The organism is Mesorhizobium sp. WSM3859, from assembly GCF_002295065.1.
Lineage (GTDB): Bacteria > Pseudomonadota > Alphaproteobacteria > Rhizobiales > Rhizobiaceae > Mesorhizobium.
Genome location: NZ_NSGG01000006.1, coordinates 112,520 through 323,068, shown reverse-complemented (window position 1 = coordinate 323,068; position 210,549 = coordinate 112,520). Strand labels below are relative to the sequence as shown.

Annotated in this window: 211 protein-coding genes, 3 tRNA genes and 6 pseudogenes (1 of these 220 running past the window's edge); 154 read left to right on the top strand and 66 right to left on the bottom strand. The window is 62.7% G+C overall.

The features are described from left to right. The 13 genes from tuf (CK230_RS16265) to CK230_RS16205 form a co-directional block, all read left to right on the top strand. Window positions 1-1,176, top strand: a 1,176-nt coding sequence (gene tuf / locus CK230_RS16265) for an elongation factor Tu (protein ID WP_095818140.1), incomplete at its 5' end; no start/stop codon positions are given. Between the two features lie 194 nt (window positions 1,177-1,370). Further along, the gene (locus tag CK230_RS16260; protein WP_245429934.1) at window positions 1,371-2,993 is read left to right on the top strand and encodes a hypothetical protein; all 1,623 of its coding nucleotides are present in this window, start codon (window positions 1,371-1,373) and stop codon (window positions 2,991-2,993) included. 145 nt (window positions 2,994-3,138) lie between these two features. Beyond that, a complete protein-coding gene (locus CK230_RS16255) occupies window positions 3,139-3,624 on the top strand; it encodes a group II truncated hemoglobin (RefSeq protein WP_095818150.1) in 486 nt (161 codons plus the stop codon). Window positions 3,625-3,770: 146 nt separating this feature from the next. Next, window positions 3,771-3,846: transfer RNA gene (locus CK230_RS16250), tRNA-Trp, on the top strand. Window positions 3,847-4,195: 349 nt separating this feature from the next. Then, window positions 4,196-4,399, top strand: a complete 204-nt coding sequence (gene secE / locus CK230_RS16245; RefSeq protein WP_027170383.1) for a preprotein translocase subunit SecE — start codon at window positions 4,196-4,198, stop codon at window positions 4,397-4,399. Window positions 4,400-4,426: 27 nt separating this feature from the next. After that, window positions 4,427-4,954: a transcription termination/antitermination protein NusG gene (gene nusG, locus CK230_RS16240; protein WP_095818149.1), complete on the top strand. Its 528-nt coding sequence runs from the start codon at window positions 4,427-4,429 to the stop codon at window positions 4,952-4,954. Between the two features lie 184 nt (window positions 4,955-5,138). Next, entirely contained in the window at window positions 5,139-5,567 is a 429-nt protein-coding gene (gene rplK, locus CK230_RS16235) for a 50S ribosomal protein L11 (RefSeq protein ID WP_042642146.1), read from the top strand. A 4-nt stretch (window positions 5,568-5,571) separates the two neighbouring features. Continuing rightward, window positions 5,572-6,270, top strand: coding sequence for a 50S ribosomal protein L1 (rplA, locus tag CK230_RS16230; RefSeq protein WP_095818148.1), 699 nt, complete (start codon window positions 5,572-5,574; stop codon window positions 6,268-6,270). Between the two features lie 371 nt (window positions 6,271-6,641). Next, complete coding sequence (gene rplJ / locus CK230_RS16225; RefSeq protein WP_095818147.1) at window positions 6,642-7,160, top strand: 50S ribosomal protein L10; 519 nt, start codon at window positions 6,642-6,644, stop codon at window positions 7,158-7,160. A gap of 54 nt (window positions 7,161-7,214) precedes the next feature. Next, on the top strand, window positions 7,215-7,595 hold the full coding sequence (rplL, locus tag CK230_RS16220; RefSeq protein WP_042642152.1) for a 50S ribosomal protein L7/L12: 381 nt from the start codon (window positions 7,215-7,217) through the stop codon (window positions 7,593-7,595). 262 nt (window positions 7,596-7,857) lie between these two features. Then, window positions 7,858-11,994 carry a DNA-directed RNA polymerase subunit beta gene (rpoB, locus tag CK230_RS16215; protein ID WP_095818146.1) on the top strand — a complete coding sequence of 1,379 codons (4,137 nt, stop codon included), beginning with the start codon at window positions 7,858-7,860 and terminating at the stop codon, window positions 11,992-11,994. Between the two features lie 183 nt (window positions 11,995-12,177). Continuing rightward, window positions 12,178-16,374 (top strand): DNA-directed RNA polymerase subunit beta', encoded by a 4,197-nt coding sequence (gene rpoC / locus CK230_RS16210; protein WP_095818145.1) that lies wholly within the window; start codon window positions 12,178-12,180, stop codon window positions 16,372-16,374. Between the two features lie 181 nt (window positions 16,375-16,555). After that, window positions 16,556-17,221 carry an O-methyltransferase gene (locus tag CK230_RS16205; RefSeq protein ID WP_095818144.1) on the top strand — a complete coding sequence of 222 codons (666 nt, stop codon included), beginning with the start codon at window positions 16,556-16,558 and terminating at the stop codon, window positions 17,219-17,221. A 298-nt stretch (window positions 17,222-17,519) separates the two neighbouring features. Here the strand turns inward: CK230_RS16205 and CK230_RS16200 are convergent, their stop codons facing one another. The 3 genes from CK230_RS16200 to CK230_RS33120 all read right to left on the bottom strand — a co-directional run bounded on the left by CK230_RS16200 (window position 17,520) and on the right by CK230_RS33120 (window position 19,133). After that, a complete protein-coding gene (locus CK230_RS16200; RefSeq protein WP_095818143.1) occupies window positions 17,520-18,449 on the bottom strand; it encodes a Gfo/Idh/MocA family oxidoreductase in 930 nt (309 codons plus the stop codon). Between the two features lie 77 nt (window positions 18,450-18,526). Further along, window positions 18,527-18,808, bottom strand: a complete 282-nt coding sequence (locus tag CK230_RS16195; RefSeq protein WP_095818142.1) for a transcriptional regulator — start codon at window positions 18,806-18,808, stop codon at window positions 18,527-18,529. After that, window positions 18,795-19,133 carry a hypothetical protein gene (locus CK230_RS33120; protein ID WP_176480116.1) on the bottom strand — a complete coding sequence of 113 codons (339 nt, stop codon included), beginning with the start codon at window positions 19,131-19,133 and terminating at the stop codon, window positions 18,795-18,797. Before CK230_RS33120 ends, CK230_RS16195 begins: the two co-directional genes overlap by 14 nt. A 137-nt stretch (window positions 19,134-19,270) precedes the next feature. On the opposite strand from CK230_RS33120, the gene rpsL reads away from it, so the two are divergent. From rpsL to CK230_RS15985, 42 genes are all read left to right on the top strand, one after another. Continuing rightward, window positions 19,271-19,642, top strand: a complete 372-nt coding sequence (gene rpsL, locus CK230_RS16190; protein ID WP_006202128.1) for a 30S ribosomal protein S12 — start codon at window positions 19,271-19,273, stop codon at window positions 19,640-19,642. A gap of 9 nt (window positions 19,643-19,651) precedes the next feature. Further along, on the top strand, window positions 19,652-20,122 hold the full coding sequence (rpsG, locus tag CK230_RS16185; RefSeq protein ID WP_027170372.1) for a 30S ribosomal protein S7: 471 nt from the start codon (window positions 19,652-19,654) through the stop codon (window positions 20,120-20,122). 27 nt (window positions 20,123-20,149) lie between these two features. Next, window positions 20,150-22,240 carry an elongation factor G gene (gene fusA / locus CK230_RS16180; protein WP_095818141.1) on the top strand — a complete coding sequence of 697 codons (2,091 nt, stop codon included), beginning with the start codon at window positions 20,150-20,152 and terminating at the stop codon, window positions 22,238-22,240. A 65-nt stretch (window positions 22,241-22,305) separates the two neighbouring features. After that, on the top strand, window positions 22,306-23,481 hold the full coding sequence (gene tuf, locus CK230_RS16175; protein ID WP_095818140.1) for an elongation factor Tu: 1,176 nt from the start codon (window positions 22,306-22,308) through the stop codon (window positions 23,479-23,481). 68 nt (window positions 23,482-23,549) lie between these two features. Further along, window positions 23,550-23,858 (top strand): 30S ribosomal protein S10, encoded by a 309-nt coding sequence (rpsJ, locus tag CK230_RS16170; RefSeq protein ID WP_006205468.1) that lies wholly within the window; start codon window positions 23,550-23,552, stop codon window positions 23,856-23,858. Window positions 23,859-23,919: 61 nt separating this feature from the next. Further along, window positions 23,920-24,636: a 50S ribosomal protein L3 gene (gene rplC, locus CK230_RS16165; RefSeq protein ID WP_095765515.1), complete on the top strand. Its 717-nt coding sequence runs from the start codon at window positions 23,920-23,922 to the stop codon at window positions 24,634-24,636. Beyond that, the gene (rplD, locus tag CK230_RS16160; RefSeq protein WP_095818139.1) at window positions 24,636-25,256 is read left to right on the top strand and encodes a 50S ribosomal protein L4; all 621 of its coding nucleotides are present in this window, start codon (window positions 24,636-24,638) and stop codon (window positions 25,254-25,256) included. The genes rplC and rplD overlap by 1 nt, the downstream gene beginning before the upstream one ends. Then, the gene (locus tag CK230_RS16155) at window positions 25,253-25,546 is read left to right on the top strand and encodes a 50S ribosomal protein L23 (protein ID WP_040983033.1); all 294 of its coding nucleotides are present in this window, start codon (window positions 25,253-25,255) and stop codon (window positions 25,544-25,546) included. Before rplD ends, CK230_RS16155 begins: the two co-directional genes overlap by 4 nt. 22 nt (window positions 25,547-25,568) lie before the next feature. Beyond that, the gene (gene rplB, locus CK230_RS16150) at window positions 25,569-26,402 is read left to right on the top strand and encodes a 50S ribosomal protein L2 (protein WP_095818138.1); all 834 of its coding nucleotides are present in this window, start codon (window positions 25,569-25,571) and stop codon (window positions 26,400-26,402) included. Between the two features lie 16 nt (window positions 26,403-26,418). Then, window positions 26,419-26,697 (top strand): 30S ribosomal protein S19, encoded by a 279-nt coding sequence (rpsS, locus tag CK230_RS16145; RefSeq protein ID WP_006205463.1) that lies wholly within the window; start codon window positions 26,419-26,421, stop codon window positions 26,695-26,697. A gap of 2 nt (window positions 26,698-26,699) precedes the next feature. Then, window positions 26,700-27,089, top strand: a complete 390-nt coding sequence (rplV, locus tag CK230_RS16140; RefSeq protein ID WP_010909277.1) for a 50S ribosomal protein L22 — start codon at window positions 26,700-26,702, stop codon at window positions 27,087-27,089. Beyond that, entirely contained in the window at window positions 27,089-27,817 is a 729-nt protein-coding gene (gene rpsC, locus CK230_RS16135; RefSeq protein ID WP_095818137.1) for a 30S ribosomal protein S3, read from the top strand. Before rplV ends, rpsC begins: the two co-directional genes overlap by 1 nt. A 27-nt stretch (window positions 27,818-27,844) precedes the next feature. Then, window positions 27,845-28,258 carry a 50S ribosomal protein L16 gene (gene rplP, locus CK230_RS16130; RefSeq protein WP_027170364.1) on the top strand — a complete coding sequence of 138 codons (414 nt, stop codon included), beginning with the start codon at window positions 27,845-27,847 and terminating at the stop codon, window positions 28,256-28,258. A 12-nt stretch (window positions 28,259-28,270) separates the two neighbouring features. After that, window positions 28,271-28,471: a 50S ribosomal protein L29 gene (gene rpmC, locus CK230_RS16125; protein ID WP_042642190.1), complete on the top strand. Its 201-nt coding sequence runs from the start codon at window positions 28,271-28,273 to the stop codon at window positions 28,469-28,471. A 4-nt stretch (window positions 28,472-28,475) separates the two neighbouring features. Continuing rightward, entirely contained in the window at window positions 28,476-28,715 is a 240-nt protein-coding gene (gene rpsQ / locus CK230_RS16120; RefSeq protein WP_042642192.1) for a 30S ribosomal protein S17, read from the top strand. Between the two features lie 73 nt (window positions 28,716-28,788). Next, entirely contained in the window at window positions 28,789-29,157 is a 369-nt protein-coding gene (rplN, locus tag CK230_RS16115) for a 50S ribosomal protein L14 (RefSeq protein WP_006205457.1), read from the top strand. 12 nt (window positions 29,158-29,169) lie between these two features. Next, complete coding sequence (rplX, locus tag CK230_RS16110; RefSeq protein WP_042642195.1) at window positions 29,170-29,484, top strand: 50S ribosomal protein L24; 315 nt, start codon at window positions 29,170-29,172, stop codon at window positions 29,482-29,484. Next, window positions 29,477-30,055: a 50S ribosomal protein L5 gene (gene rplE, locus CK230_RS16105; RefSeq protein ID WP_042642197.1), complete on the top strand. Its 579-nt coding sequence runs from the start codon at window positions 29,477-29,479 to the stop codon at window positions 30,053-30,055. The genes rplX and rplE overlap by 8 nt, the downstream gene beginning before the upstream one ends. Window positions 30,056-30,081: 26 nt before the next feature. Then, window positions 30,082-30,387, top strand: a complete 306-nt coding sequence (rpsN, locus tag CK230_RS16100; protein ID WP_095818136.1) for a 30S ribosomal protein S14 — start codon at window positions 30,082-30,084, stop codon at window positions 30,385-30,387. Window positions 30,388-30,399: 12 nt separating this feature from the next. Beyond that, window positions 30,400-30,798, top strand: coding sequence for a 30S ribosomal protein S8 (gene rpsH / locus CK230_RS16095; RefSeq protein ID WP_042642201.1), 399 nt, complete (start codon window positions 30,400-30,402; stop codon window positions 30,796-30,798). Window positions 30,799-30,912: 114 nt separating this feature from the next. Beyond that, window positions 30,913-31,446: a 50S ribosomal protein L6 gene (gene rplF / locus CK230_RS16090; protein WP_095818135.1), complete on the top strand. Its 534-nt coding sequence runs from the start codon at window positions 30,913-30,915 to the stop codon at window positions 31,444-31,446. Between the two features lie 156 nt (window positions 31,447-31,602). Then, window positions 31,603-31,965 (top strand): 50S ribosomal protein L18, encoded by a 363-nt coding sequence (gene rplR / locus CK230_RS16085; protein ID WP_095818134.1) that lies wholly within the window; start codon window positions 31,603-31,605, stop codon window positions 31,963-31,965. 129 nt (window positions 31,966-32,094) lie between these two features. Further along, window positions 32,095-32,664 carry a 30S ribosomal protein S5 gene (gene rpsE / locus CK230_RS16080; protein WP_027046810.1) on the top strand — a complete coding sequence of 190 codons (570 nt, stop codon included), beginning with the start codon at window positions 32,095-32,097 and terminating at the stop codon, window positions 32,662-32,664. A 25-nt stretch (window positions 32,665-32,689) separates the two neighbouring features. Then, window positions 32,690-32,887, top strand: coding sequence for a 50S ribosomal protein L30 (gene rpmD / locus CK230_RS16075; protein ID WP_027170355.1), 198 nt, complete (start codon window positions 32,690-32,692; stop codon window positions 32,885-32,887). Window positions 32,888-32,909: 22 nt separating this feature from the next. Continuing rightward, window positions 32,910-33,383, top strand: a complete 474-nt coding sequence (rplO, locus tag CK230_RS16070) for a 50S ribosomal protein L15 (RefSeq protein WP_095818175.1) — start codon at window positions 32,910-32,912, stop codon at window positions 33,381-33,383. A 258-nt stretch (window positions 33,384-33,641) separates the two neighbouring features. Beyond that, a complete protein-coding gene (gene secY / locus CK230_RS16065) occupies window positions 33,642-34,982 on the top strand; it encodes a preprotein translocase subunit SecY (RefSeq protein ID WP_095818133.1) in 1,341 nt (446 codons plus the stop codon). Then, a complete protein-coding gene (locus CK230_RS16060) occupies window positions 34,979-35,569 on the top strand; it encodes an adenylate kinase (protein WP_095818132.1) in 591 nt (196 codons plus the stop codon). The genes secY and CK230_RS16060 overlap by 4 nt, the downstream gene beginning before the upstream one ends. 244 nt (window positions 35,570-35,813) lie before the next feature. Then, window positions 35,814-36,182: a 30S ribosomal protein S13 gene (gene rpsM, locus CK230_RS16055; protein ID WP_027170351.1), complete on the top strand. Its 369-nt coding sequence runs from the start codon at window positions 35,814-35,816 to the stop codon at window positions 36,180-36,182. Window positions 36,183-36,306: 124 nt separating this feature from the next. Then, window positions 36,307-36,696 carry a 30S ribosomal protein S11 gene (rpsK, locus tag CK230_RS16050; protein ID WP_006205444.1) on the top strand — a complete coding sequence of 130 codons (390 nt, stop codon included), beginning with the start codon at window positions 36,307-36,309 and terminating at the stop codon, window positions 36,694-36,696. A 97-nt stretch (window positions 36,697-36,793) separates the two neighbouring features. Beyond that, window positions 36,794-37,804, top strand: a complete 1,011-nt coding sequence (locus tag CK230_RS16045) for a DNA-directed RNA polymerase subunit alpha (RefSeq protein ID WP_040994640.1) — start codon at window positions 36,794-36,796, stop codon at window positions 37,802-37,804. Window positions 37,805-37,908: 104 nt separating this feature from the next. Further along, window positions 37,909-38,340 carry a 50S ribosomal protein L17 gene (gene rplQ, locus CK230_RS16040; RefSeq protein WP_095818131.1) on the top strand — a complete coding sequence of 144 codons (432 nt, stop codon included), beginning with the start codon at window positions 37,909-37,911 and terminating at the stop codon, window positions 38,338-38,340. Window positions 38,341-38,533: 193 nt separating this feature from the next. Next, window positions 38,534-40,021, top strand: a complete 1,488-nt coding sequence (locus CK230_RS16035) for a DegQ family serine endoprotease (RefSeq protein ID WP_095818130.1) — start codon at window positions 38,534-38,536, stop codon at window positions 40,019-40,021. 124 nt (window positions 40,022-40,145) lie between these two features. Further along, entirely contained in the window at window positions 40,146-41,456 is a 1,311-nt protein-coding gene (locus tag CK230_RS16030; protein ID WP_095818129.1) for a replication-associated recombination protein A, read from the top strand. 200 nt (window positions 41,457-41,656) lie between these two features. After that, window positions 41,657-42,484, top strand: coding sequence for an aspartyl/asparaginyl beta-hydroxylase domain-containing protein (locus CK230_RS16025; protein ID WP_095818128.1), 828 nt, complete (start codon window positions 41,657-41,659; stop codon window positions 42,482-42,484). A 245-nt stretch (window positions 42,485-42,729) separates the two neighbouring features. Further along, window positions 42,730-43,698, top strand: a complete 969-nt coding sequence (locus tag CK230_RS16020) for a helix-turn-helix domain-containing protein (RefSeq protein WP_095818127.1) — start codon at window positions 42,730-42,732, stop codon at window positions 43,696-43,698. 142 nt (window positions 43,699-43,840) lie between these two features. Further along, window positions 43,841-45,358, top strand: coding sequence for an aldehyde dehydrogenase (adh, locus tag CK230_RS16015; protein WP_095818126.1), 1,518 nt, complete (start codon window positions 43,841-43,843; stop codon window positions 45,356-45,358). 66 nt (window positions 45,359-45,424) lie between these two features. Continuing rightward, window positions 45,425-45,790, top strand: coding sequence for a DUF779 domain-containing protein (locus CK230_RS16010; RefSeq protein WP_095818174.1), 366 nt, complete (start codon window positions 45,425-45,427; stop codon window positions 45,788-45,790). A 121-nt stretch (window positions 45,791-45,911) separates the two neighbouring features. After that, window positions 45,912-46,892: an RluA family pseudouridine synthase gene (locus CK230_RS16005; protein ID WP_095818125.1), complete on the top strand. Its 981-nt coding sequence runs from the start codon at window positions 45,912-45,914 to the stop codon at window positions 46,890-46,892. Window positions 46,893-46,936: 44 nt separating this feature from the next. Next, window positions 46,937-47,812 (top strand): DMT family transporter, encoded by an 876-nt coding sequence (locus CK230_RS16000; RefSeq protein ID WP_095818173.1) that lies wholly within the window; start codon window positions 46,937-46,939, stop codon window positions 47,810-47,812. 10 nt (window positions 47,813-47,822) lie between these two features. After that, entirely contained in the window at window positions 47,823-48,614 is a 792-nt protein-coding gene (locus CK230_RS15995; protein ID WP_095818124.1) for an ATP12 family chaperone protein, read from the top strand. Window positions 48,615-48,727: 113 nt separating this feature from the next. Beyond that, complete coding sequence (locus CK230_RS15990) at window positions 48,728-49,192, top strand: cupin domain-containing protein (RefSeq protein ID WP_095818172.1); 465 nt, start codon at window positions 48,728-48,730, stop codon at window positions 49,190-49,192. A 280-nt stretch (window positions 49,193-49,472) separates the two neighbouring features. Then, on the top strand, window positions 49,473-51,359 hold the full coding sequence (locus CK230_RS15985) for an MFS transporter (RefSeq protein WP_095818123.1): 1,887 nt from the start codon (window positions 49,473-49,475) through the stop codon (window positions 51,357-51,359). 84 nt (window positions 51,360-51,443) lie between these two features. Here the strand turns inward: CK230_RS15985 and CK230_RS15980 are convergent, their stop codons facing one another. Further along, on the bottom strand, window positions 51,444-51,635 hold the full coding sequence (locus CK230_RS15980; protein ID WP_095818122.1) for a DUF2735 domain-containing protein: 192 nt from the start codon (window positions 51,633-51,635) through the stop codon (window positions 51,444-51,446). 308 nt (window positions 51,636-51,943) lie between these two features. On the opposite strand from CK230_RS15980, the gene CK230_RS15975 reads away from it, so the two are divergent. Then, window positions 51,944-52,981, top strand: coding sequence for a glutamine synthetase beta-grasp domain-containing protein (locus tag CK230_RS15975; protein ID WP_095818121.1), 1,038 nt, complete (start codon window positions 51,944-51,946; stop codon window positions 52,979-52,981). Window positions 52,982-53,299: 318 nt separating this feature from the next. On the opposite strand, the gene glnA is transcribed toward CK230_RS15975, so the two are convergent. Together glnA and CK230_RS15965 are read right to left on the bottom strand one after the other, a co-directional pair. Next, window positions 53,300-54,709 carry a type I glutamate--ammonia ligase gene (gene glnA / locus CK230_RS15970; protein WP_095818120.1) on the bottom strand — a complete coding sequence of 470 codons (1,410 nt, stop codon included), beginning with the start codon at window positions 54,707-54,709 and terminating at the stop codon, window positions 53,300-53,302. A gap of 61 nt (window positions 54,710-54,770) precedes the next feature. Further along, window positions 54,771-55,109 (bottom strand): P-II family nitrogen regulator, encoded by a 339-nt coding sequence (locus CK230_RS15965; protein ID WP_018428041.1) that lies wholly within the window; start codon window positions 55,107-55,109, stop codon window positions 54,771-54,773. Between the two features lie 346 nt (window positions 55,110-55,455). Here CK230_RS15965 and CK230_RS15960 point away from each other — a divergent pair, with 346 nt between their 5' ends. Next, window positions 55,456-56,973, top strand: a complete 1,518-nt coding sequence (locus tag CK230_RS15960; protein WP_095818171.1) for an NAD(P)H-hydrate dehydratase — start codon at window positions 55,456-55,458, stop codon at window positions 56,971-56,973. Further along, entirely contained in the window at window positions 56,970-58,976 is a 2,007-nt protein-coding gene (locus tag CK230_RS15955) for a hypothetical protein (protein ID WP_095818119.1), read from the top strand. Before CK230_RS15960 ends, CK230_RS15955 begins: the two co-directional genes overlap by 4 nt. Before the next feature lie 2 nt (window positions 58,977-58,978). Here the strand turns inward: CK230_RS15955 and waaF are convergent, their stop codons facing one another. Genes waaF through CK230_RS15940 form a run of 3 tightly spaced genes read right to left on the bottom strand, consistent with a single transcriptional unit; the run spans window position 58,979 to window position 62,587 of the window. Further along, window positions 58,979-59,998, bottom strand: a complete 1,020-nt coding sequence (waaF, locus tag CK230_RS15950) for a lipopolysaccharide heptosyltransferase II (RefSeq protein ID WP_095818118.1) — start codon at window positions 59,996-59,998, stop codon at window positions 58,979-58,981. A 60-nt stretch (window positions 59,999-60,058) separates the two neighbouring features. After that, the gene (locus tag CK230_RS15945) at window positions 60,059-61,000 is read right to left on the bottom strand and encodes a glycosyltransferase (RefSeq protein ID WP_095818117.1); all 942 of its coding nucleotides are present in this window, start codon (window positions 60,998-61,000) and stop codon (window positions 60,059-60,061) included. 54 nt (window positions 61,001-61,054) lie between these two features. After that, on the bottom strand, window positions 61,055-62,587 hold the full coding sequence (locus CK230_RS15940; protein WP_095818116.1) for an acyl-CoA carboxylase subunit beta: 1,533 nt from the start codon (window positions 62,585-62,587) through the stop codon (window positions 61,055-61,057). Between the two features lie 388 nt (window positions 62,588-62,975). On the opposite strand from CK230_RS15940, the gene CK230_RS15935 reads away from it, so the two are divergent. Then, window positions 62,976-64,433 (top strand): DEAD/DEAH box helicase, encoded by a 1,458-nt coding sequence (locus CK230_RS15935; protein WP_095818115.1) that lies wholly within the window; start codon window positions 62,976-62,978, stop codon window positions 64,431-64,433. A 75-nt stretch (window positions 64,434-64,508) separates the two neighbouring features. Here the strand turns inward: CK230_RS15935 and CK230_RS15930 are convergent, their stop codons facing one another. Further along, window positions 64,509-65,498: an alpha/beta fold hydrolase gene (locus CK230_RS15930; RefSeq protein WP_095818114.1), complete on the bottom strand. Its 990-nt coding sequence runs from the start codon at window positions 65,496-65,498 to the stop codon at window positions 64,509-64,511. An 84-nt stretch (window positions 65,499-65,582) separates the two neighbouring features. Further along, the gene (locus CK230_RS15925; RefSeq protein WP_095818113.1) at window positions 65,583-66,431 is read right to left on the bottom strand and encodes an SDR family oxidoreductase; all 849 of its coding nucleotides are present in this window, start codon (window positions 66,429-66,431) and stop codon (window positions 65,583-65,585) included. Window positions 66,432-66,622: 191 nt separating this feature from the next. Between CK230_RS15925 and CK230_RS15920 the strand changes: the two genes are divergently transcribed. From CK230_RS15920 to CK230_RS15895, 6 genes and pseudogenes are all read left to right on the top strand, one after another. Beyond that, a complete protein-coding gene (locus CK230_RS15920) occupies window positions 66,623-67,657 on the top strand; it encodes a cysteine synthase A (protein ID WP_095818112.1) in 1,035 nt (344 codons plus the stop codon). Next, on the top strand, window positions 67,657-68,400 hold the full coding sequence (locus CK230_RS15915) for an alanyl-tRNA editing protein (protein WP_095818111.1): 744 nt from the start codon (window positions 67,657-67,659) through the stop codon (window positions 68,398-68,400). Before CK230_RS15920 ends, CK230_RS15915 begins: the two co-directional genes overlap by 1 nt. Before the next feature lie 91 nt (window positions 68,401-68,491). Then, complete coding sequence (sseA, locus tag CK230_RS15910; RefSeq protein ID WP_095818110.1) at window positions 68,492-69,343, top strand: 3-mercaptopyruvate sulfurtransferase; 852 nt, start codon at window positions 68,492-68,494, stop codon at window positions 69,341-69,343. Further along, complete coding sequence (locus CK230_RS15905) at window positions 69,343-69,906, top strand: GNAT family N-acetyltransferase (protein WP_095818109.1); 564 nt, start codon at window positions 69,343-69,345, stop codon at window positions 69,904-69,906. Before sseA ends, CK230_RS15905 begins: the two co-directional genes overlap by 1 nt. 143 nt (window positions 69,907-70,049) lie before the next feature. Continuing rightward, window positions 70,050-70,606: pseudogene (locus CK230_RS15900) on the top strand (OmpA family protein). Window positions 70,607-70,850: 244 nt separating this feature from the next. Then, complete coding sequence (locus CK230_RS15895) at window positions 70,851-71,318, top strand: DUF1203 domain-containing protein (protein ID WP_095818108.1); 468 nt, start codon at window positions 70,851-70,853, stop codon at window positions 71,316-71,318. Between the two features lie 499 nt (window positions 71,319-71,817). Here CK230_RS15895 and ald read toward each other — a convergent pair whose 3' ends face one another. Beyond that, complete coding sequence (ald, locus tag CK230_RS15885; RefSeq protein WP_095818106.1) at window positions 71,818-72,933, bottom strand: alanine dehydrogenase; 1,116 nt, start codon at window positions 72,931-72,933, stop codon at window positions 71,818-71,820. Window positions 72,934-73,135: 202 nt separating this feature from the next. Between ald and CK230_RS15880 the strand changes: the two genes are divergently transcribed. Then, window positions 73,136-73,609 carry an Lrp/AsnC family transcriptional regulator gene (locus CK230_RS15880; RefSeq protein ID WP_040994689.1) on the top strand — a complete coding sequence of 158 codons (474 nt, stop codon included), beginning with the start codon at window positions 73,136-73,138 and terminating at the stop codon, window positions 73,607-73,609. Between the two features lie 32 nt (window positions 73,610-73,641). After that, the gene (locus CK230_RS15875; protein WP_095818105.1) at window positions 73,642-73,992 is read left to right on the top strand and encodes a hypothetical protein; all 351 of its coding nucleotides are present in this window, start codon (window positions 73,642-73,644) and stop codon (window positions 73,990-73,992) included. Here CK230_RS15875 and CK230_RS15870 read toward each other — a convergent pair. Continuing rightward, the gene (locus tag CK230_RS15870; RefSeq protein ID WP_095818104.1) at window positions 73,989-74,645 is read right to left on the bottom strand and encodes a 5-formyltetrahydrofolate cyclo-ligase; all 657 of its coding nucleotides are present in this window, start codon (window positions 74,643-74,645) and stop codon (window positions 73,989-73,991) included. The genes CK230_RS15875 and CK230_RS15870 overlap by 4 nt on opposite strands. Window positions 74,646-74,818: 173 nt before the next feature. On the opposite strand from CK230_RS15870, the gene CK230_RS15865 reads away from it, so the two are divergent. The 7 genes from CK230_RS15865 to CK230_RS15840 all read left to right on the top strand — a co-directional run bounded on the left by CK230_RS15865 (window position 74,819) and on the right by CK230_RS15840 (window position 79,333). Further along, window positions 74,819-76,084: an NAD(P)/FAD-dependent oxidoreductase gene (locus tag CK230_RS15865; RefSeq protein WP_095818103.1), complete on the top strand. Its 1,266-nt coding sequence runs from the start codon at window positions 74,819-74,821 to the stop codon at window positions 76,082-76,084. Window positions 76,085-76,282: 198 nt separating this feature from the next. Further along, window positions 76,283-76,411 carry a hypothetical protein gene (locus CK230_RS34010; protein WP_280952542.1) on the top strand — a complete coding sequence of 43 codons (129 nt, stop codon included), beginning with the start codon at window positions 76,283-76,285 and terminating at the stop codon, window positions 76,409-76,411. Window positions 76,412-76,512: 101 nt separating this feature from the next. Beyond that, window positions 76,513-76,803: a Dabb family protein gene (locus CK230_RS15860; RefSeq protein ID WP_095818170.1), complete on the top strand. Its 291-nt coding sequence runs from the start codon at window positions 76,513-76,515 to the stop codon at window positions 76,801-76,803. Window positions 76,804-76,875: 72 nt separating this feature from the next. Beyond that, window positions 76,876-77,751 (top strand): VOC family protein, encoded by an 876-nt coding sequence (locus CK230_RS15855; RefSeq protein WP_095818102.1) that lies wholly within the window; start codon window positions 76,876-76,878, stop codon window positions 77,749-77,751. After that, a complete protein-coding gene (gene kdsA / locus CK230_RS15850) occupies window positions 77,748-78,593 on the top strand; it encodes a 3-deoxy-8-phosphooctulonate synthase (protein ID WP_095818101.1) in 846 nt (281 codons plus the stop codon). Before CK230_RS15855 ends, kdsA begins: the two co-directional genes overlap by 4 nt. Before the next feature lie 95 nt (window positions 78,594-78,688). Then, window positions 78,689-78,895 (top strand): dodecin family protein, encoded by a 207-nt coding sequence (locus CK230_RS15845; RefSeq protein WP_095818100.1) that lies wholly within the window; start codon window positions 78,689-78,691, stop codon window positions 78,893-78,895. Between the two features lie 72 nt (window positions 78,896-78,967). After that, window positions 78,968-79,333, top strand: a complete 366-nt coding sequence (locus CK230_RS15840) for a PRC-barrel domain-containing protein (protein ID WP_095818099.1) — start codon at window positions 78,968-78,970, stop codon at window positions 79,331-79,333. A 63-nt stretch (window positions 79,334-79,396) separates the two neighbouring features. Here the strand turns inward: CK230_RS15840 and CK230_RS34005 are convergent, their stop codons facing one another. Continuing rightward, window positions 79,397-79,519 carry a hypothetical protein gene (locus tag CK230_RS34005; protein WP_280952541.1) on the bottom strand — a complete coding sequence of 41 codons (123 nt, stop codon included), beginning with the start codon at window positions 79,517-79,519 and terminating at the stop codon, window positions 79,397-79,399. A gap of 200 nt (window positions 79,520-79,719) precedes the next feature. Between CK230_RS34005 and eno the strand changes: the two genes are divergently transcribed. The 12 genes and pseudogenes from eno (at window position 79,720) to CK230_RS15780 (ending at window position 90,319) form a co-directional block, all read left to right on the top strand. Next, a complete protein-coding gene (eno, locus tag CK230_RS15835; RefSeq protein ID WP_095818098.1) occupies window positions 79,720-80,994 on the top strand; it encodes a phosphopyruvate hydratase in 1,275 nt (424 codons plus the stop codon). A gap of 155 nt (window positions 80,995-81,149) precedes the next feature. Further along, the gene (locus tag CK230_RS15830) at window positions 81,150-81,473 is read left to right on the top strand and encodes a septum formation initiator family protein (RefSeq protein ID WP_095818097.1); all 324 of its coding nucleotides are present in this window, start codon (window positions 81,150-81,152) and stop codon (window positions 81,471-81,473) included. Between the two features lie 175 nt (window positions 81,474-81,648). Then, window positions 81,649-82,686, top strand: coding sequence for a pyruvate dehydrogenase (acetyl-transferring) E1 component subunit alpha (gene pdhA, locus CK230_RS15825; protein WP_095818096.1), 1,038 nt, complete (start codon window positions 81,649-81,651; stop codon window positions 82,684-82,686). A gap of 15 nt (window positions 82,687-82,701) precedes the next feature. After that, a complete protein-coding gene (locus CK230_RS15820; protein ID WP_095818095.1) occupies window positions 82,702-84,090 on the top strand; it encodes a pyruvate dehydrogenase complex E1 component subunit beta in 1,389 nt (462 codons plus the stop codon). 33 nt (window positions 84,091-84,123) lie between these two features. Then, a pseudogene (locus tag CK230_RS15815) lies at window positions 84,124-84,390 on the top strand (DUF5076 domain-containing protein); the annotation flags it as partial. Window positions 84,391-84,399: 9 nt separating this feature from the next. Further along, on the top strand, window positions 84,400-85,779 hold the full coding sequence (locus CK230_RS15810; RefSeq protein ID WP_095818093.1) for a pyruvate dehydrogenase complex dihydrolipoamide acetyltransferase: 1,380 nt from the start codon (window positions 84,400-84,402) through the stop codon (window positions 85,777-85,779). A 14-nt stretch (window positions 85,780-85,793) separates the two neighbouring features. Beyond that, window positions 85,794-86,219, top strand: a complete 426-nt coding sequence (locus CK230_RS15805; protein WP_095818092.1) for a hypothetical protein — start codon at window positions 85,794-85,796, stop codon at window positions 86,217-86,219. After that, window positions 86,216-86,854: an SGNH/GDSL hydrolase family protein gene (locus CK230_RS15800; RefSeq protein WP_095818091.1), complete on the top strand. Its 639-nt coding sequence runs from the start codon at window positions 86,216-86,218 to the stop codon at window positions 86,852-86,854. The genes CK230_RS15805 and CK230_RS15800 overlap by 4 nt, the downstream gene beginning before the upstream one ends. 28 nt (window positions 86,855-86,882) lie before the next feature. Next, window positions 86,883-88,331 (top strand): dihydrolipoyl dehydrogenase, encoded by a 1,449-nt coding sequence (gene lpdA / locus CK230_RS15795; RefSeq protein ID WP_095818090.1) that lies wholly within the window; start codon window positions 86,883-86,885, stop codon window positions 88,329-88,331. Between the two features lie 156 nt (window positions 88,332-88,487). Further along, window positions 88,488-88,745 (top strand): GlsB/YeaQ/YmgE family stress response membrane protein, encoded by a 258-nt coding sequence (locus CK230_RS15790; protein ID WP_095818089.1) that lies wholly within the window; start codon window positions 88,488-88,490, stop codon window positions 88,743-88,745. A 146-nt stretch (window positions 88,746-88,891) separates the two neighbouring features. Then, window positions 88,892-89,857, top strand: a complete 966-nt coding sequence (gene lipA / locus CK230_RS15785; RefSeq protein WP_095818088.1) for a lipoyl synthase — start codon at window positions 88,892-88,894, stop codon at window positions 89,855-89,857. A 6-nt stretch (window positions 89,858-89,863) separates the two neighbouring features. Then, window positions 89,864-90,319: a type II toxin-antitoxin system RatA family toxin gene (locus tag CK230_RS15780; RefSeq protein ID WP_095818087.1), complete on the top strand. Its 456-nt coding sequence runs from the start codon at window positions 89,864-89,866 to the stop codon at window positions 90,317-90,319. Here CK230_RS15780 and CK230_RS15775 read toward each other — a convergent pair. Beyond that, window positions 90,316-90,804 (bottom strand): CinA family protein, encoded by a 489-nt coding sequence (locus CK230_RS15775; RefSeq protein WP_095818086.1) that lies wholly within the window; start codon window positions 90,802-90,804, stop codon window positions 90,316-90,318. The genes CK230_RS15780 and CK230_RS15775 overlap by 4 nt on opposite strands. Further along, entirely contained in the window at window positions 90,801-92,030 is a 1,230-nt protein-coding gene (locus CK230_RS15770; RefSeq protein WP_095818085.1) for a bifunctional 2-C-methyl-D-erythritol 4-phosphate cytidylyltransferase/2-C-methyl-D-erythritol 2,4-cyclodiphosphate synthase, read from the bottom strand. Before CK230_RS15770 ends, CK230_RS15775 begins: the two co-directional genes overlap by 4 nt. A 253-nt stretch (window positions 92,031-92,283) precedes the next feature. Here CK230_RS15770 and dusB point away from each other — a divergent pair, with 253 nt between their 5' ends. The 8 genes from dusB to hflX all read left to right on the top strand — a co-directional run bounded on the left by dusB (window position 92,284) and on the right by hflX (window position 102,402). Further along, window positions 92,284-93,312: a tRNA dihydrouridine synthase DusB gene (dusB, locus tag CK230_RS15765; protein ID WP_095818084.1), complete on the top strand. Its 1,029-nt coding sequence runs from the start codon at window positions 92,284-92,286 to the stop codon at window positions 93,310-93,312. Then, the gene (locus CK230_RS15760) at window positions 93,309-94,451 is read left to right on the top strand and encodes a nitrogen regulation protein NR(II) (RefSeq protein WP_095818083.1); all 1,143 of its coding nucleotides are present in this window, start codon (window positions 93,309-93,311) and stop codon (window positions 94,449-94,451) included. The genes dusB and CK230_RS15760 overlap by 4 nt, the downstream gene beginning before the upstream one ends. Further along, window positions 94,448-95,908, top strand: a complete 1,461-nt coding sequence (ntrC, locus tag CK230_RS15755; protein ID WP_095818082.1) for a nitrogen regulation protein NR(I) — start codon at window positions 94,448-94,450, stop codon at window positions 95,906-95,908. The genes CK230_RS15760 and ntrC overlap by 4 nt, the downstream gene beginning before the upstream one ends. A gap of 127 nt (window positions 95,909-96,035) precedes the next feature. Further along, the gene (locus CK230_RS15750) at window positions 96,036-98,327 is read left to right on the top strand and encodes a PAS domain-containing sensor histidine kinase (RefSeq protein ID WP_095818081.1); all 2,292 of its coding nucleotides are present in this window, start codon (window positions 96,036-96,038) and stop codon (window positions 98,325-98,327) included. After that, on the top strand, window positions 98,317-99,678 hold the full coding sequence (locus CK230_RS15745; RefSeq protein ID WP_095818080.1) for a sigma-54 dependent transcriptional regulator: 1,362 nt from the start codon (window positions 98,317-98,319) through the stop codon (window positions 99,676-99,678). The genes CK230_RS15750 and CK230_RS15745 overlap by 11 nt, the downstream gene beginning before the upstream one ends. 83 nt (window positions 99,679-99,761) lie before the next feature. Further along, on the top strand, window positions 99,762-100,625 hold the full coding sequence (locus CK230_RS15740; protein ID WP_095818079.1) for a D-amino-acid transaminase: 864 nt from the start codon (window positions 99,762-99,764) through the stop codon (window positions 100,623-100,625). 142 nt (window positions 100,626-100,767) lie between these two features. Next, window positions 100,768-101,013 carry an RNA chaperone Hfq gene (gene hfq / locus CK230_RS15735; RefSeq protein WP_006202172.1) on the top strand — a complete coding sequence of 82 codons (246 nt, stop codon included), beginning with the start codon at window positions 100,768-100,770 and terminating at the stop codon, window positions 101,011-101,013. Next, window positions 101,014-102,402 (top strand): GTPase HflX, encoded by a 1,389-nt coding sequence (gene hflX, locus CK230_RS15730; RefSeq protein ID WP_095818078.1) that lies wholly within the window; start codon window positions 101,014-101,016, stop codon window positions 102,400-102,402. A gap of 7 nt (window positions 102,403-102,409) precedes the next feature. Here the strand turns inward: hflX and mazG are convergent, their stop codons facing one another. Beyond that, on the bottom strand, window positions 102,410-103,234 hold the full coding sequence (gene mazG, locus CK230_RS15725) for a nucleoside triphosphate pyrophosphohydrolase (protein ID WP_095818077.1): 825 nt from the start codon (window positions 103,232-103,234) through the stop codon (window positions 102,410-102,412). Window positions 103,235-103,315: 81 nt separating this feature from the next. Beyond that, entirely contained in the window at window positions 103,316-104,500 is a 1,185-nt protein-coding gene (locus tag CK230_RS15720; protein WP_095818169.1) for an amino acid aminotransferase, read from the bottom strand. Between the two features lie 145 nt (window positions 104,501-104,645). On the opposite strand from CK230_RS15720, the gene CK230_RS15715 reads away from it, so the two are divergent. The 7 genes from CK230_RS15715 (at window position 104,646) to CK230_RS15685 (ending at window position 110,080) form a co-directional block, all read left to right on the top strand. Continuing rightward, a complete protein-coding gene (locus CK230_RS15715) occupies window positions 104,646-105,167 on the top strand; it encodes a sigma-70 family RNA polymerase sigma factor (RefSeq protein ID WP_245429933.1) in 522 nt (173 codons plus the stop codon). Next, complete coding sequence (locus CK230_RS15710; RefSeq protein WP_095818075.1) at window positions 105,164-105,937, top strand: anti-sigma factor; 774 nt, start codon at window positions 105,164-105,166, stop codon at window positions 105,935-105,937. Before CK230_RS15715 ends, CK230_RS15710 begins: the two co-directional genes overlap by 4 nt. 17 nt (window positions 105,938-105,954) lie before the next feature. Beyond that, window positions 105,955-106,671: a Bax inhibitor-1/YccA family protein gene (locus CK230_RS15705; RefSeq protein WP_095818074.1), complete on the top strand. Its 717-nt coding sequence runs from the start codon at window positions 105,955-105,957 to the stop codon at window positions 106,669-106,671. Window positions 106,672-106,853: 182 nt separating this feature from the next. After that, window positions 106,854-107,729, top strand: coding sequence for an aldose 1-epimerase family protein (locus CK230_RS15700; RefSeq protein ID WP_095818073.1), 876 nt, complete (start codon window positions 106,854-106,856; stop codon window positions 107,727-107,729). A 3-nt stretch (window positions 107,730-107,732) separates the two neighbouring features. Further along, the gene (locus CK230_RS15695; protein ID WP_095818072.1) at window positions 107,733-108,143 is read left to right on the top strand and encodes a hypothetical protein; all 411 of its coding nucleotides are present in this window, start codon (window positions 107,733-107,735) and stop codon (window positions 108,141-108,143) included. A gap of 292 nt (window positions 108,144-108,435) precedes the next feature. Further along, window positions 108,436-109,254 (top strand): DUF3658 domain-containing protein, encoded by an 819-nt coding sequence (locus tag CK230_RS15690; protein WP_095818071.1) that lies wholly within the window; start codon window positions 108,436-108,438, stop codon window positions 109,252-109,254. Window positions 109,255-109,420: 166 nt separating this feature from the next. Then, window positions 109,421-110,080, top strand: a complete 660-nt coding sequence (locus CK230_RS15685) for a glutathione S-transferase family protein (RefSeq protein ID WP_095818070.1) — start codon at window positions 109,421-109,423, stop codon at window positions 110,078-110,080. A 78-nt stretch (window positions 110,081-110,158) separates the two neighbouring features. Here the strand turns inward: CK230_RS15685 and CK230_RS15680 are convergent, their stop codons facing one another. From CK230_RS15680 to CK230_RS15650, 7 genes are all read right to left on the bottom strand, one after another. Further along, a complete protein-coding gene (locus CK230_RS15680; protein ID WP_095818069.1) occupies window positions 110,159-110,980 on the bottom strand; it encodes an MBL fold metallo-hydrolase in 822 nt (273 codons plus the stop codon). 3 nt (window positions 110,981-110,983) lie between these two features. After that, complete coding sequence (locus CK230_RS15675; protein ID WP_095818068.1) at window positions 110,984-111,778, bottom strand: TatD family hydrolase; 795 nt, start codon at window positions 111,776-111,778, stop codon at window positions 110,984-110,986. Continuing rightward, window positions 111,778-113,322: a methionine--tRNA ligase gene (gene metG / locus CK230_RS15670; protein WP_095818067.1), complete on the bottom strand. Its 1,545-nt coding sequence runs from the start codon at window positions 113,320-113,322 to the stop codon at window positions 111,778-111,780. The genes CK230_RS15675 and metG overlap by 1 nt, the downstream gene beginning before the upstream one ends. Window positions 113,323-113,449: 127 nt before the next feature. Beyond that, a complete protein-coding gene (locus CK230_RS15665) occupies window positions 113,450-114,505 on the bottom strand; it encodes a DNA polymerase III subunit delta' (RefSeq protein WP_095818066.1) in 1,056 nt (351 codons plus the stop codon). Next, on the bottom strand, window positions 114,502-115,176 hold the full coding sequence (gene tmk / locus CK230_RS15660) for a dTMP kinase (protein WP_095818065.1): 675 nt from the start codon (window positions 115,174-115,176) through the stop codon (window positions 114,502-114,504). Before tmk ends, CK230_RS15665 begins: the two co-directional genes overlap by 4 nt. Before the next feature lie 72 nt (window positions 115,177-115,248). Continuing rightward, window positions 115,249-116,427, bottom strand: a complete 1,179-nt coding sequence (locus tag CK230_RS15655; protein WP_095818064.1) for a D-alanyl-D-alanine carboxypeptidase family protein — start codon at window positions 116,425-116,427, stop codon at window positions 115,249-115,251. Window positions 116,428-116,543: 116 nt separating this feature from the next. Then, window positions 116,544-117,809: a septal ring lytic transglycosylase RlpA family protein gene (locus tag CK230_RS15650; RefSeq protein WP_095818063.1), complete on the bottom strand. Its 1,266-nt coding sequence runs from the start codon at window positions 117,807-117,809 to the stop codon at window positions 116,544-116,546. A gap of 609 nt (window positions 117,810-118,418) precedes the next feature. Here CK230_RS15650 and CK230_RS15645 point away from each other — a divergent pair. From CK230_RS15645 to rimO, 5 genes are all read left to right on the top strand, one after another. After that, window positions 118,419-118,508 (top strand) — tRNA-Ser (locus CK230_RS15645). A gap of 165 nt (window positions 118,509-118,673) precedes the next feature. After that, window positions 118,674-118,964: a hypothetical protein gene (locus tag CK230_RS15640; RefSeq protein WP_095818062.1), complete on the top strand. Its 291-nt coding sequence runs from the start codon at window positions 118,674-118,676 to the stop codon at window positions 118,962-118,964. A 1,306-nt stretch (window positions 118,965-120,270) separates the two neighbouring features. Further along, a complete protein-coding gene (locus CK230_RS15625) occupies window positions 120,271-120,678 on the top strand; it encodes a DUF930 domain-containing protein (RefSeq protein ID WP_176480115.1) in 408 nt (135 codons plus the stop codon). 186 nt (window positions 120,679-120,864) lie between these two features. Further along, on the top strand, window positions 120,865-121,524 hold the full coding sequence (locus CK230_RS15620) for a TerC family protein (RefSeq protein WP_095818059.1): 660 nt from the start codon (window positions 120,865-120,867) through the stop codon (window positions 121,522-121,524). A 121-nt stretch (window positions 121,525-121,645) separates the two neighbouring features. After that, window positions 121,646-122,959 (top strand): 30S ribosomal protein S12 methylthiotransferase RimO, encoded by a 1,314-nt coding sequence (gene rimO, locus CK230_RS15615; RefSeq protein ID WP_095818058.1) that lies wholly within the window; start codon window positions 121,646-121,648, stop codon window positions 122,957-122,959. Between the two features lie 82 nt (window positions 122,960-123,041). Here the strand turns inward: rimO and CK230_RS15610 are convergent, their stop codons facing one another. From CK230_RS15610 to CK230_RS15575, 8 genes are all read right to left on the bottom strand, one after another. Beyond that, window positions 123,042-124,109, bottom strand: a complete 1,068-nt coding sequence (locus CK230_RS15610) for a BMP family ABC transporter substrate-binding protein (RefSeq protein ID WP_095818057.1) — start codon at window positions 124,107-124,109, stop codon at window positions 123,042-123,044. A gap of 51 nt (window positions 124,110-124,160) precedes the next feature. Next, entirely contained in the window at window positions 124,161-125,081 is a 921-nt protein-coding gene (locus CK230_RS15605) for an ABC transporter permease (protein WP_095818056.1), read from the bottom strand. Beyond that, window positions 125,081-126,211 (bottom strand): ABC transporter permease, encoded by a 1,131-nt coding sequence (locus CK230_RS15600; protein WP_095818055.1) that lies wholly within the window; start codon window positions 126,209-126,211, stop codon window positions 125,081-125,083. The genes CK230_RS15605 and CK230_RS15600 overlap by 1 nt, the downstream gene beginning before the upstream one ends. Beyond that, on the bottom strand, window positions 126,208-127,785 hold the full coding sequence (locus CK230_RS15595) for an ABC transporter ATP-binding protein (protein ID WP_176480114.1): 1,578 nt from the start codon (window positions 127,783-127,785) through the stop codon (window positions 126,208-126,210). Before CK230_RS15595 ends, CK230_RS15600 begins: the two co-directional genes overlap by 4 nt. A 215-nt stretch (window positions 127,786-128,000) precedes the next feature. Next, complete coding sequence (locus CK230_RS15590; protein WP_095818054.1) at window positions 128,001-128,978, bottom strand: quinone oxidoreductase; 978 nt, start codon at window positions 128,976-128,978, stop codon at window positions 128,001-128,003. A 131-nt stretch (window positions 128,979-129,109) separates the two neighbouring features. Continuing rightward, window positions 129,110-129,928, bottom strand: a complete 819-nt coding sequence (gene pcsA, locus CK230_RS15585; RefSeq protein ID WP_176480113.1) for a phosphatidylcholine synthase — start codon at window positions 129,926-129,928, stop codon at window positions 129,110-129,112. After that, window positions 129,925-130,539, bottom strand: a complete 615-nt coding sequence (locus tag CK230_RS15580; RefSeq protein WP_095818053.1) for a DUF1326 domain-containing protein — start codon at window positions 130,537-130,539, stop codon at window positions 129,925-129,927. Before CK230_RS15580 ends, pcsA begins: the two co-directional genes overlap by 4 nt. Before the next feature lie 12 nt (window positions 130,540-130,551). Beyond that, the gene (locus CK230_RS15575; protein WP_095818052.1) at window positions 130,552-131,442 is read right to left on the bottom strand and encodes a DUF2182 domain-containing protein; all 891 of its coding nucleotides are present in this window, start codon (window positions 131,440-131,442) and stop codon (window positions 130,552-130,554) included. Between the two features lie 102 nt (window positions 131,443-131,544). Between CK230_RS15575 and CK230_RS15570 the strand changes: the two genes are divergently transcribed. Beyond that, window positions 131,545-132,756, top strand: coding sequence for a UbiH/UbiF family hydroxylase (locus CK230_RS15570; protein WP_095818165.1), 1,212 nt, complete (start codon window positions 131,545-131,547; stop codon window positions 132,754-132,756). 224 nt (window positions 132,757-132,980) lie between these two features. Continuing rightward, window positions 132,981-133,304 (top strand): heat shock protein HspQ, encoded by a 324-nt coding sequence (hspQ, locus tag CK230_RS15565; protein WP_176480112.1) that lies wholly within the window; start codon window positions 132,981-132,983, stop codon window positions 133,302-133,304. A 73-nt stretch (window positions 133,305-133,377) separates the two neighbouring features. Here the strand turns inward: hspQ and CK230_RS15560 are convergent, their stop codons facing one another. After that, window positions 133,378-133,998, bottom strand: a complete 621-nt coding sequence (locus tag CK230_RS15560) for an invasion associated locus B family protein (RefSeq protein ID WP_095818050.1) — start codon at window positions 133,996-133,998, stop codon at window positions 133,378-133,380. A gap of 296 nt (window positions 133,999-134,294) precedes the next feature. Here CK230_RS15560 and CK230_RS15555 point away from each other — a divergent pair, with 296 nt between their 5' ends. Together CK230_RS15555 and CK230_RS15550 are read left to right on the top strand one after the other, a co-directional pair. After that, window positions 134,295-136,115 carry an extracellular solute-binding protein gene (locus CK230_RS15555; RefSeq protein ID WP_095818049.1) on the top strand — a complete coding sequence of 607 codons (1,821 nt, stop codon included), beginning with the start codon at window positions 134,295-134,297 and terminating at the stop codon, window positions 136,113-136,115. 40 nt (window positions 136,116-136,155) lie between these two features. Continuing rightward, window positions 136,156-136,836, top strand: a complete 681-nt coding sequence (locus CK230_RS15550; RefSeq protein WP_095818048.1) for a DsbA family protein — start codon at window positions 136,156-136,158, stop codon at window positions 136,834-136,836. Between the two features lie 35 nt (window positions 136,837-136,871). Here the strand turns inward: CK230_RS15550 and CK230_RS15545 are convergent, their stop codons facing one another. Next, a complete protein-coding gene (locus CK230_RS15545) occupies window positions 136,872-137,306 on the bottom strand; it encodes a hypothetical protein (protein ID WP_095818164.1) in 435 nt (144 codons plus the stop codon). 255 nt (window positions 137,307-137,561) lie between these two features. On the opposite strand from CK230_RS15545, the gene CK230_RS15540 reads away from it, so the two are divergent. From CK230_RS15540 to mgtE, 3 genes are all read left to right on the top strand, one after another. Then, window positions 137,562-137,963: a DUF6252 family protein gene (locus CK230_RS15540; RefSeq protein WP_141246036.1), complete on the top strand. Its 402-nt coding sequence runs from the start codon at window positions 137,562-137,564 to the stop codon at window positions 137,961-137,963. Between the two features lie 356 nt (window positions 137,964-138,319). Beyond that, a complete protein-coding gene (locus CK230_RS15535) occupies window positions 138,320-140,212 on the top strand; it encodes an ABC transporter ATP-binding protein/permease (RefSeq protein ID WP_176480111.1) in 1,893 nt (630 codons plus the stop codon). 379 nt (window positions 140,213-140,591) lie between these two features. Next, a complete protein-coding gene (gene mgtE / locus CK230_RS15530; RefSeq protein WP_095818046.1) occupies window positions 140,592-141,956 on the top strand; it encodes a magnesium transporter in 1,365 nt (454 codons plus the stop codon). A gap of 153 nt (window positions 141,957-142,109) precedes the next feature. Here mgtE and gor read toward each other — a convergent pair whose 3' ends face one another. From gor to rpiA, 3 genes are all read right to left on the bottom strand, one after another. Continuing rightward, window positions 142,110-143,498 carry a glutathione-disulfide reductase gene (gene gor, locus CK230_RS15525; protein ID WP_095818045.1) on the bottom strand — a complete coding sequence of 463 codons (1,389 nt, stop codon included), beginning with the start codon at window positions 143,496-143,498 and terminating at the stop codon, window positions 142,110-142,112. A 119-nt stretch (window positions 143,499-143,617) separates the two neighbouring features. After that, complete coding sequence (locus tag CK230_RS15520; RefSeq protein WP_095818044.1) at window positions 143,618-144,199, bottom strand: DUF2059 domain-containing protein; 582 nt, start codon at window positions 144,197-144,199, stop codon at window positions 143,618-143,620. Next, window positions 144,186-144,917, bottom strand: a complete 732-nt coding sequence (gene rpiA, locus CK230_RS15515) for a ribose-5-phosphate isomerase RpiA (protein ID WP_095818043.1) — start codon at window positions 144,915-144,917, stop codon at window positions 144,186-144,188. Before rpiA ends, CK230_RS15520 begins: the two co-directional genes overlap by 14 nt. A 160-nt stretch (window positions 144,918-145,077) precedes the next feature. On the opposite strand from rpiA, the gene CK230_RS15510 reads away from it, so the two are divergent. The 3 genes from CK230_RS15510 to CK230_RS15500 all read left to right on the top strand — a co-directional run bounded on the left by CK230_RS15510 (window position 145,078) and on the right by CK230_RS15500 (window position 147,267). Further along, complete coding sequence (locus tag CK230_RS15510) at window positions 145,078-145,758, top strand: phosphoglycolate phosphatase (protein ID WP_095818042.1); 681 nt, start codon at window positions 145,078-145,080, stop codon at window positions 145,756-145,758. Window positions 145,759-145,886: 128 nt separating this feature from the next. Beyond that, window positions 145,887-145,961: transfer RNA gene (locus tag CK230_RS15505), tRNA-Val, on the top strand. Window positions 145,962-146,118: 157 nt separating this feature from the next. Next, window positions 146,119-147,267 (top strand): acyltransferase, encoded by a 1,149-nt coding sequence (locus CK230_RS15500; protein ID WP_176480110.1) that lies wholly within the window; start codon window positions 146,119-146,121, stop codon window positions 147,265-147,267. Between the two features lie 77 nt (window positions 147,268-147,344). On the opposite strand, the gene CK230_RS33115 is transcribed toward CK230_RS15500, so the two are convergent. Then, window positions 147,345-147,515 carry a hypothetical protein gene (locus CK230_RS33115; protein ID WP_164772347.1) on the bottom strand — a complete coding sequence of 57 codons (171 nt, stop codon included), beginning with the start codon at window positions 147,513-147,515 and terminating at the stop codon, window positions 147,345-147,347. A gap of 635 nt (window positions 147,516-148,150) precedes the next feature. Between CK230_RS33115 and CK230_RS15495 the strand changes: the two genes are divergently transcribed. Next, window positions 148,151-148,834, top strand: coding sequence for a Crp/Fnr family transcriptional regulator (locus CK230_RS15495; protein ID WP_095818040.1), 684 nt, complete (start codon window positions 148,151-148,153; stop codon window positions 148,832-148,834). Window positions 148,835-149,012: 178 nt separating this feature from the next. On the opposite strand, the gene CK230_RS15490 is transcribed toward CK230_RS15495, so the two are convergent. Together CK230_RS15490 and CK230_RS15485 are read right to left on the bottom strand one after the other, a co-directional pair. Further along, window positions 149,013-153,239: a cytochrome P450 gene (locus CK230_RS15490; protein ID WP_095818039.1), complete on the bottom strand. Its 4,227-nt coding sequence runs from the start codon at window positions 153,237-153,239 to the stop codon at window positions 149,013-149,015. Between the two features lie 117 nt (window positions 153,240-153,356). Next, window positions 153,357-155,135, bottom strand: a complete 1,779-nt coding sequence (locus CK230_RS15485; RefSeq protein WP_095818038.1) for an adenylate/guanylate cyclase domain-containing protein — start codon at window positions 155,133-155,135, stop codon at window positions 153,357-153,359. Window positions 155,136-155,575: 440 nt separating this feature from the next. Between CK230_RS15485 and CK230_RS15480 the strand changes: the two genes are divergently transcribed. Both CK230_RS15480 and CK230_RS15475 read left to right on the top strand, forming a co-directional pair. Continuing rightward, on the top strand, window positions 155,576-155,833 hold the full coding sequence (locus tag CK230_RS15480) for a PepSY domain-containing protein (protein WP_095818037.1): 258 nt from the start codon (window positions 155,576-155,578) through the stop codon (window positions 155,831-155,833). Window positions 155,834-156,023: 190 nt separating this feature from the next. After that, on the top strand, window positions 156,024-156,509 hold the full coding sequence (locus CK230_RS15475; RefSeq protein WP_095818036.1) for a hypothetical protein: 486 nt from the start codon (window positions 156,024-156,026) through the stop codon (window positions 156,507-156,509). Between the two features lie 63 nt (window positions 156,510-156,572). Here CK230_RS15475 and CK230_RS15470 read toward each other — a convergent pair whose 3' ends face one another. After that, window positions 156,573-158,456 carry a murein L,D-transpeptidase gene (locus CK230_RS15470; RefSeq protein WP_095818035.1) on the bottom strand — a complete coding sequence of 628 codons (1,884 nt, stop codon included), beginning with the start codon at window positions 158,454-158,456 and terminating at the stop codon, window positions 156,573-156,575. 301 nt (window positions 158,457-158,757) lie between these two features. On the opposite strand from CK230_RS15470, the gene CK230_RS15465 reads away from it, so the two are divergent. Beyond that, a complete protein-coding gene (locus CK230_RS15465; RefSeq protein ID WP_095818034.1) occupies window positions 158,758-159,159 on the top strand; it encodes a rhodanese-like domain-containing protein in 402 nt (133 codons plus the stop codon). Window positions 159,160-159,163: 4 nt separating this feature from the next. Here CK230_RS15465 and CK230_RS15460 read toward each other — a convergent pair whose 3' ends face one another. Beyond that, window positions 159,164-160,072 carry an alpha/beta hydrolase gene (locus CK230_RS15460; RefSeq protein WP_095818033.1) on the bottom strand — a complete coding sequence of 303 codons (909 nt, stop codon included), beginning with the start codon at window positions 160,070-160,072 and terminating at the stop codon, window positions 159,164-159,166. Window positions 160,073-160,119: 47 nt separating this feature from the next. Between CK230_RS15460 and CK230_RS15455 the strand changes: the two genes are divergently transcribed. Continuing rightward, window positions 160,120-160,572: a MarR family transcriptional regulator gene (locus CK230_RS15455; RefSeq protein ID WP_095818032.1), complete on the top strand. Its 453-nt coding sequence runs from the start codon at window positions 160,120-160,122 to the stop codon at window positions 160,570-160,572. Between the two features lie 12 nt (window positions 160,573-160,584). Here the strand turns inward: CK230_RS15455 and CK230_RS15450 are convergent, their stop codons facing one another. Continuing rightward, the gene (locus tag CK230_RS15450) at window positions 160,585-161,196 is read right to left on the bottom strand and encodes a pyridoxamine 5'-phosphate oxidase family protein (protein WP_095818031.1); all 612 of its coding nucleotides are present in this window, start codon (window positions 161,194-161,196) and stop codon (window positions 160,585-160,587) included. Between the two features lie 93 nt (window positions 161,197-161,289). Beyond that, window positions 161,290-161,643 (bottom strand): DUF971 domain-containing protein, encoded by a 354-nt coding sequence (locus CK230_RS15445; protein ID WP_095818030.1) that lies wholly within the window; start codon window positions 161,641-161,643, stop codon window positions 161,290-161,292. Between the two features lie 310 nt (window positions 161,644-161,953). On the opposite strand from CK230_RS15445, the gene moaA reads away from it, so the two are divergent. The 13 genes from moaA to CK230_RS15380 all read left to right on the top strand — a co-directional run bounded on the left by moaA (window position 161,954) and on the right by CK230_RS15380 (window position 171,605). Then, complete coding sequence (gene moaA / locus CK230_RS15440; RefSeq protein ID WP_095818029.1) at window positions 161,954-162,949, top strand: GTP 3',8-cyclase MoaA; 996 nt, start codon at window positions 161,954-161,956, stop codon at window positions 162,947-162,949. 55 nt (window positions 162,950-163,004) lie between these two features. Next, window positions 163,005-163,499, top strand: coding sequence for a hypothetical protein (locus tag CK230_RS15435; RefSeq protein ID WP_095818028.1), 495 nt, complete (start codon window positions 163,005-163,007; stop codon window positions 163,497-163,499). Window positions 163,500-163,612: 113 nt separating this feature from the next. Continuing rightward, window positions 163,613-163,969, top strand: coding sequence for a hypothetical protein (locus CK230_RS15430; RefSeq protein WP_095818027.1), 357 nt, complete (start codon window positions 163,613-163,615; stop codon window positions 163,967-163,969). Window positions 163,970-164,092: 123 nt separating this feature from the next. Then, a complete protein-coding gene (locus CK230_RS15425; protein WP_095818026.1) occupies window positions 164,093-165,013 on the top strand; it encodes a DMT family transporter in 921 nt (306 codons plus the stop codon). Between the two features lie 5 nt (window positions 165,014-165,018). Next, window positions 165,019-165,651: a molybdenum cofactor guanylyltransferase MobA gene (mobA, locus tag CK230_RS15420; RefSeq protein ID WP_095818025.1), complete on the top strand. Its 633-nt coding sequence runs from the start codon at window positions 165,019-165,021 to the stop codon at window positions 165,649-165,651. Beyond that, the gene (mobB, locus tag CK230_RS15415; protein WP_095818024.1) at window positions 165,648-166,163 is read left to right on the top strand and encodes a molybdopterin-guanine dinucleotide biosynthesis protein B; all 516 of its coding nucleotides are present in this window, start codon (window positions 165,648-165,650) and stop codon (window positions 166,161-166,163) included. Before mobA ends, mobB begins: the two co-directional genes overlap by 4 nt. 151 nt (window positions 166,164-166,314) lie before the next feature. Further along, complete coding sequence (locus tag CK230_RS15410; protein ID WP_095818023.1) at window positions 166,315-167,100, top strand: ABC transporter substrate-binding protein; 786 nt, start codon at window positions 166,315-166,317, stop codon at window positions 167,098-167,100. Between the two features lie 78 nt (window positions 167,101-167,178). Continuing rightward, window positions 167,179-167,895, top strand: a complete 717-nt coding sequence (locus tag CK230_RS15405) for an ABC transporter permease (protein WP_095818022.1) — start codon at window positions 167,179-167,181, stop codon at window positions 167,893-167,895. Then, window positions 167,892-168,716, top strand: coding sequence for an ABC transporter permease (locus tag CK230_RS15400; RefSeq protein ID WP_095818021.1), 825 nt, complete (start codon window positions 167,892-167,894; stop codon window positions 168,714-168,716). The genes CK230_RS15405 and CK230_RS15400 overlap by 4 nt, the downstream gene beginning before the upstream one ends. 192 nt (window positions 168,717-168,908) lie before the next feature. After that, complete coding sequence (locus CK230_RS15395; RefSeq protein ID WP_095818020.1) at window positions 168,909-169,778, top strand: NAD(P)-dependent oxidoreductase; 870 nt, start codon at window positions 168,909-168,911, stop codon at window positions 169,776-169,778. Window positions 169,779-169,784: 6 nt separating this feature from the next. Next, window positions 169,785-170,489: a DNA alkylation repair protein gene (locus CK230_RS15390; RefSeq protein ID WP_095818019.1), complete on the top strand. Its 705-nt coding sequence runs from the start codon at window positions 169,785-169,787 to the stop codon at window positions 170,487-170,489. After that, window positions 170,449-171,027 carry a GNAT family N-acetyltransferase gene (locus tag CK230_RS15385; RefSeq protein ID WP_095818018.1) on the top strand — a complete coding sequence of 193 codons (579 nt, stop codon included), beginning with the start codon at window positions 170,449-170,451 and terminating at the stop codon, window positions 171,025-171,027. Before CK230_RS15390 ends, CK230_RS15385 begins: the two co-directional genes overlap by 41 nt. Window positions 171,028-171,089: 62 nt before the next feature. Beyond that, window positions 171,090-171,605, top strand: coding sequence for a DUF3299 domain-containing protein (locus CK230_RS15380; protein WP_245429932.1), 516 nt, complete (start codon window positions 171,090-171,092; stop codon window positions 171,603-171,605). Between the two features lie 80 nt (window positions 171,606-171,685). On the opposite strand, the gene CK230_RS15375 is transcribed toward CK230_RS15380, so the two are convergent. From CK230_RS15375 to CK230_RS15360, 4 genes are all read right to left on the bottom strand, one after another. Beyond that, the gene (locus CK230_RS15375; RefSeq protein ID WP_006205209.1) at window positions 171,686-172,177 is read right to left on the bottom strand and encodes an Lrp/AsnC family transcriptional regulator; all 492 of its coding nucleotides are present in this window, start codon (window positions 172,175-172,177) and stop codon (window positions 171,686-171,688) included. A gap of 108 nt (window positions 172,178-172,285) precedes the next feature. Then, window positions 172,286-172,903, bottom strand: coding sequence for a uracil-DNA glycosylase family protein (locus CK230_RS15370; protein ID WP_095818017.1), 618 nt, complete (start codon window positions 172,901-172,903; stop codon window positions 172,286-172,288). Between the two features lie 27 nt (window positions 172,904-172,930). Then, window positions 172,931-173,542: a glutathione S-transferase gene (locus CK230_RS15365; RefSeq protein WP_095818162.1), complete on the bottom strand. Its 612-nt coding sequence runs from the start codon at window positions 173,540-173,542 to the stop codon at window positions 172,931-172,933. A gap of 47 nt (window positions 173,543-173,589) precedes the next feature. Further along, entirely contained in the window at window positions 173,590-174,213 is a 624-nt protein-coding gene (locus CK230_RS15360) for a thermonuclease family protein (RefSeq protein ID WP_095818016.1), read from the bottom strand. Between the two features lie 76 nt (window positions 174,214-174,289). Between CK230_RS15360 and CK230_RS15355 the strand changes: the two genes are divergently transcribed. Continuing rightward, entirely contained in the window at window positions 174,290-175,813 is a 1,524-nt protein-coding gene (locus CK230_RS15355; protein ID WP_095818015.1) for a HAMP domain-containing sensor histidine kinase, read from the top strand. 16 nt (window positions 175,814-175,829) lie between these two features. On the opposite strand, the gene CK230_RS15350 is transcribed toward CK230_RS15355, so the two are convergent. Further along, window positions 175,830-176,825 carry a nicotinate-nucleotide--dimethylbenzimidazole phosphoribosyltransferase gene (locus CK230_RS15350; protein WP_095818014.1) on the bottom strand — a complete coding sequence of 332 codons (996 nt, stop codon included), beginning with the start codon at window positions 176,823-176,825 and terminating at the stop codon, window positions 175,830-175,832. Between the two features lie 165 nt (window positions 176,826-176,990). On the opposite strand from CK230_RS15350, the gene CK230_RS15345 reads away from it, so the two are divergent. Together CK230_RS15345 and CK230_RS15340 are read left to right on the top strand one after the other, a co-directional pair. Further along, complete coding sequence (locus tag CK230_RS15345) at window positions 176,991-177,221, top strand: DUF1289 domain-containing protein (RefSeq protein WP_095818013.1); 231 nt, start codon at window positions 176,991-176,993, stop codon at window positions 177,219-177,221. Window positions 177,222-177,232: 11 nt separating this feature from the next. Continuing rightward, complete coding sequence (locus CK230_RS15340; protein WP_095818012.1) at window positions 177,233-177,937, top strand: TIGR02281 family clan AA aspartic protease; 705 nt, start codon at window positions 177,233-177,235, stop codon at window positions 177,935-177,937. Between the two features lie 124 nt (window positions 177,938-178,061). On the opposite strand, the gene dusA is transcribed toward CK230_RS15340, so the two are convergent. Together dusA and CK230_RS33610 are read right to left on the bottom strand one after the other, a co-directional pair. Next, window positions 178,062-179,060, bottom strand: a complete 999-nt coding sequence (dusA, locus tag CK230_RS15335) for a tRNA dihydrouridine(20/20a) synthase DusA (RefSeq protein ID WP_095818011.1) — start codon at window positions 179,058-179,060, stop codon at window positions 178,062-178,064. A 136-nt stretch (window positions 179,061-179,196) separates the two neighbouring features. Then, on the bottom strand, window positions 179,197-179,586 hold the full coding sequence (locus CK230_RS33610; RefSeq protein ID WP_245429945.1) for a hypothetical protein: 390 nt from the start codon (window positions 179,584-179,586) through the stop codon (window positions 179,197-179,199). On the opposite strand from CK230_RS33610, the gene CK230_RS15330 reads away from it, so the two are divergent. From CK230_RS15330 to CK230_RS15315, 4 genes are all read left to right on the top strand, one after another. Further along, window positions 179,539-180,237 (top strand): site-specific integrase, encoded by a 699-nt coding sequence (locus CK230_RS15330; RefSeq protein ID WP_245429942.1) that lies wholly within the window; start codon window positions 179,539-179,541, stop codon window positions 180,235-180,237. The genes CK230_RS33610 and CK230_RS15330 overlap by 48 nt on opposite strands. A gap of 111 nt (window positions 180,238-180,348) precedes the next feature. Next, window positions 180,349-180,489: a hypothetical protein gene (locus tag CK230_RS33110; RefSeq protein ID WP_176480109.1), complete on the top strand. Its 141-nt coding sequence runs from the start codon at window positions 180,349-180,351 to the stop codon at window positions 180,487-180,489. A 131-nt stretch (window positions 180,490-180,620) separates the two neighbouring features. Continuing rightward, window positions 180,621-181,676: a succinylglutamate desuccinylase/aspartoacylase family protein gene (locus CK230_RS15325; RefSeq protein WP_095818009.1), complete on the top strand. Its 1,056-nt coding sequence runs from the start codon at window positions 180,621-180,623 to the stop codon at window positions 181,674-181,676. Window positions 181,677-182,502: 826 nt separating this feature from the next. Next, window positions 182,503-182,727, top strand: a complete 225-nt coding sequence (locus tag CK230_RS15315) for a hypothetical protein (RefSeq protein WP_095818161.1) — start codon at window positions 182,503-182,505, stop codon at window positions 182,725-182,727. A 79-nt stretch (window positions 182,728-182,806) separates the two neighbouring features. Here CK230_RS15315 and CK230_RS15310 read toward each other — a convergent pair whose 3' ends face one another. Continuing rightward, on the bottom strand, window positions 182,807-183,082 hold the full coding sequence (locus tag CK230_RS15310) for a hypothetical protein (RefSeq protein ID WP_095818007.1): 276 nt from the start codon (window positions 183,080-183,082) through the stop codon (window positions 182,807-182,809). Between the two features lie 1,624 nt (window positions 183,083-184,706). Between CK230_RS15310 and CK230_RS15300 the strand changes: the two genes are divergently transcribed. After that, window positions 184,707-186,224 carry a PAS domain S-box protein gene (locus CK230_RS15300; RefSeq protein ID WP_095818005.1) on the top strand — a complete coding sequence of 506 codons (1,518 nt, stop codon included), beginning with the start codon at window positions 184,707-184,709 and terminating at the stop codon, window positions 186,222-186,224. A gap of 100 nt (window positions 186,225-186,324) precedes the next feature. Here the strand turns inward: CK230_RS15300 and CK230_RS15295 are convergent, their stop codons facing one another. From CK230_RS15295 to CK230_RS15285, 3 genes are all read right to left on the bottom strand, one after another. Next, entirely contained in the window at window positions 186,325-187,242 is a 918-nt protein-coding gene (locus CK230_RS15295) for an NADP-dependent oxidoreductase (RefSeq protein ID WP_095818004.1), read from the bottom strand. 319 nt (window positions 187,243-187,561) lie between these two features. Continuing rightward, window positions 187,562-187,951 (bottom strand): response regulator, encoded by a 390-nt coding sequence (locus tag CK230_RS15290; RefSeq protein ID WP_095818160.1) that lies wholly within the window; start codon window positions 187,949-187,951, stop codon window positions 187,562-187,564. 64 nt (window positions 187,952-188,015) lie between these two features. Next, window positions 188,016-189,974 (bottom strand): HWE histidine kinase domain-containing protein, encoded by a 1,959-nt coding sequence (locus CK230_RS15285; protein ID WP_245429941.1) that lies wholly within the window; start codon window positions 189,972-189,974, stop codon window positions 188,016-188,018. Window positions 189,975-190,302: 328 nt separating this feature from the next. Between CK230_RS15285 and CK230_RS15280 the strand changes: the two are divergent. Next, window positions 190,303-190,925 (top strand): annotated as a pseudogene (locus tag CK230_RS15280) (peptidase M14); the annotation flags it as partial. Window positions 190,926-191,310: 385 nt separating this feature from the next. Here CK230_RS15280 and CK230_RS33105 read toward each other — a convergent pair. The 4 genes and pseudogenes from CK230_RS33105 to CK230_RS15260 form a co-directional block, all read right to left on the bottom strand. Then, a complete protein-coding gene (locus CK230_RS33105; protein ID WP_176480108.1) occupies window positions 191,311-191,478 on the bottom strand; it encodes a hypothetical protein in 168 nt (55 codons plus the stop codon). A 720-nt stretch (window positions 191,479-192,198) separates the two neighbouring features. Continuing rightward, window positions 192,199-193,083, bottom strand: coding sequence for a proline iminopeptidase-family hydrolase (locus CK230_RS15270; protein ID WP_095818001.1), 885 nt, complete (start codon window positions 193,081-193,083; stop codon window positions 192,199-192,201). Between the two features lie 116 nt (window positions 193,084-193,199). Next, window positions 193,200-193,935, bottom strand: a pseudogene (locus CK230_RS15265) (IS5 family transposase). 96 nt (window positions 193,936-194,031) lie between these two features. Then, on the bottom strand, window positions 194,032-194,436 hold the full coding sequence (locus CK230_RS15260; protein ID WP_095818000.1) for a low affinity iron permease family protein: 405 nt from the start codon (window positions 194,434-194,436) through the stop codon (window positions 194,032-194,034). A 35-nt stretch (window positions 194,437-194,471) separates the two neighbouring features. Here CK230_RS15260 and CK230_RS15255 point away from each other — a divergent pair. Beyond that, a pseudogene (locus CK230_RS15255) lies at window positions 194,472-194,969 on the top strand (DUF892 family protein). 230 nt (window positions 194,970-195,199) lie between these two features. On the opposite strand, the pseudogene CK230_RS33605 reads toward CK230_RS15255, so the two are convergent. From CK230_RS33605 to CK230_RS15240, 3 genes and pseudogenes are all read right to left on the bottom strand, one after another. Beyond that, window positions 195,200-195,487, bottom strand: a pseudogene (locus tag CK230_RS33605) (hypothetical protein); the annotation flags it as partial. Further along, entirely contained in the window at window positions 195,487-195,666 is a 180-nt protein-coding gene (locus CK230_RS15245; protein WP_095817999.1) for a hypothetical protein, read from the bottom strand. The gene CK230_RS15245 and the pseudogene CK230_RS33605, both read right to left, overlap by 1 nt. A gap of 403 nt (window positions 195,667-196,069) precedes the next feature. Continuing rightward, on the bottom strand, window positions 196,070-196,996 hold the full coding sequence (locus CK230_RS15240; protein ID WP_095817998.1) for a transcriptional regulator: 927 nt from the start codon (window positions 196,994-196,996) through the stop codon (window positions 196,070-196,072). A 422-nt stretch (window positions 196,997-197,418) separates the two neighbouring features. Between CK230_RS15240 and CK230_RS15235 the strand changes: the two genes are divergently transcribed. The 3 genes from CK230_RS15235 (at window position 197,419) to CK230_RS15220 (ending at window position 199,826) form a co-directional block, all read left to right on the top strand. After that, window positions 197,419-197,724, top strand: coding sequence for a hypothetical protein (locus CK230_RS15235; RefSeq protein ID WP_095817997.1), 306 nt, complete (start codon window positions 197,419-197,421; stop codon window positions 197,722-197,724). Window positions 197,725-197,908: 184 nt separating this feature from the next. Further along, the gene (locus CK230_RS15230) at window positions 197,909-198,481 is read left to right on the top strand and encodes a DUF1003 domain-containing protein (RefSeq protein ID WP_245429930.1); all 573 of its coding nucleotides are present in this window, start codon (window positions 197,909-197,911) and stop codon (window positions 198,479-198,481) included. Between the two features lie 532 nt (window positions 198,482-199,013). Further along, on the top strand, window positions 199,014-199,826 hold the full coding sequence (locus tag CK230_RS15220) for an EamA family transporter (protein ID WP_280952544.1): 813 nt from the start codon (window positions 199,014-199,016) through the stop codon (window positions 199,824-199,826). A 423-nt stretch (window positions 199,827-200,249) separates the two neighbouring features. Here CK230_RS15220 and CK230_RS15215 read toward each other — a convergent pair whose 3' ends face one another. Beyond that, window positions 200,250-201,350: a mandelate racemase/muconate lactonizing enzyme family protein gene (locus CK230_RS15215; protein WP_095817993.1), complete on the bottom strand. Its 1,101-nt coding sequence runs from the start codon at window positions 201,348-201,350 to the stop codon at window positions 200,250-200,252. 169 nt (window positions 201,351-201,519) lie between these two features. Here CK230_RS15215 and CK230_RS15210 point away from each other — a divergent pair, with 169 nt between their 5' ends. The 7 genes from CK230_RS15210 to CK230_RS15180 all read left to right on the top strand — a co-directional run bounded on the left by CK230_RS15210 (window position 201,520) and on the right by CK230_RS15180 (window position 209,676). Next, window positions 201,520-202,254 carry an FCD domain-containing protein gene (locus tag CK230_RS15210; protein WP_245429929.1) on the top strand — a complete coding sequence of 245 codons (735 nt, stop codon included), beginning with the start codon at window positions 201,520-201,522 and terminating at the stop codon, window positions 202,252-202,254. Between the two features lie 12 nt (window positions 202,255-202,266). Further along, complete coding sequence (locus CK230_RS15205; protein ID WP_095817991.1) at window positions 202,267-203,928, top strand: GMC family oxidoreductase; 1,662 nt, start codon at window positions 202,267-202,269, stop codon at window positions 203,926-203,928. A 59-nt stretch (window positions 203,929-203,987) separates the two neighbouring features. Further along, window positions 203,988-204,968, top strand: a complete 981-nt coding sequence (locus tag CK230_RS15200) for an ABC transporter substrate-binding protein (RefSeq protein WP_095817990.1) — start codon at window positions 203,988-203,990, stop codon at window positions 204,966-204,968. A 61-nt stretch (window positions 204,969-205,029) separates the two neighbouring features. Beyond that, entirely contained in the window at window positions 205,030-206,583 is a 1,554-nt protein-coding gene (locus CK230_RS15195; RefSeq protein ID WP_095817989.1) for a sugar ABC transporter ATP-binding protein, read from the top strand. Between the two features lie 65 nt (window positions 206,584-206,648). After that, entirely contained in the window at window positions 206,649-207,584 is a 936-nt protein-coding gene (locus CK230_RS15190; RefSeq protein ID WP_245429940.1) for an ABC transporter permease, read from the top strand. 3 nt (window positions 207,585-207,587) lie between these two features. Continuing rightward, entirely contained in the window at window positions 207,588-208,556 is a 969-nt protein-coding gene (locus CK230_RS15185) for an ABC transporter permease (RefSeq protein ID WP_095817987.1), read from the top strand. A gap of 151 nt (window positions 208,557-208,707) precedes the next feature. Next, window positions 208,708-209,676: a manganese catalase family protein gene (locus CK230_RS15180; RefSeq protein WP_095817986.1), complete on the top strand. Its 969-nt coding sequence runs from the start codon at window positions 208,708-208,710 to the stop codon at window positions 209,674-209,676. A 185-nt stretch (window positions 209,677-209,861) separates the two neighbouring features. On the opposite strand, the gene CK230_RS15175 is transcribed toward CK230_RS15180, so the two are convergent. Together CK230_RS15175 and CK230_RS15170 are read right to left on the bottom strand one after the other, a co-directional pair. Continuing rightward, complete coding sequence (locus CK230_RS15175) at window positions 209,862-210,338, bottom strand: DUF2269 family protein (RefSeq protein ID WP_095817985.1); 477 nt, start codon at window positions 210,336-210,338, stop codon at window positions 209,862-209,864. Next, on the bottom strand, window positions 210,338-210,549 hold the 3' end of the coding sequence (locus CK230_RS15170; protein WP_095817984.1) for an SDR family oxidoreductase. It continues 1,075 nt past the right edge of the window; 212 of the gene's 1,287 nt are visible here — the last part of the coding sequence; its start codon lies beyond the right edge, outside the window; the stop codon is at window positions 210,338-210,340. Before CK230_RS15170 ends, CK230_RS15175 begins: the two co-directional genes overlap by 1 nt.

Here is a 210,549-nt window from a genome sequence, read left to right as displayed (position 1 = left end):
ATGGCAAAAGGTAAATTCGAGCGCACCAAGCCGCATGTGAACATTGGCACGATCGGCCACGTCGATCATGGCAAGACGTCGCTGACGGCGGCGATCACGAAGTATTTTGGCGAATACAAGCGCTATGACCAGATCGACGCAGCGCCGGAAGAGAAGGCGCGCGGCATCACGATCTCGACGGCGCATGTCGAGTATGAGACGGCCAACCGTCACTATGCCCATGTCGACTGCCCCGGCCACGCCGACTATGTGAAGAACATGATCACCGGTGCCGCCCAGATGGACGGCGCGATCCTGGTCGTGTCGGCCGCCGACGGCCCGATGCCGCAGACCCGCGAGCACATCCTGCTTGCTCGTCAGGTTGGCGTTCCCTCGATCGTGGTGTTCCTCAACAAGGTCGATCAGGTCGACGACGCCGAGCTGCTCGAGCTGGTCGAGCTCGAGGTTCGCGAGCTTCTGTCGAAGAACGAGTTCCCCGGCGACGACATTCCGATCGTCAAGGGCTCGGCGCTGGCTGCTTTGGAAGACTCGAACAAGACCATCGGCGAGGACGCCATCCGCGAGCTGATGGCTCAGGTCGACGCCTACATCCCGACCCCGGTTCGTCCGCTGGACAAGCCGTTCCTGATGCCGATCGAGGACGTGTTCTCGATCTCGGGCCGCGGCACGGTGGTGACCGGCCGCGTCGAGCGTGGCGTGGTCAAGGTCGGCGAGGAACTGGAGATCGTCGGCATCCGTCCGACCACCAAGACGACCTGCACGGGCGTGGAAATGTTCCGCAAGCTGCTCGACCAGGGCCAGGCCGGCGACAACATCGGCGCGCTGCTGCGCGGCGTCGACCGTGAAGGCGTCGAGCGCGGCCAGGTTCTGGCCAAGCCGGGCTCGGTGAAGCCGCACAAGAAGTTCGTGGCCGAAGCCTACATCCTGACCAAGGACGAGGGCGGCCGTCACACGCCGTTCTTCACCAACTACCGTCCGCAGTTCTACTTCCGCACGACCGACGTGACCGGCATCGTGACGCTGCCGGCCGGCACCGAGATGGTGATGCCCGGCGACAACATCACCGTCGACGTCGAGCTGATCGTGCCGATTGCGATGGAAGAGAAGCTGCGCTTCGCCATCCGTGAAGGCGGCCGCACCGTCGGTGCCGGCATCGTCGTCACCATCAAAGAGTAATCGATCCGGCTCTTGCCGGTTCGACATGGAAAGGGCGGTCTTCGGGCCGCCCTTTTTTCGTCTTGGAAACGAGCGGCTCTTTTTCAATTCTGTTGCAAGCATCGTCGCCCCAATTAGTATGGCCTGTATTCTTGGGGCTGCCAAACGTGGTTTCCGCATTCCGTTCAAAGATCACACGGTGCTGGCGCGGATTGATGCGGCTGGGGTTGGCCGCTGCCTTGACGCTGGCCGCCTTCGGCGCCGCCGCGAAGGAAGATCCTCCGGATTACGGCCCGACGATGCGCTTCGTCGTGGTGCGCAGCAGCGCGCTGGGCTGCGAGCCGAATTGCCCGGAATGGATTTCCGCCGAAGGCACGATCGAGGCCGGCACGCCGGGGCTGTTCAGGCGCTTGCTCAATACGCTCGGCGGGCGGCAACTGCCGATCGTCGTCAATTCTCCCGGCGGCAATGTCGATGCCGCGCTCCAGCTTGGACGCATGATCCGCAAGAACAAGCTCGATATCGCGGTCGGCATCACGGAGTTTTCCGGCTGCTCGCCGGGGATGAAGAACTGCCGTGGCAACGACGCCAAGCAGCAGCCCTATTCCGGCGTCGCTTACGACAGCGGCGCGATGTGCAATTCGGCTTGTCCGTTGATGTTTGCCGGCGGCATTCGCCGCGTTGTCGGCGAATGGGCCTATCTCGGTGTCCACCAGATCACCACCACCTTCCGGCGTGAGCAACTGCTCTACCGTACGACCTATCGGATGGTGAACGGCAAGAAGAAGATCATCAGCACCAGGATCGTCAGCCGCAAGAATGCCGGCAGCTACAAGACGTATGAGATGAGCAAGGCGGTCGAAAAGCGGCTGTCGACCTATCTGAAGGAGATGGGCGTCGAACAGGGCGTGCTGGACGTGATGAAGGCGACGCCCGCCAGCGACATCAGGCAGATCGAGCCCGACGACATGCTGGAGATGAAGCTCGTCACCAGCCTCGATTCTCTCGATCTGCTGACCGAAAAGACCATGTGCCGGCGCAACCCCGTGCCAGCGAATTGCCGCGAGGTGCCGTCGAATGCCAAGCCGGCCGAGGTCGCGAACGTCGAAGCCGCGCCTTTGCCCGCTGCCCCGGCCTCGGCGCCCTGGCCGCAGGTCCAGGAACAGGAGATGCGCTTCGTTGTCGTTCGCGGCAACAACCCGCTTTGCAATCCCGATTGTCCGGAATGGATTTCGGCGGAAGGCACGATCGCCGCAGGCACGGCCGGCAAGCTTCGCCAGTTGCTCGATACGATCGGCGGGCGCAGGTTGCCGATGGTCGTCAACTCGCCAGGTGGCGATGTGCAGGCAGCGCTTGCCGCAGGTCGCCTGATCCGTGAGCGCGGGTTGGATGTCGCGGTCGCCCGAACGGACTTTCTCGATTGCGATCCGGGCAAGGCGGATTGCGAACCAACCGAAGGCCTCTACAGCGGTCTCACCATCGATGCAGGCGCCCAATGCGACGCCGCCTGCGCGGTGATGATCGCCGGCGGCATCAGGCGCCTTGTTGGCGCCGATGCGCATTTTTTGGTGCATTCCATGGGCATGGAAGAGAAGGTCAGGGCGTATCTCGACGAGATGGCGATCGGCTCAGGCTTTTTTGCCGCCATGCAGTCGGCGCAGTTTGCCAAGCACAGGGAACTCAGCCAGGGCGAACTGCGCAAATTCGGGCTCGCGACCGGACCGCAATCGGTGGATGCGCTGACCGGGGCAACCATCTGCAATTCATCGCCGAAACCGGACAATTGCCGAGTGCTGCCGGCCGCCAATGCCGAGGCCGAGGCGCCTGCGAAACTTTAGAGCAATTCCAGGAAAGGTGTTTACGGTTTTCCGTCCGGACTTGCGTAGACAAGGAGAGAGCCCGCACTGGCCATCGAGGCAGGTTGAGGCGGGCAGGGCGGTGCCGCTATCCTCCTCGCGCGATTTGCGGAACGGAGGATCGGCGATGAGCGCGGAAACCCCGACTTTGTACGAATGGGCCGGAGGCAGCGAGGCGCTCAACAGGCTGACTCGCACTTTCTACGACAAAGTGGCACTGGATCCGATCGTCGGCCCCGTGTTCAAGACAATGTCGCCGGACCATCCGGCTCACGTCGCCGCCTTCATCGGCGAGGTCTTCGGCGGCCCGAAGACTTATAGCGAGGAGTTTGGCGGCCACCGCGAGATGGTGATGCACCATCTCGGCAAGCACCTAACCGAGGAGCAGCGCCGTCGCTGGATCAACCTGCTAGCCGACGCGGCCGATGAAGTCGGCCTGCCGGACGACCCCGAGTTCCGCTCCGCCTTCATGGGCTATGTCGAATGGGGATCGCGGCTGGCGAAGATGAACTCGAATCTGGGTGAGACCTGCGACCCCGAGACCGAGGCGATGCCGGCCTGGGGCTGGGGCGTGCCGGGCGGGCCGTACAAGCCGCCGGCCGGAAAGTCGTAGGCCTAGGCGCGTTTCCGGGAACGCAATCCGTCTCCGGCGACGATGCAAGCGAGAAATCCCGGCAAAGCTTTGAAAACGGCAGGTCAGTGCTCTTTACAGAGGGCCCGGAAGCTTTTAGGAAGCGCCTGCGCCGAACAAGCGCATGCACGGGCATAGCTCAGTTGGTAGAGCGGCGGTCTCCAAAACCGCAGGTCGTAGGTTCGAGCCCTGCTGCCCGTGCCATCTCCCAAACAGCCAATCCGAAGCCGCCGCCGTTGAAAATCGCCGGGTAGCTTGCCATATAGGGAAAATTGGGGCATAAGCCCCGCATAGCCGGGACGGGACGACTGGATGGTTCCGAGGCGGCGTTAGGACATAAAGCGGACCCTTGCCACTTGCGTGGATTAAGAATCGGTTTTATGTAGACAGAACAGACACGCGACGCGTGGAGCTGGGAAGCCGGCTTTACGCGTCTGATTTGCGTGGGTGAAATAGCGGCGCTGATTCGCGCGGCATGGAGCCCAGGCGGCACGTCCCGGCCAGCGGGATCATCCAGGAGGCCCGGCCAACGGGTCTTGAACACAGGCGGCACATGGCTTCGAAAACCACTAATCCCTTTACCTTTCTCCAGCAGGTTCGCGCGGAGACGGCCAAGGTGACATGGCCTTCGCGGCGCGAAACTATGATCTCGACCGTGATGGTCCTGGTGTTCGCGGTGATCGCGATGCTGTTCTTCTTCGCAGCCGACATTCTGATGGGCTATGCGATCGAGTGGATCCTGGGTCTCGGGCATTAATTCGGCGGTTTACGGAGAGGTCGTGAAATGACTGCGCGGTGGTATATCGTCCACGCCTATTCGAACTTCGAGAAGAAGGTCGCCGAGGACATCGAGAACAAGGCCAAGCAGAAGGGCCTGGCCGGCGAGATCGAGCAGATCGTGGTGCCGACCGAAAAGGTCGTCGAGATCCGCCGTGGCCGCAAGGTCGATGCCGAGCGCAAGTTCTTTCCGGGCTATGTACTGTTGAAGGCCAACCTGACGGACGCCGTGTTCTCGCTGGTCAAGAACACGCCCAAGGTCACCGGCTTCCTGGGCGACTCCAAGCCTGTGCCGATCACCGAGACCGAGGCGCAGCGCATCCTGAACCAGGTCCAGGAAGGCGTCGAGCGGCCGAAGCCCTCGGTCACCTTCGAGATCGGCGAGGCGATCCGCGTCTCGGATGGTCCGTTCGCGTCGTTCAACGGCGTCGTCCAGGAAGTGGATGAGGAGCGCGCCCGCCTCAAGGTGGAAGTTTCGATCTTCGGGCGCGCCGTGCCCGTCGATCTGGAATTCGGACAGGTCGAAAAGGGCTGATCCGAACACTCGCGCCCGAAGGGCGTCGGGACACCCGTGCCGAAAGGCGTCGGGGTGGTGTGAAAACGCCGCATAAACGGGTGGGAGGCGAAGGCGGCATAGCCGGCCGCTGGAACCGCACCACCGAACTGCAACCGCCGGTGTTCCCGAGAATGGGCCGGCATGAGAAAAGGCAGGAATAGAGATGGCTAAGAAAGTTGCAGGCCAGCTCAAGCTCCAGGTTGCCGCGGGCTCGGCCACGCCGTCGCCCCCGATCGGCCCGGCGCTTGGTCAGCGCGGCATCAACATCATGGAATTCTGCAAGGCGTTCAACGCGCAGACGCAGGAGCTCGAGAAGGGATCGCCGATCCCGGTCGTCATCACCTACTACCAGGACAAGTCGTTCACCTTCGTCATGAAGACGCCGCCGGTGAGCTACTTCCTGAAGAAGGCCGCCAACCTGAAGTCGGGCTCCAAGGAGCCGGGCAAGACCAAGGTCGGCACGATCAGCCGCGACAAGGTGCGCGCGATCGCCGAGCAGAAGATGAAGGACCTGAACGCAAACGACGTCGAGGCGGCCATGCGCATGGTCGAGGGCTCCGCCCGCTCGATGGGCCTGGAAGTGGTGGGCTAAGATCATGGCAAAGATTGCAAAGCGTGTTGCTGCGAGTCGCGAAGGCATCGATCCGAACAAGGCTTACGCCCTCAACGAGGCGCTGCAGCTGCTCAAGGACCGGTCCAAGGTGAAGTTCGACGAGACCGTCGAGATCTCGATGAATCTCGGCGTCGATCCGCGCCATGCAGACCAGATGGTCCGCGGCGTGGTCAACCTGCCGAACGGCACCGGCCGCTCCGTGCGCGTCGCGGTGTTTGCCCGTGGCGACAAGGCCGAGGAAGCCAAGGCCGCCGGCGCCGATATCGTTGGCGCCGAGGACCTGGTCGACATCGTCCAGAAGGGCACGATCGATTTCGATCGCTGCATCGCCACGCCGGACATGATGCCGCTGGTCGGCCGTCTCGGTAAGGTGCTCGGCCCGCGCGGCATGATGCCGAACCCGAAGGTCGGCACCGTGACCACCGACGTGGCCGCGGCCGTCAAGGCTTCGAAGGGCGGCGCCGTCGAGTTCCGCGTCGAGAAGGCCGGTATCGTCCAGGCCGGCGTCGGCAAGGTCTCGTTCGACGTCAAGGCGCTGGAAGAGAATGTGCGGGCTTTCGCCGATGCGGTGAACAAGGCCAAGCCGACCGGCGCCAAGGGCAACTACGTCAAGAAGGTGTCGGTCACCTCGACGATGGGCCCGGGCCTCAAGCTCGACATCGCGACGCTCGCCGCGTCGTAAGTGTCGTCGGGTCGGCTCTGAGTCACCATTGAAGAATTCCGGACCGCCGATCCGTCGACGGCCCGGTACCCCGGAAGCCGAAAGGTTTCCGGATATCCTGTCCGAGATTGCAGGCGGCCCAACAGCCTTAATTCATGTGGGCCTGCATGAGACGGGTGAAGACCCGACAAAGGAGCAAGTGCTCCAATGAAAGGTTCGAACCGTGTTTGCCTTTTGTCAGCGCATCGCCGGCTTCGCCGTCGATGTGGCGAGAAAGGGGGCAGGATCCTCGAGCGTCGTTCGGGAGATCCAGGATTTGGATGGCCCGGCCGGCAAAAGGCAACCCGACTTCTGACCTCGAGAATGAGGCAGCGGTCAACTGGAGATAGGCAGTGGACAGAGCGGAAAAGCGCGAACTCGTCACGGGCCTGAATGATGCGTTCTTGAACGCGGGTTCAGTCGTCGTGGCCCACTACGCCGGTATCACCGTGGCGCAAATGAACGACCTTCGGTCGAAGATGCGCGCTGCCGGCGGCACCGTCAAAGTCGCGAAGAACCGTCTCGCCAAGATCGCTCTTCAGGGCACGGACTCCGCATCGATCATCGATCTGTTCAAGGGACAGACGCTGGTCGCTTATTCGGAGGATCCGATTGCGGCGCCGAAGGTCGCGTCCGAATTCGCCAAGGGGAATGACAAGCTGGTCATTCTCGGCGGCGCGATGGGCACGACCTCGCTCAACGCCGATGGTGTCAAGGCACTCGCCACGATGCCGTCGCTCGACGAGCTGCGCGCCAAGCTGGTTGGCATGATCGCCACGCCGGCAACCCGGATCGCCCAGATCGTCAATGCGCCCGCGGCTTCGGTCGCGCGTGTCATCGGCGCTTACGCCCGGAAGGACGAGGCGGCATGAGGCCGTTCCTCGCTGTCAACAACACACGTTCGAACCAATTGAAGGAATATACAAATGGCTGATCTCGCAAAGATCGTAGACGACCTTTCGAGCCTGACCGTCCTCGAGGCGGCTGAGCTGTCGAAGCTCCTGGAAGAGAAGTGGGGCGTTTCGGCCGCCGCTCCGGTGGCTGTTGCCGCCGCTGCTGGTGGTGCTGCCGCTGCTGCTGCTCCGGCTGAAGAGAAGACGGAATTCGACGTCGTTCTCGCCGACGCCGGCGCCCAGAAGATCAACGTCATCAAGGAAGTCCGCGCCATCACCGGCCTTGGCCTCAAGGAAGCCAAGGACCTGGTCGAAGCGGCTCCGAAGCCGGTCAAGGAAGGCGTTTCCAAGGCCGACGCCGACAAGTTCAAGGCTCAGCTGGAAGCAGCTGGCGCCAAGGTCGAGCTGAAGTAATAGGCGAGGGCGGACGGTCTCGCGCCGTCCGCCCCTCCCTTTGACTGAGGGAGGGCTTTGTTGCGCGAGGCGATTGAAAACCTCTTTCCTGAGGGCCGAAAAGCGGCCTTCCGGAAACGGGTTTTCTCCCGTTTTAGCCGGTACCCGCCAAGCCGTTGGCGAGCGAGGCCGGGAAACAGATAGGGGCAACCGCCAAGGCTGCCCATTGGTGCAAGGCGAGCCGCGGCGAGGTTCGTCCCGAGTTTAGAGCTAAGGAGCGACGATGGCCCAGACCCAGACTTTCAATGGCCGCAGACGCGTACGCAAGTTCTTCGGAAAGATCCCGGAAGTTGCGGAGATGCCGAACCTGATCGAGGTTCAGAAGGCATCCTATGACCAGTTCCTGATGGTGGACGAGCCCAAGGGCGGCCGTCCGGACGAAGGACTGCAGGCTGTTTTCAAGTCGGTCTTCCCGATCTCCGACTTTTCCGGCTCCTCCATGCTGGAGTTCGTGAAGTACGAGTTCGAGGCACCGAAATTCGACGTTGACGAGTGCCGTCAGCGCGACCTGACCTATGCCGCGCCGCTGAAGGTGACGCTGCGCCTCATCGTGTTCGATATCGACGAGGATACCGGCGCGAAGTCGATCAAGGACATCAAGGAGCAGGACGTCTACATGGGCGACATGCCGCTCATGACGTCGAACGGCACCTTCATCGTCAACGGCACCGAGCGCGTCATCGTCTCGCAGATGCATCGCTCGCCGGGCGTCTTCTTCGACCACGACAAGGGCAAGTCGCACTCGTCGGGCAAGCTTCTGTTTGCCGCGCGCGTCATCCCCTATCGCGGCTCGTGGCTCGACATCGAGTTCGACTCCAAGGACGTCGTGCACGCCCGCATCGACCGCCGCCGCAAGATCCCGGTGACGTCGCTTCTGATGGCGCTCGGCATGGACGGCGAGGAGATCCTGTCGACCTTCTACAACAAGATCACCTACAAGCGCTCCGGCGACCACTGGCGCATTCCGTTCAACGTCGAGCGGTTCCGCGGCCTCAAGGCCGTCGGCGACCTCGTCGACGCCGACACGGGTGAGGTTGTTGTCGAGGCCGGCAAGAAGATCACCGCCCGCCAGGCTCGCCAGCTTGGCGAGAAGGGTCTCAAGGCCATCAAGGCGACCGACGAGGATCTGCTCGGCAACTACCTCGCCGAGGACATCGTCAACTACGCCACCGGCGAGATCTTCCTCGAAGCCGGCGACGAGATCGACGACAAGACGCTGAAGGTGCTGCTCGGCACCGGCGAGGACGAGATCCAGATCCTGGACATCGACCACGTCAATGTCGGCGCCTATATCCGCAACACGCTCAACGTCGACAAGAACGAGAGCCGCCAGGACGCGCTGTTCGACATCTATCGCGTCATGCGCCCGGGCGAGCCGCCGACGCTGGAAACCGCTGAAGCCATGTTCAACTCGCTGTTCTTCGACAGCGAGCGCTACGATCTGTCGGCCGTCGGCCGCGTCAAGATGAACATGCGCCTGGAGCTCAAGGCCGAGGACACCGTGCGCGTGCTGCGCAAGGAAGACATCCTGGCCGTGGTCAAGACGCTGGTCGAGCTGCGTGACGGCAAGGGCGAGATCGACGACATCGACAATCTCGGCAACCGCCGCGTGCGTTCGGTCGGCGAGCTTATGGAGAACCAGTACCGCGTCGGCCTGCTGCGCATGGAGCGCGCGATCAAGGAGCGCATGTCCTCGATCGAGATCGACACGGTCATGCCGCAGGACCTGATCAACGCCAAGCCGGCGGCCGCCGCCGTGCGCGAGTTCTTCGGTTCCTCGCAGCTGTCGCAGTTCATGGACCAGACCAACCCGCTGTCGGAGATCACCCACAAGCGTCGTCTCTCGGCGCTTGGACCGGGCGGTCTGACCCGCGAGCGCGCCGGCTTCGAGGTGCGCGACGTGCACCCGACGCATTACGGCCGCATCTGCCCGATCGAGACGCCGGAAGGTCCGAATATCGGCCTGATCAACTCGCTGGCGACCTTCGCGCGCGTCAACAAGTACGGCTTTATCGAAAGCCCGTATCGCAAGATCGTCAATGGCAAGCTCACCAACGAGGTTGTCTACTTGTCGGCTATGGAAGAGGCCAAGCACCACGTTGCGCAGGCCAATGCCGAGCTCGACAAGAATGGCGGCTTCGTCGACGAGTTCGTCATTTGCCGTAACGCCGGCGAAGTGATGATGGCGCCGCGCGAAAACGTCGACCTGATGGACGTCTCGCCGAAGCAGATGGTGTCTGTTGCGGCAGCGCTGATCCCGTTCCTCGAGAACGACGACGCCAATCGCGCGCTGATGGGCTCGAACATGCAGCGTCAGGCCGTGCCGCTGGTGCGCGCCGAGGCGCCGTTCGTCGGCACCGGCATGGAGCCGGTCGTCGCCCGTGACTCGGGCGCCGCCATCGGCGCCCGCCGCGGCGGCGTGGTCGACCAGGTGGACGCGACCCGTATCGTCATCCGTGCCACGGAAGACCTCGATCCCGGCAAGTCCGGCGTCGACATCTACCGGCTGATGAAGTTCCAGCGTTCGAACCAGAACACCTGCATCAACCAGCGTCCGCTGGTGCGCATGGGCGACCGCGTCAACAAGGGCGACATCATCGCCGACGGTCCGTCGACCGAGCTCGGCGATCTGGCGCTCGGCCGTAACGTGCTGGTCGCGTTCATGCCGTGGAACGGCTACAACTACGAGGACTCGATCCTGCTCTCCGAGCGCATCGTGGCCGACGACGTCTTCACCTCGATCCACATCGAGGAGTTCGAGGTCATGGCGCGCGACACCAAGCTCGGGCCGGAGGAAATCACGCGCGACATTCCGAACGTTTCGGAAGAAGCGCTGAAGAACCTCGACGAGGCGGGCATCGTCTATATCGGTGCCGAAGTGCAGCCGGGCGACATCCTGGTCGGCAAGATCACGCCGAAGGGCGAAAGCCCGATGACGCCGGAAGAGAAGCTTCTGCGCGCCATCTTCGGCGAGAAGGCCTCGGACGTTCGCGACACCTCCATGCGCATGCCTCCGGGCACCTTCGGCACGGTCGTCGAAGTGCGCGTCTTCAACCGCCACGGCGTGGAGAAGGACGAGCGCGCGATGGCGATCGAGCGCGAGGAGATCGAGCGCCTGGCCAAGGACCGCGACGACGAACAGGCGATCCTCGACCGCAACGTCTATGCGCGTCTTTCCGACACGCTGGTCGGCAAGGAAGCGATTGCCGGCCCGAAGGGCTTCAAGAAGGGCTCGAAGCTGTCGAAGGACACGCTAGACGAGTATCCGCGTTCGCAGTGGTGGCAGTTTGCCGTGGAGAACGAGAAGCTCCAGGGCGAGCTCGAGGCTCTGCGCGGCCAGTATGACGAGTCCAAGAAGGCGCTCGAGCAGCGCTTCATGGACAAGGTCGAGAAGGTGCAGCGCGGCGACGAAATGCCTCCGGGCGTCATGAAGATGGTCAAGGTCTTCGTGGCGGTGAAGCGCAAGATGCAACCTGGCGACAAGATGGCCGGCCGTCACGGCAACAAGGGCGTCGTGTCGCGCATCGTTCCGGTCGAGGACATGCCTTTCCTCGAGGACGGCACGCATGCCGATATCGTGCTCAACCCGCTGGGTGTGCCGAGCCGCATGAATGTCGGCCAGATCCTGGAGACGCATCTGGGCTGGGCTTGCGCAGGCATGGGCAGGAAGATCGGCGAGCTGATCGACGCGTACAAGGGCGGCGGCGACATCAAGCCGCTGCGCAAGACGCTGGAAAGCTTCATGCCGGCCAACGACCGCAACGAACCGATCCGCGAATATGACGACGAGAGCATCGTTCGCCTGAGCGAGCAGATGCGCCGCGGCGTCTCCATCGCGACACCGGTGTTCGACGGCGCGCACGAGGTCGACATCAACACCATGCTGGAGCAGGCGGGCCTGCACACCAGCGGTCAGTCGCAGCTCTATGACGGCCGCACCGGCGAGCCGTTCGATCGCAAGGTGACGATGGGCTATATCTATATGCTCAAGCTGCACCACCTGGTGGACGACAAGATCCACGCGCGTTCGATCGGTCCGTACTCGCTCGTCACCCAGCAGCCGCTGGGCGGCAAGGCGCAGTTCGGCGGCCAGCGCTTCGGCGAAATGGAGGTCTGGGCGCTCGAAGCCTACGGCGCCGCCTACACGCTGCAGGAGATGTTGACGGTGAAGTCGGACGACGTGGCCGGCCGCACCAAGGTCTACGAGGCGATCGTGCGCGGCGACGACACGTTCGAGGCGGGCATTCCGGAGAGCTTCAACGTTCTCGTCAAGGAAATGCGCTCGCTCGGCCTCAATGTGGAGCTGGAGAACACCCAGGTCGAAGAGACCCAGACGCGTCTTCCCGACGCAGCCGAGTAAGGCAATGGCGCGCCGCGCTTGGACGCGGCGCGCCCCGAGCATGACCCCGAAAAGTGGCCACCGGTTTTCGGACAAGGTCATGCTCAATCAGGAAGTCTTCGGCCGGTTTGACCGGCCAGTCTGCGGACACTTCGTCCGCGATCGATTGAAGGGGTTATCGAGGACCCCGAAAAGGAGAACGGCATGAACCAAGAGGTCATGAATCTCTTCAACCCGCAGGCGCCTGCGCAGGTGTTCGATTCCATCCGGATCTCGCTTGCCAGCCCAGAGAAGATTCTGTCCTGGTCGTTCGGCGAGATCAAGAAGCCGGAGACCATCAACTACCGCACCTTCAAGCCGGAGCGTGACGGCCTGTTCTGCGCGCGCATTTTTGGCCCGATCAAGGACTATGAGTGCCTGTGCGGCAAGTACAAGCGCATGAAGTACAAGGGCGTCATCTGCGAAAAGTGCGGCGTCGAAGTCACGCTGTCGCGCGTTCGTCGCGAGCGCATGGGCCATATCGAGCTCGCAGCGCCCGTCGCCCATATCTGGTTCCTGAAGTCGCTGCCCTCGCGCATCGGCACACTGCTCGACATGACCCTCAAGGACATCGAGCGCGTGCTCTACTTCGAGAACTACATCGTCACCGAGCCGGGCCTCACCGCGCTGAAGGAGAACCAGCTCCTCAGCGAGGAGGAGTACATGCTCGCCGTCGACGAGTATGGCGAGGATTCTTTCACCGCCATGATCGGCGCCGAGGCCATCCATGACCTCCTGGCCGGCATGGACCTTGAGAAGATCGCCGGCGACCTGCGTTCGGAGCTGGCTTCTACCACTTCCGAGCTGAAGCAGAAGAAGTATCTGAAGCGGCTCAAGGTCGTGGAAAACTTCATGGAATCCGGCAACCGTCCGGAATGGATGATCATGAAGGTGGTTCCGGTGATCCCGCCGGATCTGCGCCCGCTGGTTCCCCTGGACGGCGGCCGCTTCGCCACGTCGGATCTGAACGATCTCTATCGCCGCGTCATCAACCGCAACAACCGCCTGAAGCGGCTGATCGAGCTGCGCGCGCCCGGCATCATCGTGCGCAACGAGAAGCGCATGCTGCAGGAGGCCGTCGACGCGCTGTTCGATAACGGCCGTCGCGGCCGCGTCATCACCGGCGCCAACAAGCGTCCGCTGAAGTCGTTGTCCGACATGCTCAAGGGCAAGCAGGGCCGGTTCCGTCAGAACCTGCTCGGCAAGCGCGTCGACTATTCCGGCCGCTCGGTCATCGTGACCGGTCCGGAGCTGAAGCTGCACCAGTGCGGCCTGCCGAAGAAGATGGCGCTCGAGCTGTTCAAGCCCTTCATCTACGCCCGCCTCGACGCCAAGGGTTTCTCCTCGACCGTCAAGCAGGCGAAGAAGCTGGTCGAGAAGGAGCGTCCGGAGGTTTGGGATATCCTCGACGAGGTCATCCGCGAGCATCCGGTGCTGTTGAACCGCGCGCCGACGCTGCACCGCCTCGGCATCCAGGCGTTCGAGCCGACCCTGATCGAAGGCAAGGCGATCCAGCTGCATCCGCTGGTCTGCACCGCCTTCAACGCGGACTTCGACGGTGACCAGATGGCGGTCCACGTGCCGCTGTCGCTGGAAGCGCAGCTCGAAGCCCGCGTGCTGATGATGTCGACCAACAACATCCTGCACCCGGCCTCCGGCGCGCCGATCATCGTGCCGTCGCAGGACATGGTTCTCGGTCTCTACTATCTCTCGATCGTCAACCAGAACGAGCCGGGCGAAGGCATGGTGTTTGCCGACATGGGCGAGCTCCAGCATGCGCTGGAGACCAAGGCCGTGACGCTGCACGCCAAGATCAAAGGCCGCTTCCGCACCGTCGACGCCGAAGGCAACGTCGTGTCGAAGATCTACGACACCACGCCTGGCCGCATGATCATCGGCGAGCTTCTGCCGAAGAACGTCAACGTTCCGTATGAGACCGCCAACCAGGAGATGACCAAGAAGAACATCTCCAAGATGATCGACACCGTCTACCGCCACTGCGGTCAGAAAGAGACGGTCATCTTCTGCGACCGCATCATGGCGCTTGGCTTTGCCCATGCCTGCCGTGCCGGCATTTCGTTCGGCAAGGACGACATGCTGATCCCGGATACCAAGCTGAAGCTGGTCTCCGAGACCGAGGCTTTGGCCAAGGAATACGAGCAGCAGTACAATGACGGCCTGATCACGCAGGGCGAGAAGTACAACAAGGTCGTCGACGCCTGGGCCAAGTGCTCGGAAAAGGTCGCCGACGAGATGATGGCGCGCATCAAGGCGGTGGAATTCGAGGACAACGGCCGTCAGAAGCCGATGAACTCGATCTATATGATGTCGCATTCGGGTGCGCGCGGTTCGCCCACCCAGATGCGTCAGCTCGCCGGCATGCGCGGCCTGATGGCCAAACCGTCGGGTGAAATCATCGAGACGCCGATCATCTCGAACTTCAAGGAAGGCCTCACCGTGCTCGAGTACTTCAACTCGACCCACGGCGCCCGCAAGGGTCTGGCCGACACCGCCTTGAAGACGGCGAACTCGGGCTACCTCACCCGCCGTCTCGTCGACGTGGCGCAGGACTGCATCGTCAACTCCGTGGATTGCGGCACCGACAAGGGCCTCACCATGCAGCCGATCGTCGATGCCGGTCAGATCGTCGCCTCGGTCGGCCAGCGCGTGCTGGGCCGCACCGCGCTCGACGACATCAACCATCCGGTCTCCGGCGAATTGCTGGTCAAGGCCGGCAAGCTGATGGACGAGCGCGATGTCGAGCAGATCGAAAAGGCCGGCGTCCAGTCGGTCCGCATCCGTTCGGCGCTGACCTGTGAGGTCAGGACCGGCGTGTGCGCCGTCTGCTACGGACGCGACCTGGCCCGCGGTACCCCCGTCAACCAGGGCGAGGCCGTCGGCGTCATCGCGGCGCAGTCGATCGGCGAGCCGGGCACCCAGCTCACCATGCGTACCTTCCACATGGGCGGCACGGCGCAGGTGGTGGACTCTTCGTTCCTTGAAGCCTCCTATGAGGGCAAGGTGCAGATCCGCAACCGCAACGTGGTGCGCAACTCGGAAGGCCAGCAGATGGTCATGGGCCGCAACATGGCGGTGCTCATCCTCGATGAGACCGGCAAGGAGCGCGCCACGCACCGCGTCGCCTATGGTTCGCGCATCTTCGTGGACGATGGCGACAAGGTGAAGCGCGGCCAGCGTATCGCCGAGTGGGATCCCTATACCCGCCCGATCCTCACCGAAATCGAGGGCAGGGTGGCGTTCGAGGACCTGGTCGACGGCATCTCCGTTCAGGAAACGGCCGACGAGTCGACCGGCATCACCAAGCGTGAGGTCATCGACTGGCGCTCGACGCCGCGCGGCAGCGACCTGAAGCCGGCGATCGTCATCCAGGATGCCAAGGGCAAGGTCGGCAAGCTGTCGAAGGGCGGCGATGCACGCTTCCTGCTCTCGGTCGAGGCCATCCTGTCGGTCGAGCCGGGCGCCCATGTGAAGCCTGGCGACGTGCTGGCGCGTATCCCGATGGAAAGCGCCAAGACCAAGGACATCACCGGTGGTCTGCCGCGTGTTGCGGAACTGTTCGAGGCTCGCCGTCCGAAGGATCACGCCATCATCGCCGAGATCGATGGCACGATCCGCTTCGGCCGCGACTACAAGAACAAGCGCCGCATCATCATCGAGCCGCATGACTCGACGCTGGAGCCGGTGGAGTACCTGATCCCGAAGGGCAAGCCGTTCCATCTCCAGGACGGCGACGTCATCGAGAAGGGCGACTACATCCTCGACGGCAATCCGGCGCCGCACGACATCCTGGCGATCAAGGGCGTGGAGGCGCTTGCCTCCTACCTCGTTAACGAAATCCAGGAGGTCTATCGCCTGCAGGGCGTGTCGATCAACGACAAGCACATCGAGGTGATCGTTCGCCAGATGCTGCAGAAGGTCGAAATCACCGTCCAGGGCGACTCGACCTACATCCCGGGCGACCACGTCGACGTGATCGAGCTGGAAGAGGTCAACGAGCGCCTGATCGAGGACGGCAAGAAGCCGGCCGAAGGTCAGCCGGTGCTGCTCGGCATCACCAAGGCCTCGCTGCAGACGCCGTCCTTCATCTCGGCCGCCTCCTTCCAGGAGACGACCAGGGTGCTGACCGAGGCTGCGGTTGCCGGCAAGACCGACATGCTGCAGGGCCTGAAGGAAAACGTCATCGTCGGCCGTCTGATCCCGGCCGGCACCGGCGGCACGATGAGCCAGATAAGGCGCATCGCCACCTCGCGCGACGAGCTCATCATCGACGAGCGCCGCAAGGCCTCCGGTGTCGAGGTCGCCGACCCGATGCTGACCGACATGGTCAACGCCGCGCAGTAAGCGGCATGATATGAGAGAAGAAGAGAAGGGGCCTACGCGGGCCCCTTTTTGCATTCAGAGCATGATCCCGAAAAGTGAGTACCGGTTTTCGGGAAAGATCATGCTCCAACTAAGAAACCAGATCGGGATGATGGATCTACGAGCCGTCATCCCGATCTAACTTCACGAAAGAGGAAGAGCTATGAGCAGCAAGACCTGGACGGCTGTCGACGACTATATCGTTTCGTCTCTTTTCGAAGCGGATCCTGTGTTGGATGCAGTGCTTGCGGCCAACCGCGATCAGGGCCTGCCGGCGATCGACGTCTCGGCCGCACAGGGCAAATTGCTGTCGCTGCTGGTGCGCATCCGCGGCGCGAAGACCGTGCTGGAGGTCGGCACGCTCGGCGGCTATTCGACCATCTGGATGGCGAGGGGGTTGCCGGCCGACGGCAAGGTGGTGACGCTGGAGCTCGATCCGCACCACGCCAAGGTCGCGCGTTCGAATTTCGAGCGGGCAGGGGTTTCCAACAAGGTCGATCTGCGGGTCGGTCCAGCGCTCGAGTCGCTCGCCGCGCTGGTTGACGAAAATGCCGGCCCGTTCGACCTGATCTTCATCGACGCCGATAAGCCCAACAACCCGAATTATCTCGACTGGGCGATGAAGCTATCGCGCTCGGGCACGGTCATCGTCTGCGACAACGTCATCCGCGACGGCGCGGTGCTCAATAACGATGGGCTCGACGCCAATGTCGAAGGAGCGCGTGCGGCATTCTCCTTCATCGGCGGTGACAGGCGCCTGGACGGCACGGCTATCCAGACCGTCGGTGCCAAGGGCTATGACGGTTTTGCGATTGCGATCGTCGAATGACGTCACATCGCGAATGATGATGATATCAGGCCAACTCGGTCATGCTCACTTGTCATCGGCTTTTCGTTTGACGACCGGCTTCCCCCACTCCGTCTCGGCTTCGCAGCGCCACCTTTCCCCTCTCCGGAGGGAAAGGAAGGGAGCGTTGCTGGACGACCGTTGAGGCAAAAAAGCTTGGCGCCTTTCCTCTACCCCGTCGATCGGGGGAGAGGTGGCTCGGCGAAGCCGAGACGGAGTGGGGGTCGACCTGGCGCTAGCGTGCATTCCAGGCGGGTCCGCGATCCCTCGCGTGCACAACTCAATCGAAAAACGCCTCGACCACGTTGCGCTTGCCCAGCATGAAAGCGTCGGCGACGTGTTGCAGCGGCGCGAGGTCGACATCGGAGGTGCCCGCGCGAACGATCTCGGCGAACCGCTTGTAAAGCATTGGATATTCGGCCTCCGGCTCGTCGTGAACGACCTTGCCGTCGACGGCGAGCTTGGCGCCGCCGCCCGACAGCACCATCTTGCCCTTGTCGGTTTCAGCCAAGATGTCCCAGCTCTGCGGGCCGGTCTGCAGCCAGTCGAGTTCCATCGTCACCGGCAGGCCGTTGGACGTGCGGAAGGCGACATGCGCCGCGACCGGAGCCGCGCGGTTCTCCGGAAAGTCGAGCACGGCCGAGGTGATGAACATCGGCGGCAGGATGTGGGTGGCGATCGACAGCGCGTTGATGCCCGGATCGAAGACGCCGAAGCCGCCGGGCTCCCAGATCCATTCCTGGTTCGGATGCCAGCGTCGCACGTCTTCCTTCCAGTTGACGGCGGCGGAAGTCAGCTTGGCCGAAGCGAGGAAACTACGCGCGGCCTCGACCGCCGGCGCATAGCGCGAATGCCAGCTGGCGAAGAGCGAGACACCGTTCTTTGCGGCAAGCGCCTTGAGGTGCTCGACCTCGCTCACCGTGGCGCCCGGTGGCTTTTCGAGGAACACATGCTTCTTTGCTTCCAGCGCGGTGCGCGCGGCATCGTAGCGGAACTGCGGCGGCATGCAGAGCGAGACCGCCTCAAGGCCAGGTTCAGCCGCAAGCATCGCCTCGATCGTTGGATAGTTCGGGATGCCGTCGACCTTGCCGTGGCGGCTGGCCGCGGCGGCGAGCTGATAGTCGCCGTCCTTGGCCACCGCCGGCAGATGCTGGTCGCGGACAATCTTGCCCACGCCGACGATGCCGAGCTTGATGGGATTGCTGGTCATGGGAACTCCGGAAGGAAAGAATGGCTGTTCTAATAGAGGGACAGAGCGGGGAAGGGACGCTGCGCCTGGCAGCGAGATCACAACGGCTCGTCGAAAGTGACGATCGAGACCTCGCCTTCCAGCGCGCCCTGATAGGCCGACAGATGCGGCTCCTCGTCAGGCTCGCCCTCCATATCGCCGATTTGGTCGAGCTCGGCCTCGGCGAATCCTTCCGCGGCGAGTGATTCGAGCGCGCGGCGAACGGCAGAATCATCGTCGGGCGCAACCAGCATCACATGCACGCCTTCCGGCTTGCCGCCTTTCTTGCGCCAGACTCGTCCGGTGATGATGGTGACCGGCCGTTCTTCATTGTCGTTCACGGGCTGATTCCTCGTTTTCCGGCGGAAAGTCCGGGCTCAAGCCGCCTTTTGGCACGAAGCTGGCGCGGAAGACAGCCGCAAGCCGGTCACTTTCTTCCTCGCTCTTGAAAAAAGGCGCAATAAAATTACATGCGTTTTGCGCATGGCTGCCAAGCCTCGAATTGACCGCAATATTTGCCGTTGCGGGGTTGACGGGCAATGGCCTTACGAGTAGAAGCCGCGACGTCAGAACCGATGTGAGACCAGCCTTTCCGAGGCGACACGCTTTGGAGTTTGTCTCAAACAGGGTTCGTTTTACGAGCGAAAAGACATTTCCGGCGCGCATGAAGCGGCTTCCGCTTCCTCTGCAATTTGTTCGGGCAGGACCGCGAGGCGCGGTGTGTTGCCCGAATTCGCGTATGGAAATGACGCTTTGAGCGGCCCTGACAGGGCAGACACGGAATTGAGAGACAAGAGGGTTTAATGCCTACCGTCAACCAGCTGATCCGCAAGCCGCGCCTGGCGCCGGTGAAGCGCAACAAGGTCCCGGCCATGCAGCAGAACCCGCAGAAGCGGGGCGTCTGCACGCGCGTCTACACCACGACGCCGAAGAAGCCGAACTCGGCGCTGCGCAAGGTGGCCAAGATTCGCCTGACCAACGGTTTTGAAGTGATCGGCTACATCCCCGGCGAAGGTCACAACCTTCAGGAACACTCGGTGGTCATGATCCGCGGCGGTCGCGTCAAGGATCTGCCGGGCGTCCGCTACCACATCATCCGCGGCGTGCTCGACACGCAGGGTGTGAAGAACCGCAAGCAGCGTCGTTCGAAATACGGCGCCAAGCGTCCGAAGTAAGGGTTTCCCATGTCCCGTCGTCACAGTGCAGAAAAGCGTGAGATCAATCCGGATCCCAAGTTCGGCGATCTGATCGTCACCAAGTTCATGAACGCCGTCATGTATGACGGCAAGAAGTCGGTTGCCGAGACCATCGTCTATGGCGCGCTGGACCAGGTCCAGGCCAAGACCAAGCAGGAGCCGGTCACCGTCTTCCACCAGGCGCTCGACAATGTTGCGCCGCATGTGGAAGTGCGCTCGCGTCGCGTCGGCGGCGCCACCTACCAGGTTCCGGTCGACGTGCGCCCTGAGCGCCGTCAGGCGCTGGCCATCCGCTGGCTGATCGCCGCGGCCCGCAACCGCAACGAGACCACCATGGTCGACCGCCTCTCGGGCGAGCTGATGGACGCGGCCAACAACCGCGGCACCGCCGTCAAGAAGCGTGAAGACACCCACAAGATGGCGGAAGCCAACCGCGCCTTCGCGCATTACCGCTGGTAACGCGACAGAGACTGAGAGGCACCTCCCATGGCCCGCGAATACAAGATCGAAGACTACCGCAATTTCGGTATCATGGCGCATATCGACGCCGGCAAGACGACGACGACCGAGCGCGTCCTGTACTACACGGGCAAGTCGCACAAGATCGGCGAAGTCCATGACGGCGCTGCCACCATGGACTGGATGGAGCAGGAGCAGGAACGCGGCATCACCATCACGTCGGCGGCGACCACGACCTTCTGGAAGGGCCGTGACGGCAAGATGCGCCGCTTCAACATCATCGACACTCCCGGACACGTCGACTTCACCATCGAAGTCGAGCGTTCGCTGCGCGTGCTCGACGGCGCCATCGCGCTGCTCGACGCCAACGCCGGTGTCGAGCCGCAGACCGAGACCGTGTGGCGCCAGGCCGACAAGTACCACGTGCCGCGCATGATCTTCTGCAACAAGATGGACAAGATCGGCGCCGACTTCTACCGCTCGGAAGAGATGATTGGTTCGCGCCTCGGCGCGCAGGCGGTCGTCATGCAACTGCCGATCGGCGCCGAGACCGAGTTCAAGGGCGTCGTCGACCTGGTCGAGATGAACGCGCTTGTCTGGCGCGACGAGACCCTGGGCGCTGCCTGGGACGTCGTCGAGATCCCGGCCGACCTCAAGGCCAAGGCCGAGCAGTACCGCGAGAAGATGATCGAAGCCGCCGTCGAGATGGACGAGACCGCGCTCGAGAATTACCTCGAAGGCAAGATGCCGTCGAACGACGAGATCCGCGCGCTGATCCGCAAGGGCACTATCGCAGTCAAGTTCTTCCCGATGTTCTGCGGCTCGGCCTTCAAGAACAAGGGCGTGCAGCCGTTGCTCGACGCCGTCGTCGAATACCTGCCGTCGCCGATTGACGTGCCGGCCATCAAGGGCGTCGACGCCAAGACCGACGCCGAGATCGAGCGTCATGCCGATGACAACGAGCCGCTGTCGATGCTGGCGTTCAAGATCATGAACGACCCGTTCGTCGGTTCGCTGACCTTCGCCCGCATCTATTCGGGCAAGCTCACCAAGGGCACCTCGCTCGACAACACGGTGAAGGGCAAGAAGGAGCGCATCGGCCGCATGCTGCAGATGCATGCGAACTCGCGCGCCGACATCGAGGAAGCCTATGCCGGCGACATCGTTGCGCTGGCCGGCCTCAAGGACACGACCACCGGCGACACTCTCTGCGATCCGCTGCACCCGGTCATCCTCGAGCGCATGGAATTCCCCGATCCGGTCATCCAGATCGCCATCGAGCCGAAGACCAAGAACGACCAGGAAAAGATGGGCCTCGCGCTGCATCGCCTGGCGGCTGAGGATCCGTCCTTCCGCGTCAAGACCGACGAGGAATCGGGCCAGACCATCATCGCCGGCATGGGCGAGCTGCATCTCGACATCATCGTCGACCGCATGCGCCGCGAGTTCAAGGTGGAGGCCAATGTCGGCGCGCCGCAGGTGGCTTATCGCGAGACCATCACCCGCACGCACGAGCAGGATTACACGCACAAGAAGCAGACCGGCGGTACCGGCCAGTTCGCTCGCGTCAAGATCATCTTCGAGCCGAATACCGAGAGCGAAGAGTTCGTGTTCGAGTCCAAGATCGTCGGCGGTGCCGTTCCGAAGGAATACATCCCGGGCGTCGAGAAGGGCATCAACAGCGTCATGGGCTCCGGCCCGTTCGCCGGCTTCCCGATGATCGGCGTCAAGGCGACCCTCGTTGACGGCGCCTTCCACGACGTCGACTCCTCGGTGCTGGCGTTCGAAATCGCCTCCCGCGCCTGCTTCAAGGAAGCCGCTCCGCGCCTTGGCGTGCAGCTTCTCGAGCCGATCATGAAGGTCGAGGTCGTGACGCCGGAAGACTATGTCGGCGGCGTCATCGGCGACCTCAACGGCCGTCGTGGCCAGATCCAGGGTCAGGAAGCGCGCGGCGTTGCCGTCGTCATCAACGCGATGGTGCCGCTGGCGAACATGTTCAAGTACGTCGACAATCTGCGTTCGATGTCGCAGGGCCGCGCCCAGTACACGATGCAGTTCGACCACTACGAGCCGGTTCCGACCGCGGTCGCCCAGGAAGTTCAGAAGAAATACGCGTAACTCGAGCGGGTTGCACGAGACCTTAATTCAAGGCCCGCACGGGCAGGCAGGAATGGAGAGATCACATGGCAAAAGGTAAATTCGAGCGCACCAAGCCGCATGTGAACATTGGCACGATCGGCCACGTCGATCATGGCAAGACGTCGCTGACGGCGGCGATCACGAAGTATTTTGGCGAATACAAGCGCTATGACCAGATCGACGCAGCGCCGGAAGAGAAGGCGCGCGGCATCACGATCTCGACGGCGCATGTCGAGTATGAGACGGCCAACCGTCACTATGCCCATGTCGACTGCCCCGGCCACGCCGACTATGTGAAGAACATGATCACCGGTGCCGCCCAGATGGACGGCGCGATCCTGGTCGTGTCGGCCGCCGACGGCCCGATGCCGCAGACCCGCGAGCACATCCTGCTTGCTCGTCAGGTTGGCGTTCCCTCGATCGTGGTGTTCCTCAACAAGGTCGATCAGGTCGACGACGCCGAGCTGCTCGAGCTGGTCGAGCTCGAGGTTCGCGAGCTTCTGTCGAAGAACGAGTTCCCCGGCGACGACATTCCGATCGTCAAGGGCTCGGCGCTGGCTGCTTTGGAAGACTCGAACAAGACCATCGGCGAGGACGCCATCCGCGAGCTGATGGCTCAGGTCGACGCCTACATCCCGACCCCGGTTCGTCCGCTGGACAAGCCGTTCCTGATGCCGATCGAGGACGTGTTCTCGATCTCGGGCCGCGGCACGGTGGTGACCGGCCGCGTCGAGCGTGGCGTGGTCAAGGTCGGCGAGGAACTGGAGATCGTCGGCATCCGTCCGACCACCAAGACGACCTGCACGGGCGTGGAAATGTTCCGCAAGCTGCTCGACCAGGGCCAGGCCGGCGACAACATCGGCGCGCTGCTGCGCGGCGTCGACCGTGAAGGCGTCGAGCGCGGCCAGGTTCTGGCCAAGCCGGGCTCGGTGAAGCCGCACAAGAAGTTCGTGGCCGAAGCCTACATCCTGACCAAGGACGAGGGCGGCCGTCACACGCCGTTCTTCACCAACTACCGTCCGCAGTTCTACTTCCGCACGACCGACGTGACCGGCATCGTGACGCTGCCGGCCGGCACCGAGATGGTGATGCCCGGCGACAACATCACCGTCGACGTCGAGCTGATCGTGCCGATTGCGATGGAAGAGAAGCTGCGCTTCGCCATCCGTGAAGGCGGCCGCACCGTCGGTGCCGGCATCGTCGTCACCATCAAAGAGTAATTGGACTGAAACGGATCTGTCGCGGGCGCGGGAGCTGCCCGCGCCGCGCCAGAACAAGGAATTGACGCATGAACGGACAGAATATCCGCATCCGCCTTAAGGCGTTTGACCACCGGGTGCTCGACGCCTCGACGCGCGAAATCGTGTCGACCGCCAAGCGCACCGGCGCCAACGTCCGCGGCCCCATTCCGCTGCCGACGCGGATCGAAAAATTCACGGTCAACCGGTCGCCCCACGTCGACAAGAAGAGCCGCGAGCAGTTCGAGATGCGCACGCACAAGCGTCTGCTCGACATCGTCGATCCGACCCCGCAGACGGTCGATGCTTTGATGAAGCTCGATCTGGCCGCCGGTGTCGACGTCGAGATCAAGCTCTAAGGGATTGAGAGCGCGGTAAGGGGCGCTGCCCCTGGCCCGGAACTCTAAAGGAATTGAACCGATGCGTTCAGGTGTGATTGCAAAGAAGGTGGGAATGACCCGCATCTACAACGATGCCGGGGAACACGTTCCCGTCACCGTTCTCCAGATGGAGAACTGCCAGGTCGTGGCTCAGCGCACGCAGGAGAAGAACGGCTACACCGCCGTCCAGCTCGGCGTTGGCCTTGCCAAGGTGAAGAACACGTCGAAGGCGATGCGCGGCCATTTCGCCGCCGCGTCCGTCGAGCCCAAGGCCAAGGTCGCGGAGTTCCGCGTCTCCGCCGACAACATGATCGACGTCGGCGCCGAGCTGACCGTCGAGCATTTCGTCGCCGGCCAAAAGGTTGACGTCACCGGCACTTCGACCGGCAAGGGTTTCCAGGGCGTGATCAAGCGGCACCACATGGGTGGTGGTCGTGCCACGCACGGTAACTCGGTCTCGCACCGCACGCACGGCTCGACCGGCCAGCGCCAGGACCCCGGCAAGGTGTTCAAGGGCAAGAAGATGGCCGGCCACATGGGCGACACCCGCGTGACCACGCAGAATGTCGAGGTCGTCTCGACCGACGCCGATCGCGGCCTGATCCTGATCCGCGGCGCGGTTCCCGGCGTCAAGGGCGCCTGGATCCTGGTTCGCGACGCTGCCAAGGTTGCGCTGCCGGCCAATGCGCCGAAGCCTGCGGCAATCCGCGCTGCTGCCGCCAAGAACGAAGCCCCGGCCACTGAGGGAGCCGAATAATGGATCTCAAGATCACAACGCTGGGCGGCAAGGACGCCGGCAAGGTGAAACTCTCCGAGGAGATTTTCGGCCTTGATCCGCGCGAGGACATCCTGCAGCGCGTCGTGCGCTGGCAGCTCGCCAAGAAGCAGCAGGGCACGCACAAGGCCAAGGGCCGCGCCGAGATCGCGCGCACCGGCGCCAAGATGTACAAGCAGAAGGGTACGGGCCGCGCCCGTCACCACTCGGCTCGCGCTCCGCAGTTCCGCGGCGGTGGCAAGGCGCACGGCCCGGTCGTCCGCAGCCATGAGCACGAGCTGCCGAAGAAGGTGCGCGCCCTCGGCTTGAAGCATGCTCTGTCGGCCAAGGCCAAGAGCGCTTCGCTCATCATCATCGACGAGCTGAAACTTGCCGACGCCAAGACCAAGGCGCTGGCGGCGAACCTCGAGACGCTGGGGCTGACCAACGCCCTGGTGATCGGCGGCGCCGAGCTTGACCAGAACTTCAAGCTGGCGGCGACCAACATTCCGAACATCGACGTGCTGCCCATCCAGGGCATCAACGTCTACGACATTTTGCGCCGCGGCACGCTGGTCCTTTCGAAGGCCGCCGTCGAGGCTCTCGAGGAGCGCTTCAAATGACCGACCTTCGTCATTACGACGTGATCGTCTCGCCGGCGATCACCGAAAAGTCGACCATGGCTTCCGAGCAGAACCAGGTCGTCTTCAACGTCGCCAAGAAGGCGTCGAAGCCGGAAATCAAGGCAGCCGTGGAAGCTCTCTTCGGCGTCAAGGTGACGGCTGTGAACACGCTCGTCCGCAAGGGCAAGATCAAGCGCTTCCGCGGCACCGTTGGCCGCCAGGGCGACGTCAAGAAGGCGGTTGTGACGCTGGCCGACGGCCAGTCGATCGACGTCGCGACGGGTCTCTGAGCAAGGCCGCGAGGACAGGACAATGGCACTTAAGAAATTCAACCCGGTAACGCCGAGCACCCGCCAGCTGGTCATCGTCGACCGCTCGGGCCTCTACAAGGGCAAGCCCGTCAAGGGCCTGACCGAAGGCCTGACCAAGTCGGGCGGCCGCAACAATTACGGCCGCATCACGGCCCGCTTCATCGGCGGCGGTCACAAGCGTTCGTACCGCATCATCGACTTCAAGCGTAAGAAGTACGACGTCGTCGGCACGGTCGAGCGTATCGAATACGATCCGAACCGCACCGCCTTCATCGCACTGATCAAGTATGACGATGGCGAGCTGTCCTACATCCTGGCCCCGCAGCGCCTTGCTGCCGGCGACAAGATCGTGGCCGGCGAAGCGGTCGACGTGAAGCCGGGCAACGCGATGCCGTTGGCCTCGATGCCGGTCGGCACGATCGTCCACAACATCGAGCTCAAGCCGGGCAAGGGCGGCCAGGTCGCCCGTTCGGCCGGCGGTTACGCCCAGCTCGTCGGCCGCGACCAGGGCATGGCGATCCTGCGCCTCAACTCGGGTGAGCAGCGCGTCGTGCACGGTTCCTGCATGGCCACCGTCGGCGCCGTGTCGAACCCCGATCACGGCAACATCAACGACGGCAAGGCCGGTCGCACCGTGTGGCGCGGCAAGCGTCCGCACAATCGCGGCGTGACCATGAACCCGGTCGACCATCCGCACGGCGGCGGCGAAGGCCGCACCTCGGGCGGCCGTCATCCGGTTTCGCCCTGGGGCAAGCCGACCAAGGGCAAGAAGACGCGGTCCAACAAGGCGACCGATAAGTTCATCCTGCGCTCGCGTCATCAGCGCAAGAGCTAAGAAGAGGTAACGCCAAGTGACTCGTTCGATTTGGAAAGGCCCCTTCATCGACGGCTACCTTCTCAAGAAGGTGGACAAGGTTCGTGAAGGTGGTCGCAATGAGGTGATCAAGATGTGGAGCCGTCGCTCCACCATCCTGCCGCAGTTCGTCGGCTTCACCTTCGGTGTCTACAACGGCCAGAAGCACGTCCCGGTCTCGGTGAACGAGGACATGGTCGGCCACAAGTTCGGTGAATTCGCTCCGACCCGGACCTATTACGGTCATGGCGCGGATAAGAAGGCGAAGAGGAAATAATCATGGGCAAGGCCAAAGCTCCGCGCAGGCTTGCTGATAACGAGGCGCGTGCCGTTCTGCGCACGATCCGTATCAGCCCGCAGAAGCTCAACCTGGTTGCCGCGCTGATCCGCGGCAAGAAGGTCGCGACCGCGCTTTCCGACCTCGAATTCTCGGCCAAGCGGATTTCCGGCACGGTCAAGAAGACGCTGGAGTCGGCGATCGCCAACGCGGAAAACAATCACGACCTCGACGTCGATGCGCTGGTGGTGGCGGAAGCCTATGTCGGCAAGTCGATCGTCATGAAGCGCTTCCACGCTCGTGGCCGCGGTCGCGCCAGCCGTATCGAGAAGCCGTTCTCGCACCTCACGATCGTCGTTCGTGAAGTCGAGGAAAAAGGGGAGGCCGCATAATGGGCCAGAAAGTCAATCCGATCGGGCTGCGTCTCGGCATCAACCGCACCTGGGATTCGCGCTGGTTCGCGAATACCGGCGAATACGGCCAGCTGCTGCATGAGGACCTCAAGATCCGCAAGTATCTCGAGAAGGAGCTCAAGCAGGCCGCGATCTCCAAGGTCGTGATCGAGCGTCCGCACAAGAAGTGCCGCGTCACCATCCACGCGGCGCGTCCGGGCCTGATCATCGGCAAGAAGGGCGCCGACATCGAGAAGCTGCGCAAGAAGCTGACCGAGATGACGAAGTCCGAGACGCACCTCAACATCGTTGAAGTGCGCAAGCCGGAAATCGACGCCACGCTGATCGCCCAGTCGATTGCCCAGCAGCTCGAGCGCCGCATCGCGTTCCGCCGCGCCATGAAGCGTGCCGTTCAGTCGGCCATGCGTCTGGGCGCCGAAGGCATCCGCATCAACTGCTCCGGCCGTCTCGGCGGCGCCGAAATCGCGCGCATGGAGTGGTACCGCGAAGGCCGCGTGCCGCTGCATACGCTGCGCGCCGATGTCGACTACGGCACGGCCGAGGCGAACACGGCTTACGGCATCTGCGGCGTCAAGGTGTGGGTGTTCAAGGGCGAGATCCTCGAGCACGACCCGATGGCCTCCGAGCGTCGCGCCACCGAGGGTGACGCAGCGCATGGCGGCGGTGGTGGTGAGCGTGAACGCGGCCGTCGTCGCGAGAACGCCTGAGACATTTGAGAATTTGGAGTTAGAACGATGCTGCAGCCAAAGCGCACAAAGTTCCGTAAGCAGTTCAAGGGCCGTATCCACGGTACCGCCAAGGGCGGCACCAACCTGGATTTCGGTGGTTTCGGACTGAAGGCGCTTGAGCCGAACCGCGTCACCGCGCGTGAGATCGAGGCGGCCCGCCGCGCGATCACCCGCGAGATGAAGCGCGCCGGCCGCGTCTGGATCCGGGTGTTCCCGGATCTGCCGGTCACCTCGAAGCCGACCGAAGTCCGCATGGGTAAGGGCAAGGGCGCCGTTGACTATTGGGCGGCGCGCGTCAAGCCCGGCCGCATCATGTTCGAGATCGATGGCGTCAGCGAGGAGACCGCGCGTGAGGCGCTGCGTCTCGGCGCCGCCAAGCTCTCGGTCAAGACGCGCTTCGTGCAGCGCATCGCAGAATAAGGACAGCCGATCATGAAAGCCGAAGACATCCGGACCAAGACCCAGGATCAGCTGACCGACGACCTGGCGGCCCTCAAGAAGGAGCAGTTCAACCTGCGCTTCCAGAAGGCCACCGGCCAGCTCGAGAAGACCGCGCGCGTGAAGCAGGTCCGCAAGGACATCGCGCGCATCAAGACCATCGCCGCGGAAAAAGCCGCGGCCAAGAAGGGTTAAGACCATGCCGAAGCGTATCCTGCAGGGCACCGTCGTCAGCGACAAGAACGAGAAGACGGTCGTCGTCAAGGTCGAGCGTCGCTTCACGCATCCGGTGATGAAGAAGACCGTGCGCATGACCAAGAAGTACAAGGCGCACGACGAGAACAACGCCCACAAGGTCGGCGACCAGGTGTTCATCCAGGAATCGAAGCCGATTTCGAAGGACAAGCGCTGGGTCGTGGTTACCTCGGACCAGGCGTAAACAAACGAATTTTGGACAGACCGGGGAGGGGTGAAAGCACCCGTCCCGTTAGAAAAGAAGAAGGCGGCCAGTCATGATTCAGATGCAAACAAACCTCGACGTCGCGGACAATTCCGGCGCCCGTCGTGTCATGTGCATCAAGGTGCTGGGCGGCTCGAAGCGGAAGTACGCATCCGTCGGCGACATCATCGTGGTGTCGATCAAGGAAGCCATTCCGCGCGGCCGCGTTAAGAAGGGCGATGTGATGAAGGCGGTCGTGGTTCGCACGGCCAAGGACATCCGCCGCCCCGACGGCAGCGTGATCCGTTTCGACAAGAACGCGGCCGTTCTCGTTGACAATAAGAAAGAGCCGATCGGCACCCGTATCTTCGGACCGGTTCCGCGCGAGCTGCGCGCCAAGAACCACATGAAGATCATCTCGCTCGCGCCTGAAGTGCTGTAAGGAGCCGGACCAATGCAAAAGATCAAAAAAGGCGACAAGGTCGTCGTGCTTGCTGGCAAGGACAAGGGCCGTTCGGGCGAAGTCCTGTCGGTGCAGCCGAAGGAAGACACCGCGGTTGTCCGCGGCGTGAACCTCATTCGCCGTCACCAGAAGCAGACCCAGTCCCAAGAGGGCGGGATCATCACCAAGGAAGCGCCGATCCACCTGTCGAATATCGCGCTGGCCGACCCCAAGGATGGCAAGCCGACCCGCGTCGGCTTCACCATCCAGAAGGACGGCAAGAAGGTGCGCGTCGCCAAGCGCTCGGGAGAAGTCATCAATGGCTAAGGCTGAAACCAAGCAGGCGGCTGCCAAGAACGAGCCGCGCCTCAAGAAGGTCTATCAGGAGACCATCCGCAAGGCGCTGCAGGAGCAGTTCGGCTACGACAACGAGATGCAGGTTCCGCGCATCGACAAGATCGTGCTGAACATGGGTGTCGGCGAAGCAACCGCCGATTCCAAGAAGCCCTCGGTCGCGGCCGAGGATCTCGCGCTGATCGCCGGCCAGAAGGCCGTCGTCACCCGCGCCCGCAACTCGATTGCCGGCTTCAAGGTGCGCGAGAATATGCCGATCGGCGCCAAGGTCACGCTGCGCAAGGAACGCATGTACGAGTTCCTCGACCGCCTCGTGAACATCGCGCTGCCGCGCGTTCGCGACTTCCGCGGACTGAACCCGAAGAGCTTTGACGGCCGTGGCAACTATGCCATGGGCATCAAGGAACACATCGTGTTCCCGGAGATCAACTACGACAAGGTTGATCAGGTCTGGGGCATGGACGTCATCGTTTGTACGACGGCGAAGACGGACGACGAGGCCAGAGCACTGCTCAAGGCCTTCAACTTCCCCTTCCGCCAGTAACGGCAGCGAAAAAGGAAAAATCTGAAATGGCAAAGACCAGCTCAGTCGAGAAGAACAACCGGCGCCGCAAACTCGCCGACCAGTACGCCGCCAAGCGCGCGGCGCTCAAGGCCATCGTCATGGATCAGTCCAAGCCGATGGAAGAGCGTTTCCGCGCCCAGTTGAAGCTTTCGGCGCTGCCGCGCAACTCGGCCAAGATCCGCATCCGTAACCGCTGCGAAGTCACGGGCCGTCCGCGCGCCTATTATCGCAAGCTGAAGCTTTCGCGTATCGCGCTTCGCGATCTGGGCAATACCGGCCAGATCCCGGGCCTGGTCAAGTCGAGCTGGTAAGGAGACACTGAGATGTCATTGAGCGATCCTCTCGGCGATATGCTGACCCGCATCCGCAACGCCTATGGCCGCAAGAAGTCGAGCGTCTCGACCCCGGCCTCGCGTCTGCGCGCCCGCGTCCTCGAAGTGCTGAAGTCGGAAGGCTATATCCGCGACTACAGCCAGACCGATTTCGAAAACGGCAAGTCGGAAATCGAGATCGAGCTGAAGTATTTCGACGGCGCTCCGGTCGTGCGCGAAATCGAGCGCGTCTCGAAGCCCGGCCGCCGCGTCTATGTCTCGGCCAAGTCGATCCCGCAGGTCGCCAACGGCCTCGGCATCGCGATCCTCTCGACGCCGAAGGGCGTCATGGCCGACCATGAAGCGCGTGAGCAGAATGTCGGCGGCGAGATCCTTTGCCAGATCTTCTAAGGGTGAATGGTCAGTGGTGAATAGTGAATGGTGAAACTGCACGGAACTTTGATCGCGCTATTCACCATTTTACCATTCACCATTCACAGCAGTTAAGGAAAGAAGGAGACAAAAATGTCTCGTATCGGAAAGAAACCCGTTTCGCTGCCGCAGGGCGTGACCGCCTCCGTCAACGGCCAGACCGTGACGGCGAAGGGCCCGAAGGGCGAGCTGAAGTTCGTGGTGAACGACGAAGTGCTGGTCAAGATGGAGAACAATGAAATCTCCGTCGAGCCGCGCGACCAGACCAAGAATGCGCGCTCCAAGTGGGGCATGTCGCGCACGCAGATCGTCAACATCCTGCAGGGCGTGAAGGACGGCTTCGAGAAGAAGCTCGAGATCACCGGCGTCGGTTACCGCGCAGCGCTGCAGGGCAAGAACCTGCAACTGGCTCTCGGCTTCAGCCACGACGTTGTCTATGAGACGCCCCAGGGCATCACGATCACCGTGCCGAAGCCGACCGAAATCACGGTCTCGGGCATCGACAAGCAGCAGGTCGGCCAGGTCGCCGCCGAGATCCGCGAATATCGCGGCCCGGAGCCGTACAAGGGCAAGGGCGTGCGCTATGCCGACGAGCGCATCGTGCGCAAGGAAGGCAAGAAGAAGTAATAGGCTTGGCCTGAACCGAAGGTCAGCGCAACAAGAAGTTGCAAACTTTTGGAAAGGCCCAGGCCAGAGAAGTGTAACGCCGCGGGGAGCCGCCGCGGGAGGCTCGGCCTACCGCACAGGGTTGCCCCCGTCTACTGAAGGCAAGGAACTGAAAATATGCCCAGCCCTAAGGAAACCATCCAGCGCCGCGCGCAGCGCGTACGCCGCCAGCTGAAGAAGGTCGCCGGCGCGCGTCCGCGGCTTTCGGTGCACCGCACCTCGAAGAACATCTACGTCCAGGTCATCGACGATGCCAACGGCCATACCCTGGCCGCCGCCTCGACGCTCGAGAAGGACCTCAAGGGTTCGCTCAAGACCGGTGCCGACACGGCGGCCGCCGCAGCGGTCGGCAAGCTGATCGCCGAGCGCGCTTCGAAGGCCGGCGTCAAGGAAGTCGTCTTCGATCGCGGCCCGTACATCTATCACGGCCGCGTCAAGGCGCTGGCCGAGGCTGCCCGCGAAGGCGGGTTGAGCTTCTAATGCATGATCCCGAAAAGTTGCAGACTTTTCGGAAAAGATCATGCAAAGGAAAAAAGTTCGCCGCCGATGACCCAAAGCTGCATCGGCAAACAGCAACCCGTGCTTCCGGAAAAGAACAAGGACTAGGATATGGCACAGGAACGTAGAGAAGGCGGCCGCGGCCGCGAGCGTGAACGCGAAGAGCGTGACGACGGCATGGTGGACAAGCTCGTCCACATCAACCGCGTCGCCAAGGTGGTGAAGGGTGGCCGTCGTTTCGGCTTTGCCGCTCTCGTCGTCGTCGGCGACCAGAAGGGCCGCGTTGGCTTCGGCCACGGCAAGGCGCGCGAAGTGCCGGAAGCCATCCGCAAGGCGACCGAATCGGCGAAGCGCGACATGATCTTCGTGCCGCTGCGTTCGGGCCGCACGCTGCATCACGACGTCGAGGGCCGCTGGGGCGCCGGACGCGTTCTGCTGCGCGCCGCCAAGCAGGGTACCGGCATCATCGCCGGCGGTCCGATGCGCGCCGTCTTCGAGACGCTCGGCATGCATGACGTGGTCGCCAAGTCGATGGGTTCGTCGAACCCCTACAACATGGTTCGGGCCACCTTCGACGCGCTGAAGAGCCAGATGCATCCGAAGGATGTGGCTGCCGCGCGCGGCATCAAGTACTCGACCCTTCAGGCCCGCCGCGGCACCGCCGTTGCGGCTGAAGAATAGTCGACACTGACCAGGGATTTCGACCATGGCCAAGAAAGCTACCAAGACCATCACCGTCGAGCAGATCGGTTCGCCGATCCGCCGGCCGAAGGAGCAGCGCGCGACGCTGGTCGGCCTCGGCCTGAACAAGATGCACAAGCGGCGCACGCTGGAAGATACCCCTTCCGTGCGCGGCATGATCGCCGCCGTCCAGCACCTCGTCCGCGTCGTGGACGAGGCCTGAACGGAAGCGCAGGAGAAGAATGATGAAACTCAACGATCTGCGTGACAAGGACGGCGCCACGCATTCCAAGAAGCGCCTCGGTCGCGGCATCGGCTCCGGCTCGGGCAAGACCGGCGGTCGCGGCGTCAAGGGCCAGAAGGCCCGTTCGGGCGTTGCCATCAACGGCTTCGAGGGTGGCCAGATGCCACTCTATCGTCGCCTGCCGAAGCGCGGCTTCAACAACCTGTTCGGCAAGAGCTTCGCGATTGTGTCGCTGGCCAAGATCCAGGCGGCGATCGACGCCAAGAAGCTCGACGCCAAGGCAGCCGTGACGGCCGAGGCCCTGGTTGCTGCCGGCGTCATCCGCCGCGCCAAGGACGGCGTGCGCGTGCTGTCCGACGGCGAGCTGAAGGCCAAGCTCTCCTTCGACGTCGCCGGCGCCTCCAAGGCCGCGATCGAGAAGATCGAGAAGGCCGGCGGTTCGGTGAAGCTGCCGGAAGCGGCCGCCGCCGAGTAACGGCGATTTGAAGCGCGGCCGAGCGGGATGACTTCGCATTTTCCCTCGAACCGCGCTTTGACCAGATGAATTGGGCGGCCGCGTCAACGCGGCCGCTTGCATGTTTAAGGTCCGGAGCTTATCTCGTGAGCTTCGGTGACACGCGCCGCCTGAGCTGGGGGCGTCGAGCGTGACACGGAAATCAATGAAAGTAGAGCAGGCTGTTGTCCGAAAACCGCTCCACACTTTTCGGCATCATGCTCTAGCGGAGAATCAGGCATGGCTTCGGCTGCTGAACAACTAGCCTCCAATCTGAATTTCGCGGCCTTCGCCAAGGCCGAGGACCTCAAGAAGCGCATCTGGTTCACCATCGGTGCGCTGCTCGTCTACCGCCTCGGCACCTACATCCCGCTTCCCGGCATCAACCCCGACGCTTTTGCCCAGGCCTTCTCCTCGCAGAGCAAGGGCGTGCTCGGCATGTTCAACATGTTCGCCGGCGGCGCCGTGCAGCGCATGGCGATCTTCGCGCTGGGCATCATGCCCTACATCTCCGCCTCCATCATCATGCAGCTGATGACCTCGGTCATCCCGTCGCTGGAAGCGCTGAAGAAGGAAGGCGAGCAGGGCCGCAAGATCATCAACCAGTACACGCGCTATGGCACCGTGCTCCTGGCGCTGATCCAGGCCTACGGCATTTCGATCGGTCTGGAAGGCGGCAACGGCATCGTCAACGATCCCGGCATGTTCTTCCGCATCTCGACCGTCGTCACGCTGGTCGGCGGCACCATGTTCCTGATGTGGCTCGGCGAGCAGATCACGGCGCGCGGCATCGGCAACGGCATATCGCTGATCATCTTCTCCGGCATCGTCGCCGGCCTGCCGCGGGCGATCTCCGGCACGCTGGAGCTCGGCCGAACAGGCGCGCTGTCGACGGGCCTCATCCTCGCGATCATCGTGCTGGCCATTGTCGTCATCGCGCTCATCGTCTTCTTCGAGCGCGCGCAGCGCCGACTGCTCATTCAGTATCCGAAGCGCCAGGTCGGCAACCGCATGTTCCAGGGCGACACCTCGCATCTGCCGCTGAAGCTCAACACCTCCGGCGTCATCCCGCCGATCTTCGCGTCGTCGCTGCTGCTTTTGCCGGCAACCGTCGCGGGCTTTTCGCAGGCGACGAACCTGCCGGCCTGGGCAAGCACCATCCTGGCCTCGCTCGGCCACGGCCAGCCGCTCTACATGATCTTCTATGCGGGCATGATCGTCTTCTTCGCCTTCTTCTACACGGCGATCGTCTTCAATCCGAAGGACACGGCCGACCAGCTCAAGAAGCATTCCGGCTTCATCCCGGGCTATCGTCCGGGCGAGCGCACAGCCGAATATATCGACTATGTTCTGACGCGTATCACCGTCATCGGCGCCATCTACCTGGTGCTGGTCTGTCTGCTGCCTGAGTTCCTGATTTCAGCGACTGGCGTACCTTTCTACCTCGGTGGCACATCGCTTCTGATCGTGGTCAGTGTCACGCTCGACACGGTGGCGCAGATTCAGGGTCACCTGATCGCGCACCAGTATGAGGGCCTGATCAAGAAGTCGAAGTTGCGTGGGGGGAAGAGGAGCAGATGAGGCTTATATTGCTTGGGCCGCCAGGGGCGGGCAAGGGGACGCAAGCACAAAGACTGGTAGAACAACACGGCATCCCACAGCTCTCGACGGGAGACATGCTGCGTGCCGCCGTCCAGGCCGGAACCGAAGTGGGCAAGCGCGCCAAGGCGGTGATGGATGCCGGCGAGCTGGTCTCGGACGCGATCGTCAACGCCATCGTCGCCGAGCGCATCGATCAGCCGGATTGCGCGAAGGGCTTCATCCTCGACGGCTATCCGCGCACGCTGGTGCAGGCGGACGCGGTCGAGGCCATGCTTGCCGAGCGCGGCATCGCGCTCGACACCGTCATCGAGCTTGTGGTGGATGACAAGGCGCTGGTCGGGCGAATCGTCAAACGCGCGGAGGATGCCAAGGCCGCCGGCCAGCCGGTGCGCAAGGACGACAACCCGGCGGTTTTCGAGGAACGCCTGCGCGAGTACTACAAGAAGACGGCGCCGCTGACCGGCTACTACTACGCCAAAGGCAAGCTCAGCACCGTCGACGGCATGGCCAGTATCGATGCGGTGACCGCGGAGATCGGCAAGGTGCTCGCGGCCGTGGCGAAGTGAGCCGGACCGGCAATTGAAGATTGCGCTTGGCGACAATTGAAGATTGCGCTTGACTGAAGTGGGTCGTTGGGGTATGGCGGCCCGTCTTCCTATCAGGCATGGACTTTGCTTGCCCTTGCGGGCAAGGCGTCCGCTTTGAACCAGGAAACTCCCGCAAGGGCCGGCCTCCACCGGACGCGGGACAACTTGAACGCCGGCCTGCCTTTTTGAAGGTTGCCCGGCCTACATGGAGAAAGAGAAGAAAATGGCTCGTATAGCCGGCGTCAACATTCCGACCAACAAGCGCGTCGTCATTGCGCTTCAGTACATTCACGGCATCGGCAAGAAGTTTGCCCAGGAGATCGTCGACAAGGTCGGCATCCCGGCGGACCGCCGCGTCAACCAGCTGACCGACGCGGAAGTGCTGCAGATCCGCGAGACGATCGACCGCGACTACCAGGTCGAAGGCGACCTGCGCCGCGAAGTCTCGATGAACATCAAGCGGCTCATGGACCTCGGCTGCTACCGCGGCCTGCGTCACCGCCGCTCGCTGCCGGTCCGCGGCCAGCGCACGCACACCAATGCGCGCACCCGCAAGGGCCCGGCCAAGGCGATCGCCGGTAAGAAGAAGTAATTGAGCGAATAGCGAGTAGTCATTAGCGAGTAGGGCTCTATTCGCTACTCACTATTCCCTACTCGCTTCCCAAGGTGGAGCCGCTGGCATTACGGCGGTGTAGAGATCAACTGAAAGGACTACCATGGCCAAGGAAGCCGCTCGTGTTCGCCGTCGCGAACGCAAGAACATCTCGTCGGGCGTTGCCCACGTCAATTCGACCTTCAACAACACCATGATCACCATCACCGACGCGCAGGGCAATTCGATTGCCTGGTCGTCGGCCGGTGCGCAAGGGTTCAAGGGTTCGCGCAAGTCGACCCCGTTCGCCGCCCAGATGGCTGCCGAGGACGTCGCCAAGAAGGCGCAGGAACACGGCATGCGCATGCTCGAGGTCGAGGTCTGCGGCCCCGGCTCCGGCCGTGAATCGGCCCTTCGCGCCCTGCAGGCGGCCGGCTTCACCATCACCTCGATCCGCGACGTGACGCCGATCCCGCACAATGGCTGCCGTCCGCGCAAGAAGCGCCGCGTCTGATTTTTAAGCGCCGCGCGAACGCCACGGCGTTCCTCCGCGGTTTTCCGTGTCGCCCGCCACGATTGGATGGTGGCGGGGCAAAGGAAGGAAAACATTTATGATCCAGAAAAACTGGCAGGAACTGATCAAGCCGAACAAGATCGAGTTCTCGTCGAAGAAGAAGACGCTGACCACGCTGGTGGCCGAGCCGCTCGAACGCGGCTTCGGCCTGACGCTTGGCAACGCGCTGCGGCGCGTACTTCTGTCTTCGCTGCGCGGCGCGGCCGTCACCGCCGTGCAGATCGACGGCGTGCTGCATGAATTCTCGTCCATCGCCGGCGTGCGCGAGGACGTGACTGACATCGTGCTCAACATCAAGGAAATCGCCATCCGCATGGAAGGCGATGGTCCCAAGCGCATGGTCGTTCGCAAGCAGGGCCCGGGCGCCGTGCTCGCCGGCGACATCCAGACCGTCGGCGACGTGGAAATCCTCAACCCCGACCACGTCATCTGCACGCTGGACGAGGGCGCCGAGATCCGCATGGAGTTCACCGTCGACACCGGCAAGGGCTATGTGCCGGCCGAGCGCAACCGCGCAGAGGACGCGCCGATTGGCCTGATCCCGGTCGACTCGCTCTACTCGCCGGTCAAGAAGGTCTCCTACAAGGTCGAGAACACCCGCGAGGGCCAGGTGCTCGACTATGACAAGCTGACCATGACCATCGAGACCAACGGCTCGATCTCGGGCGAGGACGCGGTCGCTTTCGCCGCCCGCATCCTGCAGGACCAGCTCGCGCTGTTCGTCAACTTCGACGAGCCGCAGAAGGAAGTCGCGACCGAAGCCGTCACCGAGCTCGCCTTCAACCCGGCGCTGCTCAAGAAGGTCGACGAGCTCGAACTTTCGGTGCGTTCGGCCAACTGCCTGAAGAACGACAACATCGTCTATATCGGCGACCTGATCCAGAAGACCGAAGCCGAGATGCTGCGCACCCCGAACTTCGGCCGCAAGTCGCTGAACGAGATCAAGGAAGTGCTGGCGGCCATGGGCCTCCATCTCGGCATGGAAGTGCCGGACTGGCCGCCGGAAAACATCGAAGACCTCGCCAAGCGTTACGAAGACCAATATTGAGCATGAATTCCAAGGATCGGCGGCGTGAGCCGCTCGATCCGACGGTCATGCGGAAAACCATCAGAGGCCGTGGCCTCTTGAACAACTGAAGAAGGAAAAGAGCCATGCGCCACGGTTTCAAAGGCCGTCGTTTCGCCCGCAGCATCAGCCATCGCAAGTCGATGTTCGCCAACCTCGCCGTGTCTCTGATCGAGCACGAGCAGATCGTCACCACCCTGCCGAAGGCGAAGGACCTGCGTCCGATCGTCGAGAAGCTCGTCACGCTCGGCAAGCGCGGCGACCTGCACGCCCGCCGCCAGGTGATCGCGCAGATCGGCAATGAAGGTGTCGTCAAGCGCCTCTTCGAGACCATCGCTCCGCGCTACGCCACCCGCAACGGCGGCTACCTGCGCATCATGAAGGCAGGCTTCCGCAAGGGCGACAAGGCTGCCATGGCGGTCATCGAATTCGTCGACCGCGACACCTCGGCCAAGGGCGCAGCCGACCGCGCCCGCCTCGAGGCAGAGGGCGCTAATGAGGAAGCCGCGGCCGCCTGAGGCCTGCGTTTTTCCTCAATGACTTCAAGGGGCCTTCGGGCCCCTTTTTGCGTTTGGAGCAGGTTGAGTCGAGTGAGCGGATATTTCACGTCCAGGCTCAAGCTTTTGCGCGACAAGTGTCGCATTTGTGCATTAGCCTTTCATTCTGCACAATCGTCAGGACAATGGCGCCCGATCTGGAGGGATTCGAAAAATGCACCTCAAACGACTGTTTCTTGTTGCCGCGCTGGCCGTCTTCGTCGCGGCACCGGCCGCAAGACAGGCTTTTGCCGAGGACGCCGCGAAGCCGGCCGATCCGGGCCTCTCCGATGTGCTGACCGATCTCTTGCATGGCGTCGAAGGCGAGAACGGCACGTCCGGGCCCGACAAGCGTGTGCCGTTCGGCCGCGAGGAGGTGCAGCTTTCCTTCGCGCCGCTGGTCAAGCAGACGGCGCCTGCCGTCGTCAATGTCTACGCCTCGCAGACCGCCAAGGTGACGTCACCTTTCGAAGGCGATCCCTTCTTCGAGGAGTTCTTCGGCCGCGCCCAGCCGCGCGCGCAGTCCTCGCTGGGCTCCGGCGTGCTGGTCGATCCAAGCGGCGTCATCGTCACCAACTATCACGTCATCAAGGACGCCGACGAGGTGAAGGTCGCGACCGCCGACGGGCGCGAATTCACCTCGAAGGTCATGCTCAAGGACGAGACGCTCGATCTCGCCGTGCTCAAGATTTCGGCCGACAAGCCGTTCCCGGTGATCGCCATCGGCGATTCCGACGCGCTGGAGGTCGGTGATCTCGTGCTGGCCATCGGCAATCCGTTCGGTGTCGGCCAGACCACCACCAGCGGCATTGTCTCGGCGCTCGCCCGCAGCCATATCGGCGTTTCGGATTCGGGCTACTTCATCCAGACCGACGCCGCCATCAACCCCGGCAATTCCGGCGGCGCGCTGATCAACATGGGCGGCCAGCTGGTCGGCATCAACACGGCGATCTATAGCCGCAGCGGCGGCTCGATCGGCATCGGCTTCGCCATTCCCGCGAACATGGTGCGCGCCTTCGCCGACGCCGCCAAGGCCGGGCTCGACTTCTTCGAGCGGCCCTATATCGGCGCGGAATTCGAACTGGTGACGCCGCAGATCGCCGAATCGCTCGGCATGGAAAAGCCGACCGGCGCATTGGTTTCATCGGTCGAAGGCTCCGGCCCCGCCGGCAAGGCCGGCCTGAAGCCCGGCGACGTCATCCTGTCGCTCAACAACACGCCGGTCGAAAGCATCGAGGCGCTCGACTATCGCATGGCGACGCTGTCGATCGGCACCAAGGCGACCTTCGTCGTGCTGAGCAAGGGCCAGCAGGCGACGCTGGAAATCCCGCTGGAGCGCGCGCCGGAAGGCGCCAAGCCCAGCGAGGTGACCTTGCGCGGCCGCAGTCCCTTCGCCGGCGCCAAGGTCGCGGAGCTGTCGCCCAGGCTTGCCCAGCGGCTTGGCCTTCGCACCGATCTCAAGGGCGTCACCGTTATCGATATCAGCCGCGATTCGCCGGCCGCCGATTTCGGCTTCCAGCCTGGCGATATCGTGCGCGAGGTGAACGGCACCAGCATCGACACCGCGGCGACGCTGGCGCAAATTGCCCAGCAGGACACGCGCTGGTGGCGCTTTACCGTCGAGCGCGGCGGGCAGATACTGCGCCAGGTGTTGCGTTATTGAGGCGGTCTGCCCATTTAGAGCATGATCCCGAACCGAAGGTCCGCTTGGCAGAAAGCGGGAACCGGTGTTCGGACAAGATCATGCTCTCAAAGGAGCGGGATCGCGTTTCAACCAAAAGACTTGCATGGCCGATCTGTTCAGTTCCGATGAGCCGGAGAAAGCGCCGCCCGGGCGGCCGCTGGCCGATCGGCTGCGCCCCAAAAATCTCGGCGAGGTCGTCGGCCAGGAGCACCTGACCGGTCCGGACGGCGCGCTGACCAGGCTGATCGATTCCGGCTCGCTCGGCTCGATGATCTTCTGGGGTCCGCCTGGTACTGGCAAGACGACGGTGGCGCGGCTGCTCGCCGGCGAGACCAACCTTGCCTTCGAGCAGATCTCGGCAGTGTTTTCCGGCGTCGCCGACCTCAAGAAGGTCTTCGAGGCGGCGAAGCTCAGGCGCGCCAACGGCCGCCAGACGCTGCTCTTCGTCGACGAGATCCATCGTTTTAACCGCGCCCAGCAGGACGGGTTTTTGCCGGTGATGGAAGACGGCACCGTGGTGCTCGTCGGCGCCACCACGGAGAACCCGTCCTTCGAGCTGAACGCGGCGCTTCTGTCGCGAGCGCGCGTGCTGGTGTTCCGTTCGCTGAGCGAGGAAAGCATCGCCAAGCTTCTGGCGCGAGCGGAAGAAACCGAGGGCAGGGCGCTGCCGCTCGACGATGAGGCGCGCGCTATGCTCATCCGCATGGCGGACGGCGACGGCCGCGCCTCGCTGACGCTGGCCGAGGAAGTCTGGCGCGCCGCCAAGAAAGGCGAAGTCTTCGGTCCTGAAGGCCTGCAGCGCGTTATCCAGCGCCGCGCGCCAATCTATGACAAGGGCCAGGACGGCCATTACAACCTGATCTCGGCGCTGCATAAGTCGGTGCGGGGCTCCGATCCGGACGCGGCGCTCTACTATCTTGCCCGCATGTTCGACGCCGGCGAGGATCCGCTTTATCTCGGCCGCCGGTTGGTGCGCATGGCGGTGGAGGATATCGGGCTCGCCGATCCGCAGGCGCTAGTCGTCGCCAATGCGGCCAAGGACGCCTATGACTATCTTGGTTCGCCCGAGGGCGAGCTCGCCTTCGCTCAAGCCACCGTCTATCTCGCCACCGCGCCGAAATCGAACGCTGTCTACACCGCCTTCAAGGCTGCGACCGCGGCGGCCAAGGAGTTCGGCTCGCTGCTGCCGCCCAAGCACATCCTCAATGCGCCGACCAAGCTGATGAAGCAGGAGGACTACGGCGCCGGGTATCGTTACGACCACGACGAGCCGGACGCGTTTTCAGGCCAGGACTATTTTCCGGAGAAGATGGGCCGGCACACTTTCTACGATCCGCCGGAACGCGGGTTCGAGCGCGACATCCGCAAGCGGCTGGAATATTGGGCGAAGCTGCGCAGCGAACGGAACGGCTGAACTGCGCTGCCCGGCGGTCGGCTCGCTCGGAACCTGTCGGCTGAGCGTTGAATGGAGTTGTAATGTTTATGTTGGCCGGCTGACGGGTCCGCGCGACGGCATTGTGCCGGGAAACAAAAAACCTTATCAAGGCGCACGGCTGACGGGGGTTGCCGTGATTTTGTCCATGGAACAGGATCGCGCCTCCCGCGCGAAAGGCAATGAAAAAGAAAACTGTCAAGTCGCTCCGCAAGGTCGCCATCGCGGTCGTGGTTCTCGCGCTCGCCCTTTATTTTGTTCCGATACTGACCGCGCTCTGGGTCGTCTGCGGCCTGATCGACGTCATGCGCAACGACCAGAAGGACTGGAAGCTTTTCGACCGCTACTTTCTCGGCAACGGCCTGTTCACCTGGCTGCTGTCGCCGCTCAACCTGATTGTCGACCTTCTCTGCTACCGCAACCCCGGCGTCTGGAAGCCCGAGCAGTTCCCTGAGGACTATCAGCGCGAGATCAACGAGGTCCTGGGCGTCTTCAAGGCCCGCAAGGACGAGATCATCGCCGACATCGACGCCAATTTCGGCGCCGGCCGGCGCGGCATGTACGTCTATCAGTGGTACGGCAAGCACAAGATCGACAACGTTCCCGAATTCAACAAGGACTACAAATACATCAAGACGATCGCCGTATCCGTTTTCAGCAAGCGCGAATCCACGTCCTGGCACTTCGGTCCGCTGCGGCTCAGCCTGCGCATCCTCTACAATCTGATCCCGGTGCAGGCGGAGATTTTCGTGCAGTGCGGCAGCAAGAAGAACTACTGGTACGACAATCCCTTGTTTATCTTCGACGACACGCTGTTCCACCGCTCGGTCAACGAATATGACGGCCGCCGCTACTGCGTCTTCGTCGACATAATCCGCCCGTCTCCGTTCCCAAAACTGATCGCGCGCCTTCTCTCAGTCGTCTCGGTCAGCGTGGAGCGCATCAATTCCGTCTTCTACAAGAACTGGAAGATGATCGGCTCGTCCAAGCCGAAGGCCACCGCCAACTGATCGCGGCAAACTCTGGGGTTCCCGCCCGTTAAACCAACGTCCTATGGCGCCGACGCGCCGCGGCCTTTAGAACTCCAGAGCAATTCCAGGCGATGCATAGCGATTTTCTGCGTGGATTTGCTTGAAATGAAATACCTGTGCGGTCGGCAATTGTATCCAAGGCCGAACCGCTTTGGATTGTCGGCTATGTTCTTGCGGGCAGGGCGACGGAGCGGAGGGAGGTTCCGCTCACCGGGAGGATAGGGTTGATCGGACGGCAAACCGCCGTGCACGCGGATTTGGTCCAGGCTTCGATCGCAAAGAGCGACGCGGCCCATTCGGCATTGGTGGCCTCATGGCGGCGCTCCCTGCAATTGCACCATCTCGATCCGGCCGAGCGCAAGGCGCCCAAGCGGCTGACCGAAGGTGAGTTGAGAGAAGCCCGGCAGCGCATGGAGCGAATGATCCGCGCCGCCGAGACGAGCCTCAACCGGCTCTATCAGGCAGTCGGCGGTGTGGGTTGCTGCGTGATGCTGGCCCATCACGACGGCATCCCGGTCGAGCGCCGGGGCGCGGTCGCGGACGACGAGACCTTCGACGAATGGGGCCTGTGGACCGGCACGGTCTGGAGCGAAGACAGTGAAGGCACCAACGGCATCGGCACCTGCCTTGCCGAGCAGCGGGCGCTGACCATCCATCGCGACCAGCATTTCTTTTCGCGCAACACGCTCATGAGCTGCACCACGGCTCCCGTCTTTGACCATGAAGGCAACCTGGCGGCCGCGCTCGACGTATCGTCCTGCCGCTCTGACCTCACGGAAGGTTTCGTCCAGCTTATCTCGGTGGCGGTGGGCGACGCCGCGCGCCGTATCGAGGCCGAGAATTTCCGTATGGTCTATTCCAATGCCCGCATCCTGCTTGCACCGGTTGCCGAGCGCAGCGCCGGCGCGCTGATCGCGGTCGATGCCGACGACCTTGTGATCGGCGCGACACGCTCGGCGCGGCTTGCTCATGGCATTACGTCGGAAGGCCTGGCCAGGGGCCTGCTCGCCGCGGACATCCTTGGGGACGCGGCCAAGGCCCGGGAGGATCTCGACGATGCCGAGCGCAGCGTGCTGCAGCGCGCCATGGCGCGCACCGGCGGCAATGTCTCGGCAGCGGCGCAGAGCCTCGGCATCTCGCGCGCGACGCTGCATCGCAAGCTCGCCCGTTTCAGCATCCGCCGGCCGCACTGATTTACGCAACCTGACCTGTCGCAGTTCTGCGACACTCGGCAGCTACGATCCGTTCTCCTGGGGATGACACGCTAAAGAGCATCCGCAAGTGTCTCCAGCGACGCGCCACATTCCGTGACGCCGTTTTGCTGGGAGGCAGACAATGAACAAGGTTGAGTTCTCACGCACGGCCAAGGTCCCCTTCGCCAAGCGCTATGACAACTTCATCGGCGGCCGCTGGGTCGCCCCGCATGCCGGAAAATACTTCGACAACATCTCGCCGGTGACCGGCCGGCCGCTTTGCAAGATCGCAAGGTCCGACGCGCAGGACGTCGAAGCCGCGCTCGATGCCGCGCATAAGGCGAAGGACGCCTGGGGCAAGACCAGCCCGGCGGCCCGCGCCTTGATCCTCAATCGCATTGCCGACCGCATGGAAGACAATCTCGACCTGCTGGCGCTGGCCGAGACCTGGGACAACGGCAAGCCGATCCGCGAGACGACGGCGGCGGACCTGCCTCTGGCCATCGACCACTTCCGCTATTTCGCCGGCGTCCTTCGCAGCCAGGAGGGCAGCCTTTCCGAGATCGACCACGACACGGTCGCCTATCATTTCCATGAGCCGCTGGGTGTCGTCGGCCAGATCATCCCTTGGAACTTCCCGTTGCTGATGGCCTGCTGGAAGCTCGCGCCCGCGCTCGCCGCCGGCAATTGCGTGGTGCTGAAGCCGGCGGAGCAGACGCCCGCCACCATCATGCTGTGGGCCGACCTTATCGGCGACCTTTTGCCGGAAGGCGTGCTCAACATCGTCAACGGCTTCGGCCTTGAGGCCGGCAAGCCGCTGGCATCGTCCAACCGCATCGCCAAAATCGCTTTCACCGGCGAGACGACGACCGGCCGCCTGATCATGCAGTATGCCTCGCAGAACCTCATCCCGGTGACGCTGGAACTCGGCGGCAAGTCGCCCAACATCTTCTTCCAGGACGTCGTTGCCGAGGACGACGACTTCTTCGACAAGGCGATCGAGGGCTTCGTCATGTTCGCGCTCAACCAGGGCGAGGTCTGCACGTGCCCGAGCCGCGCGCTCGTGCATGAGAAGATCTACGACAAGTTCATGGAGAGCGCGCTGAAGCGCGTCGAGGCGATCGTGCAGGGCGATCCGCTCGATCCGGCGACCATGATCGGGGCGCAAGCTTCGAGCGAGCAGTTGGAAAAGATTCTTTCCTACTTCGACATAGGTCGCCAGGAAGGAGCCCAGGTGCTGACCGGCGGCGAGCAGAACCACCTGCCGGGCGACCTTGCCGGCGGCTACTACGTGAAGCCGACCGTCTTCAAAGGTCACAACAAGATGCGCATCTTCCAGGAAGAGATCTTCGGGCCGGTGGTGTCGGTGACGACCTTCAAGGACGATGACGAGGCGTTGTCGATCGCCAACGACACGCTCTACGGCCTCGGCGCCGGCATCTGGAGCCGCGACGCGAACCGCTGCTACCGCTTCGGCCGCGCCATCCAGGCGGGCCGCGTCTGGACCAACTGCTATCACGCCTATCCGGCGCATGCCGCTTTCGGCGGCTACAAGCAGTCCGGCATCGGTCGCGAGACGCACAAGATGATGCTCGACCACTACCAGCAGACCAAGAACATGCTGGTCAGCTACAGCCCGAAGAAGCTCGGCTTCTTCTGATCCTCCCGGGCCGTAGGGAGGGGAGGGCGCGCCTTTCGTGCCCTCCCGCTCTTGAAGGAGGAACTGATGGACAAGATATCCTTGGACAAAGTCTCGGCCACGCCGGAGGCCGAGGTGCTTCTAGCCGAGATCATAGCCGACCACGGCCCGGTTCTGTTCCACCAATCCGGCGGCTGTTGCGACGGTTCTTTGCCGATGTGCTACCCGCGCGGCGATTTCATCGTCGGCGACAGCGACGTCAAGCTGGGCGAGATCGGCGGCACGCCGGTCTATATCAGCGCCTCGCAATATGAAGTTTGGAAGCACACCGATCTCATCATCGATGTCGTGCCGGGCAGGGGTGGCATGTTCTCGCTCGACAATGGCCGCGAGAAGCGCTTCCTGACACGTTCGACGGTTTGCGCGGTGTCGCCGCCATCTTCCACCGACTGAGCGAACAGACCAGCCCGCCATCAGCCGCGATTGGGGTAATCGTCGCGCTTTGTTGGGTCTTTGGCTCGCAACCTGTTCGCCTTAGTGCTATGGCGCCGCTTTCAAACGGAAAAGCGAAGTCATGGCAGGTGTTGAACAGATCACGGTGGAAGCCGGCGAGGCGGGCATGCGGCTCGACCGCTGGTTCAAGGTCCATTATCCGGGCCTCGGCTTTGGTCACCTGCAGAAGCTGTTGCGCTCGGGCCAGATCCGCATAGACGGCGGCAGGGCAAAGGCCGATACACGCGTCGAGCCTGGCCAGACGGTGCGCATCCCGCCGCTCGACATCGACAAGAAAGGCGACGCGCCGCTTACCGGCCATTCGATCCGCAATCAGGGCGATGCCGACGTGCTGGCCAAGATGCTTCTGCACGAGGACCCGAAGGTCTTCGTCTTCAACAAGCCGGCCGGCCTGGCGGTGCAGGGCGGTTCGGGCGTCACCCGCAATGTTGACGACATGCTGGAAGCCTGGCGCAACCAGAAGGGCGAGAAGCCGCGGCTTGTCCACCGCCTCGACCGCGACACGTCCGGCGTGCTGGTGGTTGCCCGCACGCGTCTTGCCGCGATGAAGCTCTCGGAAGCGTTCCGGGCGCGCGAGACCAAGAAGACCTACTGGGCGCTGGTCAAGGGCGTGCCGGCGAAGCGCGAGGACAAGATCTCGACCTGGCTGGTCAAGGAGGCAACGCCGGACGGCGACCGCGTGCGCATCGCCAAGCATGGCGAGAAGGGGGCCGATCACGCTGTCTCCTATTACCGCGTCGTCGAGCAGGCGGCGCAGTCGCTGTCCTGGCTGGAGATGGAGCCCTATACCGGCCGCACGCATCAGCTGCGCGTCCACGCCGCTCATATCGGCTGCCCGATCATCGGCGATCCGAAATATTTCGAGGCCGATACCAATTGGGAATTTCCGGGCGGCATCCAGAATCGTCTGCATCTCCATGCCCGCCGCATCGTCATCCCGCATCCGGACCAGAGCGTCATCGATGTGACGGCGCCGATGCCGCCGCATATGCGCCAGAGCTGGAACCTGCTCGGCTTCGACGAGCAGAGCGCGGAGGACTGAGATTGACCGCTGCGCCCGCGCTGGATCGCCGTGATGCGGTCGACATGGCGGCAGCGGCCATCATGGTCGGGCTGACCTTCTCGTGGGGACTGAACTACGTCGCCGCCAAGATCTCCTACGCAGGCTACGACCCCGTCTTCGTCTCGATCGCACGGTCGCTAATCGGGGGAGCTTGCGTGCTTGGCTGGTGCCGGCTGCGCGGCATCAAGCTGTTCGAAGCGGATGGAACGCTGGGCGCCGGCATTGTCGTCGGCGTGCTTTTCGGCGTCGAGTTCCTGTGCCTCTATATCGGGCTTGAGTACACGACCGTCGCCCGCAACACGCTGCTGGTCAACACCATGCCGTTCTGGGTGCTGATCGGCGGTCATTTCCTGCTCGGCGAGCACATCAACGCGCGCAAGCTCGGTGGGCTTGTCCTGGCCTTCTGCGGCCTGGTGGCCGTGTTCTCCGACGGCATTGTCGCGGGCACCGATACGACCCTTCTGGGCGATCTGCTCAGCCTGGGTTCCGGCGTCCTGTGGGCAGCGACCAGCATCGTCATCAAGCGCTCGAAACTGGTCGCGACCAGCGCCGAGAAATTGCTGCTCTACCAACTGGCCGGCGCGGCGATAGTCGGTGTCGTGGTGATGCCCTTGGCCGGACCGCCCATTCGCGCGGTTGCAACCTTGCCGACGCTGGCGCTGCTCTTCCAGTCTTTCTATATCGTGGCCTTCACCTATGTATTGTGGTTCTGGCTGCTTCGGCGCTACCCCGCGTCCGGCCTGTCGAGCTTCGCCTTCCTGTCGCCGGTGTTCGGCGTCTTATGCGGCGCGGTGGTCCTTGGTGAAGCGCCGACGACCAGGATATTCCTGGCTCTGGCCCTGATCGCCGCCGGCCTCATCATCGTCAACCGGCCGGCGCGCAGGCAGCCAACAGTTTAGGGAGTTCGACATGCGCGATATCCTCGAAGACCTCGAAGCCGGAAAACTGCTTTCCGATCCCGATCCCGTGCGCCGTGCCCAGATCCAGATGAAGACGCCGCTGCCGAAGCGTTTCTACAAGGCGGTTTCGGTTGTCCCGGTGGAAAACGGTTTTGCCATCCATCTCGACGGCAGGCCGGTGCGCACGCCTGGCAAGGCCGTGATGGTGCTGCCGACCGAAAAGGCCGCAGCACTTGTGGCTAGCGAATTCAGCGCGCAGGGTGAGGTCATCGACCCCGTGACGATGCCGGTCATGCGCCTCGTCAACACCGCCATCGACGGTGTCGCCTCCGACCCGCAGGCGGTGCTGGAAGATGTGCTGCGCTTCGCCTCGTCCGATCTGCTTTGTTACCGCGCCGACGGTCCGCAAGGCCTGATCGATCGTCAGAACAAGCTGTGGGATCCGGTGCTGGACTGGGCACGCGGCAGCCTTGGCGCGCGCTTCAACCTTGCCGAAGGCATCATCCATGTCGAGCAGCCTCGCGAAGCCATCGCCATCCTCGGCGCGCATCTCGGCCAGCGTGCCGAGCCGATGCGGCTGGCCGCTATCCATGTCATGACGGCGCTGACCGGCTCGGCGCTGCTGGCTTTGGCCGTCGATTTCGGCGAGCTCGACGCCGAGGAAGCCTGGGCGGCGGCCCATGTCGACGAGGACTGTCAGATCGAGCATTGGGGCCAGGACGCCGAGGCTGTCGCGCGCCGCTCGGCCCGCAAGCGCGACATGATGGCGGCGGTCAGCCTGCTCGAGGGACTGAAAGCCTAGAAGCCGGGAAATGGGCGCAGGGGTTTTCCGTGCGGAATGCTCCTGCGCCACCCATGGCTGAACCAGCAATCGATCCCATGCTATTGTTCTCCACTCAACCAGTGGGGGCGGTCATGTCGGACTTTCAGAAAGCAGTTATCTCCACGCCGGGCAGGGAGCGCCTCGCCAAAGCGCCACATGGTGCGAAGGTTGTCGTCCATGCCACTGCCGCCGAGACCAACGGCGCATTTGGAATGTGGGAAACTTTCACCCTCCCTGGGAAAGGCCCGGCCCCTCACACTCACACGCGCGAGACGGAGGTTTTTAGGGTGGTTTGCGGGACTTATCGTTTCCAGTGCGGTGACGAAGAATTCGATGCCCCTCCAGGCACTGTCGTCGTTCTGCCCCCTTACGTCCGTCACAGTTGGCGCAATATTGGCGACGTGCCCGGGCAGATGTTCGCGATAGTAACGCCGGGCGCCTTTGAGCAACTCTTCATGGAGATAGAGGCGTCTGGTGCCGCCTCGCCCGACGAGATAGCACTGCTAGAAGCCCGTCTTGGGATAATCAACGACGAGACGTTGGCGCTCGATCGTTAGGACTACGCCGTATGCCTTCACTGCGGATATTGAGAAAACCGCTCCTTTCGAAGAGGATGTGCGGCGGATTGGTTGACTAGCGCTGGAAATGAACCGCTCCCTGCACCGCGCCGCTTTCGCAGTGCACCTAATACCAAAGTCATAATCCCATTGTCGCGGTGCCTTTCGCCCGCCCTTTCTGTCATTTTTTGCTTCGTTGGCTGCGTTTTCGAGTTCGCGTTCGGAGGAGTGCGGCGCGCAGCTGTCGAGGACAGACGGGATCTCACGGGAGGATATTCAAATGGCAATGGCTTCGACCGCCGGCAGAACCAGCCGCGGCATGACGCGGGAGGAGAAGAAAGTCATCTTCGCCTCATCGCTCGGCACCGTTTTCGAATGGTATGATTTCTACCTTTACGGCTCGCTGGCCGCCTTCATCGGCTCGACCTTCTTCAGCCCGGCGATCCCGGAGGCGACGCGCAACATCTTCGCGCTGCTGGCCTTTGCCGCCGGCTTCCTGGTGCGCCCATTCGGCGCGCTCGTGTTCGGTCGCATCGGTGACCTCGTCGGCCGCAAATACACCTTCCTCGTCACCATGACGATCATGGGCCTGTCGACCTTCCTGGTCGGCCTGCTGCCCGGTTATGCGAGCTGGGGCATCGCCGCTCCGGTGATCCTGATCGGACTGCGCATGCTGCAGGGCCTGGCGCTTGGCGGCGAATATGGCGGCGCCGCGACCTATGTCGCCGAGCATGCGCCCGACGATCGCCGCGGTTATTACACGTCATGGATCCAGACGACGGCGACGCTCGGCCTGTTCCTGTCGCTCATCGTCATCCTGATCGTGCAGGCCTCGCTCAGCAAGGAAACCTATGCAAGCTGGGGCTGGCGCATTCCCTTCATCGTTTCCTTCCTGTTGCTCGCCGTTTCGGTCTGGATTCGGCTGTCGCTGTCGGAGTCGCCGACCTTCCAGCGCATGAAGGACGAGGGTAAGGGCTCCAAGGCGCCGCTAACGGAGGCTTTCGGTCAGTGGAAGAACGCCAAGATAGCCCTTCTGGCGCTGCTCGGCCTCACCGCCGGCCAGGCCGTGATCTGGTACAACGGCCAGTTCTACGCCCTGTTCTTCCTCACCAACGTGCTGAAGGTCGACGCGCAGTCGGTCAACATCATGATCGCCATCGCGCTTGCGATCGGCTCTATCTTCTTCGTCGTGTTCGGATGGCTGTCCGACAAGATCGGCCGCAAGCCGATCATCATGGCCGGCCTTGCGCTCGGCATCGTCTGCACCTTCCCGCTGTTCAAGGCGCTGACCTGGGCTGCCAATCCGGCCCTGGCCACCGCCCAGCAGAACACCCGCGCGACGGTGACGGCGGCGCCCGGCGACTGCAGGTTCCAGTTCAACCCGGTCGGCACGGCGAAATTCACGACGTCCTGCGATATCGCGACCTCATTCCTGACCAAGAACTCGGTCCCTTATGACGTCGTCACGACGGCCGCGCCTGGAACTGCGGCCACGGTCAAGATCGGCAACGAGACGGTGCCGTCTTATGACGCCGTTGCCGCCGGCGATCAGGCCAAGGCCAAGGAGGCGGCCTTCCAAAAGGCGGTGAATATGTCGCTGAAGGATGGCGGCTATCCGCTGAAGCGCGCCGCGGCCAAGGTGGCGGACCAGAAGCTCGACGCCTTCGTCGCGGCCAATCCGGAACTGAAGCTCGACGCTGCGGCAATTCGCGGCGGCGAGAAGGCGACGGTGAAGACCGATCAGGCGATCGCCGACAAGATCCTGACCAAGGACGAGGCAGCCGGCGCGCCGGAAGTCACGGTCTACACCATCCCGGGTGGGGGCGCCTTCGCGATGACTGCCGACCCGGCCGCCATCAACTGGCCGATGACAATCGGCATCCTGTTCATCCTGGTGCTGTTCGTGACCATGGTCTATGGGCCGATCGCCGCAATCCTGGTCGAAATGTTCCCGACCCGCATTCGCTACACCGGCATGTCGTTGCCCTACCATATCGGCAACGGCTGGTTCGGCGGTCTGCTGCCGGCGACAGTGTTCGCGCTCAGCGCCTACAAGGGCGACATCTACTACGGTCTCTGGTACCCGGTGATCATCGCGGCGATGTCGCTGATCATCGGCATGATCTTCGTCAGGGATACGCTCGGCACCGATCTGCACGCCAAATAGCCACAGATCGATCCACAGCAAACGAAAGCCCGGCGCGATTGCTCGCGCCGGGCTTTTTCGTCCATAAAACCTAAGAGGCGATGATCAGCTCTTGCGCTGATTTTCTTCCTCGACAGCGGCCTCGTGGTACCAGCCGTCGAAGTCGGCGTGCTCGCCGTGAAGCGTCGCAAGCTCTGCCGCGAATTTCGCCTTGGCGCCTAAATTTAAAGCAGACTTGCGTCCTGCCAGCGGGAACATCAGGATTTTCGCCGTGGGACGGGCGGAGACGATCTCCATTGCCGGTCTCCTTTCTTCTTTACGAGCTTTTCGATTCACCTTTCCCGCAATGTAGGTTCTGCGATTCATTTAGGCAATATGCCTACCAAAGGATCAATATTTGCATATTATTTGGGCATATGGCGGATCTGATCGATCTCGCCGCAGTGCTGAGGCGGCTGAGCAAAACCAACACGATCTCGTGACCATTTTGCCGCACCCGATCGCGCGGGTGTGGCATACGATTTGCATTTTAACGACCGGCAGGCCGGCCAGCCCGGCCATGCGTCGACACCGCATGCGGTGATCAAGCAACGAGAGGCTCCAGAATGACCAAATACAAGCTCGAGTATATCTGGCTCGACGGATACGTCCCGACCCCAAGCCTGCGCGGCAAGACCCAGATCAAGGAGTTCGCCGAGTTCCCGACGCTCGAGCAGCTGCCGCTGTGGGGCTTCGATGGCTCCTCGACCAACCAGGCCGAAGGTCACAGCTCCGACTGCGTGCTGAAGCCCGTCGCCGTCTATCCGGATCCGGCCCGCACCGACGGCGTGCTGGTCATGTGCGAAGTCATGATGCCCGATGGCGTGACGCCGCATGTTTCCAACAAGCGCGCCACCATCCTCGACGACGAGGGCGCCTGGTTCGGTTTCGAGCAGGAGTATTTCTTCTATAAGGATGGTCGTCCGCTGGGCTTCCCCGAGAGCGGCTATCCGGCGCCGCAGGGCCCATACTACACCGGTGTCGGCTACAAGAATGTCGGCGATGTCGCGCGCACGATCGTCGAGGAGCATCTCGACCTCTGCCTGGCCGCTGGCATCAACCATGAAGGCATCAACGCCGAAGTGGCGAAGGGCCAGTGGGAATTCCAGATCTTCGGCAAGGGCTCCAAGAAAGCCGCCGACCAGATGTGGATGGCTCGCTACCTGCTGCTGCGCCTGACCGAGAAATACGGCATCGACATCGAGTTCCACTGCAAGCCGCTCGGCGACACCGACTGGAACGGCTCGGGCATGCACGCCAACTTCTCGACCGCCTATATGCGCGAAGTCGGCGGCAAGGCCTATTTCGAGGCGCTGATGGCGCAGTTCGACAAGAACCTGATGGACCACATCGCCGTTTATGGCCCGGACAACGACAAGCGCCTGACCGGCAAGCACGAGACCGCGCCGTGGAACAAGTTCTCCTACGGCATCGCCGACCGCGGCGCCTCGATCCGCGTGCCGCACTCCTTCGTCAAGAACGACTACAAGGGCTATCTGGAAGACCGTCGCCCGAACTCGCAGGGCGACCCCTACCAGATCGCTTCGCAGATCCTGAAGACGATCTCGGAGGTTTCGACCGCCGCGGTCTCCGCCGCCGCCTGATCATCCAGGCGCGGGCCTCGCCTGCGCCGGATGAGCTTCAATTGTCGAAAGCCCCGGCGTTCTTCGCCGGGGCTTTTTGCATGCAAACCACCGGCGGGAATATTTCGTCCGCCCACGGTCAGCCGGCAGCGACACCGCGCAATTGAGCGCCGCGGCCATTTCGGCATGACTGCTGCTTCTGCAGCGGCGGACCGGCCGGACGCTGCATGGGTCCGATCGTTTGCGGGAGGGCGACAGCCCTCCGATGGACTGCCCACGCGAAAACCCCGGCGAAACGCCGGGGTCCGTCTTTGTCGCCGATGCGAAGAAGTTCGGTCGTTAGACCGAATAGTACATGTCGTACTCGACAGGATGCGGGGTCATTTCGAAGCGCATCACCTCAGCCATCTTGAGCTCGATGTAGGCATCGATCTGATCGTCGTCGAAGACGCCGCCGGCCTTCAGGAATCCGCGATCCTTGTCAAGGTTCTGCAACGCCTCGCGCAGCGAGCCGCAGACGGTCGGGATCTTCTTCAGCTCCTTCGGCGGCAGGTCGTAGAGGTCCTTGTCCATCGGCTGTCCGGGATGGATCTTGTTCTTGATGCCGTCGAGGCCGGCCATCAGCATGGCGGCGAAGCCGAGATAGGGATTCGCGCCCGGATCGGGGAAGCGCACCTCGACGCGCTTCGACTTCGGCGAGGAGCCGAACGGAATACGGCAGGAAGCCGAGCGGTTGCGCGCCGAATAGGCGAGCAGCACCGGCGCTTCGTAACCTGGCACCAGACGCTTGTAGGAGTTGGTGAGCGGGTTGGTGAAGGCGTTGATCGCCTTGGCGTGCTTGATGATGCCGCCGATGTAATAGAGGCAGGTTTCCGAGAGGCCTGCATATTCGTTGCCGGCGAAGGTCGGCTTGCCGCCTTTCCAGATCGACTGGTGCACATGCATGCCCGAGCCGTTGTCGCCGAACACAGGCTTCGGCATGAAGGTGGCCGTCTTGCCGTAGGCATTGGCGACCTGGTGCACGACATACTTGTAGATCAGCATCTTGTCGGCGTTGCGCACCAGCGTGTCGAACTTGATGCCGAGCTCGTGCTGTGCGGCGGCGACTTCGTGGTGATGCTTTTCGACGCGCACGCCCATCTCGGCCAGCACGGTCAGCATTTCGGAGCGCATGTCTTGCGCGGAATCGATCGGCGGCACGGGGAAGTAGCCGCCCTTGATGCGCGGACGGTGGCCGAGATTGCCGGTCTCGTAGTCGGTGTCGTCATTGGAAGGCAGTTCGGTGGAGTCCAGGCGGAATCCGGTGTTGTAGGGGTCTGCCTTGTACTTGACGTCGTCGAAGACAAAGAACTCGGCTTCCGGGCCGACATAGATGGTGTCGCCGATGCCTTCCGACTTCATGTAGGCTTCGGCCTTCTTGGCGGTGCCGCGCGGGTCGCGGTTGTAGGCCTCGCCGGAGATCGGATCGAGGATGTCGCACAGGATGACCATGGTCGACTGCGCGAAGAACGGATCCATGTGGACGGTGTCCATGTCAGGCATCAGCACCATGTCGGACTCGTTGATTGCCTTCCAGCCGGCGATCGAGGAGCCGTCGAACATCACGCCATCGGCGAACATGTCTTCTTCGACCTCGACGACATCCATCGTCACATGCTGCAGCTTGCCGCGTGGATCGGTGAAGCGCAGGTCAACGAATTTCACGTCGTTGTCCTTGATCTGCTTCATGATGTCTTTGGCTGTCGTCATGTCATGTATCCCTGTGTGATGACGTGTTTTTGATGATGACGTTACAGAAAGATGGGTGGCGTCAGATGGCGTCGATGCCGGTCTCGCCGGTACGGATGCGCACGACTTCCTCTATATTGGAAACGAAGATTTTTCCATCGCCGATACGGCCTGTTTGCGCCGCCTTGCGGATGGCCTCGATGGCGCCTTCGACGGCTTCGTCGCCGAGCACCACCTCGATCTTCACTTTGGGCAGGAAGTCGACGACATATTCGGCGCCGCGATAAAGCTCGGTATGCCCCTTCTGGCGGCCGAAACCCTTGGCCTCGGTGACGGTGATGCCTTGGAGTCCGGCCTCCTGAAGCGCTTCCTTCACTTCGTCCAGCTTGAATGGCTTGATGATCGCTTCGATCTTTTTCATGTAAAAAATGGCCTCCACTGCCAAGAAGAGGGGTGGTGTACCCCGCTTGCGCCTCCATCTAGCACGAACCGTGCCAATCCAGGGGAGTGGAGACGGTACAGGGCGTTTTCGATACCGCGTCGCGCTCGGTTGCAAATTCGCGTCATCCGCTGCGTCGGATGCGGCATGGACGCCCAAACCCTGTACATCGCCCCTCCTCAATCCTGCGTAAAAAATGGGCAGGAAGCGCAATTGGCAGGCAGACCCCTCTCGAATGCGACCACATCTGCAAACGATACGCGGCCGCGGCGGTTTGCTTCGAACCGAAAACTGGACAATGCTTGATCGCACAGAGATCGGCAATCCCATGCGCAATGAACTTCTATCGACGGCCGAAATGGCCGAGGCGGACAGACTGGCGATCACGGCCGGACCGCTCGACGGCTACGGATTGATGCAGCGCGCCGGCGAAGCGGTCGCGGCCCTGGTTCTGGCGCGCCACCCGGGCGCGAAGAGGGTGCACGTGTTGTGCGGTCCCGGCAACAATGGCGGCGACGGCTATGTCGTGGCGCGGCTGTTGTCCGATGCCGGCGTCGATGTGGTTCTGTGGGCGTTGGGCGAACCGCGAGCCGGCAGTGACGCCGCGCTGGCTGCCGCCGCCTGCACCCTGGAGCGGCGCCCGTTGCCGGCCCTCACGGCCGAAGCCGGCTCGCTGGTCGTCGATGCGATCTATGGCGCGGGCCTGTCGAAGCCTCTCACCGGTGACGCCAAGGCCGCGGTCGACATCGTGACGGCGATGAACCTGCCGGTGGTCGCGATCGACCTGCCTTCGGGCGTTTCCGGCGATAGCGGCGAAGTTCTCGGCTCGGCATTTCGCGCCGTCCTCACGGTGACTTTCGCACGAAAGAAGCCCGGGCACCTGCTGCTGCCGGGCCGAGAGCGATGCGGCGAGATCGTGTTGGCCGATATCGGCATTCGCGACCAGATCATCGACGAGATCGCGCCAAGGACGTTTGAGAACCGGCCCGGGCTCTGGATCGCGAACTTTCCTGCGCCCGCCGTGGACGCGCATAAATACAAGCGCGGCCATACGAGCGTTTTTTCGGGCGGACCATCGGCGACGGGCGCCGCGCGCCTTTCGGCGCTGGCGGCCGCAAGAAGCGGGGCAGGGGCCGTCACCGTGCTCTCGCCGGCAAATGCCATGCAGGTCAACGCGGCGCATCTCACCTCCATCATGCTGCGTAAGGTCGACGCTATCGAGGATGTGCATGACCTGATCGGCGATCGCCGGCCGTCCACCTTTGTCCTCGGTCCCGGCTTCGGCATCGGCGACAAGGCGCGCGATTTCACGCTCGCCGTGCTCGCCAAAAACCGTCAGGACGGCGGCGTCGAGGGCCTCGTGCTCGACGCCGACGGCATCACGTCTTTCCGTAGTGCGGCCTCGACGCTGTTCCAGGCAGCCGGCAGGCCGGACGCGCCGGCGTTGATCATGACGCCGCATGAGGGCGAGTTCGGCAGGCTGTTCGCGGACATTGCGGGCAACAGGGCGTTGTCGAAGCTGGCCAAGGCGCGCGAAGCCGCGCAACGCGCCAACGCGGTGATCGTCTACAAGGGCGCCGACAGCGTGATCGCCGCGTCGGACGGCCGCGCGGCGATCAACGGCAATGGCGTGCCGTGGCTCGCCACCGCCGGTTCGGGCGATGTGCTGGCAGGCATCATCGCGGGCTTGCTCGCCCAAGGCATGCCGGCCTTCGAAGCGGCTTGCGCCGGCGTTTGGATCCACGCCGAGGCAGGCAGTCGCTTTGGGCCGGGCTTGATGGCCGAAGACCTGCCCCTGGCCATGGTGCCGGTTCTTCGCGACCTGACGCAGAACCCTATCCGATGAAACGGCTGGGGCTCGTCATCGCGGCCTTTCTCCTGGCGGCTTTCGCTGCCCAATTTGCGCATGCCGCCGGTCATCCCGTCACCATCGTCGACGACCCGCGTGTACTCGCCACGCTTGACGCCAAGGGATACGGTTTCGCCGGCCTCTTCGGCGTCGATGGCAAGGACGACCTGAAGACCCTCTACGACTCCGCTCCGGCCTATCACGCCCTGGTCGAAACCGTCGCCGCCGATGTTGCAGCGCTTCGCGCCGACATCAAGGCCGGCGGTCGTACCCTCTATGAAGTGACCGACGGCAATGTCGGCCGCATCATCGACATGCGCTGGCTGAAGACGAACGCGGCGCGCTTCCGGCTTGTCGGCGTCGTCAACCGGCTCGACCGGCGCGATTTCGCGGCGCTTGGCCAGGAGACGAGCTGCGGCGAGGTGCGGTTCATCTACCGCCTTGCGTACTCGTTCAAGAAGAACGGCAAGCAACTGGCCTCGCGCTTGCCATTCAACCTCAGCGCAATATACCGCGTCGCTCCGGACACTGACGGCGGCTGCGCGGGCGCGGCCGGCCGCTGGACGCCACAGCTCGACGAAACGGTCGATGCCGGCTGGCTGACCGGCGGGCCGCTCGAAAAGGCCTCGCTATCCTTCAAGCAGATCGAGCTCAACGCGCAGGTCGTGCGCTTTCCTTCCGGCCAGGAAACCGAGTTCGGCGGGCAGGCGGCTTACCTTATGCGCATCTTCAGCATCGACGGCGCGATGGTCGCAGAGAAGCCTCTGGAAAATACGCCGGACACGGCACGGCTCGCGGACGATGCGGCCCTGAAAGCGCGGCTTGCCGACTATGTCCGCGCCAATGCCGCTGCGGTCGATCTCGGCGTCTATCAAATCCCGGACGAGTTCCTGGCGAGAAAAGTCATCTCCTGGTCGACCTTCGGCAGCGCAAGGCAGGCCAATCATCCGTTCACGCCGTTGCTCGATCCCAAAGCGTTCGCCGGGCTCGATTATTCGAAATTTTCATTGGCCCGCACGCCGGAAGCCCTGGTCGAGCGGCTCGACAACGGCGCCTGCCAGGGCTGCCATCAGGCCGGTTCGACCGCCGGCTTCCATTTCATCGGCCTCGACGACGCGACGACCTCGCCGCTGAACCGGCTCGAGGTCGGCATATCGCCGCATCTCCATGCCGAGATCCCGCGCCGCGAAGCCTGGCTGCAGGCGACCGCCGAGGGCAGGGAGCCCAACCGCTTCCGGCCATTGTCGTTTGCGCCACCCGCTGCCTGGAAAGACACTGGCGAGGTCGTCTATGCGCCGGCCGAAACGGCGATGCCATGCCTGATGCCGGAAGACGCCGCTCGCTTCGGCAGCAGCTGGCAATGCGGCGGCGGTACGATCTGCACGCCAATCGCCACCGCCTCGGGGGTGAGGATCAAACTGGCGCAATGCCTGCTGCCGAAAGACAGTCCCGCCATGTTTTCCGGCCATCCTTGCCTCACCGGCTCGATCGCCAGCAATGCGGCAGAGCCGTTCAACGACCGCTACAGGATCACCGGCCAGTTCGCCGCCTTCGCGCCGGCGATCTCCCGCACGGCCTATACCTGCCGTCCACCGAAGATCGGCGTCCCAGGAGGCTTCGCCTACCGCGCTTGCGACGACAAGGATCGCGCCTTCTCCGACTTCAAACCGGGCAAGCCGATGCCCAGTGAAATCTGCGGTCTTGTCGGCGGCAAAAAATTCGACATCTGCGTGGCGACCAACAATTTCGACCGGTGTCTTGGCGGCGCGGTCAATCGCGGCAACCGTCCAGCCTGCTCGGCCGACCATTTCTGCCGCGAGGACTATATGTGCCAGTCGCTGCCCGCGGATACGCCGGGCGCAGCCAAGGTCAAGGGCATCGGCTTCTGCTCGCCGACCTATTTCATCTTCCAGATGCGCATCGACAATCACGCCACCCCATGGGCGACCACGGCGCGCGCGAGCATGGGCGCAGGCTTCGGCGCGGCAGCCGAGGAATAAGGTCAGGCGAATTGCGGCGCGTGTTTTCGGATCGCTGTCGCCAGCGCCTCGCGAACCCGGTCTTCGCTGATGGCGCGCGTGTTCTCCACCCAGCCCGGTGTCGAAATCGGCGGCTCGAGAAAGATCACCTGTTCGTTCACCGGACCATGCACATAGGCCCGGTTCGAGCCGTATATGAGCACGCATGGGCCGCCAAGCGCACCGGCGGCATGAGAGATGCCGCCGTCGACGCCGAGGAAAACAGTCGAGGCCGCGATCTGGCACATGGCTTCAGCGATATCGGGCGTCGAGGTGAAGTCGATCGCCTCCGGCAAATGAGCCTTTATTTCGGCGGCGGCCTGCCGCTCCCGCGGTCCTCCGATCAGCCAGACCGACCAGCCGCGAGCAGCATAGTCGCGCGCGATCGAGACGAAGCGCTCCATCGGCCATGACCGCTTGTTGGCAAAATCGGACGTGTAAAGCGCAATCGCCGGCCTGGCCGGGTCGATGCCGTTGCGCTGGCGCCAGCCGGCGAGTTCCTCAGGAGAAACAACGAGCTGCGGCGCCGGCAATGGTCTTTCTTCAGCGGGCCTTTCGCCGAGAGATGCGATTGCGCAGACCTGTTCGGCCAGCCGTGTCTTGCGCGGGCCGAATGCAATCATCGATTTCAGCCAGCCTGCGGGCAGGCGGTTGACGATGCCGAACTGGAACTCGCGCGGATAGCCGATGCGCTCCGGTATTCCGGCCAGCCACGGCACCAGGGATGCCTTGGTGCTACTGGTAAGCATATAGGCCACCTGGTAATTCTCCTCGCGCAGTCTTCGCGCGAGTGCGGCTCGCTCTTTCAGCCCCGGCTTCCAGTGCTTCTCCGCTATCCAGACCTTGCGAACATGCGGCATCAGCCGCGCCAGCGGCGCGGCGATCCTCGAGGTAATGATGTCGATCGGCTGTCCGGGAAATCTCCCGGCGATGATCTGGATGGCCGCGTGGCAGCGGATGAAATCACCGATCGCCGGCAGGCAGAAAACCAGGATGGGGCGCAATGCGCGATACCTTTTCGATCCGGAAAGGCCGCCGCTGACAGGAAGCGTTTGCGTGATGTCTCACGGAAGCGCTTCGCCATCAAGGATGCGGCGGTAGAGCTCCAGATAGGCTTTTGCGGCCTTCTGGATCGGAAACCGGTCTGCCGCGGATTCGCGGCATCTTTGCGCCGACAAACCGCCGATTTCGCCAAGGCCGCGCGCGAACTCGTCATCCGTGTCGAAGAAGCGGCCGGTTTCCGCGTCGACCGTTTCGGGCAGCGCGCCGCGCGCCGTTGTCAGGACAGGCGTGCCGCACAGCATGGATTCGACCGGCGCGTTTCCAAAAGGCTCTTCCCAGGAAATCGGGTTGAGAAAGGCCCTGGTCTCGCCCAACAGACGCACCTTCGGTTCGCCGTCGACCATCCCGTGGTAGCGGAATCGTGACGACAGGCTCTTGAAGAAGACGCCCTCGCGGCGCGTCTTGCTGCGGCCAAGCAGCTTCCAGCGCGAGCCGCCGGCGATATCGAGCTTGAAATCGTATTTTTTCGCCAGGTCCACCGCCCGGTTGAGACCCTTTCCGGCCCGCGCGATGGCCGCCATGAAGAACAGATGGTCGTTCTTCGACGGCGCCAGCCGATAGGCGTCCACCGGAAAGCCGTTATAGACGAAGGTCTCGCGTCCATGCAGTTCCGCATGGCGGGCGCTGATGAAGCTCCAGTTCGGCTGCGGCCTCGGGTAATCCGGCAGATGACCGCGCTCGGTGTTCAGCGTCGGAAAAGGGACCTCGACCTTCCAGGCATGGAGATGGACGATATCGGCGTCCTTGGGCACAGCCGCGCGGCATTCGTCATTGGTGACCGCGTGGCGCACCTCGCACATCGGATGCGACGACCCCGGGCCGGCGATCAACGTCACCTGATGCCCCATCTTGACCATTTCCGTGGTCAGCCATTCGACCTGCCGCTGGATGCCGCCATAGCCCTTGCACGGAATAAGGCCCTGGGCCGCGAGTGTTATACGCATGTCGTCTCCGCGCTCATTTAGCGGTGGTCGTCCTTTCGGCTGATGGAGATCTGCTCACAACGGAATGTTGTCGTGCTTCTTCCAGGGGTTCTGCATGTCCTTGTTGCGCAGCATGCGCAACGCGCGCGCCACCCGGCGGCGGGTCGAATGCGGCATGATCACCTCGTCGACATAGCCGCGCTCGGCGGCGACGAAGGGCGACAGGAAGCGATCCTCGTAAGTCTTTGTATGAGCGGCGATTTTCTCCGGATCGCCGATGTCCTTGCGGTAGATGATCTCGACCGCGCCCCTGGCGCCCATCACGGCGATCTGCGCCGTCGGCCAGGCATAGTTCATGTCGCCGCGCAAATGCTTCGACGCCATAACGTCATAGGCCCCGCCATAGGCCTTGCGGGTGATGATGGTGATCTTCGGCACGGTCGCCTCGGCATAGGCGAAGAGCAGCTTGGCGCCGTGCTTGATCAGCCCGCCATATTCCTGCGCGGTGCCGGGCAAGAAGCCCGGCACGTCGACGAAGGTGACGATCGGAATCGAAAAACAGTCGCAGAAGCGCACGAAGCGCGCGGCCTTGCGGCTCGCGTCGGAATCGAGCACGCCGGCCAGCACCATCGGCTGGTTGGCGACGAAGCCCACCGTTCGGCCCTCGACGCGACCGAAGCCGGTGACGATGTTCTTGGCAAAGCTCTGCTGGATCTCGAAGAAATCGCCTTCGTCGGCGACCTTCAGGATCAGTTCCTTGATGTCATAGGGCTTGTTGGCATTGTCGGGGATCAGCCGGTCGAGCGATAGGTCGTGGTCCGTCACCGACTGGTAGCACTCGATCTCGGGGATCTCGGCCGTGTTGGATGCCGGCAGCAGGTCGACCAGCCGGCGCATCTGCAGCAGCGCCTCGACATCGTTATCATAGGCGCCGTCGGCGATGGAGGATCTGGTGGTGTGGACGGAAGCGCCGCCGAGACTCTCCGCGGTCACCGTCTCGTTGGTCACCGTCTTTACCACGTCCGGCCCGGTGACGAACATGTAAGAGGTGTCGCGCACCATGAAGATGAAATCGGTCATGGCCGGCGAGTAGACGTCGCCGCCGGCGCAGGGGCCCATGATCAGCGAAATCTGCGGGATAACGCCGGATGCGAGCACATTGCGCTGAAAGATCTCGGCATAACCGCCGAGCGCCGCCACGCCTTCCTGGATGCGCGCGCCGCCGGCATCATAGAGGCCGATGATCGGCGCGCGATTGCGCAACGCCATCTCTTGCACTTTAATGACCTTTTCGGCATGCGCCTCCGACAGCGAGCCGCCGAACACGGTGAAATCCTTGGCGAAGATGTAGACCGGGCGGCCGTTGACGGTGCCCCAGCCGGTGACGACGCCGTCGCCAGCGATCTTGGTCTTCTCCATGCCGAAATCGGTCGACCGGTGCTCGACATACATGTCGAACTCCTCGAACGAGCCTTCATCGAGAAATATCTCGATACGCTCGCGGGCGGTGAGCTTGCCCTTCTTGTGCTGCGCGTCGATGCGGTCCTTGCCACCGCCCATGCGGGCAATCTCGCGGCGACGCTCGAGTTCCTTCAGCACGTCTTTCATCACTGGTCCCCAAAAAGGATAAGTGATTTGTGGTAATGGCGAGGGCAGAGGAGCGCAAGCGCCCTCGTTTTGCTGCATTGCAACAGGGCCCCTTGCATTTCGGGCCGGACTCGGCCATATGCGGCGTATAGGCGCTTGGGCCGGTATGTCCGGCTTTCTCCATGAATGAGACTGGTTGCGTCTGTTTTCCCTCTTTCAAGTCGACCCAGGTCGATCGGCAAGACGGCGAAAAAGCCCCGGGGCATGAAGTCCGCGGGCACGACAGCGCAGCCGCGCGGACGTTTCCCGTCCGCCGCCTTGTCGTTTCCTGATGATTGTTTCGACGGCAGGTTGCGCCCTGCCGCCATTTGACGTTTGCGGCGATTGCGCCGCTTGAAAGAAGATAGATTTGACCAACGAAAACACTCTCCCCAACATCGATGCTGGGGAACTCTCCGGTTTCGCGGCCCTTGGCATTGGCGGCGCGCTGCTGAAGGCCACGCTTGGCGCGGGCTTCACCGAGCCGAAGCCGATCCAGGTGCAGGCGATCCCGCCGCAGTTGGAAGGCCGCGACATATTCGGCATCGCCCAGACCGGTTCGGGCAAGACGGCCGCCTTCGCGCTGCCGATCCTGTCGAAGATCATTGGCCTGGGCACCAAGCGCCGGCCAAAGACAGCCCGCGCGCTGATCCTGGCACCGACGCGCGAGCTTGCCGTGCAGATCGAGGACACCATCAAGCTGCTCGCCAAGGGCGCGCACATCTCCACCGCGCTGGTGCTCGGCGGCGTCTCGCGTTTCAGCCAGGTTAAGAAGATCGCTCCCGGCGTCGACATCCTGATCGCCACGCCTGGACGGTTGACCGATCTGGTGCGTGAAGGCGACCTTATCCTTGCCGACACCAAATGGCTCGTCCTCGACGAGGGCGACCGCATGCTCGACATGGGTTTCATCAACGACGTCAAGCGCATCGCCAAGGCGACCGCGCCGGACCGCCAGACGGCGCTGTTCTCGGCCACCATGCCTGACGAGATCGCCGAGCTTGCCAAGGGCCTCCTGAAGAATCCGGTCCGTATCGAGGTCTCGCCGCAGAGCACGACGGCCGCCGAGATCGTGCAGAGCGTGGTGCTTGCCCGCACCAGGCAGAAGCGCCAGGTGCTTTCTAAGATGCTGGCCGACGAGGCGATGCGCACGGTGATCGTGTTCTCGCGCACCAAGCATGGCGCCGATCGTGTCACCAAGGACCTTGTGCGCGACGGTTTTGAAGCCGCCGTCATCCACGGCAACAAGTCGCAGAACGCCCGTCAGAAGGCGCTCAACGATTTCCGCGACGGCTCGGTCCGCATTCTGGTCGCAACCGATATCGCGGCGCGCGGCATCGATGTGCCCGGCATCAGCCATGTCGTTAATTTCGACCTGCCGGATGAAGCGGAAAGCTATGTCCATCGCATCGGCCGCACCGGCCGCAACGGCAGGGACGGCATCGCGATCACGCTTTGCGATCCCTCGGAGAACGCCAAGCTGCGGCAGGTCGAGCGCATCATCCGCATGAAGCTGCCGGTTGTTGCCGATCATCTCGGCAGCCCGGATCCGCAGCGCGACCCCAGGGAAAAGGCCGAGCGCCATTTCGAGCCGGCCAATGACCGCGAGCATCATGGCGGCCGTCGCGATGGCCGCCGCCCGGGCAATGGCGGTGGCAAGAAGCACTTCGCCGGCCAACCCAATGGCGAGCGCGGACCGAAGCCGCAGGGCGAACGCCCGGCGGCCGCCCAGCCGAACGGCCAGCGCAAGCCTGACGGCTTCAAGCGCTTCAAGGGCAACAACAAGCGCCGCTTCGGCGGCAAGCGTCCGGCGAACCGGGCCGCTTGAGCCCGTCAAGGCGATGCAAGAAGAAACGGCCGGAGCGATGCTCCGGCCGTTTTCATTTCACCGGCCCCATTTTATTCACTGGCTTGCCTGCTGCTGCATCAGCGCCTTCACCCACACCACGATACGCTGGGTGAGGAAGGCCGTGGTCTGCGGCGAAAGCACATCGCCGGCGATCACGTGATTGTCCGGGTCGCCGGTGTCGTCGACCGGCACCAGCTCGTGCGGAGCGGCCCATCGCCCCGCTACCTCGCGCGTCCGGTCCGGCCTCACCACCTTGTCGGAATCCGAGAAGATGAACAGGGCAGGGATCTTTGCCTTCTCGGCCGGCGCGGCATAGGCAAGCTCGGTGAGCGCGGCCATCGGCAGCACCGCTTTCATCGGGTATCTGGTGGTCCAGAATTTTTCGTGGAGCGCGTTGCGCGCCGGGAAGCTGCGCTCCTTGCCGCCGACAAGCTCGGCGATCTGTCCGCCCCAGCGCATGGTCAGCAACTCCGCGCCGGAGGCCTTGACGCCGAAATTCGGCGAGATGAACGCGATTGCCGCGACACCGTCCGAAGCACCCGGCTGCGTCGCTGCCCATGCTGCCAGCGAGCCGCCGGTCGACGTCCCGATGACGATCACCTTGTCGCCGATTTCGCGACCGATGGCCAAAGCCTCTTCATAGTCGTTGATCCAGGCATTGACGCTGCCTTGCGCCATCGCCGCGCCATCCTGGCCGTGACCGGTCAGCCGCGTGTAGAAGAGGTTGGCGTCCAGTTCATCCGCAATGTCGTCCGGCAAGGGCCGGACCTCGCCCTTCGAGGCGGAAAAGCCATGGATGTAGACGATGGCCAAAGGCGTCTTGGCGTGGACCATCGGGTTTGCCCAGATGATCTCCTTGTCGAGCCCGTCGCGGATGTTGGGCACGGCAGCCTCTTCACGCGCCAGGTGGGCTTGCGGATCGTCGCCGATCACCGATGGATTGAACCTGATCGTGGTATCGACCGGCACGCGGGGGCCGAGGAAGAAGCCGGCGACCAGGATGACTGCAAGGCCAAGCACCGCCAGCACGATCCGCCGCCCCATTAGAGTCTCCAAGCAACGATTCTCAACCTATGGCCGTCCCCGCCGGCAGGCAATCGCCGTTTCGCCGGCTTATGTTGCGCAGGCTTATGCCGCCTTGTCGCGGGATGGGTCTTTTTTGCCCGCCGGCCTACGATCGAAATGCAACGGCCGCCCCCACCAATGGGTGGTGAGCCCGATGACGAACCGGCAGATCGGCCGCGGCAGCAGGCCGAGCAGCTTCAGCGGCCAGCTTATGTGATAGGGAAAGGTGACTTCGAAGCGGCCTTTCTTGATGCCGCGGGCCATGCGGCGCGAGGCGCGATGCACAGGCATGAGACCCGGCATCGGCAGCTTGTTCTTTTCGGTCAGCGGCGTGTCGACGAAACCCGGATTGATGACCTGGACGCGGATGTTCATCTTGTCGAAGTCGTATTTCAGCGACTCCGCCAGGATGTTGATCGCGGCCTTGGTGCCGCCATAGGCTGCCGTCGTCGGCCAGCCGGAATAGGCGGTGACCGATCCGACAAGAACGATATGGCCGCGTCCGCGCACGCGCATATGCTCGACGACAGGCACCACGCCGTTGACGATGCCGAAATAGTTCACGGCGAAGGAACGATGGAAATCGCGCACCACCAGATTCTCGCCAGGGGTGGCGATGTAGTTGCCGGCATTGAAGACGGCAAGCACGATCGGACCCATCTGCTCCTCGATCGCGGCGGCCGTGCGCGCCATGCCGTGCTCGTCGGTGACGTCGCAGGGAAAGGACCTCACATGCCCGGGCATTTGCGCCGTTTCGACGATCAGCGTGTCGGCTGGATCTTCCGGCAGCGACGTCACCGCCACGGCATAGCCTTGATTGGCGAGATCCTTGGCCAACGCGCGACCAAGCCCGCTGCTGCCGCCCGTGATCCAGGCGACACCGTCTTTCGGATTGGCCCGGTAGAGTGTCATGGGATGTCCTGCGGATGTTCAGGTTTGCTCTAGCGGCGGAGAAATCGGTTGAAAAGAGCGGTTTTGCACCTGGCACTGAAATGATTGCGAGCGTTGCACCATCCGGAATGCGACTGGACCAGGCAAAATCTTGCCTTGAAACCGCGGCGTCCGGTTTTTAGGGTCTCGCCGCACACACAAAGGAATCCCACATGCCCCGTTCTGTGATCGAAGCGATCGGCAACACGCCCCTGATCCGGCTCAACAAGGCCTCGGAAGCGACCGGCTGTGAGATCCTCGGCAAGGCTGAGTTCATGAATCCGGGACAATCGGTGAAGGATCGGGCCGGCCTGTTCATCATCCGCGATGCCGAACAGCGTGGGCTGCTCAAACCTGGCGGGCTCATCGTCGAAGGCACTGCCGGCAACACCGGCATCGGCTTGACGTTGGTCGCCAAGGCGCTCGGCTACCGCACCGTGATCGTTATCCCCGACACGCAGAGCCAGGAAAAGAAGGACACGATCAAGATCCTGGGCGCGGAGCTCATCGAAGTGCCGGCCGTGCCTTACAAGAACCCGAACAATTATGTGAAGCTGTCGGGCCGCCTTGCCGAGCAATTGGCGCGCTCGGAGCCGAACGGCGCGATCTGGGCCAACCAGTTCGACAACGTCGCCAACCGCGACGGTCATATTCGCACGACGGCCCAGGAGATCTGGGCTCAAACCGGCGGCAAGGTCGATGGCTTCGTTTCGGCCGTAGGCTCGGGCGGCACGCTCGCCGGTGTCGCGCTCGGGCTCAAGGGCAAGAGCAAAGACGTCAAGATCGCGCTCGCCGATCCGCTGGGCGCCGCGCTCTACAGTTTCTACACCAGCGGCGAGTTGAGATCCGACGGCAACTCGATCACCGAAGGCATCGGGCAGGGCCGCATCACCGCCAACCTGGAAGGCTTCAGGCCGGACTTCTCCTACCAGATCACGGACGAGGAAGCGTTGCCGATCATCTTCGACCTGATCCAGGAAGAGGGCCTCTGTGTCGGCGGCTCGACCGGCACCAACATCGCCGGCGCCATCCGCCTGGCGCGCGAGCTCGGACCCGGCCACACCATCGTGACAATCCTTGCCGACTACGGCACGCGCTACCAGTCCAAGCTCTTCAATCCGGAGTTCCTGCGCGGCAAGAATCTTCCGGTGCCGGGCTGGATGGAAGAGAAGGCCGACATTTCCGTGCCGTTCGAAAAGGTAGCATGATGGCGCACAAGACCGAGGCGCTGTTTCGCGACGACGCCTATCAAACGACGGCCGAGGCCGAGGTCGTCGCCATCAACGATCGCGGCGGCATCCTTCTCGACCGCACGATCTTCTACGCTACGTCGGGTGGACAGCCGGGCGATACCGGCATGCTCGAACGAGCGGACGGCGGCCGCATCGCGATCGCCGCCACCATCACCGGCGAAACCAAGGACGAGATTATCCATGTACCGGCGCCGGAGCAGCCGCTCCCCGCTGTCGGCGAAAGGCTGAAGCTCTCGATCGACTGGAAGCGGCGGCACCTTCTGATGCGCATGCATTCCGCCTGCCACCTGCTGACTGTCGTTTGCCCGTTTCCGATCACCGGGGCGGCGGTCGCCGAGAACGACAGCCGTGTCGACTTCGATATCCCAGACAGCGGCTTCGTCAAGGAAGATGTGACGGCCCGGCTGATGGAGCTGGTGCGCGCCGACCATCCGATCTTCACCCGGTTGATCACCGACGACGAGCTCGCCGCCAATCCCGGCCTGGTCAAATCGAAGAACGTGCGCCCGCCGGTCGGCACAGGACAAATCCGCCTGGTCTCTATCGGCGAGAACGGCTCGGTCGACAGCCAGCCCTGCGGTGGAACGCATGTGAAGTCGACTGGCGAGGTCGGCGAGATCCATATCGGCAAGATCGAGAAGAAGGGCCGCGAGAACCGGCGCTTCCGCATCCGCTTCGGGCCAATGCCGACGAATTGATGCTCGAAGTGATGAAGCATGATGTCGCCCGAAAACCGCTTCACACTTTTCGGCATCATGCTCTAAACCGAGGCGGGCCAGGGAGAACAAAATGGCGCAGGACAGTCCCTTCATCGTCGACGCCGACTGGCTGGAGAAGCAGCTTGGCGAGCCCGGCCTCACCATCATCGACGCCTCCTGGTATCTGCCGGCGCAAAAGCGAGACGCCCGCGCCGAATACGATGCCGCGCACATTCTCGGCGCGCGCTTCCTCGACCAGGACGCGGTTTCCGATCCGGATTCCAAATTGCCGCACACCTTGGCCTCGCCGCAGCACTTTGCCCAGTATGTCGGCGCCATGGGCGTTACGGCTGATGACACAATCGTCGTCTATGACGGGCCTGGCGTGTTCTCGGCGCCGCGCGCCTGGTGGATGTTCCGGGTCATGGGCGTCTTCCAGGTCTACATCCTGAATGGCGGCTTCGACCGCTGGAAAGCCGAGGGGCGGCCGGTGACTTCCGAGCCGACCAAGATTGCGCCGAGTGTCTTCCATGCCGATTTCGACGCGGACCGTGTCGTTGGCCTCGACGAGATGCGCAGGATCGTCGACGGCCGCCAGAGCCAGATCGCCGACGCGCGCTCGCCCGGCCGTTTCGCCGGAACCGATCCTGAGCCTCGCCCGGGCGTCCGTTCAGGCCATATGCCGGGCGCGCACAATGTCCCGATCACGGCGCTTGCCGAGAATGGCGAGCTGCTGCCCAAGGACCGCTTGCGCAAGATGATCGAGGATGCCGGCATCGATTTGTCGAAGCCAGTCGTCACGTCCTGCGGCTCGGGCATCACGGCGGCGGCGGTCACGCTGGCGCTGGAGACGCTCGGCCATACCGACAACCGGCTTTACGACGGATCCTGGACGGAGTGGGGCGGTCTCAGCGACACGCCGGTGGTGACGTGGAAAGAATAATGGAAAACGGCGCGCTGCAAGCTATCGATGTCATGGTCACGTTCCTGGAGATGCATGCCGCGCCGGCGGTCTCGCCGCCGATCCCCTACAACCGGCAGATCGCGCTGCTGAAGACCAAGGACATCCCGCTCCATTTCTACCGCTATTTGATAGATCGCGTCGGGCGCAAATGGCACTGGGTCAACGTGCTGAGGATGAGCGACGAGGAGCTTGCCGCCGGCCTGCACCGCGAGGACCGCGACGTCAGGGTGCTCTATCTCGACGGCGCTCCCGCCGGCTTCTTCGACCTCAAGCCGCATCTGCCGGACGAAGTGGAGCTCGCCTATTTCGGCATGATGGAACATGCGCACGGCCAGGGCATCGGCCGCTGGTTCCTCGGCGCGGCGATCTCGGCGGCCTGGGCATACGGGCCAAAGTTCGTCTCCGTGCAGACCTGCACGCTCGACCATCCGGCGGCTCTGCCGCTGTACCAGAAACTCGGCTTCACGCCCGTGGCGCAGAAGAAGGAAGTCGTGCACCCGCTGACCCTCGCCGAGCGTTCGGCCAGCGTCATGCGGGGCTAGACCCGTTTTACGCTGCCGCCGAGCCCAACCGGCGGACGCTTTCCCGGAATTGCCGTGGGCCTGAACATCTCGTTCATCGCCGCTTCAGGCTGTCTTTGCCATTGTCCGGCCGCATTACGAGGCCGAGCTTGTAGGAGAAAGACATGTTGACCCGACGTATGTTTGCCGTCGCCGCGATCGCGGCAATTGCCATGCCGAGCCTGGCCTTCGCGCAGGCGAGCACGCCTTCGGCCGCGACGATCGAGCGGCAGCTGGACGCCGCGCCCAGGAAGAAGCTGCGCCCGAACGAGCGCGTCACCGTTCGCGAGTTCAAGCGCCGGCCGGATCTGCGGCGCATGGCGCGTTCGATCGACATCCAGTCGATCAATTTCGAGTTCGGCTCGGCCGCCATCGCCCCCTCGCAATATGGCAAGGTCGAGATCATCGCCGACGGCTCCATCGCATCCTGCGACACGACCGTGGCGCCCGCATCCTGATCGAGGGCCACACCGACGCCGTGGGCTCCTTCGAATCGAACCAGGTCCTGTCCGAGCGCCGGGCCGCCTCCCTGAAGCGGACCCTGGTAGGCGAGTTCGGCGTGCCCTCGTTCGCGCTGGAAACCGTTGGCTATGGCGAGGAATTCCTGCTTGTGCCGACCCAGCAGGAGAACTGGCGCAACCGCCGCGTGACGCTGCGCCGCTTCGATGATTTCGTGCGGTAACGCTCGGCCCGACAATGCCGATGGTCGAGGGCCCGGTTGTGCAAAGCAGCCGGGCTCTTCATGTGCGCGCCGCTAGAGCAATTCCAGGAAAAGTGTGAGCGGGTTTCCGTCCGGAATTGCGTAAAAACAAAGAGTTAGAGCGGTTCGCCGTTTCCGTGAAACGGTGAAACGCTCTAGGCAGGAATCGGGTGGGAGGCACTGCCGCCAAGGCATAATTTCCGGACATCGACACCGGAGATTTGCCATGAGCATCCAGTTCAAAGCCTTGCCGACCGAAGCCGTGCGCGCCTTGCAGCGGGGAGGGCCTGATGCCTATGGCCTCGCCCCGGAACACCGGATTTCCGACGGCGACGGCGTGCCCTGCAGGCATTGCATGAAGAACGTCGCTGCGGGCGACGGCTACCTGATCGTGGCCTACCGACCGTTTCCGGAACTGCAGCCCTATGCCGAGACAGGCCCGATCTTCCTGCACGCCGAGGAATGCGAACGCGCCGCCGATGGGGATGCTCTGCCGGAGATGCTCGCAAGCAGCGACTATATCGTGCGTGGTTATGGCAAGGACGACCGCATCGTCTATGGCAGCGGCGCGGTCACGCCGACGGGCGACATCACAGCCCGCGCGACAACACTGCTTGGGCGCGAAGACATCGCCGACATCCATGTCCGCTCGGCCCGGAACAATTGCTATCAATGCCGCATCGAGCGGGCCTGATCCCAAACCGGCCCGATCCCAGACCGGCATGACCCAAAAAGAAGCCCGCCGATGGTCAGGCGGGCCGTTGGAGGGTCTGACAGAAGCTGTCGGCCAGTGCTGCCAGGCCGGAATTGTCCGAAACCGGCAAGCAGCACAGACCGCCAGTAGCATTGCGTGTCTAGGCATCTTTCCCGCCCGGCGAATGTGAAGCATTTCACACAAGGACGCATAACCGCCGAAAGACAGGATCGAACTCCGTCAAGACTGTCGTATTCTCGTCGTACTCCTTTGCTAAGAAGTAATGGTTGATGATTTGTCGACCGCGGATGGACCGGCGGCAGATCGCAACATCGAGGAAGCGGGGCTTTTGCTCCGCTTTTTTGCTTTTTGCTTCCAGGAAATTGAGCGCGCAATGCCGCAGAGGCCGCTCCGCGTTCTTTCTGAAATTGCTCCAGGCCAAGAAAAAAGCCCGCCGGAGTTACCCGGCGGGCGTGACAGGAGGAATTCTTGCCGGATATCAGGCGGCAAGCACCGCCTTCGGTTCGACCATTTCGTAGCCGAGCGCCTCGGCAACAGCGCGGTTGGTGATCTTGCCCTTATGGACATTGAGGCCGTTGCGCAGGTGATGGTCGTCGACCAGCGCCTTGAGGCCCTTGTCGGCGAGCTGCAGGCCATAGTGCAGTGTCGCGTTGTTGAGCGCGTGCGCCGAAGTGACCGGCACGGCGCCGGGCATGTTGGCGACGCAATAGTGGATAACGCCGTCGACCTCATAGGTCGGATCGGCATGGGTCGTGGCATGCGAGGTCTCGAAGCAGCCGCCCTGGTCGATCGCGACGTCGACCAGCACCGAGCCTTTCTTCATGCCGGAAAGCATTTCGCGGGTCACGAGCTTGGGCGCGGCGGCGCCCGGGATCAGCACGGCGCCGATGACGACGTCGGCCGAGAAGCATTCCTCTTCCAGCGCCTCTACGGTCGAATAGCGCGTATGCACGCGGCCGCCAAAAATGTCGTCGAGCTGGCGCAGGCGCGGGATCGAGCGGTCGATGATGGTGACGTCGGCGCCGAGGCCGGCCGCCATCTTGGCCGCATGCAGGCCGACGACGCCGCCGCCCAGCACGGTGACCTTGCCGGGCAGCACGCCGGGCACGCCGCCAAGCAGCACGCCGCGGCCGCCATTGGCCTTCTGCAGCGCGGTGGCGCCGGCCTGGATCGACAGGCGTCCGGCGACTTCCGACATCGGCGCGAGCAGCGGCAGGCCGCCGCGATCGTCGGTCACGGTCTCATAGGCAACGGCAGTGACGCCCGAAGCGAGAAGACCCTTGGTCTGCTCCGGATCCGGAGCAAGGTGCAGGTAGGTGTAGAGGATCTGGCCGTCGCGCAGTTGTACCCATTCATTGGGCTGCGGCTCCTTGACCTTGACGATCATGTCCGACTTGGCGAACACGTCGGCCGCCGTCTTCGCGATGATGGCGCCCGCGGCGCGATAAGCGTTGTCGTCGGCGCCGATGCCGGCGCCGGCGCCCGTCTCGACCAGCACTTCGTGGCCATGCGCGACATATTCGCGGACCGAGCCGGGCGTCAGGCCGACGCGATATTCATGGTTCTTGATTTCCTTGGGGCAGCCGACACGCATCTTTCTTCTCCTGTCCGCGCCCTTTCAAGGGCGCTCTCCCTGTCACTCGTGCGTGCCACCGACTCCGGATGCGGAGGCGACACGCAATAACCTCAGTCAATCATGAATCGTTCCGTATGTGTTTGCGAATGCACTTGCGGCAAGGACCGCTCTTCGATAATCGTTGCGCAAAATAGCCGGAAATTCGCAGGAACCACGAAAAATGCCGCTCGATAGGATTGATATCGCCATTCTGGAAACTTTGCAGAAGGATGGCCGGATACCCAACGCGGCGCTTGCCGAGAAGGTCGGCCTTTCGCAATCGGCCTGTTCGCGCAGGCTCGACAATCTCGAAAAGTCCGGAACCATCCGCGGCTATCACGCCAGGCTTTCAAACAGCGCGCTCGGCCACCAGATGACGGCGATCGTGCACATATCGCTGTCGGGGCAATTCGAAAAGACGCTGTCGGATTTCGAGGCGGCGATCAAGCGCTGCCCGAACGTGCTTTCCTGCCATCTGATGTCGGGCGAATACGACTATATCCTGCGCATCGCCGCAAAGGATCTCGTCGACTATGAGCGCATCCACAAGGAATGGCTGTCGGCCATGCCGCATGTGACGAAGATCAACTCGTCCTTCGCGCTGCGCGAGATCGTCGATCGCACGGCGGTCGGGCTGCGGCCGGAAATGGCTTAGGGACTCATAACCAGCAGGAGAGCAGCGGCGATATGACAGAAAGAATCACCTTGCCCGAACTATTGCCGGCAACCGCCGTTGTCCGCGTCTCGCGCGCCAGCTATGACCCGAGCCGGTTCGCAGAAGTCGATGCCGCGAGCAAGAAGACCTCGCGGTACATAATCCCGGCCATCAGACGGCTGCCGGGACTCCTTCACTTTTATGCCGGCGTCTCGCCGAAGGGCTCCATCGTGCAGGTCAGTGTCTGGGATACCGAAGAGCATGCGGCGCAGTTCGACACGCTGAAGGAGATGGTCGTCGACGGCCGCAGGGACATGGAGGCGGTCGGCGTGACCTTCACCCCGATTTTCAACTATCCGATCGACTGGACCTGGACCGTCTAGGCAGTCGCGGCCTCCGTCACCACCTCGCTCATCGGAATATCGTGCGGCTGCGGGTAGATGGTCGCAATGCGCTGCAATTCGTAGCCGACGCCGATCACCAGCGGCCTGAACGGCATCGCCGCCAGCGTGCGGTCGTAGAAGCCGCCGCCATAGCCCAGCCGATACTTGCCTGGATCGATGCCGACGATCGGCGAAATCACGATGTCGGGCAGGACCGGATCGCCTTCGGCCGGGATCGGAATGTTCCAGACGCCTTTTTCCAGCCGGTCGCCGGGTCTGTAGGCGCGAAACACCAGCGGCTGACCCTTCTCGATGACGACAGGCAGCGCGGTGCGGCCGCCGCGCTCATTGACCGAAGCCATCCAGCCGCGCAGATCCGGCTCGCCGCGAAACGGCCAATAAAGGCTGACCATCCGGCCGTCTATGTCGCCAATCAGCGCGTCGAGGCTATTGCCGATGCGTGCCGACATGGCCGCCCGCGCATCGGCTGAGACGGCAAGGCGGGCGTTGATGAGCCGCTCACGCTCAACCCTGCGCCATCGCCTGACATCCGTCCAGTCGGAGAGAGGCTCCCGGTATTCGGGGTCGAGTTCATGCATGAAGCAAGGCGGCGAGGCGTATTGAGCCGGTCCGTCGTCGCGATTGTCAGCCATGATAGGCTCCTGTCGTGGTGTCTCACGCTATACCTGCGGCAGCACCCGCTACATATGCATTCACGACGCCGCGCGACGACTCTGGGGCATGTTTTTCAGCCGGCAAGATGTTGTTGCAGCGCACAAAATACCTACATCTCTATGTGGTAGTTTTACGCCGCGAGGTGGATGAAATGAGCGAAGCCAGGCATCATGTCGTGGTCGTCGGCGCCGGGTTCGGCGGGCTCGAACTCACCCGCACGCTGGCTGGTGCGCCGGTGCGCATTACCATGATCGACAAGCGCAATCACCACCTGTTCCAGCCGCTGCTCTACCAGGTGGCGACGACGTCGCTGGCGACCTCGGAGGTGGCCTGGCCAATCCGTCATCTCTTACGCAGGCGCAAGGACGTGACGACGCTTCTTGGCAATGTCACCGGCGTCGACCGCGCCGGCAAGCGCGTGCTGCTCGAGGACGGCAGCTCTATTGCCTACGACACTCTGGTTCTCGCCACCGGCGCGGGCCACGCCTATTTCGGCCATGACGAATGGGAACCCTTCGCGCCGGGCCTGAAGACGCTCGAGGATGCCACCACGATCCGGCGCCGCATCCTGCTCGCCTTCGAGCAGGCCGAGCGCGAAACCGACCCTGCCAGGCGCCAGGCATTGCTGACGTTTGTCATCGTCGGCGGCGGCCCGACGGGCGTCGAGCTCGCCGGCACCATTGTCGAGCTTGCGCATGACACGTTGCGCGGCGAGTTTCGCAGCATCGACACGCGGCAAGCGCGCGTCGTGCTGATCGAGGCCGGCGACCGCATCCTGGCCAATTTCGCGCCGCAGCTTTCCGACTACGCCCGCAAGGCGCTGGAGCGGCTGGGCGTCACCGTCGAGCTCGGCCGCCCCGTTACGCAATTGGATGCCGACGGCGTCGTCTTCGGCGACAAGCAGCTGCCGGCAAGGACGATCATCTGGGCGGCCGGCGTCGCCGCTTCGCCGGCGGCCGAGTGGCTCGGGGCGCCGGCCGACCGGGCGGGCAGGGTGCTGGTCGAACCCGATTTGACCGTGCCGGGCAGCCCGGAGATCTTCGTGATCGGCGACACCGCGCATGTGCTGCGGCCGGATGGAAAGCCGGTGCCGGGCGTGGCGCCTTCGGCCAAGCAGGAGGGCAAGCATGTCGCCGCGACGATCAAGGCGCGGCTTGCCGGCGACAGCGCCACGCGGCCTTTCCAGTACCGTCATGCCGGCGATCTGGCGACGATCGGCAAACGCGCTGCCGCGATCGATTTCGGCTGGATCAAGCTCACCGGCTGGCTCGCCTGGTGGCTGTGGGGTATCGCCCACATCTATTTCCTGATCGATTTCCGCAACCGCCTGGCGGTCTCGCTTAGCTGGCTATGGATTTATCTCACGGGCCAGCGCAGCGCCCGGCTGATCACGCAGGGCGACGACGACAAGAGCTGACCTCGCCGCATGCTTCATCGACACGTCACCTTGTCGCTTAACGCCGTGCCGTTCCGTCGCCGTCGGAGCGGCCCGGTTGCGGCGCCGCCATTGAGGGCTTGGTGATCGGCCGGAGAAGCGGCCCGCAAAAAGCCGTGAACCCCAAGGACCGCTGTCGCTCCCACTGGTTCCAGCCGGCCACATGCGCTAGTTTTAGCCATGCGTTATGTAATCGTCATCGCAGCCATTGCCTTCTTCCTGATCTGGGATGGCCTCTACAATCATGGTCACTATCTCGACGTGACCGTGCGGGAAATGTCGCGCATCGTGCGCCGGGTCACCGGATAGGCCTTGCCGGTTGCGCATCGCGGGCGCGACATCGTTGCCGGTTGACGCCCAGGCACCGCTCCCACAAAAACACCGCTGAATCGACGATCACGGAGGTTGGCTTGATCCGGCACATCGTTTTCTTCAGCGTGCGGCGCAAGGAAGATGTCGAGGCTGTTCGCTCGGGCTTGCTGGCGCTGGGCAGGATTCCGCACTCGAAGCATTTCGAAGTGACGCTCAACACCAAGGTCGATCTGTTCTCCAATGCGATCGACGTGGTCGTCTATGCCGAGTTCGAAGACGAGGCGGCGCTTGCCGCCTACAGGGCGCATCCGATTTATGCCGATACGACCAGCAAGGTGAAGCCGATGCGCGAACTGCGTTATTCGGCCGATGTCGTGGCCGCGGCCTGAACCGGGCAAGCGCGCATACTCTCGATCCCGCGCCCTTGAACCGCGGGCCGGAATGGGGCAAACCGCGCCGGCATGATCAAAAAATCAGCTCATCCGCTCGATCATCTCGTTCTGCCGGCACAGAACCTTGATGCCGTTCGCTCGCGCCTGACGTCGCTTGGCTTTGTCGTCGCGCCCACGGGGATCCACCCCTTCGGCACGGAGAATGCCTGCGTCTTTTTCACCGATGGCACCTATCTGGAGCCGCTGGCGGTCGGAAATGAGCAGACGGCGGACCTCGCCATAAGCGAGGGCAATGTCTTCGTCGCGCGCGACCGTCTCTACCGTCAAACCATTGGCGATGAAGGTTTTTCCGCAGTCGTCTTCGGAACGGCAGATGCCGATGCCGATCATAGGCGCTATGTCGAGGCCGGTCTTTCGGCCGGCGAAATGCTGAGCTTCTCGCGCGCCTTTACCGACGCAAACGGCAAAAGCGACATGGCTTCCTTCAAGCTGGCATTCGTATCCGACAAGGAGGCCGACGAGGCCTTCCTTTTCGCCTGCCAGCGCATCAACGCGCCAAAGATCGATCGCACGGCGCTGCAGGCGCACGCCAATGGCGTGACGAGTATTCTCGAAATCATCGCCGTCAGTGATAGGCCCGCAGCCCAGATCGGATTGATCGCGACCGCCGCCGAAGCTGGTGCGAGCGACGGCGACGCCGTGCGGCTGCCGAATGCAGTCCTCAGTGTTTTCTCGTCTGAAGATTATGGCTCGCGCTTCGGCCTGACGGTCGCGCCATCGCCGAACCTGCGCTTTGCGGCCATCGTTTTCTCGGTTCGCGACACGGCCGCCGCCAGGCGACTGCTTGCGGAAAACGCAGTCCGACACAACATGAGCGGCAATGATATCGTCGTTCCGCCGGCGCCCGGGCAGGGCGCCTCCTTCATCTTCCGGGAGACCCCATGAGCAAACCCCTGGCGCCAAATGCATCGGTAACCGTCGGCAAGGTCGTCTTTGCCAACAATGCGCCGCTGTCGCTGATCGCCGGCCCGTGCCAGCTTGAATCGCGCCAGCATGCTTTCGACATGGCCGGCGCGCTGAAGGAACTGACGCAACGGCTGGGCATCGGCCTCGTCTACAAGACCAGCTACGACAAGGCCAACCGCACCTCGCTTTCGGCAACGCGGGGCGCCGGCCTCGACGCGGCGATGCCGATCTTCGACGATCTGCGCAAGGAGTTTGGGGTCCCGGTGCTGACCGATGTCCACACCGAGGAGCAATGCGCTGTTGTCGCGCCGCATGTCGATGTCCTGCAGATCCCGGCCTTCCTGTCGCGCCAGACCGACATGCTGGTCGCCGCCGCCAAAACCGGCAAGGTCATCAATGTGAAGAAGGGCCAGTTCCTTGCGCCGTGGGACATGAAGAACGTCGTCGCCAAGATTACTGGCTCCGGCAATGCGAACGTGCTCACCACCGAGCGCGGCGTCTCCTTCGGCTACAACACGCTGGTCTCGGATATGCGCGCGTTGCCGATCATGGCTGAGATCGGCGCCCCGGTGATCTTCGACGCGACCCATTCCGTGCAGCAGCCGGGCGGGCAGGGCGGTTCATCCGGCGGTGAACGGCGCTTCGTCGCGACGCTCGCGCGCGCGGCGGTTGCCGTCGGTGTCGCCGGCGTCTTCATCGAAACTCATCAGGACCCCGACAATTCCACGTCTTCGGATGGCCCTAACATGGTGCCTCTCAAGGACATGCCGGCGCTGCTGGAAAAGCTCATGGCCTTCGACCGCATCGCCAAGGGGCACTGATCCCAGCGGCCGACCTGATCCTGCGCCGGCTTGTGGTTGCATTCAGCCGGCGCTACGCTCGTTTTCGTAACTGAGCGTCCTGGCAGGAGGAAGCCATGTCCGTTGCTCGCGTCACCGAAATCACGTCGTCGTCCAAGAAGAGCTTTCAGGATGCCATTGAGATGGGCATCGCACGCGCAGCAAAGACCCTGAAGAACGTCGAAGGCGCCTGGATCCAGGACCAGAAGATCGTTGTCCAGGACGGCAAGATCGCCGCCTACCGGGTCAACATGAAAGTCACCTTTATCCTCACCGACAGCTGAGCAAGGTCGTCGGGAACCTTAGCGCCCTCCTCTCATTGTCAATGCAGGCATTAAACCGAGAGGAGCACCATCATGACCACCCCGTCCGGGCACACCGAAGCCATTGCCGCCTCGCGCGTCATCGGCACATCCGTCTATAACACCGAAGGCAAGAGCATCGGCAGCATCGAGGACGTGATGCTCGACAAGATGTCGAACGGCATTATGTTCGCCGTGATCGGCTTCGGCGGCTTCCTCGGCATGGGCGAGAAGTACCACGCCGTCCCGTGGGCGACCCTCGACTATGACGAGGATCAAGGCGGCTACGTCGTGCCGTTCACCAAGGAGCAGTTGCAGGCCGCGCCCGCTTATTCAATCGATGAACTGACCGGCGCCGACGGCGAAGCCGCTCGCGATGCTTCATTCCAGTATTACCATGTGAAGCCGTATTGGCATTGACCGCTTAAGCACCTAAAAACCAAAGGCCCCCGGGCAAAACTCGAGGGCCTTTGGCGTTTTGAACTACTGCGCCGCTTGGAGCGTCGATAATTCCACCGAACTCTGCTGCGGCTTCTGATCGTCGCAGGACGTCAGGAACGCCGCCGCGATCAGGAACAAACTCACGATACCGCTCAACTGGGACATGGCGAAACTCCTCCTGTTTCGCCCCGCGCGAACGCGACCATAGATGAGAAGGCCACGCGATGCGCATGACTTATGATGACAGAAATTTGCGCTTCGTGAATCCGGCCCGCGGCAATAATTGCGGCGCCGCCGATTGCCTTTTGCGCCGCTTTGGCTAAGAGGGGCGCGACGCTTCAATCGATCAATCGGGGACATCGCAAATGACCGCCATCATCGACATTGTCGGGCGTGAAATCCTGGACAGCCGTGGCAATCCGACCGTCGAGGTCGACGTGGTGCTGGAGGACGGCTCGATGGGCCGCGCCGCGGTGCCGTCGGGTGCATCCACCGGCGCGCATGAGGCTGTCGAACTGCGTGACGGCGGGCCGCGTTATCTCGGCAAGGGCGTCCAGCGCGCTGTCGAGGCCGTGAACGGCGAGCTGTTCGAGGCGATCGGCGGCATGGAAGCCGAGAACCAGATCCATATCGACCAGACGATGATCGAGCTCGATGGCACGCCGAACAAGAGCCGCCTCGGCGCCAACGCCATCCTCGGCGTGTCGCTGGCGGTCGCCAAGGCTGCGGCCGAAGCCGCCGGCCTGCCGCTCTACCGCTATGTCGGCGGCGCCAAGGCGCACATCCTGCCGGTGCCGATGATGAACATCATCAATGGCGGCGCCCATGCCGACAACCCGATCGACTTCCAGGAGTTCATGATCCTGCCGGTCGGCGCGCCGACCCTGCGTGACGGCGTGCGCTGGGGCTCGGAGATTTTCCACACGCTGCGCAAGAAGCTGAAGGACGCAGGCCACAACACCAATGTCGGCGACGAAGGCGGTTTTGCTCCCAACCTGAAGAGCGCGCCGTCGGCACTCGATTTCATCATGGAATCGATCGAGAAGGCCGGCTTCAAGCCGGGCGAGGACGTTGCGCTCGGTCTCGATTGCGCCGCGACCGAGTTCTTCAAGGACGGCAATTATGTCTACGAGGGCGAAAAGAAGACCCGCGACCCGAAGGCGCAGGCCAAATACCTCGCCAAGCTCGCCTCCGACTATCCGATCATCACCATCGAGGACGGCCTTGCCGAGGACGACTGGGAAGGCTGGAAGATCCTGACCGATTTGATCGGCAAGAAAACCCAGCTTGTCGGCGACGACCTCTTCGTCACCAACACGGCGCGGCTGCGCGACGGCATCCGCATGGGCGTCGCCAATTCGATCCTGGTCAAGGTCAACCAGATCGGCTCGCTGACCGAAACTCTCGACGCGGTCGAGACCGCGCACAAGGGCGGCTACACCGCCGTCATGTCGCACCGCTCGGGCGAGACCGAGGATTCGACCATTGCCGACCTCGCGGTCGCCACCAATTGCGGACAGATCAAGACCGGCTCGCTGTCGCGCTCCGACCGCATGGCCAAGTACAACCAGCTCATCCGCATCGAGGAAGAGCTTGGCAAGCAGGCGCGCTACGCCGGCAAGTCGGTCGTCAAAGGCTGATCCAGCCTGTTTGGACCAGTTTGAAAGGGCGGGGCATCCCGCCCTTTTTCGTTTCCGGCGACCCCGCGACAGGCCGCCCGTAACCGTCCATTAAGCACAATCGGGCGAAATACGACTCATGGCCGCTTGCGTTCGCGGCCGCGAGGGTTCGGGCCATGTGGACACGTCAGCACAAGCAAAGAAACACCGGCAGGCTGATCATCCCTTCGCTTTGCGTGCTCTTCCTGGCCTATTTCGGCTTCCATGCCTATCACGGCGAGTTCGGCATCTACTCCAAGTACCGGCTCGAGGCCCGGGCGGTCGAACTGCAGGCCCAGCTTGATGCCGTGAAGGCGCGCCGGATCGACTTCGAGCGCCGTGTCCAGCTGATGCACGAAGGCACGCTGGAGAAGGATATGCTTGACGAGCAGGCCCGAAAGGCGCTCAATCTGTCGCAGCCCGACGAAATCACCATCATGTTGCCCGCTCCGACGAAATAACCGAATTTCGGTTAATCGCTCTTATTTGCAATGATTCTAATCGCTTAGATGCATGCCAGCCATGCATTTTTCAGCATGGCGCAATGCATCCTTGCGTGTTAGCCTCGCGCAAATCGGTGGGGAGGCGATCGATCTCCCTGAATGTCCGCAAAGAGACGCCAACAGGGAGTGACGCATGGCCACCGCCGCCAAAAAAGCGCCCGCCAAATCCAGATCCGACAAACAGCCCAATCTGTCAGCGCCCAAGCCCGCTGATTTTACCAAGGAAGACGAGCTTTCCGCCTATAGGCATATGCTCTTGATCCGCCGCTTCGAGGAGAAGGCCGGCCAGCTTTACGGCATGGGCTTCATCGGCGGCTTCTGCCACCTCTATATCGGCCAGGAGGCCGTCGTCACCGGCATGAAGATGGCGCTGGTCGAAGGCGACCAGATGATCACCGCCTATCGCGACCACGGCCACATGCTGGCGATGGAACTGTCGCCGCGCGGCGTCATGGCCGAGCTCACCGGACGCCGCGGCGGCCTGTCGAAGGGCAAGGGCGGCTCCATGCACATGTTCTCCAAGGAGAAGCATTTCTACGGCGGCCACGGCATTGTCGGCGCGCAGGTGTCGCTCGGCACCGGCCTTGCCTTCGCCAACCGCTACCGCGACAACAAGAACGTCTCGCTGACCTATTTCGGCGACGGCGCGGCCAACCAGGGCCAAGTCTATGAAAGCTTCAACATGGCCTCGCTGTGGAAGCTGCCGGTGATCTACATCATCGAGAACAACCGCTACGCCATGGGCACGTCCGTGTCCCGCTCGTCGGCTGAGACCGATTTCTCCAATCGCGGCGCTTCCTTCAAGATCCCGGGCATCCAGGTAGACGGCATGGACGTTCGCGCCGTGAAGTCGGCGGCCGATCTCGCCACCGAATGGTGCCGCGCGGGCAACGGCCCGCTGATCCTCGAAATGCAGACCTACCGCTACCGCGGCCATTCGATGTCCGACCCGGCGAAGTATCGCTCCAAAGAGGAGGTGCAGAAGATGCGCTCCGAGCACGACCCGATCGAGCAGGTCAAGGCGCGCCTGACGAGCAAGAAGTGGGCGAGCGAGGACGAGCTCAAGGCCATCGACAAGGAGGTCCGCGACATCGTCGCCGACGCCGCCGAATTTGCCCAGCACGACGCCGAGCCGGATCCGTCCGAGCTCTGGACCGACATCGTACTCTAAGGGGAGGGCAAGGACATGCCGATCGAAATTCTCATGCCCGCGCTCTCGCCGACGATGGAAGAGGGCAATCTTTCCAAATGGCTGAAGAACGAAGGCGACAAGGTCGTCGCCGGTGACGTGATCGCCGAGATCGAGACCGACAAGGCGACGATGGAGGTCGAAGCCGTCGACGAAGGCACGCTGGCCAAGATCGTCGTTCCCGCCGGCACCGAAGGCGTCAAGGTCAATGCGGTGATCGCCGTGCTCGCGGTCGACGGCGAAGACGTCGACAAGGCCGGCGAAGGCATCGGCGAGGAAGAGCCCAAGTCTGAAGCGGCAGCGCCGGCCCCCGCCGCGGCCAAGAGCGAGGCTCCGGCCCCTGTCGCCGCCGCGCCGAAGACGGAAGTCGCGGCCGACCCGGACATTCCCGCCGGCACCGAAATGGTTTCGACCACGGTGCGCGAGGCGCTCCGCGACGCCATGGCCGAGGAGATGCGCCGCGACGGCGACGTCTTCGTCATGGGCGAGGAAGTCGCCGAGTACCAGGGTGCCTACAAGATCACGCAGGGCCTGCTACAGGAATTCGGGCCGCGCCGCGTGGTCGATACCCCGATCACTGAGCACGGTTTTGCCGGCGTCGGCGTCGGTGCTGCGATGGCCGGCCTGAAGCCGATCGTCGAGTTCATGACCTTCAACTTCGCCATGCAGGCGATCGACCAGATCATCAACTCGGCCGCCAAGACGCTGTATATGTCGGGCGGCCAGATGGGCGCGCCGATTGTCTTCCGTGGTCCGAACGGCGCCGCAGCCCGCGTCGCCGCGCAGCACTCGCAATGCTATGCCGCCTGGTACAGCCATATCCCCGGCCTCAAGGTCGTGATGCCCTACACGGCCGCCGACGCCAAGGGCCTGCTCAAGGCGGCGATTCGGGACCCGAACCCGGTCATCTTCCTCGAGAACGAGATCCTCTACGGCCATTCCTTCGAGGTGCCGAAGCTCGACGATTTCGTGCTTCCGATTGGTAAGGCCCGAATCCACAAGCAGGGCAAGGACGTCACCATCGTCTCCTTCGGCATCGGCATGACCTATGCGGTCAAGGCGGAGGCCGAATTGCGCGGCATGGGCATCGATGCCGAGATCATCGATTTGAGGACGGTCCGGCCGCTCGACTTCGACACAATCATCGCTTCGGTAAAGAAGACCAACCGTCTCGTGGTGGTGGAAGAAGGTTTTCCGCAGAGCTCGGTCGGCGACCACATCGCCAACCAGGTCTCGCAGCGCGCCTTCGACTTCCTTGATGCGCCGGTGATCACCATCGCCGGCAAGGACGTGCCGATGCCTTACGCCGCGAACCTCGAAAAGCTGGCTCTGCCCAATGTCGGCGAAGTCGTCGAGGCTGTGAAAGCCGTGACGTACCGGGGTTAACAAGATGGCTCGCGAACTCGAAAAGTTCCCCCAGCGGTATTCGAGCATAGCGAATTCGATGAAATACTCCGCGTCTGGATTGGTTCGGACGCGGTTGTCGCGATGCAGGAACGCTTTGGGCCAAACGTTCACAGTTGGGGCATGGTGCTCGCTGACGTCGCCATGCACATTGCCAGGATGAAATTGGAACGGGATGGCATCTCTGAAATCGAGACGCTTCATGCCTTGGAAGACGGCTATCGCGGCAGAATGTCGGAGCAGTTCAATATCCAGCACCGTTCGCTGACCGGGCGGAACTGAGGAGGGAAAATGCCAATCAACATCACCATGCCGGCGCTTTCGCCCACGATGGAAGAGGGCAATCTTTCCAGGTGGCTGGTCAAGGAAGGCGATAAGGTTTCGCCCGGCGACGTGATCGCCGAGATCGAGACCGATAAGGCGACGATGGAAGTCGAGGCCGTCGATGAAGGCACAGTCGCCAAGCTCGTCGTTCCCGCCGGCACCGAAGGCGTCAAGGTCAACGCGCTGATCGCCATCCTGGCCGGCGAGGGCGAGGATGCCAGCGCCGCGGCCAAGAGCGGCGGCAGCGCCGCGCCAAAGGCCGAAGCGCCGAAAGCGGATGCTCCGAAGGCCGAAGCCACCAAGGAAGCACCCAAGCCGGCAGCAACAGCCGCGGCGCCCGCGCCGGCGAAGGCCGAGCCTGCTCCCGTCGCCAACGGCCACGCCGCCGGCGATCGCGTCTTCGTATCGCCGCTGGCCCGCCGCATCGCCAAGGATGCCGGCGTCGACGTGACGGCGCTGACCGGCTCCGGCCCGCATGGCCGCGTGGTGAAGGTTGACGTCGAGGCAGCGATCGCTTCCGGCGGCGCCAAGGCCGCGCCGGCTGCGAAGGCGCCCGCGAGCGCTCCCGGCGCGACTCCGGCCCCCGCACCCAAGCCGATGTCGGACGACCAGGTGCTGAAACTGTTCGCCGAAGGCTCCTACGAGCTTGTGCCGCATGACAACATGCGCAAGACCATCGCGCGCCGCCTGGTCGAGGCGAAATCCACCATCCCGCATTTCTATCTGACGCTGGACTGCGAGCTCGACGCGCTGCTGGCGCTGCGCACGCAGCTCAATGCCGCTGCCCCGATGAGGAAGACCGACAAGGGCGAGGTTCCCGCCTACAAGCTCTCGGTCAACGACATGGTGATCAAGGCGATGGCCATGGCGCTGATGGCGGTGCCGGATGCGAACGCCTCGTGGACCGACAGCGCCATGGTCAAGCACAAGCACGCCGATGTCGGCGTCGCGGTGTCGATCCCCGGCGGCCTGATCACGCCGATCATTCGCCATGCGGACGAAAAGACGCTGTCGGTCATCTCCAACGAGATGAAGGATCTCGCCAGCCGCGCCCGCAGCCGCAAGCTGAAGCCGGAAGAATATCAGGGCGGCACGACGGCAGTGTCGAACCTCGGCATGTTCGGCGTCAAGGACTTTGCCGCCGTCATCAACCCGCCGCATGCGACGATCCTGGCGGTCGGCGCCGGCGAGGAGCGGGCGGTGGTGAAGAAGGGCGAGATCAAGATTGCCACAGTCATGTCGGTGACGCTCTCGACCGATCACCGCGCGGTCGATGGCGCGCTCGGCGCGGAGCTGCTCAGCGCCTTCAAGCGCATGGTCGAGAACCCGATGAGCATGCTGGTCTAGGAAGGGAAAAGGCGGTGCGGAAATTCTTCACCAGCCTTTTCGCCTTCGTCCTTTCCGGCTTCGCCGGCGGGCTGGTGGTTCAGCAACTGGCCGTGCTCACCGGCGCGACGGAAGAATACATTCTGGTCTTCGCGGCGACGGCGATGATCCTTATCGTGGTGACGATCGGCTTCTTTCTGGTCCAGTTCCGCGCCGAGCCGATCAGGGCGGTCGACCGGATGTTCTGGTGGCTGCTCGCCATGTTTGCGGTCATTCTCGTCGCGCTCGCCGGCTGGACTTTCTCGGTGCCTGCCGAGAGCCGGGCGACCGCAAGCGACCTGTCGATCGTTGCCGGGCTGGTCCTGCCCGGTGTCGTGGCCATCGTCGTGCAATGGCTGTTCGTGCGCTGGCGGCTGAAGCGCCCGACAGCCGGGTTTGGTAGAAGCGGGGCAAAGGCGTGAAGACAATTCTGTGCTACGGCGACTCGCTGACCTGGGGCTACGACGCCGCCAGCCTCGGCCGCCATGCGCTGGAAGACCGCTGGCCGAGCGTGCTGGGGGCTGAGCTCGGCGGCGATATCCAGGTCATCGCCGAAGGACTCAATGGCCGCACCACGGCCTTCGACGACCATTTGGCCGGCGCCGACCGCAATGGCGCTCGGATCCTGCCGACGATCCTGACCAGCCATGCGCCGCTCGACCTCATCATCATCATGCTCGGCGCCAACGACATGAAGCCATGGATCCACGGCAATCCGGTCGCCGCCAAGCAGGGCATCCAGCGCCTGATCGAGATCGTGCGCGGCCATGACTATCCGTTCGACTGGCCGGCACCCCAGATCCTCATCGTCGCGCCGCCGGCGGTGACGCGCACCGACAATGCCGAGTTCAAGGAAATGTTTGCCGGCGGCGACGACGCCTCGAGGCGGCTGGCGCCGCAATATTCACTGCTTGCTGACGAGGCCGGCTGCGGCTTCTTCGACGCCGGCACGGTGGCCGTCACCACGCCGCTCGACGGCGTCCATCTCGATGCCGAGAACACACGGCGTATCGGAGCGGCGCTGGCGCCGCTCGTGCGCGTCATGCTCTCACTCTAACCCTCAGAAAGATCAGGGAGAAAAACCCGTGGCTGAATCCTACGACGTCATCATCATCGGCTCGGGCCCCGGCGGCTATGTCACGGCGGTGCGCTCCGCCCAGCTTGGCTTCAGGACGGCGATCGTCGAGCGCGAGCATCTTGGCGGCATCTGCCTCAACTGGGGCTGCATACCGACCAAGGCCCTGCTGCGCTCGGCCGAGATCATGCATTATTCGGATCACCTCAAGGACTACGGCTTGAAGCTCGAAGGCGGGAAGGTCAGCCCCGACACAGCCGCTGTGGTCGACCGTTCGCGAAAAGTGTCGCTCAGGCTGAACACCGGCGTCGGCTTCCTGATGAAGAAGAACAAGGTCGACGTCATCTGGGGCGAGGCCAAGCTCTCCAAGCCCGGCGAAGTCGTCGTTTCGAAAACGTCTAAGAAGGCGATGGAACCGCAGCCGCCGGTGCCGAAAGGCGTCAAGGGCGAGGGCACCTATACCGCCAAGCACATCATCCTGGCGACCGGCGCCCGGCCGCGCGCGCTGCCCGGCATCGAGCCGGACGGCAAGCTGATCTGGACCTATTTCGAGGCCATGGTGCCGAAGGAAATGCCGAAATCGCTGCTGGTCATGGGCTCAGGCGCCATCGGCATCGAATTCGCCTCCTTCTACCGCACCATGGGCGCCGACGTGACGGTGGTCGAACTGCTGCCGGCGGTGATGCCCGTCGAGGACGCCGAGGTCTCGAAATTCGCGCAGAAACAATTCGAGAAGCAGGGGATGAAGATCATCCTCGAGGCCAAGGTGACCAAGGTCGACAAGGGCGCTAACTCGGTCACGGCGCATGTCGAGATGAAGGACGGCAAGGTCGAGAAGATCACCGCCGACCGCATGATCTCGGCCGTCGGTGTGCAGGGCAACATCGAAAATCTCGGCCTGGAGGCGCTCGGCGTAAAGACGGACCGTGGCTGCATCGTCGTTGACGGCTACGGCAAGACCAATGTGCCGGGCGTCTACGCCATCGGCGACGTCGCCGGCCCGCCGATGCTGGCCCATAAGGCCGAGCATGAAGGCGTCGTCTGCATCGAGAAGATCGCCAACTTCCCGGGCGTGCATGCCATCGACAAGCTGAAGATCCCCGGCTGCACCTATTGCAGCCCGCAGGTCGCCTCCGTCGGCCTGACGGAAGCCAAAGCCACGGCCGAAGGCAAGGACATCCGCGTCGGGCGCTTTCCGTTCAGCGCCAACGGCAAGGCCATCGCGCTCGGCGAGGACCAGGGCTTCGTCAAGACCATCTTCGACAAGAAGACCGGGCAGCTTCTCGGCGCGCATATGGTCGGCGCCGAGGTGACCGAACTCATCCAGGGCTTCGTCGTGGCGATGAACCTGGAGACGACCGAGGAAGAGCTGATGCACACCATCTTCCCGCATCCGACGCTGTCGGAGATGATGAAGGAGAGCGTGCTCGACGCCTATGGCCGCGCTTTGAACGCATGACAGGTCACCAATCGGTGATAAATCGCCGATCGGCGATAGATGGCCAATCCGTGCTAAATTGGTCGGGTGAGACTCACACGCGGCAGCCGGGGAAAGCTGACGGCAAGGCAGTTCGTATCCGGATGCATTTTCATCTGATCGAGGAGGAACTGGCATATGCATTTGAATGGCGTCGGCTGGATCGCAGCCATCATCGTCGGCGGCCTGGCGGGCTGGCTGGCCGAGATGGTCATGAAGAGCAACACCGGCATCTTCATGAACATCATCATGGGTATCGTCGGCGCGATCGTGCTGAACGCGATCCTGCAGGCTCTCAACATTCAGTCTTTCGGCGTCGGCTGGATGGCCTATCTGATCACCGGCTTCATCGGGGCCTGCCTGCTGATCTTCGTCGGGCGGCTTGTTCGCCGCTAAGGCGCGCGAATGCGTCGCTGAACGAAAGTCGGTATGCGAAAATGGCCGTGACGGCATGCGCTGCCCCGGCCTTTTTCTTTGCCGCGAAAAGTCCTAGATGACGAAAGACAGCCGGCCGTCGAAATAGCGGCCGCGAAGGGTTTGAGATGGTCACAGTCGTAGACACGATCGCCAGCCGGCCGCGCCCGCGGCATCCCGAGAAGGCGCACCGGCCCGACCAGGAGGTGCTGCGCAAGCCCGACTGGATCCGCGTCAAGGCCCCGGTCTCCAAGGGCTATGCCGAGACGCGCGAGATCGTCAAGTCGCACAAGCTGGTGACGGTGTGCGAAGAAGCCGGCTGCCCGAACATCGGCGAGTGCTGGGACAAGAAACACGCCACCTTCATGATCATGGGCGAGATCTGCACGCGCGCCTGTGCCTTCTGCAACGTCGCGACCGGTATCCCGACCGCGCTCGATCCGGACGAGCCCGCGCGCGTGGCGCATGCCGTGAAGCAAATGGGGCTGAGCCACGTCGTCATCACCTCCGTCGACCGTGACGATCTCGCCGATGGCGGCGCCCAGCATTTCGCCGACGTTATCCGCGCCATCCGCGCGGCGACGCCCTCGACGACGATCGAGATCCTGACGCCCGACTTCCTGCGCAAGGACGGCGCGCTGGAGATCGTGGTCGCGGCCAAGCCCGACGTCTTCAACCACAATCTCGAAACCGTGCCGTCGAACTACCTGACGGTCCGCCCCGGCGCGCGCTATTTCCATTCGATCCGACTTTTACAGCGGGTCAAGGAAATCGATCCGTCGATCTTCACCAAATCCGGCATCATGGTCGGCCTCGGCGAGGAACGGAACGAAGTGCTGCAATTGATGGACGACCTGCGTTCGGCCAATGTCGACTTCATGACCATCGGCCAGTATCTGCAGCCCTCGAAGAAGCACCATCCGGTGATCCGTTTCATCCCGCCGGACGAGTTCAAGTCCTACGAAACCATCGGCAAGACCAAGGGTTTTCTGCTCATGGCATCGAGCCCGCTGACGCGTTCCTCGCACCATGCCGGCGAGGATTTCGCCAGGCTGCGCGCGGCGCGCGAGGCGCAGCTCGCGAAGGCCAGCTGACCTTCAATGCCGAAATTCGAGGCGACACGCCGCGTCGCGCATACGCCGCAAGAGATGTTCGCGCTGGTGGCCGACATCGAGGCCTACCCGCAATTCCTGCCGCTCTGTGAATCGCTCACCGTGCGCTCGCGCAAGGAGCGGGACGGCCGCACCATCCTGGTCGCCGACATGAGCATCGGCTACAAGGCGATCCGCGAGACCTTCACGACGCAGGTGCTGCTGAAGCCCGACGAGAACGCTATCGACGTCAAATACATAGACGGCCCGTTCAAATATCTCAGCAACATCTGGCGCTTCGATCCCGCCGAAGGCGGCTGCGAGGTGCATTTCTTCATCGACTACGAATTCAAGAGCCGCATTCTCGGCGCGCTGATGGGCACGATGTTCGACCGCGCCTTCCGCATGTTCTCGGAAGCCTTCGAGAAACGGGCAGATGTTATCTACGCAGCAAAGCCCGCCTAACGCTCTCCAAGCGCGCGCAACCCAAGTTGCAGCGCATGCCGTACCGTCTCGTGCCGGATGAATTCGCGGCCCTTTTGACCGAACAATTGCCGCTCCGCGGCAATCGGCTGCCCGGCCAATGCAATCCCGAACCAGACAAGGCCGACTGGCTTGTCCGCCGAACCACCGCTCGGACCGGCGATGCCGGTGACGGCGAGGGAAAGGCTTGCTTGCGAATGCGCCAGCGCGCCCGCGGCCATCTCCAGCACCGTTTCGCGCGAGACGGCGCCATTCGCATCGAGCGTGGCGGCGGAAACGCCGAGCATCTCCATCTTGGCTTCGTTGGAATAGGTGATGAAGCCGCGATCGACCACGGCGGACGACCCGGCAATGTCGGTCAGCGCCGCAATTATCAGGCCGCCGGTACAGCTCTCGGCGGTCGCCAGCATGATGCCGCGTTGCTGGCAGGCCTGGAGCAGGGCGTTTGCAAGTTCAGCGTTGCTCATGCCGGCACTTCTCCCGGATAGACGACGCTGGCGGTGGCGATCGCGGCGATGCCTTCGCCGCGCCCGACAAAGCCGAGCTTCTCATTGGTCGTCGCCTTGATCGAAATGCGCTCGGGCGCGATGCCGAGCATGGCCGAAAGCGCCTCGGTCATCGCCGCGCGATGCGGCCCGACGCGCGGCGCCTCGCAGATTAGCGTGATGTCGGCATTGGCGATACGGCCGCCGCGCTCGCGCACCAGCTTCGCCGCGTGCTCGACGAAGATCTTCGAGGCAGCACCCTTCCATTGCGGGTCCGATGGCGGGAAATGCGTGCCGATGTCGCCGGCGCCGCAGGTGGCAAGCAGCGCGTCGGTCAACGCGTGAAGCCCGACATCGGCGTCTGAGTGACCAGAGAGCTTGCGGTCATAAGGGATGGCGACGCCACACAAGGTCACATGGTCGCCGGGCTCGAACGCATGCACGTCGTAGCCATTGCCGGTGCGAATATCCGGGAAGCGCTGCTGCGCGCTGGAGAGCCGCTGGTCGGCCAATGCGATGTCCCTTGCCCAGGTGAGTTTGACGTTGTCCGGCGATCCCGGAACGATCTTGACCGGTATCTGTGCCCATTCGGCGATCGCCGCGTCGTCGGTGAATTCCGTCTTGCCCAGATGATGCGCCTTCTCATGCGCGGCAAGCAGCGGCCAGAACGGAAAACCCTGCGGCGTCTGCGCGGCATGAAGGCCTGACCTCGACACCGTCTCGTCGATCATGCCGGTCGCCGATTCCCGCTTCAGCGTGTCGGCGACGGGCAGCGCCGGCAGCGCGCCCTGGCGCTCGCCGATGGCTTCGATGGTGCGGTCGATCAGCCCGGCATCGACGAAGGGGCGTACGGCATCATGCACAAGCACTTTTGCGGGCGCCTGATCCCTCAATGCCAGGAGGCCGAGCCGGACGGAGGCCTGGCGCGACATGCCGCCGATAACAGTGATGAGACGTTCGGCGTGCGTCCCCGCGGCGCGTTGCAAAAGCTCGGCATCGTCGGCGTGAATGGCCACGACCACCGGACCGATCAGCGGATGCGAGAGAAAGATATCCAGAGTGTGGGCGATAACGGCACGGCCGCCGATGCGCTGATATTGCTTCGGACCATCGGCCTGACCGGCCCGCGCGCCTCGGCCGGCGGCAACGATCACCACCCCGATCCCGCCGCCTGGGGACGCCGCTTGCTTTTCGCTTGCCTCGCTCATTCCGATCGGTCCTAGAGCCGGATGATTTCAGGTCGATTCGACCTGAAATCTGAATCCGTCTCTAAATCAAAGAAGTAGAGCATGATGTCGGCCGAAAACCGCTCACACTTTTCGGCATCATGCTCTAGTCGGGGTGATGGCCGAAGGCCAGCATTTTCCAAAATGCGCCTTAATGTGACGTCATTGCGCGTTGCACAACGCCACACTTCTGGCTAGAGAATGTGCAACGATCGAACATGCTTGGTTTTTGTGCATGGCTGGACTGACCATACTGGCATCACCACTCGATATCGGCGGCGTGAAAATCCGCAATCGCGTTTTCCTCGCGCCGATGTCCGGCATCACCGATGAGCCGTTCCGGCAGCGCGCCCACGCGCATGGCGCGGGGCTGGTCGTGTCGGAGATGGTGGCGAGCGGCGAACTGGCCAAGGGCAGGGCTGGCTGCGACCTGCGCATCCGTCATTCCGGCCTGCCGGTGCATATGGTGCAGCTTGCCGGCCGCGAGGCTGTGCACATGGCCGAAGGCGCGCGAATCGCGGCGGACGAGGGCGCTGATATCATCGACATCAATATGGGCTGCCCGGCGAAGAAGGTGACCGGCGGCTATGCCGGCTCGGCGCTGATGCGCGACCTCGACCACGCCCTGTCGCTGATCGAGGCGGTGGTCGGCGCCGTGTCGGTGCCGGTGACGGTCAAGATGCGGCTCGGTTGGGACGAAAGCGCCCTCAATGCGCCGATGCTGGCGCGCCGCGCCGAGCAGGCCGGCGTCAGGATGGTGACTGTGCATGGCCGCACGCGTTGCCAGTTCTATCAAGGCAAGGCCGACTGGCGCGCCATCGCGCGCGTCAAGCAAGCCGTCTCGATCCCGGTGGTGGCCAATGGCGATGTCGGCGCGCCTGAGGAAGCAGCGGCGATACTCGAACTTTCCGGCGCCGATGCGGTGATGATCGGCCGCGCGCATTATGGCGCGCCATGGGTCGCGGGCAGCATTGCGACGGCCGCGGCCGGTGCAAACACACAAGGCATTCCATTCACGCCTCAAGAGTTAACCGATTACGTGGTCTCGCATTACGAGGACATGCTTTCGCTCTACGGCAACGAAAGCGGGCTGCGCCAGGCGCGCAAGCATCTCGGCTGGTATCTCGACCGCCACGGTCCCGATGTTTCTGCCGAACTGCGCAAACGCATTCTCACATCCTTCGAGCCGGGCGAAGTCGTTGCCGAATTGCGCCGCGCGTTTGTCGACGGCGCGCAGTCGACCGGCCTGCGGAGCGCGGCATGAAGGCGGATGTCCCACAGCCCACTGGCATGGCGGATGCCGCCAACATCGTGCTCAACACCATCCGCCGCCCGGTGATCATGGTCGATCCTGAGGGCTTCATCACTTTCGCCAATGCGGATGCCGAGGACTTCTTCCGCTCCAGCGCGACGATGCTTGCCCGCAACACGCTCTCCAAGCTGGTGCCGTTCGGCAGCCCGCTGCTGACGCTCGTCGACCAGGTGCGCGAGCGCCGCGCACCGGTCAACGAATACCGCGTGGACGTATCGTCGCCGCGCCTCGGCATCGAGAAGATGGTCGATCTCTATGTCGCGCCGGTGCCGGAGTTTCCGGGTTCCGTCGTCGTCATGTTCCAGGAACGGTCGATGGCCGACAAGATCGACCGCCAAATGACGCATCGGGGTGCTGCGCGCTCCGTCACCGGCCTAGCCGCCATGCTGGCGCATGAGATCAAGAATCCGCTCTCGGGCATTCGCGGCGCCGCCCAGTTGCTCGAACTGTCGGCCTCGGACGAGGACCGGGCGCTCACCCGCCTGATCACAGACGAAACCGACCGCATCGTCTCGCTGGTCGACCGCATGGAAGTGTTTTCCGACGAGCGGCCGATCGAGCGCTATCCGGTCAACATCCACGTCGTTCTGGATCATGTGAAGGCGATCGCCAAGAACGGTTTTGCCAGGCGTATCAAGATCTTGGAGGAGTATGATCCATCATTGCCTCCGGTCTTCGCCAACCGTGACCAACTGATCCAGGTCTTCCTCAATCTCGTCAAGAATGCCGCCGAGGCGATCGGATCGGATCCGCAGGGTGAGATCGTGCTGTCGACGGCCTTTCGCCCGGGCATCCGCGTTTCCGTGCCTGGAACGCAGGACCGTGTCTCGCTGCCGCTGGAATTCTGCGTGCATGACAATGGCCCCGGCGTATCGGAAGACATCCTGCCGATCCTGTTCGATCCGTTCATCACCACCAAGCCGAATGGTTCCGGCCTCGGGCTGGCGCTGGTCGCCAAGATCGTCGGCGAGCATGGCGGCATCATCGAATGCGATTCGACTGCCCGCGGCACGACTTTCCGCGTCCTGATGCCGGCCTGGAAGGAGACTTCGCCCGGCTCAGGCGATGAAGCAGAAGGAGACCGCAAATGAGCGTTCGCGGCAATATTCTGGTCGCCGACGACGATGCGGCCATCCGCACCGTGCTCAACCAGGCGCTGTCGCGTGTCGGCCACGAGGTGCGTGTCACCTCGAATGCTTCGACCCTGTGGCGCTGGGTCGCGGCGGGGGAAGGCGATCTCGTCATCACCGATGTGGTGATGCCGGACGAAAACGCCTTCGACATGCTGCCGCGCATCAAGAAGGCGCGGCCCGAGCTGCCGGTCATCGTCATGAGCGCCCAGAACACGTTCATGACCGCCATCCGCGCGTCCGAGACCGGCGCCTACGAATATCTGCCGAAGCCGTTCGACCTCACCGAGCTGCTCAACATCGTCAACCGGGCTCTGTCCGAGCCGAAGCGGCCGAAGCTCGACGCCCGCGCCGAAGACCAGCCGGAGACGATGCCGCTGGTCGGCCGCTCCGCCGCCATGCAGGACATCTATCGCATGCTCGCGCGCATGATGCAGACCGACCTCACGGTCATGATCAGCGGCGAATCCGGTACCGGCAAGGAGCTGGTGGCGCGCGCGCTGCACGAATATGGCCGCCGCCGCGGCGGTCCGTTCGTGGCCATCAACATGGCTGCGATCCCGCGTGATCTCATCGAATCGGAACTGTTCGGCCACGAGAAGGGCGCCTTCACCGGCGCGCAGAACCGTTCCAGCGGCCGCTTCGAGCAGGCGGAGGGCGGCACGCTGTTCCTTGACGAGATCGGCGACATGCCGATGGAAGCGCAGACCCGGCTGCTGCGCGTCCTGCAGCAGGGTGAATACACGACGGTCGGCGGCCGCACGCCGATCAAGACCGACGTGCGCATCGTCGCGGCCACCAACAAGGACCTGCGCACGCTGATCAACCAGGGCCTGTTTCGCGAAGACCTGTTCTATCGCCTCAATGTCGTGCCGCTCAGGCTGCCGGCGCTGCGCGAGCGTTCGGAGGACATTCCCGACCTGGTGCGGCACTTCTTCAAGCAGGGCGCCAGCGAGGGCCTGCAGACCAAGCGTATTTCGTCCGGCGGCATCGAGCTCATGAAGCGCTATCCCTGGCCGGGCAATGTGCGCGAGCTGGAAAACCTGGTGCGCCGGCTGGCCGCCCTCTACTCGCAGGACGAGATTTCGTCGGAGATCATCGAGTCCGAGCTCAAGACCGGCGAGAGGCCGGTCGTGCCGGACGGCGGCGCGCTCATTCCCGACGATCTGTCGATCGGCCAGGCGGTCGAGCATTTCCTGCAGCGCTATTTCGCCTCCTTCGGCGGCGAATTGCCTCCGTCGGGGCTTTACCAGCGTATTCTCGCCGAGGTTGAATATCCGCTCGTGCTGGCCTCGATGACGGCGACGCGGGGCAACCAGATCAAGGCTGCGGAGCTTTTGGGGCTCAACCGCAACACGCTGCGCAAGAAGATCCGCGAGCTTGGCGTCAACGTCTACAAGTCGTCCAGGCAGCCATAGCGCCGCCTCGTGCTTGCGGTAATTGGCGAATTGACGGGGGAAAGATTTCCTCCTCGGCCACACTTGTTGCATAATCGCCACAATGCGTTGCATACATCCGACGCAATGACCGACTCTGTACCGCGACATGGCAGCTGAGGCTCCGACCCTGAACCAACCGCTTTTCAGTCAGGCCGGCACGCGTGACGGCCGACGACTGCTGGCTTTGCCCGGCGTGGTCGCCATCGCCGGCGCGGTGATCACGGCGGCGATCTCGTTTGCCATCCTGGTCGGCGCAACGCCGATCGCGCCGACCGCCGACACGACCTGGGCCCTCGTCGCCGCCAACGCCGTCTTTGTTCTGTTCCTGATCGCGCTGATCGCCCGCGAGGTGCGCCGCATCGTGCTGGCGCGGCGCCACGGCAGGGCCGCCTCGCGGCTGCATGTACGCATCGTCGCGATGTTCGCGCTGGTTGCCGCCATCCCGGCCATCATGGTGGCGATCATCGCCTCGATCACGCTCGACATCGGCCTCGACCGCTGGTTCGAGATCCGCACCAAGACGATCGTCAACTCGTCGCTGTCGATCGCCGACGCCTATGTGCAGGAGAACGCGCGCAACCTGCAGGGCACGACATTGTCGATGGCATACGATCTCGATGCCTCGCGCACGCTCTACGGCCTCGACCGTAGTGGTTTCCTCGATCTGTTGAACAAGGAAGCCGTTGGCCGCGGACTGGCGCACGCCGCCCTGATCAATCCTGACGGCTCGTTCGTCATGAAAGCCAAGACCGACGCCGACTTCGCCATGCCTGAGCCGCCGGCGGGCGCCGTCGACACCGCGGCGGCCGGCAAGCCGGTGCTGATCGAGCCGCGCACCCGCAACATCATGGGCGCCATCATCAAGCTGCGCGAGATCGAAGGGCTTTATCTCTATACGATCCGGCTGGTCGATCCCGACGTCATCAAGGCGCGCCAGATCGTCAAGGGCAACACCGATGAATACCGCAATCTGGAGGACAACCGCCGGACCTCGCAGGTCGCCTTTGCATTGCCTTACCTGTCGCTCACGCTGATCATTATCCTGTCGGCGATCTGGACCGGCATCGCCGTTGCCGACCGGATCGTGCGGCCGATCCGTCAGCTGATCGGCGCCGCCGACGAGGTGGCCACCGGCAATCTCGACGTCGCCGTTCCCGTGCGCCAATCCGACGGCGATGTCGCCTCGCTCGGCGATACCTTCAACAACATGATCCTCGAGCTCAAATCGCAACGCAACGAGCTCCTTTCGGCCAAGGATCTGATCGATGAGCGCCGGCGTTTCTCCGAGGCGGTGCTGGCGGGCGTCACCGCCGGCGTCATCGGCGTCGACCCCTACGGCATCATCACCATCGTCAATCGCTCGGCCGAAACCATGCTGGCGATTTCGGCAAGTGCGACGCTCGGCCAGAACCTTTCTGCGGTCCTACCCCTTGTCGGTCGAGTCTTCGAGATCGGACGCCAGTCGGGCAAGCCGGTCTACCGCGAGCAGGTGACCTTCTTCCGCGCCGGCCTGGAGCGCACTTTCAACGTCCAGGTCACCGTCGAGTCCGGCGACGACGGCGAGGAAGAGAAATCCTACGTGGTCACCGTCGACGACATCACCGATCTCGTCCAGGCGCAGCGTTCTTCGGCCTGGGCGGATGTGGCGCGGCGCATCGCGCATGAGATCAAGAACCCGCTGACGCCGATCCAGCTCTCGGCCGAGCGCATCAGGCGCCGCTACGGCAAGGTCATCACCGAGGATCGCGAAGTCTTCGACCAGTGCACCGATACCATCATCCGCCAGGTCGAGGACATCGGTCGCATGGTCGACGAATTCTCGGCCTTCGCCCGCATGCCGAAGCCGGAGATGAAGGCGATCGACCTTCGTGAGTCGCTGCGCGAGGCCTCTTTCCTGGTCGAGGTCAGCCGCCCCGACATCGCTTTCCAGCGCGATTTCGGCAGCGAGCCGTTGAAAGGCACTTTCGACAGCCGCCTGATGGCGCAGGCCTTCGGCAACGTCATCAAGAACGCCGCCGAGGCGATCGACGGACTTGATGCGGAGAATCGTTCGGACGGCACAATCCGGATTCAAGCGGGGCGCCAAGATGGCGCCATACGAATCGACGTTATCGACAACGGCAAGGGGCTGCCGCGCGAGAATCGCCAAAGGCTTCTCGAGCCCTATATGACGACGCGCGAGAAGGGCACCGGACTTGGCCTCGCTATCGTCAAGAAGATCGTGGAAGACCATGGCGGCCGTCTCGAATTGCACGACGCGCCAGTGGATTTCCATGGTGGCCGGGGCGCGATGATCTCGATCATCCTGCCGCCGGCGACGGTCGTAGCCGCGCCGCCACGCGGTGAAGGTCGAAACGAACACGAACGAGAAACTGAAAAGGTCGGTAATGGCGTCTGACATTCTCATCGTCGATGACGAGGAAGACATCCGCGAACTTGTCGCCGGTATCCTGAGCGACGAGGGTCATGAAACCCGTACGGCGCATGACGCCGACAGCGCGCTTGCGGCGATCGCCGATCGCGCGCCGCGGCTGATTTTCCTCGATATCTGGCTGCAAGGCTCGCGCCTCGACGGCCTGGCGCTGCTCGACGAGATCAAGATCATGCATCCGAACATGCCGGTGGTAATGATTTCCGGCCACGGCAACATCGAAACGGCGGTGTCGGCCATCCGGCGCGGCGCCTACGACTTCATCGAGAAGCCGTTCAAGGCCGATCGACTGATCCTGATCGCCGAGCGCGCTCTGGAGACGTCCAAGCTGCGGCGTGAGGTTTCCGACCTCAAGCAGCGCAGCGGCGAGACCTTCGACCTGATCGGCATGTCGTCGGCCATGAGCCAGTTGCGGCAGACCATCGAGCGCGTCGCGCCCACCAACAGCCGCGTCATGATCGTCGGCCCGTCCGGCTCCGGCAAGGAACTGACGGCGCGCGCCATCCACGCGCTGTCGTCGCGCAAGGCTGGTCCTTTCGTTACCCTGAGCGCCGCCACCATCACCCCCGAGCGCATGGAGATCGAGCTGTTCGGCACCGAATCGAACGGCACCGAGCGCAAGGTCGGCGCGCTGGAGGAGGCGCATCGCGGCATCCTTTACATCGACGAAGTCGCCGACATGCCGCGCGAGACGCAAAACAAGATCCTGCGCGTGCTGGTCGAGCAGCAGTTCGAACGGGTAGGCGGCACCAAGCGCGTCAAGGTCGATGTCCGCATCATCTCGTCCACCTCGCAAAACCTCGAGGCTATGATTGCCGACGGCCGCTTCCGCGAGGACCTTTACCACCGACTGGCGGTGGTTCCGGTCATGGTGCCCGGGCTCGCCGAGCGGCGCGAGGACATTCCCTATCTCGTCGACAATTTCATGAAGCAGATCGCGCGCCAGGCCGGCATCAAGCCGCGCCGCATCGGCGACGATGCGCTGGCCGTGCTGCAGGCCCACAACTGGCCCGGCAATGTTCGCCAGCTGCGCAACAATGTCGAACGCCTGATGATCCTGGCGCGAGGGGAAAATCCCGATGCCCCGATCACCGCCGACCTTCTGCCTTCCGAGATCGGCGACGTGATGCCACGCACGCCCAATCAGTCGGACCAGCACATCATGGCGCTGCCGCTGCGCGAGGCACGCGAGCAGTTCGAGAAGGACTATCTGATCGCCCAGATCAACCGCTTCGGCGGCAACATCTCGAAGACGGCCGAATTCATCGGCATGGAGCGCTCGGCACTCCACCGCAAGCTGAAGTCGCTGGGTGTTTAGGACCGGCGTGGCTTAGCCGATTGTCTGGTACGGCAACGGCGGAATCGCCTAAGAAGGCCGGACGTTTTTCCCCGAGGGTGCCCATGCCGCGCATTGCCTATGTCAACGGGCGCTATGTCGTCCATGCTCAAGCCAGCGTCCATATCGAGGACCGCGGCTACCAGTTCGCCGACGGCGTCTATGAGGTCTGCGAGGTGGCGCGCGGCCATATCGTCGACATGCCGCGCCATCTTGCCCGGCTCAAGCGCTCGCTGAAGGAGCTATCGATTGCCTGGCCGGTCTCGGAAGGCGTGCTGCCGATGCTGCTGCGCGAGGTGGTTAACCGCAACGGCGTGATCAACGGCCTTGTCTATGTGCAGGTGACACGCGGCGTCGCCAGCCGCGAGTTCGTGTTTCCGCCGGCGGGGACGAGATCTTCCCTAGTCATAACCGCCAGAAAGGCCGATCCGGCCGCGGCGGCGAAGCGGGTGGAGACCGGCATCAAGGTCATCACCGTGCCTGAGAATCGCTGGGACCGCGTCGACATCAAGAGCACCGGCCTGTTGCCCAATGTGCTCGCCAAGCAGAAGGCCAAGGAAGCCGGCGCTCAGGAAGCCTGGTTCGTCGACACCGATGGCAACGTCAAGGAAGGCGGCTCGTCGAACGCCTGGATCGTCACAAGGGACGGCGTCCTGGTGACCCGGCCGGCCGAGCACGGCATCCTGCGCGGCATCACCCGTACCACGCTCTTCGATGTCGCCGCCAAGCTCGGCCTCAAGATCGAGGAGCGCGGTTTTTCGGTCACTGAGGCCAAGGCCGCCAGGGAGGCGTTCATCAGTTCGGCGACCACAATCGCCATGCCGGTGGTCGAAATCGACGGCGCGCCGATCGCAAATGGCCATCCTGGCTCTATGACACTTTCGTTGCGACAGGCCTTTTTTGACGTTGCGGAAAAAAGTCCAGCCTGATAACCGCACAACTGGAATGAACCTCAACTATCTCGTTCTGCTTGCCTTTGTATCGGCAAGAGGGGGTTTGCGCGCTTGACAGGTGCCGCGTAATTTGGCGCATTGTCCGCAAACCGAAGGGGATCGGCGAAAGACAAGAAAAATGGCGGAACGATCGCAAAACCTTCAGGACCTGTTCCTGAATTCAGTTCGCAAGAGCAAAAATCCACTTACCATCTTCCTCATCAACGGCGTGAAGCTGACCGGAGTCGTCACTTCGTTCGACAATTTTTGTGTGTTGTTGCGGCGTGACGGGCACTCCCAGCTCGTCTACAAGCACGCCATTTCCACGATCATGCCGAGCCAGCCGGTTCAGATGTTCGATGGCGAGGAAAGCCAGGGCGCCTGATTGGCACGTGACAAGGACGCGGACCGCAGCGTTCGCGGAAAACAAGGACATCAACTCGGGCCGGAAGCCAAGGATCCGACCCGGGCCGTTGTCATAGTGCCGGTGCTTACCCGCCAGCCGCGCGGCGACGATGAGTCGAGCCGCCCGCGCCTGAGCCGCTCCGCGGATGCCCGCCACGACGAAGCGGTGGGGCTTGCCAGCGCCATCGATCTCAATCCCGTCCACACCGCGGTGGTGACGGTCGCCGACCCACGGCCGGCCACGCTGCTCGGCAGCGGCAAGGTGGCCGAGTTCGCCGACATCGTGAAGGAACGCAAGGCGGAGCTGGTCATTGTCGACCATCCGCTGACGCCGGTTCAGCAGCGCAATCTCGAAAAGGAACTCAATGCCAAGGTGCTCGATCGCACCGGGCTCATTCTCGAGATATTCGGCGAGCGGGCGCGCACCAAGGAAGGCACGCTGCAGGTCGAGCTCGCGCATCTCAACTACCAGAAGGGCCGGCTGGTGCGCAGCTGGACCCACCTCGAGCGGCAGCGCGGCGGCGCCGGTTTCCTCGGCGGTCCCGGCGAAACCCAGATCGAATCAGACCGCCGCATCCTGCAGGACAAGATCACCAAGCTGAAGCACGAGCTGGAAACGGTGCGGCGCACACGCGACCTGCACCGCGCCAAGCGCAAGAAGGTGCCTTTTCCGGTGGTGGCGATCGTCGGCTACACCAATGCCGGCAAGTCGACGCTGTTCAACCGGCTGACCGGGGCAGGGGTGCTGGCCGAGGACATGCTGTTCGCGACGCTCGACCCCACCTTGCGGCGCGTGCGGCTGCCGCACGGCACGCCGATCATCCTGTCGGATACGGTGGGTTTCATCTCCGACCTGCCGACTCATCTGGTCGCCGCCTTCCGGGCGACGCTGGAAGAGGTTGTCGAGGCCGATCTGGTGCTGCATCTGCGCGACATTTCCGATCCAGACACGGCGGCCCAGGCTGAGGATGTCGAACGCATCCTTGGCGATCTCGGCGTCGACGCCGCCGACACCAACCGCGTGATCGAGGTCTGGAACAAGATCGATCTGCTCGACGAAGGCAATCGCGAGCGGCTGCTGGCCGAAGGCGCAAGCGGCAAGTCTCCACCGATCGCCATTTCGGCGGTGACCGGCGAGGGAATAGACACGCTGAAGGCGCTCATCGAGGCGCGCGTGTCGGGCGAGCTGGAAACGATGACGGTGACATTGAGCCCTGCCCAGCTTGGCCAGGTCGATTGGCTCTACCGCAACGGCGATGTCGTTTCGCGCGCCGACAACGAAGATGGCAGCGTCACTCTCTCGCTGACGGCCACGCATAGCGCCAGGCAGGAGATCGAGAGCCGCCTGCATCGCAAGAGCGGCAGCTAACTGGCGTTCACTTGGTACCTTTGGCCTGCTGCCAGAGCGCTTCCATCTCGTCGAGCGTTGCCTTCTCCAGCGAGCCACCCGAGGCCTCCAGGGCCTGCTCGACATAGTGGAATCGCGAACGGAATTTCTCGTTGGTGCCGCTGAGCGCCGCTTCGGAACCGAGCTTGAGGTGGCGACCGAGATTAACGAGGGCAAACAGCATGTCGCCGAACTCGTCCTTGATCGGTCCGGTATCGCCCCCGGCGAGCGCTTCGCGCAATTCGCCGATCTCTTCCTCGATCTTGTCCAGGATGGGGGCTGCCTCGCTCCAGTCGAAGCCGACACGCGCTGCTTTCTCCTGCAGCTTGAGCGCGCGTGTCAGGGCAGGGAGCGCCACCGGCACGCTGTCGAGAAAACCCTTGCCGTGATCTTCCGGATCGAGTCCGCGCGCGATGCGGGCGTCGCGCTTCTCGGCTTTTTCGGCGGCCTTGATCTTCTCCCACATGCCCTTGGCCATGCCGGCGCTGCGCGCCTTTTCGTCGCCGAAGACGTGCGGATGGCGGCGGATCATCTTGGTGGTAATAGCCTCGACGACATCGCCGAAAGCGAACTCACCGATCTCCTCGGCCATCTGCGCATGATAGACGACCTGCAGCAGGAGGTCGCCCAACTCCTCGCGCAGATCGTCGAAGTCGCCGCGCGCGATCGCATCGGCCACCTCATAGGCCTCTTCGATCGTATAGGGCGCGATGGTCGAGAAATTCTGCTCGATATCCCAGGGGCAGCCGGTCTTGGGCGCGCGCAGCGCCGCCATGATCTCGATCAGCCGGGAAATGTCTTTCGAGGGCTTCATGGCCTCAACCCTAGCGCGCGCCCCGCAAGCCGGCCACCTCGGCGGCTCGCCGGCGTGACTTGTCCACAGCTGTCGCGGGCTTCAGTCGAGGACCGAGACGATCGCCTTGGCGAGATCGTCCATGCCGTCCTCGGGCAGGCCGGCGACGTTGATGCGGCTGTCGCCGACCATATAGACGGCGTGCTCGGTGCGCAGGCGTTCGACCTGTGCCTCCGTCAGCCCAAGCCTGGAAAACATGCCGCGATGGCTGGCGACGAAATCGAAACGGTCGGAGTTGGATTGCCGGCGCAACGCCTCGGCGAAAGCGACGCGGAGTCTCAGCATGCGCAGCCGCATCTCTTCCAGCTCCGTCTCCCAGTCTTTCCTCAGGCCGGCGTCTTCCAGCACCATACGCACCGCCGCTGCGCCATGATCCGGCGGCATGGAATAGAGCGCGCGCGCCGCCGCCAGCATCTGGCTCATCGCCACGTCCGCCTGGGCGCCATCCTTGGCCATGATCATCGCCGCGCCGACGCGGTCGCGATACACGGCGAAATTCTTCGAGCAGCTCGAGGCGACGACCATTTCAGGCACCTTGCCGGCCAGCAGCCGCAGACCTGCGGCGTCGGCGTCCAGGCCCTCGCCGAAGCCTTGATAGGCAATATCGACGAAAGGCAGCAGGCCGCGCTCCAGGAGAACGTCGGTGACTTTCGCCCACTGATCGAGATCGAGATTGGCGCCGGTCGGGTTGTGACAGCAGCCATGCAGCAGCACGACGTCACCGCTGTTGGCCGTCCTGAGCGTCGCCAGCATCTCGTCGAAGCGGACGGCGCCGGAAGCAGCATCGAAATAGGGATAGTTGCGAACCTCAAGGCCGGCGGCGCGCATCACGGGCGGATGGTTCGGCCAGGTCGGATCGGAAAGCCAGACCGTGGCGCCGAGGCGTGTGCGCTGCAGAAGCTCGGCCACCAGCCTGAGCGCGCCGGATCCGCCCGGCGCCTGTGCGGCGCGGATGCGCGAATGGTCGGCTTTGTCGCCGAAGGCGAGCTTGATCATGGCGGCGTTGAAGCCGGTATCGCCGGCAAGGCCGAGATAGGTCTTGGTGTCTTGGCTTGCCAGCAGCCGCTTCTCGGCCTCGCGCACGGCGCGCATCACCGGCGTCTTGCCGTCGATGTCCTTGTAGACGCCGACACCGAGGTCGACTTTGCCGTGCCGTGGATCGTTGCGATAGAGGCCGATCAAGGCAAGGATCTTGTCGGCGGGCGCGGGCTGCAGGGTCTCGAACATCGAAAAGGACTCCAATGGCGGCGGAGTGATACGCAAATCGCCCCCGCCGCGCCAGCAGTTTCCTCACAGACGGCGACACGAAAAGAAATGCCGGGCAGGGGATTAAATTCCCCACATGCTCCGTAAACAGGGCATGAAACGATCGATGGCACGCTTCGATATTGTCGGGCAGTTGGGATCGCTACGGCGTTACGCGCGCTCGCTGACGCGTGACAGCGCCGACGCCGAGGATCTCGTCCATGACGCGCTGGTGCGCGCCTATGAGCGGCGCGCGACCTTTCGCTCGGGCGGCAATCTACGCGCCTGGCTGCTGGCGATCGTGCACAACATCTTCATCGACCGCATGCGCTCGCGCCGCTCCGAGACGGCGCGCATCGAACAGGCCGGCCTTGTCGCCGACCGCAGCGTGCCGGCGTCGCAGGACCATTCGGTGCGCCTGTCGCAGGTCAGGGAGGCGTTTCTTTCGCTCCCCGAGGAGCAGCGCTCCGCGCTCCATCTCGTCGCCATCGAAGGGCTTTCCTATCAGCAGGCGGCCGAAATCATCGGCGTGCCGCTCGGAACGCTGATCTCGCGCATCGGCCGTGCGCGTGCCGCGCTGCGCGAGATGGAGGAGAGCGGGCCACAGAAAGCCAGGCCCCATCTCAGGATCGTGGGAGACGATCAATGACCGCCAGTGTCGATCCCGTAACCGATGCCGATCTCGACGCCTATGTCGACGATCAGTTGGATGTCGCCCGCCGCATCGAGGTCGAGGCGCACCTCGCCGCCCGCCCGGAAGCGGCGGCGCGCGTGATGTCGGATTTGAGGACGCGCGACGAGCTGCGCGTCGCGCTTGCCGGACCCGTCGGCATGGCCCGTCCGAACACGAGCGAAGCGGCGCGGCGGCTGGAAAGGGCGCTTGCCAGGGGGCGTATGCTCGCCGTGCTGCAGCGGGCCGCGGCCGCGGCCGTGTTGGTCGCGGCGGGTTGGCTTGCCAACGGCATTTTCGGGCCGATCGCGGTGACCAAGGTGGTCGCCTCGACGCAGCCGCCCGCCTATGTCGAGGACGCGGTCAGGGCCCATCGGACGACCTTGGTGCGTGAGGCGATGCCGTCGCAGAAGGAGGCGCCGGGCTACGACGCCGACGAGATTCGTGCCGCCACCGCAATCGTCATGCCTTCGCTGCCCGACGACTGGAAGATCCGCGACGTCCAGATCTACCCCTCGCAATTCGGGCCGAGCGTAGAGATGGCGGTCCAGACCAAGGACCTTGGCCTCGTCTCGCTGTTCGCCATCAGGCCGGGCACGTTCGACGTCGTGAAGCCAACGATCGCGCCCGCCGACGATATTTCGTCGGCCTATTTCCAGATCGGTGAGGTTGCCTATGCGGTGGTCGGGCGCGGCGACGCCGGCAGCCTCGACCGTGCCGCCGAGAAACTCGCCAGAACTCTTTACTGAGAACCAAGGAGAACCAAATGAACAGCCCCAATCTGGGATACCGAATGGGCGCCGGCGTCCAGGCCGGAGCCGTCTACGACGAGGGCCTGCGCAGGCACATGCTGCGCGTCTACAACTATATGGGCCTCGGCCTCGTCGTCACCGGCCTGGTCGCCTTCTTCGTGGCCTCGACGCCGGCGCTCTACGTGCCGATCTTCTCCAGCCCGCTGAAATGGGCGGTGATGTTGGCGCCGCTCGCCTTCGTCATGATCTTCTCGTTCAAGATGCAGACCATGTCGGCGGCGAGCGCACAGACGATGTTCTGGGCCTTCTGCGCGGTGATGGGCCTGTCGCTCGCCTCGGTGTTCCTGGTCTTCACCTCGACCAGCATCGCGCGCACCTTCTTCATCGCCGCCACGATGTTCGGCGCCACCAGCCTTTACGGCTACACGACCAGGCGAGACCTGACGCAGTTCTCTTCCTTCCTGATCATGGGCCTGATCGGCGTGGTGATCGCAAGCCTGGTCAACCTGTTCCTCGGCTCGACCGCGCTGCAGTTCGCCATCTCGGTGATCGGCATTGCCGTCTTTGTCGGCCTCACCGCCTGGGACACGCAGACCATCAAGGAACAGTATGCAGAGAACTTCGATGCGGAATCGCAGCAGAAGCTCGCCGTCTTCGGCGCCTTCTCGCTCTATCTGAACTTCATCAACATCTTCCAGCTGCTGCTGAATTTCACCGGCGAGCGCGAATAGTCGGGCCGTAGCAGGCAACACAGCTGACCTCGGCGTGGCCGGAGGGAAACCTCCGGCCATTTTTGTCGACTTCGCACCAAGACTTCCATGATCAAGGCGACGCGCGGTATGCCTGCCGCGCTTGAGTTCACGCGCGGCCTTTTGCTAGCCTGCCGGCCAGACCAGCCCGCCGCGAGGACGCAATGGAACAGCTGACGCTTCACTCTGAGGGCATCTCGGCGACCATCGTCGGGCAGGGGGCCGAACTGGTCTCGCTGCGCGATGCCGACGGCACCGAACTTCTATGGCAGGCAGGTCCCGCCTGGCGCCGTCATTCGCCGGTCCTGTTCCCGATCGTCGGTCGCCTGAAAGGCGATCAGCTGCGCCATCGCGGCCAGACCTATCCGATGACGCAGCATGGCTTTGCCCGCGACCGGCGCTTTGCCTGGGCGGAGCAGGGCCCCACCTCCTGCACATTGGTCCTGTCGGATGACGCCGAGACCAGGGCGAAATACCCCTTCGCCTTTCGCCTGGCCATCGGCTACGACCTGAAACCGCGGCAGCTTGGCGTGACCTTCGAGATCACCAATACCGGCGACGAGCCGCTGCCGGCCTCGATCGGCGCGCATCCGGCGTTCACCTGGCCGCTGTCGCCGGAACTGCCCAAGGAGGCCTATCGCCTGACCTTCGCCAAGGATGAGCCGGCGCCGGTACGCCGCCTGAAGGACGGCCTGCTGCTGCCGGGCACGCAACCGACACCCATCGAGGGAAAGACGCTGCCGCTCTCCGAAAAACTGTTCGTTGACGACGCCGTCATCCTCGACAAGCCGGCCAGCACCAGCGTGCGCTACACCGCAAGCCAAGGTCCGGCGATCGATATTACGTGGCAGGGCTTCAACGAGCTGGGCATCTGGTCCAAGCCCGGCGGCGCGCCGTTCCTGTGCATCGAACCCTGGCACGGCATCGCCAGTCCCGCCGATTTCGACGGCGAGTTCGCCGACAAGCCGGGTGTCATGTCGATAGAGCCGGGCGGCGGGCGCGTGCTGAGCTACCGGATAGGCCTCAGCCGGGAACCGTAGAGCATGGCATATGCCATCAAGGCCAAGATCGAGGACCCGCAGGCGGAGACATTCGTCTTCGCCGCCCAGAAAACCATGTATGGCGGCAAGCACATTGCTAAAGGCGACGTTGTCTTCCTGTTCGCCAGCGAGAACGAAGGCGGGCGGGGGCTTGTTGCGCGTGGTGTCGTTACCTCATCGGAGGCTATCCCGAGACGTCCCGATCTCGAACGGCAGACACCGCGCGTCAGCATTGCCGTCCGTCGCACCGCTCTAGCGGTAAAACGATTGGGTCGCGATGAGCTCAAGCGCTTCAAGGATTGGAAGGACGGCCGGCCCGAGACCGAGCTCAACTTCAAATTCTACCGCCAGGCGACCAACAAGATCGTCGGCGTTTCAGACGGGGCGGCCGCGTTTCTCGAGGGGTTTTTCTGACGGGGCGGGACAGCTTGTTGCCAAGGCCGCGTTCTGCCACGAAGCGAGAAATCGGTGCGCATGGGAGCCACGGCGATGAGGGGCATTCGGACGTTGGCGGCGTGCGGTTTGCTCTTTTCGGCCTTGTCGCCGGCAACGGCCGGGGAGAATTACGGGCTTCGGACAAGGCAGCACTTGCCGAATGCCTGAAATATGTAGGCGATTTTCCCGGGTGACGTTCCCGGCGTGAACGATACGCCGCCTATCTGCTCTGCAACATGCCGAATGCAAGCTTGAACAATGGTGCCTGCGGATGACGAAGCCTGAAAAACCAGTCGTACACGTGGTCTTCAACATGTCAGCCGCCGGAAGCTTGCGTCACGCGCTTGCTCACATGGGGCGACACGAAACGGTCATCGGGCTGCCGGACGATCTCAGCTTTGGGCCTATCGACCCTCCCGCGATCGATCTTCGCGCCCGATGGATGGAAGACGTATTGGGCCTCGAAAGGCGTCCGGACCTCGAACAAGAGGCCGATCTTTTTTGGAGCCGCGCAACGGGCAGGGACATCGCGCCAGTCGCATGGGTATGCCGGCGAAACGCCATGGAGTTTGCCGACTTCCTCGAGTTCGTTTCGCGGATCGGCGATCAACCATTCCGGGTGGTCGACATAACCGAGATCGAGTTCGCACCCAAGCCCGATCGTTCCGAGTCTGCGATCTGGCGAGCAGGATCGTTCGGGCATGTGCCGTCAGACAGCATTGTCAGAGCACGGCTCTTGGAACGTCAGACGACGTTGACTGGACAGGAGCTGCAGGCTTACCGCGATTTTTGGAAAAAGCTTCGTACCGAGAACGCAGCTTTTCGCGTCGTGTCCGACCTTGGCCTTCATTCAACGCCGATCACGTATTTCGATAAAGCGGTGGCGTCACAAGTGACGGAAGACTGGCAGAAATGCAATCACGTGGTCGGCAAAATCCTTGTCGCTCTGTGGGACGATGGCACTTACTGTGGAGATCTCACGCTCTGGTCGCGGGTCCATGCGCTTGTGGATGGAGGTGTGTTTGAGATGAAAGGCGACGGCGCGCGAATGCGCGACAGCTTCGTACGGTTGGCAAGCAGGGCTGTGTGACATCGCGCTTTCGGCATCTCCATTGCCATACGAGAAAGTCGCATAAGATAGATTATGGAACTTCGCTTCGCGATATCTATGCATTGAATTCAAAGCGAATGTAGGAACCGAGGGATTCTTCCACGTCTTAAACATGGAAGTCTGACCAACGATATTTGGGGGTTTGATGATCACGCTTTATGGCTTTGGACGCGTTTATCCCGAAATGCTTGGCCATGGGCGCGATCTTCGCGCGCAATGGGCGCTTGAGGAAATCGGGTTGCCGTATCGGTTTCAGGCCCTCGACTTCATCGCCGGCGAGCTTGACAGTCCGGCATACAGCCAGGTCAGCACCTTCCGCCAGGTCCCTGTGATCGATGACGATGGTGTCATCGTCGCGGAGTCAGGCGCGATTGTCCTCTATCTTGCCGAAAAGGCAGGAAAGCTCATTCCAGCCGATTTCATCGGACGTATGCAGGTCGTCCAATGGTGCTTCGCCGCGCTGACCACTGTCGAGCGGCCGCTGTCTCAGATCGATGGGATCGACGCGGGCATGGGCGGCGTGGGCGCCTTCGAACGGCGGGCGGTGCTCGTCGAGGACGCCTGCCGCTGGTTTGCCGGGTTGGAGCGCCGGCTCGAAGACCGCGAGTGGATCGCCTGCGAGACGTTCACCGTGGCCGACATTCTTCTCGCCACCGCCCTGCGCCAGGTCGGCCAGACCGATCTTCTGGCACCCTATCCGCGGTTGAGCGCGTATTACGCGAGGGCTCTGGCACGCCCCGCGTGGCAACGCACGCGGAGCCTTTGCGCGGAACGCAGCGGCGTCTCGCTTGCCGACATCGCCTGAATGCCTCGCACGATCGCGCAGGTCTGGCTTGGGCATTGCCGGCAACGGCGAGCTGCAACGCCAATGAAGCAGTTGCCGCTATCGCTCTGACTCGTAAGGAATTTCGAGCACCATGCCATCATAGGCCGGCACCACGTGCTCCGGCGTCTCGGCCATTACCACGGCGTAGTCCAGCGGCACATGCATATGCGTCAGCACGGCTTTCGTCGGTGCCAGTTTCTCGATCCACTCCAGCGCTTGGCCGAGCGACAGATGGCTGGGATGCGTGTTGTACTGCAGCGCGTCGATCACCAGCATATCGAGGCCGCGCAGACGCTCGGCGGTGGCGTCCGGAAAGCCGCTTATATCCGGGCAGTAGGCGAGCCCGCCGATACGGAAGCCGAGCGAAATGATGTCGCCATGGAACTGCGGCAGCGGCTCAAGGGTGAGGGCGCCCCCCTCGCCTTCGATCACGACCGGCCTGCCGTGATTGATGATGTGGGCCTTTACGATCGGCGGATAGGAGCTGCCGGGTGGCGTCTCGAAGCAATAACCGAACGCCTGGCGCAGCCGCAGCATGGTCGGCTCGTCGGCATGGATGTCGATGCGATGGCGTTGCTCAAGCACATAGCCGCGCAGATCGTCGATGCCATGGATATGGTCGGCATGCGGATGGGTATAGACAACGGCATCGATACGCCTGACCGAGGCCAGCAGCATCTGCTCGCGGAAATCCGGTCCGGTGTCGATGACGACCGTGGTGCGCGCGCCATTGGCGGCAATCCGCTCGACCAGGGCTGCCGTGCGCATGCGCCGGTTCTTGGGATTCGCGGGATCGCAATTGCCCCAATCGCCGGTGATGCGCGGCGTGCCGGGTGATGAGCCGCAGCCAAGAACGGTGAAGCGCAGCCGGTCGCCCATGCCTCAGCCCGCAGCCACGCCGGGGCGCGGCATCTTGGTGAACAGCCTGAAGAAGTTGCCGGTGGTGATATCGGCGATTTCAGCCTCGCTGACACCGATGGTCTCGGAGAGCACCTTCGCCGTGTTCGTGACATAAGCCGGTTCGTTGCGTTTTCCCCGATGCGGGATCGGCGCAAGGTAGGGCGCGTCGGTCTCGACCAGCAGCCGGTCGCGCGGAACATCGGCCGCGATAGCGCGCAGCTCGGCGGAATTTTTGAAGGTCAGGATGCCGGAGAAGGAGACATAGCCGCCCAGCGCCACGCCGATTTCGGCCAGCCTGCGCCCGGACGAAAAACAGTGCAGGATGAAGGGGAAGGCGCCCTTCCCTGTCTCGTCCTCGAGGATCGACGCCATGTCGTCGTCGGCATTGCGCGCATGGATGACCAACGGCAGGCCGGTCCGGCGTGCCGCGGCGATATGGGTGCGAAAACCTTGCGCCTGCGCATCGCGCGGCGCCTTGTCATAGTAGTAATCCAGCCCGGCTTCGCCGATAGCCACCACCTTTGGATGCTCGGCGAGCCGCACCAGTTCGTCGGCGGTCACGTCAAGTTCTTCGGCCGCATTGTGCGGATGGGTGCCGACCGAGCAATAGACCTCGTCGAAAGTTTCAGCGATTTCAAGGATCTGCTGAAAGCGCTTCACGCGCGTCGAGATCGTGACCATGCGGCCTACCCCGGCGGCGAGGGCGCGGGCGACGATAGCCGCCCGCTCCTCGCCGAAATCCGGAAAGTCGAGATGGCAATGGCTGTCGACCAGCATCAGGCGCCCTGCTCGACATAACGCGGGAACACGCCCTCCGGCGCCGGCAAGGCGGTGCCGGGCACCAGCGCGTGGTCGGCATGGACGTGCTCGAAAGCACGCCTGTCCGCAGGCACCGCCAACAAGTCGAGCAACTTGGCCGCCGATCCCGGAATGAAGGGCTGGCAAAGGAGTGCCACCCGCCGCACCAGTTCGGCCGTTGTCCACAAGACCGTTTCCATTCGCTCCGGATTGGTCTTCTTCAGCGCCCACGGCTCCTGGGAGGCGAAATAGCGGTCCGCTTCCGCCACCACGCCGAAGATCGCCGCCAGCGCCAGATGGATGCCCTGCTCCGCCATCGCCCGGCGCGAAACGGCCAGCGCTTCGATCGCCTGGTCGAGGATCGCGGTATCGGCCTCCGCCAGCTCGTCGCGCTTCGGCACCGCGCCGCCGCAATTCTTGGCGATCATCGACAGCGACCGCTGCGCCAGATTGCCAAGGCCGTTGGCGAGATCGGCGTTGGTGCGGTTGACGATCGCCTCATGGCTGTAGTTGCCGTCCTGGCCGAACGGCACCTCGCGCAGGAAGAAATAGCGCACCTGGTCGACGCCGTAATGCTCCACCATCGTGAACGGGTCGATGACGTTGCCGACCGACTTCGACATCTTCTCGCCGCGGTTGAACAGAAAGCCGTGTGCGAAGACGCGCTTCGGAAGCGGGATTCCCGCCGACATCAGGAAGGCCGGCCAATACACTGTATGGAAGCGGACGATGTCCTTGCCGATGATGTGGGCGTCAGCTGGCCAAAACCGCCATTTCTCATCCTTTTCATTGGGATACCCGATGCCGGTGATGTAGTTGGTCAAGGCGTCGATCCACACATACATCACATGCTTCTCGTCGCCCGGCACCGGCACGCCCCAGTCGAAGGTGGTGCGCGAGATCGACAGGTCCTTCAGCCCCGATCTGACGAAGCTCATCACCTCGTTGCGACGCTCGGCCGGACCGATGAAATCGGGCTGGCTCTCGTAGAGCGCGAGGAGCTTGTCCTGATAGGTCGAAAGGCGGAAGAAATAGCTTTCCTCTTCGACCCATTCGACAGGCGTTCCCTGCGGTCCGTAGCGCACATTGTCGGCGCGGACCTCGGTCTCCTCCTCGCCGTAATAGGCTTCGTCGCGCACCGAGTACCAGCCGGCATAGCCGCCCTTGTAGATGTCGCCATTGGCGGCCATCGCCTTCCAGATCGCCTGGGAGGACACATAATGCCGCTCCTCGGTGGTGCGGATGAAATCGTTGTTGGAAGCGTTGAGCGCCGTCGCCATGCGCCGGAACTCGGCCGAGTTGCGGTCGGCGAGCTCGCGCGCCGCGATGCCTTCCTTGCGCGCCGTCTGCAGCATCTTGATGCCGTGCTCGTCGGTGCCGGTCAGGAAGAACACGTCCTTGCCGTCGAGCCGCTGGAAGCGGGCGAGCGCGTCGGTGGCGATCAGTTCGTAGGCATGCCCGATATGCGGCTTGCCGTTCGGGTAGGAGATCGCGGTCGTGATGTAGAATGTGTCGCGTGACATGAATGAACCGTCATGAATATCTGAATGTGAGTTGTGGCGGTGGATATCGCATCGGAACGTCGATTGCCATCCCGAGGCCAATGCATGCCGCCCGAACGTGGGCCAACGGCATGCATCGAACGAGCCGTCACATTCGCATCGCAGAATTCAGGCGGTCGATCATGGTCAGGGCGTGCTGCTTCTTGTCGAGATTGTAGGTCTCGGCCTCAGATATCGTGTTCAGCGCATCCTGCCAAGCCTCGGACAGTGTTTTGGCCCTGGCAAGGTCGCCGGACAGCGCCGCTTCGCTGGCGGCGTCCGAAAGCAGATCGAGCGCGCGGCGGTTGAAGATGTCGAACTGGATCGCCTGGTCGCGTCCCGCCACGGCCTCGGCAAGGCGGTGCGCGCCGGCAATGTCGGGTTTCCTTGCCGCCACCAGTGCGTCGAGCGCGCCGGCGATCTCCAGCCCGCCATATTGGGTGAGCAGGATGGCGTTGCGTGCGCTCCCCCCTGCCCGCTCGGCGAGCGCCGCGCGTGCGGCCGCATCATCCGGCGGCGGCGGTTCGACATTCTCCAGCACCGCCATCAGCTCGTCGGCCGCAAGCGACGCCAGCCGCATCATCTGGCAACGCGAGCGGATCGTCGGCAGCAGGCTGCCCGGCGCGTGCACGATCAGAATGAACAAGGTGCGCGCCGGCGGCTCCTCGAGATTCTTGAGCAAGGCATTGGCGGCGTTGGTGTTCATGTCGTCGGCCGGATCGACGATGACGACGCGGTAGCTGCCGTCATGCGAGGTCATCGACAGGAAGCGGCTGACCCTGCGGATTTCGTCCACGGTCAGCACCGTCTTGAAGCTCTTGGTCTTGTCGTTGGCAGGGCGCGTCAGATGCAGCACGCCCGGATGCGCACCCGTGGCGATCTGGCGAAACAGCGGGGACACCGGATCGGGGATGGCAAGCGTGTCGGGCGCCGTCCTGAAATCCGGATATTTCAAAAGATGGTGCGCCAGGTGGAAGGCGAGTGTTGCCTTGCCGATGCCGTGCGGTCCGGCAAAAATCAGCGCATGCGGCAGCTTGCCCGCGCGGTAGGCGCCCGCAAGCATGCCCGCCGCCGCCGCATGGCCGATCAGCCGCGGCGTTTCAGCCGGCTCGGGCACGCCGTCCAGCGTGTCGTGCTGTTCTGGAGCGATGCGTTCGAAGATCATGCCGGCGCCGTCTCGATCCTTTGCGCCGGCGTCCTCTCTTCCAGCGCCGCGAAGACAGCGGCGGTGACGACATTTTCCACCGTATCGGGATCGGCGGCCGCGTCGATGACGATGCAGCGCTCCGGCTCCGCCTCGGCGACGGCCAGGAAAGCCTCGCGCCGTCGCCGGTGGATGGCCAGAGTCTCTTTCTCGAAGCGGTCGGCGGCGTCGCCTGCGCCACGCCGCGCGGCCGCTCGCTTCAAGCCTTCAGCCGGATCGATGTCGAAGATTAGCGTCATGTTCGGCATCATGCCGTTGATGGCGACCGCCTCCAGCGCCTTCATGAAGTCGGGGTCGATGCCGCCCGTCACGCCCTGGTAGACGCGCGAGGAATCGATGAAACGGTCGCACAGCACGATCGAGCCACGCTCGACCGCCGGCCGGATGACCTGCTCGACATGGTCGGACCGGGCGGCGGCGAACAGGATTGCCTCCATCTCCGGGCCGAACGGCTCGGCCGCGCCGGACAGAAGCACGTGCCTTACCGCCTCGGCGCCGGGCGATCCACCCGGCTCGCGGGTGACCAGAACCTCGTATTTCTTGGCGCGCATGCGCCGCGCCAGCCGCTCGATCTGCGTCGACTTGCCTGCTCCTTCGCCGCCCTCGAAGGTGATGAAAAATCCGCTCGCCAATCGAGACTGCCTTTGCCCTTGCTGGCCGCTGTCATAGCTCCCGTCCGACAAAAGGTCCACGAACTTGCCCGATCACAAATGTTTCTGACGCAGCCAGCCGACGGCGAGTTCCTTGACGGCATCCAGCGCCCGCTGTGGCAGCGTGCCTACCTTCACCGACTCGGCGGCATAGAGCGGCGTCTGCTGGCTGAGCGTATCGCCTATCCAAACGCGCAGCTCACCGACCGGTTGCCCTTCCTCGACCGGTGCCGACACTGGACCTTGATAGACGATCCTGGCGGTCAGCTTGTCGCGGTTGGCTATAGGCAGAAAGATGTCCACGGGACCTTTGGCTTTCAAGGCCAGGCCGGATTTGACGCCGCCGAAGACCTGCGCTTCGCCGACCACCTCGTCCTTGGCGAAGATCTCGGTCTTCTGGAAGGACCGCGAGCCCCAGTCGAGCAGCTTGCGCGCCTCCTCGGAGCGTTCGCGGTCGTTCGCCAGTCCGCTGAGCGCGGCGATCACGCGGATGCCGTTGTGGCTGACGGTGCCGACCAGGCCGAAGCCCGCCTGTTCGCTGGCGCCGGCGACAAAGCCGTCGGCTTCGATGCCCATGGCGATCAGCGGATTGCGGTTCCTCTGCGCGATCTTATTCCAGGTGAAGTCCGGCTGGCCGTAATAGTGGAAGAACTCGGGATAGTCGCGCCACAGATGCAGCGCCAGCATCGTCAGCTCGCGCGCCGTCGTCTGCTGGCCGTCGGCAGGCAGGCCGGTCGAATTGACGAAGGTCGATTTCTGAAGCCCGAGCTGGCGGGCCCGATCCGTCATCTGCGCGGCGAAATTCGCTTCCGAGCCCGCCATGCCCTCGGCAAGCACGATGCAGCCGTCATTGGCGGCCTGCACGGTCACGCCCTGGATAAGGTCCTCGACGCGGACCGCGGATTTGAGCTTGGCGAACATGGTCGAAGTCCCGGACGGCGCGCCGCCGGTGCGCCAGGCGTTTTCGCTGACGACGAACGTATCGTCGAGCGTGATCCGCTTTGCCTTGATCGCGTTGAAGACCACCTCCATCGTCATCAGTTTGGCCATCGAAGCCGGCGGAATCGGCTTGTCGGGGTCCTTGGCGAAGAGCACCGTGCCGGTGTCCGCATCGATCATGAACGCCTGCGTCGCCTTGGTCTCGAACAGCTGCGCGCTCGCCGGGGCGGCGCAAAACAGCGCCAGCACCAATCCAAGAAGGCTGGCGAAGGGCGGAAGAATGCGCAATTGCATGAAATGTCGACCCAATCTGAGCAAAACCGGAGAGTCGCCCGGAATTGCGCAAAGACTACCCCGCGGCCAAGCTAGCAGGGTTTTTTCGGCCGGATCAACGTGCAGTGCGAATTTGATCAGTTACGCACAACCAGCGCGTCCGGCGCGCCATGCGACCAGGCTGCCTGGAGGAGGTCGTCGATGCTGCCATGGCCGTCCGGATAGACATTGACCGCATACCAGTCATTGCCGTCGAGTTCCGTGCGCTGGATCTCGGTCCGGCCGAACGGCTCGAGCGCCGCGGCCACACGCTTGGCCTCGGCGGCTTCGTCGAAGGAACCGGCGGCGACGTAGTCGTATCCAGGCGCCTGTTGCTGGCGGTTCGATTTCTTCCACGATTGCAGGATATCGGCCGGCGACATGCCGCCGGCATCGAGCGCGGCAAAGACATCGGCGCGCTTCACCCGCTCATCCGCATAGGACAGCGAAGCCATGGCGAAGGGCGAGTTCGGCGGAAGGCCGAGATCCGGACGTTCCGGCACGATCGGCCCGAAATCGGGCAGCACGACATCGCTGCCGCCCTGCGTAGAGAAGGCTGCCGGCTGAACGGTGGCTTCATCCGACAAGCCCGGTTGCGCGGCAAAGGCCTGCCCTGAATTGGTCAACTGTCCAGGGAACGGCACGGCGGCCGGCGGCGCGCCGACCGACAAGCTCGGCGACGGACCGTTCATGGCCACCATCACGCCGGTCGGTAAACCGTCCGACGGATCCGGCCGGTTGTTGCCGGGCCGGTAGGACGCCACCAGATACTGATCGTCATTACCGTCGAGCGGCGCCCTGCCGACATACTCGACTTTGACCCTGGCGGTACCGACCTTGTCATAGTCGAGCATCTGCGCAGCGCGTTCGGAGACGTCGATGATGCGGCCCTCATGATATGGGCCGCGGTCATTGACGCGCACGATCACCGAACTGCCGGTATCGAGATTGGTGACCCGCGCATAGCTCGGCAGCGGCATCGTCGGATGCGCCGCGGTCAGTTGCGCCGTGTCGTAGACTTCGCCATTGGCGGTCAAACGCCCATGAAAGGCATCGCCATACCAAGAGGCCAGGCCGACCTTGGTGAAGCCCTTCTTGTCTTCCTTCGGATAATACCACTTGCCGCGAACCTGGTAGGGCTTGCCGAGCTGGTCGCGGCCGCCGCCACGGCGCATGAACTGGACGTGCGGGCTTGCCTTCACGCCATATTCGGATTCGGCGAAATATTCCTTGGAGCGGGCCTTCTTGTAGACCATCCCCTTCGGCTCGGGTTGTGAGGCGCAGGCAGCCAGCAGCAGGCCCGAAAGGGCGCACAGGGCGAAAGCAGAAGCGCGACGAAGACGCGGGCGCGCCGGAGTCTTCATGTTTTCGATTGTCCCCTACCGTGCTGCCACCCGACGGAGCCAGAAGTCGCCCGCTAGGCCAACACCTTGATCCCCAATCCCTTTTTGCACAGGAATTGCTTATCACGATGTTAATCGATTATGGCCGCAACAGGGCGAGATTGTGGCGAACGTGCAAAGCATGCGTGCTGCAGGCTACCCGCGCCGGGTTTATAAGGCCTTTTTTCCAGCCGCGAGAAGGTTCACCAGCCTTCCGGACTCAGGTAAGAAGCGGCTGGAAGTTCGCTTACGCCGGCGGTGGGGGCGGTGGTACGGACGAAATCTGCTGCGCCGTTGCGCGCGACAGTATCTCGCGCTTCGTCAGGATCGGCTTCTCGTAGCTCTTCTTCACGATTTCCCCCTACTTGAAATATTAGCAAACCGAAATTGACCGACCTTTCACCGAATTGTCAATCCAACTCCCGGTCCATGGATGGGCCCGCGGTCCCCCGCGGCCCGATTCACGGCATCCACGCGCCTGATTGAGTCCTGGCGATTGACAGGCCTTTGCGCGACGCACTAGAGCATGGCTCGCAGTCCTACCGACATGGCCCTCGCGGCCAACGAGACGGCGCCTCGTGGAATCACGATGGAGGGATGGCCGAGCGGTTTAAGGCACCGGTCTTGAAAACCGGCGTGGGCGCAAGTTCACCGTGGGTTCGAATCCCACTCCCTCCGCCACAACTCCAATAAAATCAACATGTTATATAACGGTTTAGCGGTGATGCCATAACGGATGCCGTGCCGCGCTCTTCATGCACCCCTGCCCGTCATGTGCCAATTGCGGTGCCAATTCTTTCCTGCAAGGATCGAAGGCCCGGCCCTGCCCGATCGAGGATACCGCCCATGTCCATCCCGCTAACTGCTTTGACGTCAGCGGCGATTCTGCTTGCCGCGACCGTTCTCACTGAGGCCCGGCCCGACACCCGTACGATGAGCTGCCAGCAACTCCAGCAACTGATCCAGAGCAACCGCGCCGTGGTGCTGACCACCGGCCCCAACACCTATGACCGCTATGTCAGGCAATTCGGCAACGAGTGCGACTGGCCTCGGGTGCCAATGTCGGCCTATGTCCCGACCCGTGACGACCGCTGTCCGGTCTACAAGTGCGACGAACCGGTTGGCCGCGTCCCGTGACAGAAATGAAAAGCCCGGCCACCTGAGCAGCCGGGCCAAATACCCCTGGGAAGTTTTCAGAACCTCTTCGCCTCCCAATAGCGCGTGCGACCGTCCGCCCTGTCGACATCGGCCTGCGACAGCGGCCCGGTATAGCCCGGTAGGGTGACGACTTGGCCCCACGATCGTCAGGACGGCTTAGGAGGGCTTGTGCCTGTGTCCGCGAAGCAGTTCACGACCGATGTCATGTCCTTCGCCGGTGAAGACGAGCGCGCCTTCACTCCCGCCGCCGTCGGTATAGTCTCATTGGTCGACACCGACGCCACTCTGGCCGGTAGCATTACCCCATCCCAGAGAGGGCTCGTCGTTGCCTTCGACTTCGAAGTCCCCTTCACTACCGAAGCACCCCGGGGTGCCCGTCTGAGAGGCCGTGATTGACAGGGACAGCGCCTTTCGGCTGATGCGATCGATCTGGAGCGTGAGCAGTTGCTCGTCGCCAAGTTGGCGACCAGCAGCGGTAGGTGCCGCGGATGTTGCATAAGCGGTGACTTATTCGCAAGCGGCTACTCCCACGATCGTCCTTTTGGATACGTGTCAGGCATCTCAGCAGGAGCGTATATCTTCGCTAGCCGGTGAGTTTGTTTTGAATCCGAGCCCTCACCGGTTAGGCCCGGTGTGTTGCTGGCCTACCCCGTCAGCCTGCCGGGCCGCTCCCGGCCTCCGTCGCCGTCTGCGGATGTACCAGCGGCGACGGGAGCAGGCCCTTTCGCCTTACGGGCAAGGCGTCCACCCTTTTCGCTGCTCCGGCGTCAATGCGTGGTTGGTGAACTGCAGATTCCGATCGTCACGGCCGGCAGCGCGGCATTCGCTGCAGAAGATGATCTTGAGCAAATCCCAGTGAAGGCAGGGCTGGTCCGGCCCGAACCGCCTGGCCGGCGCGGCGACGTCTAGCACCGCCCTGCGCTCGCAGGTAAGGCAGATAGACTGAAAGACCAGCCGCAAGCTTGCTGCCGAGCGTGCCTTCTGAGAATGGCAATTTGTCCGACATCGTGGCGATCCTCGTGAGTGGGTCGCCGCCTGGCATGGCGCCTGCGCTCGTGATCATGCCGGTGCAGGACGGGCCAGACAGGCGTTAACTTTTCCGGATTTTTGCACTTCTCAAGAAACAGCGATCGAGCCTGCTGCTCGGCATCTCTTGCACGAGCCGCAACGTTCTCCTTGTTCGCGGCGTTGATTGCCTTCTCGGTTGCCACGAAGCAGTCCGGAACGCCCAGGCAGACGGTCAACCGTTGGTAAAGCAGCGGTTATTTGATTTCTCGGACAAAATATGCTGCTTCTCGCGCCCATGAAAAAGCTGTGCCTGATGGTCCTGGCGTCGCTGACGCCGGTCTTGCCGGCCAAGGCGATGGACAATGCGTTGCGCGCCGGCCTGATGAAACTCGATCCCGAAACCCGCCTCGAGCAGCGCTGCGACGCCGAAGTGCTCGACCGGATCAGCCACGACGATCACAACTACAAGGCCGACCGCGTCGTGGCCTACGCCTTTGCCACGCCCCAGATGAGCGCCGATGCCATCAAAAGCTCGGGCGCCGCCTTCCGCAGCAAGGGCCAATGGTACCGGCTGAAATTCAAATGCGAGACTGGGCCGGACCATATGCAGGTGCTGCAGTTCCGCTACAAGATCGGCGATGAAATCCCGGAATCCGACTGGGCCAAATATAGTCTCTACGACTGACCAGCGATCGAGGCCAATAGCGCTCGGCCGAGGTAACAGCCGTAAAATACCCTCGATATCCAGTGGAGCGGAATGCCCTGAAGGCTGGTTCCGGCCTGTTCTCCTTGACGCCCGGGAACCATACACGTTAGGGCGTCAGCATAGTCGACGATCAAGACTCCGCGAACACCAAAGGGCCTCCAGCCGATGGATATTTTCAGCGCCGCAAGCCTGACCGCCCTGCTCCAGGTCATCGCCATCGACCTGGTGCTTGCCGGCGACAATGCCATCGTCATCGGCCTCGCGGCGGCGGGATTGCCCGCGGATCAGCGCAAAAAGGCAATCCTTATCGGTGTGCTTGCCGCGACCGTGCTTCGCATCCTCTTCGCCGCGATCACAGTGAAACTGCTCGCCATCGTCGGTCTCCTCCTGGCCGGCGGCATCCTGCTGCTTTGGGTCTGCTGGAAGATGTATCGCGAATTGCGCACCTCGCATGCCGACGAGCATGAGGCGACGGAGGCGCTGGCCAATTCCGACCTCAACAGCGACAGAACCGTGGCCGGCAAGGCGCCGCGCAAGACGCTTGGCCAGGCGGCGCTGCAGATCGTCGTTGCCGACGTGTCCATGTCGCTTGATAATGTGCTCGCCGTGGCCGGTGCGGCGCGCGATCATTTCCCGGTGCTGGTCATCGGCCTCGTGCTGTCGATTGCACTGATGGGCCTCGCAGCGAGCTTTATCGCCAGGCTCCTGCACCGCTACCGCTGGATCGCCTATATCGGCTTGCTGATCATCCTCTATGTCGCGCTCGACATGGTCTATCGCGGCGCGGTCGAAGTCTGGCCGCACGTCAATGCCGCGGTAAGCTGAGCCAATTCCAACGTCAGCGATTGGCCGGGGAATGCGTTTTGCCGCAGGATGGGCCAGCCCATACCAATGCCGCAATTAGTGTGGTATTGCGCCGCCGATCCCCAAAAGCCCGGAAAACCTTATGTCCGCCCCACGCGTCAGTTTCGTCAGTCTTGGATGCCCGAAGGCGCTCGTCGATTCCGAGCGCATCATCACGCGGCTTCGCGCCGAAGGCTATGAGATCGCCCGCAGGCATGACGGCGCCGACCTCGTCGTCGTCAACACCTGCGGCTTCCTCGATTCCGCCCGCGACGAGTCGCTCAACGCCATCGGCTCCGCGCTTTCGGAAAACGGCCGCGTCATCGTCACCGGCTGTCTCGGCGCCGAGCCGGAGGTCATCCGCGAGAAGCATCCCAATGTGATGGCGATCACCGGCCCGCAGGCCTATGAGAGCGTGATGGCCGCGGTGCATGAGGCCGCCCCGCCAAGCCACGATCCCTATGTCGACCTTTTGCCGCCGCAGGGCGTCAAGCTCACCCCGCGCCACTACGCCTATCTGAAGATTTCCGAAGGCTGCAACAACCGCTGCACCTTCTGCATCATCCCGGCGCTGCGTGGCGATCTCGTCTCGCGGCCGGCGGCGGACGTGCTGCGCGAGGCGGAAAAACTCGCCAAGGCCGGCGTCAAGGAAATCCTCGTCATCTCGCAGGACACGAGCGCCTACGGCGTCGACATCAAGTACCAGACGTCGATGTTCGGCGATCGCGAGGTGCGGGCGAAATTCCTCGACCTTGCCGAGGAGCTCGGCAAGCTCGGCATCTGGATACGCATGCACTATGTGTACCCCTACCCGCATGTCGCCGATGTCATTCCGCTGATGGCGGAAGGAAAGATCCTCCCCTATCTCGATATCCCCTTCCAGCACGCCTCGCCGCGGGTCCTCAAGAACATGCGCCGCCCCGCGCATGGCGAAAAAACGCTGGACCGCATCCGCGGTTGGCGCGAAGTCTGTCCCGACCTCGCCATCCGCTCGACCTTCATCGTCGGCTTCCCCGGCGAGACCGAAGACGATTTCCAGATGCTGCTCGACTGGCTGGACGAAGCCAAGATCGACCGCGCCGGCTGCTTCAAATACGAGCCGGTCAAGGGCGCGCGCTCCAATGATCTCGGTCTTGAGCAGGTGCCGCAGGAGGTCAAGGAAGCGCGCTGGCACCGCTTCATGCAGCGCCAGCAGAAGATTTCCGCCGCGCAGCTGGCCAAGAAAGTCGGAAAGCGCCTGCCGGTGCTGATCGACGAGGTGCACGGCTCGTCCGGCAAAGGCCGCACGAAATACGACGCGCCGGAGATCGACGGCTCCGTGCACATCCAGTCGCGCCGCCCGCTGCGCGCCGGCGAGATCGTCACCGTCAAGATCGACCGCGCCGACGCCTATGATCTCTATGGATCGGCCGTCTGATCGTCCTCGAACGCGAAGGCACACCGAAGAAAAAAGGGCGCCGCGCGGCGCCCTTTCCTTTTTGACATCAGTAACTTGCAGCTTACTGCGGCAGCTTGTCGTCGACGCCCTTCACGTAGAAATTCATGCCGAGCAGCGTGCCGTCGTCGGCGACCTCGCCGTCCTTCAGCCAGGGCGAGCCGTCCTGCTTGGAGACCGGTCCGGTGAAGGGGTTCCAGCCGCCGGCGATCTTCTTCGTGGTCGCCTCCGCCATCGCCTTCACGTCGTCAGGCATGTTGGTGAAGGGCGCGAGCTTGACGGCGCCGTCCTTGATGCCGAGCCACACATTGTCCGGCTTCCAGGTGCCGTCGAGCGCGGCCTGGACGCGGCTGATGTAGTAAGGACCCCACTCGTCGGTCAGCGACGTCAAGGCCGCGTTCGGCGCGAACTTGATCATGTCGGAGGACTGGCCGAAGCCGTGCAGCTTGCGCTCCTCGGCGACCTGCAGGGCCGCAGTGGAGTCGGTATGCTGGACGATGATGTCGGCGCCCTGGTCGAACAGCGCCTTGGCGGCGTCGGCTTCCTTGCCCGGATCGAACCAGGAGTTCACCCACACGATCTTGACCTTGAAGTCGGGATTGACCGACTGCGCGCCGAGCATGAAGGAGTTGATGCCCATCACCACTTCCGGGATCGGGAAGGAGACGATGTAGCCGGCGAGCCCCTTCTTCGATTCCTTGGCCGCGATCTGGCCGAGCACATAGCGGCCTTCATAGAAGCGCGCGTTGTAGATGCCGAGATTTTTGCCGGTCTTGTAGCCGGTGGCATGCTCGAACATCACCTTGGGAAATTTCTTGGCGACCTTCACCTCGGCGTCCATGAAGCCGAAGGAAGTGCCAAAGATGATCTTGCACTTCTCGCGCGCCAGGCGCTCGAAGGCGCGGTCGGCGTCGGGGCCTTCCGAGACGTTTTCGAGATAAGCGGTCTCGACCTTGTCGCCGAGTGCCTTCTCGACCTGGAGCCGGCCCTGGTCGTGCTGATAGGAATAGCCAAAGTCGCCGATCGGGCCCGTATAGACCCAGCAGGCCTTCAGCTTGTCGGCCGCCTCGGCGGTTGCCGCGACCGACAGGACCGCGGCAGTTGTCATCAACGCAATAAGCAGTTTTTTCATAGTGTTACCTCTCTGAGTTAAGCCTTGGAGCTTCCCGTCTTTTTGTTGTCGTCAACGATCCGGAACGAATGGCTGCCCCAACGAAGCCGGCGTGTTCATCATCGTCAGTCGCTTGTTGCGCGAGATTAGAACGAGAACCACGATGGTTGCCAGATAGGGCAGCGAAGAAAGAAACTGCGACGGCACCGGAATGCCAAAAGCTTGTGCATGAAGCTGGCCGATCCACACCGCGCCGAAGATATAGGCGCCAGCCAGCACCCGCCACGGGCGCCAGGAAGCGAACACCACCAGCGCCAGCGCGATCCAGCCGCGCCCCGCGCTCATGTTCTCCACCCATTGCGGGGTGTAGACCAGGGACAGATGGCCGCCGGCAAGGCCGGCGCAGGCGCCGCCGAAGATCACGGCCAGATAACGGTAGCGGATGACCTTGATGCCGAGCGCGTGTGCGGATGTGTGGCTGTCGCCGATCGAGCGCAGCGTAAGGCCGGTGCGCGTCCTGAACAGGAACCACATGACCGCCGCGGTCAGCGAGATGGAGATGTAGAAGACCGGATCCTGGCCGAAGATCAGCCTGCCGACGACCGGAATCGAGCTCAGTCCAGGGATGTCCAGGTTGGGCAGCCTGACGCCCGGCTGGCCGACGAAGCTGGTGCCGATCATGCCGGAGAGGCCGAGGCCGAGCAGTGTCAGCGACAGGCCGGTCGCCACCTGGTTGGTCGCGAGTGACAGCGTCATGACCGCGAAAAGCAGCGAAAACAGCGCACCGACGATGATCGCGGCGAGCAGTCCGATCCAGGGCGACCCGGTCAGGTAGCCGGCGCCGAAGCCGCCGACGGCCCCCATGATCATCATGCCCTCGACGCCGAGATTGAGCACGCCCGAGCGTTCGACCACAAGTTCGCCGATCGCCGCGATCAGCAGCGGCGTCGCGGCGGTCGCGATGGTCAAAAGGATGTTGACGGTGATGTCCATCAGCGGGCCTCCTCGAGCTTGGGCGCCGCTTCGAGTTGCGCCGTGCCATTCGCCTTCGTCAGTGCCATGCCGATTAGGCGGATTCGGTAGTGGATGAGCGTGTCGCAGCCGAGCACGAAGAACAAAAGCATGCCCTGGAAGACGCGGGCCACCTTGTCGGAAATGCCGAGCGCGCTCTGCACCGCCTCGCCGCCGAGATAGGTCAGCGCCAGCACAAGGCCCGCGGCCACGATGCCGAGCGGATTGAGCCTGCCGAGGAAGGCGACGATGATGGCGGTGAAGCCGTAGCCGGGCGAGATCACCGGCTGCAATTGACCGATGGCGCCGGAAACTTCCGAGATGCCTGCAAGGCCGGCCAGCGCGCCGGACAGAAGGAAGGTGAAGAACACCATCCGGTTGAAGCCGAAGCCGGCAAAGCGCCCTGCCCGTGGGCTCGAGCCCAGCACGCGCACCTCAAACCCTTTCAGCATGCGGCTCATCATCAGCCAGATCGCCACAGCGGCGACCAACGCGAAGACGAAACCCCAATTGGCACGGCCGGCATCGGGCATCAGTTCGGGCAGCACGGCCGAGTCGCCGAACTGGATGGTCTGCGGGAAGCCATGGCCTTCCGGATCGCGCCATGGGCCGCGCACCAGCCAGTCGAGGAAAAGCTGCGCGACATAGACCAGCATCAGGCTGGTCAAGATCTCATTGGTGCTGAAGCGCGTCTTCAAAAACGCCGCGATCGATGCGTAAAAGGCGCCGCCGACCATGCCCAGCAGGAGCATCAGCGGGATCACCAGCGGGCCTTCGAATTGCGGGAACAGCACCGGGATGATCGAGCCGAAGATCGCGCCGAAGATGAACTGGCCTTCGGCGCCGATGTTCCAGATGTTGGCCTTGTAGCAGACCGACAGGCCGACAGCGATCAGGATCAGCGGCGCCGCCTTGATGGCCAGCTCGTGCAATTGCCAGACTTCGCTGATCGGCTGGATGAAATAGATGTTGAACGCATCCAGCGGATTGACGCCGAGCAATGCGAACATGATGCCGCCGGCCATGATCGTCAGCGCGAAGGCAATGAAAGGCGACAGCACCGAAAACAGCGCCGAGCGCTGCGGACGTTTGACCAGTTCGATGCGCATCATGCCACCTCCATCCCGTGTTCGGCGTGGCCGGGCTCCGCGCCGCCCATCAACAGGCCGATCTTCTCGAAAGTCGCCTCGGCGATCGGCAGCGGCTTCGACAGTTCGCCGTTGTGCATGACGGCGATCGCGTCCGACAATTCGAACAATTCGTCGAGGTCCTGGCTGATGACCAGGACGGCGGAGCCGCTGCGGGCAAGCTCGATCAGGGCCTGGCGAATGCGAGCGGCCGCACCTGCGTCGACGCCCCAGGTCGGCTGGTTGACGACCATGACGCTCGGCTTGCGATCGAGTTCGCGACCGACGATGAATTTCTGCAGATTGCCGCCCGAGAGCGCGGCCGCTTCGGGATCGGGCGCGCTCTTGCGCACGTCCATGGCGGTGATGATACGCTGGGCGGCGCTATAGACGGTGCTGTTCTTGACCATGCCGCCAGAGCCGACGAAAGCCTTGCCGTCGGTGGCGTGACGCGAAAGCAGCAGATTCTCCGAAAGCCTCATGCGCGGAGCGGCGCCGTGTCCCAGGCGCTCTTCCGGCACAAAGGCGGCGCCCATCAGTCGCCGGCCGGTGATGGAGAGCGCGCCCGCGTCCTTGCCGCGGATGCGCACCGAACCCGCATCCTGCTGCAGCACCTCGCCGGAGACGGATTCGAAGAATTCGCCCTGGCCGTTACCGGCAACACCGGCGATGCCGATCACTTCGCCGGCGCGCACGGTGAGATTGATGTTCTTCAGCGGAATGGCGAAAGGCGTCGCCGGCTTGCGGCTGAGCCCGCGGATCTCCAGCAGCGCCGGCGCGGTTTCAATGCCTTCCGCCGGCGCGCGCACCACGGCCTTCACCTCGCTGCCGACCATCATGCGGGCAAGCGACGCGGCCGTCTCCTCACGCGGATTGCAGTGGCCAACCACCTTGCCGTGACGCAGCACGGTGGCGCGGTCGCAGATGCGTTTGACCTCTTCCAGCCGGTGCGAGATGTAGAGGATCGATTTGCCCTCCGAGCGAAGCCGCTCCAGCGTTTCGAACAGCTTGTCGGCTTCCTGCGGCGTCAGCACCGAGGTCGGCTCATCCAGAATGATGAGCTGCGGCGTCTGCAGGAGGCAGCGGATGATCTCGATGCGCTGGCGTTCGCCGACGGAGAGATCGCCGACCAGCGAGTCCGGATCGAGCGGCAGCCCATAGCTGAACGAAAGCGCCCTCGCCTTCGCGGCGATGGTGCTGATTGGCGAACCGTCATTGAGCGAAAGTGCGATGTTCTCGGCCGCCGTCAGCGCCTCGAACAGCGAGAAATGCTGAAACACCATGCCGATGCCGAGCTTCTTCGCCACGCCCGGACTGGTGATCTTGACCGCCTTGCCGTCCCAGAAGATCTCGCCCGAGTTTGGCTCCAGCGAGCCGAACAGCATCTTGACCAGCGTCGACTTGCCGGCGCCGTTTTCGCCGAGCAGCGCGTGGATTTCGCCCTTCGCGATGTTGAGATCAATGTGATCGCACGCCGTCAGCGTGCCAAAGATTTTGGTAAGGCCACGAACCTCAAGCAGGTTCGACCTGTCATGATTTGCACTCACAGTGCCTCCCATCCAGTATCCCGGATATGTTCTGTGTTCCCGCGATCATGGTATGCGCGGCCGGCTCCCATCGGAAAGCAGGACCCAACTTGAAAGAGCTTCAAGAATTTCAGCGGAAACTCAAGGGCTAAGATAGACCTCTTGAGAACAGCGGCAAAATCCGCAGCGCTTTTCAGGCAAGCCGTGCCTTCGGGCACGGCAAGTCGCTGAAAAACAGGGCAGTTGACTTAAGGAATGAGGACGGTCGTTCCCGTGGTCTTGCGGGCTTCGAGATCGGCCTGCGCCTTTCCCGCGTCCTTCAGCGCGTAGCGCTGGTTGATCTTGATCTCGACGGCGCCGCTCTTGACCACGTCGAAAAGCGCTTCGGCCGACTTCACCATATCCTCGCGCCTGGCGTTGTAGACGAAGAGCGTCGGCCGGGTCGCATAAAGCGAGCCCTTCTGCGCCAGCAGCGACATCGAGAAAGGCGGGATCGGCCCGGATGACTGGCCGAAGCTGACGAACGTGCCGAGCGGACGCAGGCAATCGAGCGATGCCGGAAACGTGTCGGCGCCGACGGAATCGTAGACGACGTCGCATTTCTTCCAGCCGGTAAGCGCCGCGACGCCGGCGACGAAATCCTGCTCCTTGTAGTTGATGACATGGTCGAAGCCATGCGCCCGGGCGAGCTCGATCTTGTCGGAGGAGCTCGCGGTGCCGATCACGGTCGCGCCGAGATGCTTTGCCCATTGGCCGAGGATCAGGCCGACGCCGCCGGCCGCCGCATGGTAGAGGATCGTGTCGCCGGCCTTGACCGGGAAGGTACGGCGCAAGAGATATTCCGCCGTCATGCCTTTCAGCATCATCGCCGCGGCCTGCTCGTCGCTGATGCCGTCCGGCACCTTGACCACGCGGTCAGCAGCGATCACCCGTTGCTCGGCATAAGCGCCGACATTGACCGCATAAGCGATGCGGTCGCCGGGCTTCAGCCAGTCGACGCCGGCGCCGAGCGCCAGCACGACGCCCGCCGCCTCGCCGCCCGGGATCAGCGGAAAGCCGCCGGGTGGCGGATAAAGCCCCGAGCGGTGGTAGACGTCGATGAAGTTGAGGCCGATCGCCGTGTGCCGGATCAGGATCTGGCCTTCTCCCGGCTGGCCGGGATCGGCATCTTCATAGGCCATGACTTCAGGGCCGCCATGGGCGTGGATGCGGATTGCCTTGGACATCGCTCAACTCTCTGAAGGGTATGTAAACTGGAGCATGACCCCCGAAAGAGAAAACCGATGTTCGGAAGATCATGCGCCGATAGATAGCTAGGTCAGGATGACCATTCGACCAAAAATATCCTGATCCAGGATCAGGGTTTTCTGGCGCCCAGATTGGGAAACATCTGCATGATGCCCCCGATGCAGGCGAGATAGAGACCGGTGATCGTGATGCCGATCTTGGTGAAGTCGCTGACCTGCTCGCCCAGCACGCCGATCTTGTCATAGAAAGCGGCAAGCGCTGCCTGCGCCAGCGCCAGCGCGCCGAAGGCGCACCACAGAAGCGTCATGCCGAGGTTGACTGGCCGCAACCGCACCACCCGCACCGGATGGATGAAGTTGATCGGCACGAAGGTCAAAATGCCGGCCACCACCACTACGGCAAAAGACACCCACTGCCCCGGCTCGATGACGAATAGCGTGAACACCACCATGTTCCAGACGACCGGGAACCCTTTGAAGAAGTTCTCCTTCGTCTTCATGCCCGTGTCGGCATAGTAGATCGCGCTGGAGACGACGATGATGGCCGCGGACAGGAAGGACAGGTTCTCGCCCATGAAGCCGCGCTGATAGAGCGCAAAGGCCGGAATGAGCACGTAAGTGACATAGTCGATGATGTTGTCGAGGAGCTCTCCCGACCATGTCGGCAGGATTTCCTTGACCTCGAGCTTGCGAGCGATCGGCCCGTCGATGCCGTCGACGAACAGTGCCAACCCGAGCCACCAGAACATCGAGGTCCAGCGCTCCTCGCTGGCGGCGACCAATGATAGGAAAGCCAGAAACGAACCCGACGCGGTGAGCAGGTGCACCGAAAAAGCGCGCGCCTGCGGCCACGTCACCTTCTTCTTCGGCAACGGAATCCGCTGCGCGATCTTCTTCGCCGCTTTGCGGGCCGCTGTGTTCTTGCTCACGGTCCCCGCCAGTCCAGCTTGCAGATTTCGGCCGATCGACCGGCAAAATTCCAGTTGCGGCCGAAGGCGCGCATCTTGCTCTTGTCGGACTTCGCCACGATGATTTCCGGCGCGATCCAATATTCGGAATTGGTGATCACCGTATCCTTTTCACGGTCCTTGCCGGGGATCGGCGTCACCGCGCCATCGATGATCTTCGGTATCTGGAAGACGCGCGTCCTGTCACGCGTCTCATAGGTGATCGGCACCTGCTCGACGCCGAGGAATTTCCCGACAAGGATCGACAGCAGCGAGGTGGTGCCGCCGGCCTTGCCGGTGAAGATTTTGGTCAGCGCCTTGACCGCATAGACCGACGCCCGCTTGTCGATGAACAGGCCGGCGGTCCAGTTGCCGCGGCTCATATAGCCGGGGATTTCCATGATCAGGCCGAGATTGAGACCCGAAAGGTCGGTCTCGCCGAAATGGCCCGCATCGATGCGGAAGCCGGCCCAGGTCTGGCAGTAACCCTCGGTCGGCGGGTGGCTGCCGAGCGACAGCACGCAGGGACAGAAAACCGTGCAATTGCAGGAGAGTACCAGCTCCCCTTTCATCGCCCAGCTTTGGTCGGTCATCGAATTCTCCCCTTACGCCGAAACTAATAGCAGGGCAGCCGCCCACACAAGCAGTATCGTACCGGCAACCCGGCTGGCCACCCAGCCGGCGGTCTGTTTTTCAATCAGTGTGAACAGCCCGATCAGCGCCATCCAGAAGACGTTCATCGCGCCGACGGCGAACATCACCAGCATCAGCGCCCAGCAGCAGCCAAGGCACCAGACGCCCTGCTCCAATCCCAGGTGGAAGATGCGGCCCGGTTTCGCGCTCCAATTGGCGAACAGGATCGAGAACGGGTTGCGGCATTTTTCGAGGCACGCCTGTTTGAGGTCGCTGAATTGATAAAGGCCTGCAACAAGCAGCGCCGCGGCGCCGGCAATACCGACTGCGGGATCGAGGATCCGGCCGGAGCCGGCAAAAGCGTAGACCGCGAGCGTCAGCGCGGCAAAAGCCACGGACGCGCCAAGCCATGTGGTGAGGTATCCGGTAACGAGCACCAGCGGATGAACAACCGCCTCGCCCTTGATCCTCGCCGTGTCGGCGATTTCGCAATAGGTGCGGATCAGCGGCGCGGCCGAAGGCAGCATCGTGGCCACCGCCATCAGGAACCACATCAGCACAAGCGCCGGCGCTTGCGGGCTAGCCCGGCCGGCAAGCGGCGCTGGCGCCAGGCAGAGAGCGAAGAACCGGTCGAGAAAGTCCGGCAAAGGCAGGCTCGGGAGATTCTTCAGCAGCAAATCGCCGGGCCTTTCGGCAAGGCTGCCTTCAGCGCCGCGGATCGCCATCGCGCCAAGAAGCAACCATGCAAGGACAATGGCGACGCCCACCGTGAGCGTGACCGCAAAGCGCGGACTGCGCGCCACGCCCGCCGTGGCGCGGCCGGCGCGGTCGAGATGGCTGAAATCGTGCTGCTCGCCGCTCATGGCAGTCGAATGGGCTGAATCGCCGCGTTGATCAAGCCGGCTGGTCTGACCTATATCCTGGATAAAGGCCCGACGGGTCGCCTTTCATTGTGGAAGCCTGGCGTGGAGCACAACGACAAAGCTCGCATCCTGGTTGCCGGCAGCGGTCCGGCCGGCCTGATCGCGGCGCTCGGATTCGCCGAGGCCGGTTTTGACGTGACACTGGTCGGCCCCGACGCCAATAGCGGCGACGGCCGCACCACGGCTCTGATGAATCCGGCCTTGAAAGTTCTCGACCGGCTCGGCGTTTTTGCCCAACTGAAGCCGCAGGCGGCGGCGCTCAAGGTGATGCGCATCGTTGATGCCACAAGGCGGCTGATCCGCAGTCCGACCGTCACCTTTCGCGCCAGCGAGATCGGCGAGGAACAATTCGGACTCAACCTGCCGAACAAGCTTCTCATCCCGATCCTCGCCAAGGCCGTTTCGGGTCATGGCGACATCAAATGGCTGAAATCCACCGTCGAATCCTGGAGCCTCGACGCCGACCATGCCCATGCAAGGCTGGCCGACGGCAGCGGGGTCACGGCATCCCTGGCGGTCGCCGCCGACGGGCGCCTGTCTCCAGCGCGGGAAGCCGCCGGCATTCGCGCTTTCGCGCGGCCTTATCCGCAATCGGCGCTTGTCCTCAATTTCGGCCACCGCAGCGACCACGGCTTCGTTTCGACCGAATTCCACACCGAAACAGGCCCATTCACCCAGGTGCCGCTGCCCGGCAGGCGCTCGAGCCTTGTCTGGGTCGTGAAGCCGGAGACGGCGCAAGAGCTTGCCGCGCTCGATGATGCAACCCTATCGGAGCGTATCGAGCAGCAGATGCAATCGATGCTTGGCCGGGTCTCGGTCGAGCCGGGTCGCCAAATCTATCCTTTGTCGGCGGCTTCGCCAGCCCGGTTCGCGCAAAATCGCGTCGCGCTCGTCGGGGAGGCGGCGCATGTGTTTCCGCCAATCGGCGCCCAAGGGCTCAACCTCGGCATCAGGGACATCGATGATCTGATTGGAATCGCCAGTGAAAACCGCGACGATCCGGGGGCGAACAGGAGTCTTGCCGCCTATGACACCAGGCGCCGGCCCGACATTTGGGCGCGCAGCGGCGCGGTGAACCTGCTCAACATGTCGCTGCTGTCCGACATGCTGCCCGCACAGCTGGCGCGCAGTGCCGGCCTCAATGCGCTGGGCAGCTTCGCCCCGCTGCGCGCCTTCTTCATGCGCGAGGGACTGCGGCCCGGCAGCGGCTTTCGTGCCATCGCCGGCCGCCTGCGCAAACCGGCCGGGCATTAGAAGCTACTTGCCGCGTTTTTCGACGCCGCCCGCGAAACCTTAGGCGCAGCCCATCCGTGGCTTGCAGCATGGACCGCAGCTATTGAATTGCGGCAGCGCCTGCGCCAAATAGGCCCAAGCCGAAAGTCGGGGTCGATTTTTGGCTGCGTGACGTGTAAATTCAAGGTCTTAGGCGCCCTGTGCGCGGCCACGAAAGGCGCCTCGGAACCTGAGTGGTGAGTGCGATGAAAACGGCCAAATTCTCGATCGGGCAAGTGGTTCGTCACAGGATGTTTCCGTTCCGCGGCGTGATCTTCGACGTCGACCCTGAATTCGCCAACACTGAGGAATGGTACGAGGCCATTCCGGCCGACGTGCGTCCGCGCAAGGACCAGCCTTTTTACCATCTTCTGGCGGAAAATTCGGAGACCGAGTACATCGCCTATGTGTCCGAGCAGAACCTGCTCGAGGACCGGTCGGGCGAGCCGGTGCGGCATCCGCAGATCGGCGAGATGTTCGACAAGCTGCCGGACGGCCGCTACGAGCCGAAGCGCCAGTCGAAGCATTGAATGCAGTGGCCTTGAGATAACAAAAAAGCGGGGCAAATGCCCCGCTTTTTGTCCGAGAAACACGATTCCGCGATCAGTTCGCGGCCTTGGCCTTGTTCTGCTCGTCCTTGAGCTTCTTGGCGAAATCCTGGTTGTTCTTGGCAACGAAGTCCTGGAGCTTCTTCTGCCGGTCCTCGATGTCCGACTGCTGCAGCGGCGGGCCGTCATAAGCGCCGCTGAAACCGGTGAGCGCGATCTTGATCGGATTCGGTTGGTTCTGGAAGTTGATCGAGGTCAGCGAGATCGCCTGACCCTTCTTGAAAGACGCCACGAGCTGGTCCGTCAGCGGCACTTCGGCGACGCAACGATCCGGGAAGCAGATCACATAGTCAAGCTTCTGCGCTTTGCCGCCATCGATCTGCAGGCCGATGCCGGGAGGCACGAGGCGGCCGGTCGGGACCGTGACCTGGAAGACCTTGCGGTTCACCTTGCCCTTGAGCTCGATCAGGCTGACGCCGGTGACGAGCTGGCCGTTGCCGGCGGTGACGATGTTCTGCACATTGCAGATGTCGACATCTTCCTGCTTGGTGCAGGCTTTGAACCAGCCCTGCGGGATCTGCGGCTGCTGTTGAGCCGAGGCGGTGAAAAGCCCGGCGCCCAGAACGCCGACCACGCCTGCGGCCAGCACCGAAAGGCGGTACGCGTTGATCGTCATATGGTGCACTTTCCTCTCAAATGATCCCGGGGACCGGCTTCTTCGTGCCGTGTGGTCCAGCTACCTGTTGCCCAAATGAGGCAACAGGATGACTTCGGAGCGCGTGTTACACTGCCGGCGGCGTCGAATCCAGCCCGGTTTCCGCGATTTCTTCGTGGTTTCGTGTCCCCAGGAGCGGGCATCGATCGGCGGTGGTGCAGCTGAACCCGACTCCCGTTGGCGCGCCGATTCAATCGGGTGGTGAAATGCACTAGGGTGCATGACGAATCATAAAGCTGCCCGCCAAGGAGACGGTCATGGACCGCGTTCTCGTCCAATTGATCGCCGCGACCTCGTTTATGGCTCTTGCGCTCCTTCCGGCACGGTCGGAGCCGAAGCACGGCATCGCCATGCAGGGCGAGCCGGCGTTGCCGCCCGACTACCAGCATTTCGACTATGCCAATCCGGGCGCGCCGAAAGGCGGAAGCGTCACCTATTGCGTCGTCGGCTCCTTCGACAACCTCAACCCCTTCATCCTGAAAAGCCTGCGCACCACCGCGCGCGGCATGATCGATACGGTTTACGGCAATCTCGTCTTCGAGCCGCTGATGCAGCGCAACTATGACGAGCCTTTCAGCCTCTACGGCCTGCTTGCCGACAGCGCCGACATGGATCCGGGTCGCAAGTCGATCGAGTTCCATCTCAACCCGAACGCAAAATGGTCGGACGGCCAGCCTGTGACGCCGGAGGACGTGCTGTTCACCTACGATGTTTTCAAGGACAAGGGCCGCCCGCCCTACAGCGATCGCATGAGCATGATCGCCAAGCTGGAGAAGACCGGCGAGCACAGCGTGAAATTCACCTTCAACGACAAGGCCAACCGCGAATTCCCGCTCATCGTCGCGCTGACGCCGATCGTCCCCAAGCACGCCTTCGACAAGGAGACGTTCGACAAGACCACGTTGAAGCCGCTGATCGGCAGCGGCCCCTACACCGTGGACAAGGTGCTGCCGGGGCAGCGCATCGTCTTCAAGCGCAATCCTGATTACTGGGGCAAGGACGTCCCGTCCAAGCGCGGCTTCGACAATTTCGACCAGGTCACCATCGAGTATTTTCTCAATGCCAATGCCAAGACGGAGGCATTCAAGAAAGGCATCTGCGCCCTCGATGACGAGACGGATCCGGTCAAGCGCGAACGCGACATCGACTTTCCGGCCTTCCGAAGAGGCGATGTGAAGGAGGAATATTTCAACACCGGCATTCCCCCGGTGGTGACCGGCTTCCTGTTCAACACCCGGCTGCCGAAATTCGCCAATCCGACCGTGCGGCGCGCGCTTGGCATGCTTTACGACTTCGAATGGGCGAACAAGAACCTCTTCGGCGGCAAGTTCAACCGCACCATGAGCTATTGGCAGAACTCCGAGCTGTCCGCGCTCGGCCACCCGGCCGACGATCGCGAAAAGGTGCTGCTTGCGCCCTACCCCGGCCGCGTGCCTACCGATGTCATGGACGGCACCTGGCGCCCGCCCGTGACGGACGGTTCAGGCCAGGACCGCAAGGTTCTCAAGGCGGCCTTCGAATTGCTGAAAGGCGCGGGTTTCCACGTCCAGGACGGTAAGATGGTCGACCCGCAGGGAAATCCTTTCAGCTTCGAGATCCTGACCTCGTCGCAGGACGAAGAGCGGCTGGCGGCCATCTATCAGCGCACGCTGGAGAAGATCGGCATCGATGTCGGCATCCGCACGCTCGACGGCGACCAGATCCAGTCGCGCAAGCAGCGTTACGACTTCGAGGTGCTGATCGGCACCAGCGGCTTCAGCAACTCCCTGTCGCCCGGGAGCGAGCAGCTCGGCCGCTGGGGATCGGTCGCCGCGAAGACCGAAGGGTCGTTCAACCTCGCCGGCGTCGCCGATCCGGCGATCGATGCCGCGATCGATGCCATGCTGAACGCCCGGACCAAGGAGGACTATGTCGCTGCTGTCCGTGTCCTCGACCGGCTGCTGATATCAGGCAACTACATCGTGCCGATGCAATACAACACCCAGCAATGGCTTGCTTACTGGAGCTATCTAGAACATCCGCAAAAGACCCCCATATTCGGCTATCAGCTGCCCACCTGGTGGCGAAAGCCCAATTGATGCGAGCCCAGTCCCAATCGAGTCCAAACAGGAGACGAGCATGAGCGCCGAGAACTCCATCACCGTAGACGTGGTGTCCGATGTCGTCTGCCCCTGGTGCTTCATCGGCCAGAAGCGCCTCGACAAGGCCATTGCCACGGCGAACGTCGACGTGCATGTCCGCTGGCGGCCGTTCCAACTCGATCCGACCATCCCGCCTGGAGGCATGGATCGCCGCCAATATATGTTGAGCAAGTTCGGCAGCGAGGAACGCATTCAACAGATCCATGCTCGCATCGAACCGCTCGGCGAAGCCGAGGGCATCCATTTTGCATTTGGCGCCATCAAGGTCGCGGCCAACACGCTGGACGCTCATCGCGTCATCCGCTGGGCTAGCGCCGCGGGCGAGGGTGTGCAGAACCGGCTGGTGCGCCGCCTCTTCCAGCTGAATTTCGAGGAAGGAATCAACATTGGCGACCATGCCGTGCTGGTCAAGGCTGCCGGAGAGGCCGGCATGGATGCATCAGTGGTCGAGACACTGCTGCCGACCGACGCCGACGTCGAGGCCGTCCGCAACGAGATTGCCACTGCTTCGCGCATGGGCATCACCGGCGTGCCCTGCTTCCTGCTCGAAGGCAAATATGCCGTCATGGGCGCGCAGGATGCCGACACGCTTGCCGACGCCATCCGCCAGGTCGCCCACGCCAAGGCGCGCGGCGAGCTGGAAACCGCCGCGGGCTGAGCGTTCCTTGTGCGCGGTCCGCTTGAAATTACGCCCTACTTCGCGGTCACCTTGGCCTTGCTCAGGAAGAATCCGTGGCCATTGCTGCCCGTGCAGCCCAGTCCCTTTGTAGACGACTGGCAGGAAAACGGCCCCTTGCTCCAGCTGTTGCCGTAGCCGAGCTTGGTCACGTCGCTGCAACAACCCTGCTCGCCGGGATTCTTGATCAGTGTCGCCGGCCCTTTGGGTCCCAAAATCACCGTGACGTAGCTCGGCTCGACGCGTGAACAGGAAAGTTCCGGGCCGCCATCCTGCGGCTGGTAGGTGCCGGTCCCGCCCTTCGGCGTGTAGATGCAGCCGATATTGCCGGATGGCGTGTTGAACTCGACCTGGCCTTCGGCGCTGGCCGGAATGCTCTGACTGCCGGCATCCGCCACCGACACACAGGTGAAAATGCTGAGCAGCGCGACAGCAATTCTCCGTGCAGGCATGGCATCCCCCTTCGACATAAACCATCGCCGGGCAGGTTCGACCCGGGAGGGCGCCGTTGTCAAATCCTGTCCCGCCGCCAAACACGATCTGGTGAATCGCCTCGTACGCCCGCCCTGAGCTAGAATTGCCAAGGATTCAGCTGATTTGAGGGGTGCTGCATGGCGGTCGGGCGTCGCGCATTGTTGCTGTTGTGCTTGCCTCTCGCCCTTGGGCTTCCGCTGACATTGCAGCGCGTGTCCGCCGAGGAAGCCGTCATGTCGGCGACTTTCGAAGGCAAGCCCTGGACGGCGTCCTTCACCGTGGCCCAGACGATGCAGATGGGCGGTAAGCCGATGCTGAACTTGTCGGGAACAGAACAGGGGTCGCCGACCATGACCTTCAATTCGATGATGGTGCTGAAGGATCCGAACGACCTTGCCGGCACCTATCCGCTCAAGACGGGCTCACTCGCCAACAGCGCCAATTTCAACATCCTCGATTCCGGCGCCATGGTCGGCCATGTCCGGTTTGCCACCGGCGCGATCGTGATCGACAAATACGACGCAGCCGCAAAGACCATCTCCGGTCATTTCAGCGGGTCGGGAAAAGACGAATCGGGCCGGCTGGAACAGCTCACGGACGGTAAGTTTTCGGGCGTTCTGGTGACCGCGCAGTAGCCATTTCGGCAGATCGGCACCTGTTTTTCGTTCACAAACCCGTGTTTTTTGCTTCCCTAAGGGAAACTCACCAGCGACTGGCTCAATTGCCTTTAACGCCTTGGAATAAAAGTCGAAATCAGCGCGATGAATGATCTTCCGGCATTGGCTTTCTGTTGCCCTCGCGCCACGGCGGGTAACCCTGTTCACATTCCCAGCCAGAAAATTAATGGAAAATGATCAATTGGTGTTACTCTGTGTAACAAAACTAGAAAGGTTTGGGCGGGATCGTGACTGGGGTCGGTAGACCGCAACGTGCAGTACCGGAGCAAACATCCAGCGAGGCAAAGACCTCGTCCCTGACGCCGGTATCGTCGATGCGTACATTCTGGGGGCTGATGCGAGCCTACTGGTTCTCCGACCGGTGGAAGGAAGCCTGGACGCTCACCCTCGTTATCGCGGCCCTCACCGCTCTCTCCAGCAAGGCCGGCGTTTGGTTTGCCGTGGCGTTGGGCGAACTCGGCAATTCGATCGCCTTCCTCCACGATGCCGCCAACACCCATCCGCTGCAGACCATTCTTACCAATGCCGGCATACTGGTGCTGCTGGTGATCCTGAAGGATGCCGGCTTCACCGGCGTGCGCAACCTCGTTTCAACGACCCTGCACCGCAAATGGCGCGGTTGGTTGAACAACCAGTTCAACCAGGCCCTGCTCGACGGCAACCATACCCATTTCCATGCCCAGCATGGTTCGGCGCCCGGCGGCATCGTCGCTCCCGACAATATCGACCAGCGCGTACAGGAATCGATAAAGGACATGACCGGTGGCGCCATCGGGCTTGCCATGGGCGTGCTTGGCGTGGCGACTTCGCTCTACTTCATCGGCGAAAACCTGATCGGATCGTCGGTCGAGGTCAAAGGCCTGGAATTCCTGGGCGGCTACGGCACCGCGGTGCTGGCTTTTCTTGCCGTCGCCATCTACGTGCCGCTGAACACCTGGATCGCAGTCAAGCTCGGGCGCTTGCTCGAGCGGCTCAACGTCCGCATGCAGCAAGCCGAGGGCAGCTACCGCAGCGAACTGATCACATTCCTGCGCCGCAGCTTCCACGTTGCTGCCTCGCATGGCGAGGGCGTGCAGAAGTCGATGCATGACAGGCTCTATGTCGATATCGACAAGACGTGGGGGCGGCTCAATGTTGTCAACACCAGCTACACCTCGTTCGAGCTGATCTACAATTTCGTCGGCGCCCGTATCGTTGCCTACGCGCCAGGCCTCTTGTCGTTCATCCACAACCGCCTGGATTACAAAGGCTATATCACCGGCTCCGAAATGGTCGCCCAGCTGATCAGCCAGTGCTCGTGGTTCATCCATGTGATGCCGGCGATTGCGACGCTCAGAGCCAACAGCCAGCGCGTGACCGAACTCGCCAGCGCCATCGAGAACGTCCAGCGCCCGCAGGAATTCTACCAGCAGACCGGCCGCTCCGACTTCAGCTACGCCACCCAGAATCCGGTGTTCGGTCTCACCATCCAGAAGCTGGAACTCGCCCATCAGGGCGAGGACGCGACGCCTTTTCTCAGCGCCGCCAATTTGCGCTTCCGCCGCGGCGAATGGACCTTCCTCAAGGGTGAGTCCGGTTGCGGCAAGACTTCGCTCATCAAGGCGATCAATGGCCTGTGGCCTTATGGGCGCGGCACCATCGTCTTCCCCGAAGGCGTGACGAGCTTCTACGCCGCGCAGGAGGTCAAGCTGCAGCAGGTTTCGCTGAAGCAACTCGTCTGCCTGCCGGGTTCAGAGCACGACCATGGCGACACCCAGGTAGCGGCGGCTTTGCACAAGGCCGGTCTCGGCGACTTCATCGAACACCTCGCCGACGAAAGCCGCGAAGGCAAGATCTGGGATCAGGTGCTTTCGGGTGGCCAAAAGCAGAAGCTGGTGGTCGCGCGCATCATCCTGCAGCAGCCAGGGCTTCTCTTCCTCGACGAGGCGACCGGCGCGCTCGATCCCGAAGGCAAGATCGCCTTCCACCAGGCGATCAAGGACAATTGTCCGAACGTCACCGTCATCAGCGTCATGCACGAGGCAGTGCCACCGCGCTCGCTCTCCGGCGAGGAATTCTACCACAGTGTGGTCGCGATCGCCGATGGCGTCGCCACCAAGAAGCCGCTCGCTCCCAGCCTGCCGCGCGAGCTCACCACCATCCTCGCCCAGCCGCAGCGGCCGACCGAGGACAAATGGCTGCGCTTCCGCCGGCTGAAGCAGAAATAGCAGTCATACCAAGCCTTTGCCGGCGGTCAGGGCCCGGCTTAGACCGCCTTCGATCACAGTCTCGCGATCCGGCCTCCCCGCCTCCATTTTCAGCGCCCTTCGCGATTGACTCGGCAAAAACCGCTCCTATGTTGCGCCCGCTCGCTGATTTCCAACTACAGCGCCACGCGTCCTTCGGACGCGTAAAGGACGCTGTAGAAACTTAGAATTGCGCATGATCCTTTCCGAAAATCGAAGTCGATTTTCGGGGTCATGCGCTACCCCGCGAGCAGAAAGGTCAACCCGCCATGCCTGGCGACAGTCACAGTCGAACGCAACCGCCGTCCGCCTTGACGTGACCTGATGGCTCGCGTCCTGCCGGACGGCAAGGAGTGAGCCCATGAACGAATTCGCACCCGTACTGGACGACGAAGCCGTCGCCGTCGCCCGTGTTCTTGCCAACGATCACGTCGCCGACGTCGTCGAAGCCCTCAATCGCGAACCCCGTGAGACGGCCATCGAGCTGCTCTGCGCGGTTCCATTCGAGCGGCTGGTCGAGATTTTTGATCAGCCGGAACTCGAAAGCGCTCCGGAACTCGCGGAAGCCCTGCCACGCGCCAAGGCGAGCAAGCTTTTGACCGCCATGTCGGTCGACCGCGCGGCCGACATCCTGCGCGAGCTGGACGAACCGGCCCGCTCGGAGTTGCTCGGCGCGCTTGCCCCGCCGCTGCGCGCGACGCTGCTGTCCATCCTTGGTTATCCTGAGGGCAGCGCCGCCTCGATCATGACGACGGAATTCGTCAGCGTGCCTTCGGATTGGACCGTCGGCCGCACGCTCGACTACATCCGCAAGGTTGAGCGCACGCGCGAAACCATCTACGCCATTTACATCGTCGATCCGCAGACGCAGCTCCTTTTGCGTTCGACCGGGTTGCGCCGGTTGATCACGGGCAGCCCGGAGGATTCGATCCTGTCGGTGGCGCCTGATCGTAGGCCGGTGACGGTGACGCCGCTGACCGATCGCGAGAACCTGGCGCAGACCATCTCCAAATACGACCTGCTCGCGCTACCTGTCGTCGACCACGGCAGAATCCTCGGCATCGTCACCGTCGACGACATCATCGACACGATGATCGAGGAAACGACCGAGGACGTGCATCGTTTCGGCGGCATGGAGGCGTTGGACGAGCCCTATATGAAGATGGGCTTCCTCGCCATGATCCAAAAGCGCGCCGGCTGGCTTTGCGCGCTGTTCCTCAGCGAGATGCTGACGGCCAACGCCATGCAGAGCTACGAAGGCGAGTTGGAGAAGGCGATCGTGCTGACGCTGTTCATCCCTCTGATCATGAGCTCCGGTGGCAATTCCGGCTCGCAGGCGACCTCGCTCGTCATCCGCGCGCTGGCGCTGCGCGAGATCGGCCTGCGCGACTGGTGGCGGGTGGCGCTGCGCGAGCTGCCGACCGGGGTGGTGCTCGGTTCGATCCTCGGCGTGGTCGGCATCTGCCGCATCGCGCTGTGGCAGTATTTCGGTTTCTACGACTACGGTCCGCACTGGATGCAGATCGCGGCGACGGTGGGGGCGGCGCTGATCGGCATCGTCACCTTCGGCTCGCTGTCGGGATCGATGCTTCCCTTCGCGCTGAAGCGGATCGGCTTCGACCCGGCAAGCGCGTCTGCACCGTTCGTCGCCACGCTGGTCGACGTCACCGGGCTGGTGATCTACTTCTCGGTGGCGCTGGTGATCCTGCGCGGCACGCTGCTTTAAAGCAATTTCCGGAAAAGTGTGAGCGGTTTTCCGCCTGGAAATTGCGACAAAACAAAGAGATAGAGCGGTTCGCCGTTTCCGTGAAACGGTGAAACGATCTAGAGCCGTGCTGGCAGCCGCTGGCATCGCCGGCGGCTGCCGCCCACGCGGCGATCAGACCCGTTCGCCGTTCCTCACGCGGTAAGTCGGCTTGTACATGGTGACCAGCTCCTCGGCCGCGGTCGGATGCACGGCCATGGTGCGGTCGAAATCGTCCTTCGTAAGCCCCGCCTTCAGCGGGATGCCGAGAAGCTGCGCCATCTCGCCGGCATCCGGCCCGAGGATATGGGCGCCGAGCACCTTCCTTGTCGATCCGTCGACCACCAGCTTCATCAGCATCTTCTCGTCACGCCCCGACAGTGTGTGCCGCATTGGACGGAAGGACGCGCGATAGATCTCAATGTCGGGGAAGCGCTTGATCGCGTCCTCTTCCGAAAGGCCGACGGTGCCGATCTCAGGCTGAGAGAACACAGCAGTCGGAATGGTGTCGTGGTCCGGCGCGGTCGGATTGTCCTTGAAGGCGGTCTCGATGAAGCACATCGCCTCGTGGATCGCGACCGGCGTCAGTTGGACGCGATGGGTGACGTCGCCGATCGCCCAGATGTTTTCGAGGTTGGTGCGCGAATATTTGTCGACCACGATCGCGCCCGTCTTGCTGAGTTCGATGCCGACGCCTTCCAGGCCCATATTCTCGGTATTGGGAATACGCCCGATCGCCAGCATCACCTGGTCGACCGTTAGCGTCTGGCCGCTCGACAGCAGCACATCCAGCCTGCCCTCAGGCGTCTTGCGCACCCATTCCGAAACCGCGGGGCAGAGGATCTTGATCCCCTTCTTCTCCATGGTCTCGTGCAGCGAGCGGCGCAGATCCATGTCGAAGCGGCTGAGGATCTCCTGGCCACGATAGACCAGCGTGGTGTCGACGCCCAGGCCATGGAAGATGTTGGCGAATTCCACGGCGATATAGCCGCCGCCCTCGATCATGATCGCTTTCGGCAGTTCCTTGAGGTCGAAAGCCTCGTTGGAGAAGATGCAGTACTCGTGGCCCGACAGCGCCGGATGCGGCGCCGGCCTGCCGCCGGTGGCGATCAGGATCTGGTCGGCGCTGACGGTGCGGTCCTCGGCTTGCAGATAGATGCTGTGCGGATCGACCAGCACGGCGCGCGAATGAAAAGTCTCGCCGCCCGCGCCTTCGACGTTACGCTTGTAGATCGCCTCGAGCCGCGCGATCTCCTTGTCCTTGTTGGCGACCAGCGTCGGCCAGTCGAAGCTTGCCTCGGGCACCGTCCAGCCATAGCCGGCGGCATCGGCAAAATGTTCGGGAAATTGCGAGGCGTAAACGTAGAGCTTCTTCGGCACGCAGCCGCGGATGACGCAGGTGCCGCCATATCGGTATTCCTCGGCGATGGCGACGCGCTTGCCCAGCGCCGCCGCCACCCGGGCCGCCCTTACCCCGCCCGACCCGCCGCCGATAACGAACAGATCATAGTCATAACCGGCCATCGCGATGGGCTCCTGCGGATAAGAAAGACGGGTCACAGGTAGGCTGCAAAACGGCAAAAGAAAAGCCCGGGCAAACCCGGGCTTTGTGGTCCAGCGGCGATCGGCCGATCTGAGGCTGATCAGTTCGCGGAATTGTCGGCGGGCGCCGATCCGTCGGCGGGCGCGGTGGCGTCCGGAGCAGGCGCTGCCGGCGCCGCGGCCTTGGCGGCGGCGGCAAGCGTCTCGCCGACCTGCTGGGCGAGATCGCGGGCAACGCCGTTCTGCCAGATGTCGGCGGCCTTCACGAGGTCACGCGTCACGGTGGGGCCGCTGTCCAGCAGCTTCTTGCCGGCATCGGAACTGTAGAAGGTGGCGATATCGTTGAGGTCTTTCTCGGAGAACACCTTGGCATAGGCAAGCGCCGCCTCCTTTTCGAGGTCGGCGCGCCGCGAGGCCAAGCCGAGCGCCTTCTCGGTCACGGTCTTGCCGATCAGCTCCTGCATGTCGGGGTTCTTCTGGATGAGCTGCGACTCCAGCGCGGCAGCCGCCTGCGGCAGGATGTTGTCGAACGAATCCGTGGCATGGATCGCGGCGACGGCCGCGCGCGCGGCCTTCAGGTGCGATTCGCTGACATCCTGCGCGAACACCGGCGAGGACAGAGCAAGGACGGCCGAGGCCGCCAGAAACATCGAAACGCGGCGAACCCGTTTATGCAACTTCATGGTCGATAGAACTCCCTGGTTTTCGGGCGGCATGCACGGTTTGGATGCCGTCGCCGCCGGCGATGATGGCCGCTGACGCCAGCCCGATGAAAAGACCGTGCTCGACGACGCCTGGAATGGCGAAGAGAGCATTCGAAAGCGCTCTTGTATCCGGAATGCGGCCAAAAGATGCATCGAGGATAAAGTGGCCGCCGTCTGTAACAAATGGCTGGCCCTCCGTCATCCTCAATGTCATCGGGCCGGAAAGGCCGAGGCTGGCAGCGGCCGCGCCAATCGCGATCTCGGTGGCGCGCAGGCCGAATTTGTTGACCTCGATCGGCAGCGGGAAGCGGCCGAGAGTCTCGACCATCTTGGACTGGTCGGCGATGACGATCATGCGCTGGGAAGCCGCGGCGACGATCTTTTCGCGCAGCAGCGCGCCGCCGCCGCCCTTGATCAGCGTCAGGTCGGGATCGACCTCGTCGGCGCCGTCGATGGTGAGGTCGAGTTCGGGCGTCTCGTCGAGCGTCGACAGTGGCACGCCGAGCTCGCGGCAAAGTGCTGCGGTGCGCTCCGAGGTCGGCACGCCGATGACCGTCAGGCCGGTGGCGACCTTCTCGGCCAGCAGCCGCACGAACTCTTCCGCGGTGGTGCCGGTGCCGATGCCGAGCCGCATGCCGCTGTCGACATGGGCGAGCGCTGCCCGCGCGGCTTCGACCTTCAACTGCCTCGCATCCATGGGGAGCCCTGATTACGCTGGTTTCGCGGGCCTCCTAGCATTTTTGCCTGTCGCGTCAAAGGCTCCCTTCTCGAAGGCGCTGTGGACCGATCGAGGCTCCTTGCTTGAACTCAGGCCAGCCTGTATCGGCTGCGGCAACGAGAATTTCGCAGGACCGCCCATGACCCGCCCGATCATTGTCTTCGACCTCGACGGTACGCTGGTCGACACGGCGCCGGACTTGCTCGACAGCCTCAATCACAGCCTGGCGGCAAGCGATCTGGCCGCTGTCGATGAAGCCGGTTTCAGGCGCTTTGTCGGCCATGGCGGCCGCGTGATGATCGAACGCGCGCATGCCGCGCAAAACAAGGCGCTGGTGGCTGAAGAGCACGACCGGCTGCTGAAGCTCTTCCTCGACCATTACACGCTCAACATTCCCGGCAAGTCGCGTCCCTACCCCGGCGTGATCGCGACGCTCGACCATTTTCAGGCCGCCGGCTACCTGATGGCAGTCTGCACCAACAAATATGAAGCCAATTCCGTGGCGCTGATCGGCGCGCTTGGCATGTCGGACTATTTCGGCGCGATCTGCGGCCAGGACACGTTTGCCTTCCGCAAGCCCGACCCGCGTCATCTCACCGAGACGATCCAGCTGGCCGGTGGCGATCCGAACAACGCCCTGATGGTCGGCGATTCGCAGACCGACATCGACACGGCCAAGGCAGCCGGCATTCCCGTGGTCGCGGTCGATTTCGGCTACACCGACCGCCACGTCCGCGAATTCGAGCCAACCCTGGTGATCTCGCATTTCGACGCGCTGACGCCTGAGCTAGCGGAGCGCCTGATCGCGGCGGCGCGCTGAGCCGGCGCCAAATCGTGCCGACAGAAAATCAGGGGAATCAAACCGCGGAATAACCTCGGCACGTCGCCTTGACTTCACGCGCTCGCCTACCTTATATCGCGGCTCGCTTCGGCCTTCGGGCCACAGGCGGGCGATTAGCTCAGCGGGAGAGCACACCCTTCACACGGGTGGGGTCGCAGGTTCAATCCCTGCATCGCCCACCATCTCCCTTGGTTTTGCACAGTTCTTACGACAGCCTCCGCGCAAATGCGCGCAGGGAATGCAGCCTATGCGGCTGGAATTTGGCTACAGTCGGTTCGGGGGTGCCGCGCGGTGCTTTCTGAGCGCATCGAGACAAGAGCGGCTGGGAAGGTCAGCGACATGGGGGATATCGCTATTTCGCGCCGTGAGTTTGTGCCTGGCCTGGAAGCGTCTCGCGGCGTGGCCGCGCTGATGGTCGCGCTTTTTCATTGCGGCCAGGCGACATATTTTGATGCGACGTGGCAAACGCCCCCTCTGGTGCCGGGCTTGTATCGGAGCCACAGCTACCTCGATGCGGCCTTCCGTATCGCAGGCAACGGCCACGGCGCCGTCGTGTTTTTCTTCGTCCTGAGCGGCTTTGTTCTGATGATGATGCTCAGCCGGCAGACCGATGATCCCAAGGGCAGCGCCGGCCCATTTTTCATAGGACGTGTGCTGCGCATTTACCCCGCCATCTTTTCGACCGTCGCGATCTTCGTCGGGCTGTTTCTGCTGACCGGCATGTCGCTTGGGCCACCCGCAGCCTATTCGACCAGCAATGTGATAGCCAATGCGCTGCTGTTGCGCGCCGACATCAACGGCGTGATGTGGTCATTGCAAACGGAAATGATCGCGGCCCCGCTGATATTCTCGCTCTATTGGTCTTGGCGGCAATGGGGATCTGCCGCTTTGCTTCTGCCTGCCTTCGTCTTGATCGGCCTGTCATTCAGCAAGGAGTGGTCCGGAACACCCGGAAATGGCGTTTCGTTGGGTAACCTGTACTCCTTCGTGGTTGGAATGATCGCTTGCGCCTATGGAAAGACGATAGTCGCTCGTCTTCCTCATCCGGCCTTTTTGCTCATGCTTGCGATCGCAGGGTTCGCGCTCTCGCGCCCGTTGCTCGGATGGTGGTCTAACTGGTCGGTCATTCTCGAGACGGTATTTGCCGGTTTGATCACGACGTTTATCGCCTATGGCGATCCCTTGCGAGAAGGTCGTCTGATGGCAGCGGCCAGGTATTTCGGCCGCATCTCGTACAGTTTCTATTTGTTGCACGCATTGTCGCTGATCGCTCTTTGGAACATGCCAGCGCTGCTCGGAAGGGCCGTCAGCGCAGGGGTTCCTCCCATCGTGCTAGCCCTCGTCGCGTTTATCTCTTCAGTCCTCGTCATCACCCCGCTGGCTCATTTGCAGCATGCTGTTGTCGAGCGCGCAGGTGCCCGACTGGGCCGCGCACTGACATGGCGCCTGCGCTCGAAACTAGAGGCCGACGCCCTCCAGCGTGGGTGACGCGAGTGGGTCCCGGTTCAATCCAGACACCGCCGCCATCAGCCATCGTTGACGAATGGCCGATACCCGGATTCCAGCTAAATCAATCCTCTCCTCACATTCATGCGCGTCACGGCCGTCACCAGGACGGCGCCGGTCATGAAATAGAGCGTGGCAATGATGTGACCCTGGTGGAAGTGCAGCCCGGCAAACAGCAGAGCCATGACCACGGCAAGGAAGGCGATGACGCGAGAGAAGGCATCGGGCATGGGGCGACCTTGTGCAATGTGTTGACTGGCCGCCCTCATTCAGCCGCTCGCTCCATAGAGCGGTTTTCGATTTTTCGCAATCGGCTCGGTGGCGAACTGTCAGGCAAGATCCACTTCCACCCTTAGCCCGCGCGCGGCATCGCGCGCCGTCGCCGCGAATCGTTTACAAGGAGTCCTTTCGCGACTGCCATGGCCTGCCCCTCCCACCAGGAATCGTGGCGTGCGCGCATCTGTGACCACCTTCACATACGTCAGCCAAGGTTTGCGCGCAGATATGGCGACGGAGGCACCAGGGACCTGACTGACTTTAAGGTCCAAAGGCGGCTTCCGGACTGAATGCGGTTTCTCGAGAAGGAATTTTGATCACCTAGCCATTTTCAGATTTGCTGTCTGCGCGCTGGGTATCTCCCACCCAAGCGCGCGGATGGCGTTCTCGAAGGATCGGTCCGTAACCGCCAGTGCGCCCGGTCTCCTTGCAGTTTGCCGGCTTATCCGGTTTCGACGTGTCGGGCATGACATTGGAACGTCTGTCGGCCACCCGTCGAATGCGGAGAGCCACCGTAGAAGGAGACGACGCTTTGATCGAGCACGCACTTATCCTACAATTTCCGTCTAACGAGAGGCGGAATCGTATCATGGCTACAAACGGCGCGGACGATAGCAACCTGCCGCGCCTGGCGCGCATTGATCCGCGCCAGTTCGATCTGTTGTTCGGGGGCTGTAAGCTCGAGCGCTACGCCGCCGGCCAGCACCTGTTCGTCCAGGAGGATGCGTCCGACCGCATCTATGGTGTGATGAGCGGCACTGTCGAGATTTCGATCTATTCGCCGGGCGGGCAGAAGCTGGTCGCCAATATCGAGCTGTCGCGCAGTCTTGTCGGCGAGATCGGGGCACTGGACGGACGCCCGCGCACGGCCACCGCCAGCTGTCTCACGGCATGCGAGCTGGTTTCGCTGAGCCGGACACAACTCTTTGACCGCATTGAGAAAAACCCGCCTCTCGCACGAGCGATGATCGAATTGCTGTGCACGCGGCTGCGCTGGGTCAGCGGCGAGTTGGGCGACCAGGCCTTTTTCGGCATCGAGGCACGGCTGGCGAAGCGGCTGGTGTTCCTGAGCAGCGTCATGGCCGACTCCGCGGGTTGGATTCCGATTTCGCAATCCGAGCTCGGCGAATTCCTCGGCGCGACCCGCGAATCCGTCAACAAGACCCTCAACGACTGGCGCAACCGGCAGATGATCGCCATCAAGCGCGGCGGCCTGCGCATCACCAACGCCGCCGCGCTGCACCAGATCGCCGAGTCGCAGGACGACGACTGAGCAAGTTCGGGGACTTCGCCGTAACGCGCTCGCCGATTTCGCCGCGGTAGGGTCGGCGACTTCGCCACCGCCGTCCGTCGGATTCGCCCAAGCAGCAGACAGCCTAAAGCGCGTCGCGCCGAACCGGATTCAGGCGAACCGCTGCACATTTCTGGGCGACATGCATTAAGCGCCCCGATCACAACCGCGAGATCAGGTAGCGCAGCGCCGAGCGGCTCGGCATGAAGAAATAGCCGCCGCCTTTCGTGGTGACGAACTGGGGAACATCCTTGAGCACGGTGACCTTTTCCCAGGACGGAATCGAGAACCGGCCGCCGCCGCCCCTTGCCCCGATCGTCGGGTCCGTCTCCCCGACAAGCCCCTGGAACGAGTTCGACGAGACCCAGGTCTGCTGGATGAACTCGTATTGGCGCTCGATATCAGCGTTGAGACACATGAAGAGCAGTCCCTTCTCGGTTTTTCCGCCCCTGTCCTTCTTCTCGTAGGTGCGGCCGACGCGCAGGATGCGATGGCGCTTGCCGATCCTGGTCTGCGTCTCGCGGTCCTCGCCGAGCGAATCGCGCGGGTTGGAACGGCGTATGTGGGAGCCGAGTGGACAGGCGTGTCCCTGCGGATCCTCGGCGCCGAGCGCGAAATCATTGTCGACGCCGCGGCCCGGCCGCCCGTTCGGATTGCGCACCAGCGAGCTGCCGTCCTGCCAACGGCCGAGCATCTTTGCCGCCACCCAGCGCGGCGTGATGGCCGTATCGCCCGTCTCGCCGGCGGCCTGCAGGGCGGCCCGCCTGCAATAATCGCCGAACAATTCGACATGCTGCTCGAACTGGCGCATGACGAGGAACGTGCCGTTGCGGCCAAAATCACGCGGCGGAGGCGGCTGCCCGGTTATCTGGCGGTTGCGCCGCACCTGCGACAGGATGCCGGCGCGGTCCAGCGCTGCCTCGACCGAGGGAGAAGACGGGTAGAAGCCATGCTCGTCGCGGTAACCGAACAGGAACTCTCCGGGTGCGAGCAGATGCATGGGCGCGGCTTCCTTGGCGGCGCGCGCCGTACCCCGAACGATAGGTTGCGAGATGCCATCGACGAAGCCGAAATGCTCGACAGCCCGCTTGCCCTCGCGCCGCACCTTCAGCGGCAGTTCGGCGGTCACCGACATACCGGCGCCTGCCGTCTGTCGCTTCATGGCCGTGATCTCCGCCTTCAGCAAGGCCGGCGTCTCGGCATAGCAGACGATGACGGCATCGACGGGCTTGGCGGATGACCCCCACTGCCATTTGTCGGGCGCGTCGGGGCCGGTGTCGTTGAGGATGCGGCTGCGCTCGGGCGTACCCATGCCTTCCCGGAAGGCGACCGGGAACGTGTCCAGCGGTTCGTCGTCGACGCCGCCTTCGAGCCCCAGCCGGCGCAGACCGTTGGGGCCGAACGCCACGGTCATGGCGCGGCCCGCGGGCACCCCGTCGCCGAAGCTGGTTTTGCCGATGACGAAGTCGAGCCACGCCTTGCGCTTCGCCGCCGGCAGGCCGTCCGGCACCTGGATCGCAAGCATATGCGCGTCGCCGAGCGCGCCGAACGGCCCGAAGAAGATCGACTGGATCTCCCCGGATTCCAGCTCTTCGAGGGGCAAGGACGGAGGCACCGGCAGGCTCCCCGCATCAGCCGGCTGCGCTTGCGGACGCGGCAGGGAACCGAAGAGGCTTAGCCAGTCGCGCGCCTCGTTGCCGGTAGCCGAGGCGATGCCGCGCCTGATCCTGGAGTTGATGCGGATACGCGTGGTGTTGAGGTGCGGATAGGCGGTGTACCAGAACAGTGTTGGCACCTGCTGGCGCCGCGCCCAGCGCTTGAAGCGATCGCCGTCGCGCGCGCCGTCCAGGAACAGCCAGCGCGTGCGCGGATAGCCGTCGGTGTTGCTCCACACGCCGGTCAGGCCGGCCGAGGCTTTGGCGATGAAGTCCTCGAGATAGCTTTCCCAACTGCCTCCGTAATTGGAGAAGAACATCAGCCTGTTGGAGCCGGGCAACAGCACCCAGCGGGCGAAATGAATGGTGTTGATGGTGGCGAGGAAGCCTGGCCTGAACACCTTCTGCGCCGATATCGAAATCAGGTAGAAGGAGAGCCGCAGCGCCAGCCGCCGCAAGATGCCCGCCTTCATCGTCGAGATCGCCGTCAGATTGTTCTGCGCGGTGTGGTCCTCATGGGCGAGGATCTTTTCAAGCGCGCCGATCTGGACAGGGGTACTCGCCGGCTGGTCCTTGTCCTCGAGCCGCCGCAACGCCAGGAAGCAAAGCCCGACGAACAGGGCGAGAATGGCCAGCAGGCCGAGGACCGAAAGCAGAAGTGAGGTGCCCGCGATCGCGATGTTGGTGAAGGTAACCCCATGCGGGTTTCCGAATACAAGCACATAAGTCACGCGCCAGAAGGCCAGAACGACGATCGCGACGGTGGCGAACATGGCCGGCGTCAGCAGCGTCGTCGTCAGCGCTTGCAACCAATGGCCGGGCCGCCTTTCCAGCAGGCTTTCGGCGGGCTCGAATGCCCAGCCGAATTGTCCGAGGCACCGGACATGGCGGCGCGCCTCGGCAAGCACATCCATCGCATTGCCGCTACCCGCGCGCGGCTTTTCGACGATCTCGCGCACGCTGTCGGCGAGGCGTGCCTCGGCCAGGATACGGCGCACGGAATGCCCCGGCGTGCCGGAGAAAACCAGCCCGGCGGCGCTGCCGAAGGACGGCGATATCTCGATGTGCTTCCTCTTCAGGAAGTCTTCCAGCGAACCGCCATCCGGGAGGCCGCAGACATCCCTGAAGATCGGCCGCAGCCGGTGACCGATCGCGTGCGCCATGGCGGCAACGACATCGTCGGTGCTGCCGTCGCCTGAGATTTCCAGCACCAGCGCGCCGGTCTCGGCCCCCGTTTTCTCATCCTTCCCCGTCGGAGCGACGGCCAGGCTGGTGAAATGGATGGTGCCGACCTTGTCGAGCGCGGCGCTGAGCTCGCCGATCGCCGGATTGCCGAGATCCGCAACCTTGTCGCGCACCGCATCGAGCGGCATCGGTCGGGTAATCGGGCAAACCACCGTCACCATCGACTGCTCGGCGGTGCGGCAAAGCGGTGAGCGCTCGAAATCGACCTTGAGGCTTGCCGGGTAGGCGCCGACATTGACCATCTTGCCGGCCCTGCCCCGCGCGCGGGTCAGCTTCGGCTTGCTGAACAGCGCGCGGATGCATTCACCGATCTGGATGCGGGCGATCTCGGCGCCGATGCACAAATGGATGCCGTAACCGAACACCATGTAGTCGCGATGCGGGCGCGACGTATCGAACGCGTTCGGCCGTTGCACGATCTCCGGATCGAACATCGCCGAAAGCGTCGCCGGCATCACCACCGTTCCCGCCTTCACCAGGCGCTCGCGACGCGTGCCCTTGCCGATCACGGCGTCGCGCCTGGTGTAGCGCCAGGGTCCGATCCAAATCGGCTTGAAGCGCATGGCTTCCATGATCGCCCGGTCGAGCTTGTCGGTATCGCCGGCGCCGAGAGCCTCATGCACGGCGTGCCGCGCGTCGGCTCGCGACAGGATCACGTCCAGGCAATTGCTGCCGGCCAGCACATTGGTCGGCACGAAGCCGGCGACCATGCCAAGCATGATGGAATGAATGTCGGGCAGCGACAGGCGCCCTTGGTCCATCAGAGCGACGAGGCGAGCCAGCGGCCTGTCATCCTTGCCCGTCCTTTCCCTGACTGCGGCGATCGAGCGGTCGATAATCTTGATCAGGCGATCGCCGCCGACCACGGCAAGCTGGCGCGTGGCGGGATTTGCCGTCGGATCGGAAAAGAACAGCGCGCTGAGCGCGATCGACCAGTCGGCGAATTCGGTCTCATCGTCGATCTGAAGGCCGAAATAGTCGCGGCAAATGCGCACCGGCACAATCTTCATCAACCCTGCGATAGCGTCGAAGCCGGGGCTGGCGCGGGTCATGATCTCGCGCGAATGGCGCTCGGCGATCGGCCTGACGATGGCTTCGACCTCGGCCGGCGGGAACGCGCTCAGCACGGCCGATTTCATCTGCCGGTACGCGGCGCCGTCCTGCATTCCGAGGATGAAATTCGAGCCCCTCGCCAGTTCGGCCATTTCCGGCCCGTAAGGCGTCTCGAACTCGTCGCCGCGCTCCAATATATCGCGAACATCCGCGCCCTTGGTGACAAGCAGGAAATTGCCGAAGCCGAGATTCGGCCAGAAGCGGCGCAGCAGCGCCAGCAGCCAGCGCGGATCGCCGAGAAGAAAGCCGGCGATGCGCGAGGCAATGCCCCCCTTGGAACGCAGCCGATAGATGTCGAACGGCGGCATTTCGGCGACGGGACGCTGGCTCTTCTGAGCGGCCCGGACAGCGGCGAAGTACTTCAGTGTGATCATGCGCGTTCAAGCCCCCCGGCTGTCCACGTCAATGCGATGCCGGCACCGTCTGGCCTAGGTTTGCATGGGTCCGGCGTATGTGAATTCGTTCACAGTGGTCTGTTGTCCGCCCGGCAATCATGCGGTTGCCTTGGCCCGATCGAAATTGCCGATCAGGAAATTGTTCATGCCCGGGTCCACGAACGGTATCCAGCGTATCCTCTGCTCGGAAAAATCAGGATGCCGGGTTATGAAAATGGCAAGCTCGCGCTCTGCCTCGTCATGCCTGCCGCTTCTCATTAGGGCGCCTATCTTCAGGAACCTGGCGTAGAAGTAACTTGGCGACAGGTTGAGCGAACGCTCGGCTGTGGCGATCGCGGCTGGCCAGTCCTCGACGAAGCAATAAGCGGCGGCCAGTTCGCCCAGATTGTGGAAGCGATAGAGGTCGAACGGGCTCAACCGCTCGGTATCGAGGAAGAACGGGATCGCGCCGGCCGCGTCGCCAAGCAAAAGGCGCGCGCTGCCCATGGCCGAGCGGGCGAAGGCGAAGCTCGGATTGATGTGGATCGCCTCGGCAAGGTGCTCGGCCGCCGATGCCGGTAGGCCGCGCATGATGTCGGCCGCGCCGAGATAGGCATGCGGACGCGCGTCGAGGCTGTCCATCAGCAGCGCCTTGCGCGCAAGCGTCTCTACCTTTTCCAGGTCGTCGCTGTCGCCGAAACGCAGCCATGCCCGCCAGAAATACCACCATGCGAGCTCGTTCAGCACGGCGCTCGAGTTCGGATCGTCCCGGTAGGCTCTGTCGAAGAAATCCAGCGCGATGTCGGTATCACGGCGCGTGCGCCTGTTCATGTGCCAACGGCCGCGCCTGACCAGCTGCCAGGTTTCGAGGCTTTCCCAAGGAACCTGGAACGTACGCGCCTGCTCGGCGCGATCGACCTCCTTGTCGAGGATGGAAACGATCTCGCTGCCGATCTGATCGCGCAGGCTGAAGATGTCCACCAGGTCGCGGTCGAAGCGTTGCGACCAGACCAGGCGCCCGTTCGACGTGTCGCTGAGCGATGCGTTGAGGCGGATATGCCTGTCGTAGCGCGCCAACGTGCCGCTGACGATGTAGCGGGCGCCGAGCGCATTGCCGATGAGCCTTGTGCCCAAGCTGTCGTCGCGAAACTGGAAGCTGGATCCCTTGGCGATGACCGAAAGCCAGCGCGTGTTGGAAAGGCCGTAGATGATGTCCTCGGCGATACCGTCGGCCATATAGCCGACATCGGGTTCGCTTCCGTTGCCCTGGAACGGCAGCACGGCGATTGCAGGAGGGCCCTTGGCGATCGGCCTATGGCCGGGCGCGGTGGGGATGGAAGCGAAGGAGGCCGGCGTGGCAGGCCCGTTGCCGCCGCGGCCCGCGATCAGCACCCGAACCGGCAGGGCGATGTTCTTCAGGCTGAACTCGCCGAGATCGGTAAAGACCGCCGCTGTCTTGTCCTTCACATGGTGCCAGGTCGTCGCCGAGATGGCGACGCCGTCGTGGGGCGCGAATTCCTGAAGCCGGGCGGCGATGTTCACGTCGTCGCCGTAAAGACGGCCTTCGCGGACAATCACGTCGCCGGTGTTGATTCCGGCGCGAAACGGCATGCGCATGTCCTCGGCAACCGCGGCGTTCAGCGCCACGATCCGCGCTTGAAAATCGAAGGCCGCCCGCAAGGCTTCGATCGGATTGCCGAATTCGGCCATGATGCTGTCGCCGGCATCGCCGAATGTGCGCCCGCCAAATGCGCCGCAACTGCCGGCGATGATGTCGCGCCTCTCCTCGAACGCGGCAACGGCCAGCTCGTCGTCGATGCCCATCAGCCTCGAGAACCCTACGGCGTCGATTGAAATGATTGTCGCAAGCTGACGGGTGTAATTCCGTTCAGCCATGATCGAGCCCCCAGTCCCCGCTTGCAGTCCAAAACGGGCGACCTGCGCTCAAAAGAAACGCGTCGCCGTCTGCCGATGGATATCCCCGGCAGGTCCGGCGCGCTGTTGCCACCCTGTTATGACCAGAGTTCTATCAGGGTCTTGCCGAAAGCTCTACCACGAACAGCTAATGTGGCGAACGCCCCCGTCCAGCGCACGGTTAGCCATTAACTATGTCGGAAGGCACATCAGCATCGTGCCGTTACCAATTGAAATCACGCCCTCTTTTGTCGTCGCCCAGTGCGGAATTTGGCTGCTGCCGGCCGAAGATCGGCCACCTCGAGCCAGAAGCTTCACAAGCCGATATTTTCACGCTACGGAACCAACCTGCCCGCGTGCTGGTTTCTGACGGCACCCAGGCCCATATGAAACCTGGCCAAATACGCGATTTGAGGGCTCTCATGCGCACTGTTGTTTTAGCAACCGGTATCGCGGCCTTCCTTGCCGGCGGATCGGCCCTTGCGGCGGACGACCAGCCGTTGCCCCCGCAAAATGCCAAGAAACTCTCGGAGATCGTCGCCAAGGTCGAGCAGCGCACCGACTTCCGCTATGTGAAGGAGGTCGACTGGGATAGCGACGGCTACACCATCACCTACTACACCACCGACAAGGCCAAGGTCCAAATCACCTACGATCCGGTGACCGGCGAACCCAAATAGGCCGCGATCGCTTGCCCCTCTGCCATACCGCGGGGCCTGCATTCGGCATAGACTCGATCGTCGAAACAAGCGGCCTGAGGAGAACGGCTGAGGAGCTCGGCACCGCGCATTGAGTTCGGCGCGGCGAGCCGACCTTGCATCGTCACAACTTTGGTGGCTGACTGCCCCCAGATTGCGGGCACGGGGGTGCATGGCAATGATCGGCTACGTCCTGAAGCGCATCCTGATGGTGCTCGCCGGCTATCTGGTCGCGGTGCTTGCCGGGTTGATCGCGGTGGTGGTGATCTACGCGGTATTGAGCTCCCTGCCCAATGCGCCAGCCTACTTCGGCCTTATGGAATTCACCCCCATTGCCGTTCTGGTGGTGCCGCCGCTCGGCATGTTCGTCTACTTCCTGACGATCATCCTGACGGGAGCGCAGACGCTCGTCTTCGCCCTGATCGCCGAGTTCTTTTCGTTGCGCAGCTTCTGGCTGCACATGGTCTTCGGCGCCGCCGCCGCGGCGGCCGGCTTCATGCTGATCTGGCCGGACGCGGCCGATGATCCGGAACGCTGGGCCGACATGGGGATCATAGCGGGCGCCGGCCTCGTGGCCGGCCTGATCTACTGGCTGATCGCCGGGCGCGACGCCGGCTTCCGCCGCACGCCCATCAAAGCAATTCCAGGCAAAGTGTGAAGCGGTCAGGCTCGGCGGCGTCGCCGTAGCCTTCCGCGCGGAATTGCTTGACGCTAACAGCGCTCAGCTTGAAGGCGTACGCACCGCTTCGGTCGCGTCCAGCGCCTGCATCAGCTTGGAATCGCGGCCATAGACGTCGTCGAAATACTCGACCTTGCCGGACATATCTGGCCAGGCGGTGAAATAGGCGACATAGACCGGGATGACGCGGGTGACATTCTCGGTCGAATGCCCGTGCTTCAGCTTCTCGGCGATATCGTCGACAGAGGTGCCAAGCACCGCCGCCGCCATGCCCCGCGGATCCTGCAGGCGGATGCAGCCATGGCTGAGCGCCCGCATGTCGCGCGCGAAGAACGACTTCTGTGGCGTGTCGTGCATGTAGATGGCGTGCTTGTTGGGGAAGAGTATCTTCAACTCGCCGAGCGCGTTGGCCTCGCTCGGCTGCTGACGCACGTTGAACGGGATCTTGGAGCCATAGGCGCCCCAGTCCACCTCCGACGACGGGATCTGCCTGCCGCGCGAATCCGTCACCTCATAGCCGGCCCGGTCGAGATAACCCGGATCGCTGCGCAGTCTCGGCAGCATCTCATTGACGATGATCGACTGTGGCACGCCCCAATAGGGGTGGAAGTCGACCTGCTTGATCTGGTTGTAGAAGAAGGCGGTCTGGTTGGTGACCCGGCCGATGACCGCTCGGGTCTTCAGCTTCTCCTCGCCATTGTCGATATAGCTGGCGGTGAAGGCCGGTTGATTGATGAAGACGCGCGGACTGCCGAGATCCGACGGCAGCCAACGCAGTTCCTCGAGCGCCACCTTGACCTTCCCGATCCTGTCGGCTTTCGAAGCCCCGGCCAGCAACGCCACTGTGCGCGGGCCGATGACGCCGTCGCCCTTCATGCCTTCCCGCTGCTGCACCGCCTTGATCACCGGCACCAGCTCGGGTTCGTAGACTTCGCTCTTGCCCAGCCTGGCAAGAACCTCGCCGTAACTGCCGCCCATGTCGTCATCGAGATTGCGGGCAATGAGCGTCAGCAACTTCGGCAGTTCCGGGCTGCTCTCACCGGGCTTGAGCAACAGCTTGGGATCGACGACGATCTCGTTTTCCTCACTGGCCTCGAGCGCTTCCAGTTCAACGCGCAGCGCCTGGTATTCCGGGTTCTGCGGATGCCGCGACTCCAGGTAGGTGCGGACCTCCTGGGTATGCGCCATAGTCTTCAGCGCGCCTTCCAGATCGAACGGCTTGGCCGGGAAATCGTAATAGCCGGTCATCCGGTTGGGATCGACGCGGCCGCTCTGGGCATCATGGGCATAGCGCAGCACGCGCGCCGACAGCGCCATCTCGAAGCGAACCAGTTCCCTGGTCCGCTCTTCCGGCGTGGCGGAAGTCGCGGCCGCGGGGATATCGACGGAATAGTCGGCCGGCGTCAGACCGTAACTCGCCGCCTCGCCAAGCACCCGCACGGCATCCTGCGCCCTGCTGTTGGGCACGTTGTCGCTCACCCAGATGAAATCCGGATTGGCCGAGTAATAGGCGATCAACGCCTTGGCGATGTCAGGCTCGGCGAACAGCTCGTAGTCGCTCAGGCCGGCAACTGCATCGCGGAACGCGGTGCTCGTCACGGACGGCACGAAGGCGGCATCCTGCGCCGTCGCCGGTGGCGGTGCCGACAACAGCGACTTGAAGTCGACGCGAACGAGCTTATCGGCCCGGTATGTGTTGTAGGTCGGGCTGCTGATCCTGGCGCCGCCACCCTCGCCATCCAGCGCGCCTGGCCGTATCTTGCGGGGCTTCGGCGGCGGCGGAAATTCGCCTTGCGGATCGTGCCGGATGCCGCCGCCGAACAGCATGTCGAACAAGCCCTGCGCGCTCGCCGGCTGCTGCCCGATGGCAAATGCCGCCGCGATCGCGATCGGCAGCACGGCCTTTTTGTTCCCGAGGAATTTCATGAATCACTCGCTCCGGTTGTCACCGGTTCCCGTTCCGCGCCGCTAAACGATCTCGCCCACCGCATGGCGGATGTAAGGCGCAACTATACTGATTCATACCGATTTCGTTAAGCTTCCATAAATTTCCATGGCCATGTTGCAGAACGGTTTCACATCCTTGTGAAACCCGTGCGGCCAGCCTCGGTTCCCGCGATGCTTGCGCCATTGCGCCGGACATTGGCGGAACCGGCTCGGACGTGACAAACCCCGGCCGTTATGCTCGAAATCCTGGTCGCTTGAGCCGTGGCGTGGAGGATGCGCAGTGAAGAAGGGATATCGCGAACTGCTCGATGAGGCGAATGCCGAGATCGAGGTGGTATCGCCCGAGGAAGCGGCCGGGCTGCTGGAGGATGAGAATACGATCTTCGTCGACCTGCGCGATCCTCGCGAAGTCGAGCGCGACGGCAAGATCCCCGGCGCCAGGCACGTCACGCGCGGCGTGCTGGAATTCTGGATCGACCCCGAAAGCCCTTACCACAAACCGTTCTTCGCCTCCGGCAAGACCTTCGTCTTCTTCTGTGCCGGCGGCTGGCGCTCGGCTTTAGCCACCAAGACCGCGCAGGACATGGGCCTGACGCCGGTCAAGCACATCCTCGGCGGCTACACCGCCTGGAAGGCGGCCGGCCTGCCGGTCGAGCCGGGGCAGAAAAAGAAGGCGGACTGACGGATCAGTGCAGGACTGATTCCCGCTGCCCGGTCACAAAGCCGACCGCGCGCGAGACGACATCCCTGTCGGCGAGGATACGCCGATGGCCAAGCCCTTCGGCCCAGTGCAGGTGGACATGTTCGCCGGCGCCCGCGTAACGCTTCGCATGGTCGGCATGGACCTCGCGATCGTCCGGCGCGTGGATGATCAGCGTCGGGACAGGCGCCGCGGCTAGCTGGCGATCGCCGGTGAAGTCGCAGAGCGGCCGGCCCGAGAGGTGTTTCACCCTGTCCGCCATGGCGACGCGGGAGCGTGGCCCAACATTCATCATATCGCTGAAGTCGTCGAAGATTGCAGGCAGCGAGCTCGGCGCGGCAATCAGCACCAGCTTTTGCGCTGCCAGCGGCGGCATGTCCTTCACTGATGCCGCCACGGCATTGGCCGCAATTGCGCCGCCGAAGGAGTGGCCGACGATGGCGGCAAAGGGACCGAACCATTCGCCCGTGACGCGCACCGCCTCCACGGCATTCACCATGTTGAGACGGCGGCCGAGCGAATGGCCATGTCCGGGCAGGTCGAGCGAGACGACCTTGTAGCCGGCGCCGCGGAACCCTTCGATCAAGGCGCGCATATATTCGGTGCGCGAGCGCCAGCCATGGATGACGAGCACGGTGCCGCGCGACTCCCTGCCCGGCTCCGGCCGGAATTCATGCACGGCAACACAATCCGTCCTGGTCTTCAGCCGATGATGACGCGCCTCGGCCATGAAGGCTGAAGCGCGTTCGACGGCCCGGCGTTCGCCGTCGCTCAGGCTCTTGACGCTGGGTGTCCGGCAAAACAATTCGAACGCGGCGCGACCGCTAAGACGCGGCGCAACATGCTCGGCCGCGCCGAAAACGCCCCGGATGACCTTCATTCCAAATGATGCCATATTGGCAGTCCATCCATTCGTTCAAGCATGAACATAATAGTTCAAACATGAACATTAAGCAAGAGCTGCCCTGGGACAATCCACGCTTCCGCAACTGGGTTGCGGTGGCGCGCGCCTGCCATGTGCTGGAGCGCACGCTGGCGGTGAAGCTGGCGCCGCTGGACCTCAAGCCGGCACAGCTTGACGTGCTGATGAACCTCTACCGCCACCCCGGCATGTCGCAGCACGACCTTGCCCGCAAGCTCCTGGTCGGCCGCTCCAACATCACCATGCTCTTGCCGCAGCTCGAGGGGCGCGGCCTGCTGCGCCGCGAAGGCGACGAGAAGGACAAGCGCGTGTTGCGCCTGAACCTCACCGAGGCCGGCGAAGCCCTGCTGATGAAGGCGCTGAAGGTTCACATGGCGCTGATCGAGAAGGCGATGAGCCAGTCGACCCCGGAACAGTGCGATCTGATCGGCGAGCAGATGCGCAAGATCGCCGACGTTCTGAAGGAAGCCTGAGCCGGCTTCCAATCACCACATGGTTTTCTTCGCCCGCTCCGGCCATTCCTGGTCGTACTTCTGGCCATCGATATTCTTGCGGCTGGTGATCTCGAGGATCTGTCCGGGTGTCGGCAGCGACTTCGGGTCGACATGCCTGGCCGGGTTCCACAGTTCCGAGCGCACGATGGCGCGGGCGCACTGGAAATAGACCGTGTCGACATCGATGACGGTGACCGAGCGGGCCGGCTTGCCGTCGATCATGAAGGACGCGCAAAGCCCGGCGTCGGTCGTGATATGCGCGCGGCCGTTGATGCGCAGCGTGGTGCCCGAGCCCGGCACCAGAAACAGCAGCCCCACGCGCGGATCGCGAATGATGTTCTTCAGCGAATCGGCACGGTTGTTGCCGCGCCTGTCCGGCATCATCAGCGTCCTGTCATCGATAAGACGCACGAAGCCAGCGAGATCGCCGCGCGGCGAGCAGTCGAGCCCTTCTGGCCCGCTGGTCGCCAGCGCCACGAAGGGCGAGGCCTCGATGAAGGCGGCGTATTCGGGAATCACACGGTCGAGTTCCTTGACGATCGAAGCTTCGCCCGGCAGCCCGTAAAGCGCCTCGAGCTGTTCGACGGATGTGATGCACGACATTTTTTTCGCCTCCTGACCTTTTGCCGGCGCTACCCCATGCCCATGACGCCTTGACGACAGCCGGCTGTCGACATTGGATTGCGATGTGCCAAGCTAACGGTCCCGGCTCAGCCCCTTCTCGGCTAGCTCCGCCAGATAGGCGTTCCAGCGCTGGTCCTTCTCATGGCCGAGCGTATGGAGATAGTTCCAGGTGAAGATGCCGGTGTCATGGAAATCGTCGAAGGTGATGCGCACCGCGTAGTTCCCGACCGGCTCGATCTTGAGGATTGCGACATTGCGCTTGCCGGGGACCGTCACCCGTTGCTCCGGCGAATGGCCCTGCACTTCCGCCGATGGCGAAGCCACGCGCAGGAACTCCGCCGGCAATTCGAACGGCTGATGGCTCGGAAAGGTCACGGTCAAGAGCTTGCGGTCCTTCGAGACCCTGAGTTCCTTTGGCGCGGTCATGGCTGGTCCTGTCTAGAGCCAGATGATTTCAGGTCGAATCGACCTGAAATCTGAATCCGTCTCTAAGTCAAAGAGATAGAGCATGATGTCGTCCGAAAAACCGCTTCACACTTTTCGGCATCATGCTCTGGGTTGCGCCCTTCCCTACGCCGCTTCGCGCGATGCGGAAAGCCATTTGAGGCCAGCCGACACGCGATGTCGGTCGGGGAATGTTACCAAAGATCAAGACCTTCTATCTTGAATGCGGCATCGGATCGTATCACATAGCCATATATAACGACGCCGCTCAGGCCACGGGAAACGCTTGCCAATGGACATGATCGACCCCTTCGGTCGCACGATCAGCTACCTGCGCGTGTCGGTCACCGACCGCTGCGATTTCCGTTGCACCTATTGCATGGCCGAGGACATGACCTTCCTGCCGAAGAAGGATCTGCTGTCGCTCGAAGAACTTGACCGGCTCTGCACCGTTTTCATCGAGAAGGGCGTGAAGAAGCTGAGGCTCACCGGCGGCGAGCCGCTGGTGCGCAAGAACATCATGCATCTGGTGCGCCAGCTGTCGCGTCATCTGGACAGCGGCGCGCTGGAAGAGCTGACGCTGACCACCAACGGCTCGCAGCTTTCGCGCTTCGCCGCAGAGCTCGCCGATTGCGGCGTCAAGCGCATCAATGTCTCGCTGGATACGCTCGATGCCGCAAAATTCCACCAGATCACGCGCTGGGGCAATCTCGGCAAGGTGATGGAAGGCATCGACGCCGCGCAGAAGGCCGGGCTGAAGATCAAGCTCAACGCGGTCGCGCTGCGCGACTTCAACGATGCCGAGATCCCCGAGCTGATGCGCTGGGCGCACGGCCGCGGCATGGACCTCACCCTTATCGAGACCATGCCGATGGGCGAGATCGAGGCCGACCGCACCGACCAGTATCTGCCTCTGTCGATGCTGCGCGCCTCGCTGGAGCGCCAGTTCACGCTCTCCGACATCCCTTACAAGACTGGCGGCCCTGCCCGTTATGTCCATGTCACGGAGACCGGCGGCCGGCTCGGCTTCATCACACCGATGACGCATAATTTCTGCGAGAGCTGCAACCGCGTGCGACTGACCTGCACCGGCACGCTCTACATGTGCCTCGGCCAGGAGGACGCTGCCGATCTGAGGGCACCGTTGCGTGCCTCCGAAGGCAACGAGCTGCTCGGCGAGGCGATCGACGAGGCCATCGGCCGCAAGCCCAAGGGCCATGATTTCATCATCGACCGCCGCACCAGCCGTCCTTCGGTCTCGCGGCATATGAGCGTCACCGGCGGCTGATTTTCTTCGCGGCTTGATGCATGATCGCCTTTGGTTGTTGGCCAAAGGGGGGAACATGCAGAATCTTCGGCGCAGCGGCTGCCCATCGCTGGCGGCTATCCTGTTCCTGTCCGCAATCATCACGACAACGGCAACTGCCAAGCCGTTCACCTACGTGAATGCGCGGTTCGGCCAGTCATGCACATTTCCCGATGATATCTTCGACAAGCCGATGCCCGAACCGGAAAACGGCGACGGACAGCAATGGCTCAGCGCCGACGGCGCCAGCCTGACCTGCTCCGGCATCTACAATGTCGATAACGACACCCCGAAGGGTTTCGTTGCCCAGGAGAAAGCCAGCGCCGAGCCAGGCTACACGGTCACCTACAGCAAGACCGGCAAGAACTGGGCGGTGCTCTCTGGAACCAAGGACGGTAAGGTCTTCTACGAACGGCGCCTGTTCGGGAAGGACGACGTCATCCGCACCGTCTGGATCGAATATCCCACCGCGCTCAAGGCGAAATACGACCCTCTGGCCGCCGCGATCGCCAAGAGCCTGCGCGGCCCTTGAGCCCGGCCGGCTGCCCTGAAAATAAAGCGCTCGCGCCCACCCTCTGCCCGATTTACCGCCGGCCTTTTCCGGCCTAGCCTTCCAGCGCGATTTTCGCTCTCAGGGGGAGTGCCATGCGCACATTCATGCTTTCACTTGCAATGCTTGGGATTGCTTCCATGCCGGCTTCGGCCCAGTCAATCGGCGGCACCTACACCGTCGCCGGCACCAACTTCGACGGCTCGAAATATGATGGCGAAGCCACCATCACGCTGACCAGCGACACAACCTGCACGATTCACTGGGAAACCGGCGGCTCGACCTCGGACGGCATCTGCATGCGTAACGACAATGCGTTTTCCGCCGGCTATGCGATGGGCAAGGAAGTCGGCCTCGTCGTCTACAAGATCGAGAAGGACGGCTCCTTGCACGGGCTGTGGACCATCGCCGGCCAGAACGGCAACGGCACCGAAGTGCTGACGCCGAAATAAGTCTTCGAAATCTTTACAAATCGATCTCGTGGGCCACGCAGAAATTCGTGGCCCATTTCTTTGCCGTTGCTGTTTCTCGGCTGCCTGCTACAGGCTTGAGGCGAAATAGAACCGGAAACGCCTTTGCCCCTCTCGCCAAATCTGCGCGGCGCGCTGTTCATGATCGTGGCCATGGTCGGTTTCACCTTGAACGATGCGATCACCAAATTCTCTTCCGAATCGATGAACATGGCGCAGGTCATGCTGGTGCGCGGCGCCTTCGCGTCGCTCTTCGTCGGCCTGCTGGCCTGGCGGCGCGGCGCGCTCGCCAATCCGGCCGCCATGCTGCAGCCGATGGTGGCGATGCGGGTGGCCGGCGAGGCCGGCGCCACCGTATCGTTCCTGATCGCGCTGGCGCATCTTCCGATCGCCAATGTCTCGGCGGTGCTGCAGGCGCTGCCGCTGGCGGTGACCATGGGCGCGGCGCTGTTCTTCGGCGAAGGCGTCGGCTGGCGGCGCTGGCTTGCCATTGCCGTCGGCTTCGCCGGCGTGCTGATCATCGTGCGGCCGGGCTTTGAGGGTTTCAGCGTCTATTCGCTGCTGGCATTGACCAGCGTCATCTGCTGCGCGGTGCGCGACCTCGCCACCAAGCGCATCCCGCAGGCGATCCCGACAATGCTGGTGTCGACGGCGACGGCGCTCGCCATGACCGTCGTGGGCGCGCTGCTATTGTCGCCGATGGGCGGCTGGACGCCGATGAACGGCAAGGCGACCGCGCTGTTGGCCATGGCGGCGGTGCTGGTGCTGGTCGGCTATCAGTTCATCATCATGGCGATGCGCTCGGGCGACATCTCCTTCATCGCGCCGTTCCGCTACACCGCCCTGCTCTGGTCGATCCTGCTCGGCCTGGTGGTTTTCGCTGACATTCCCGACCTGCCGATGATCGTCGGCGCCGCCATCATCATCGGCTCCGGCCTCTATGCGCTCTACCGCGAACGCGTCGTCGGGCGGCGGCAGCCGGCAGCCGAAAGCGCTGGACCCGACATGGCGCCGGACGGCATATAGGCGCGATGGACCAAAGTGTTGCGGGGATCATTCTGGCGGGAGGCCAGTCGCGCCGAATGGGTGGCGGCGACAAGCCTCTGCTTTCATTGGGCAAAGCCAGGCTGATCGATCATGTCGCCGCGCGATTGAAGCCGCAGGTCACGACCCTCGGGCTCAATGCGACCGGCGATCCGGCGCGATTTGCCGGCATGGGCCTGCCGGTGATCGAAGATACGGTGCCGGGCCATGCCGGACCGCTGGCGGGCATCCTCGCCGGCCTCGAATGGGCGGCCGGGCAGACAGGCTGCCGGTTGCTGATGAGCGCCGCCGGCGATACACCATTCTTCCCCGACACCCTCGTCGAGCGCCTCGCAGCCGCAACCCGCGAGCGGCCGGACGCGATTGCTGTCGCCAGTTCGGGCGGCAGGTGGCATCCGACCTTCGCGCTCTGGCCGCTCGGCCTGCGCGACGCCTTGCGTCGTTTCCTGGTCGACGAGGACAACCGACGGGTTTCGGCCTTCATGGAGCGCCAGGGCCATGTCGAGGTCGAATTTCCGATGATCGTGGCCGGCAACCAAAAGATCGATCCGTTCTTCAACGTCAATACGCCGGACGACCTTGCGGCGGCGGAGCGTCTGTTGCAAATCCTCGGGTCATGAGACGCGTATTCGGCATCACCGGCTGGAAGAACTCCGGCAAGACGACCCTGACGGAAAAGCTGGTCACCGAGCTGGTGGCGCGCGGCTGGACGGTTTCGACGGTGAAGCATGCCCACCATGACTTCGATATCGACAAGCCGGGCGCCGACTCCTTTCGCCATCGGCAGGCGGGCGCCACCGAGGTCGCGATCGTTTCTGGCCGGCGCTGGGCGCTGATGCACGAATTGCGGGGCGAGGACGAGCCGACGCTGGACGATATTCTGGCACGGCTGGCGCCCGCGGACATCGTGCTGGTCGAAGGCTACAAGCGCGAGGCGCACAAGAAGATCGAGGCAAGGCGGCTCGAGGCCAAGGACCGGACGCCGCTTTCGGCCAACGATCCCAACATTGTCGCGGTCGCCGCCGACTTCACGGTCGAAGGTGAAGGCCTGCCCGTTTTTGATCTCAACGACACGAAATCGATAGCCGACTTTGTCGAGCGCAGCACAGGTCTCGTCGCTGAAACCAAGTAACGCAGCGGCACGTCCCGATTGTCGTTCGCCGTTGATTTGCAGTTGCTTTTTTCTCGCAAAGAGTGGGAGTATCCGCCTCAGCGGGCGGTAAAGAAGCTCCGCCCACAAGAGCCGCACGGGACAGCGGCCATGACAATATGAGAGGATTATCATGCGTATTGCACTGCGTATCGCGCTTGCCGCTTCGGCCGCGCTGCTGACACTTGGCGTCGCCCAGGCTCAGGAAAAGACCCTGAGGATCGGCACCGAAGGCGCGTACCCGCCCTTCAACAACCTGACCTCGGACGGCCAGCTGGTCGGCTTCGACATCGATATTGCCAAGGCGCTTTGCGACGAGATGAAGGTGAAGTGCACCTTCGTCGCGCAGGATTGGGACGGCATCATCCCGGCGCTCCAGGCCGGCAAGTTCGACGCCATCGTCGCCTCTATGTCGATCACGCCCGAGCGCCAGGAAAAGGTCGACTTCACCCACAAATACTACAACACCCCGTCGGCCATCGCCGTGCCGAAGGATTCGCCGCTCAAGGGTGTGACCAAGGAAGACCTCGCCGGCAAGAACATCGGCGTCGCCACCACGACCACGCACTACAACTATGCCTCCAAGACCTACACGGACAGCACCATCAAGGGCTATCCGAGCAGCCCCGAGGAGCAGGCCGACCTTGCCAATGGCCGTCTCGACGCGATCGAGGACGACATCGTGGTGTTGCAGCAGTGGCTGGATACGCCGGACGGCGCCTGCTGCAAAATCCTCGGCCAACCCTCGCCGCAGCCTGTCGAGATATTCGGACCGGGCGCCGGCATTGCCGTGCGCAAGGGCGAGACCGATCTGGTCAACAAGCTGAACGAAGCGATCGACACTATCCGCAAGAACGGAAAGTACAAGGAAATCAACGATAAGTACTTCAAGTTCGACGTCTACGGCGCCGAATCCTGATCGTTACGCCAAGGGCGGTGAGGCACTCCTCGCCGCCCTTCTCTTCTCCCGGGATCGCCACGGAGACACGACCCGTCAATGCCGGCCCAAAGCATTTGGACACTTCTCAGCTGGGGACCGGATGGCTGGAGTGACGACATTGCGTCTGGCGTTCTGGTCACCATCGTGCTGGCGCTCGCCACACTGCCGATCGGCCTAACGATCGGATTTTTCGTCGCCTTCGCCAAGCAGCATGAAGAGCCCTCGCTGCGGCTCGCCGCCAACATCTACACCACGGTTTTTCGCGGCCTGCCGGAGCTGGTCACGCTCTTCCTGTTCTTCTTCGGCATGCCGCTTCTGTTGCAACACATAGTGCGGCTGTTCAATCCGAATGCCACTATCGACGTCAACAGCTTCATCGCCGGCATGATCGTGCTGTCGCTGATCTTTTCATCCTATGCCAGCGAGGTCTTCCTCTCGGCGTTCCGCGCCATTCCCAAGGGCCAATATGAAGGCGGGTACGCCATCGGCCTGGCGAAATGGCAGACGATGCGGCTGATCATCCTGCCGCAGCTGATACGCATTGCCTTTCCCGGCCTGGAGAATTGCTGGCTGAGCCTGCTCAAGGACACCTCGCTGGTCTCGGTGGTCAATCTCGCCGAGACCTTGCGCCAGTCCGGCGTCGCGGCGCGCGTCACCAAGCATGCCTTCCTGTTCTACAGCGTGGCGGCACTGATCTTCCTGGCTCTTGCCATCCTGTCATCGATCGGCACGAGCTACATCCTGCGCTATCTCGGACGGAGGGAAGCGCGATGAGCGTCAGCCAGGCCATCGTCGTCGACAAGCCGCCCCCTCTGGCCCGCGGCTGGCCGCGCGCCCGCATCGTCGGCTACGCAATGGTCGGCGTATGGATCCTCTTCGGTCTCGGCATTGTCGCTTACCTCGTCTACGCCTGGAATCCAGAGTTCTTCGCCCGCTACGCGCCGGCCTATCTACAGGGCCTGGGAACGACCCTGTCGCTGGTGTCGATTTCAATGGTGCTGGGAGCGATCTTCTCATTGCCAGTCGCTTACGGCCGCATGTCGAAGAACTGGCTCCTTTCGGGGCTTGCCTATTGCTACGTCTATTTCTTCCGCGGCACGCCACTGCTCGTGCAGACCTATCTCGTTTATTACGGCGTCGGCTCCTTCCGGCCGGAGCTCGAAACGGTCGGATTGTGGTGGTTCTTCCGCGAGGCCTTCTACTGCGGTGTCTTTGCCTTCTCGCTCAACACCGCGGCCTATCAGGCCGAAATCCTGCGCGGCGCCATCGAAAGCGTGCCGCGCGGACAATGGGAAGGTGCGGCCTCGCTCGGCCTGCACAAATTGCAGACGCTGCGCAAAGTCATCCTGCCGCAGGCGATCATCGTCGCGCTCAGGCCCTATGGCAACGAGCTCATCCTGATGATCAAGGCCTCGGCGATCGTCGCCATCATCACGGTCTACGACCTGATGGGCAACGCCAAGCTCGCCTATGCCAAATCCTTCGACATCCAGGCTTATATCTGGGTGGCGATCGTCTACCTGGTGATGGTCGAGATCCTGCGCCACGGCGTCGAATGGATCGAGCGCCGGATCACCGTCCATCTGCATCGCTGAGCAGTTCCCGGAAAAGTGTGAAGCGTTCAGGTTCGGCGACTTCGCCGTGACCTTCCGTCCGGAATTGCGCTACACAAAGAGACCATCTCGGCATCGCCTTGCCAGGCGATGCGGCTTGCCGCGCCTTGACGAATTCGCTGCATGGCCTAGACGTTCCGCCACTGAAATCTCTGTTTGTTGGAAGGCAGGTCTATGGCATCGGTTGCATTTCTCGGTCTTGGCGTCATGGGCTATCCCATGGCCGGGCACCTCAGGAACAAGGGCGGCCATGACGTTACCGTCTATAACCGCACCAGGACCAAGGCCGAGCAGTGGGTGGCCCGGCATGGCGGCAAGCTGGCGCTGACGCCGGCCGAAGCGGCCGAGGGCAAGGACTTCGTCTTCTCCTGCGTCGGCAATGATGATGATCTGCGCTCGGTCACCACCGGCGCGAACGGCGCCTTCGCCGCGATGAAGAAAGGTTCTGTCTTCATCGACAACACCACCGCCTCGGCCGAGGTCGCGCGCGAGTTGGACGAGGCCGCGCGCAAGGCAGGCTTTTCCTTCCTGGACGCGCCAGTGTCCGGCGGCCAGGCCGGCGCCGAGAACGGCGTGCTGACCGTGATGGTCGGCGGCGATGAGGCCGCCTTCGACAAGGCGAGGCCCGTCATCGACGCCTACGCCCGCATGGTCGGGCTGATGGGCCCGGTCGGCGCCGGCCAGCTCACAAAGATGATCAACCAGATCTGCATCGCGGGCCTCGTCCAGGGCCTGGCCGAGGGCATCCATTTCGGCAAGAAGGCCGGCCTCGACATCGAGAAGGTTGTCGAGGTGATCTCCAAGGGGGCAGCCGGCTCCTGGCAGATGGAAAACCGCCATAAGACGATGAATGCCGGCAAATATGACTTCGGCTTCGCCGTCGACTGGATGCGCAAGGATCTCGGCATCTGCCTGGCCGAGGCCAACCGCAACGGCGCCAAGCTGCCGGTGACCGCGCTTATCGACCAATTCTACAAGGATGTGCAGGACATGGGCGGCAAGCGCTGGGACACGTCCTCGCTGCTTGCGCGCCTGGAAAAATAGGCGACGATGGGCCTGCCCGATCCGAGCTGGAGCGCCGACGACATCGTCGCGCACCTGCGTGCGATCGGCACGGAGACGAACTTGGCAGGTATGGCGCGCTTCGGCATCAACACGGCGAGCGCGCTTGGCATCGCCAATTCCGATTTGCGGCCGCTGGCGCGCAAGCTCAAGAAGAACCACGAGCGATCGCTTCTGCTGTGGAACAGCGGCATTCGGGAGGCGCGGCTGATGGCGGCCTTCACCGGCGAGCCGAAGAAAGTCGACATCGATCAATGCCGGCGCTGGGCCGCGGATTTCGACAGCTGGGAGATCGTCGACACCGTCGCCGACTTGTTTGCCGAAACGCCATTCTGGCGCGACCTGATCGACGAATTCGCCGAAGACGAACGCGAATTCGTCCGCCGCACAGCCTTTGCCATGCTGGCCTGGAGCGCGGTGCATCTTAAGAAAGAGCCGGACGCGACCTTCCTTACTTATCTGCCGCTGATCGAGAGACATGCCCGCGATCCGCGCAATTTCGTCCGCAAGGCGGTCAATTGGGCGCTGCGGCAGGTCGGCAAGCGCTCGATGAGCCTGCACGCCCCTGCCCTTGCGCTGGCGGAAAGACTGACGGCATCGTCCGACAGGACGGCGCGCTGGATCGGCAGGGATGCTGTGAAGGAACTGACAGATGCCAAACAGCTCGCAAGGCTCGCAGCCGCAAAAGCCTGACCTAGCCGGCATCCGCTTTGTCGAGGTGACGCAACAAACACGGGACCGTTTCGAAGACCTGTTCGAGCAGCCCGGCGCGCCGAAATATTGCTGGTGCATGGCCTGGCGCCATTCCAGCCGCGAGCACATCCCGAACGACGAGAAGAAGCGCATGATGATGGCGCTGATCGATGCCGGCACTCCGGTAGGCATCGTCGCCGAGTTGGACGGCAAGCCGGTCGGCTGGTGCTCGATCGCGCCGCGCGAGACCTACCGGAAACTGTCAAAGCGGCAGGACGATAGCGAGACCGGCATATGGTCGATCGTCTGTTTCTATGTGCCGAGGGCTTTGCGCGGCGGCGGGCTGGCCTCCGCCCTGCTCGACGCCGCGATCGCCCATGCCTTCAGCAAAGGCGCGCGCGTCATCGAAGCTTATCCCGTCGACGAGGCGGCACCCAGCTATCGCTTCATGGCTTTTCGCGACATGTTTGTCGCGCGAGGCTTCCATGAGATCGGTACAGCCGGCACGCGCCGGCATGTGATGCGGCTGGGCCGGTGAGCGGGGCCGGTCACGACGCTTTTATTCGATTTCGCAAATGGACTGAGGAGGATGGAGCGACCATGAGCAAGCGTTTCAAATCATACGCGGCGCTGACAGCCGTGCTCCTGCTCGCCGCCTCGCGAGCCGATGCTGCAGCCGATGTCGCGCATATCCTCTGGAAGGATCTGCGCCCCGCCACGCAAGCAGTCGCCGAGGACGCGAACCTGCCGATGATCGCGGCAAAATTGCCCGACCACGGCGAGACCTTGTCGCTCAACCTACAGGACAGAACGATACAACTAGCCGGCTATGCATTGCCGGTCGACCGCGATGGCGACCTCGTCTACCAGTTCCTGCTGGTGCCGTGGACCGGCGCCTGCAGCCACATGCCGACGCCGCCACCGAACCAGATCGTGCTGGTGACGCCGGCACATCCCTACACGATGAAAGAGGCCTATGAGCCGGTTGCCGTCACCGGTGTGCTGAAGCCCGGCATGGAGAAGAGCCAGCTCTTCATTCTCGACGGCGTGTCGATCGTCCAGTCGGGCTATACGGTACGCAAGGCGGAGGTAGCGAGCGTCGACAACTGTGCCTGACGCGATCACCCTGCCGGTCAACTCGCCGTGGAGTTTCCTCAACAAGAAGAAGAACTAACGCCCGGGATCTGGCATGGCGCTCACGCAGCGTTGGCGCCCGATTCCTTGTCCAGCACCATGTAGTCGAGCGGGATTTCGGTCGTGTATTTGATCTGCTCCATGGCGAAGGACGAGGACACGTCGCGGATCTCGATCTTGGCGATCAGCCGCTTGTAGAAAGCGTCGTAGGCGGCGATATCCGGCACCACCACGCGCAGCAGGTAATCGACGTCGCCGCTCATGCGGTAGAACTCGACCACCTCCGGGAATTCCTGGATGACCTCGGAGAAGCGCCGCAGCCATTCATGGCTGTGCGAATTGGTGCGGATCGACACGAAGACGGTGACGCGCACATTGACCTTCTCATGGTCGAGGATGGCGACGCGCCGCTTGATGACGCCCTCTTCCTCGAGCTTCTGGATACGTCGCCAGCACGGCGTGGTCGACAGGCCGACTTTCTTGGCGACGTCGGCCACCGCAAGCGTGGCGTCCTCCTGCAGGAGGCGGAGAATTTTTCTGTCGAGGCGATCCATGGGGAGGCTCCAGGGGAATAGTTTGGCTATAATCCCTTTTATCGGAGCCTTTCACAAGAAAGAAATTCTGCCGAAGGCGGCAAAAGCGAGTGATATCTTGCGGAATGCCTAACCAATGCGATAGCGGATTTCCGACCTCAGGAAGGGCAGCAAATCCATTTCAAACCAGGGATTCTTCTTCAGCCAGCCGGTGTTTCGCCACGACGGATGCGGCAGAGGCAACACTTTTGGACCGGCCGGCGCATCCCAGACGGTACGCCAATCCCTCACGGTATCCGTCAAGGACGCCGCGCGGGTCGTGCCAATATGCCAGGCCTGCGCGTAGCTGCCGATAGTCAGCACCAGTTCGATCTGCGGCATCAGCGCCATCAGCTGAGCGCGCCAAGCCGGCGCGCATTCGCGACGCGGCGGCAGATCGCCGCCCTTTGCATCCTGGCCGGGAAAGCAGAAGCCCATCGGCACAATGGCGAATTTTTCAGTGTCGTAGAACTCTTCGCTGCTGACGCCGAGCCAGCTTCTGAGACGATCTCCGGAAGCGTCTGTGAAGGGCATGCCCGAGATGTGAACTTTGGTGCCCGGGGCCTGGCTGGCGAGCAGGATGCGCGCGTCCGCGGACGGTCTCAGCACCGGCCGCGGCTCGTGCGGCAAGGGCCGGCCAAGCGGTTGGTCGACGCAGATGCGGCAGGCCCGCACCCTCGCGGTGAGGCGCTCCAATGGTTCGCTCATATCGGGCGGACTATCCAATTTCGTCGCTCAGGCCGTCGCGCTCGGCCGGCTCGTCAGCGCCCCGTACCAGCGCAGCACATTCGTGCACTCCTCTGGTACCTTGATGCGGGCCGGTTTCATGAAATCGATGGCGATCATGCCGGTGATATCGGCGACCGAATAGTCATCGCCGGCCGCGAACTCCCGCTCCGCCAGGTCATTGTCGAAGAGGCGCAGGAACTCGATCACCTTCGGCTTGTTGGCCTCTCCCCATTCCGGGATCTGCGGCACCTCCCACTCCTTCATCGCCGGATGGATGTGCCGGAACGCGGCCGCGACGCTGACCATGAGGTTCAGTTCAAGGCGCCTTTGCCACATCTCGACTTTAGCCTTGCCGAGCGCGCCCTTGCCGAACAGCGCCGGCTCGGGGTGCAACTCCTCGAAATAGCGGCAGATGGCGATCGATTCGGTGATGATGGTGCCGTCGTCGAGCTCGAGCACCGGCAGGCGCCGCAGCGGATTGCGCTGCGCCACCTCTTCGCCGCGATGCTCCAGCGCGCCCATGTCGACGGGCACAAGCGGCACCGTCAGCCCCTTCTCGGCAAGGAAGACACGCACACGCCGGGGATTGGGCGCGCGGCCGCCATCGAACAGCTTCATTCCATCCTCCAGCTTCTCCACCGGATCATAGGGCTCGGATACGCCCATCACCAGAAGCGAAAGAACTCGCGCAACGCGTCGCCGAACGAGGCCAGCGTGCCGTGCTTCCGCTCGACCGGCGCATCGTGATGGCTGTCGCGCCAATCCTGTGGCGCCTCGAAGCTGCCTGCCCAGATGCCGAGCTTGGCCGCTCTCGCCGCCGCTTCCTCGGTCTCGAAGCCGCCGAAGGCAACCGCCCATCCGGCCTGTACCTGGGCCCGGTTCAGGTCGGTGTCGCCTGCCCTGCAATCGCCGAGCAGCCGGCCGTAGCGGTCGCGCTGCCAGCCGCTGCAGAAAACAGGCCTGCCGGCTATCAGGCGCACCAGCGACTGCCGCGCCAGCTTGCCGCAGGGATAGTCGGCGCCGGCCTTCTGGCATGTCTGCAGATACTCAGGCGCATCGATGCCGCGCATGCGGATGCGCTCGGCCCCGAGCGTGATCGAATCGCCGTCATTGACGATCGCCGTGCCCTGCTCCGTACGCCTCTCAAAGCGATCGAGCCGCGCCGCCAGCAGGATCAGCAACCCGAGCAAGAGGAAGGCCAGCCCATAGTCCAGCAGCTTGCGCCAGAGGCTGCGCGGCGGGCTTGCCGCATAGCGCCGGCGCGGTCCTCGCGGCCCGAAGCGGCTCATATGGCAAACAGTCTCTTAATCATTCGAACGTAGCTTAACGAACTGAAAATCGCTGCGCGCAGAAATTGAAGTCCGTATGCCTTTGCTACGCTCGAACACAGCGGATAAATTCATTGTGGACCGCCGTAAACCGCACCGCAACAGCGATGTGGCGCGCGCGGTGCGCAAGACGCGCGACCGCCTTTCGCAACAAGCGGGCAGCCTCGACTTCGATCGCGAGCTCCTGAAACTGCATGCGCGCGCCATGGTGGTCAGCGCGGTCGCAACCCCGCTGCTGGTGCTTGCGGTGGCGGCTCTCGGCCGGCTGGCGGGCCTGGGCAACCAGATCGCCATCTGGGCCCTGGCGATGCTGCTTTGCTACGCGATCGTCGCTTTCATGTCGCGGCGCGTCGAGCGAACCGAAGCCGCCGAACTCGACCCGGCACAGACGCGCCGCGATTTTCTGATCGGCCATTTCCTGTGTGGCCTGGGCTGGGCATGGTTCGCATGGATCGGCTGCGAAACCTGCCAGATCGACCAGTTCCATGTGGCCAAGGCCATGGTGCTGCTGATCGCGATGGCGACGACCGCCGTGATGGCCTCCTCGCTTGGCGGCGCGCTGTTGGCGACCTTTGCCATCCCCGTTGCCGTCTATGTCTACACCATCATCCGCCTGTGGACGCCGATCGAAGCCACGATGGCGGCGCTCCTCATCGCCGCACTTCCCTTCTTCGGTTACGTCGCGCGACATCTTAATCAGGCCTCGTTGATGGTGTTGTCCTTCCGCTCGGAGAAGGACGCGCTGATCGCCGAGGTGGAGACGGCGAAATCGATGTCGGACGAGGCAAGGCGGCGCGCCGAGGACGCCAATCTGGCGAAGTCGCGCTTTCTCGCCTCGATGAGCCACGAGCTCCGAACGCCGCTCAACGCCATTCTCGGCTTCTCCGAGGTGATGGCCAATGAGGTGCTGGGGCCGATGAACAATCCGACCTATCGCGATTATGCCCATGACGTGCACGAGTCCGGCCAGCATTTGCTTGACCTGATCAACGAGATCCTCGACCTGTCGCGCATCGAGGCCGGCCGCTACCAGCTCAACGAGGAGCCACTCGTGTTGGTGACCATCGTCGAGGACTGCTGCCACATGATGGAGTTGCGGGCCCGCAACAAGGATATCCGCATCATCCAGGAGTTCGAGGAGACCTTGCCGCGCCTCTTCGCCGACGAGCGCGCGGTGCGGCAGATCACGCTCAACCTTCTATCCAATTCGATCAAGTTCACGCCGTCCGGCGGCGAAGTGCGCGTGCGCGTCGGCTGGACCGCCGGCGGCGGCCAGTACATTTCGGTCAAGGACAACGGCCCGGGCATACCGGAAGAGGAGATCCCGGTCGTGCTTTCCGCTTTCGGCCAGGGCTCGATCGCCATCAAGAGCGCCGAACAGGGAACCGGCCTCGGCCTGCCGATCGTGCAGGGCCTGCTCGCCATGCATGGCGGCGAGTTCGAGCTTCATTCCAAGTTGCGCGAAGGCACGGAGGCGATTGCCATCTTCCCGCTGAGCCGGGTGATGGAGGAACTGCCGGCCCTGCCGACCAAGACGGTCGCCACCCGCGGGCGCCGCTGACGCGATCCCCGCGGGTCTACAGCCGAACAGCCATCGCCATACCTGAGCTGGTCAGCGCCGCGGCCTTGACGATACCGGCAGCGAGAGCGGCCCCAACTCCTTCGCCATGGCTGATGCCGAAATCGAGCAGAGGCCGCAGTCCGAGCCTTTCGGCAGCCTTGGCATGACCAGGCTCGGGCGACAGGCCGGCAAGCAGACAATGATCGAGCGTGCCGGGGCTGGCCGCATGCAGAACAGCGGCCGCGGCAGTCGCCACGAATCCGTCGAGCAAGACGGGAATCTTCTCCATGCGGGCCGCAAGAATGGCGCCGCAGATCGCCGCGAACTCGCGGCCGCCGACCCGTCGCAGGGCCTCCAGCGGATCGCCGAGGCCGGAACCATGAAACGCCAGCGCCCGATCGACAACCTCGGCCTTTCGCGCCATCGTCGCCGCATCGGCGCCAGACCCCGGCCCAACCCAATCCGTCCCCTGGCCGCCGAACAGCGCGGCGCAAAGGGCAGCCGCAATGGTCGAATTGCCAACCCCGAGATCACCCAGGCACAGAAGATCGGCTCCGCCGGCAACCGCCTCCATGCCGAAGGCCATGGTCGCGGCGCAGCCGCGCTCATCGAGCGCAGCTTCCTCGGTGACGTCGCCTGTGGGGATATCCAATGCCAGGTCGAAGACTTTCAGGCCGAGATCGTTGGCGATGCAGACCTGGTTGATCGCGGCCCCGCCGGCGGCGCAGAGCTCGACTTCATCGGCGGTCGCCGCCACACGCCGCGGCGAAATGCCATGCCGGACGGCGCCGTGATTGCCGGCGAAGATCGCCACCAGCGGCCGGTTGATCGCCGGCGGCGCCCGCCCGCTCCAGGCGGCAATCCAGGCCGCGATGTCCTCGACGCGCCCGAGCGATTCGTTCGGCTTGTCCGCTTTGGCAAACAACGCGCGGACACGCGCGCCCGCCGCGTCATCGGCAGGCGGCAACGCCGCCAGGAGGCTTCGGAAGTCGTCGAAAGGCTTAGCAGGCATTTATGTCGGTCGCGGTTCGTTGCGGAAATCGCAAGCGGCATAGCCGCCTTCTCCGGCCGGCACAACCGCCTGGCGATGCCGCGAACAGGTGGCCTTGCGACGCATCGCGGAGGGCTTGCATTGCTTCGGCGGTTGCACCATGTGGAATGAACGCAAGAGAACAGCATGACCGCTATTGAATCCCCCTGCATCCTGGTCTGTTCGATCGATATGAAAACCGGGTTCTGCTTCGGTTGCGGCCGCACGCGCGACGAGATTTCCGGCTGGCTGACGATGACCCCCGAAACGCGCCGGGCGGTGATGGCCGAACTGCCGGCCCGGCTCGAAACGGTCGAGCGCCGGCCGCGCCGCGAAACAAGGCGTACCCGCATGGCGCGCGAACGTGGCGTTTTGTGAGAAGAAAACCGATGAACCGGCTGTTCTGGATCGTCATGGCGGTGATCGGCGTCGGGGTCGTGCTCTTGATGCTCAACAATTCGGCCGGGCACACCTTCGGCATGAACAACAATGATTTCGGCCGGCTGATCTGGGTCGGCCTGCTGGTTATGGTGATCGGCGCGAGCCTGCTCCGCTCCGGCCGGCCGCTGGGCGACATGGCGCGCAATCTCGGCGTCTGGGCCGCGTTCGTGCTCGTGCTGATCGCCGGCTACCAGTATCGCTACGAGCTGCAGGACGTCGCGAGCCGCGTGACCGCCGGCCTTGTCCCGGGCAGCCCGCTGGCGCTCGGCTTGGAGAATGGTCGCCCGACCGTCACGCTCGACAAAGCCGACAATGGCCATTTCGAGGCTCGCATCCTGGTCAACGGCACGCCGGTGCGCGCCGTCGTCGACACCGGCGCGACCAGCACGGTGCTGACATCGCAAGATGCCCAGGCCGCGGGTTTCAACCCGGCGGCGCTCAGCTACAGCGTCGACGTCTCCACCGCCAACGGCATGGCGCGCGCCGCGACGGTCAGGACCAACGAGGTGGCGATCGGCGGCATCGTGCGCAAGGATATGTCGGTGATGGTCGCCGCGCCCGGCATGCTCGACCAGAGCCTGCTCGGCATGAACTTCATCGGCTCATTGTCAGGCTTCGACGTGCGCGGCGACCGCATGATCCTGCGGGACTAGCGCGTTTTATAGAAACGGCGAAACGTCCCATCTCTTTGTTTTTACGCAGTTCCGGACGGAAGGTTAAGGCGAAGGCGCCGAACTTAACCGCTTACACTTCTCCTGGAATTGCTCTGACCGAAAGTCAGGCCGCGTCGGCTTCCGCGGTCGTGAAATCGATCGCTGCGAACGCGCTCTTCAGCACCTCCGGCCCGGCGCCGGGTTGGTTTGCGTCGGTGGAAAGAATCTGCCGGAAGCGGCGCGCGCCGGGCAGCCGGTGGAACAGTCCGACCATATGGCGGGTGATGTGGCCGAGGCGCCCGCCCCGCTCGATGTGGCGCGCGGCATAGCCGGCCATGGCGTCGATCAGGCCCGGATAGTCGAAGACGGCTGCCACTTCGCCGTAGAACGCGGCATCGACGCCCGTCAGGATGCCGGGCGTATGATAGGCGGCGCGGCCGAGCATCACGCCGTCAACATGGCCGAGATGCACCGACGCTTCGGCAAGCGATTGAATGCCGCCGTTGATGCCGATGAATTCGTTCGGCTTTCTGGCCTTCAGCCGATAGACGCGCGGATAGTCGAGCGGCGGGATGTCGCGGTTCTCCTTGGGGCTCAGCCCCTCCAGCCAGGCCTTGCGGGCATGCACCCAGAGCGCGTCGGCGCCCGCGCCGAACACGCCGTCGGCGACCGTATCGAGAGCGGGTTCCGGGTCCTGATCGTCGACGCCGATGCGGCATTTGACCGTGACGGGGATTTTCACCGAAGCCTTCATGGCCGCGACGCATTCGGCGACCAGGTCCGGCGTCTTCATCAGGCAGGCGCCGAATGTCCCTGACTGGACGCGGTCGGACGGGCAGCCGACATTGAGGTTGATCTCGTCATAGCCGAAGGCTTCGCCGATCCGCGCCGCTTCGGCGAGCTTTGCCGGGTCCGATCCGCCAAGCTGCAGCGCCACCGGATGCTCGACATAGTCGAAACCGAGCAATCGTTCGCGCGCGCCGTGGATGACGGCGTCCGCCACAACCATCTCGGTGTAGAGCAGCGCGCGGCGTGTCAACTGGCGGTGGAAGAACCGGCAATGCCGATCCGTCCAATCCATCATCGGGGCCAAAGCCAATCTATGCTCTTGATATTTCAGCATTTTTTCTTTAACATCAAATTCTTAGAACCTGCCGAGTGGACACGAATTTACGCCAGAATACGACCCTTTTCGCCACGTTTCGATCTCTCAGTGCACACGGAGCGCACACGAAAAAATGGCCACCTACACAAAGCTCTCATCCGGTTCCTGGCGTGTCCAAGTCCGTCGCAAAGGTCGCTATGTCAGCGAGACGTTCCTGCGCAGAGACGACGCACGGCGCTGGGCGACCGAAACCGAGCGCCAAGTCGATCGCGGTGAGACGCCGACCAAGTCCCGCATAGCGCGCCGGAAAACTTTCGGCGAACTCATAGAGCTTCATATCGACGACATGTGCGATGTAGGCAAGTCCCCTCGCCGCTCCAAGGCCGCGGCCCTCGGTATGCTGAAAAGGCAACTCGGGAAGTGTAGCGTCGCGGACCTGGATCGCGAACGGCTTATTCGTTTTGGTCGTGAGCGGGCCGCCCAAGGCGCTGGACCGATGACTCTCGGTATAGACATCGGCTTTATAAAACTTGTCCTGTCTCATGCCGCGGCCGTCCACGGTCTACCAGTCAAAGTGGAACCCGTCGATCTAGCGCGCATCGCACTTAAGCGCCTTGGCCTTGTCGGCAGGGGGTGTGAGCGTGACAGGCGGCCCACCCAGGATGAACTCGACAGGCTAATCGCTCACTTCGATACAAATCCTCTCCAGATAGCGCCGGTTGGCCGGATAATACGTTTCGCTGTTGCGACCGCGATGCGCCAGGAGGAAATCTGCCAGGCACGTTGGTCCGACCTGGAAATTCGCACGCGGATGCTTCTCATCCGCGACCGGAAAGACCCACGCAATAAGAAAGGGAACAATCAGCGCATACCCCTGTTCGCGGCAACGGGATATGACGCCTGGGCCATTGTCGAGGAGCAATTGGCTAAGCGCTGCAATGACGATGATCGAATTTTCCCATTCAATCATCGGTCCGTCGGCACCGCCTTCCGTCGAGGGTGCGCTGATCTGGACATCCATGACCTTCATTTTCATGATTTGCGGCACGAAGGCACGAGCCGCCTATTCGAAGCCGGGTTCACAATCGAACAGGTAGCACTGGTTACAGGGCACAAGGATTGGAAGATGCTGCGACGCTACACACATCTAAAGCCCGAGATGCTTCATACTATCCATGCTCAGAAGGCTGCATAGTGGAGGTGCCAGGGGGGCGGAGCATTAGTCGGGCGCCTTGTGCGTTATGACTGCGCAACCATGGCAGGGCTTCAAAGGAGCGACGGCTTTGGAGACCCAACAGTTTGGGGCATGCTGATCTTCATCGTCGCGCCGCCGCTGCAGATCCGTGCGTCCAGGCTGACGCCGACGGCCGAACCTCGCCGCTATGCTCGCCAGGGCATGCAAGCGCTCGCCCGCCGCGCCATCCTCAAGGCACAGCCGGCTGAATAAAGCGAGGCGTCTTCGCCGCAGCGAGGCTCGGTCCATCGTAGCTTGCTGCTCCCACGGCGCGGCTTAGCTGGACCACTCGACATCCCGACCGCAAGCATGCATTTGGGTGGCCTCTTCATTCGGAGACCCCCATGCAGAAGACGATCGAGCGCATCACCGGCGACGCCGAAGGCACGATTTACGAATTTCCGGTCTTCCGCTTCGAGGGCAAGGACAAGGCGGCCCCTTCCGCCTACCTGCAGGCAGCCTTGCATGCCGGTGAACTGCCCGGCGTCGTCGCCATCGACGCGCTGATGCCGATGCTGACCAAGGCGGAGGCTGAGGGCCGCATCAGAGGCCCGATTACGGTCGTGCCCTGGGCCAATCCGATCGGCCGCGCGCAATATCATTTCGGCGAGCATCAGGGCCGCTTCAACCTCGGCACAAGGACAAACTTCAACCGCTCCTTTCCGCTGCTCGCGGCGCCCGATGCCAGGCTGTTGCCGGATGTCAGCCTTGGCGGTGCCGATCGCCGGCTGAAGAACCGGCTCGTCCAACTCTCGCTCGGCACCGACGTCGTGCTCGACCTCCACTGCGACGACGAAGGCCTCGCCTATCTCTACATCCATACCAGCCTGTGGCCGCAGATGGCCGACTGCGCGGCGGCCATGGGCGCCGAGGCTGTGCTTTTGTGGGGCGAGGACAACACCGGCACCTTCGAAGGCGCCTCGATCATGCCCTACCAGAACGTGCCGGCCAGCATCGCGCGCTTCGACCGGCGCGTCGTCACCACGGTCGAATATCGCGGCTTGCTGGATGTCGACGGCGCGCTCGCTGCGTCCGATGCCGCCGGCCTTTACCGCCTGCTGGTGACTCGCGGCGTCATCCAGGATCCATCGGTTCCGAAATTCGACAAATTTGCCGGCCCGGTCGTGCCGCTCGAAAACATCGACATGATGCCCGCGCCCAAGGCCGGCGCGATCCTCTACGAGGTCAAGCCCGGCGACCGCGTCAAGAAGGGCGACAGGCTGGCGATGATCGTCCACGCGCCCGGCGAGATCGACGGCCGCACGGAGGTATTTGCCCCGCAGTCGGGCTTTATCCTGACCCGTCGCTCGCGCCGTATCATCCGCGCCGGCGAGGATCTTTTGAAGCTCGCCGGCGACAAGCGCAGCAACAATGCAAGGTCCGGAACGCTCGAGGATTGACGACGCCTGGCTTTACCATCCGAGCGAACTCCATTTGCACCGAAGGTCAGGGCAGGATGTCTGGTGTCCGTCCCAGCGGAACATTTTAGATAAACTGAATGTTCTAACCGTTGCAATGATTAAGCTATCTGACCTCGGCCCATTCGAGCCACATCTCAACGGCAAGATTTGCGAGCACGAAAGCGAGTATTTCTATCGCTGTCCGCGGTGCGGCCAGATGGTGGATGAACGGGACGCGCGGCAGGTGGTCTGGCATTCCTTCTTGGAGCATGAGCGTCTCATCATCGATGGGGACGCGCCTCACTTGCCCTAATCGGGCATCGTGTGGCCGGATGAATCTTCACCCTTCGTTCACGATGTCAGCGCAGCCTAATCCAAGGTCATGCTGGTACAGCGTACATGCCTAAAGCCCTAGCGCCGATCCCCCTCAGCGCCGGGGCTTTTTAGTCTCGCTTCTCACCACCGGTTTAGCGCCTCTATCGTGATCTGCGCGATATGCGGGCCGACTACATCGCGGACTATACAGATGACACCCGCCCCACGGCCCGAGCTTGCGCACGATGTCGAACGCCCTTTCTCTTGGTGGCATAGAAGCTTGGGAGGTGGCACCACTTGCATCGTGGTACACATCCCCCTGTCCGAGACGGCATTGCCCCCTAACTGTCGCCGATAAGCCCCCGCGGCGGCCATTAATCATTCATTTATAATATCAGCAGATTTTTATGAGCGGGCATGCTGATGCTCCTCAAAGCAACACCAGGCTATGGGCAGGCTGCGAATGGGCGGCGGCGAAACAGACTCGGGTGGGGAGAGGAGGACTGACCAAATGTCGAATAAAGAAGTCGGAACATCCTGTTCGCTCGGGATGCGTGTCGCCGAACTGAGAACCAGGATGCAGGACGCCAGGATCACCCAGGACGAGTTTAAAGCCTTCCAGAAGGTCGCGGCCATCATGGGGCGCGGCGAAGGCTCCTTACGCATCGACGCGGACGATCTGATCGCCGCGTCCTTTCTCGCCGAGATGACGGGCGGCGAACCGACGCTGAATTGATGCTTCTCGCACGGCAGCTTGGCGCGGTAGGTGGCAACAGAAAAGGCGGACCATGGTCCGCCTTCCTCTGTCGGACGAATTAACCACCCATCTTCTTTGCCATAGCGCAGAAATCGCCATGGGCCTTGTTGAGCGTGGCATCGCCGCAGTCTTTCTGCACCGCAGTTCGCTCGTCTGGTTTCATCGCCATCCAGGCCGTCTTGAAATCGGCTTCGGATCTCAGGGTCTTCATCCCGGCATCGGTGAAGAACGGCGACATCTTGGCAGGGTCATCGAGCGCAGACGTGGACCCAGCCATTGCTGCACCGCTCATCATTGCGAGCGCAAGGGCGCCCATTGTGAACATCTTGAACATCGGACTACCTCCTTGAGATAATAATCCTAGAAGGAAAACGTGCGCTTACCGAGAGAGGTTCCAACGCCCCTTCAGGTACGAGAGTGCGCTGCTCCAGCGCGGAAGGCCGTTCAACGGCGCCGTTGGAGCGAGGTCTGCTGGGGCTGAGGTGACCTAAAGATGAAAAAGCGTCATCGAGGTCAGCATGGCAGTGCGCACCGCTTAGCCGCGCTCGTCCCGGACGAGATGCTTTAATTGCGGTTGCCGCCTCCGCGTTACGGCATGAAGCGCTAAGGCCGGCAAGGTCGCGACAGCACCTTTCGAAACTGTGTTGAGGAAAACGGAAGCCCGACCTCGTAGTGAGTGTGATCGCCGTCGGCGTCTGTGTCGAAGAAGCAGTGCGGCATGTGTCCATCCTGCTATAGCCGACCGCCCGTGCATTAACCTGGGTTACGTCGGTGCGACTGCATCAGTTGCATAGCCATCTCTCCACCGGCTCTCCGGCGCTTTGCTCTCGTGGATCTCCTTTAGGAAGGCAGACCGTACGATGTCGGCGTCAAGCGCCGTCAGGTGTGATTTCGCCATCGTTCTCTCACATGAGCGGGGGCGAAAACATTTCCCGCGCAGAGGCGGATTAAATCTCCAAAGGAGCTATTCCACCAGTCCTCTCGAAGCGGAACAACGGTTTTGGCGGCGGGTTGAATCTCAGTAGGAGATTTTTCGTGACTGAGACGCCCGAGAGGCCAGAGAACGCCAGGAGCTATACAATCCAGCGCTTGATGGAGGAGACCGGAATTTCCGTCGAGGAAGCCCAACAGTTGATCTTTCTCCTGGGATTTGAATGGAGCTGCCTTTTGCGGGAAGGCCATATTATCGCGAAAAGGAAGCGGGCGGGCCGGCTATGATATGGTCACCGAAAAGCGCACTGCGATGCTTCGGAGAAAGATCTCGGTGTCGAGGTCGAAAGCGATCTGGCCACAGGCAGGCCGTGAGAAGTCTCGCGAAACGGCGAAGGCCATGTCGACTGGATCTCTCGGCCGCAGACCGTCAGAGCCTGGCGTATGCGACCGGCGCGCACGAGCTGCCCGAAACGCTCCTCCCGGCGCAGTTTCTCGCGGCGCCAGCACGCCGCCGCCACTGGTCAGAGCGGTTACCGTAGCGGATTTGTCGCTTTCTCGGCTCGCTTATTTCCGTGGCCTCCTGTCATTTTCTTGGGGAGTCGGTCCAGCAGCCCCCAGCCGCTCGGGCAAACCACTGCTCAACGCGAAAAATCGGAAGCCCACGCAGGTGCCGCCGCACCGCCTCGCTCGCAAATTGGCGGCGCAGCAATTCGGCCAGCTTCTCGCGTCGGTCTCCGGCATGTTCTTGAACCCGGTCAAATCCGATTTGTTCCTGTATCGATCGCCAGGCTTGAGCTGTCTTGCCTCAGCATCTCATCGGATGTCGAAGTCAGTCCCCAAGGACCGCAAGCAAGCGACAGCGACCCGGCGGTCTAACCATCGTCGCGCCCGAGTCCCTATTGCGAAACGGCGCAAGGCGCATATTGTTGGCGTGGTCGGGGTCTCAATCAATCGAAGGACCTGGACCCTGGACGCGGTGCTATTTGGTTGAGGATGGTCGAATAGAACCGCCCTGGGATAGAGCCATGCAGCACGGGGCCATGAGTGATGCGGCCATGGGCGGAGGCCAGCGTGAGCCGGCCGACAGCGATATTGTCCGCGAGCAAGCCGTCCTTTTTCGTCTGACCGACCGACTCTATCGAGCCAACGGCCTTGACGAGATCTACGATGCAGCGCTGGACGCCATATGCGACGCCCTCGGTTCGTCACGCGCCTCGATCCTGAGATTTGACAGCGACAGCGTCATGAGCTTCGTCGCCTGGCGCTCACTCTCTCAAGAATACCGCGAGGCAGTTAACGGTCACACGCCGTGGACGCGCGGGGAGCACGATGCCGAACCTATCTTTGTCGAGGATATTCGTCTCAGCGGTGAATCTCGGCAGATCATCGACACGGTCCTTGGCGAGGGAATCGAAGCGCTGGCCTTTATCCCGCTTGCCAGCTCCCGCGAGCTCATCGGCAAGTTCATGGTCTACTATCCAGCACCCTATCGCTTCGCCGATCGTGAACGCGAACTTGCGTTGACCATTGCCCGTCAGCTCGGGTTTGCAATCGAACGGGAGCGGGCGGAAACAACAGGAGCGCGACTGAGCGCGTTGGTGGAATCCTCGGATGATGCCATCATCGCGACCGATATGGATGGCATCGTCACGGACTGGAACAGCGGCGCCGAGCGTCTCTACGGCTACGGCCGCGAGGAAATTGTCGGACGTCCGCTCATGTTGCTGATCGCGCCCGATCGCCAGAACGAGGAAGGGGAGATTCTGGCGCGCATTCGCAATGGAGAGCATGTCGATCATTTCGAGACCGTTCGCCTGCGCAAGGATGGCAGCAGCATTCCCATCTCTTTAACCGCTTCCCCAATCGCGGATGCGTCTGGCGCAATTATCGGCGTCTCTAAGATCGGCCGTGACATTTCCGAGCGGAGGCGCGCGCAGGAGCAGCGGGAGCTGCTGCTTCGCGAGATGGACCACCGCGTGAAGAATCTCTTTGCCATCGCAAGCACAATCGTCAATTTGAGCGCGTCAACCGCTGAAACTCCGGCCGCGCTCGCCTCCACCGTTTCTGATCGGCTCGGGGCCCTCGCGCGCGCGCATGCGCTGACAATGCTCCCCTCGACCGGCTCCTCTCTTCAGGTCGCAACGAGCCTGCATGCATTGATCGCCGCAATCCTCGCGCCATACCGCCATGGAAGTGACGAGCATCCCCGCTTCGCGATCAGTGGCATCGATATGCCGGTGCCTTCGGCGATGATCACGCCACTTTCTCTCCTGCTATACGAATTCGCCACCAACGCTGCCAAACATGGCAGCCTCTCGGTGACCGCCGGCTCGATAGAGATCGCCTGCTCCAACCTGGACGGTAAGTTGACTGTCCAGTGGAGAGAGGTAGGAGGACCACCTCCGGTCGCAACCCCAGACGAAGGTTTCGGGAGCCGCTTGGTCCGCGCCGCCGCGAGTGAGCTTGGCGGGCTCGTGCGAGATCGGGGCCCCGCTGGAATTGTCCTTGAGCTCACGATCAATATCGAAAAATTCTCGGCCTGATGCTTGATCCGCTTTTCAGCGCAATCATCGCGCGCGGTTCATGACCGTTCGTCACCCCATCGCGCACAGCTTCCCGGTAGCTTTATCGCTCCCCAGGTTCTTACGGGCGAAGGCGGATGATCGTCTTTCCCGCCCGCCGCTCCGTCGAGTTGAAGGTGGCGATGGCATTTTCGAGGGAAGAGACGGTGCCGATGTTTGTCCGCAGCCGTCCGTCCCGCACCCGCTGGACGATCTCACTCAGTTGCGCGCGATCAGACTCGACAACGAAGTCAACCGCCAGGCCGTCTGCGGGCCTCGCCTGGGTAGGGCCGACGACGGTCACCAGCGTTCCTCCGGCCCGGATCAACGCTGCGGACCGGTTCTGAATGTCACCGCCGATGACATCGAACACCAGATCGACGCCGCCGACGTCCTCCAGCGCGTCTTCACCGAGGTCGACGAATTCATTTGCACCGAAATCGAGCGCCTTCTGGCGGTCGGCGGCGCGTCCGGTGCCGATGACGTAGGCGCCGGCTTCCCGCGCAAGCTGCGTCACGACCGAACCGACGGCGCCGGCCGCCCCATGCGCCAGCACGCTCTGTCCTGCCTGAAGGCGGCCGTGCTGAAACAAGCCTTGCCATGCGGTGAGGCCCGAGATCGGCAGACTTGCGCCCACCGTGAAGTCGACATCGCCGGGCAATGGCGCGAGGTTGCGTGCTTCCATGGCGACGTACTCAGCAAGTGTGCCGTCGCGATGCCAGTCCGACAGGCCGAACACCCGCTGACCGATCGACAGCCCCGTGGTGCCGTAGCCAAGCGTCGTGATCACACCCGCCAATTCATGACCGAGGATCGATGGCGTCCGGTCACAGAAGGCCCGATCCGCCCAAGTTGAAGGCCACTCCAGTTCGGTGTTGACGAATCCCGCCGCATGAACCTGAACGATGACGTCGTTTATCGCTGCCTGTGGTTCGGGCCGCTCCACCAGTGTCATGCCGGCGGTTCCCGCGGTCTGGTCCGTTACAACGATTGCTTTCATGGAAATTGTCTCCTCAGTGAATTGTTAGTTAGAGGTAGATTGCAGGCGTGGAAGGTCCTTTCGACCTCTCACGCGGTGGCTTTCGGTTCGACGCCTTCATGCGACCTGAAGTTCTTGCTGGCGGCTGAATCGCAGTGGCCTCGCACTCGCTGGAGCCGCAAGGAATTGCGAAGCGCATATCGGCAGCACCATCTGCGGCGCTGCGTTCAATCGCCTCGGTCCACGCCAATAGTCAAAAGGAAATGCGAAGTGGCGCAGCTTATGACGAGCATCGCGGTGGCCGTAAGCGATATGGGATTCTCGTAGCAGGCTAGCGCAGTCAGGTCGGATCGATCGTCGGCAGTTGGTTGAGCAGCGTGGATACCGCAGTGACTATCTGCGGCATGAAGAACGGCTTTGTAATCATGATGCTATTGGGGACCCCCTCGTGAGCCCAGTGAGTCGCGCTGTCGCCGCTAATGTAGACGACCGGCAGCACTGCATTGGAGCGGCGACAACGCCTCGCAAGCTCCCATCCCGTCTCGCCAGAGCCCATACGGATATCCGTCACCAGCGCCTTGAATTTTTGCGGGTCCGCATCAAAAGCGGCAATCGCGCTCGCCGCGTTGTTTGCCCCTATGACCTCGAAGCCCGCTTCTTCTAGCGCCGATTCCAGGTCGAGCAAAATCATCGTCTCGTCTTCAACGACTAGAACCGCGCCATTACCCATCTTTGCGGATACCCCCGAGCGGCCACAACGCTTCATGGGGACCAATGTTCCGTTGGATGTTGAACTAACTTCGGTCGGTGAGGTTCACTCGAAACGCGCAACGTAGACCAATCCGCTCGTAGCTGATCTTCACTCCACCAGCGTTCTTCCCCTCGAAAATCCGCTCGAGCAGTTGGGTACCAAATCCACGTTTACCGGGGGTAACAGGTGGACCGCCCTTTTCATGCCAATCGAGCTGAAGAAGCCGGTCGCCTTCAGCCTCCTGCAGCTTCCAATTGATCTCGATCGATCCTGTCGGGTTGGAGAGTGCGCCATACTTGATCGCATTTGTCGTCAGCTCATGAAGCGCGAGGGCGAAGGAGAGTGCGATGTTGGGTGGAAGCCAGATTCGTCCCCCGTGCATGTCGAAGCGATCGAGGGAGGCATGCGGCTCAACGGCGGCTACGATCAGGGCGCTGAGGTCGGCGCCGCTCCAGTTCTCGAGGGTCAAGATGTCGTGCGCCTTTGCCAGAGACACCAGTCGGCTGGAAAGCGCCTGACCAGCCTGTGCCAGGCTGCTGGCGTTGCGCATGGTCTGGGCAGCTATGGCCTGAACCACAGCCAAGGTGTTCTTGACCCTATGGTTTAGTTCATTGACGAGCAACTGGCGCTGTTCCTCCCCCCGTTTTCGGTCGGAAATGTCCAAGCTGATCTGCACCGCGCCTACGACAGAGCCGTCCGCACTGCGGATCGGCCGTGCGCTGGAAAGCAAGTATCGCTGCGCTCCAGACGGGAGGGTATATGCAAATTCTTCGTTGGTGGTCTCTTCGCCTCGCATCGCCCTGCTGAGTGGGCGGTCCTCACGACTGACAGCCTGGCCGTCCTTGTACGCAAGAGTATCAATCACCAGATCTGCTTTTCCAAAGGACCTGTGAGGCTGCGGCGGCAGTCCCATCAGGTCTACAGCAAACCTGTTGCGGATTACCTGGCGAGCCTGCGGATCATAGGTAAACCATACGGCGGCGGGTACCGTTTCTAAAACCGTTTCCAACTCGCGCGTGCGCTCCGCGATGGCGTGCTCTGCCGTGACCATGGCCTGCCCAATCGTGTCGAACTCTGAGACCGAAGAAACGATCGGCTGCACCGGCCGCCCGCTGCCCAGCGCATAGGCTCGTTCGACGAGATCTGCGGTGGCCTTGGTGAAGGTCCTGCCGACAACATAGGCCAGGGCAAGCGAGAAAAGCAGTGCGGAAAGACCAATCCCTCCAATCTGCGCTAAAGACCACCATAGCGGCGCGTGGACTCGGGATAGTGGAACGTTGGCCGTGTAGAACCAGCCAGAGTAAGGCGACCGGTAGTATCCAGCCAGCAATCTGGTCCCTTCGAAATTCTGAGATTGGAAGGTTCCGGAGCGGCCCACGACCTTGGCTATGTATTCGGGCAAACCGGGTCTCCCGGTGACCTGGTCATGCAATTTGGATCTCGCGACGTATTTTCCCTCGCGGTCCCCGACACCGACAGTCCATCCCTCGGGGACCGCCGGCAGCATGACAAGGCGGATGCGTTCGGTAGGAATTGCTATCGAAAGCAACAATGGTTCGCCGTTGAAACCCGGGACCTCCCTGGTGACGGCTACGCGATACTCGTTCGGCTTCTCCCCGGCGAACACATTGCCAACAAGGAGTCCTGCAAGTTTCAGCTGCTCGCGTTCGTCGAGAGTAGGCGGTGCTGCCAATGGCTGATCGGAGGACGGCTCAGACCCGGTACTTGCCAACTGGCGACCGTCAAGAGTTCGCAGCGTGATTACCTCATCGGTCCCATCGACTAGGCGACGTGCCTCGGCCCCGAAGGCCTGCCAATCCCCATTCGCGAGAGCGGAAGATTTGGAAAGGCCGTCCAGAACTGTCTTGGGACTGGCGAGTTCCCCTTCCACAACGAGGGACACCTGGCGAGCCGTCCAAAGAGCCTCCTGCTCGATCCGGGATGTTTCATGCAGTGCGTAGGTCACAAGCAGGTAGGCAGCAAAAAGCCAGACCGGCAACACAGCTGCCGCGATTAGTCCAAGCAGATGGACTCGTGCCGATCGACGAGACAATCTTCTCCCCCGTCCAACCCAAAGGACCTTAAACCGATGTGTAAGGACGACAAGAGCCCCGCGGGTGAGGCGATGAACGAGATCGACCGGATCGGTAGCTCGGTCACGCCATTGCGGCCACGGACATCACAGTTGCCTGCGTTATCCCGACCATGCGCCCGGGATCGCCTCGGCATTCGCCAGACTGGTGACTGACCCGGCAAGTTACCCCGGACGCATCATCAACCGATTTCGCGGAGTAACTAGCACGAATGCAGCCCGAACCGGTGCGAATGAAATGTCAGATATCGCGATCGCTTGCCTGCGTCGAAGCCGTGAGCAACCTGTTTTCCGCTTCGAAGGCAAGGACAAGGCGGCCCCTTCTGCCTATCTGCAGGCCGCTCTTCATGCCGGCGAGCTGCCGGGCTCGTCGCCATCGACGCTGATGCCGATGCTTGCCAAGACCGAGGCCGAAGGCCGCGTCAGAGGGCCCATCACGGTCGTGCCCTGGGCCAATCCGATTGGCCGCGCGCGGTATCATTCGGCGAGTCAGGGCCGCTTCAACCTCGGCACCCGCACCAATTTCAACCGCTGGGCGCCGATCGCCGGCTGAAGAACCGACTAGTCCAGCTCTTGCTCGGCAGCGACATCGTGCTCGATCTTCACTGCGATGATGTCGTGCCGCTGGAGAACATCGACATGATGCCCGCGCCGAGGGCCGGCGCGATCCTCTACGACGTCAAGCCCGGCGACCGCGTCAACAAGGGCGATAGGCTGGCGACGATCGTCCACGCGCCGGGCGAGATCGACGGCCGCACGGAAGTGTTTGGCCCGCAGTCCGGCTTCATCCTGACCCGCCGCTCGCGTCGTAGCATCCGCGCAGGCGAGGATATTTTGAAGCTGGCCGGCGATAGGCGCAGCGACGATGCGAAGGTCGGGCACGCCCGAAGATTGAAGGTGGTGATTGATGATGCTCCTCGCCCTCGACTTGAGGGAGCTACGCGCCATCCCTCCGCCGCGGAACGCGCGGGCTTCCGAGAACCGCCTTTTGGCGCTTTAAGTCCAGTACCCGCCGAAACGCCACCGCCGCCATATCGCATTTGTGCCGAGATGGACCGTTCGAATTCAGAACAGTCTTGGCTTGGCCGAGTGTCAGGCCATGCTTTTCCGCAAATTCGACGGGGTCGTAAGCATTCTCCCAGTCCATTCCGGTCGCTTTGATGCCTCGCATGCCCATCTCTCTCTAATCCCGCTGTCGTCCTCAACGTGGCGGCACACGATAGGTTTCTCTTTCAGGGTCAAGGCGTCACGACAGCCGACCCTTGATTTCGGATTGGATGGCCCGCACCCGCTCGTCAGCTTCAGCGGAAGCAATGTCGATGAGATAGCTCAGCAGGTCCTCGCCCGCTGCGCTGGTCCTCTTGCGGATTTGCTTCAGCATCGCCGAAGCCAACCGCAAGCCCTCGATCTTCATATCCGGATGCATCAGACCTCCCGCGCATTCCAGACGAATCGGACCTTACTTTAGCATCTCCGCAGAAAACGGCGACACGCTCAGGTTTGTTCCCGCGGCGCTATCATGAAGGCACCTCGCCGGCTGAGAGGACGCCGAAACTCCCGTCTGCGATAGACCAGAAAAAGGTCGTGTCTGAGGACCCCATGGGCGGCGCGCACCAGTCGTCCCACGACAGGGCCGTTATCGACCTGAGCAGAGCGGCTCCATTGATCGTTTCCGAACGCTCTCTTGGCGCAGACGCTCCTCCAGGTTCGTGGTCCGGCGCGGTTTCGATAAGGGAAGTCAACGGAGAGTGGCAGGTCACAATTGAAACCGGCAGGAGACATTCACGTCTGACTTGAGAACAAGCACTATGCCTGTGCTTCGCAGACGGCCAAAGGATAGGCCTGAGTATAAGGCGCGAGCCGGAGCGACTCGTCTGCGGTTTGCGTTTTCCAGTGTACCGCCAAATGGTGTGATGAAGGTCCTGCATCTCTCAAGCAATTCCAGGGGAAGTCTTCGGTTTGATCGGTCGGCAACTGCAAATTGCCGCAGGCTCGGTGCTGGCTAGGTTCAGGACTCGTTATTGAACCCGCCTCACGTCGCTGCGAAGTATGGGCCAAGTTCTTCCCGTCCGGCTTGGTGCTGACGGGCGCGATTGTACCGTCGGGTCATTAAATCAGCCCAGCCGCTGGCCGTTCAACCGATGTGCGCGTCGAGGAAAGTCTGTACCGCCGTGAAATAGGCGTCTGGCTCCTCGAAGAAAGGCATGTGCGAGCTGTTGGGAAGGACGACGATCTGACTATTTGGAAGGGCCTCATGCATGAGGCGTGAGCAGGCCGGTGTGCCAATGTCGTGCAACCCACAAAGCAATAGCGTGGGCTGACCGATGCGATGCAGCCGGTCGAGGCGGTTCCAGTCCTTGATGCTGCCGGAGTAGCAGAACTCGTTGCGTCCCTGGATCGCCTTGTAAGGCGCTACATTGAAGCTGGCCACGGAACGCAGCAGAGCCTCTGGCCAGGCCTGCAGCCGACACACGTGCCGATAATAGAGTACGTCAAGGGCGCCCTTGTACTCGGGATGCTCAAGGGTATCCTCAGCCTCATGGCGCTGCATCATGGCGACAGTCTCGCTGCCGAGCGCACCGCGCAGCCTTTCGAGTTCGGTCACCAAGTGAGGAACGTTGGCGGCACCATCCGCAAGGACCAGAGTTTTGAAACCATCCGGGTACGTCAATGCGTATTCGAGACCGAGCCACGTGCCCCAGGAGTGGCCCAGCAGGTGAACCTTACCCAGGCCCAAGGTGGTTCGGACGATTTCGATTTCCTCGACATAGCGTTCCAGCGTCCACAGGCTCCCGTCGTCGGGGCGGTCGGAGGCACCGCAGCCAAGCTGGTCGAAAGCGACGACCCTGTACCGATCACCCGCTAGCCGCGAATGGCTGTCTCGAATGTAGTCGCAACCAAGGCCAGGCCCGCCATTGAGGCAGAAGAGGACCTCCTCGCCGAACCCAAAGCTGTAAGCGACGACCTCGTACCCGTGGACCGGTACGTGAATGATCTGATCTGCTTCCCGATCGACCAACGTGTCACCTCACCATGCTGCTTGACCTCAGCATCGCACCTTCCGCCGGACCTGGGAACTATCCGAAAACGCGAATGATGGAGTGGGTGGCGGCATGTACCAGACCGGTTGGTCCGCTATAGCCAGAAGATGACGGTTGCAGCGAGGCAGATGGCGGACATAAACAGGTGTGGGCGCAGCGGTCAAAGCGGGTGTGGATGCGTCGCCAGTCCTTGAGGCGGCCGAACATGTTCTCGATCTTGTGGCGCAGCCGGTATAGGATCGGATCATAGCCGAGCGGGCTCCTGCGGTTGGACCTCGAGGGGATGCAGGGGACGATGCCGCGGTGCTTGAGGGCCGCGCGGAACCAGTCGGATCATAGCCCTTGTCGGCGAGCATGGTGTCGGCGTCCGGGATGGCATCGAACATCAAGGCCGCGCCCTTGTAGTCGCTCATCTGGCCTTCGCTCAGCAGCATGACCAGCGGCCGGCCCTGGCCGTCGCAGACGACATGGAGCTTGGAGTTCAGGCCGCCTTTGGTGCGCCCGATACGTCTGGGAACAGCCCCTTTTTGAGAAGGCTTGCAGCGGTCCGGTGCGCCTTGAGGTGCGTCGCATCGAGCATCAGCCGCTCGGACCCGCCCCCTTAGCTGCCAGTTCGGCGAAGATCCGGTCGAACACCCCCCAGCCGGCTCCAGCGCACGAAGCGGTTGTAAATCGTCTTGTGCGGACCGTAGTCCTTCGGCGCATCGCGCCAGCGCAACCCGTTCCTGATCACGAAGATGATACCGCTGATCACCCTTCGGTCATCCACTCTGGGCACCCCGTGCGACGAGCAAAACACGGCTCGATTGCGCCGCCGACAACCAGAACAGACTACTCCTAGCAGCGCCTCCTTGCGCTGCCACTGAATCAGAACGCCGTTGTCCTGTGAACCTCTTTAATAGGTCCTGAGCCTAGGCATGTAGCATTTAGGCGTGCCCGGCCTTAAGCCGCTGCCTACGGCGTTTCTCACCTGCTCGTTCGTTGCTTTCCTTAGCTCGAGCGCACAAAGCGCGGAACTCTTCGACCTCGGCCTCGGTGAGGTGCTCGATGCCAATGAAGGCATTCTTGGCGGTACCGGAGCGGATCAGCTCATCAAGCTTCGCCTGGATGGCCGCGCCGTCGCGGTTCTGCGTGTTCTGGATTAGAAAGACCATGAGGAATGTGACGATTGTCGTACCCGTATTTATGATCAGCTGCCAGGTTTCGGAGTAGTGGAAGACCGGCCCGGTTACGGCCCAGATCAACACCGACGCCAGGCACAACGCAAAGGCCCATGGCCGGCCGGAAGCGTGTGCGACGACTGTCGCAAGGCGATTGAAGGTTTTTTCCATTGGAAGTCCTGGTGGAATGGGGAAGCGTTCGAACAATGGAGAGGCCGGAATTTCGTTCCAGGCGGTCTGCGCCGCTCCTCGACGGCCTGAAGCATATTATTACGCCGAAAAGAAAATCCTCAAAACCTTGCCAAGACTGCGAAGGGCGCCGAAAATGAGGAGGTCAGCGCGGCCTTTGAGAAACACCGCGCCGAAACCGAAGGCAAAGTGGAGCGTCTGAGCAGATCTTCAGCATTCTCGGCACACCCGGCCCGCGGAAAGACCTGCCCGGCGATCGACGGCATCCTGGAGGAAGGGGCCGAAGTCCCCGAGGAGTACAAAGGCTCACCGGCCCTTGACGCCGGCCTTATCGGTGCGGCTGAGCCGGTTGAACACTATGAGATCGCGCGCTACGGCACGCTGATCTCGTGGGCAAAGTCGCTTGGCAAGGAAGACGCCGTAGAGCTCCTGAAGGCGACGCTGGAAGAGGATAAGGCGACTGGACTCTCGGCGAGTGCGGCGTCAACGATCGGGCGGTCGCAGAAGCCGCCTGACAGCGGCCGAGGAACTCTGACCGGAGTCCTCCCCGAAATCCCGCGGAATTGGACCGTGAAGCTCGGCCCATGTATAGGACGTATATGGGATGGGCGGGGCATCGCCAGGCGGTGCGCGACTTTGAATCATCTGCTCGACCGGCTGCAGACGCCAGCGCGGCGAAACGTGTGTCCATGGAATCGTTTTCGCGTGGCGCCTGCCGGATCCAGTAAGCCGGATCGCCGGCAGCATCCTTAGTCCGGCCCACTTGGCGCGCGAGCTCGGCAAAAGGCGGCACGCCGGTCTGATCCTGAGACAGATTGGCAAGCTGCAGCAACCGAAAGGGAAAGCAAATCGCTTCTCGGTGGGCCGTCGACATATCTTCGTAGACGCGCTCGTCAGCCATGACTGAAGCTTCGGCCTTGCGCAGTGCATCGTCAATGGCGTCGATCGAGAGCACGCCATGGTGCACAAGCGCATTGTTGATGGCCGCCACCGCCATCATCAGCCCCTCAAGCTGTAGGTTGGCGACGTTCATCAGTTGTCCTTGACGTAGGCGCCGGGTTGACGGCCGCCCTTGGGCGCCTTGGCATCCTTGGAATGCTCGGCGATCGCGGGGCCGGCCCCCGAGACTTTCTCTGTTGCCGGCGAGGGCGTTGCCGGTCTGGTGTGCAGGCGGGTTGCGTCTTCGGGCTTTCTGTTCGTGGGATCGGACATGGCGGTGCTCCGGAGTTTAACCCAGATCAACTTGGGAGGCGGTGCTAAGTTCCCAGGACGGCTGGCATCGCAGCGGCTTCGATGCCGGGGATGATGGCCGCGGCCAGCGTCCTCTGTCGCGTTTTACCCATTCGTCCTTTCCCTGGATCGCCGATCGCGTGGGCCCTGAAGCACATCGACAAGGTAAATTGCCGCGAGCTTCGGGAGGCAGGCCCAAAGGGGAAGGAGGCAAAGCACGAGCGCGACCTTTCCGACGAGAGATGTAGCCGACCTTCTCGTAGGTCACTTCCAGCACGGTAGCTTCCCACTGCGAATAGGTGGCACATTGAATGCGACGAGCCGCAAACGACCAGCGCACCGTCGGTCGAGGTCGCGCACCACCCGTCAAGGGGCTGATATGCCCTCAAGCCTTCAGCAGGCGCAGAACAATGTCGTTGCTGTAATTGCCGAAGCCGCTGCCGAAGATATTTACGCCGCCGGGGTGACGCGCATCTTCCTTCACGCCGATTCGTATCCGGATCGAGCGGTGCCGCGCGAGCTCCAGATCAGCCAGCGAGCAGTTAGAAACCTTGTCATTGTTGCGATAGGTGCCATTGTTCGTGACGCGCCAGTGTGCGAGGTCACCGTATTGGGATCCGGCTAGCTTCCACCAGCCGGGCGTATGCTTGCCGCGCTTGTCCCCATAGTCGGCCGGCGCCGTCCAGGTATCGATCTCGCGTCCGTTGATCGCGATCGTGATGTCCGACGGCCAATGCTGCGATGTGCCCGGCACCTCCGACGAGAGCTCCATCGCCAGCTCCAGCCCTCCCACCTTGGCGTTGGCAAGCGTCGCATTGTTGGGAAACTGGTATTCGACGAAGCCGCGCGTGAACCACAGCAGCCCTGCCCGCATGCGGCCAGGATCGAGGAAGGTGTCGGGCACATCGAGAAGTCCGATGACGCCGTCCTTTGAACACAGGCCGCAGGGAGCGGAAACTTCGCATCTCGTATAGAGGCCAAGCGGCATCGCCACTTCTATGACCCCGAGATCCTGCGCTGGGGCGCGGTCCTTAAAGACGACAACCAACTCAGAGAAGGTCGAATAGCAAACCTTCTGGCTTCCCTTGCGCGCCTTCTGTGATTTCGTCTCGATCAGACCGACATCGACAAGAACCTGGATGTTGGCGGAAATCGTCGATTGCGGAAGACCGAGTTCCTCGGCCACCTGATTGACGTTTTTCGGCCCCTTGCGGTGCAGCAGATCGAGAATTCGGACCCGGACCTCGCTCGCGAGGCTTTTCAACAATTCAAGCCGCTCGAGCGGATCGACAACCAGGATTTCATTCGACATATGGCCCCGCACTCGTCACTCGAAGTTAATGTATCAGAAGATCAGATATAAAAAAAGACGGCCGCCGGGTAGTGGGCCGACCCACTACCCCGCGACAATATGAGAGCCCTGGGCTAAGTTTACCTTGCGCAGCGACTTCGGTGGCACGTGCGTTGGCGGTTGACTTATTGGGAGCGGCACTCGTGCAGATCCAGAAAAGCGACGACGCCTTTTGAAGAATGGCCTGAACCAATGCTCGCGCCCGCGCGTTAGAATGCTATCTTGCCGAATGATCTATTGCTCGGATCAAGCTGCCGGTTTCTATGCCGCTGGTGATGTGGTGAAGTAGACCTCACGGTAGCCTTCAGTCACCATACATTGCGGCGACCCGACATTCACGATTACCTTGAACAAACAAACCCTGCCTGCCACCGTTGATCGCCATGCACCTTGTTCAGATTCTACTCCCATGCAGGGACAACGAAGGAGAGCCTTTCGGCCAAGAAGACTTCGAGAGGGTAAAGGAAGAGCTCGCGGCCCGATTTGATGGTGTTACCGCTTACCTCCAGGCTCCTGCAGATGGTCTGTGGAGGAAGGGTGCCGAGTCAAATGCCGACCAGATCGTCATCTTCGAAGTCATGACCGATGAGATCGACCTCCTCGAGTGGCGTGATCGCCGCACTGCACTCGAGCGGCGGTTCCGGCAGGAGAAGGTGATCATCCGCTATATCCCTATCACGTTGATCTAGCCGGCAAGCGATCGCGCCAAAGTCCAGGCTGCGGGGAAGCTCTTACGCGGCGAGCGCGCGGTGCGCAGGGCCTACAAGGTGTGGCAGGACCCCGGACTGGATTGCACATCTCCTGGCTCTCGCGATACCGCCGATGGAGCGAATTGTCAAACGAGGAGTTAGGCTGCCAAACGGGAGACATAGAATGAATCCCAAGCCCGCTCCTGAAACCATGGGCTCTGTGACGCCAACCACCCCGGCGGCGGAAGGCTTGGCCCCTGCCCTGGCGCGGAACATAGAGGCACTGGTCGAGAGGCGAAAACGTGACGCCGAGACAGCGTCCTTGGAGGAACGCACGGCTGCTGCCATCAGCAGATTCGCCGGCAGCATGGCGTTCGTCTACATTCACCTTGCCTTCTTTGGAGCATGGATTGCACTAAATCTCGGCGTCGTGACCTTTATCAAGCCGTTTGATCCATCCTTGGTGATCCTGGCCATGTTTGCTTCGGTCGAGGCGATCTTTCTGTCGACCTTCGTGTTGATCAACCAGAACCGCATGGCGGCCGAGGACGATGCCAGGGCGGACCTCGATCTGCAGGTCAGCCTTTTGAACGAACATGAGACGACCAAGCTCATCAAGCTGGTGGAAGAGATTGCCAAGCGCCTGGACGTAAACACCGAAGCAGACGACGAACTGAAGGAGCTCAAGCGCGACGTGGCACCTGAAGCTGTTCTGGACAAGATCGAAGAAGTGGGCGAGAGCAAGACGCCGAGTTGACCCCGCGCAAGACGACCTTGGCCTTACCGACCGGTCGGCTTCTGAATCATATTCTTGCCCTGAAGCGCCTTACGCGACTGCGCGAACCACAGCTCTCGTCCGAACACCATCGACGACGGCCTGCCTTGGAAGTATCAAGGAAAAGCCAGCCGCAGTTCGGTCCCGGGCATTCGCGCACGCTACGGCGAAGCTGCCGACCCGCTAAAAACGAGGCTGCGCTAAGCGCTACGCGGAGCCAAACCGCTTCAAGGCTACTGTCGTTTGCCCACCCCCAGAAAAACACACCATCGGCCTCGCAAAGCGCGCGCCTGCGCAAGGATTCCGAAACGGCCTTCTGGACAGTCTTGACTTCGTCCGGCGGTGCATTGGTTTCCAAAGCTTCCGCCCGCAAAATTGCATAAAGCGACTCGCGCAAGACCTTGGCTCTTTCCAGTGCCTTTGAGGCGAGCAACCGATTATCGGCTGCCAAGGCAATTAGCTCCTTCCTCTCGGTAGGCGTTATCACCTCGGCGCGCTCAGCCCAGGCGAGGAGATCGTCACTGCGGCAGGCGCCATCTTACTTTTCATGGCGTATTGTCGAGGGAAGTTGCCGAGGGTCTCCCACAGCGACGCGCCGAGGCTGCTGACAGTTACGCTGTTGATGATCCCGCTCTGCTACGGCCCGTTGTTTTGGGGCATGCTCTATGTCGATTCAGGAACGGCCGCGGTGCTTGAGCTTTCACTTACGCCCGTAGCTTTGCTCGGCTTCGCATTGCTTCTCGGCGATGAGCCCTTCGAGGGCCGAAGGGTACTGGCGATCATCATGGGAGTTGCGGGGCTGTGCGTGCTGTTTGCGCCGGAGATCTATAGCAACACCGCGGCCGCGGCGGACCAGTCGAGCTTTATGAGGTTGGTCGGGTCATGTGCCGTCGCGTCGGCGGCTGTCGTGTATGCCTATGGTTCGGTACTCGCCAGGCCGCTTCTTGCCGCTTATCCGGCCGATTTCATGGCCGGTTCCACGACGCTTTTTAGCGGCCTCCTGCTCATTCTAGGCTCCCTGGTTCTCGAACCCAGCAGTCTTTCGGCGCTTCAGGGCGACTGGGGCTGGCCGGCATGGGCTGGCTGGCTTTTTCTGATCCTGTTCGGTTCACTCGTCGGCTACACTCTATTCATGCAGCTTCTGCGTGACATCGGCGCCTCCCGCGCCGGCGCCTTCGCGTTCGTTTCGCCCGTTATTGCGGTGCTGCTCGGCATCGTCACCCGTGGCGAGAAGATTGGTCCGGTCGAAATTACGGGTATGACGGTCCTGCTCTCGGCTGCTTTCCTAGCTTTGCGGGAGCCGAAAAACCGATCTCCCGCGGAATAGCGCTCGAAGCCACCAATGCGCCTGTCGCCCAACAGAGATGGACGCCGTAGTCCGTGCGCGCTGGGCGATGCCGTCTCATTCCCGGCCAGCAGGAACGCGTACGCTCGCAAGCTGGGCCTGGGCTGGGTAGACGCGATGCGCCGGATCGGCCGTGCAAAGGTATCTACACCTATTGCCACTTCTTCTATCCGGCTACGACCGAAGCTCCGGCCTGCGCACGGACCACTTGCTTGTAAGTCCATCACCTGCATGGCTCCGTGAAGAGAAGTTGAGGAGCTAGTCAATGCGCCGATACCGCTGTCACCGCCTAGGTACGCGCTATGCCTAGGGCTGGCAGGTTGTTGAAAAACTGTTTTGTCACACAATCAAACCCGCCACAGATCAGAGTCAAAACGGGTATCTCCGGACTTTTTCATCAACCTGCTAGACCTTCTCCTCATATGGAACCAGCTTACGCCAGTCAAAGCTGACACCAATGCCAGGTTCGTCTGGGGCGACTGCCAGTCCATCCTGCAACCTAAGGGGACCAGTGGTATACTGGTCGATGTCGAAACTGTGCGCCTCCACCCAACCAGAGTTTGGTTGACCCGCGACCAAACTGACATGCAATTCCTGCATGCCGTGGCTGCACACTGGAATTCCAGCCTTGCGGGAAAGCTCGGCCACCCGCAACCAGCCTGTGATGCCGCCACAGTTCGAGGCGTCGGGCTGGATGTAGGAGAGGTTCGACCAAGCGAAGGCATGCTCGAATTCTTCGATGACATGCAAGTTCTCGCCCATTGCCAGAGGCATGCCCGTCGCCTCGGCAATGGCAGCGTAGCCCTGGTAATCGTCCGGTATGATAGGCTCCTCGAACCACAGCAGATCGTAAGGGGCGAATGCGTTCGCCGCCTCGATCGCCCGATGAACGTCGAGCGCATAATTGGCGTCCACCATGAACGGGGTCTCCGGCCCGATGCGCTCGCGGATTGCCTTTATACGGGCGACATCCTCGGCGAGGTCATCTTTGCCGACCTTGATCTTCACGGCATTGAACCCGGCGGCGAGATAGGAGTCGATGCTCGCCCGCAACTCGTCCAGGGAGAAGTTCAGGTCGATGCCGCCGCGATATGCCTTGGTTGTCTTTCCGGCGCCCCCGGCCATTTCCCAGAGTGACCGGCCGATGCGCCGGCCCTGGAGATCCCAAAGCGCTATGTCGAGCGCAGAAATTGCAAACGACGCGATGCCGCCGCGCCCGACGTAATGGACGTGCCATAACATCCCATCGTAGAGCGCTTCGATCTCCGTCGCGTCACGTCCCTTCAGGAAAGGCGCCAAGTCGTGCAGGATCATGGCGGCGATCGCATGTCCCCCTTTGCCGCCAGTGTAGGTGTAGCCGGTTCCTTCGCTGCCGTCGGCCAGCGTGAGGGTCACGGTCACCAGCTCGAAATGCGTGTGGGCGCCATGCTTTGCGTCGGTCATTACCTCACGCAACGGCACCCGGAAAAGCCGAACCTTCACGTCAGTGATCACTGTATCGCCCATTGGGAGGCTCTCGTCGCCGCATCCTATTTTCGTCCTACCATAATTGCACTAACGTCCGCACAGTGCAACAAGATGCACGGTTTTAGCCATTTTGATCTGATGACAATGCACAGGAGCTTGTGCTTTGGTCCGATCTGAGCATTAATGATCTGACGACGCGGAGGATGGCTTGTTAGGTACACCACAGCAGGTTGAAAGGCGGGCCACGAGCGGCGCTGTTCGCGCCGCAGACGCCATGGTGGCTGGAATTGAAGCGGATATCGCCTCCGGCAAGCTCGGCGACGGCAGCTTCCTGCCGGCCGAGCGCGAATTGATGGCCGAGTACGGCGTTGGCCGCGGCGTGGTGCGTGAAGCAGTCGCTCGCCTGGCAAGTCGTGGGCTTATCGAAGCGCGTCCACGCTTTCGTCCAGTGGTACGCCGGCCCGGGCTGGACGCGGCGCTCGGTGCGTTGGAAGGTGTTGTCGGGCACCTGCTAAGCGTTCAGGCGGGAGTTAAGAACCTCTACGACACCCGGGTCTTTCTTGAAGCCGCTCTTGCGCGCAACGCCGCCATCCATGCGCGCAAGGACGACGTGACCACGCTCAGATCAGCGCTCGATATGAACGAGGCGGCAATACCGGATTCGGAAGAATTCTATGCCACCGACGTAGGGTTCCACGCCGTGCTCTACCAGATCACGCGCAACCCAGTCATGCCTGCCGTGCACAAGGCCTTCACTGCTTGGCTGTCACCGCATTGGCTGCGCATGCCCCGATCACCAGAGCGCAACCGGATCAATTTCCTGAGCCACCGCGAAATCTGCATGGCCATCTTCGAGCGAGATCCGGATAGCGCCGAGCGGGCGCTGCTCAATCATCTTTCCGCGGCCTGGGAGTATGTCCGTGGCACATTTGAAATGCCCTAAGGGCCGGCGAGAATGACGCAGACCTACGATCATATCGTGGTGGGCGGCGGAGCAGCGGGTTGCGTGGTCGCGGCACGCCTGGTGAGAGCAGGACGGCGGGTGCTGCTTCTCGAAGCTGGGCATTCGCATCACCACCCGCTGCTCGATATGCCGCCAGGCATTTTCAAGATGATCAACGGTTCGAAGTTCATGCGCTATTACCGCACCGAGCCGCAACAGCATCTGGATGGCCGTCAACATGAAATCTCCCAGGGCAACGTGCTGGGCGGCGGCACCTCGGTTAACGCCCAAGTCTATATGCGCGGCCGCGCCTCGGACTACGACGAATGGGATGAGCTGCTGCGCGGCAACAATGCCGGCATCCGCTGGAATTGGCAGGCTGTGCTGCCCCACTTCATGGGCATGGAAGGCAACAATCGCCTTAGCGGCGACTTGCATGGCAGCGAAGGACCACTGCTCGTCTCCGACGCCGGTCACATTGACGACGTTTCGCGCTGGTTCGTGCAGGCGATGCAACGGCTCGGACTACCCTACAATCACGACTTCAACGGACCGGCGCAACGCGGAGTGGGCTTCTATCAGTTCATGAACCGGCGCGGGAAGCGCAGCAGCGCGGCTTATGCCTTCATCGAGCCGTTAGCGAACGATCCCAGGCTGACGCTCAGGTTGAATTCCGCCGCGAGGCGCCTGCTGATCCAGAACGATCGCGCAAAGGGTGTAAGCTATACCGATCAATCAGGAACCGAACACCAGGCCTATGCCCAGGGCGATGTGATCGTCTCGTCAGGCGCACTTGTCACCCCGAAACTCCTGATGCTGTCAGGTATTGGCCCGGCCGACGAACTTGCCAGACATGACATCGCCTGCATCGCCGACCTTCCGGGCGTAGGCCAGAATCTGATCGACCATCCAGAAGTGCCCATCATCGCCACGATGAACGGGCCCTACGGCTACTTTAAGCAGGGCCAGGGTTGGCGGATGATCAAGAACGGCTTGCATTTCAAGCTCTTCGGCGCCGGCACGATCCTGTCAGCGGGAGTCGAGGCTGGAGCTTTTGTCAATCCGGCCGATCCGGGCGGCGACCCGACGATCCAGGCGTTTTGCGTCCCACATGTCTACCTGGACCGCGATATCCTCACGTTGGTGCAGGATACCTACGGGCTTACCGTGACGACGGTGGTTGTCAAACCGAAGTCCCGTGGCTTCGTGAAGCTGCGTTCGGCAGATCCGAACGACATGCCGGTCGTGTCTCCGCATCTGCTCAAACATCAAGATGACATGAAGGAGATGATTGCCGGCCAGCGCTATTTCCTGAAGGCATTCCACGCCAAGCCTCTGGCGGACCGCATCAAGGCTGTGGCCGTTCCCAGGGAAGACGACCTCAGCGACGAGGCCCTGGAAAGGCACTGCAAGCGCTTCGTCAAGACGAATTACCATCCGGCCGGCACGTGCCGCATGGGTCCGGACAGCGATCGGATGGGCGTCCTGGACGCGGCCATGCGGGTGCGCGGGATAGAGAACCTGCGCGTTGCCGACATGTCAGCCTGCCCGAACATCAACGCCGGGAACACCGCTGCCCCCGCCATGATGCTGGGCGATCGCTGCGCCGCCTTCATTTTGGAAGGGGGCGCAGTGACTCAATCGCACGGGGTGCGTGCAAGCGAGATGACCTAACCTGGCATAGGCTAGCAAAATTCAACGTCGTCAAAACGCGACAACAAAGGAGGAAAAGCATGATCATCACCCGTCGGAAATTGTTGGTAGGCTCCGCCGTCGGCGTGGCCGCTCTTACAGTCGCTTCGCGCGCCTTCGCCGCGCTCCCGCCGCTAGCCAAGAAAGACAAATACAAGGTCGGCTTCGCCCAGACCGAGAGCAACAACCCATGGCGGCTGGCTGAAACCAAGAGCATGCAGGACGAGGCTGCAAAGCTCGGCCATCAGCTCGTCTATACTGATGCCGCCGGGTCCTCGGCAAAGCAGGCTTCCGACGTAAACTCCATGATCGCGCAGGGGGTCGATGCCATTTTCCTGCCTCCGCGCGAGGACAAGCCGCTGGTGCCAGTCATCCTGGCCGCGCGTGATGCCGGCATCCCGGTCTTCCTGATCGACCGCGATGTTGACCACACCATGGCCAAGCCTGGACAGGATTACGTCACCTTCATCGGTTCCGACTTCATCAATGAGGGTAACCGCATTGCCGAATGGGTGGTGAAGAACGCCAATGGAAAATCGAAGATCATCGAGCTGGAAGGCACCACCGGTTCCTCGCCAGCCAACGACCGTAAGAAGGGTTTCGACGACATCATCGCCAAGCACTCGGAGTTCAAGATTGTCGCCTCACAGTCTGGCGACTTCGCTCGCGACAAGGGCCGCCAGGTGGCCGAGACATTACTACAGGCGCATCCTGAAGCCGACATCATCTATGCCCATAATGACGAGATGGCGCTCGGCGCGATCGCAGCCCTCGAGGCGGCCGGCAAGACAGCGGGAAAAGACGTGCTGATTGTCTCGATCGATGGCGAAAAGGACGGCGTGCAAGCAATCGTCGACGGCAAGATCGGCGCCATCTGCGGCTGCAGCCCGCTTTTCGGACCGAAGGCTTTCGCCACGATGGCCGACTATGCCGCCGGCAAGCAAATTCCGCCTTTCATCAAGAACGACGACGACTTCTACGACGGCACCAACGCAAAGAATAAGATTGGTACGGCGTTCTGAGGTCGTCTGGTTAAAACCTGCCTCCCCGCCTCGGCGGGGAGGCTTTTCGGAGCTTTGCCAAATGACGCGGCCGCCGGATGGGCCCTCCCCGCTGCTTCTCGACATACGCGACATCCAAAAGCGCTTCGCCGGCATACCCGCGCTGGTGGACGCGTCGCTTTCCGTGCGCTCAGGCGAGGTCCATGCCCTGATCGGCCAGAACGGCGCGGGCAAATCGACGCTGATCAAGGTCTTGACCGGGTACCACCGCAAGGATGCCGGGCAAGTGCTGTTCGAAGGCAAGCCTTTTGAGGTCCACTCGCCCCACCAGGCACAAGTCAACGGCATCAGCACGATCTACCAGGAGATCAATCTGGTCCCGCTGCGTTCGGTGACGGAGAACATTTGCCTGGGGCGGGAAAAGCGCCGCTACGGCCTGCTCGACTGGAATGCCATGCACGCGGAAGCCGAGCGCCTGCTAAGCCGCTTCTCCATTGGCATGGATGTTGGCCGTCCGCTGGGTGAATTCAACACCGCAACACAGCAGATGGTGGCGATCGCCCGGGCCATAGGATTCTCCGCCCGCCTTGTCATTATGGACGAGCCGACGTCGTCCCTTGATGAACGCGAAGTGGGAGTGCTGTTCGGCGTCATCCGTCAGCTGAAGGCTGAAGGGGTATCGGTTATTTTTGTAAGCCACAAGCTCGATGAGCTGTATGAAGTCTGCGACCAGGTCACGATCATGCGCGACGGCCGCACTGTGCGCAACGCCGCGATGGAAGAGATCGGCAAGCTGGAACTTGTCGCAGCTATGCTTGGCCGCGATGTCGCGGCTGTCGAGGGGCACGCCACAGCCTTCGGCGAGCGCGACCGCTCCAGGATCGGGGATGTGATGTTTTCGGCCCGCGGGCTTGGAGCCGGGCAGGCCGTCCGCGGTGTAAGCTTCGATCTCCGGCGCGGCGAGATCGCGGGCTTTGCCGGCCTGCTTGGCGCAGGTCGTACAGAAACCGCAAGGCTCGTGTTCGGAGCCGATCGCGCGAACGCCGGCGAGATGACGATGGAAGGCTCTAACTACAATCCTCAGCGTCCCGCCGACGCGATCGTCGCCGGCATGGGCTTTTGCACCGAGGACCGGAAGGGCGAAGGCATCGTGCCGGAGATGACCGTGGCGGAAAACCTCACCCTTGCGTTGCTTCCGAAGATCAGCCGCAACGGCGTATTGGACGAGCAGCGCCAGCGCGAAGTCGTCCAGCGGTTCATCCGCGAGCTCGGCATAAAATGTTCCGGGCCCAATCAGAAGGTGCGAGAGCTTTCGGGCGGGAACCAGCAGAAGGTGCTGCTTGCCCGTTGGCTGGCGATGAACCCGAAGCTGCTCATACTCGACGAGCCTACAAGGGGAATCGATGTGGGTGCCAAGGGCGAGATCCAGCGTCTGATCCGGGGACTTGCAGACCAAGGCCTCGGGGTGCTCATGATTTCGTCGGAGCTGGAGGAAATCATCGAAGGCGCGGATCGGATATTCGTTCTGCGCGATGGCGTCAGCGTGACTGAGTTGGAAGCAGAAGACGCCAATGAAGAAAAGGTGCTGACCGCGATGGCGCATGGAACGAGCGCTTCGTCGGAGGCCGCGACGTGACCGAGCTGCCGAGATCATACGCGGATCGGGATGCCGTCGCGCGCAGCTTCGATCTCTTCGGTTTTTTGTCGCGCTACGGGACCGTAATCGCGCTGGTTTTGCTGGTTGCGTTCAACCTCGCTTTCACCCGCAATTTCGCGACAATGCAGACACTCAACGTCAACCTCACCCAGGTCTGCACCATCGTCATCGTAGCCGTCGGAATGACGCTTGTTATAGCCACGGGCGGCATAGATCTCTCGGTTGGTTCTCTGATGGCTATTTCGGGTGCGTTGGCACCGATGATCTTCCTGGGCAAGATCCTTCCGATCGGAAGCATCTACCTCAACGTGGCTGCCGCGATGATCATGTCGGTATTGGTGGCCGGGCTGTTGGGGCTCTTCAATGGCTGGTTGGTCGCCCGCTTCCGCATCCAGCCCATTGTTGCGACACTGGTCCTGTTCATCGCCGGCCGCGGCATTGCTCAGGTGATGACAAATGGGAACCTGCAGACCTTTCGCGTGCCAGAATTTCAATGGATCGGCCTCGCCCGGCCCTTGGATATACCGGCGCAAGTCATCATCATGGCTGTCATCGTCGCGGCAGCTGCGTGGGCGTTGAAGAAAACCCTGTTCGGACGATGCATATTGGCAGTCGGCGGCAATGAAAGGGCTTCCGAACTCGCCGGCATTGCCGTCTCCAGGATCAAGCTTGCCGTCTATGGCATAAGCGGCCTTTGCGCGGGGCTGGCCGGGCTGATCGTGATCGCAATCAACTCTTCCAGCGACGCCAACTTGGTGGGCCTCGGTATGGAGCTCGATGCAATTGCGGCGGTTGCCGTGGGTGGCACCCTCCTCAGTGGCGGCAAGGCTACCATCGTCGGTACCTTGCTAGGCGCGCTTACCATTCAACTTGTGCGCTACACCCTTCTGGCGAACGGGGTGCCTGACGCAGCTGCTCTGGTGGTCAAGGCAGGGATCATCGCGCTCGCTGTGTGGCTGCAACAACAGCATCGCGGGTAGCCCATGAATCGCGCCCGCCTGGTCCGCATCATTGGCACCTACGGCGTATTGATCGCGCTGGCTGCGCTCGTTGTGTTCGGGTTCCTGCGTTATGATCGGTTTCTCAGCTTCTACAATGTGATGACTCTCCTGCGCTACAATTCCATGTTCGCGCTGGTGGCGCTTGGCATGTGCTTCGTCATCATGACAGGGGGGATCGATCTATCCGTGGGCTCCGTCGCTGCCTTGGGCAGCGTAGCCTCGGCATTGGCGAGTCCCTATGGGATCGTGCCGGGTCTTGCCGCGGGAATAGGCGCTGGGCTGGTCGCCGGGCTCATCAATGGGATTCTTGTCACACGCGCCAATTTGATGCCGTTCATAGCCACTCTCGCCACGATGCAGGCCGCCAGTGGCTCAGCCCTTCTGCTTGCTGGCAACCAGACCGTATCGGTCTCCTACGAGTCTGGCTTCACCGCCATCGGCCAGGGTAGCTTGTGGACGTTTCCGATCCCTGCGGCCATCGCGGCCCTGGCATATCTCACCGGTTCCCTGGTCTTGAATTACACCGGCACCGGTCGCGCTGTGCTCGCAATCGGCGGCGGCGAGGATGCTTCGCGCCTGATGGGATTGCGTACCGATCGCGTCAAGTCTTTGGTCTATCTCGCGAGCGGAGGACTGGCGGGGCTCGCCGGGGTCATCCTTGCCTCGCAGTTCGGGGCGGGACAGCCCATTGAGGGAGTCGGTTGGGAATTGTTCGCCATCGCGGCCGTCGTGGTCGGCGGCACACTGCTCACCGGCGGCTCGGGCTCGGTAGTGACCACGCTCGCAGGCGTGCTCCTGCTCGGCATCCTTTTCAATGTTCTCAACTTTGAGAATGGAATGGGATGGATTTCGCTTTCGGCCTACTGGCAGTCAGTGATCCGAGGGCTGTTCTTGCTCACGGTAGTCTTGCTACAGGCTCGACTGACACGACGACGCCTCGGCGCGCTCTGACCGTCGCTCGATTATTGCATTGGTCAGGACGAGAACGCGACGTCAGCGTGAACGGCCGATTCAGAAAGCCCCGCCCTAGGCTATTCGATCCTCTGCAAAGGAACAATCCAGGTGGTGCGCTGTTAGGGGGGCCCAACCCTGGAGGCCCCCCATGTTCATGCACAACAAGCGACTGCAATACACTGTTCGAGTTTCCGAACCCAATCCGCGGCTGGCGTGCATGATCATGGAGCAGTTCGGCGGCGCCGACGGCGAGCTTGCCGCAGCTATGCGCTATTTCACCCAAGGGCTGGGGGAAGATGATGTCGGCCGCAAGGACATGCTGCTCGACATAGCGACCGAAGAGCTCAGCCACCTCGAGGTCGTTGGCTCGATCGTCACCATGCTCAACAAAGGCCTGAAGGCCCAGCTGGCCGAGGGACAGATGAAAGAAGCCGAGCTCTATCTGATGGTCGGCGCCAGCGGCACGACGGCGAAGGAGTCCATCCTGTTCGGCGGCGCACCTGCCCTCTGCGACTCGGCCGGCGTGCCGTGGACTGCCGCCTACATCGATTCCCGTGGCGAACCCACCGTAGACCTGAGGTCCAACATCGCCGCCGAGGCGCGCGCCAAGATCGTCTATGAGCGACTGATCAATATCACCGACGATCCCGGCGTAAAGGACGCGCTGGGCTTCCTCATGACGCGCGAGATTGCGCACCAGAAATCGTTCGAGAAAGCGCTGTACGCGATTGAGCACAACTTCCCCACAGGCAAGCTTCCGGGCATTGAGAAATTTGCGAGCATGTACGTCAACACGTCGCAAGGCGAAGGGGATATGAACGGGCCGTGGAACTCAGGGGACGAATGGGATCGCGTGGACGATCTTGAGGAAGTCATGCCGGCGGACGATGGCGACGGGACGGCAACAGTCAAACTGGTGGCCAAGGATATGAGGGTCGTAGCTAAGATGGGCGAGCGGACTCTCTCTGACCCCTCCGCCGACCCGACCACAGGCGCGGATCTAGGTGCTGGGCCGGGAGCGGGACGGACCAGGAATGGTGACATGGGCGGCGCTGCCAGCATCAAAGAGGCGCCTGAGCGGGCCGAGGCCACCGCTCGCAAGAAAAACAAGGGTTAGGGCCGGGCTCTGCGACCGTGTTTCGTCTACCCGTCAGCGTCTTGACGGGTGGCCGCGGAACCGCCTTCTTTGCCACCTTCGCCGATGTTTCGAGCAGCTGGGCTGCGCGACGCTGGATCTTGGTCACCGGTTGGCTGCCGGACTTGGCCGCCGCGTGTCGGTAGAGTGCAGTGTCGCGAACTCCGTCAAAACAGCTGGATCGCGGGCCGTGTGATCATCAGCCAATAGATCACGGCCACGGATGCAAACGCCGGAAACCCAAAAGCGAACCAAAGCCGAAAGAGCTGGTTGTATCGCTTGGGCGGCGGAATGCCCGCCGTGGCGGCTTCCGCCGCAAGATCCCGCATGCGCATCTGCATCCATACCACAGGTAACCAGAACAGGCCCGTGACGACATAGAGCAGGATCGACAGCACAATCCAGCCCTCCCGGAGCGAATAGCCTGATTGCCAGGCCAATGCGGCCCCGGTTATCGGTTGCGCAATGACCGCGGTAGCGGTGAACAGGAAGTCGGCAATGACGACGATGCGGGCTACGGCGGCAATCGTGGCGGCGCTGCCGGTCCGGTGGGCGAGCAGCATGAAGAATGCAATGCCCGCGCCGGTGCCGAGCAGCACAGCAGCGCCGATGACGTGCAAGTATTTCAGCACAAAGTAGAGCATCAGCGTTCCTCCAGGATCGCCAGCGCGCAGAAGTGCAAGACGAGGATGGGCAGGATTTTCATCAGCGGGCCGAGGGGCTCGTTCCACAGGTCCGGGCGCAGAATACTTCCCGCAATCGCATAGAAGAACGAGACCGCGATCGCCCCCCACAGCCCTAACCGGCTCGTCGGCCGCGATGCGATCATCGCCCCGACGACAATGTCGGCCAAAG

Excerpts from the sequence above, each read along its gene's own strand:
- rplB (WP_095818138.1), top strand. The coding sequence starts at position 25,569 with ATGGCACTTAAGAAATTCAACCCGGTAACGCCGAGCACCCGCCAGCTG.
- CK230_RS15820 (WP_095818095.1), top strand. The coding sequence starts at position 82,702 with ATGCCGATCGAAATTCTCATGCCCGCGCTCTCGCCGACGATGGAAGAG.
- CK230_RS34010 (WP_280952542.1), top strand. The coding sequence starts at position 76,283 with ATGCGTTATGTAATCGTCATCGCAGCCATTGCCTTCTTCCTGATCTGG.
- hspQ (WP_176480112.1), top strand. The coding sequence starts at position 132,981 with ATGAAAACGGCCAAATTCTCGATCGGGCAAGTGGTTCGTCACAGGATG.
- CK230_RS16035 (WP_095818130.1), top strand. The coding sequence starts at position 38,534 with ATGCACCTCAAACGACTGTTTCTTGTTGCCGCGCTGGCCGTCTTCGTC.
- CK230_RS15395 (WP_095818020.1), top strand. The coding sequence starts at position 168,909 with ATGGCATCGGTTGCATTTCTCGGTCTTGGCGTCATGGGCTATCCCATG.
- rpmC (WP_042642190.1), top strand. The coding sequence starts at position 28,271 with ATGAAAGCCGAAGACATCCGGACCAAGACCCAGGATCAGCTGACCGAC.
- CK230_RS15390 (WP_095818019.1), top strand. The coding sequence starts at position 169,785 with ATGGGCCTGCCCGATCCGAGCTGGAGCGCCGACGACATCGTCGCGCAC.
- CK230_RS15550 (WP_095818048.1), top strand. The coding sequence starts at position 136,156 with ATGAGCGCCGAGAACTCCATCACCGTAGACGTGGTGTCCGATGTCGTC.
- rpsN (WP_095818136.1), top strand. The coding sequence starts at position 30,082 with ATGGCAAAGACCAGCTCAGTCGAGAAGAACAACCGGCGCCGCAAACTC.
- CK230_RS15780 (WP_095818087.1), top strand. The coding sequence starts at position 89,864 with ATGCCGAAATTCGAGGCGACACGCCGCGTCGCGCATACGCCGCAAGAG.
- rpsM (WP_027170351.1), top strand. The coding sequence starts at position 35,814 with ATGGCTCGTATAGCCGGCGTCAACATTCCGACCAACAAGCGCGTCGTC.
- CK230_RS15385 (WP_095818018.1), top strand. The coding sequence starts at position 170,449 with ATGCCAAACAGCTCGCAAGGCTCGCAGCCGCAAAAGCCTGACCTAGCC.
- CK230_RS16030 (WP_095818129.1), top strand. The coding sequence starts at position 40,146 with ATGGCCGATCTGTTCAGTTCCGATGAGCCGGAGAAAGCGCCGCCCGGG.
- CK230_RS15360 (WP_095818016.1), bottom strand. The coding sequence starts at position 174,213 with ATGAGCCGCTTCGGGCCGCGAGGACCGCGCCGGCGCTATGCGGCAAGC.
- CK230_RS16045 (WP_040994640.1), top strand. The coding sequence starts at position 36,794 with ATGATCCAGAAAAACTGGCAGGAACTGATCAAGCCGAACAAGATCGAG.
- CK230_RS15380 (WP_245429932.1), top strand. The coding sequence starts at position 171,090 with ATGAGCAAGCGTTTCAAATCATACGCGGCGCTGACAGCCGTGCTCCTG.
- CK230_RS15260 (WP_095818000.1), bottom strand. The coding sequence starts at position 194,436 with ATGGAAAAAACCTTCAATCGCCTTGCGACAGTCGTCGCACACGCTTCC.
- CK230_RS15595 (WP_176480114.1), bottom strand. The coding sequence starts at position 127,785 with ATGGGAGGCACTGTGAGTGCAAATCATGACAGGTCGAACCTGCTTGAG.
- CK230_RS16060 (WP_095818132.1), top strand. The coding sequence starts at position 34,979 with ATGAGGCTTATATTGCTTGGGCCGCCAGGGGCGGGCAAGGGGACGCAA.
- CK230_RS15720 (WP_095818169.1), bottom strand. The coding sequence starts at position 104,500 with ATGTTCGAGACCCTGCAGCCCGCGCCCGCCGACAAGATCCTTGCCTTG.
- mgtE (WP_095818046.1), top strand. The coding sequence starts at position 140,592 with ATGAACGAATTCGCACCCGTACTGGACGACGAAGCCGTCGCCGTCGCC.
- CK230_RS15855 (WP_095818102.1), top strand. The coding sequence starts at position 76,876 with ATGATCAAAAAATCAGCTCATCCGCTCGATCATCTCGTTCTGCCGGCA.
- CK230_RS15980 (WP_095818122.1), bottom strand. The coding sequence starts at position 51,635 with ATGGAGATCGTCTCCGCCCGTCCCACGGCGAAAATCCTGATGTTCCCG.
- CK230_RS15865 (WP_095818103.1), top strand. The coding sequence starts at position 74,819 with ATGAGCGAAGCCAGGCATCATGTCGTGGTCGTCGGCGCCGGGTTCGGC.
- CK230_RS15750 (WP_095818081.1), top strand. The coding sequence starts at position 96,036 with ATGGCAGCTGAGGCTCCGACCCTGAACCAACCGCTTTTCAGTCAGGCC.
- CK230_RS15450 (WP_095818031.1), bottom strand. The coding sequence starts at position 161,196 with ATGTCGTGCATCACATCCGTCGAACAGCTCGAGGCGCTTTACGGGCTG.
- pdhA (WP_095818096.1), top strand. The coding sequence starts at position 81,649 with ATGGCCACCGCCGCCAAAAAAGCGCCCGCCAAATCCAGATCCGACAAA.
- mazG (WP_095818077.1), bottom strand. The coding sequence starts at position 103,234 with ATGAAGCCCTCGAAAGACATTTCCCGGCTGATCGAGATCATGGCGGCG.
- CK230_RS15875 (WP_095818105.1), top strand. The coding sequence starts at position 73,642 with ATGACAGAAAGAATCACCTTGCCCGAACTATTGCCGGCAACCGCCGTT.
- rplF (WP_095818135.1), top strand. The coding sequence starts at position 30,913 with ATGTCTCGTATCGGAAAGAAACCCGTTTCGCTGCCGCAGGGCGTGACC.
- CK230_RS33110 (WP_176480109.1), top strand. The coding sequence starts at position 180,349 with ATGCTGATCTTCATCGTCGCGCCGCCGCTGCAGATCCGTGCGTCCAGG.
- CK230_RS15620 (WP_095818059.1), top strand. The coding sequence starts at position 120,865 with ATGGATATTTTCAGCGCCGCAAGCCTGACCGCCCTGCTCCAGGTCATC.
- rpsG (WP_027170372.1), top strand. The coding sequence starts at position 19,652 with ATGTCCCGTCGTCACAGTGCAGAAAAGCGTGAGATCAATCCGGATCCC.
- CK230_RS15715 (WP_245429933.1), top strand. The coding sequence starts at position 104,646 with ATGGCACGCTTCGATATTGTCGGGCAGTTGGGATCGCTACGGCGTTAC.
- CK230_RS15350 (WP_095818014.1), bottom strand. The coding sequence starts at position 176,825 with ATGCCTGCTAAGCCTTTCGACGACTTCCGAAGCCTCCTGGCGGCGTTG.
- adh (WP_095818126.1), top strand. The coding sequence starts at position 43,841 with ATGAACAAGGTTGAGTTCTCACGCACGGCCAAGGTCCCCTTCGCCAAG.
- CK230_RS16205 (WP_095818144.1), top strand. The coding sequence starts at position 16,556 with ATGAGCAGCAAGACCTGGACGGCTGTCGACGACTATATCGTTTCGTCT.
- CK230_RS15845 (WP_095818100.1), top strand. The coding sequence starts at position 78,689 with ATGTCCGTTGCTCGCGTCACCGAAATCACGTCGTCGTCCAAGAAGAGC.
- CK230_RS15700 (WP_095818073.1), top strand. The coding sequence starts at position 106,854 with ATGGAACAGCTGACGCTTCACTCTGAGGGCATCTCGGCGACCATCGTC.
- CK230_RS15200 (WP_095817990.1), top strand. The coding sequence starts at position 203,988 with ATGATCATCACCCGTCGGAAATTGTTGGTAGGCTCCGCCGTCGGCGTG.
- CK230_RS15650 (WP_095818063.1), bottom strand. The coding sequence starts at position 117,809 with ATGAAGACTCCGGCGCGCCCGCGTCTTCGTCGCGCTTCTGCTTTCGCC.
- CK230_RS15410 (WP_095818023.1), top strand. The coding sequence starts at position 166,315 with ATGCGTATTGCACTGCGTATCGCGCTTGCCGCTTCGGCCGCGCTGCTG.
- CK230_RS15965 (WP_018428041.1), bottom strand. The coding sequence starts at position 55,109 with ATGAAAAAGATCGAAGCGATCATCAAGCCATTCAAGCTGGACGAAGTG.
- CK230_RS15295 (WP_095818004.1), bottom strand. The coding sequence starts at position 187,242 with ATGAAAGCAATCGTTGTAACGGACCAGACCGCGGGAACCGCCGGCATG.
- CK230_RS16155 (WP_040983033.1), top strand. The coding sequence starts at position 25,253 with ATGACCGACCTTCGTCATTACGACGTGATCGTCTCGCCGGCGATCACC.
- CK230_RS15235 (WP_095817997.1), top strand. The coding sequence starts at position 197,419 with ATGCACCTTGTTCAGATTCTACTCCCATGCAGGGACAACGAAGGAGAG.
- CK230_RS15960 (WP_095818171.1), top strand. The coding sequence starts at position 55,456 with ATGCGCAATGAACTTCTATCGACGGCCGAAATGGCCGAGGCGGACAGA.
- rpsQ (WP_042642192.1), top strand. The coding sequence starts at position 28,476 with ATGCCGAAGCGTATCCTGCAGGGCACCGTCGTCAGCGACAAGAACGAG.
- CK230_RS15690 (WP_095818071.1), top strand. The coding sequence starts at position 108,436 with ATGACGAAGCCTGAAAAACCAGTCGTACACGTGGTCTTCAACATGTCA.
- CK230_RS15760 (WP_095818083.1), top strand. The coding sequence starts at position 93,309 with ATGAAGGCGGATGTCCCACAGCCCACTGGCATGGCGGATGCCGCCAAC.
- CK230_RS15560 (WP_095818050.1), bottom strand. The coding sequence starts at position 133,998 with ATGACGATCAACGCGTACCGCCTTTCGGTGCTGGCCGCAGGCGTGGTC.
- CK230_RS15540 (WP_141246036.1), top strand. The coding sequence starts at position 137,562 with ATGTCGGCGACTTTCGAAGGCAAGCCCTGGACGGCGTCCTTCACCGTG.
- rplO (WP_095818175.1), top strand. The coding sequence starts at position 32,910 with ATGAAACTCAACGATCTGCGTGACAAGGACGGCGCCACGCATTCCAAG.
- CK230_RS15545 (WP_095818164.1), bottom strand. The coding sequence starts at position 137,306 with ATGCCTGCACGGAGAATTGCTGTCGCGCTGCTCAGCATTTTCACCTGT.
- CK230_RS15300 (WP_095818005.1), top strand. The coding sequence starts at position 184,707 with ATGCAGCACGGGGCCATGAGTGATGCGGCCATGGGCGGAGGCCAGCGT.
- CK230_RS15290 (WP_095818160.1), bottom strand. The coding sequence starts at position 187,951 with ATGGGTAATGGCGCGGTTCTAGTCGTTGAAGACGAGACGATGATTTTG.
- CK230_RS15740 (WP_095818079.1), top strand. The coding sequence starts at position 99,762 with ATGCCGCGCATTGCCTATGTCAACGGGCGCTATGTCGTCCATGCTCAA.
- CK230_RS15430 (WP_095818027.1), top strand. The coding sequence starts at position 163,613 with ATGCGCACATTCATGCTTTCACTTGCAATGCTTGGGATTGCTTCCATG.
- fusA (WP_095818141.1), top strand. The coding sequence starts at position 20,150 with ATGGCCCGCGAATACAAGATCGAAGACTACCGCAATTTCGGTATCATG.
- CK230_RS15745 (WP_095818080.1), top strand. The coding sequence starts at position 98,317 with ATGGCGTCTGACATTCTCATCGTCGATGACGAGGAAGACATCCGCGAA.
- CK230_RS15880 (WP_040994689.1), top strand. The coding sequence starts at position 73,136 with ATGCCGCTCGATAGGATTGATATCGCCATTCTGGAAACTTTGCAGAAG.
- CK230_RS15195 (WP_095817989.1), top strand. The coding sequence starts at position 205,030 with ATGACGCGGCCGCCGGATGGGCCCTCCCCGCTGCTTCTCGACATACGC.
- CK230_RS15580 (WP_095818053.1), bottom strand. The coding sequence starts at position 130,539 with ATGACCGACCAAAGCTGGGCGATGAAAGGGGAGCTGGTACTCTCCTGC.
- CK230_RS15510 (WP_095818042.1), top strand. The coding sequence starts at position 145,078 with ATGACCCGCCCGATCATTGTCTTCGACCTCGACGGTACGCTGGTCGAC.
- rplC (WP_095765515.1), top strand. The coding sequence starts at position 23,920 with ATGCGTTCAGGTGTGATTGCAAAGAAGGTGGGAATGACCCGCATCTAC.
- CK230_RS15770 (WP_095818085.1), bottom strand. The coding sequence starts at position 92,030 with ATGAGCGAGGCAAGCGAAAAGCAAGCGGCGTCCCCAGGCGGCGGGATC.
- dusA (WP_095818011.1), bottom strand. The coding sequence starts at position 179,060 with ATGCTGAAATATCAAGAGCATAGATTGGCTTTGGCCCCGATGATGGAT.
- CK230_RS15315 (WP_095818161.1), top strand. The coding sequence starts at position 182,503 with ATGTCGAATAAAGAAGTCGGAACATCCTGTTCGCTCGGGATGCGTGTC.
- kdsA (WP_095818101.1), top strand. The coding sequence starts at position 77,748 with ATGAGCAAACCCCTGGCGCCAAATGCATCGGTAACCGTCGGCAAGGTC.
- metG (WP_095818067.1), bottom strand. The coding sequence starts at position 113,322 with ATGTCACGCGACACATTCTACATCACGACCGCGATCTCCTACCCGAAC.
- CK230_RS15605 (WP_095818056.1), bottom strand. The coding sequence starts at position 125,081 with ATGGACATCACCGTCAACATCCTTTTGACCATCGCGACCGCCGCGACG.
- CK230_RS15365 (WP_095818162.1), bottom strand. The coding sequence starts at position 173,542 with ATGAAGCTGTTCGATGGCGGCCGCGCGCCCAATCCCCGGCGTGTGCGT.
- CK230_RS15930 (WP_095818114.1), bottom strand. The coding sequence starts at position 65,498 with ATGGGGCGGCGGATCGTGCTGGCGGTGCTTGGCCTTGCAGTCATCCTG.
- CK230_RS15435 (WP_095818028.1), top strand. The coding sequence starts at position 163,005 with ATGCAGAATCTTCGGCGCAGCGGCTGCCCATCGCTGGCGGCTATCCTG.
- rpiA (WP_095818043.1), bottom strand. The coding sequence starts at position 144,917 with ATGGATGCGAGGCAGTTGAAGGTCGAAGCCGCGCGGGCAGCGCTCGCC.
- CK230_RS16255 (WP_095818150.1), top strand. The coding sequence starts at position 3,139 with ATGAGCGCGGAAACCCCGACTTTGTACGAATGGGCCGGAGGCAGCGAG.
- CK230_RS15245 (WP_095817999.1), bottom strand. The coding sequence starts at position 195,666 with ATGTCCGATCCCACGAACAGAAAGCCCGAAGACGCAACCCGCCTGCAC.
- CK230_RS15500 (WP_176480110.1), top strand. The coding sequence starts at position 146,119 with ATGGGGGATATCGCTATTTCGCGCCGTGAGTTTGTGCCTGGCCTGGAA.
- CK230_RS15495 (WP_095818040.1), top strand. The coding sequence starts at position 148,151 with ATGGCTACAAACGGCGCGGACGATAGCAACCTGCCGCGCCTGGCGCGC.
- CK230_RS34005 (WP_280952541.1), bottom strand. The coding sequence starts at position 79,519 with ATGTCCCAGTTGAGCGGTATCGTGAGTTTGTTCCTGATCGCGGCGGCG.
- rplQ (WP_095818131.1), top strand. The coding sequence starts at position 37,909 with ATGCGCCACGGTTTCAAAGGCCGTCGTTTCGCCCGCAGCATCAGCCAT.
- CK230_RS15830 (WP_095818097.1), top strand. The coding sequence starts at position 81,150 with ATGTGGACACGTCAGCACAAGCAAAGAAACACCGGCAGGCTGATCATC.
- CK230_RS15705 (WP_095818074.1), top strand. The coding sequence starts at position 105,955 with ATGAACAGCCCCAATCTGGGATACCGAATGGGCGCCGGCGTCCAGGCC.
- rplX (WP_042642195.1), top strand. The coding sequence starts at position 29,170 with ATGCAAAAGATCAAAAAAGGCGACAAGGTCGTCGTGCTTGCTGGCAAG.
- CK230_RS15475 (WP_095818036.1), top strand. The coding sequence starts at position 156,024 with ATGGCAATGATCGGCTACGTCCTGAAGCGCATCCTGATGGTGCTCGCC.
- CK230_RS15240 (WP_095817998.1), bottom strand. The coding sequence starts at position 196,996 with ATGTCGAATGAAATCCTGGTTGTCGATCCGCTCGAGCGGCTTGAATTG.
- CK230_RS15680 (WP_095818069.1), bottom strand. The coding sequence starts at position 110,980 with ATGGGCGACCGGCTGCGCTTCACCGTTCTTGGCTGCGGCTCATCACCC.
- CK230_RS16025 (WP_095818128.1), top strand. The coding sequence starts at position 41,657 with ATGAAAAAGAAAACTGTCAAGTCGCTCCGCAAGGTCGCCATCGCGGTC.
- glnA (WP_095818120.1), bottom strand. The coding sequence starts at position 54,709 with ATGACGACAGCCAAAGACATCATGAAGCAGATCAAGGACAACGACGTG.
- rpoB (WP_095818146.1), top strand. The coding sequence starts at position 7,858 with ATGGCCCAGACCCAGACTTTCAATGGCCGCAGACGCGTACGCAAGTTC.
- sseA (WP_095818110.1), top strand. The coding sequence starts at position 68,492 with ATGGCGCAGGACAGTCCCTTCATCGTCGACGCCGACTGGCTGGAGAAG.
- CK230_RS33105 (WP_176480108.1), bottom strand. The coding sequence starts at position 191,478 with ATGAAGATCGAGGGCTTGCGGTTGGCTTCGGCGATGCTGAAGCAAATC.
- CK230_RS15610 (WP_095818057.1), bottom strand. The coding sequence starts at position 124,109 with ATGAAAAAACTGCTTATTGCGTTGATGACAACTGCCGCGGTCCTGTCG.
- rplN (WP_006205457.1), top strand. The coding sequence starts at position 28,789 with ATGATTCAGATGCAAACAAACCTCGACGTCGCGGACAATTCCGGCGCC.
- hfq (WP_006202172.1), top strand. The coding sequence starts at position 100,768 with ATGGCGGAACGATCGCAAAACCTTCAGGACCTGTTCCTGAATTCAGTT.
- rplE (WP_042642197.1), top strand. The coding sequence starts at position 29,477 with ATGGCTAAGGCTGAAACCAAGCAGGCGGCTGCCAAGAACGAGCCGCGC.
- CK230_RS15400 (WP_095818021.1), top strand. The coding sequence starts at position 167,892 with ATGAGCGTCAGCCAGGCCATCGTCGTCGACAAGCCGCCCCCTCTGGCC.
- CK230_RS15535 (WP_176480111.1), top strand. The coding sequence starts at position 138,320 with ATGCGTACATTCTGGGGGCTGATGCGAGCCTACTGGTTCTCCGACCGG.
- rplA (WP_095818148.1), top strand. The coding sequence starts at position 5,572 with ATGGCAAAGATTGCAAAGCGTGTTGCTGCGAGTCGCGAAGGCATCGAT.
- CK230_RS15710 (WP_095818075.1), top strand. The coding sequence starts at position 105,164 with ATGACCGCCAGTGTCGATCCCGTAACCGATGCCGATCTCGACGCCTAT.
- rpsE (WP_027046810.1), top strand. The coding sequence starts at position 32,095 with ATGGCACAGGAACGTAGAGAAGGCGGCCGCGGCCGCGAGCGTGAACGC.
- CK230_RS15555 (WP_095818049.1), top strand. The coding sequence starts at position 134,295 with ATGGACCGCGTTCTCGTCCAATTGATCGCCGCGACCTCGTTTATGGCT.
- CK230_RS15600 (WP_095818055.1), bottom strand. The coding sequence starts at position 126,211 with ATGATGCGCATCGAACTGGTCAAACGTCCGCAGCGCTCGGCGCTGTTT.
- CK230_RS15405 (WP_095818022.1), top strand. The coding sequence starts at position 167,179 with ATGCCGGCCCAAAGCATTTGGACACTTCTCAGCTGGGGACCGGATGGC.
- CK230_RS15575 (WP_095818052.1), bottom strand. The coding sequence starts at position 131,442 with ATGAGCGGCGAGCAGCACGATTTCAGCCATCTCGACCGCGCCGGCCGC.
- CK230_RS15995 (WP_095818124.1), top strand. The coding sequence starts at position 47,823 with ATGCGCGATATCCTCGAAGACCTCGAAGCCGGAAAACTGCTTTCCGAT.
- CK230_RS15180 (WP_095817986.1), top strand. The coding sequence starts at position 208,708 with ATGTTCATGCACAACAAGCGACTGCAATACACTGTTCGAGTTTCCGAA.
- CK230_RS15905 (WP_095818109.1), top strand. The coding sequence starts at position 69,343 with ATGGAAAACGGCGCGCTGCAAGCTATCGATGTCATGGTCACGTTCCTG.
- CK230_RS15695 (WP_095818072.1), top strand. The coding sequence starts at position 107,733 with ATGGCATATGCCATCAAGGCCAAGATCGAGGACCCGCAGGCGGAGACA.
- CK230_RS15345 (WP_095818013.1), top strand. The coding sequence starts at position 176,991 with ATGACCGCTATTGAATCCCCCTGCATCCTGGTCTGTTCGATCGATATG.
- rplL (WP_042642152.1), top strand. The coding sequence starts at position 7,215 with ATGGCTGATCTCGCAAAGATCGTAGACGACCTTTCGAGCCTGACCGTC.
- CK230_RS15625 (WP_176480115.1), top strand. The coding sequence starts at position 120,271 with ATGCTGCTTCTCGCGCCCATGAAAAAGCTGTGCCTGATGGTCCTGGCG.
- CK230_RS15215 (WP_095817993.1), bottom strand. The coding sequence starts at position 201,350 with ATGGGCGATACAGTGATCACTGACGTGAAGGTTCGGCTTTTCCGGGTG.
- rplV (WP_010909277.1), top strand. The coding sequence starts at position 26,700 with ATGGGCAAGGCCAAAGCTCCGCGCAGGCTTGCTGATAACGAGGCGCGT.
- CK230_RS15810 (WP_095818093.1), top strand. The coding sequence starts at position 84,400 with ATGCCAATCAACATCACCATGCCGGCGCTTTCGCCCACGATGGAAGAG.
- CK230_RS15920 (WP_095818112.1), top strand. The coding sequence starts at position 66,623 with ATGCCCCGTTCTGTGATCGAAGCGATCGGCAACACGCCCCTGATCCGG.
- CK230_RS15975 (WP_095818121.1), top strand. The coding sequence starts at position 51,944 with ATGACCAAATACAAGCTCGAGTATATCTGGCTCGACGGATACGTCCCG.
- nusG (WP_095818149.1), top strand. The coding sequence starts at position 4,427 with ATGACTGCGCGGTGGTATATCGTCCACGCCTATTCGAACTTCGAGAAG.
- CK230_RS15590 (WP_095818054.1), bottom strand. The coding sequence starts at position 128,978 with ATGTCCAAGGCAATCCGCATCCACGCCCATGGCGGCCCTGAAGTCATG.
- rimO (WP_095818058.1), top strand. The coding sequence starts at position 121,646 with ATGTCCGCCCCACGCGTCAGTTTCGTCAGTCTTGGATGCCCGAAGGCG.
- CK230_RS15325 (WP_095818009.1), top strand. The coding sequence starts at position 180,621 with ATGCAGAAGACGATCGAGCGCATCACCGGCGACGCCGAAGGCACGATT.
- mobA (WP_095818025.1), top strand. The coding sequence starts at position 165,019 with ATGGACCAAAGTGTTGCGGGGATCATTCTGGCGGGAGGCCAGTCGCGC.
- rpmD (WP_027170355.1), top strand. The coding sequence starts at position 32,690 with ATGGCCAAGAAAGCTACCAAGACCATCACCGTCGAGCAGATCGGTTCG.
- rplR (WP_095818134.1), top strand. The coding sequence starts at position 31,603 with ATGCCCAGCCCTAAGGAAACCATCCAGCGCCGCGCGCAGCGCGTACGC.
- dusB (WP_095818084.1), top strand. The coding sequence starts at position 92,284 with ATGGCTGGACTGACCATACTGGCATCACCACTCGATATCGGCGGCGTG.
- CK230_RS15175 (WP_095817985.1), bottom strand. The coding sequence starts at position 210,338 with ATGCTCTACTTTGTGCTGAAATACTTGCACGTCATCGGCGCTGCTGTG.
- lipA (WP_095818088.1), top strand. The coding sequence starts at position 88,892 with ATGGTCACAGTCGTAGACACGATCGCCAGCCGGCCGCGCCCGCGGCAT.
- CK230_RS15205 (WP_095817991.1), top strand. The coding sequence starts at position 202,267 with ATGACGCAGACCTACGATCATATCGTGGTGGGCGGCGGAGCAGCGGGT.
- CK230_RS33115 (WP_164772347.1), bottom strand. The coding sequence starts at position 147,515 with ATGCCCGATGCCTTCTCTCGCGTCATCGCCTTCCTTGCCGTGGTCATG.
- rpsH (WP_042642201.1), top strand. The coding sequence starts at position 30,400 with ATGTCATTGAGCGATCCTCTCGGCGATATGCTGACCCGCATCCGCAAC.
- CK230_RS16000 (WP_095818173.1), top strand. The coding sequence starts at position 46,937 with ATGGCGGCAGCGGCCATCATGGTCGGGCTGACCTTCTCGTGGGGACTG.
- CK230_RS15455 (WP_095818032.1), top strand. The coding sequence starts at position 160,120 with ATGAACATTAAGCAAGAGCTGCCCTGGGACAATCCACGCTTCCGCAAC.
- CK230_RS15985 (WP_095818123.1), top strand. The coding sequence starts at position 49,473 with ATGGCAATGGCTTCGACCGCCGGCAGAACCAGCCGCGGCATGACGCGG.
- secE (WP_027170383.1), top strand. The coding sequence starts at position 4,196 with ATGGCTTCGAAAACCACTAATCCCTTTACCTTTCTCCAGCAGGTTCGC.
- CK230_RS15955 (WP_095818119.1), top strand. The coding sequence starts at position 56,970 with ATGAAACGGCTGGGGCTCGTCATCGCGGCCTTTCTCCTGGCGGCTTTC.
- CK230_RS15685 (WP_095818070.1), top strand. The coding sequence starts at position 109,421 with ATGATCACGCTTTATGGCTTTGGACGCGTTTATCCCGAAATGCTTGGC.
- rpsJ (WP_006205468.1), top strand. The coding sequence starts at position 23,550 with ATGAACGGACAGAATATCCGCATCCGCCTTAAGGCGTTTGACCACCGG.
- gor (WP_095818045.1), bottom strand. The coding sequence starts at position 143,498 with ATGGCCGGTTATGACTATGATCTGTTCGTTATCGGCGGCGGGTCGGGC.
- CK230_RS15445 (WP_095818030.1), bottom strand. The coding sequence starts at position 161,643 with ATGACCGCGCCAAAGGAACTCAGGGTCTCGAAGGACCGCAAGCTCTTG.
- rpoC (WP_095818145.1), top strand. The coding sequence starts at position 12,178 with ATGAACCAAGAGGTCATGAATCTCTTCAACCCGCAGGCGCCTGCGCAG.
- CK230_RS15895 (WP_095818108.1), top strand. The coding sequence starts at position 70,851 with ATGAGCATCCAGTTCAAAGCCTTGCCGACCGAAGCCGTGCGCGCCTTG.
- CK230_RS15870 (WP_095818104.1), bottom strand. The coding sequence starts at position 74,645 with ATGGCTGACAATCGCGACGACGGACCGGCTCAATACGCCTCGCCGCCT.
- ald (WP_095818106.1), bottom strand. The coding sequence starts at position 72,933 with ATGCGTGTCGGCTGCCCCAAGGAAATCAAGAACCATGAATATCGCGTC.
- CK230_RS15925 (WP_095818113.1), bottom strand. The coding sequence starts at position 66,431 with ATGACACTCTACCGGGCCAATCCGAAAGACGGTGTCGCCTGGATCACG.
- CK230_RS16260 (WP_245429934.1), top strand. The coding sequence starts at position 1,371 with ATGCGGCTGGGGTTGGCCGCTGCCTTGACGCTGGCCGCCTTCGGCGCC.
- rplK (WP_042642146.1), top strand. The coding sequence starts at position 5,139 with ATGGCTAAGAAAGTTGCAGGCCAGCTCAAGCTCCAGGTTGCCGCGGGC.
- CK230_RS15520 (WP_095818044.1), bottom strand. The coding sequence starts at position 144,199 with ATGAAGTTGCATAAACGGGTTCGCCGCGTTTCGATGTTTCTGGCGGCC.
- rpsK (WP_006205444.1), top strand. The coding sequence starts at position 36,307 with ATGGCCAAGGAAGCCGCTCGTGTTCGCCGTCGCGAACGCAAGAACATC.
- CK230_RS15990 (WP_095818172.1), top strand. The coding sequence starts at position 48,728 with ATGTCGGACTTTCAGAAAGCAGTTATCTCCACGCCGGGCAGGGAGCGC.
- CK230_RS15940 (WP_095818116.1), bottom strand. The coding sequence starts at position 62,587 with ATGAAAGACGTGCTGAAGGAACTCGAGCGTCGCCGCGAGATTGCCCGC.
- CK230_RS15375 (WP_006205209.1), bottom strand. The coding sequence starts at position 172,177 with ATGGATCGCCTCGACAGAAAAATTCTCCGCCTCCTGCAGGAGGACGCC.
- CK230_RS15915 (WP_095818111.1), top strand. The coding sequence starts at position 67,657 with ATGGCGCACAAGACCGAGGCGCTGTTTCGCGACGACGCCTATCAAACG.
- CK230_RS15775 (WP_095818086.1), bottom strand. The coding sequence starts at position 90,804 with ATGAGCAACGCTGAACTTGCAAACGCCCTGCTCCAGGCCTGCCAGCAA.
- CK230_RS15330 (WP_245429942.1), top strand. The coding sequence starts at position 179,539 with ATGACTCTCGGTATAGACATCGGCTTTATAAAACTTGTCCTGTCTCAT.
- CK230_RS15485 (WP_095818038.1), bottom strand. The coding sequence starts at position 155,135 with ATGGCTGAACGGAATTACACCCGTCAGCTTGCGACAATCATTTCAATC.
- CK230_RS16010 (WP_095818174.1), top strand. The coding sequence starts at position 45,425 with ATGGACAAGATATCCTTGGACAAAGTCTCGGCCACGCCGGAGGCCGAG.
- CK230_RS15655 (WP_095818064.1), bottom strand. The coding sequence starts at position 116,427 with ATGCAATTGCGCATTCTTCCGCCCTTCGCCAGCCTTCTTGGATTGGTG.
- CK230_RS15310 (WP_095818007.1), bottom strand. The coding sequence starts at position 183,082 with ATGTTCAAGATGTTCACAATGGGCGCCCTTGCGCTCGCAATGATGAGC.
- rplP (WP_027170364.1), top strand. The coding sequence starts at position 27,845 with ATGCTGCAGCCAAAGCGCACAAAGTTCCGTAAGCAGTTCAAGGGCCGT.
- CK230_RS15185 (WP_095817987.1), top strand. The coding sequence starts at position 207,588 with ATGAATCGCGCCCGCCTGGTCCGCATCATTGGCACCTACGGCGTATTG.
- CK230_RS15790 (WP_095818089.1), top strand. The coding sequence starts at position 88,488 with ATGCATTTGAATGGCGTCGGCTGGATCGCAGCCATCATCGTCGGCGGC.
- secY (WP_095818133.1), top strand. The coding sequence starts at position 33,642 with ATGGCTTCGGCTGCTGAACAACTAGCCTCCAATCTGAATTTCGCGGCC.
- rpsL (WP_006202128.1), top strand. The coding sequence starts at position 19,271 with ATGCCTACCGTCAACCAGCTGATCCGCAAGCCGCGCCTGGCGCCGGTG.
- CK230_RS15665 (WP_095818066.1), bottom strand. The coding sequence starts at position 114,505 with ATGATCTTCGAACGCATCGCTCCAGAACAGCACGACACGCTGGACGGC.
- ntrC (WP_095818082.1), top strand. The coding sequence starts at position 94,448 with ATGAGCGTTCGCGGCAATATTCTGGTCGCCGACGACGATGCGGCCATC.
- CK230_RS33610 (WP_245429945.1), bottom strand. The coding sequence starts at position 179,586 with ATGAGACAGGACAAGTTTTATAAAGCCGATGTCTATACCGAGAGTCAT.
- rpsC (WP_095818137.1), top strand. The coding sequence starts at position 27,089 with ATGGGCCAGAAAGTCAATCCGATCGGGCTGCGTCTCGGCATCAACCGC.
- eno (WP_095818098.1), top strand. The coding sequence starts at position 79,720 with ATGACCGCCATCATCGACATTGTCGGGCGTGAAATCCTGGACAGCCGT.
- CK230_RS15840 (WP_095818099.1), top strand. The coding sequence starts at position 78,968 with ATGACCACCCCGTCCGGGCACACCGAAGCCATTGCCGCCTCGCGCGTC.
- rplD (WP_095818139.1), top strand. The coding sequence starts at position 24,636 with ATGGATCTCAAGATCACAACGCTGGGCGGCAAGGACGCCGGCAAGGTG.
- CK230_RS15370 (WP_095818017.1), bottom strand. The coding sequence starts at position 172,903 with ATGAGCGAACCATTGGAGCGCCTCACCGCGAGGGTGCGGGCCTGCCGC.
- moaA (WP_095818029.1), top strand. The coding sequence starts at position 161,954 with ATGGACATGATCGACCCCTTCGGTCGCACGATCAGCTACCTGCGCGTG.
- CK230_RS16005 (WP_095818125.1), top strand. The coding sequence starts at position 45,912 with ATGGCAGGTGTTGAACAGATCACGGTGGAAGCCGGCGAGGCGGGCATG.
- CK230_RS15640 (WP_095818062.1), top strand. The coding sequence starts at position 118,674 with ATGTCCATCCCGCTAACTGCTTTGACGTCAGCGGCGATTCTGCTTGCC.
- CK230_RS15230 (WP_245429930.1), top strand. The coding sequence starts at position 197,909 with ATGAATCCCAAGCCCGCTCCTGAAACCATGGGCTCTGTGACGCCAACC.
- CK230_RS15945 (WP_095818117.1), bottom strand. The coding sequence starts at position 61,000 with ATGCGTATAACACTCGCGGCCCAGGGCCTTATTCCGTGCAAGGGCTAT.
- tuf (WP_095818140.1), top strand. The coding sequence starts at position 22,306 with ATGGCAAAAGGTAAATTCGAGCGCACCAAGCCGCATGTGAACATTGGC.
- CK230_RS15355 (WP_095818015.1), top strand. The coding sequence starts at position 174,290 with ATGCCTTTGCTACGCTCGAACACAGCGGATAAATTCATTGTGGACCGC.
- CK230_RS15480 (WP_095818037.1), top strand. The coding sequence starts at position 155,576 with ATGCGCACTGTTGTTTTAGCAACCGGTATCGCGGCCTTCCTTGCCGGC.
- CK230_RS15490 (WP_095818039.1), bottom strand. The coding sequence starts at position 153,239 with ATGATCACACTGAAGTACTTCGCCGCTGTCCGGGCCGCTCAGAAGAGC.
- CK230_RS15470 (WP_095818035.1), bottom strand. The coding sequence starts at position 158,456 with ATGAAATTCCTCGGGAACAAAAAGGCCGTGCTGCCGATCGCGATCGCG.
- CK230_RS15675 (WP_095818068.1), bottom strand. The coding sequence starts at position 111,778 with ATGCTGGTCGACAGCCATTGCCATCTCGACTTTCCGGATTTCGGCGAG.
- CK230_RS33120 (WP_176480116.1), bottom strand. The coding sequence starts at position 19,133 with ATGCGCGCCGGAAATGTCTTTTCGCTCGTAAAACGAACCCTGTTTGAG.
- CK230_RS15460 (WP_095818033.1), bottom strand. The coding sequence starts at position 160,072 with ATGGCATCATTTGGAATGAAGGTCATCCGGGGCGTTTTCGGCGCGGCC.
- CK230_RS15340 (WP_095818012.1), top strand. The coding sequence starts at position 177,233 with ATGAACCGGCTGTTCTGGATCGTCATGGCGGTGATCGGCGTCGGGGTC.
- CK230_RS16200 (WP_095818143.1), bottom strand. The coding sequence starts at position 18,449 with ATGACCAGCAATCCCATCAAGCTCGGCATCGTCGGCGTGGGCAAGATT.
- mobB (WP_095818024.1), top strand. The coding sequence starts at position 165,648 with ATGAGACGCGTATTCGGCATCACCGGCTGGAAGAACTCCGGCAAGACG.